The sequence below is a fragment of the Zobellia galactanivorans genome (assembly GCF_000973105.1).
GTDB classification, from domain to species: domain Bacteria; phylum Bacteroidota; class Bacteroidia; order Flavobacteriales; family Flavobacteriaceae; genus Zobellia; species Zobellia galactanivorans.
The window spans coordinates 3,417,762-3,648,447 of the sequence record NC_015844.1 but is presented as its reverse complement, the minus strand read 5'-3'; the positions used below and the strand labels follow the sequence as shown (position 1 = coordinate 3,648,447).

188 protein-coding genes, 5 tRNA genes, 3 rRNA genes, 1 other RNA gene and 4 pseudogenes (1 of these 201 running past the window's edge) are annotated in these 230,686 nt (G+C 40.9%); 111 read left to right on the top strand and 90 right to left on the bottom strand.

Annotated features, from left to right (window positions below):
- The 8 genes from ZOBGAL_RS14885 to ZOBGAL_RS14850 all read left to right on the top strand — a co-directional run.
- Positions 1-826: the 3' portion of a DUF5696 domain-containing protein gene (locus tag ZOBGAL_RS14885; protein WP_013994485.1), read on the top strand. Its footprint begins 1,256 nt before the window's first position; 826 of the gene's 2,082 nt are visible here — the last part of the coding sequence; its start codon lies beyond the left edge, outside the window; it ends in the stop codon at positions 824-826.
- A 41-nt stretch (positions 827-867) separates the two neighbouring features.
- The gene (locus tag ZOBGAL_RS14880) at positions 868-2,658 is read left to right on the top strand and encodes an arylsulfatase (RefSeq protein WP_013994484.1); all 1,791 of its coding nucleotides are present in this window, start codon (positions 868-870) and stop codon (positions 2,656-2,658) included.
- Positions 2,659-2,973: 315 nt separating this feature from the next.
- Positions 2,974-5,058, top strand: a complete 2,085-nt coding sequence (locus tag ZOBGAL_RS14875) for a glycoside hydrolase family 127 protein (protein ID WP_013994483.1) — start codon at positions 2,974-2,976, stop codon at positions 5,056-5,058.
- Between the two features lie 39 nt (positions 5,059-5,097).
- Positions 5,098-6,678, top strand: coding sequence for an MFS transporter (locus ZOBGAL_RS14870; protein ID WP_013994482.1), 1,581 nt, complete (start codon positions 5,098-5,100; stop codon positions 6,676-6,678).
- 36 nt (positions 6,679-6,714) lie between these two features.
- Positions 6,715-8,685, top strand: a complete 1,971-nt coding sequence (locus ZOBGAL_RS14865) for a glycoside hydrolase family 127 protein (RefSeq protein WP_013994481.1) — start codon at positions 6,715-6,717, stop codon at positions 8,683-8,685.
- Positions 8,686-8,866: 181 nt separating this feature from the next.
- The gene (locus ZOBGAL_RS14860; protein WP_013994480.1) at positions 8,867-10,912 is read left to right on the top strand and encodes a glycoside hydrolase family 127 protein; all 2,046 of its coding nucleotides are present in this window, start codon (positions 8,867-8,869) and stop codon (positions 10,910-10,912) included.
- A 41-nt stretch (positions 10,913-10,953) separates the two neighbouring features.
- A complete protein-coding gene (locus tag ZOBGAL_RS14855; protein ID WP_013994479.1) occupies positions 10,954-12,588 on the top strand; it encodes a sulfatase in 1,635 nt (544 codons plus the stop codon).
- Positions 12,589-12,641: 53 nt separating this feature from the next.
- Complete coding sequence (locus ZOBGAL_RS14850; RefSeq protein ID WP_046287960.1) at positions 12,642-14,123, top strand: sulfatase-like hydrolase/transferase; 1,482 nt, start codon at positions 12,642-12,644, stop codon at positions 14,121-14,123.
- Positions 14,124-14,197: 74 nt separating this feature from the next.
- On the opposite strand, the gene rny is transcribed toward ZOBGAL_RS14850, so the two are convergent.
- The 4 genes from rny to ZOBGAL_RS14835 all read right to left on the bottom strand — a co-directional run bounded on the left by rny (position 14,198) and on the right by ZOBGAL_RS14835 (position 16,660).
- Positions 14,198-15,766 (bottom strand): ribonuclease Y, encoded by a 1,569-nt coding sequence (gene rny, locus ZOBGAL_RS14845; RefSeq protein ID WP_013994477.1) that lies wholly within the window; start codon positions 15,764-15,766, stop codon positions 14,198-14,200.
- Positions 15,767-15,889: 123 nt separating this feature from the next.
- Positions 15,890-16,000, bottom strand: a non-coding RNA gene (ssrS, locus tag ZOBGAL_RS23155) — 6S RNA.
- A gap of 57 nt (positions 16,001-16,057) precedes the next feature.
- Positions 16,058-16,354 carry a cell division protein ZapA gene (locus ZOBGAL_RS14840; RefSeq protein WP_013994476.1) on the bottom strand — a complete coding sequence of 99 codons (297 nt, stop codon included), beginning with the start codon at positions 16,352-16,354 and terminating at the stop codon, positions 16,058-16,060.
- Between the two features lie 15 nt (positions 16,355-16,369).
- Positions 16,370-16,660, bottom strand: a complete 291-nt coding sequence (locus tag ZOBGAL_RS14835) for a hypothetical protein (RefSeq protein WP_013994475.1) — start codon at positions 16,658-16,660, stop codon at positions 16,370-16,372.
- A gap of 193 nt (positions 16,661-16,853) precedes the next feature.
- Between ZOBGAL_RS14835 and ZOBGAL_RS14830 the strand changes: the two genes are divergently transcribed.
- The 3 genes from ZOBGAL_RS14830 to ZOBGAL_RS14820 all read left to right on the top strand — a co-directional run bounded on the left by ZOBGAL_RS14830 (position 16,854) and on the right by ZOBGAL_RS14820 (position 21,686).
- Positions 16,854-18,545 (top strand): M23 family metallopeptidase, encoded by a 1,692-nt coding sequence (locus tag ZOBGAL_RS14830; RefSeq protein ID WP_013994474.1) that lies wholly within the window; start codon positions 16,854-16,856, stop codon positions 18,543-18,545.
- 61 nt (positions 18,546-18,606) lie between these two features.
- Complete coding sequence (locus ZOBGAL_RS14825) at positions 18,607-21,021, top strand: TonB-dependent receptor (protein WP_046287521.1); 2,415 nt, start codon at positions 18,607-18,609, stop codon at positions 21,019-21,021.
- Between the two features lie 11 nt (positions 21,022-21,032).
- Positions 21,033-21,686 (top strand): hypothetical protein, encoded by a 654-nt coding sequence (locus ZOBGAL_RS14820; protein ID WP_013994472.1) that lies wholly within the window; start codon positions 21,033-21,035, stop codon positions 21,684-21,686.
- Between the two features lie 31 nt (positions 21,687-21,717).
- Here the strand turns inward: ZOBGAL_RS14820 and ZOBGAL_RS14815 are convergent, their stop codons facing one another.
- Entirely contained in the window at positions 21,718-22,866 is a 1,149-nt protein-coding gene (locus tag ZOBGAL_RS14815; RefSeq protein ID WP_013994471.1) for a cysteine desulfurase family protein, read from the bottom strand.
- Between the two features lie 102 nt (positions 22,867-22,968).
- Here ZOBGAL_RS14815 and ZOBGAL_RS23710 point away from each other — a divergent pair, with 102 nt between their 5' ends.
- Positions 22,969-23,982 carry a hypothetical protein gene (locus tag ZOBGAL_RS23710; protein ID WP_013994470.1) on the top strand — a complete coding sequence of 338 codons (1,014 nt, stop codon included), beginning with the start codon at positions 22,969-22,971 and terminating at the stop codon, positions 23,980-23,982.
- Here ZOBGAL_RS23710 and ZOBGAL_RS14805 read toward each other — a convergent pair.
- Positions 23,979-24,524 carry a Smr/MutS family protein gene (locus tag ZOBGAL_RS14805; RefSeq protein WP_013994469.1) on the bottom strand — a complete coding sequence of 182 codons (546 nt, stop codon included), beginning with the start codon at positions 24,522-24,524 and terminating at the stop codon, positions 23,979-23,981. The two genes, ZOBGAL_RS23710 and ZOBGAL_RS14805, sit on opposite strands and share 4 nt — an antisense overlap.
- 62 nt (positions 24,525-24,586) lie before the next feature.
- On the opposite strand from ZOBGAL_RS14805, the gene ZOBGAL_RS14800 reads away from it, so the two are divergent.
- From ZOBGAL_RS14800 to ZOBGAL_RS14790, 3 genes are read left to right on the top strand one after another with little or no spacing between them, the layout of a single operon-like run.
- Positions 24,587-24,898 (top strand): DUF2752 domain-containing protein, encoded by a 312-nt coding sequence (locus ZOBGAL_RS14800; RefSeq protein ID WP_013994468.1) that lies wholly within the window; start codon positions 24,587-24,589, stop codon positions 24,896-24,898.
- 3 nt (positions 24,899-24,901) lie between these two features.
- Positions 24,902-25,231 carry a CCC motif membrane protein gene (locus tag ZOBGAL_RS14795; protein ID WP_013994467.1) on the top strand — a complete coding sequence of 110 codons (330 nt, stop codon included), beginning with the start codon at positions 24,902-24,904 and terminating at the stop codon, positions 25,229-25,231.
- A 3-nt stretch (positions 25,232-25,234) separates the two neighbouring features.
- Positions 25,235-25,546: a CCC motif membrane protein gene (locus ZOBGAL_RS14790; RefSeq protein WP_013994466.1), complete on the top strand. Its 312-nt coding sequence runs from the start codon at positions 25,235-25,237 to the stop codon at positions 25,544-25,546.
- A 53-nt stretch (positions 25,547-25,599) separates the two neighbouring features.
- Here ZOBGAL_RS14790 and rocD read toward each other — a convergent pair whose 3' ends face one another.
- Positions 25,600-26,844 carry an ornithine--oxo-acid transaminase gene (rocD, locus tag ZOBGAL_RS14785; protein WP_013994465.1) on the bottom strand — a complete coding sequence of 415 codons (1,245 nt, stop codon included), beginning with the start codon at positions 26,842-26,844 and terminating at the stop codon, positions 25,600-25,602.
- Positions 26,845-27,182: 338 nt separating this feature from the next.
- Here rocD and rlmD point away from each other — a divergent pair, with 338 nt between their 5' ends.
- Genes rlmD through ZOBGAL_RS14770 form a run of 3 tightly spaced genes read left to right on the top strand, consistent with a single transcriptional unit; the run spans position 27,183 to position 29,893 of the window.
- Entirely contained in the window at positions 27,183-28,592 is a 1,410-nt protein-coding gene (gene rlmD / locus ZOBGAL_RS14780; protein WP_046287520.1) for a 23S rRNA (uracil(1939)-C(5))-methyltransferase RlmD, read from the top strand.
- A 4-nt stretch (positions 28,593-28,596) separates the two neighbouring features.
- Positions 28,597-29,085, top strand: coding sequence for a DUF6452 family protein (locus ZOBGAL_RS14775; protein WP_013994463.1), 489 nt, complete (start codon positions 28,597-28,599; stop codon positions 29,083-29,085).
- On the top strand, positions 29,066-29,893 hold the full coding sequence (locus ZOBGAL_RS14770; protein WP_013994462.1) for a DUF6048 family protein: 828 nt from the start codon (positions 29,066-29,068) through the stop codon (positions 29,891-29,893). Before ZOBGAL_RS14775 ends, ZOBGAL_RS14770 begins: the two co-directional genes overlap by 20 nt.
- Before the next feature lie 27 nt (positions 29,894-29,920).
- Here the strand turns inward: ZOBGAL_RS14770 and ZOBGAL_RS14765 are convergent, their stop codons facing one another.
- Positions 29,921-31,093 carry a THUMP domain-containing class I SAM-dependent RNA methyltransferase gene (locus ZOBGAL_RS14765; RefSeq protein ID WP_046287519.1) on the bottom strand — a complete coding sequence of 391 codons (1,173 nt, stop codon included), beginning with the start codon at positions 31,091-31,093 and terminating at the stop codon, positions 29,921-29,923.
- A 205-nt stretch (positions 31,094-31,298) separates the two neighbouring features.
- On the opposite strand from ZOBGAL_RS14765, the gene ZOBGAL_RS14760 reads away from it, so the two are divergent.
- Both ZOBGAL_RS14760 and ZOBGAL_RS14755 read left to right on the top strand, forming a co-directional pair.
- On the top strand, positions 31,299-31,970 hold the full coding sequence (locus ZOBGAL_RS14760) for a ZIP family metal transporter (protein WP_013994460.1): 672 nt from the start codon (positions 31,299-31,301) through the stop codon (positions 31,968-31,970).
- A gap of 1 nt (position 31,971) precedes the next feature.
- Entirely contained in the window at positions 31,972-32,400 is a 429-nt protein-coding gene (locus tag ZOBGAL_RS14755; RefSeq protein ID WP_013994459.1) for a DUF4268 domain-containing protein, read from the top strand.
- Positions 32,401-32,402: 2 nt separating this feature from the next.
- Here the strand turns inward: ZOBGAL_RS14755 and uxuA are convergent, their stop codons facing one another.
- From uxuA to ZOBGAL_RS14720, 7 genes are all read right to left on the bottom strand, one after another.
- Complete coding sequence (gene uxuA, locus ZOBGAL_RS14750; RefSeq protein ID WP_013994458.1) at positions 32,403-33,602, bottom strand: mannonate dehydratase; 1,200 nt, start codon at positions 33,600-33,602, stop codon at positions 32,403-32,405.
- 1 nt (position 33,603) lies between these two features.
- Positions 33,604-34,422, bottom strand: a complete 819-nt coding sequence (locus ZOBGAL_RS14745) for an SDR family oxidoreductase (protein ID WP_013994457.1) — start codon at positions 34,420-34,422, stop codon at positions 33,604-33,606.
- 2 nt (positions 34,423-34,424) lie between these two features.
- On the bottom strand, positions 34,425-35,804 hold the full coding sequence (locus ZOBGAL_RS14740; RefSeq protein WP_013994456.1) for a putative oxidoreductase C-terminal domain-containing protein: 1,380 nt from the start codon (positions 35,802-35,804) through the stop codon (positions 34,425-34,427).
- Positions 35,805-35,925: 121 nt separating this feature from the next.
- Positions 35,926-37,302 carry a Gfo/Idh/MocA family protein gene (locus ZOBGAL_RS14735; protein WP_013994455.1) on the bottom strand — a complete coding sequence of 459 codons (1,377 nt, stop codon included), beginning with the start codon at positions 37,300-37,302 and terminating at the stop codon, positions 35,926-35,928.
- 17 nt (positions 37,303-37,319) lie between these two features.
- Positions 37,320-38,513 carry a DUF6807 domain-containing protein gene (locus ZOBGAL_RS14730; RefSeq protein ID WP_013994454.1) on the bottom strand — a complete coding sequence of 398 codons (1,194 nt, stop codon included), beginning with the start codon at positions 38,511-38,513 and terminating at the stop codon, positions 37,320-37,322.
- 119 nt (positions 38,514-38,632) lie between these two features.
- Positions 38,633-40,489, bottom strand: a complete 1,857-nt coding sequence (locus ZOBGAL_RS14725) for a RagB/SusD family nutrient uptake outer membrane protein (protein ID WP_013994453.1) — start codon at positions 40,487-40,489, stop codon at positions 38,633-38,635.
- Positions 40,490-40,508: 19 nt separating this feature from the next.
- Positions 40,509-43,640 (bottom strand): SusC/RagA family TonB-linked outer membrane protein, encoded by a 3,132-nt coding sequence (locus ZOBGAL_RS14720; RefSeq protein ID WP_013994452.1) that lies wholly within the window; start codon positions 43,638-43,640, stop codon positions 40,509-40,511.
- Positions 43,641-43,888: 248 nt separating this feature from the next.
- On the opposite strand from ZOBGAL_RS14720, the gene ZOBGAL_RS14715 reads away from it, so the two are divergent.
- The 4 genes from ZOBGAL_RS14715 (at position 43,889) to ZOBGAL_RS14695 (ending at position 49,848) form a co-directional block, all read left to right on the top strand.
- Positions 43,889-44,905 (top strand): LacI family DNA-binding transcriptional regulator, encoded by a 1,017-nt coding sequence (locus ZOBGAL_RS14715; protein ID WP_013994451.1) that lies wholly within the window; start codon positions 43,889-43,891, stop codon positions 44,903-44,905.
- Between the two features lie 15 nt (positions 44,906-44,920).
- Complete coding sequence (locus tag ZOBGAL_RS14710) at positions 44,921-45,835, top strand: ThuA domain-containing protein (RefSeq protein ID WP_013994450.1); 915 nt, start codon at positions 44,921-44,923, stop codon at positions 45,833-45,835.
- Positions 45,836-46,968: 1,133 nt separating this feature from the next.
- A protein-coding gene (locus tag ZOBGAL_RS14700) for an IS3 family transposase (protein ID WP_148560715.1) occupies positions 46,969-48,097 on the top strand; the annotation gives its coding sequence in 2 pieces (ribosomal slippage) (positions 46,969-47,222 and positions 47,221-48,097; 1,131 coding nt in all).
- 212 nt (positions 48,098-48,309) lie between these two features.
- Positions 48,310-49,848, top strand: coding sequence for a FecR family protein (locus tag ZOBGAL_RS14695; protein ID WP_013994445.1), 1,539 nt, complete (start codon positions 48,310-48,312; stop codon positions 49,846-49,848).
- Between the two features lie 534 nt (positions 49,849-50,382).
- Here ZOBGAL_RS14695 and ZOBGAL_RS14690 read toward each other — a convergent pair.
- The 13 genes from ZOBGAL_RS14690 to ZOBGAL_RS14625 all read right to left on the bottom strand — a co-directional run bounded on the left by ZOBGAL_RS14690 (position 50,383) and on the right by ZOBGAL_RS14625 (position 62,439).
- Entirely contained in the window at positions 50,383-51,258 is an 876-nt protein-coding gene (locus ZOBGAL_RS14690; RefSeq protein WP_013994444.1) for a transposase, read from the bottom strand.
- A gap of 5 nt (positions 51,259-51,263) precedes the next feature.
- Positions 51,264-51,839, bottom strand: a complete 576-nt coding sequence (locus tag ZOBGAL_RS14685) for a hypothetical protein (protein WP_046287516.1) — start codon at positions 51,837-51,839, stop codon at positions 51,264-51,266.
- Positions 51,826-52,353: a hypothetical protein gene (locus ZOBGAL_RS14680; RefSeq protein WP_013994442.1), complete on the bottom strand. Its 528-nt coding sequence runs from the start codon at positions 52,351-52,353 to the stop codon at positions 51,826-51,828. Before ZOBGAL_RS14680 ends, ZOBGAL_RS14685 begins: the two co-directional genes overlap by 14 nt.
- Positions 52,354-52,376: 23 nt before the next feature.
- A complete protein-coding gene (locus ZOBGAL_RS14675) occupies positions 52,377-52,934 on the bottom strand; it encodes a hypothetical protein (protein WP_013994441.1) in 558 nt (185 codons plus the stop codon).
- A gap of 67 nt (positions 52,935-53,001) precedes the next feature.
- A complete protein-coding gene (locus ZOBGAL_RS14670; RefSeq protein ID WP_013994440.1) occupies positions 53,002-53,610 on the bottom strand; it encodes a hypothetical protein in 609 nt (202 codons plus the stop codon).
- Between the two features lie 247 nt (positions 53,611-53,857).
- Positions 53,858-54,364: a hypothetical protein gene (locus tag ZOBGAL_RS14665; RefSeq protein WP_013994439.1), complete on the bottom strand. Its 507-nt coding sequence runs from the start codon at positions 54,362-54,364 to the stop codon at positions 53,858-53,860.
- A gap of 348 nt (positions 54,365-54,712) precedes the next feature.
- The gene (locus tag ZOBGAL_RS14655; protein ID WP_046287513.1) at positions 54,713-55,273 is read right to left on the bottom strand and encodes a hypothetical protein; all 561 of its coding nucleotides are present in this window, start codon (positions 55,271-55,273) and stop codon (positions 54,713-54,715) included.
- Between the two features lie 39 nt (positions 55,274-55,312).
- Entirely contained in the window at positions 55,313-56,146 is an 834-nt protein-coding gene (locus ZOBGAL_RS14650) for a DUF4138 domain-containing protein (protein WP_013994436.1), read from the bottom strand.
- Positions 56,147-56,154: 8 nt separating this feature from the next.
- Positions 56,155-58,494 carry a TraG family conjugative transposon ATPase gene (locus ZOBGAL_RS14645; RefSeq protein ID WP_013994435.1) on the bottom strand — a complete coding sequence of 780 codons (2,340 nt, stop codon included), beginning with the start codon at positions 58,492-58,494 and terminating at the stop codon, positions 56,155-56,157.
- Positions 58,484-59,506: a conjugative transposon protein TraM gene (traM, locus tag ZOBGAL_RS14640; protein WP_013994434.1), complete on the bottom strand. Its 1,023-nt coding sequence runs from the start codon at positions 59,504-59,506 to the stop codon at positions 58,484-58,486. The genes ZOBGAL_RS14645 and traM overlap by 11 nt, the downstream gene beginning before the upstream one ends.
- Positions 59,507-59,509: 3 nt before the next feature.
- Entirely contained in the window at positions 59,510-59,716 is a 207-nt protein-coding gene (locus tag ZOBGAL_RS14635; protein ID WP_013994433.1) for a hypothetical protein, read from the bottom strand.
- A 26-nt stretch (positions 59,717-59,742) separates the two neighbouring features.
- The gene (locus ZOBGAL_RS14630) at positions 59,743-60,297 is read right to left on the bottom strand and encodes a M23 family metallopeptidase (RefSeq protein ID WP_013994432.1); all 555 of its coding nucleotides are present in this window, start codon (positions 60,295-60,297) and stop codon (positions 59,743-59,745) included.
- 135 nt (positions 60,298-60,432) lie between these two features.
- A complete protein-coding gene (locus tag ZOBGAL_RS14625; protein ID WP_013994431.1) occupies positions 60,433-62,439 on the bottom strand; it encodes a type IV secretory system conjugative DNA transfer family protein in 2,007 nt (668 codons plus the stop codon).
- A gap of 357 nt (positions 62,440-62,796) precedes the next feature.
- Between ZOBGAL_RS14625 and ZOBGAL_RS23380 the strand changes: the two genes are divergently transcribed.
- The 7 genes and pseudogenes from ZOBGAL_RS23380 (at position 62,797) to ZOBGAL_RS14585 (ending at position 69,141) form a co-directional block, all read left to right on the top strand.
- Complete coding sequence (locus ZOBGAL_RS23380; RefSeq protein WP_013994430.1) at positions 62,797-63,144, top strand: hypothetical protein; 348 nt, start codon at positions 62,797-62,799, stop codon at positions 63,142-63,144.
- A gap of 317 nt (positions 63,145-63,461) precedes the next feature.
- Positions 63,462-63,740 (top strand): hypothetical protein, encoded by a 279-nt coding sequence (locus ZOBGAL_RS14615; protein ID WP_013994429.1) that lies wholly within the window; start codon positions 63,462-63,464, stop codon positions 63,738-63,740.
- Positions 63,741-63,751: 11 nt separating this feature from the next.
- Complete coding sequence (locus ZOBGAL_RS14610) at positions 63,752-64,045, top strand: hypothetical protein (protein ID WP_013994428.1); 294 nt, start codon at positions 63,752-63,754, stop codon at positions 64,043-64,045.
- Positions 64,046-64,373: 328 nt separating this feature from the next.
- Positions 64,374-64,982: a transposase gene (locus ZOBGAL_RS14605; protein ID WP_013994426.1), complete on the top strand. Its 609-nt coding sequence runs from the start codon at positions 64,374-64,376 to the stop codon at positions 64,980-64,982.
- Positions 64,983-65,038: 56 nt separating this feature from the next.
- The gene (locus ZOBGAL_RS14600) at positions 65,039-65,560 is read left to right on the top strand and encodes a Mur ligase family protein (RefSeq protein WP_013994424.1); all 522 of its coding nucleotides are present in this window, start codon (positions 65,039-65,041) and stop codon (positions 65,558-65,560) included.
- A gap of 224 nt (positions 65,561-65,784) precedes the next feature.
- On the top strand, positions 65,785-67,857 hold the full coding sequence (locus ZOBGAL_RS14590) for an ATP-binding protein (RefSeq protein ID WP_013994422.1): 2,073 nt from the start codon (positions 65,785-65,787) through the stop codon (positions 67,855-67,857).
- A gap of 98 nt (positions 67,858-67,955) precedes the next feature.
- Positions 67,956-69,141: pseudogene (locus tag ZOBGAL_RS14585) on the top strand (IS256 family transposase).
- Positions 69,142-69,235: 94 nt separating this feature from the next.
- On the opposite strand, the gene ZOBGAL_RS14580 reads toward ZOBGAL_RS14585, so the two are convergent.
- From ZOBGAL_RS14580 to ZOBGAL_RS23145, 6 genes are all read right to left on the bottom strand, one after another.
- On the bottom strand, positions 69,236-70,870 hold the full coding sequence (locus ZOBGAL_RS14580) for an FMN-binding glutamate synthase family protein (RefSeq protein ID WP_013994419.1): 1,635 nt from the start codon (positions 70,868-70,870) through the stop codon (positions 69,236-69,238).
- A 487-nt stretch (positions 70,871-71,357) separates the two neighbouring features.
- Positions 71,358-72,263 (bottom strand): hypothetical protein, encoded by a 906-nt coding sequence (locus ZOBGAL_RS14575; RefSeq protein WP_013994418.1) that lies wholly within the window; start codon positions 72,261-72,263, stop codon positions 71,358-71,360.
- 145 nt (positions 72,264-72,408) lie between these two features.
- On the bottom strand, positions 72,409-72,699 hold the full coding sequence (tnpA, locus tag ZOBGAL_RS14570) for an IS66 family insertion sequence element accessory protein TnpA (protein WP_013994417.1): 291 nt from the start codon (positions 72,697-72,699) through the stop codon (positions 72,409-72,411).
- A gap of 165 nt (positions 72,700-72,864) precedes the next feature.
- The gene (locus ZOBGAL_RS23600) at positions 72,865-73,677 is read right to left on the bottom strand and encodes a hypothetical protein (protein WP_013994416.1); all 813 of its coding nucleotides are present in this window, start codon (positions 73,675-73,677) and stop codon (positions 72,865-72,867) included.
- A 216-nt stretch (positions 73,678-73,893) separates the two neighbouring features.
- The gene (locus ZOBGAL_RS14560; protein WP_013994415.1) at positions 73,894-75,822 is read right to left on the bottom strand and encodes an OmpA family protein; all 1,929 of its coding nucleotides are present in this window, start codon (positions 75,820-75,822) and stop codon (positions 73,894-73,896) included.
- 52 nt (positions 75,823-75,874) lie between these two features.
- Positions 75,875-76,201 carry a transposase gene (locus ZOBGAL_RS23145; RefSeq protein WP_394331328.1) on the bottom strand — a complete coding sequence of 109 codons (327 nt, stop codon included), beginning with the start codon at positions 76,199-76,201 and terminating at the stop codon, positions 75,875-75,877.
- A 1,099-nt stretch (positions 76,202-77,300) separates the two neighbouring features.
- Here ZOBGAL_RS23145 and ZOBGAL_RS23595 point away from each other — a divergent pair.
- From ZOBGAL_RS23595 to ZOBGAL_RS23130, 8 genes are all read left to right on the top strand, one after another.
- Positions 77,301-77,438, top strand: a complete 138-nt coding sequence (locus ZOBGAL_RS23595; RefSeq protein ID WP_158499736.1) for a hypothetical protein — start codon at positions 77,301-77,303, stop codon at positions 77,436-77,438.
- A 279-nt stretch (positions 77,439-77,717) separates the two neighbouring features.
- A complete protein-coding gene (locus ZOBGAL_RS14550) occupies positions 77,718-78,191 on the top strand; it encodes a PH domain-containing protein (RefSeq protein ID WP_052725571.1) in 474 nt (157 codons plus the stop codon).
- Between the two features lie 196 nt (positions 78,192-78,387).
- Positions 78,388-78,720 carry a Dph6-related ATP pyrophosphatase gene (locus tag ZOBGAL_RS23945; RefSeq protein WP_148560714.1) on the top strand — a complete coding sequence of 111 codons (333 nt, stop codon included), beginning with the start codon at positions 78,388-78,390 and terminating at the stop codon, positions 78,718-78,720.
- A gap of 25 nt (positions 78,721-78,745) precedes the next feature.
- Positions 78,746-78,889 carry a Dph6-related ATP pyrophosphatase gene (locus ZOBGAL_RS23940; protein WP_262507916.1) on the top strand — a complete coding sequence of 48 codons (144 nt, stop codon included), beginning with the start codon at positions 78,746-78,748 and terminating at the stop codon, positions 78,887-78,889.
- Positions 78,890-79,060: 171 nt separating this feature from the next.
- Positions 79,061-79,690, top strand: coding sequence for a hypothetical protein (locus ZOBGAL_RS14540; protein ID WP_013994411.1), 630 nt, complete (start codon positions 79,061-79,063; stop codon positions 79,688-79,690).
- Between the two features lie 101 nt (positions 79,691-79,791).
- Positions 79,792-79,917 (top strand): transposase, encoded by a 126-nt coding sequence (locus ZOBGAL_RS23935; RefSeq protein WP_013994410.1) that lies wholly within the window; start codon positions 79,792-79,794, stop codon positions 79,915-79,917.
- Between the two features lie 86 nt (positions 79,918-80,003).
- Positions 80,004-80,423 (top strand): DDE-type integrase/transposase/recombinase, encoded by a 420-nt coding sequence (locus tag ZOBGAL_RS23590; RefSeq protein WP_158499734.1) that lies wholly within the window; start codon positions 80,004-80,006, stop codon positions 80,421-80,423.
- On the top strand, positions 80,369-80,710 hold the full coding sequence (locus tag ZOBGAL_RS23130) for an integrase core domain-containing protein (protein WP_158499733.1): 342 nt from the start codon (positions 80,369-80,371) through the stop codon (positions 80,708-80,710). Before ZOBGAL_RS23590 ends, ZOBGAL_RS23130 begins: the two co-directional genes overlap by 55 nt.
- Before the next feature lie 80 nt (positions 80,711-80,790).
- Here ZOBGAL_RS23130 and ZOBGAL_RS23585 read toward each other — a convergent pair whose 3' ends face one another.
- Together ZOBGAL_RS23585 and ZOBGAL_RS14525 are read right to left on the bottom strand one after the other, a co-directional pair.
- Positions 80,791-80,931, bottom strand: coding sequence for a hypothetical protein (locus tag ZOBGAL_RS23585; RefSeq protein WP_013994408.1), 141 nt, complete (start codon positions 80,929-80,931; stop codon positions 80,791-80,793).
- A 282-nt stretch (positions 80,932-81,213) separates the two neighbouring features.
- Positions 81,214-82,713, bottom strand: a complete 1,500-nt coding sequence (locus tag ZOBGAL_RS14525; protein WP_013994407.1) for a hypothetical protein — start codon at positions 82,711-82,713, stop codon at positions 81,214-81,216.
- 311 nt (positions 82,714-83,024) lie between these two features.
- Here ZOBGAL_RS14525 and ZOBGAL_RS14520 point away from each other — a divergent pair, with 311 nt between their 5' ends.
- The 3 genes and pseudogenes from ZOBGAL_RS14520 to ZOBGAL_RS23355 form a co-directional block, all read left to right on the top strand.
- On the top strand, positions 83,025-83,438 hold the full coding sequence (locus ZOBGAL_RS14520; RefSeq protein WP_013994406.1) for a hypothetical protein: 414 nt from the start codon (positions 83,025-83,027) through the stop codon (positions 83,436-83,438).
- 523 nt (positions 83,439-83,961) lie between these two features.
- Complete coding sequence (locus ZOBGAL_RS14515; RefSeq protein ID WP_013994404.1) at positions 83,962-84,801, top strand: SDR family oxidoreductase; 840 nt, start codon at positions 83,962-83,964, stop codon at positions 84,799-84,801.
- An 80-nt stretch (positions 84,802-84,881) separates the two neighbouring features.
- Positions 84,882-85,249, top strand: a pseudogene (locus tag ZOBGAL_RS23355) (integrase core domain-containing protein); the annotation flags it as partial.
- Between the two features lie 351 nt (positions 85,250-85,600).
- On the opposite strand, the gene ZOBGAL_RS23975 reads toward ZOBGAL_RS23355, so the two are convergent.
- The 6 genes from ZOBGAL_RS23975 to ZOBGAL_RS14485 all read right to left on the bottom strand — a co-directional run bounded on the left by ZOBGAL_RS23975 (position 85,601) and on the right by ZOBGAL_RS14485 (position 94,997).
- Complete coding sequence (locus tag ZOBGAL_RS23975; protein WP_013994401.1) at positions 85,601-87,013, bottom strand: J domain-containing protein; 1,413 nt, start codon at positions 87,011-87,013, stop codon at positions 85,601-85,603.
- A gap of 826 nt (positions 87,014-87,839) precedes the next feature.
- Positions 87,840-88,025 carry a LytTR family transcriptional regulator DNA-binding domain-containing protein gene (locus ZOBGAL_RS24050; RefSeq protein ID WP_394331327.1) on the bottom strand — a complete coding sequence of 62 codons (186 nt, stop codon included), beginning with the start codon at positions 88,023-88,025 and terminating at the stop codon, positions 87,840-87,842.
- A complete protein-coding gene (locus ZOBGAL_RS23110; protein ID WP_231854814.1) occupies positions 88,015-88,473 on the bottom strand; it encodes a LytR/AlgR family response regulator transcription factor in 459 nt (152 codons plus the stop codon). The genes ZOBGAL_RS24050 and ZOBGAL_RS23110 overlap by 11 nt, the downstream gene beginning before the upstream one ends.
- Before the next feature lie 144 nt (positions 88,474-88,617).
- Positions 88,618-89,940, bottom strand: a complete 1,323-nt coding sequence (locus ZOBGAL_RS14495; protein WP_013994399.1) for a glycosyl hydrolase family 18 protein — start codon at positions 89,938-89,940, stop codon at positions 88,618-88,620.
- Between the two features lie 61 nt (positions 89,941-90,001).
- Positions 90,002-91,486 (bottom strand): SusD/RagB family nutrient-binding outer membrane lipoprotein, encoded by a 1,485-nt coding sequence (locus ZOBGAL_RS14490; RefSeq protein ID WP_158499732.1) that lies wholly within the window; start codon positions 91,484-91,486, stop codon positions 90,002-90,004.
- A 16-nt stretch (positions 91,487-91,502) separates the two neighbouring features.
- Positions 91,503-94,997, bottom strand: coding sequence for a SusC/RagA family TonB-linked outer membrane protein (locus ZOBGAL_RS14485; protein WP_013994397.1), 3,495 nt, complete (start codon positions 94,995-94,997; stop codon positions 91,503-91,505).
- 413 nt (positions 94,998-95,410) lie between these two features.
- Between ZOBGAL_RS14485 and ZOBGAL_RS23350 the strand changes: the two genes are divergently transcribed.
- The 7 genes and pseudogenes from ZOBGAL_RS23350 (at position 95,411) to ZOBGAL_RS14460 (ending at position 99,850) form a co-directional block, all read left to right on the top strand.
- A complete protein-coding gene (locus ZOBGAL_RS23350) occupies positions 95,411-95,554 on the top strand; it encodes a transposase (RefSeq protein ID WP_148560711.1) in 144 nt (47 codons plus the stop codon).
- The gene (locus tag ZOBGAL_RS23580) at positions 95,533-95,685 is read left to right on the top strand and encodes a hypothetical protein (protein WP_158499731.1); all 153 of its coding nucleotides are present in this window, start codon (positions 95,533-95,535) and stop codon (positions 95,683-95,685) included. The genes ZOBGAL_RS23350 and ZOBGAL_RS23580 overlap by 22 nt, the downstream gene beginning before the upstream one ends.
- A 423-nt stretch (positions 95,686-96,108) precedes the next feature.
- Positions 96,109-96,360, top strand: coding sequence for a DDE-type integrase/transposase/recombinase (locus ZOBGAL_RS24045; protein WP_013994394.1), 252 nt, complete (start codon positions 96,109-96,111; stop codon positions 96,358-96,360).
- The gene (locus tag ZOBGAL_RS23105; protein WP_158499730.1) at positions 96,297-96,530 is read left to right on the top strand and encodes an integrase core domain-containing protein; all 234 of its coding nucleotides are present in this window, start codon (positions 96,297-96,299) and stop codon (positions 96,528-96,530) included. The genes ZOBGAL_RS24045 and ZOBGAL_RS23105 overlap by 64 nt, the downstream gene beginning before the upstream one ends.
- Before the next feature lie 91 nt (positions 96,531-96,621).
- Positions 96,622-97,284: a response regulator transcription factor gene (locus ZOBGAL_RS14470; protein WP_013994392.1), complete on the top strand. Its 663-nt coding sequence runs from the start codon at positions 96,622-96,624 to the stop codon at positions 97,282-97,284.
- Positions 97,285-97,374: 90 nt separating this feature from the next.
- Positions 97,375-97,952: pseudogene (locus ZOBGAL_RS23100) on the top strand (hypothetical protein).
- Positions 97,949-99,850 carry a tetratricopeptide repeat-containing sensor histidine kinase gene (locus ZOBGAL_RS14460; RefSeq protein ID WP_013994390.1) on the top strand — a complete coding sequence of 634 codons (1,902 nt, stop codon included), beginning with the start codon at positions 97,949-97,951 and terminating at the stop codon, positions 99,848-99,850. The pseudogene ZOBGAL_RS23100 and the gene ZOBGAL_RS14460 overlap by 4 nt, the downstream one beginning before the upstream one ends.
- A 61-nt stretch (positions 99,851-99,911) precedes the next feature.
- On the opposite strand, the gene ZOBGAL_RS14455 is transcribed toward ZOBGAL_RS14460, so the two are convergent.
- Together ZOBGAL_RS14455 and ZOBGAL_RS14450 are read right to left on the bottom strand one after the other, a co-directional pair.
- Positions 99,912-100,592 (bottom strand): hypothetical protein, encoded by a 681-nt coding sequence (locus tag ZOBGAL_RS14455; protein WP_013994389.1) that lies wholly within the window; start codon positions 100,590-100,592, stop codon positions 99,912-99,914.
- 535 nt (positions 100,593-101,127) lie between these two features.
- Complete coding sequence (locus ZOBGAL_RS14450; RefSeq protein ID WP_013994388.1) at positions 101,128-101,640, bottom strand: RNA polymerase sigma factor; 513 nt, start codon at positions 101,638-101,640, stop codon at positions 101,128-101,130.
- A gap of 1,087 nt (positions 101,641-102,727) precedes the next feature.
- Between ZOBGAL_RS14450 and ZOBGAL_RS14440 the strand changes: the two genes are divergently transcribed.
- A complete protein-coding gene (locus tag ZOBGAL_RS14440) occupies positions 102,728-104,113 on the top strand; it encodes a hypothetical protein (RefSeq protein WP_013994386.1) in 1,386 nt (461 codons plus the stop codon).
- Positions 104,114-104,446: 333 nt separating this feature from the next.
- Here ZOBGAL_RS14440 and ZOBGAL_RS14435 read toward each other — a convergent pair whose 3' ends face one another.
- Entirely contained in the window at positions 104,447-104,836 is a 390-nt protein-coding gene (locus ZOBGAL_RS14435) for a TonB-dependent receptor (protein WP_013994385.1), read from the bottom strand.
- Positions 104,837-104,932: 96 nt separating this feature from the next.
- Between ZOBGAL_RS14435 and ZOBGAL_RS14430 the strand changes: the two genes are divergently transcribed.
- Together ZOBGAL_RS14430 and ZOBGAL_RS14425 are read left to right on the top strand one after the other, a co-directional pair.
- On the top strand, positions 104,933-105,283 hold the full coding sequence (locus ZOBGAL_RS14430) for a ThuA domain-containing protein (RefSeq protein ID WP_013994384.1): 351 nt from the start codon (positions 104,933-104,935) through the stop codon (positions 105,281-105,283).
- Positions 105,284-105,317: 34 nt separating this feature from the next.
- A complete protein-coding gene (locus ZOBGAL_RS14425) occupies positions 105,318-106,133 on the top strand; it encodes a DUF6503 family protein (RefSeq protein ID WP_013994383.1) in 816 nt (271 codons plus the stop codon).
- Positions 106,134-106,137: 4 nt separating this feature from the next.
- On the opposite strand, the gene ZOBGAL_RS14420 is transcribed toward ZOBGAL_RS14425, so the two are convergent.
- The 9 genes from ZOBGAL_RS14420 to ZOBGAL_RS14380 form a co-directional block, all read right to left on the bottom strand.
- Entirely contained in the window at positions 106,138-108,369 is a 2,232-nt protein-coding gene (locus tag ZOBGAL_RS14420; RefSeq protein WP_013994382.1) for a DUF7133 domain-containing protein, read from the bottom strand.
- A gap of 43 nt (positions 108,370-108,412) precedes the next feature.
- The gene (gene trhA, locus ZOBGAL_RS14415) at positions 108,413-109,045 is read right to left on the bottom strand and encodes a PAQR family membrane homeostasis protein TrhA (RefSeq protein WP_013994381.1); all 633 of its coding nucleotides are present in this window, start codon (positions 109,043-109,045) and stop codon (positions 108,413-108,415) included.
- A gap of 35 nt (positions 109,046-109,080) precedes the next feature.
- Positions 109,081-111,030 (bottom strand): sulfocyanin-like copper-binding protein, encoded by a 1,950-nt coding sequence (locus ZOBGAL_RS14410; protein ID WP_013994380.1) that lies wholly within the window; start codon positions 111,028-111,030, stop codon positions 109,081-109,083.
- A 12-nt stretch (positions 111,031-111,042) separates the two neighbouring features.
- Positions 111,043-112,929 carry a 3-keto-disaccharide hydrolase gene (locus tag ZOBGAL_RS14405; RefSeq protein ID WP_013994379.1) on the bottom strand — a complete coding sequence of 629 codons (1,887 nt, stop codon included), beginning with the start codon at positions 112,927-112,929 and terminating at the stop codon, positions 111,043-111,045.
- 308 nt (positions 112,930-113,237) lie between these two features.
- Positions 113,238-113,347, bottom strand: a 5S ribosomal RNA gene (gene rrf / locus ZOBGAL_RS14400).
- A 167-nt stretch (positions 113,348-113,514) separates the two neighbouring features.
- Positions 113,515-116,349 (bottom strand): 23S ribosomal RNA (locus ZOBGAL_RS14395).
- Between the two features lie 204 nt (positions 116,350-116,553).
- A tRNA-Ala gene (locus ZOBGAL_RS14390) sits at positions 116,554-116,630 on the bottom strand.
- Between the two features lie 122 nt (positions 116,631-116,752).
- A tRNA-Ile gene (locus ZOBGAL_RS14385) sits at positions 116,753-116,826 on the bottom strand.
- A gap of 143 nt (positions 116,827-116,969) precedes the next feature.
- A 16S ribosomal RNA gene (locus ZOBGAL_RS14380) occupies positions 116,970-118,493 on the bottom strand.
- The 16S, 23S and 5S rRNA genes sit together here with 2 tRNA genes alongside, the layout of an rRNA operon.
- A 730-nt stretch (positions 118,494-119,223) precedes the next feature.
- Between ZOBGAL_RS14380 and thrS the strand changes: the two genes are divergently transcribed.
- The 4 genes from thrS (at position 119,224) to rplT (ending at position 122,483) form a co-directional block, all read left to right on the top strand.
- A complete protein-coding gene (gene thrS / locus ZOBGAL_RS14370) occupies positions 119,224-121,161 on the top strand; it encodes a threonine--tRNA ligase (RefSeq protein WP_046287951.1) in 1,938 nt (645 codons plus the stop codon).
- 32 nt (positions 121,162-121,193) lie between these two features.
- On the top strand, positions 121,194-121,748 hold the full coding sequence (infC, locus tag ZOBGAL_RS14365; protein WP_084724353.1) for a translation initiation factor IF-3: 555 nt from the start codon (positions 121,194-121,196) through the stop codon (positions 121,746-121,748).
- Between the two features lie 104 nt (positions 121,749-121,852).
- A complete protein-coding gene (rpmI, locus tag ZOBGAL_RS14360) occupies positions 121,853-122,050 on the top strand; it encodes a 50S ribosomal protein L35 (RefSeq protein WP_013994375.1) in 198 nt (65 codons plus the stop codon).
- 88 nt (positions 122,051-122,138) lie between these two features.
- Positions 122,139-122,483, top strand: a complete 345-nt coding sequence (rplT, locus tag ZOBGAL_RS14355) for a 50S ribosomal protein L20 (protein WP_013994374.1) — start codon at positions 122,139-122,141, stop codon at positions 122,481-122,483.
- 53 nt (positions 122,484-122,536) lie between these two features.
- Here the strand turns inward: rplT and ZOBGAL_RS14350 are convergent, their stop codons facing one another.
- Positions 122,537-122,959, bottom strand: coding sequence for a secondary thiamine-phosphate synthase enzyme YjbQ (locus ZOBGAL_RS14350; RefSeq protein WP_013994373.1), 423 nt, complete (start codon positions 122,957-122,959; stop codon positions 122,537-122,539).
- A gap of 93 nt (positions 122,960-123,052) precedes the next feature.
- On the opposite strand from ZOBGAL_RS14350, the gene ZOBGAL_RS14345 reads away from it, so the two are divergent.
- On the top strand, positions 123,053-123,853 hold the full coding sequence (locus tag ZOBGAL_RS14345; RefSeq protein WP_046287507.1) for an HAD family hydrolase: 801 nt from the start codon (positions 123,053-123,055) through the stop codon (positions 123,851-123,853).
- Between the two features lie 15 nt (positions 123,854-123,868).
- Here ZOBGAL_RS14345 and ZOBGAL_RS14340 read toward each other — a convergent pair whose 3' ends face one another.
- The 3 genes from ZOBGAL_RS14340 to ZOBGAL_RS22755 form a co-directional block, all read right to left on the bottom strand.
- Positions 123,869-124,273 (bottom strand): hypothetical protein, encoded by a 405-nt coding sequence (locus ZOBGAL_RS14340; RefSeq protein WP_013994371.1) that lies wholly within the window; start codon positions 124,271-124,273, stop codon positions 123,869-123,871.
- Complete coding sequence (locus tag ZOBGAL_RS14335) at positions 124,270-126,216, bottom strand: hypothetical protein (protein ID WP_013994370.1); 1,947 nt, start codon at positions 126,214-126,216, stop codon at positions 124,270-124,272. The genes ZOBGAL_RS14340 and ZOBGAL_RS14335 overlap by 4 nt, the downstream gene beginning before the upstream one ends.
- Before the next feature lie 123 nt (positions 126,217-126,339).
- The gene (locus ZOBGAL_RS22755; protein ID WP_013994369.1) at positions 126,340-127,320 is read right to left on the bottom strand and encodes a helix-turn-helix domain-containing protein; all 981 of its coding nucleotides are present in this window, start codon (positions 127,318-127,320) and stop codon (positions 126,340-126,342) included.
- 125 nt (positions 127,321-127,445) lie between these two features.
- Between ZOBGAL_RS22755 and ZOBGAL_RS14325 the strand changes: the two genes are divergently transcribed.
- The 5 genes from ZOBGAL_RS14325 (at position 127,446) to ZOBGAL_RS14305 (ending at position 135,559) form a co-directional block, all read left to right on the top strand.
- The gene (locus ZOBGAL_RS14325; protein ID WP_013994368.1) at positions 127,446-129,860 is read left to right on the top strand and encodes a TonB-dependent receptor; all 2,415 of its coding nucleotides are present in this window, start codon (positions 127,446-127,448) and stop codon (positions 129,858-129,860) included.
- 20 nt (positions 129,861-129,880) lie between these two features.
- The gene (locus ZOBGAL_RS14320; RefSeq protein ID WP_013994367.1) at positions 129,881-131,260 is read left to right on the top strand and encodes a hypothetical protein; all 1,380 of its coding nucleotides are present in this window, start codon (positions 129,881-129,883) and stop codon (positions 131,258-131,260) included.
- A gap of 82 nt (positions 131,261-131,342) precedes the next feature.
- A complete protein-coding gene (locus tag ZOBGAL_RS14315) occupies positions 131,343-132,854 on the top strand; it encodes an ankyrin repeat domain-containing protein (protein ID WP_158499729.1) in 1,512 nt (503 codons plus the stop codon).
- 6 nt (positions 132,855-132,860) lie between these two features.
- Positions 132,861-133,358: a DUF2271 domain-containing protein gene (locus tag ZOBGAL_RS14310; protein ID WP_013994365.1), complete on the top strand. Its 498-nt coding sequence runs from the start codon at positions 132,861-132,863 to the stop codon at positions 133,356-133,358.
- A 5-nt stretch (positions 133,359-133,363) separates the two neighbouring features.
- Complete coding sequence (locus ZOBGAL_RS14305) at positions 133,364-135,559, top strand: PepSY domain-containing protein (RefSeq protein WP_013994364.1); 2,196 nt, start codon at positions 133,364-133,366, stop codon at positions 135,557-135,559.
- Positions 135,560-135,602: 43 nt separating this feature from the next.
- Here ZOBGAL_RS14305 and ZOBGAL_RS14300 read toward each other — a convergent pair whose 3' ends face one another.
- From ZOBGAL_RS14300 to tgt, 6 genes are all read right to left on the bottom strand, one after another.
- Positions 135,603-136,868 (bottom strand): hypothetical protein, encoded by a 1,266-nt coding sequence (locus tag ZOBGAL_RS14300; RefSeq protein ID WP_013994363.1) that lies wholly within the window; start codon positions 136,866-136,868, stop codon positions 135,603-135,605.
- A 108-nt stretch (positions 136,869-136,976) separates the two neighbouring features.
- Positions 136,977-138,524 (bottom strand): replicative DNA helicase, encoded by a 1,548-nt coding sequence (gene dnaB / locus ZOBGAL_RS14295; RefSeq protein WP_013994362.1) that lies wholly within the window; start codon positions 138,522-138,524, stop codon positions 136,977-136,979.
- A 155-nt stretch (positions 138,525-138,679) separates the two neighbouring features.
- Positions 138,680-139,633, bottom strand: a complete 954-nt coding sequence (locus tag ZOBGAL_RS14290; RefSeq protein WP_013994361.1) for an acetyl-CoA carboxylase carboxyltransferase subunit alpha — start codon at positions 139,631-139,633, stop codon at positions 138,680-138,682.
- 48 nt (positions 139,634-139,681) lie between these two features.
- Positions 139,682-140,575 carry a DMT family transporter gene (locus tag ZOBGAL_RS14285; RefSeq protein WP_013994360.1) on the bottom strand — a complete coding sequence of 298 codons (894 nt, stop codon included), beginning with the start codon at positions 140,573-140,575 and terminating at the stop codon, positions 139,682-139,684.
- 20 nt (positions 140,576-140,595) lie between these two features.
- Positions 140,596-141,678: an LptF/LptG family permease gene (locus ZOBGAL_RS14280; RefSeq protein WP_013994359.1), complete on the bottom strand. Its 1,083-nt coding sequence runs from the start codon at positions 141,676-141,678 to the stop codon at positions 140,596-140,598.
- Positions 141,678-142,808 carry a tRNA guanosine(34) transglycosylase Tgt gene (gene tgt, locus ZOBGAL_RS14275; protein WP_046287948.1) on the bottom strand — a complete coding sequence of 377 codons (1,131 nt, stop codon included), beginning with the start codon at positions 142,806-142,808 and terminating at the stop codon, positions 141,678-141,680. Before tgt ends, ZOBGAL_RS14280 begins: the two co-directional genes overlap by 1 nt.
- Before the next feature lie 261 nt (positions 142,809-143,069).
- Here tgt and ZOBGAL_RS14270 point away from each other — a divergent pair, with 261 nt between their 5' ends.
- The 3 genes from ZOBGAL_RS14270 to ZOBGAL_RS14260 all read left to right on the top strand — a co-directional run bounded on the left by ZOBGAL_RS14270 (position 143,070) and on the right by ZOBGAL_RS14260 (position 145,601).
- Complete coding sequence (locus tag ZOBGAL_RS14270; RefSeq protein ID WP_262507915.1) at positions 143,070-143,945, top strand: transketolase; 876 nt, start codon at positions 143,070-143,072, stop codon at positions 143,943-143,945.
- Between the two features lie 61 nt (positions 143,946-144,006).
- Positions 144,007-144,960 (top strand): transketolase family protein, encoded by a 954-nt coding sequence (locus ZOBGAL_RS14265; RefSeq protein ID WP_013994356.1) that lies wholly within the window; start codon positions 144,007-144,009, stop codon positions 144,958-144,960.
- A 47-nt stretch (positions 144,961-145,007) separates the two neighbouring features.
- Positions 145,008-145,601: a porin family protein gene (locus ZOBGAL_RS14260; protein ID WP_013994355.1), complete on the top strand. Its 594-nt coding sequence runs from the start codon at positions 145,008-145,010 to the stop codon at positions 145,599-145,601.
- Between the two features lie 91 nt (positions 145,602-145,692).
- On the opposite strand, the gene ZOBGAL_RS14255 is transcribed toward ZOBGAL_RS14260, so the two are convergent.
- Complete coding sequence (locus ZOBGAL_RS14255) at positions 145,693-146,604, bottom strand: FKBP-type peptidyl-prolyl cis-trans isomerase (protein ID WP_148560710.1); 912 nt, start codon at positions 146,602-146,604, stop codon at positions 145,693-145,695.
- Between the two features lie 83 nt (positions 146,605-146,687).
- Here ZOBGAL_RS14255 and ZOBGAL_RS14250 point away from each other — a divergent pair, with 83 nt between their 5' ends.
- Complete coding sequence (locus tag ZOBGAL_RS14250) at positions 146,688-147,089, top strand: RNA-binding S4 domain-containing protein (RefSeq protein ID WP_013994353.1); 402 nt, start codon at positions 146,688-146,690, stop codon at positions 147,087-147,089.
- Between the two features lie 53 nt (positions 147,090-147,142).
- On the top strand, positions 147,143-147,640 hold the full coding sequence (locus ZOBGAL_RS14245) for a phosphoribosyltransferase family protein (RefSeq protein ID WP_013994352.1): 498 nt from the start codon (positions 147,143-147,145) through the stop codon (positions 147,638-147,640).
- Here ZOBGAL_RS14245 and ZOBGAL_RS14240 read toward each other — a convergent pair.
- Positions 147,632-148,147 carry a shikimate kinase gene (locus tag ZOBGAL_RS14240; RefSeq protein ID WP_046287947.1) on the bottom strand — a complete coding sequence of 172 codons (516 nt, stop codon included), beginning with the start codon at positions 148,145-148,147 and terminating at the stop codon, positions 147,632-147,634. The genes ZOBGAL_RS14245 and ZOBGAL_RS14240 overlap by 9 nt on opposite strands.
- Before the next feature lie 138 nt (positions 148,148-148,285).
- On the opposite strand from ZOBGAL_RS14240, the gene ZOBGAL_RS14235 reads away from it, so the two are divergent.
- Together ZOBGAL_RS14235 and ZOBGAL_RS14230 are read left to right on the top strand one after the other, a co-directional pair.
- Positions 148,286-148,361: transfer RNA gene (locus tag ZOBGAL_RS14235), tRNA-Lys, on the top strand.
- Between the two features lie 96 nt (positions 148,362-148,457).
- Positions 148,458-148,533 (top strand) — tRNA-Lys (locus tag ZOBGAL_RS14230).
- A gap of 177 nt (positions 148,534-148,710) precedes the next feature.
- Here ZOBGAL_RS14230 and ZOBGAL_RS14225 read toward each other — a convergent pair.
- Positions 148,711-149,172, bottom strand: coding sequence for an Lrp/AsnC family transcriptional regulator (locus tag ZOBGAL_RS14225; RefSeq protein WP_013994350.1), 462 nt, complete (start codon positions 149,170-149,172; stop codon positions 148,711-148,713).
- A gap of 165 nt (positions 149,173-149,337) precedes the next feature.
- Between ZOBGAL_RS14225 and ZOBGAL_RS14220 the strand changes: the two genes are divergently transcribed.
- The 11 genes from ZOBGAL_RS14220 (at position 149,338) to ZOBGAL_RS14165 (ending at position 165,524) form a co-directional block, all read left to right on the top strand.
- Positions 149,338-150,312: an NAD-dependent epimerase/dehydratase family protein gene (locus ZOBGAL_RS14220; RefSeq protein ID WP_013994349.1), complete on the top strand. Its 975-nt coding sequence runs from the start codon at positions 149,338-149,340 to the stop codon at positions 150,310-150,312.
- Positions 150,297-151,496: a glycine C-acetyltransferase gene (gene kbl / locus ZOBGAL_RS14215; RefSeq protein ID WP_013994348.1), complete on the top strand. Its 1,200-nt coding sequence runs from the start codon at positions 150,297-150,299 to the stop codon at positions 151,494-151,496. The genes ZOBGAL_RS14220 and kbl overlap by 16 nt, the downstream gene beginning before the upstream one ends.
- A gap of 598 nt (positions 151,497-152,094) precedes the next feature.
- On the top strand, positions 152,095-152,688 hold the full coding sequence (locus ZOBGAL_RS14210; protein WP_046287946.1) for an RNA polymerase sigma factor: 594 nt from the start codon (positions 152,095-152,097) through the stop codon (positions 152,686-152,688).
- Positions 152,689-152,778: 90 nt separating this feature from the next.
- Positions 152,779-154,026 carry a FecR family protein gene (locus ZOBGAL_RS14205; RefSeq protein WP_013994346.1) on the top strand — a complete coding sequence of 416 codons (1,248 nt, stop codon included), beginning with the start codon at positions 152,779-152,781 and terminating at the stop codon, positions 154,024-154,026.
- Positions 154,027-154,144: 118 nt separating this feature from the next.
- Positions 154,145-157,648 (top strand): SusC/RagA family TonB-linked outer membrane protein, encoded by a 3,504-nt coding sequence (locus ZOBGAL_RS14200; RefSeq protein ID WP_052725563.1) that lies wholly within the window; start codon positions 154,145-154,147, stop codon positions 157,646-157,648.
- An 18-nt stretch (positions 157,649-157,666) separates the two neighbouring features.
- Complete coding sequence (locus ZOBGAL_RS14195) at positions 157,667-159,055, top strand: RagB/SusD family nutrient uptake outer membrane protein (RefSeq protein WP_013994344.1); 1,389 nt, start codon at positions 157,667-157,669, stop codon at positions 159,053-159,055.
- 66 nt (positions 159,056-159,121) lie between these two features.
- A complete protein-coding gene (locus tag ZOBGAL_RS14190) occupies positions 159,122-160,072 on the top strand; it encodes a glycerophosphodiester phosphodiesterase family protein (RefSeq protein WP_013994343.1) in 951 nt (316 codons plus the stop codon).
- A 336-nt stretch (positions 160,073-160,408) separates the two neighbouring features.
- Positions 160,409-162,037, top strand: a complete 1,629-nt coding sequence (gene pafA, locus ZOBGAL_RS14180) for an alkaline phosphatase PafA (protein WP_013994342.1) — start codon at positions 160,409-160,411, stop codon at positions 162,035-162,037.
- A gap of 677 nt (positions 162,038-162,714) precedes the next feature.
- On the top strand, positions 162,715-163,107 hold the full coding sequence (locus ZOBGAL_RS22750) for a hypothetical protein (protein WP_013994340.1): 393 nt from the start codon (positions 162,715-162,717) through the stop codon (positions 163,105-163,107).
- A gap of 151 nt (positions 163,108-163,258) precedes the next feature.
- Positions 163,259-164,107, top strand: a complete 849-nt coding sequence (locus ZOBGAL_RS14170; protein WP_013994338.1) for a universal stress protein — start codon at positions 163,259-163,261, stop codon at positions 164,105-164,107.
- A gap of 208 nt (positions 164,108-164,315) precedes the next feature.
- Positions 164,316-165,524 carry a mechanosensitive ion channel family protein gene (locus ZOBGAL_RS14165; protein ID WP_394331320.1) on the top strand — a complete coding sequence of 403 codons (1,209 nt, stop codon included), beginning with the start codon at positions 164,316-164,318 and terminating at the stop codon, positions 165,522-165,524.
- A gap of 21 nt (positions 165,525-165,545) precedes the next feature.
- Here ZOBGAL_RS14165 and ZOBGAL_RS14160 read toward each other — a convergent pair whose 3' ends face one another.
- The 8 genes and pseudogenes from ZOBGAL_RS14160 to ZOBGAL_RS14130 all read right to left on the bottom strand — a co-directional run bounded on the left by ZOBGAL_RS14160 (position 165,546) and on the right by ZOBGAL_RS14130 (position 174,027).
- Complete coding sequence (locus ZOBGAL_RS14160) at positions 165,546-167,492, bottom strand: DUF5060 domain-containing protein (RefSeq protein ID WP_197541271.1); 1,947 nt, start codon at positions 167,490-167,492, stop codon at positions 165,546-165,548.
- Between the two features lie 392 nt (positions 167,493-167,884).
- The gene (locus ZOBGAL_RS14155) at positions 167,885-168,529 is read right to left on the bottom strand and encodes a DsbA family oxidoreductase (protein ID WP_013994335.1); all 645 of its coding nucleotides are present in this window, start codon (positions 168,527-168,529) and stop codon (positions 167,885-167,887) included.
- A 76-nt stretch (positions 168,530-168,605) separates the two neighbouring features.
- Positions 168,606-168,761, bottom strand: a pseudogene (locus ZOBGAL_RS23090) (EthD family reductase); the annotation flags it as partial.
- Between the two features lie 166 nt (positions 168,762-168,927).
- Positions 168,928-169,491, bottom strand: coding sequence for a carboxymuconolactone decarboxylase family protein (locus ZOBGAL_RS14150; protein WP_013994333.1), 564 nt, complete (start codon positions 169,489-169,491; stop codon positions 168,928-168,930).
- Between the two features lie 67 nt (positions 169,492-169,558).
- A complete protein-coding gene (locus tag ZOBGAL_RS14145) occupies positions 169,559-170,143 on the bottom strand; it encodes a TetR/AcrR family transcriptional regulator (protein WP_316932898.1) in 585 nt (194 codons plus the stop codon).
- A 131-nt stretch (positions 170,144-170,274) separates the two neighbouring features.
- Complete coding sequence (locus tag ZOBGAL_RS14140; protein WP_013994331.1) at positions 170,275-171,414, bottom strand: response regulator; 1,140 nt, start codon at positions 171,412-171,414, stop codon at positions 170,275-170,277.
- A gap of 38 nt (positions 171,415-171,452) precedes the next feature.
- Complete coding sequence (locus tag ZOBGAL_RS14135) at positions 171,453-172,691, bottom strand: glycosyltransferase (RefSeq protein WP_013994330.1); 1,239 nt, start codon at positions 172,689-172,691, stop codon at positions 171,453-171,455.
- A gap of 67 nt (positions 172,692-172,758) precedes the next feature.
- Entirely contained in the window at positions 172,759-174,027 is a 1,269-nt protein-coding gene (locus ZOBGAL_RS14130) for an oligosaccharide flippase family protein (RefSeq protein WP_013994329.1), read from the bottom strand.
- 560 nt (positions 174,028-174,587) lie between these two features.
- On the opposite strand from ZOBGAL_RS14130, the gene ZOBGAL_RS14125 reads away from it, so the two are divergent.
- The 4 genes from ZOBGAL_RS14125 (at position 174,588) to ZOBGAL_RS14110 (ending at position 182,739) form a co-directional block, all read left to right on the top strand.
- Complete coding sequence (locus ZOBGAL_RS14125) at positions 174,588-177,674, top strand: membrane protein (RefSeq protein ID WP_013994328.1); 3,087 nt, start codon at positions 174,588-174,590, stop codon at positions 177,672-177,674.
- The gene (locus ZOBGAL_RS14120) at positions 177,671-178,900 is read left to right on the top strand and encodes a hypothetical protein (protein WP_013994327.1); all 1,230 of its coding nucleotides are present in this window, start codon (positions 177,671-177,673) and stop codon (positions 178,898-178,900) included. Before ZOBGAL_RS14125 ends, ZOBGAL_RS14120 begins: the two co-directional genes overlap by 4 nt.
- Positions 178,897-180,426: a glycoside hydrolase family 2 TIM barrel-domain containing protein gene (locus ZOBGAL_RS14115; protein WP_013994326.1), complete on the top strand. Its 1,530-nt coding sequence runs from the start codon at positions 178,897-178,899 to the stop codon at positions 180,424-180,426. The genes ZOBGAL_RS14120 and ZOBGAL_RS14115 overlap by 4 nt, the downstream gene beginning before the upstream one ends.
- Before the next feature lie 252 nt (positions 180,427-180,678).
- Complete coding sequence (locus ZOBGAL_RS14110; RefSeq protein WP_013994325.1) at positions 180,679-182,739, top strand: tetratricopeptide repeat protein; 2,061 nt, start codon at positions 180,679-180,681, stop codon at positions 182,737-182,739.
- A 392-nt stretch (positions 182,740-183,131) separates the two neighbouring features.
- Here the strand turns inward: ZOBGAL_RS14110 and ZOBGAL_RS14105 are convergent, their stop codons facing one another.
- The 7 genes from ZOBGAL_RS14105 to ZOBGAL_RS14075 all read right to left on the bottom strand — a co-directional run bounded on the left by ZOBGAL_RS14105 (position 183,132) and on the right by ZOBGAL_RS14075 (position 189,379).
- Positions 183,132-183,857, bottom strand: coding sequence for a LytR/AlgR family response regulator transcription factor (locus ZOBGAL_RS14105; RefSeq protein ID WP_013994324.1), 726 nt, complete (start codon positions 183,855-183,857; stop codon positions 183,132-183,134).
- A gap of 2 nt (positions 183,858-183,859) precedes the next feature.
- Positions 183,860-184,177 carry an Hpt domain-containing protein gene (locus ZOBGAL_RS14100; protein ID WP_013994323.1) on the bottom strand — a complete coding sequence of 106 codons (318 nt, stop codon included), beginning with the start codon at positions 184,175-184,177 and terminating at the stop codon, positions 183,860-183,862.
- A 4-nt stretch (positions 184,178-184,181) separates the two neighbouring features.
- Positions 184,182-185,240 carry a sensor histidine kinase gene (locus ZOBGAL_RS14095; protein ID WP_013994322.1) on the bottom strand — a complete coding sequence of 353 codons (1,059 nt, stop codon included), beginning with the start codon at positions 185,238-185,240 and terminating at the stop codon, positions 184,182-184,184.
- Positions 185,240-186,373, bottom strand: coding sequence for an FIST signal transduction protein (locus ZOBGAL_RS14090; RefSeq protein WP_013994321.1), 1,134 nt, complete (start codon positions 186,371-186,373; stop codon positions 185,240-185,242). The genes ZOBGAL_RS14095 and ZOBGAL_RS14090 overlap by 1 nt, the downstream gene beginning before the upstream one ends.
- A 1-nt stretch (position 186,374) precedes the next feature.
- Positions 186,375-188,366 (bottom strand): PAS domain-containing sensor histidine kinase, encoded by a 1,992-nt coding sequence (locus ZOBGAL_RS14085; RefSeq protein ID WP_013994320.1) that lies wholly within the window; start codon positions 188,364-188,366, stop codon positions 186,375-186,377.
- Positions 188,359-188,901, bottom strand: coding sequence for a heme NO-binding domain-containing protein (locus ZOBGAL_RS14080; protein WP_046287938.1), 543 nt, complete (start codon positions 188,899-188,901; stop codon positions 188,359-188,361). The genes ZOBGAL_RS14085 and ZOBGAL_RS14080 overlap by 8 nt, the downstream gene beginning before the upstream one ends.
- A 76-nt stretch (positions 188,902-188,977) precedes the next feature.
- Entirely contained in the window at positions 188,978-189,379 is a 402-nt protein-coding gene (locus tag ZOBGAL_RS14075; RefSeq protein ID WP_013994318.1) for a response regulator, read from the bottom strand.
- Between the two features lie 360 nt (positions 189,380-189,739).
- Here ZOBGAL_RS14075 and ZOBGAL_RS14070 point away from each other — a divergent pair.
- The 5 genes from ZOBGAL_RS14070 to ZOBGAL_RS14050 all read left to right on the top strand — a co-directional run bounded on the left by ZOBGAL_RS14070 (position 189,740) and on the right by ZOBGAL_RS14050 (position 193,664).
- Positions 189,740-189,823, top strand: a tRNA-Leu gene (locus ZOBGAL_RS14070).
- 156 nt (positions 189,824-189,979) lie between these two features.
- A complete protein-coding gene (locus tag ZOBGAL_RS14065; RefSeq protein WP_013994316.1) occupies positions 189,980-190,879 on the top strand; it encodes a MerR family transcriptional regulator in 900 nt (299 codons plus the stop codon).
- 19 nt (positions 190,880-190,898) lie between these two features.
- Positions 190,899-192,356 carry a phytoene desaturase family protein gene (locus tag ZOBGAL_RS14060; RefSeq protein WP_013994315.1) on the top strand — a complete coding sequence of 486 codons (1,458 nt, stop codon included), beginning with the start codon at positions 190,899-190,901 and terminating at the stop codon, positions 192,354-192,356.
- 11 nt (positions 192,357-192,367) lie between these two features.
- Positions 192,368-193,207, top strand: a complete 840-nt coding sequence (locus ZOBGAL_RS14055) for a phytoene/squalene synthase family protein (protein ID WP_013994314.1) — start codon at positions 192,368-192,370, stop codon at positions 193,205-193,207.
- A 1-nt stretch (position 193,208) separates the two neighbouring features.
- Positions 193,209-193,664, top strand: coding sequence for a sterol desaturase family protein (locus ZOBGAL_RS14050; protein WP_013994313.1), 456 nt, complete (start codon positions 193,209-193,211; stop codon positions 193,662-193,664).
- 3 nt (positions 193,665-193,667) lie between these two features.
- Here the strand turns inward: ZOBGAL_RS14050 and ZOBGAL_RS14045 are convergent, their stop codons facing one another.
- From ZOBGAL_RS14045 to ZOBGAL_RS14020, 6 genes are all read right to left on the bottom strand, one after another.
- Entirely contained in the window at positions 193,668-194,168 is a 501-nt protein-coding gene (locus ZOBGAL_RS14045) for a TlpA family protein disulfide reductase (RefSeq protein ID WP_013994312.1), read from the bottom strand.
- 66 nt (positions 194,169-194,234) lie between these two features.
- A complete protein-coding gene (locus ZOBGAL_RS14040) occupies positions 194,235-194,783 on the bottom strand; it encodes a TlpA family protein disulfide reductase (protein ID WP_046287502.1) in 549 nt (182 codons plus the stop codon).
- 77 nt (positions 194,784-194,860) lie between these two features.
- Positions 194,861-197,128, bottom strand: a complete 2,268-nt coding sequence (locus ZOBGAL_RS14035; RefSeq protein WP_013994310.1) for an aconitate hydratase — start codon at positions 197,126-197,128, stop codon at positions 194,861-194,863.
- 185 nt (positions 197,129-197,313) lie between these two features.
- Entirely contained in the window at positions 197,314-198,267 is a 954-nt protein-coding gene (locus tag ZOBGAL_RS14030) for an AAA family ATPase (RefSeq protein WP_013994309.1), read from the bottom strand.
- A gap of 4 nt (positions 198,268-198,271) precedes the next feature.
- Positions 198,272-199,756 (bottom strand): peptidylprolyl isomerase, encoded by a 1,485-nt coding sequence (locus tag ZOBGAL_RS14025; protein ID WP_231854764.1) that lies wholly within the window; start codon positions 199,754-199,756, stop codon positions 198,272-198,274.
- Positions 199,707-200,597: a peptidyl-prolyl cis-trans isomerase gene (locus tag ZOBGAL_RS14020; RefSeq protein WP_013994307.1), complete on the bottom strand. Its 891-nt coding sequence runs from the start codon at positions 200,595-200,597 to the stop codon at positions 199,707-199,709. The genes ZOBGAL_RS14025 and ZOBGAL_RS14020 overlap by 50 nt, the downstream gene beginning before the upstream one ends.
- A 198-nt stretch (positions 200,598-200,795) precedes the next feature.
- Between ZOBGAL_RS14020 and ZOBGAL_RS14015 the strand changes: the two genes are divergently transcribed.
- The 8 genes from ZOBGAL_RS14015 to ZOBGAL_RS13975 all read left to right on the top strand — a co-directional run bounded on the left by ZOBGAL_RS14015 (position 200,796) and on the right by ZOBGAL_RS13975 (position 210,264).
- Positions 200,796-201,047 (top strand): hypothetical protein, encoded by a 252-nt coding sequence (locus ZOBGAL_RS14015; RefSeq protein ID WP_013994305.1) that lies wholly within the window; start codon positions 200,796-200,798, stop codon positions 201,045-201,047.
- 29 nt (positions 201,048-201,076) lie between these two features.
- Positions 201,077-202,228: a serine hydrolase gene (locus ZOBGAL_RS14010; protein WP_013994304.1), complete on the top strand. Its 1,152-nt coding sequence runs from the start codon at positions 201,077-201,079 to the stop codon at positions 202,226-202,228.
- Positions 202,229-202,413: 185 nt separating this feature from the next.
- Complete coding sequence (locus tag ZOBGAL_RS14005) at positions 202,414-204,774, top strand: DUF2339 domain-containing protein (protein ID WP_013994303.1); 2,361 nt, start codon at positions 202,414-202,416, stop codon at positions 204,772-204,774.
- Positions 204,764-205,987, top strand: a complete 1,224-nt coding sequence (locus ZOBGAL_RS14000) for a DUF3999 family protein (RefSeq protein WP_013994302.1) — start codon at positions 204,764-204,766, stop codon at positions 205,985-205,987. Before ZOBGAL_RS14005 ends, ZOBGAL_RS14000 begins: the two co-directional genes overlap by 11 nt.
- A gap of 98 nt (positions 205,988-206,085) precedes the next feature.
- Positions 206,086-206,814 (top strand): 23S rRNA pseudouridine(2604) synthase RluF, encoded by a 729-nt coding sequence (rluF, locus tag ZOBGAL_RS13995; protein WP_013994301.1) that lies wholly within the window; start codon positions 206,086-206,088, stop codon positions 206,812-206,814.
- 159 nt (positions 206,815-206,973) lie between these two features.
- Positions 206,974-207,483 (top strand): hypothetical protein, encoded by a 510-nt coding sequence (locus tag ZOBGAL_RS13990; RefSeq protein ID WP_013994299.1) that lies wholly within the window; start codon positions 206,974-206,976, stop codon positions 207,481-207,483.
- A 302-nt stretch (positions 207,484-207,785) separates the two neighbouring features.
- Positions 207,786-209,123, top strand: coding sequence for a carboxypeptidase-like regulatory domain-containing protein (locus tag ZOBGAL_RS13980; protein ID WP_013994297.1), 1,338 nt, complete (start codon positions 207,786-207,788; stop codon positions 209,121-209,123).
- 88 nt (positions 209,124-209,211) lie between these two features.
- Positions 209,212-210,264, top strand: coding sequence for a S66 peptidase family protein (locus ZOBGAL_RS13975; RefSeq protein ID WP_013994296.1), 1,053 nt, complete (start codon positions 209,212-209,214; stop codon positions 210,262-210,264).
- Between the two features lie 77 nt (positions 210,265-210,341).
- Here the strand turns inward: ZOBGAL_RS13975 and ZOBGAL_RS13970 are convergent, their stop codons facing one another.
- Positions 210,342-212,552 carry a RecQ family ATP-dependent DNA helicase gene (locus ZOBGAL_RS13970; protein WP_013994295.1) on the bottom strand — a complete coding sequence of 737 codons (2,211 nt, stop codon included), beginning with the start codon at positions 212,550-212,552 and terminating at the stop codon, positions 210,342-210,344.
- A 254-nt stretch (positions 212,553-212,806) separates the two neighbouring features.
- On the opposite strand from ZOBGAL_RS13970, the gene ZOBGAL_RS13965 reads away from it, so the two are divergent.
- The 3 genes from ZOBGAL_RS13965 to lptB all read left to right on the top strand — a co-directional run bounded on the left by ZOBGAL_RS13965 (position 212,807) and on the right by lptB (position 215,457).
- Positions 212,807-213,772, top strand: a complete 966-nt coding sequence (locus tag ZOBGAL_RS13965; RefSeq protein ID WP_013994294.1) for a KpsF/GutQ family sugar-phosphate isomerase — start codon at positions 212,807-212,809, stop codon at positions 213,770-213,772.
- Positions 213,772-214,626 carry a twin-arginine translocase subunit TatC gene (gene tatC / locus ZOBGAL_RS13960; RefSeq protein WP_013994293.1) on the top strand — a complete coding sequence of 285 codons (855 nt, stop codon included), beginning with the start codon at positions 213,772-213,774 and terminating at the stop codon, positions 214,624-214,626. The genes ZOBGAL_RS13965 and tatC overlap by 1 nt, the downstream gene beginning before the upstream one ends.
- A gap of 90 nt (positions 214,627-214,716) precedes the next feature.
- The gene (gene lptB / locus ZOBGAL_RS13955; protein WP_013994292.1) at positions 214,717-215,457 is read left to right on the top strand and encodes an LPS export ABC transporter ATP-binding protein; all 741 of its coding nucleotides are present in this window, start codon (positions 214,717-214,719) and stop codon (positions 215,455-215,457) included.
- Here lptB and ZOBGAL_RS13950 read toward each other — a convergent pair.
- The gene (locus ZOBGAL_RS13950) at positions 215,454-216,203 is read right to left on the bottom strand and encodes a CDP-alcohol phosphatidyltransferase family protein (RefSeq protein WP_013994291.1); all 750 of its coding nucleotides are present in this window, start codon (positions 216,201-216,203) and stop codon (positions 215,454-215,456) included. The genes lptB and ZOBGAL_RS13950 overlap by 4 nt on opposite strands.
- 103 nt (positions 216,204-216,306) lie before the next feature.
- On the opposite strand from ZOBGAL_RS13950, the gene ZOBGAL_RS13945 reads away from it, so the two are divergent.
- The 11 genes from ZOBGAL_RS13945 to ZOBGAL_RS13900 all read left to right on the top strand — a co-directional run bounded on the left by ZOBGAL_RS13945 (position 216,307) and on the right by ZOBGAL_RS13900 (position 230,500).
- Positions 216,307-217,485, top strand: a complete 1,179-nt coding sequence (locus ZOBGAL_RS13945) for an Lnb N-terminal periplasmic domain-containing protein (protein WP_013994290.1) — start codon at positions 216,307-216,309, stop codon at positions 217,483-217,485.
- A gap of 4 nt (positions 217,486-217,489) precedes the next feature.
- Positions 217,490-219,370, top strand: a complete 1,881-nt coding sequence (locus ZOBGAL_RS13940) for an ABC-F family ATP-binding cassette domain-containing protein (protein WP_013994289.1) — start codon at positions 217,490-217,492, stop codon at positions 219,368-219,370.
- A 44-nt stretch (positions 219,371-219,414) separates the two neighbouring features.
- On the top strand, positions 219,415-219,939 hold the full coding sequence (locus tag ZOBGAL_RS13935) for a hypothetical protein (RefSeq protein ID WP_013994288.1): 525 nt from the start codon (positions 219,415-219,417) through the stop codon (positions 219,937-219,939).
- A gap of 27 nt (positions 219,940-219,966) precedes the next feature.
- Positions 219,967-220,128, top strand: a complete 162-nt coding sequence (locus ZOBGAL_RS23690) for a hypothetical protein (RefSeq protein ID WP_013994287.1) — start codon at positions 219,967-219,969, stop codon at positions 220,126-220,128.
- A 50-nt stretch (positions 220,129-220,178) separates the two neighbouring features.
- Positions 220,179-220,760 (top strand): cob(I)yrinic acid a,c-diamide adenosyltransferase, encoded by a 582-nt coding sequence (locus ZOBGAL_RS13930; protein WP_013994286.1) that lies wholly within the window; start codon positions 220,179-220,181, stop codon positions 220,758-220,760.
- Positions 220,761-220,934: 174 nt separating this feature from the next.
- A complete protein-coding gene (locus tag ZOBGAL_RS13925) occupies positions 220,935-221,159 on the top strand; it encodes a DUF2795 domain-containing protein (RefSeq protein WP_013994285.1) in 225 nt (74 codons plus the stop codon).
- Between the two features lie 195 nt (positions 221,160-221,354).
- Positions 221,355-224,717, top strand: a complete 3,363-nt coding sequence (gene secA, locus ZOBGAL_RS13920) for a preprotein translocase subunit SecA (RefSeq protein ID WP_013994283.1) — start codon at positions 221,355-221,357, stop codon at positions 224,715-224,717.
- Between the two features lie 302 nt (positions 224,718-225,019).
- A complete protein-coding gene (locus ZOBGAL_RS13915) occupies positions 225,020-226,228 on the top strand; it encodes a sensor histidine kinase (RefSeq protein ID WP_013994282.1) in 1,209 nt (402 codons plus the stop codon).
- Positions 226,229-226,464: 236 nt separating this feature from the next.
- Complete coding sequence (locus ZOBGAL_RS13910; RefSeq protein ID WP_013994281.1) at positions 226,465-227,682, top strand: sensor histidine kinase; 1,218 nt, start codon at positions 226,465-226,467, stop codon at positions 227,680-227,682.
- 69 nt (positions 227,683-227,751) lie between these two features.
- Positions 227,752-229,146 carry a Gfo/Idh/MocA family oxidoreductase gene (locus tag ZOBGAL_RS13905; RefSeq protein WP_013994280.1) on the top strand — a complete coding sequence of 465 codons (1,395 nt, stop codon included), beginning with the start codon at positions 227,752-227,754 and terminating at the stop codon, positions 229,144-229,146.
- 139 nt (positions 229,147-229,285) lie between these two features.
- A complete protein-coding gene (locus ZOBGAL_RS13900; protein ID WP_013994279.1) occupies positions 229,286-230,500 on the top strand; it encodes a sensor histidine kinase in 1,215 nt (404 codons plus the stop codon).
- Positions 230,501-230,686 lie beyond the last annotated feature (186 nt).

Below are 230,686 nucleotides of genomic sequence, written 5' to 3'. Positions count from 1 at the left end.
TTCGTCTTACCACGCCTATTCGCCCATGCTGGAGAACGACCCGAATTTCACAACGGACCTCATGCAACGCGATGCCGAAGGAAAACTGATGAATACCGGTAGCCGTTGGGCACGTGTTGACCCTAAATTCCAAAAAGGATTGGCCCAGAAAAATATTGAAAAGGAAATTTCATACTTGGGCCTAGAGGCAGATATAACCGATATTACCTTTGCCGCGTATCGTGAGAACGGAAAAGAAGGTCGTATTGAACTGGCCAAATACATCGATAGTTTCAACCTTGTCAACGGAACCGAGCACGGCCAAGAGCAATGGATCCCCTACTTTGATATGTTCGAAGGAATGACCTATTTGGAAGACCGCCCACTTTCGGTCATCTCACACCCTGCCCCGCTTTTCAATTTAGTGTACCATGAAGCGATTGCCAATTTCGGTAAGATCCAAGACCCCGATAATGAGGTTACCGCTAACGGTGATTTTAGAATCAAAGCCTTGAGAAGCATGTTATTTGGCAGGGGCACAACAATCTTCTTTGCTCCCTATGAATTTGAAGGCATGCGCCCCATGATAGAAATGGCAAGGGACTTAGTAAGTCCGGTTCACAAAGAAACCTTTTATTCAGAGTTAAAAAGCCATGAATACCTCAGCGCCGATTACAAGGTACAACGAAGCCGTTTTTCCAGCGGAACCGAAGTCATTGCAAATTTAGGTCCCGTAGCCCAAAAAATCGAAGGAGGCATTAGCATTCCTGGCTACGGCTATCGAATACAAATGAAGGATGGCAGTCTTAAAACCGGTCATTTCCAAGTGAGTTTACATATGGATTAACAGACGTATTCTCCAGAATACAATCAAAACAAGTGGTCATTATGAAATATACTGCAACGCAATTTAAATCAAACACTAAGAAAAACAGGTTCAACAGTATTTTCGTCGTCCCCCTTCTTTGTTTGCTTCTCTGCAGTACTACTTACCTTTGGGCACAAGATCGCCCCAATGTATTGATCATGCTCACCGACGACCAAGGTTATGGCGACCTAGGTTCTCACGGCAACCCTTATTTAAAAACGCCTAACATTGAAAAGATAGGAAAAGAAGGACTCGAAATGACGCATTTCTTCTCCTATCCCAACTGTTCCGCTACCCGTGCCGCCATATTAACCGGAAGGTATCCTTATCGGACCGGGGTTACCGGAGTGACACAAGTAGACCATTTGATGAACACTTCGGAAGAAACCCTCGCGGAAATTTTGTCCAAAAACGGCTATCGCACTGGAATTTTCGGCAAGTGGCACTTAGGCGACAATGCTCCCATGCGCCCTACCGACCAAGGGTTTCAGGAAGCCTTGGTCCATAAAGGCGGAGGAATTGGGCAGGCAGCCGGCCCCGCGGGCAACACCTATTTCGACCCCATTCTTGAACACAACAATGAATCAAAAAAATACGAAGGCTATTGCGATGATATATTTACCGATGCGGCCTTGGATTTTATAAGCACTAAAAGCGAAAAACCATTTTTCACCTATTTGGCCACCAACTTGCCGCATTTTCCGTTGGAAGTGCCCGATGAAAAAGCCGAACCATACAGAAAATTGGGTTTGCATGAAGATAATGCCCGAACCTACGGCATGATCGACAATATCGATGCCAATGTGGGCCGCGTATTAAAGCGGTTAAAAGATTTGGGTATTGCCGACAATACCCTTGTTATATTTCTATCGGACAACGGCCCTAGGCACAGACGTACTAAAAATGACGTTTACCCAGGCAGATGGGTATCGAACTTAAGGGGCACCAAAACCAGTGTGTACGAATGCGGTATTCGCGTTCCCTTCTTTGTGAAGTGGCCCACGCAATTGAAAAAAGGACAAAAAAGCAGTACCATGGGAGCGGTAATCGATATACTACCGACCATTTTGGATGTTTGTGACATTAAAGCCCCGAAAGAAGTTAAACTAGACGGCCGCTCATTGTTGCCATTGTGGCAGGGTAGACCTATCGATTTTAACGATAGGGAATTTATAACTCAAATGCACTACGGCCCCACAGTTTTCAAATACATGCATTTTGCCGTTAGAACCCAAAAATATAAACTGGTAAGTCCGCATGACGACCCCCACCATATCCTCTACCAACCTAAAGACGAAGAATTAAAAGAAGTACTTGCCAACCTCGAACTGTACGATGTTGAGAAAGACCCCAGCGAGCGTATTAATTTAGCGAAAGACCACCCGGAAATCGTAGAAGACCTTCTCGCCCGCTATGAAAATTGGTTCGACGAGGTTACCGAGGAAAGGGACGCCAAAGGCATTCAGCGCATCTATCTCGGTAGTGAGCGGCAACCCGAGGTAAACCTCTCCCAATTTGATTGGGGCGGCCCTAGGGTTTTATCAAAAAACGACCTCGGCTATTGGCGTGTAAAAACGGAAGCCGGCACTTATAAGATTCGGCTAAGCCTTCCCCCGTCGAAAGTGGACGGGGTTGCCCATCTAAAGTACAAAGACGTACATCTCACCCTTCCCATAAAGAAAGACCAAAAGACCATAACTTTTAACGATGTAGAACTTCCTGAAGGAAGGGGTAATTTTCATGCCTATCTAAAGTTCGAACGGCTCGCTACAGGTCCTGTTTTTGTGGATGTTGAGCGATTGGACCTATAATCGCCCCCATTTCAAGGGCATTGTAAACAAGTCTGTTTCACCCCAACAATCCACACTCAAGTAACATATTCCATTCCTTAATTTAACAATTTGGGGTAAAATAGTGCCTTAACTAGATAAAATCTACAAATTACCTCCATTACAATTATGTTTTATTTGTAGGCTACATTGCTTTGCCGTACGCGGTAATTTGCAAGGTAATTAGTTCATATCCTCCTTGGCCGACAACCTTTGACGATATAAAACACCAAACCGTAGCTATAAACAAGCTTGTTTTCCTAACGGGAAAATCTAGTACTATTTAAGAAACTGACTATGAAAAAATTAACCCTTTCGCTCTGCACGCTGCTCGCTGTACTTTCATGTAAACAAAACACGACAAATCCGGACGCCTTAAAACACGAAAAACCGGCTTCAAAAGACTATGCGGCCCATTTAGATTCCGGAAGTGGAATTATCAACAATACCAACAGTCCACATGTCAAATTAAAAAGTATCGATATCGGAGACTGCCGGTGGACCGAAGGCTTTTGGGCCGAAAAGTGGAAAGTTGCCGAAGAAACCATGATACCCCATATGGGCGAGATTCTAAAAGGCGATATTGGCCATGGTTACAATAACTTTAAAATTGCGGCAGGACTCAAAGAAGGCGAGCACAAAGGCTTTTGGTGGCATGATGGGGACTTCTATAAATGGATGGAAGCCAAAATGTACCTTTACGGTGTAAATAAAGACGAAAAAATTGTTGAGGAAATAGATGAGATCATAAGCGTTATCGCACAAGCCCAGCAAGACGATGGATACTTATCCACACCCGCCATCATTAGAGATGATATAGAGCCCTTTACGAATAGAAAATATCACGAACTGTACAACAGTGGCCACTTGCTTACCAGTGCATGTATTCATTACCGCCTGACCGGGAAAACCAATTTTCTTGATATTGCCGTAAAACATGCCGATTATCTGTACAAACTCTTTTCCCCGAAACCCGACCACCTTAAACGTTTTGGTTTCAATCAGACCCAGATTATGGGACTGGTAGAACTATACCGTACAACCAAAGACAAGCGTTACCTAGAGTTGGCGGAGCAATTTATAAACATGCGCGGTACCTATAAAATTGAGGATGACGAGACCACGGTGGGCTATCCTATTGGCGACATGGTACAAGAGCGCGTTCCGCTTCGAGAGGAGACCGAAGCCGTAGGACATGCCGTACTGGCCTTGTATTATTATGCCGGTGCTGCCGATGTATATGCCGAAACCGGGGAAAAGGCACTGATCGATGCCCTAGAGCGATTATGGGACAACGTAACGAACAAAAAAATGTACATTACCGGGGCTATCGGCCAAACCCATTATGGAAGATCTTCCCGTCTCGATAAAATTGAAGAAGGTTTTATCGATGAATACATGATGCCCAACATGACGGCTTATAACGAAACCTGCGCCAATATCTGTAATTCCATGTTTAATTACCGAATGCTCACCCTAACGGGCGATGCCAAACATGGCGATATTATGGAGCTTGTACTGCACAACAGTGGGCTCTCGGGCATCAGCCTTGATGGCAAGAACTACTATTACTCCAATCCGCTTCGGAAAATTGACGGGGCCTTGGATTATGAAAAAATGAACGTTGAATTCCCCGAAAGACAACCCTACCTTAAATGTTTCTGCTGTCCTCCAAACCTAGTGCGTACCATTGCCAAATCGCCGGGATGGGCCTATAGCAAATCAGAAAACGGAATTGCCGTCAACCTTTATGGAGGCAACGAATTAAAAACGACACTTTTAGACGGCTCTCCCCTTAAACTGACCCAAAAAACCGATTACCCATGGGACGGCGCCGTAAAAATTACCGTTGACGAATGTAAAGCCGAGGCTTTTGAGGTTCTCCTTCGTATACCCAGTTGGGCAAAGGGTACCCAAATTAAAGTGAACGGTACAAAGGTAGCCAAGGCGCAACCCGGTACGTTCGCCAAAATAGAAAGACAATGGGCCGAGGGGGATGAAATCACTATTGATATGCCCATGGAGACCAAGTTCATAGAAGGGCACCCGCGCATCGAGGAAGTCCGTAATCAAGTTGCCTTGAAACGAGGACCTGTAGTGTACTGCATTGAATCGGCCGACCTACCCGAAAAAACCGATATCACCAATGTTTACCTCTCCTCGAAAAAACAACTTACCCCTACCTTTAGACCCGATTTTCTAGGAGGTATAACTACCCTTGAGGGCAATGTTCTTATCCGTAAGGACAAAATCGGTCAAATGTACCAAGAAGTCAGTGCTCCCGAATTCGAATCTTTTAAAACCAATTTTATACCTTACTATGCTTGGAGCAATAGAGGCCAAGGTGAAATGACGGTTTTCTTACCGGTAATCTGGGATTAAGACCGCCCCTGCTTGGCCATAACTTAACTTAAACAATTTATGGGTTCTTATAAAAGGAATGCTTTTACGTATGCAACCATTGTGGCAATGGGTGGTTTTGTCTTCGGGCTGGATGCCGCTTTAATATCGGGGACGGTAAAGTTTATTACACAGGAATTCTCACTTACCGACCTAGAACTTGGGTCGGTTGTGGGGGCTCCTGCCATGGGGGTGCTTTTGGCCCTAGTCTTTGTAGGACACGCCTGTAATAAATATGGACGAAGAACCACCCTGATGATTGCTGCCACCCTTTATCTTATTTCAGCGGCCTGTTCCTCTTTGGCACCTACATACTCGACCCTTATCGCTGCACGCTTCTTGGGCGGACTCGCTTTTAGTTCAATTTCATTGGCATCAATGTATATCGGTGAAATAGCACCTCCCAAATGGCGGGGTAAATTGGTATCGATGACCCAGATCAACATCGTTGTGGGCTTATCGGCCGCCTATTTCATCAATTATATGATCCTTGGCCTTGCAGATTCCGATGCCCATTGGGTAGCTGCCCTAGGGATTAACGAATACACTTGGCGGTGGATGTTGGCAACCGAAGTGATTTTTGCCCTCTTGTGGTTCGTTCTTTTGTTTTTCATTCCTCGATCCCCGGCTTGGTTACTCTATCAAGGGAGGGAAGAAGAAGCAAAACAAATGCTTCTGAAAGTTACACCAGAAACTGAGATTGCCCAGAAAATTCAAGAAATGCGGTACAGTATCGAAAATAGCAACCAAGATCGTTCTATGCTTACGCAATTGAAAGAAATTTTTGCAAAGCCGATGCGGGTGACCATGATTATTGCCATGACCATTGCGATAGCACAACAGGCCACCGGCATCAACGCCATTCTTTTCTATGCCCCTACCGTATTCGAACAGTTGGGCATCGGAACCGATGCCGCTTTTGCACAGGCCATTTATATAGGCCTGACCAGTATCGTCTTTACTGTTTTAGGCCTACTTTTAGTAGACAGAATGGGCCGAAGACCCATGATCATATGGGGGATGTTATGGATCGTGCTGAGTCTTGGCGTTTGTTATTACGGATTTAATACCGCCAATTACACCATAACCGAAAGTGCTATTACCGAAATGTCTTCCATACCCAATGCAGAAAGATTGACCCCCCTGATCGATGTGCCCTTTGATAACGACATCAGTTTTAAGTCGGCCCTGATCGAGACCTTGGGGGAAAAGGACGCCAGAAATTACTCCGGTCTACTGCTACAAAAAGCGGCAGATATAAACGCCCTTCTTATTTTGTTGGGCATACTCAGTTTTATCGGGGCCTTTCATTTTTCGGTAGGACCCGTAATGTGGGTCTTGTTTTCCGAGATTTTCCCTATTTCGCTCAGAGGTATCGCCATTCCGTTTTTCACCTTGATCACGAGTTTTGTGAGTTACCTGGTACAGAAATTTTTCCCTTGGCAATTGGCGACCATGGGCATAAGCTTAACATTATTGTTCTATGCCATTATAGTGACCATCGGGATGGTAATCCTGTATTTCTATTTAAAGGAAACCAAAAACATGTCCATTGAAGAAGTGCAACTGGCCTTGGCCCCTAAACCAAAACCACAGCCTTAGATATCGAACTTATAATATCAAACATTTTTTACCTTGATGAAACAAGCCACCCCTGCCAATAGGAACAGTCCGTATACCCAACTAAAAAGCTTGAACATCGGCGATTGCCAGTGGACCTCTGGTTTTTGGGCCGATAAATTCCAACTTTGTACCAATGCCATGGTCCCTTACATGGGCGATGTACTGTGTGGGGATGTAGGCCATGCCCTTAACAATTTTAAAATAGCGGCCGGTGAAAAGGAAGGGGAACACCAAGGCATGTTTTGGCATGACGGTGATTTCTACAAATTCATGGAAGCCAAAACCTACGTTTACGCCCATACCAAGGATAAAGCATTATTAAAGGAATTGGACGAATACATAGACATCATCGCCAAAGCCCAAGAAAACGACGGATACCTTCAGACCCAAGTACAGCTTCGGAAAGACGTAGACCGTTACGAAAACCGAAAGTACCACGAAATGTACAATACCGGGCATTTGCTTATCAGCGCCTGCATTCACCACAGGGTTACCGGGCAAGGTAATTTCCTCGATATTGCCATCAAGCATGCCGATTTACTGTACACCATTTTTATGCCCGACACCAAACATTACGGCCGCTTCGGCTTCAATCAGACCCAAATAATGGGCTTGGTAGAACTGTACCGTACGGTGGGCGACAAAAAGTATTTGGCCTTGGCCGAAAAGTTCATCGATAACCGCGGAAAATACGAAGTAAAACACCACCCGACCACCGAGGGATATCCTATTGGCGATATGGTACAGGAGCGTACGCCTTTACGTGAATCGCATGAAGCCGTAGGCCATGCCGTGCTTGCTTTATACTATTACGCCGGTGCTGCCGACGTCTATGCCGAAACAGGAGAAAAGGCCCTCATTGACGCCTTGGACCGCTTATGGAAAAATGTGACGACCAAAAAAATGTACGTAACCGGTGCCGTGGGCCAGGCCCATTATGGGGCTTCGGTAAATCGCGATATGATCGAAGAGGGCTTTATCGATGCCTATATGATGCCCAATATGACCGCCTATAACGAAACCTGCGCCAATTTATGTAACGCCATGTTCAGCTATCGCATGCTGAACCTGAAGGCCGAGGCCAAATATGCCGATATCGTTGAATTGGTGCTCTACAATAGTGCCCTCTCCGGTATCAGCGTAAGCGGGAAGGAATACTTTTACGCGAATCCGTTACGGATGCTCAACAATACCAGAGACTACAACGCACATGAAAATGTCACCGAGACCCCCAACAGGGAACCGTATCTAAGCTGTTTCTGCTGCCCTCCAAATTTAGTCCGCACCATTGCTACCGTTTCGGAATGGGCCTATAGCCTTTCGGAAAACGGAATAAGTGTTAACCTCTACGGGGCCAATCATCTAGACACGCGTCTACTAGATGATTCCCCTATTAAGGTTTCCCAAGAAACGGCATATCCTTGGGAAGGAAGGGTGAAATTGAATATTGAAGAGTGTAAAACGGAAGCTTTCTCCATTAGTTTACGTATTCCGAAATGGGCCAAGAATTCAAAACTCACACTGAACGGTGAAGAATTGACCATGCTTTTAGAACCCGGAAGCTTTGCCCATATTGAACGCAATTGGAAAAAAGGCGATGTGCTCATTCTTGATATGCCCATGGAAGCTGAATTTATAGAAGGCCATCCTAGAATTGAGGAAGTACGTAACCAAATAGCCATAAAACGCGGACCGATAGTCTACTGTATAGAGTCTCCCGACCTACCTAAGGATACCGACATTCTAGATGTTTATTTCAATGGGAACAAAAAACTTGACCCCACTTATCGACCCGATTTTTTAGGGGGGATCACTACGCTGGATGGAGAAATTTTTATTCGAAAAGACAAGGGTGATGGCATCTACAGACCGGTTCAAAAACCGGAATGGATGCCCTATAAAACCCAACTTATACCCTATTACGCATGGAGTAATCGCGGCCAAGCGGAAATGACCGTATTTATGCCTGTAATTTGGAACGATTAGATAACAAAACTAAAAAATTAAAAAAACAGACCAGACCATACCAAAAAGATAGAATAGTGCCAATGGCAGTTAATCCACGCAGAAGGAAAGACTCCTTTTAGTGCTTTATTTGTAAGGTTCCGGTACCGATACACCGGCCTTATCAACTTAAATAAAACACTCATCTTTTTAAGACTCAACTATGAAAAGAACAATTGCACTTGCCAGCACCCTATTATTATCCATTTGCAGCTTTGCGCAAGAACACGGGGTATTAAACAACGCCAAAACCCCTCATATGAACCTAAAGACCATAGATATCGACGACTGTCGATGGACAGACGGTTTCTGGGCCGAAAAACTAAAGCAGGCGCACGAGGTTATGATCCCAAACTTAGGCCGATTGATGGACGACCCCGAAATCATTCATGCCTACTCCAATTTTAAAGTAGCCGCCGGTTTAGAGGAAGGCGAATTCAGGGGGTGGTCTTTTACCGATGGGGACTTTTACAAGTATGCTGAGGCCTTGGCCTACGAATACGCGATGACCAAAGACGAAAAGATCAACCAACAGATGGACGAGATTATCGCGGTAATTGCCAAAGCACAGCGCCCTGACGGCTATATCCACACAAAAATTCAAATAGGCCATGGTATTGCCGGTTTTCTGCACGAGTCGGCACATCCTTTTAAAAGTGATGAAAAACCCTATACCAATGGTCCTTCACACGAATTCTACAACTTTGGCCATCTGATGACGGCCGCTTGCGTACACTATAGAATTACAGGGAAAAAGAACTTTCTCGATATCGCCATCAAGGCAAGCGACAATATTTACGACCACTTTAAAGAACCTTCTCCAGAACTTGCACGTATTGACTGGAACCCGCCCCACTACATGGGCCTTATTGAGATGTACCGTACCACGGGCGACAAAAAATACCTTGAGCTCACGGAAACATTTGTAGATATGTTGGGTACGGCGCCAAAAGATCGCCTAGACCACCGTGGCATGGATCATAGCCAAAGGGGAACCGCAATAAGGGAAGAATCGAAAGCCGTTGGCCATGCAGGTCACGCTAATTACCTCTATGCCGGTGTTGCCGATCTATATGCCGAAACCGGAGACCAGGCCCTAAAGGATGCCCTAGAACGTATTTGGACCAACGTAAGCACCCAAAAGATGTACATAACGGGAGCTACAGGCCCGCATCACTTCGGGATTTCAAATCATGCCATTGTTGCCGAGGCCTATGGGCAAGACTATGAGTTACCCAATATCAAAGCCTACAATGAAACCTGTGCCAATATAGGAAACGCCATGTGGAACTGGCGTATGTTCTTGATGAATGGCGAAGGACGTTTTGCCGATATCATGGAACTCATTTTTTACAACAGCGCCATTTCAGGAATCTCTTTGGACGGTGAGCATTTCTTTTACACCAACCCCTTACGTTTTATTGAGGGGCATCCCCAAAATACCAAAGACGAAGGCAAACGCGGGGAATTTATGTCGGTTTTCTGCTGCCCTCCCAACATCATACGCACCATCGCCAAAATGCACACCTATGCCTATAGCACTTCGGAAAAAGGCATCTGGGTAAACCTATACGGAAGCAATGTCCTTGATACCGATTTAGCCGATGGCAGTAACATCAAACTAACACAAGAAAGCAATTATCCTTGGGACGGAAACATCAAAATCACCATTGATTCCAAAAAGAAAAAAGAATATGCCCTCATGCTACGAATTCCCGCTTGGGCCGAGGGTGCCAATATAAAAGTAAACGGAGAGAAGCAAGACCAATCACCAAAAGCAGGGTCCTACGCAGAAGTCAACCGCAAATGGAAAAAAGGCGATGTGGTCGAGCTTGAACTACCAATGGCCCCTCGTCTGATTACCGCCGACCCGAACGTTGAAGAAACACGAAACCAAGTAGCGGTAAAACGAGGCCCTATTGTGTATTGTTTGGAAAGTAAAGACTTAGCGGCAGGTAGCAATATCAAGGATATCGTGCTTCCTTCAGATATAAAGCTTCAACCAAAATACGAAGCCGATCTTTTGTCCGGGGTCACAGTCTTGGAAGGCGAAGCCAAAATATTACCAAATGAAGATTGGTCAAAGCAATTATACAAGCCATTGGTAAAAACCGAACTTAAGAAAACCCCAATTAAAATGATACCCTATTTTGCTTGGGCAAATAGAGGTGTCAATGATATGTCCGTTTGGTTGCCTTTACAATATTGATTCAAATTACAGGGAAATGAAAATCTAAAAGATTGAAAGAGATGAGCCTATCAAAATTTATCGGTATTCTTTTTCTGCTCGGACAAGCGGTAGGCTGCAGCTCGGCACAAAACAGTATCCCTAAAAAAGAAAGCAAAAAACCGAATATTCTGTTTATAGCCATAGACGACCTTAGGCCCGAACTAGGGTCGTATGGTTCGGAAATAGCCCGGAGCCCTAATTTAGACAAGCTCGCAAGTGAAGGCTTGCAATTCAACAGGGCCTATTGTCAACAAGCCATCTGCGGTCCTTCTCGGGCCAGTGTTCTTACGGGACTGAGGCCAGAGACCAGTGGTATTTTCCATAATTATCTAAAAATACGGGAGCTGCATCCCGATATTGTTACCTTGCCCCAACACTTCAAAAACAATGGGTACGAATCGGTGTATTACGGAAAAATTTTCCATCATGGCGATTTGGACGATTCTTTATCATGGAGTCGCGTACCGGGCCCACAACCCAAATCGGTAGTGGGTTTCGCCCTTCCTGAAAACCAACAATTACGAGAAGAAACCCGAAAGGAAATGTTCTCAAAGTATGGTGATGTGGCCAAATATGGTTTAGCCATGGGGCCCGCGTACGAATCTGCCAAGGTTCCCGATAATACCTACGCCGACGGCTATAATACCGACTTAGCCATTGCCGATATAAAGAAGATGGCCAAAAAGAGTGACCAACCCTTCTTTTTAGGACTCGGTTTTCACAAACCTCATCTCAATTGGGTAGCCCCTAAAAAGTATTGGGATTTATACGATGAAAGCAAGATTCCCATGGCCTCTGACAGTACTCCGCCAAAAGATGGGGCCGCCATGGGGCTTCACCCCTCATTTGAATTACGGGTCCGTTCAGGCATACCCAAAACAGGAAAATTACCCCCTGAACTTGCCCGAACCTTAAAACACGCCTACCTAGCTTGTATCAGCTATGTAGATGCCCAGATCGGCCGTGCCATACAAGCCTTGGAAGAGGCCGGCATACGCGATAATACCATCATCATCGTTTGGAGCGACCACGGTTGGCATTTAGGCGATATGGGTATTTGGGGCAAGGCCACCAATTATGAAATTGCTACAAGGGTACCACTGATGATATGGACCCCTGATATGCCCGACAGCAATAGAGGTGTCCAAACGGAAGCACTGGTAGAATTGATCGATATGTACCCTACCCTTTGCGAACTCGCCGGAATTGAAAAACCGGTACACTTAGAAGGGCAAAGTTTTGCCCCCCTTTTAAAACACCCTGAACAAGATTGGAAAACAGCGGTATTCAGTCAATTTCCCTCACCCGCCTTACGGGAATGGGGCTCATACCCATTGCGGCCCGCCATGCGGGAAACCTACTTCGGCCCCTTACTCGAGGAGGTCGAATTAAAGATCAAAGCACAACAAAAAGAGAAATGGGACCGAAACCTGTTTGAAAACAAGATAATGGGGTACGCCATGCGAACCGACCAATATCGTTTTATTGTCTGGAAAGACCGTACACTAACGCAAGCGTCACCCCTTTATTTTGAACTTTACGACCACAAAAAGGATCCCGGGGAAACGGTAAACATCGCCTCTAGTAATCCTCAACTTGTAGCACGTCTAATGGCCCAATTCAAAAAAGAAAAAGAGCAACATTCCCTAAACTAATGAAAAAAGAAAAACATCATTTTAAAAAAATATCAACATTAAAATTTATAGTTATGGCAATTCACTTTAATCATTTTAAACTATTTCTATACGCTGCCGTCCTGTCGGTTGCGAACATCGGACTGGCGCAAGAAACACGTCCGAACATCCTTGTGGTCTTATGTGACGACCTCGGTTATGCCGACGTTGGTTTTAACGGTTCTACGGATATCCTTACGCCCGAACTGGACAACTTGGCGCAAAACGGTAGCATTTTCACATCGGCCTATGTGGCCCACCCCTTCTGTGGCCCTAGTCGCTCCGCCATTTTAACCGGACGATATCCACACCTCACCGGTACGGCCTACAACCTTTTCCACAATAGTAGTGAAGATGACAAAGACAATATGGGCGTTCCCGTTGAAGAGACCTATATGTCCAAAGTACTTCAAAACGCAGGTTACTATACAAGCGCCATCGGTAAGTGGCACTTAGGAGCCGCCCCGAAATTCCACCCCAACAAAAGAGGATTCGACGATTTTTATGGTTTTTTAGGAGGAGGACATGACTATTTTCCTTCCGAGTACCAAAAGACCTATAAAGCGCAAAAGAAAGCCGGCAACCCAAATATCAGGGACTATGTCTTTCCCATGGAACACAACGGGAAGCCCGCCAACGAAACCGAATACATAACGGATGGTTTTTCACGGGAAGCCATCAAAAACATCAAAATTGCCGCGGCAAAAAAACAACCCTTCTTTATATATCTAGCCTACAACGCCCCCCACGTTCCGCTTCAGGCCAAGGCCGAGGACGTGGCCAAGTTCGCCCATATAAAGGATAAAGACCGAAGAACCTATGCCGCAATGGTATATGCCGTAGACCGTGGTGTCGGCAAAATTGTTCAGACCTTAAAAGAAACCAAGCAATTTGACAACACCCTTATTGTGTTTTTAAGCGATAACGGAGGGAATTTTAATCACGGTGCGAACAATTATCCCCTAAAAGGTACCAAAGGAGATACTTGGGAGGGTGGCTATCGTGTGCCCATGTTCTTTCATTGGCCTAAAAAAATCAAAAAAGACCAGCGTTTCGATTTTCCTGTTTCCTCCCTTGACCTCTACCCTACCTTCACAGGCCTTGCCGAAGCAAAACTTCCGAAAGGAAAGCAACTTGACGGTAAAAATATCATGGACGATGTCTTGAAAAACACCGAACCCTATAAAGATGAAATGATCTATTCATTGCGCTATCGCGAGGGCTATAACGATGTGGGCGCCCGAATGGGCGATTGGAAAATTACACGTATGGGCAACGAACCTTGGCGTCTACATAATATCACCCAAGATATAGGCGAAAAGAAAAACCTAGCAGGCCGATACCCCGACCGCCTAAAGGAAATGATAGCAAAGACCCAAGAGTGGACCAAAAGCTTTGTAAAACCCCTGTGGGTTTATTCGGTGAAGGACAAGGAACTCTGGGAGAGCGGCCAAATGCCGAATTATGAGGCTACTTTTGAAGTAGACAAACTAGTCGACAGTCCTTATCACAAATAAAAATTATAGGTACCAAATAAAAAGGGCCCCGTATGTACGGGGCCCTTTTTGTTTATTATAAAGTATACGGTATGTTACTTTGCTACGTTTACCGAACGGGTTTCCCGAATTACGGTGACCTTTACCTGACCCGGATAGGTCATATCGGTCTGTATTTTCTGTGAAATCTCAAAAGACAACTGTGCCGCTTTTTCGTCGTTCACCTTTTCGCTTTCGACAATTACCCTTAGTTCACGACCCGCTTGAATAGCGTAGGCTTTTTGAACCCCGCCAAAACTGAAGGCCACTTCCTCAAGGTCTTTTAAACGTTGAATGTAAGAATCCAACACCTGTCTACGAGCTCCTGGCCTTGCACCGCTAATAGCATCACAGACCTGAACGATGGGCGCAATAAGCGTCTTCATTTCAATTTCATCATGGTGAGCCCCTATAGCGTTGCAGACATCAGGCTTTTCGCCATATTTCTCAGCCCACTGCATCCCTAAAATAGCATGCGGGGTTTCTACTTCCGCTTCGGTATTCGGTACTTTACCTATATCATGTAAAAGTCCGGCACGTTTTGCCAATTTGGGGTTCAACCCAAGTTCGGCGGCCATCACACCACATAATTTGGCAACCTCCCTAGAGTGTTGCAATAGGTTTTGTCCGTAAGACGAACGGTATTTCATTCGACCTATAGCGCGGACCAATTCAGGGTGCAGCCCATGAATACCCAAATCGATTACGGTACGTTTACCGACCTCAACGATTTCTTGTTCGATCTGCTTCTCTGTCTTTTTAACGATTTCCTCGATTCGTGCCGGATGTATCCTGCCGTCCGTTACCAATTTGTGCAACGAAAGGCGTGCGACTTCACGACGGACCGAATCAAAACAAGAAAGAATAATAGCTTCCGGTGTATCGTCTACAATAATTTCAACACCAGTAGCCGATTCGAGAGCACGAATGTTTCGTCCTTCCCTACCGATAATCCTACCTTTTACATCGTCGGATTCAAGGTTGAAAACCGAAACGCAATTCTCTACGGCCTCTTCCGTACCGATACGTTGTATGGTATTGATCACGATTTTCTTAGCCTCTTGCTGTGCGGTTAATTTGGCCTCTTCCACAGTAGTTTGAATATAGGCCATAGCATCGGTCTTTGCCGTTTCCTTCAACGATTCCATCAACTGCCCTTTGGCATCATCGGCCGAAAGTCCTGAAATAACCTCTAGCTGTTGTACTTGGTTCTTATGAAGCTTTTCCAGTTCGCTTTGTTTCTTTTCAAGATACTCCTCCTTATGGGCGACTTCCTTCAATTTACTATCGAGCTGACTGTTCAATTTCTTGCTTCGGGCCAACTCGTTACTTACTTGCGACTCTTTGTCACGTGTACGTTTTTCGGCTTCCCCGATTTTTTTGTCCTTGCTGATAATTACCTTTTCATGCTCGGCCTTAAGTTCCAAGAACTTCTCCTTGGCCTGAAAGATTTTATCTTTTTTAATGTTCTCACCTTCTACTTTGGCCGCATTAATTATAGAGTTAGCCTCGTTCTTGGCGTTTAAAAGGGTTTTTGAGGCTTTGCCCTTTTCCATAAATTTTGCAATGGCGAAGCCAATTGCAAGGCCGATAATACCGGCTATTATAAGTGTTGCACTATCCATATATCAAATATTTAGGTTCGAATCGACCTAAGCGTTCAAAGTGGTACGTAAAAAATAGGGGGTACCGACCCTGGGCGCTCAAACCAATTCATAAAAAAAGCCCACATTAGCGAAGTTTTGTACAAACTCCAATAAACAGGTTTAGGGCTACAAGACTGATCAAGGATCCCTATACGGGTAGGGCCTGCTTTTACAATCTAAACTCACCCTTTTTAAACAAAATTAATGTTGAGTTTGTCAAAAGGTAATACCAATGTGGGCAGTAACTTATGTTATTTTAAAGAACGTTTTTTATTTGACGCCAAGCTTTGAAGTTATCAATTCGTCCAACGCTTTAAGGCGTTCGGTCGCATTTTGGGTCCCTTCCGATTGATCGATACCGCGTTGCTCAATTTTAGAGGCAAATTGCAGGGCACACATGGCCAATACATCTTGCTTGTCTCTTACGGCATAACTCTGTTCAAACTTTTTCGCCAATTGCTCGATGTTCTTCGCCGCCTTTCGCAAGCCTTCTTCTTGGCTTGGATCAATGGTCAAAGGGTACACCCTATCGGCAATAGAAAGCTTTATTTTTAGCTTTTCTGACATTTTATCTTTTGAACATTATTCCGAAAGTTGTGCTATACAATAGTCCAACTCCCTGATCAATGTGTTTATTTTAAGCTTAGCTTCAGTTTTATTTGTATTACTGCCAAGCATTGAGTTTGCAAGTTTCAACGAGTTGTATTTTTCTTCCCAAACGGAAACCGAATTCAACACGTGGTCTTTATCTTCCTTCAGTACGGCAATCTCTTCCTGCAATTTGGCATTGGCTTGGTTCAGCACCTCCAACTTATGCAAAAGCTTGCTTATTTTATTCTCTAAAGAGTCGACAACTTTGACCAATTCACTCATAAATCAAACGCAATGCATTTTACACAAAGTTAACATACCTGCCCTTACCTAGCAATACTTTTTTCAATTATTCTTAAAGTAATACTTTAACGCCTTAAAAAACGTTGTTGAAACACCTAACGATATTTTTGGTCCTCTATATTTTCAAGAATTCAAATCGTTTGGCTAATTTCGTATCTCTTTCTAAAGAACTATGAGAAAACTTTTTGTCGGTCTTTCATTTTTATTTTCTGTTTTTGGCTTTTCCCAGGAAAAGTATCCACAAGATGCGTTCCGTTCGCCCATTGATATACCCATGGTACTCGCCGGTACCTTTGGGGAGTTGCGCTCGAACCATTTCCATTCAGGTATAGACATCAAGACCCAGCAACGCGAGGGCTTACCCATTTATGCGGTTGCCGACGGCAGCGTAACCCGCATCAAGGTTTCCCTTTGGGGCTACGGAAAGGTACTCTATATAGCCCATCCGAACGGATACACCTCGGTTTATGGGCACCTACAGAAATTTGCCCCTAAGATTCAGGAATTTGTAAAAAAACTACAATACAAGAAACAAGCGTACGAAGTAGAGGATTTTCCCGATTATGCCGAGATAAAGGTCAAAAAAGGTGAAATCATCGCCTATGGCGGAAATACCGGAGGTTCTTCAGGACCCCACCTCCATTTTGAAATTCGAAGCAGTATTTCCGAAAAGCCGACAAACCCTTTACTTTACGGGTTTGATGTAAGGGACGCAACCAACCCTACCTTATTGAAACTCTATGGTTTTCCCTTATCGGATGACGCACAGATCAACCAAAACAAAAATACCACGGCCATTAATTTTACCCGACAGCAAGACGGTACTTTTCTGGCCGACCCGGTCAGTGCCACAGGAACCATTGGCTTGGGCTTTGTAGGATATGACAGACAAGATCTTGCGGCCAACCACAATGGCGTTTATTCGGTTCAGCAGCTTGTCAACGGAAAAGTATATACCGACTACGACTTCGAATCGTTCTCTTTCGGGGAAACCCGATATATCAACACCCTGATCGATTACTACCATTACGGAAAATACCGTCAACGCATACAACGCTTGTACAAGGCCCCGGGTAACCGCCTGAGCATTTACAACAAGCTTGAGAACGATGGAAAAATAGAAGTCAAGGAAGGATTGAGCTACAAGGTCGAGCTATTGATAAAAGATTACGCCGGCAATGAAACCAAGGCCATCATTCCGATAGAGGGAAAAACCGAGCCTACAAAAATCGACAAAGACGAAGAAAAAACAGAAAACTACGTCATTGCCAAAAAGCCGAACAATTACGATTTAGGGGGCGCCAAGGTCTACTTTCCCGCAAATACCTTTTACGACAATTTCTATATCGACCTGAAGAAGGGCGAAGATACGGTAACCATACACAACAACCGTGTACCGGCACACCGTAATTTCACCATAACCTTCGATGTCTCAAAATACAGCGAAGCCGAAAAAAAACAAATGTTCATTGCCCGACTTGACAGTAGATTGCGTCCATCACATACCTCTACGTACAAACGGGGAAATACCTTTACAACGCGCACGCGCTACCTTGGCACCTATACCTTGGCCAAAGACACGGTGGCCCCAAAGATCCGACCAAAGAATTTCAAGGAAAAACAATGGCTGAACAATTACCATTATCTTAGTCTGCGCATTACCGATGACCTCAGTGGTATAGACACCTATTCGGCCACCTTGAACGGTAAATGGATCTTAATGGAATACGAGCCTAAAACCAACACGATTACCTATAATTTCGACGATGTCATCCTTAACGAAAAAGAATGTCACCTTGAAGTTACCGTAACCGATAATGTGGGTAACACCAATACCTTTACCAGTACTTTCTATAGAAAATGACACCTTTTTGAAGTGCCCTAAACTTATTCTCCTTCTTGCGTTCCTAGGTGCTACCCTTAGTATGAGCGCCCAAACCGCTACCGTGACCGGTATCGTGTTCAATAAGGCCAACGAGCCCTTAGAGGAGGTAAATATCAGCACAGCAAGCAAAGGCACTATTTCAGACCAAAACGGATATTATTCGCTTCAAGTAACCGCCGACGAGCCCATAACCCTGACCTTTTCACATATAGGCCATAAAAACGTGGTATTGCGCGACCTTGTTCTCAACACCAACGAAACCTATGAGTTCAGTCCGGTATTACGATCGGATATTATACAAATTGCCGGTGTCACCGTTTCGCCTACGGGCAAAAGAAACATTGAAGGGGTGACTACGGTAAGTCAGGATATGGCCCACAACATACCCGGTGCCAATGCCGGTGTGGAGAACATTCTAAAACTACTGCCCGGAGTGTCTTCGAGCAATGAACTGAGTACCCAGTACAACGTACGTGGCGGCAATTACGATGAAAACTTGGTCTATGTAAACGAAATAGAAGTTTACCGACCGTTTTTAGTACGCGCTGCCCAACAGGAAGGTATGAGCTTTATCAACAGCGAAATGGTTCGTAACATACGTTTTTCCTCTGGGGGTTTTCAGGCCAAGTACGGCGACAAACTGTCTTCCGTATTGGACATCACCTACAAAAAGCCCTCCGAGAACGGTGCCCAGCTCGACCTTAGCTTTTTAGGGGCCAGCGCAACGGCCGAAGCCGTTTCCAAAGACAAAAAACTGAGCACCATCAACGGTATCCGCTATCGGAACAACAGCCTATTCGTCAACAGTCAAGATATCAACACCAACTTCAACCCCACTTTTGCCGATTTCCAGACCTTTACGACCTACCAGTTTTCAAGAAAGTTCCACCTCGATTTTTTGGGCAACGTTTCAATCAACGATTATCAAAACGAACCGCGTGACAGGCAAACGAATTTTGGAACAATAGCCGAGCCCAAATCGCTTCAAATCTATTATCAAGGAGAAGAGCACAATCGCTATAACACCATCCTTGGCGCCTTAAAGGCCAATTATTTCGTGAACGAGGATGTTACGATGAAATTAATAGCCTCGCTCTACCATACCACGGAAGAAGAATATTCCGATGTCATCGCCCAATACTATCTAGGCAACGTCAACACCGACCCCTTTAGCGATTCCTTTGGCGCCCCTACCGACATACGAGGCGTAGGCAGTCAGTATAAGCGCGCCAGGAACGAGCTTGACGCCCTGATATTCAACCTATCGTATAAAGGAAGCTTTACAAGGAAAAACCAATTATTGGAATGGGGCATCAAATACACCCATGAAGATATTCGCGACCAATTGCGGGAATCGGAGTTTATCGATTCTGCGGGGTATTTCGTTCGTCCGCCAAGAGCCGAATTCATCAACGATCAGCCCGAAACCCCCTTTGAAGCCCCCCTCGAGGCCTATTCAGGGGTAAACGCCAGAAATTTTGTAAAGACCGACCGTTTTTCAGGATATGTGCAATTTAGCGACCGATTAGACCTAGCATCACACGCCCTGCATTACAATCTTGGGCTACGGGCCCAACATTGGACGGTTTCCGGGGCAGAAATTTCAAGTTCGTCACAGACCGTCGTGAGTCCACGTGCCCAAATATCCTTAAAACCCGATTGGAAAAGGGATATGCTTTTTCGGCTTTCCGGCGGCCTATACCACCAACCCCCGTTTTACCGAGAACTCCGTGACCGAACGGGCACGGTCAACCCCAATGTAAAGGCTCAAGAATCACTTCATATTGTGGGAGGCAACGAATATTCGTTCAACCTTTGGCAGCGCCCCTTTACCCTCATAAGCGAGGTCTATTATAAAAAATTGAACCACGTCAACACCTACACCCTAGAAGACGTTCGTATACGCTACGCGGCCAATACCGATGCCGAGGCCTATGCATATGGCGCCGATCTAAGGTTAAACGGGGCCTTTGTACCCGGCACCGAATCTTGGGTAAGCATCGGCTTTTTAAAAACAGAGGAAAACAGTAACGACCGCGGATATATAGCCAGACCTTCGGACCAGCGATTGAAATTCGGTATTCTCTTTCAAGATTACATCCCCGAATTCCCCAATTTCAAAATGTACCTCAACCTGGTATACAACACTGGCGTACCCGATGGTTCGCCAAATTATTCCGACCCATATCTCTACAACACCAGATTACGCGATTATAAGCGTGCCGATTTGGGAATTTCGCATATTTTTGTAGGCGGAAACAGAACCTATCAAAAAAACCACTGGTTGCACCGGTTTAAAGAACTGAGCGCTGGCGTTGAGATTTTTAATTTGTTCAACAATCAAAATTCAATTACAAATACATGGGTCCGGGATGTTGACAGCAAACAACAATTTGCCGTTCCTAATTTCATGACAAGTCGTGTGCTGAACCTAAAGCTCCGCATGCGCTTTTAGAAGACAAACTGATGAAGAAGATTTTTTTTGCCGTACTACTATTGACCACTGTTCTTGCCAACGCTCAAAAGAATATATACGAAAGTGACAAATTTGATGACCTGAGCGACAGCCACCAAGTTTTGGCCATCATTCCCTTTTTGGCGAATCTTGAGTTAAAGGACGATATTTCAAAGGAAGAATTAAGCACCCTAGAACAAAAGGAAGGCTACGCCGTACAGAACGCCCTAGAGACCTATTTTTCAAGGCGCAAAAAGAAAAAGAAATTCTCGGTAGAGTTTCAAGACGTAAAGAATACCAATGCCATACTGGCCCAAAACAATATAGATTACAATAACATTGACGTATACACCACCAAACAGCTCAGTGAAATTTTGGGGGTAGATGGCATCATTAGTGGAAATATGGACCTCAACGTACTGCTTTCAAAAGGTATACCTACGGAGTTCAGCTTTATGGATTATTTCTCGGGAAATGCAGACTATGGCCGTATCGGTGTAAAAATTAGCGATGGCAATACCGGAAAGCTTCTCTGGAAATACGAAAAGAAAATCAATAAAAAATCAGGGAAAAATACGACCGACCTTATCGACCGTATGATGAAACTCGCGGCGCGTAAGTTTCCGTACGACCGGGAAAAACGAAAAGACCGAAAGCAAAAATAAACATTGAAACTCCCTCTAGAAAAGGGAGTTTTTATTTTTCCACGAACTCCTTGAGCACCTGAACGGTATAGTCCAATTCTTCTTTGGTGTTGTATTTTGAAAAAGAAAACCGTAGCGAAGGCTTCCTAAAATCGTCTTCCGACAGAATCTCGGCAAGCACGTGTGACCCTAGGTCGCTTCCCGATTGGCAAGCACTTCCTTTTGAACACGCTATCCCCTTCATATCCAAATGGAACAAAAGCATCAACGCTTTCTGTGAATCTATGGGCAAGCAGGCATTCACCAAGGTAAAGGTGCTTTTTTCCAAGTCGCCCGAATGACCGTTAAATTTTACATCAGGAATCTCCTCCTTCATTCGATCAATAAAGTAAGATTTCAGTTCGGTAACATAAGCCGTCTCGGCCTCTAGATTATCGTATGCCTCCACAAAGGCCATTTCGAGCCCTACAATATTGTGAAACGACTCGGTTCCCGCGCGGTAACCACGCTCTTGCGCACCGCCCGCTATCATAGGTTTGAGTCCTGAATTCTTCTTGATATAGGCAAACCCTATTCCTTTTGGACCATGGAATTTATGGGCCGCGGCCGTAAGAAAATCGACCGGAACGGCTTTTACATCCCAGAGATAGTGTCCGATAGACTGCACCGTATCCGAATGAAAAAGCGCCCCGTGGGAATGACAAAGTTCACAAACCGCTGCAATATCGATCTTATTGCCAATTTCATTGTTTACATGCATTAAACTCACCAACTTTTTAGAATCGTCTTGCTTCAACAAGCTTTCCAGATGCAAAAGGTCGGGGTTGCCGAATACGTCAAGATCAACATACAAAACCTTGATACCCTTTTCACTCGCCAAGTCTTCAACCGTATGAAGTACGGCATGGTGTTCTATTTTAGAAGTAATGATCGTTTCTACTTTCAGGTCGCGAACGGCACAGCGTAAAATCATGTTATCGGCCTCGGTCCCCCCAGAAGTAAAAATAATTTCCGAAGGATGGGCGTTCATATATTTCGCAATCGTTTTTCTGGCACTCTCTACCGCTGTCTTTGCCGAACGGCCAAAACTATGGGTAGAAGAAGGATTGCCGTAAAAATTGGCCAAGGCATCTTGCATCTTTGCGATTACATTTTCCCGTACTTGAGTAGTGGCCGCATTATCTAAATAAACCTTTTTCATCACCTAAAAATTCAATTAAGAGCGGTCAAAATTAGCGGAATTAAAGTTAATTTCTCCCTAATTCCCAATAAACTTGTCCTTTATTTCCATTAAATTTGGCACATGAAGAAAACGCTACTTTTAGGTATACTGACCCTTTTATGCGCCTGTGACGATGGCGATCTACAAATTGAACGGGTAGATTTTGACGCTGTAGATGTTCAGACGTGCGGAGACCTTGACGATCCGCTGGAAACCACGTTTTTCTTTAAAATAGACGGTGACGAGGCCCTATTGCTCAACTTGGCCAGTGGCCTACTCAAAAACGAGACTTCTGAGGCCGATGAGCTTCAATCGAGTTTACCTTCGGCATCAAGCCTCATTTACAGGCTATTCGACGATGACGTTTCCAAAGATTATTTCTGTTCTACCATACCCGCACTAGAACCATCCGTAACCAAAGAAAACACGGCAACGGCAGGTGATATCGACATAGAAACGCATGTGAGTACGGTCTCAAAAGATACCAAGACCTATGCGCACACCATTTCCATTACCGGCCTTTCCTTGGCCAACGAGCAAAACGAAAGCATAACCGATTCGTCGACCATGACCTACGGAACCTTTAAGACGACCACACCAATAAGTGCCAGACTTGATGTGCCGTTTTCAAATTATGAAGCCATTGCCGATTTTTCCGAATGCGAAAATGCCTTTGTAGACGGTAGCCTAAGGTTGTACAAAAAGATAAACGACGAATACGTTTCCTTGGATATACCGCTCACAACCATAGCCAATGCGGCCACCACGGCAGGAGAACCCCGAACCTCGACCTTGGAAAACGGAGCGTTCAAGTACACCGTATTAAACACTATAGTAACCGATGACATGATCTGCACCGACGCAGCGCTTTCAGAAGATATCATAAGTTTTGATTTTACGTCTTCGAGCGGAGCCATTAGTGTTGAGACCGTTGCAAACGCCGCGGATGGAACTGGTGCCATTACCTATACGCACACTATTTCGATCAACAATTTACTACTTGTCCTAAAAGGTGACGGTGAAGATGTCGCCGATGTAACGCTATCGGCCATCGACAACTTTGTGCTGGGCACCTATACAACGGTAGCCGACTAAGTATTCTGGTAAATATAGACCTCGGTAGCGCCCAGGCCGTATTTTTGGTAATCGGCATCGTAGTATTTTACATTGTCGTAGCGTCTAAAAAGGTAATAGAGCTCTTCTTTGAGCACGCCTTCCCCTACCCCGTGAATGAATACCACTTTTTGGATCCGCTTTCTCATAGCGAATTCCAACTGACGTCTGGCCGCATCCAACTGAAGGTTCAGCATATCATAATTGCTCATGCCCTTGCTTGACTTTGTCAACTGATGAATGTGCAGATCCACTTCCATCTTGGGGGCGTTGCGTTCTTTGGGCTTTAAGACTTGGGTTCTTCTTTTCTTCGGAAGTTCTTTTTCGGCCTTCACCTGGCTTATCTCGTAATTGCTGACCCGGATATCCCCCGTATCGATCCGAACCAGCTCGTTCGCCTCAAAATCGAGCTCAAACCCGTCATTGGTTTCAATAGTTACCGTAGCCCCGGAAAGCTTAGTAACCCTACCCGAGATGACATCATCTATAGTCTCAACCTTATCCCCTATTTGAAAAACGGCCATAATTTGTTTTGTATCCACAAAAATAATGGTAATTTTCGTGATAGAATTGCTAAACCGTAAAAATGCAGTTAGCTACTTTTTTATTGACTCTTGAAGATTATATGCTACCCTGCCTGAACAAAAAGCTCTTCGGCATCGACTGTCCGGGCTGTGGTCTTCAGCGTTCCATTGTACTTTTTTTTAAGGGGGATTTCAGTGCGGCCTTTGATATGTATCCGGCAATTTTCACCCTTATACCACTTGTAATGTTCGCCTTTGCAAGTCAATTTATCCGATTTCGTTTTGACACCCATATAAAAATGGCCCTTGGTATACTAAGCGGCTCTATTATTATAGTTAACTATATTCTTAAAATGACTCACCTAACCCACTAAAAAATGGAACAACACAAATTACCCAATGCTACTTTAATTCTTGTATTCGGAATTCTTTCGATAGTCACCTGTTGCTGTTATGGTATTCTTGGTCTTATATTCGGTATCGTTGCCTTGGTCTTAGCGAACAAAGCCACCTCCATCTATCAGGAAAACCCAGAAAACTATACGGATTACGGCAACGTAAAAACGGGAAAAATTCTTGCTATTATCGGTATCGTACTCAGCGTTCTTTATCTAATGATGACCATAGGTATGATTGCTTTCTTCGGGTTTGAAGATATGCAAGACCCTGAAATGATACGTGAAAAAATGGAAGAACTTTTTGGATAAGAAATGACACAACAAACCCTACCGGGCGCTAGTAACGCCTTAACTTTTGGAATTCTTTCCATAGTATTGACGCTTCTTTGCTGCGGACCCTTTGGCGCTATTTTCAGCTTTATAGGCCTGTCTAACGCGAAAACCGCACAGCGAACCTATGACCAAAGTAATGGTCAGTACACGGGAATCGAAAACGTAAAGACCGGAAAGACCCTATCATATGTAGGCTTGATCTTAGCAGCCATTTACCTGCTAATAGCCATTATATACTTTGGCGCCATTGCCGCCATTATTGTAGCGGCCGCCACAAACGGCGATTTCTAAACCCGAAAGATAGATGTACAAAAAAAGCCTGAAACTTAGTTTCAGGCTTTTTTTTATTTCTCGAACCGTTTCAATGTTGTTGTTATGATCTCAACGCAATCTAACAGTTGCTCCCTGTTCATTACCAGGGGCGGTGCAAAGCGAATAATGTTGCCATGGGTAGGTTTGGCCAAAAGTCCGTTTTCCTTTAGGGCCATACAAATATCCCATGCGGTCGAACTGTCTTCCGTATCATTGATAAGAATTGCATTCAACAACCCTTTACCCCTTACGCCGTTCACCACATTGCAGTTCGGTATAAATTTGTTCAACTCATCCCTGAACAGTAGTCCGAGTGTCTCGGCATTTTGCGCCAACTCCTCATTTTTGACTACCTCTAATGCCGCAATGGCCACGGCCGCAGCAATAGGGTTCCCGCCAAAAGTACTGCCGTGGTTTCCAGGTTTGATCACCCCCATAACTTCATCGTTGGCCAAAACAGCGGAAACGGGGTAAGCTCCTCCAGAAAGCGCTTTTCCCAATATCAAGATATCAGGCTTTACGTTCTCATGGTCTACTGCCAGCATCTTACCTGTTCGGGCTATTCCGGTCTGGACCTCATCGGCTATAAAAAGTACGTTGTGCTTTTCGCACAATGCCTTGGCTTTCCTTAAATAACCTTCAGAAGGAACGTATACTCCCGCCTCCCCTTGAATAGGCTCGACCAAAAAACCAGCTATGTTATGGTTTTGTTCAAGCACCTCGGCCAAAGCCTCTAGGTTATCATATTCTATTTTAATAAATCCGGCCGTATAGGGTCCGAAATTCTTACGGGCCACCGGGTCGTTCGAAAACGAAATGATTGTGGTGGTTCTTCCATGAAAATTGTTTTCACAAACAACGATCTGTGCCTCGTTCTCGTTCAAGCCTTTTTTCTCATAGGCCCACTTTCGGCACACTTTCAATGCGGTCTCAACGGCCTCGGCACCTGTGTTCATAGGCAACAACTTGTCAAAGCCGAAAGTTTCCGTGGCATACTTTTCATACTTTCCGAGCATATCGTTGTAAAACGCCCTTGAGGTAAGGGTCAAGGTATGCGCCTGATCGGTCATGGCCTTGACAATTTTCGGGTGGCAATGCCCCTGGTTTACTGCGGAGTAGGCCGAAAGGAAATCATAATATTTTTTCCCTTCAACATCCCAAACATAAACCCCTTCTCCCTTAGTGAGTACCACTGGCAATGGGTGATAGTTGTGTGCTCCGTACTTATCCTCCAATGCAATAGCACCTTCAGAAGTGATTTTTTCTAAAACTGACATGATAAAAATTACTTTTAAATAAAACTTCAGTAATTCCTTCTATACCTTTTTCCTTTCGAAGATTCGAAAATTCAGCGTAGGAGAGAAATCATCCTTGTAGAGCTGCAAACTTAACAAAATTAGTTGGCAGTTTTAAAAAGAACCTTGTAAAAAGCGACCAAATGTTTCCTTATCAAGTCTTTACACCTGCATTAAGTCTTTATCCCCACTAATCTAGCCTCCCCTACGGACCTGATTTATACGGTACGGACAAGACAAAAGTCATATTTAACTATTTTTAATAAGTCCGATCGTAACGATAGTTATAATAAATGCATCGGGATGCTTACTTTTGCGGCATGCGAAGAAAGAACAAGCGACAGGTATTCGAAAACGTAGAGGTTGTAGATGCCGGTGCAAAAGGAAAAACTATTGGTAAAGCGCCCGACGGAAGGGTTATTTTTTTGACCAACGCCGTACCTGGGGACATTGTAGACGTACAGACCACAAAAAAGCGCAAGGCTTACTTTGAAGGTGTCGCTACCACTTTTCACAACTTTTCCGACAAACGTGTAGAACCGCAATGTGAACATTTTGGGGTTTGCGGGGGATGCAAATGGCAAAATATGGGCTATGAGCACCAACTTTTCTACAAACAAAAGGAAGTAGAAAACAACCTAAGACGGATCGGACATTTAGAACTACCCGAAATTACACCTATATCGGGTTCAAAAGAGCAGTATTTCTACCGTAACAAGATGGAGTTTTCCTTTTCAGATAGCCGCTGGCTTACCCTTAAGGAAATACAATCGGACAATAATTTTACGGACAAGAACGCGCTCGGATTTCACATTCCCGGAATGTGGGACAAGATCCTAGACATAAAAAAATGTCACCTACAGCAAGATCCCTCCAATGCCATTCGATTGGAGACCCGTGATTTTGCCATTAAAAACGGACTCACATTTTTCAACCCGAGGAATCAGCACGGGCAATTGCGCACCCTTATGATACGCACGGCCTCGACAGGGGAACTAATGGTCATGATACAGTTTTACGAAGACGACAAAGCAAAACGTGAACTTCTGTTGAACCACCTCAAAGCAACTTTTCCCGAAATTACTTCGCTTTTGTATGTAATCAACCAAAAACAGAACGATACCATTTACGATCAAGAAATTGTCTGCTTCTCCGGTCGTGACCATATTTTTGAGGAAATGGAAGGCCTGAAGTTCAAAATCAACGCGAAATCATTTTACCAAACGAACTCGGCCCAGGCCTATGAACTGTACAAACTCACCCGTGAGTTCGCCGATTTAAAGGGAGACGAACTCGTTTACGACCTATATACCGGCACTGGAACCATTGCCCAATTCGTGGCCAAAAAGGCCAAGAAAGTCGTAGGAATAGAATCGGTACCCGAAGCTATCGCCGATGCAAAGGCCAATGCCGAACGTAACGAAATCGACAATGTAGACTTCTTTGTGGGCGATATGAAGAATGTCTTCAACCAAGAATTCATAGAGGCCAACGGTACGCCCGACGTTATCATTACCGACCCCCCAAGGGACGGGATGCATAAAGATGTGGTTCAACAGATCTTGAACATAGCTCCTGATAAAGTAGTTTACGTCAGTTGTAATAGTGCTACGCAAGCCCGCGACCTAGCCTTAATGAAAGATACTTACCAAGTAATAAAAGTACAACCGGTAGATATGTTTCCGCAAACACATCATGTTGAAAATATCGTACTTTTGAAAAAGCTATAGCTTTATGAACAGATTCAAAATAATTTTTATCATCCTATTGGGTATTCTTTCTTTTTCCGCCTGCGAAAAAGACGACATCTGTACCGATTATGATACGCCCCAACTGGTCATTCGTTTTTACGATGTCTTAAACCCCACGGAATTCAAGGATGTACAAAACCTTATTGTCTGGGGTATTTTGCCCTCTGGTGGAAAAGACACCATAGCCAATGTGGCTTTAGACTCCATTGTCTTGCCCTTGCGCGTCGATGCCGACAATACGTCCTTTGCCCTTTCACGACAGCTTAGCATCGATGACATCAATGTAGATACCCTAACCTTTAATTACGATGTAACGGAACTGTACAAATCTCGGGCCTGTGGCTACATCGCCAATTTCGAGAACTTAACCGTAACCGTAAAACAAGACGACTCGGTCTGGATCCAGACCATAGATGTAGATAACGCACTTATTGAAAACACAGCTTCTGCCCATGTTAAGATATTTCACTAGTCTCTTTTTTCTTTTGGTTATCGCTGTGGGATCCTCACAGAGCGAGCCTATAGACCTGAACAAAAAAGACACCACGGTCTACAAGCAACGTTACGGCCTTAGGGTCGGAGCCGACTTGAGCAGGCTTGTGGTTTCCTTTTTCGAAGACAATTATACGGGACTCGAATTGGTCGGGGATTACCGACTTACCCAAAACCTTTATTTGGCCGCTGAACTAGGGAATGAGAAAAAAACGATAGGCACCCCCCTCGGCGCATTGGTCGATAGTGAAGATGGCGACCTGTACAACTTTACCACATCGGGTAGTTACATCAAACTAGGGATAGACTATAACACCTATGGCAATTGGTACGGTGAACAAAACATGATATACATTGGCGGGCGTTACGCTTTCAGTACGTTTAGCCAAGAATTGAACGCTTATAAGATTTTTGACACCAACCGTTATTGGAACCCTGACGATTTTGCCGTTGGCACCGATGCCCTTGGCAAATACGAAGGCCGCAATAAGTCTTGGTTGGAGTTTGTTGTTGGCCTCAAGGCTGAAGTATTGCGAAACCTCTTTTTTGGGGCGAGTGCCCGCCTAGGCATCTTAATAACCAACAAACGCCCCGAAAACGAGCTTGATGACCTTTTTATACCCGGCTTCAACAAAGTTACCGATGGCAGTCGTTTTGGCGTAGGCTATAATTACTCCATTAGTTACCTGATCCCGCTCTACAAAAAGAAGAACGAGCCAAAAAAGAAAGAGGTACAGCCCGAACCTGAGCCGAAGCCCGAAGCCAAGGAACGTCCGAAAAGACAATAGTTTTAAGCATTGTAGGGAAGCCCTGCCCTACTCTTCCTTATTCTTGTTCATATACTTGGCCTTCTTACTGCCTTCGTACATGACATACTTTACCAAGCGTGACTCAAGGTGGCTGTTGAATACCTTTATTTTTCGTGAGGGGCGTAATCCTACATATTTGAGGGCCTCCATATTGGAGGTGATGAACCAAGCTTCAGTACCGGGATATTTTTGCTTTAAGGTATCACCTATAGAAGCGTAAAAATCTTCCATATCTAAGCTCAATCGCTCTCCATAAGGAGGATTGAAAACCATGTGCAATTTACCTTCGGTGAACTTTTCCGTATCGAAAAAATTCTTTCGTTCGATGCTTATATATTCAGAGAGGTTGGCATTCTCTACATTATCAATGGCCTTACGGACCGCCGATGGCGCCTTATCGTAACCGACAATCTTATAGTGGAATTCGCGAACCTTGTTCAAGCTTACCTCAACGATCTTGTCGAACAGGTCTTGATCAAAATCATGCCATTTTTCAAAGGCAAATTCCTTTCTATTGATATTTACCGGAATGTTACAGGCGATCATAGCCGCCTCGGTAAGCATGGTACCACTACCACACATGGGGTCTAGAAAATCGCATTGCCCGTCCCATCCACTCATGAGTAAAAGACCTGCCGCCAACACTTCGTTGATCGGTGCTATATTGGTAGCGGTACGATAACCCCTTTGGTGCAAAGACCTTCCCGAGCTATCTAAAGACACATTACAATGCTCGTTATGGATGTGAATGTTGATCCGTACATCAGGAAACTTGACATCAACATTGGGTCGACTGCCGTCCATATCCCTAAACTTATCTACAATCGCATCTTTAACCTTTTGCGACACGTAGAGTGAATGTGTAAAGTTATCGGAATTGACCGTAGAGTCTATAGCAAAGGTGGTATCGACCGAAAGGTACTCGGCCCAATCCATTGCATAGATCTTTTTATAAAGTTCATTTTCGTTACGAACCGAAAAAGAATGAATAGGTTTAATGATCTTTATAGCCGTACGCAAACATAGATTGGCCTTGTACATAAAGCCGGTGTCGCCTTCGAAAGCTACGTTTCTTACCCCTTCTACTACATTGCCGCCACCGAGGTTACGGATTTCCTTGGCCAAAATCTCTTCGAAACCAAAGAGGGTCTTGGCGACCATTTTAAAATTTTTACCCATGTCTTATTCTAAAGTTGCCGCAAAAATACAGTATTTTAGCCGGAGAAATACGAACCCGCCCTCTGCTTTCTAAAATGCCGTTCGCCCTTTCGTTATCGGAAGGATAAAAATCGTATTTCAGAAAATTAAAAAAAGTTGGTTTCGTCAGTGTAATTAGTACCACAATTCTAAGACTAAGAGCCTCGATAAAAATGATTTTCCGTTAATGAATTACGCCTTACCCATTTTTGCCGTTCTACTGAGTTTTGCCTTTGTTTACATCGTAAAACCCACGAACCGAAGTCATTTTAAGCTACTTCTTGCCTTTAGTGGCGCGTTTTTGCTGGCCTTGACCTTGTTCGAACTGTTTCCGTCGGTGTACGAGTATGGCAACCCTAAAGATGTGGGCCTATTTGTTATGCTGGGGATTTTGTTCCAGATTTTTTTGGAGTTCTTTTCCAAAGGGGCCGAACACGGCCATGTTCATCTAGATGCCGAGAAAGAGTTGTTCCCATGGTTATTGTTCGGCAGTCTCTGCCTTCATTCGTTTCTAGAGGGATTTCCTATACACGACCACGACACCATCCTTTATGGGATATTGATTCACAAAGTACCTATTGCCGTAATTCTAAGCATCTTCTTACTCAATTCAAAAATACCCTTGCCCAAGGCCTTTTTCTTTATTACCATATTTTCATTGATGACCCCCTTGGGCAGTTATATCGCCGACCACGCGGAATGGGCCACGACCTACTTCGCCTATATCAATGCACTGGTCATAGGTGTGTTCTTGCATATTTCCACGGTTATACTCTTTGAAAGTTCTGAGGGCCACACCTTCAATCTTCGCAAGATAATCGCTATTATTTTCGGCATTGCAATCGCATATTTTCTATAGGATGTTCAGCAAAGCGGAATCAAAAAAATTACGGGAAGACTTCTGGATCGCCTTTGGGAAATCGTATCCCAGAAAATGGATATTGTACAACACCAAGGTGAAAGGCCTCGCCTTTAAATTTCATTTCGATCTGAAAAAAGCCATGGTTTCCATAGATATCGAAACCGATGACCTAGAAAGGCGTATCACCCTTTGGGAGAAATTTCAATCCCTGCAATCCCTACTCCAATCCGAAGAATACCTTCCCGACGCTGTTTTCGATGAAGCCTTTTTTCTATCGAACGGAAAAGAAATTTCAAGAATATACGTCACCTTGGAAAACGTGTCGATCCACAACAAGAACACTTGGCAAGAAACCATGATCTTTCTAAGCCAACACATGGCACGAATAGAACTGTTCTTTCAAGACTTCAGGGAAATTATCGAATAGGCTCAAGAAAGCTTCATACGGAGACGAAGTCCCTTCTCCAAGCCCGTAAGTTGGGCCATGCCCAATGCCCTTCCGATAAGTGAATAGCCCGGGTAAAAATCACCCTGCCGTTTTTTATCATCCAACAATACATGACCGTGGTCGGGCCGTAGCGGAATGGCCACATCGGTTCTACCGGAGCCTTCCCGTTTCAACTGCTCTTTTATAAGGGCTTCCATTACCTCATCCATCATCACCGAACCATTGAGATGCTCGGCTTCGTAAAACGCGCCACTCGGGCTCAATTGTACATTCCTTAAATGGATAAAATGAATACGATCGCCAAAATCTTCAATGACCTTCACCAAATCGTTATTAGGCGAAGCACCTAAGGAACCCGAACAAAAGGTAAAACCGTTATGCAGTGAGGGGTAACAATCGCGAATAGACTTAAAATCCTCGTAAGTCGAAGTTATTCTTGGAATCCCGAAAACCGAAAAGGGGGGGTCATCGGGGTGAATGGCCATATGGATACCCAACTTTTCCGCCTCTGGCAATATGGCTTTAAGGAAGTAGGTCAAATTCTCTTGAAGCCCGCTTTTTGAAATTTGGCTTACCCTTGCCAAATTCTCCTTGAAAGCGGACATTTGAATAGCTTCTTTGCTTCCGGGTATACCCGCAAGAATAGCATTTTCCAGTGCCTGTTTTTCTTGGGCGGACAAGCTTTTAAAATACGCTTCCGCCTGACCTACCACACTCGCCCCATATACTTCAGCTGCATTCTTTCTTTTTAAGATATAGAGATCAAAGGCCGCAATGGCAATTGGGTCATAACGTAAACTTGATGTTCCGTTGGGCAATTGGTAATCGAGATCGGTACGCGTCCAATCTATAAGCGGCATAAAATTATAGCAAATTGTATAAATATTGTGCTGCGCCAGGTTCTTCAAGGTTTGAATATAGTTCCCTATATACATATCCCTTTCCGGAAGGCCGTATTTAATGGCATTGTGGATGTTAACGCTCTCTACCACCGACCATTCCATACCATGCCGCACGATTTGATTCTTTACGTCGGCAATGGCCTCTACGGACCACACCTCACCCGTAGGTATACTGTGGCAAGCCGTAACGATACCTTCGGCACCCAATTGTGCTATATCGCCCAAGGTCACCCCAAAATCGGGCCCGAACCATCGGTAAGTCTTCTTTAGGTAGTCCATATCAAACTCCGGTAAATGAATTGAAACCACCGTCTACATCATACACGGTTCCCGTTACAAAGGAGGAAGCTTCACTCAAAAGGTAATGCACCATTCCATTGAGTTCCGACGCATCCCCAAATCGGTTCATAGGGGTTTTCGCCAGTATTTTTTTGCTTCGCTCCGTATAGGAACCATCTTCGTTGATCAAAATCTTTCTGTTTTGATTTCCTATAAAAAAACCAGGAGCTATGGCATTCACCCTAATTTTATCATTGAATTTAGCAGCCAGTTCTTCGGCCATCCATTTGGTAAATATATCAATGCCCGCTTTGGCCATGGAATAGCCCAAGACCCTAGTTATAGACTGCTTCGATGCCATGGAGGATATATTGATAATGGAACCATAGCCCTGCTCCGCCATTAATTGGCTCATTACAATTGTGGGGAGTACACTACCAAAGAGATTGAGGTTTACCACTTCTTTGGTGTCTTCCAGTGAGATGTCAAAAATTGTCTGATCTGGTTGCATGGTGGCACCGGGCAAATTCCCCCCGGCCAAATTGATCAAACCATCGATCTTGCCATGGGCTTCCTTTATCTTCTTTCGTAAAAGCACCAGTTCATTTTCCTCCATCACATCCACAACATAAGCCGCGGTACTACCTTCTGAAATGGCGTTTAAGGCTTTACGTTTGGCGTCTAATTTTTCAACCGACCGCCCCAAGAGAATTACTTTGGCCCCATTTTGTATAAGGTATTCCGCTATGGACCCCCCTAAGACCCCAGTGCCCCCGGACAGGGCTATTGTTTTTTCTTTTAAATCAAAAAGGTCGGTCATATCTAGTTTTTCTTGGCCAATTCGTAGGCCTTGGTGGTCGTATAGTATTTACTGATCATGTTGGGCACTTCCCATTGAGGCAGTTCCCCGGCTTCCATATACTTCAAATAGTTTTCGGTAACCTGGCCAAAATGGGCTTCATGTCCGATTTTAAAAGTATCGGGAATATTGATTTTATAGCTACCGTCTTCCATTCTCTCCATGGTCGTACCTTGAAACTGCCTTGTTATCTTATCGGCGATGGCCTTGTTCAACACCTCTTCAAATCCGTCTTTTTGATGGGGTACGACGTACAAGGTAGGTTTGTAGCCCTCTTCCTTTCCTTGTTTGATGATCAGGTCGCTTTTGGTGCCCCGCATGATACTATAATGCGTATCGCCCGTGCCTTCAGGTGCTTGATAGTTCCAGATTACCGATACCTTGGCATGTTTGCCATTGATTTTATAGACCATTTCACCATTACAGAACACATTCAGTTTATCATCCTTTATATCCTTTTTTAAATACTCAGGATAGCCATCAAGGCCTGTGACTTTCTGGAATTCGTCGGTGGTAAGTACGGTAGGCCAACGTTTGGCCTTTACCATTTCAATATTATTGGTATCTATAATTTGATTAGGGAAAGCTTCCCATTGTACCAAATCTACCAAGTGGGTCGTAACATCAACGATGCCTTCCCCCTCTTCGTTTACGTCAAAAAACCAAGCCGGACGCACTAGGGGCTGGCCGGAAACATACTTAAAAAAGTGATGCACACTTTCCTTACTAATAGCCGGTTCTTCGGGCGTACCGTCCACTAATTCCCCGAAAACATCGGGCAATGCGGAAAAAGTTTTTTGCATTAATGTGGTAGACTCGAAACGTTCGGTCATAATATCGTAGATCAACACCCCGTTCTTCTCTGCGATATCAAAAGCCTGTTGCAGTTTTTTGAATCCCTCAGGATTAATAACCAAAGGCTTATCGGCATACACGTTCAATCCTGCCTTTACCGCCTCAAGTACGTAATCTATTTTTTTACTGTTCTTACCGGCAACGATCATAACATTACCCGGTTTATCGGCGATCATTTTTTCGAGATAGTCATCGCCTAAGTATTTTTCGACTTTCCAGGCCGTGGGTGACTCTTCGCGAGAATTATAACTGTTTATCTTGTTCAAAAAATCTTTTACTTCAAGACCATCGGGGGCAAAAAGATAAATCGTGGAATCAACTTGGGGGTACATTTTTTTCTGGACCAAGGCAGCATGAAAATGACCGGGATCTAAAGTCATTAATTTCACCCTGTTCGTTGTCTTTGCTTCGACCATTTTAGTATCCGTTTTTTTTTCGCCACATGCGATGCTGAGCAGTAAAAGTAAAAATGCGATTTTATTTTTCATGTAATCACCTGTTTGTATCGCCCTAGACCAAAAACCGGTTCAGGCGTCTTTTTCTTTCTATTGAATAAAAACGTTGAAATTGTTTAAAAAGCCCGTTCGAAAGGAACGGGCTCTTTGGAGTTTAGTATTTTACATAATCCGTTCCGTAGGGCTTTCTTTGCTCACGGTGTAGCATGGCATTGGCCTCGGCGTCATTGATAAAGACTTCCTTATCATAATCCCATTCCAGTTTTCTATCGAACTGCATGGCGATGTCACTGATCAAGCAGATGGTACAAGCCTTATGTCCTTTTTCTATTGGTGAAATAGGAGCCTTTCGGGTCTTGATACAATCTAACCAGTTTCCATGTTGGTCATCAATTTTTTCTAGGTGGATTTCATTTTCACCGATTACCGATTCCAAAATCTTGGGATCGGAAGCATTTAAGGCCTTACTGCTCTTTTCCTTATCCACTGGATCAGTGGCGGAAGCTTGGTAAGAACCACGTGAAACGAAAATCCATCCATCCGTACCTTCGTAGCGGATACCGTTAGTATACCCTCCACTGGTGTATACCGTAATACCATTATCATACTCGTGTTTTACAAAGAAATCGCCATGTACGTTCCACAGACCCGATTTTGGGAATTCGGCCAAAGCCTCTACGGAAATAGGCCCACTTAATTCGGTATTCATACCCCATGCCGCGGAATCATAGTGGTGCTGTCCCCAGCCTGTAATCATTCCGGCACCATAATTACGCGAACGCAACCAGCCCGGTCTGCTATACCCATCTTGGGGATGCACCCCTATCTCGGTATACGGTACTTCTGGGGTAGAACCCAACCACATATCAAAATTCAAATTTGGAGGTACGGGCATTGCAGGTGCTTCAGGACCTGCAGGATCGCCCGGCAAACCGATTTTAACGGTATGAATTTTACCAATACGACCATTTCTTACCAATTCTGCGGCAATCCTAAATTGCGGCATGGCACGTTGCTGTGTTCCGACTTGTAAAATGGCCCCTGTTTTCTGAACAACCTCACGCAATTGTTGACCTTCCCTAACGGTTAAGGAAGTAGGTTTTTGAACGTAGATGTCCTTTCCGGCCAAGGCAGCTTCCATTGCCGGTTGGGAATGCCAATGATCGGGTGTACTGATCACTACCGCATCAATATCTTTATTCAAGAGCATTTCGCGATAATCATCGTATATTTTTGTTCGGTTATATTTGGCCTTGCCTGTCTTTTTTTGATAAAACCCATCAACTAAAAGCTTCGCATCTGCCGCCCTTTTGGAGTCAACATCACACACCGCCAAATAATTAGCTTGGTCAAAACGAATGGTATCGTGAATATCATGACTTCGAGCAATACGGCCACAACCGATCTGCCCGATGTTTATTTTATTACTTGGTGCATTCTTGCCCAGTACATGAGCCGGTACAATGCTAGGAAACCCCACCAAAGCGGCGGTACTTAAAGCTGTTCTGTTGATAAATTTTCTTCTCTCCATCGTTGTATTTGGTATTTCTAATTATTGATTATATCTATATTGGGTTGTTGGGCAAACGATTGCCAGTACGCTTCGGCTTCCTCGGCTTTCAATGCTCCGTCAAAAACTACCATTCGGTAGTTCAATTCATATTTTTGACCCGGTTCTATCTTCCATCCTTCATGCCGTATCGGACAAAATTCAAAGAACATATCGCCCCTGCCCCCATTGGCATCTATAGGCCATATCCGCATGGGTTCGGGATGTTTTCTGTTGTTAGGGTGACTCATAAATAAAATGCCATTTGTCCCCTTCCCGTCCGATGATGCTCCCGATACAATACACCATCTGGCATTGGTCCCGTCCGCCGTTAAACGGTCGTTGCCCTCCGAAGTCAGCACCGTACAATTATCGGCCTTCCACCTTTCGTTAAAACGTAGCCCCAGTCCACCACCATAGCGGTAGGCCTCAAACAAAATTCCGTTTTTCAAGGGCGTACCGAACTCGCTTTTGTAATCGAGCATATAGCGGTCAGGCCGGTTCAAGTTCCATAAACGCACCTGCAAATCTTCGTTCAACGCCACTTGGGGCTCTTTTTTGGTCTTAAGATCAATATGTTCTTGAGCTGCGGTAAACGAGGCATAGACATCGCCCGATTCCACATTTTTAAATTCCTTAAACAGAACCGTTCCCATACCTTCTCCCAAGTTCCAAAAATCGACGCGTTCCCCATCGACTTGGGTATGGGTCCATGGCCCCCATAGTCCATAATGATGGTAATGATCCTCAGGCTGGATTCGGGTTAGCGTATCGCCCTTTGGGGTGATAATCGGATGAATATATCCGGATTTTTTAAAAATGGAATCCACTCCTTTCGGCGGATAGGTCATTTCATAGCGATAGGAAACAGCAGGCTTATTTTGAAAGCCCAGCTGTAAACTACCATTTTTCTTTTTTTCTGAAATACCATTTTCAGATTTTAACGAAGATAATCCGTTCTCCAAACGAAAGTTTAAGAGACCCTCATTATTGTTTCCCATCACCGGAAGGAACCAGATTTTATGTTGTTGCCGGTCTACCTGAAAAGGAAGCTCTATGCTTTCTTTTCCATCTTCCTGAAAAAGAACCATAGCTTTTTCTATATCTATTTGAGCTTTTTGGGCCCCGGTCAAACCAAAACTGACCGGCCGTGTTAGAAAAACCCCGTCACCTTCTACCAATGTAAAGCGCATTGACTTTTTGGTATTACAAGACCAAAAGGTCGAAATAAGAAAAAAAAGAGCAATTGTACGCATAAGCAACAGTATAGATGACGGAATTTTAACAAAAACTAACTCAAACAAACTTCATATTAACTACCACTCTCCGCTTCAGGTATACTGGTCAGGGGAGCAACGTTCAGTTCCGCACCAGGGTAGCCTTCATTTTGATTGATACGCCCTTGGGTATTGGCGTTTATTGCCGATGAAGGCACGGGCCATAATACGTGGTAGGGACTCATGGTATATTCATCGCCATGAATTGTTTTAACTCCTTTGTTATAAAAATCGGTAACCTCCATAATTCGGTCGTACCAGAAATTCTTTTGCGAGAAGTTGTCCATACTATAGCTTTCCCCGTTATAAGCGGTTTTTCCGGTCATAGCAAAAATGTAGGCTATTCGCGTAAGTTCCGTCTTTCGTGGTTCTTCGTAATACAATTCACGGGCGCGCTCATCAAGTATAACATCTATGTTTACATCTGTGGCCGCTATATCGTCGGCTTCGGCCCGTCTTCTTACGGCATTGATATCATTGGCCGCCTCTGCCAGGTTTCCTTTCCAAAAATAAGCTTCGGCCCGCAATAAATGGGTTTCCGCTATACGAAAAACGTACCAATCCGAATGTCCACCTTGAGGTTTAACGTTCAAGGGATCTGGAATAGAAAATTTATAATGCGGAAAATCATACCAGTTACGAATGGTATCGGAACATAAGGCCGTACCGTCAGGAAGATACAATTCTAAATTCTTACCGTAATACGAATTACCCGCTTCTTTCAAACTTGGAGCATTATACACCAAATCTTCCATTTGAACCCAGTTGCCATCTTTAAACCTTTGGTCGCTATTGGCATCTTTCCAGATTTGCTCCGTACTATAGGCCGTACCACGGTTTCTACCAATACCTCTACCATATTCAAAAACCTGGTTGATCTCAGCGTCAGGTGCATCGGACATTCCGTTCTGCCCATCGGGAGTATTGATAAATCGCCACCATAAAGGCACGGCTTGACGTTGTACGGTCGTAGCGGCACGTGAACCGTTGTCTTCAAATTCCAAGCGACTGATCGACATCAATATACCCTCTGTATTACCAGGTATACTTTTGTTCTGGGGCCTGTGCAGGTCCCAAGTCACATCTTTGGTGGCATCGCCGGCCGTAGAACCGAACCTATCGGTCATTAATTTAAACTGACCGCCATCAATAACCTGTGATGCCGATGTAATGGCCGCATCAAAATCGGCCAATGCCAAGTTTACTTTGGTCAGTAAGTGCAAGACAGCGGCTTTATTAACATCCCCCTTGTTAGAAACTTCGGGCACCATGGAAACGGCGGCGTTCAAATCATCCCTCATTTTCTCAAGAATAGTCGTTCGACTCGTACTGACAAAATCGAGTTTAGGAGTTTTTACCTCTTCCTGTACAAAAGGTATATCGCCAAACTGCTGTGTAAGCCTGTAATAGAAATATGCCCTTAAAAAATAGGCTTTACCGAGAATTTCATCGCGTTGTTCGTTACTTTCAAATTCTGCATCGTCGATTCTTCCAATTACCGTATTATTGAACTTAATACCTTCATAAAAGAGGTTCCAGAACCATCCAATTCTATTGCTATCGGAGCTATTCAAGTTGGCATCCGGCAGGATCAACAAGTTTAAATCTTGGGCCGGCCCCGATTTGTCGGTAGTTCCTTCCACGGCAACCTCTGAAAATATATTCTCCGTAATGATCGGTGCCCCATCCCCGTAGAATTCCGAAGTAAGTCTTGCCAATGCATTATTATTTAAGCTACTCAATCCATCAGGCGTATTCAGGGCATTACCTGGGGTAAAAAAGGATTGAGGTTCCGCATCTAAAAATTCTTCCTCACACGAGATAAAGGCCAAGGCAAAGACAAAAGTCAGGCCTAATAAGGTTTTTCGATATTTATATAATTCTTTATTCATTGTCTATTTATTTAGAATATTAAAGGCTAATGTCCAACCCTACCGTAAAGAATCGAGGCGTGGGCAAAGTGGGGTTATTGCTTCCGTTAGAATTTCTTCCTTCTATATCGGTCGGCTCCGGATCATAAAAATCCCAATGTGGCGCCCAAACAGCAAGGTTTCTTGCATTGGCATATACCCGTAATTTCTGAACCGCAAATTTTTGAGTGAATTCCGTTGGAAAACGATAGGCTATGGTCACATTGTTCAACCTTATGAACGAAGCATCCCTCCATATACCGTAACTCGCACTACCATCACTTGAGAACAACCTCGCATATTCATTGGTCGGGTTCTCAGGGGTCCAGTATGGCGTTTGAATGGAATTGGTCCGGTCAATAAAGCCATTTCTGTTCTTGGCTTCGTTGAACAAACGTTTCTGTCCCCAATTGGAATACATCTCAAAAGAAAAGTCGATGTTTTCGAACAAGGTAAAGCGATTGGACATTGCCGCTTGGAATCTCGGTGTTCTATGGCCGATAAACTTTTTATCCTCATCGGTAAACAAACCATCGTTATTTACATCCCTAAGTTTGAAATCCCCTGGGGAAAGTCCGACTGCCGCAGCAGCTTCGGCCTCGTCTTCCTGAAAAACACCAAGAACCTCATAATCCCAGATTACATCGGAAGCCTCACCGATAAACCATCGGTTTGAAATATCGTCAAGCTCTTTTCCATTTTCATCTAAATCACCGTACAGTTCGTTGATCTTACTACGGTTGAGCGAAAAATTGAAGTTCGTGGTCCAGTTAAAATTCTCTTTGTCATAATTAAGGGTAGAAAGACTAAATTCAATTCCCTTGTTCTCTACCTCACCAAGGTTGGTAAATACGGATGTAAACCCAATAATATCTGGAAGTCTTCTTTCAACAAGAAGATCGGTTGTGATATTCCTGTAGGCCTCGATCGATCCTTCTACAATACCATCGGCCAAACTATAATCAAGACCAAAGTTTATCGCCTTTGTAGTTTCCCATTTTAAATCGGGACTCTCTTGGGTAAAATTGTTAAAAGTCGGTACGGTAAAGACCTCCCCGTCGGCATTGGCATTTAGGTATTTACCCGCCCTGAGTTGGGATAGGGACACAAAGCGACCAATTTCCCTATTTCCATTTTCACCATAGGTTGCCCTTAGTTTTAAAAAGTTTACGAACTCGGAATTAAAGAAGCTCTCATTCGAAATGGTCCAAGCCCCCGCAATAGAAGGAAAGTACCCTCTCTTATTACCTGCCCCAAAGGCCGAATAGCCATCTCTTCTCATCGTCAAGGTAAGAAGGTAACGGGAGTCATAATTGTAATTGAAGCGGGTCATAAACGCATCGCCCGTACTGGTTACATCTTCACTACTTACCGTAGGAACGGTACCCAATTCAAGACTACTGAAGCCTAAGGCATCATTGGGCTCAAATGTAGTGGCGTTCGCTATGGTCTCATAAGACCTGAACTTTTCGGCATATGCCAAGAAGGTCAAATCGAATTGATGTTTGTCTATGGTCTTGTTCCATCTTAAGATATTATCCAATTGCCATTCCGATATTCTTCTATTGGCCCTAGAACCTTCACCCACAACATTTCGAGGACTTGCCGATTGTAGATGTCTGTAGTACTCCCTAAATTCCAATCTGTTGGTATACCCTAATTCATAAGTAAATCCCAAGGGCAATTTTACCTTGGCATACACTCGAGAATTGAACGTATGTTCCAAATCTATCAAATCGGTAAACTGTTGAGATAAAAAAGCATTGGTCGCCCCGGCCCCACTGTCGTCTTGGGGACTCAATCTAGGGTTGCCATCATCATCGAACTCGGAACCAAACGGAGACGACCTTTCTATCTGCAACCTATCTGCCGCAATAAACCCTTCATCACGTTTGGCAAATTGGGTATTCATACCCACGGTCAACCAATCGTTAATATCGGCGTCAAGGTTCAACCTAGAACGTAAGGTCTGAAACTTTTCACCATCGTATATGCCTTCATTAGAAGTACGCCCTACGGACCAATAATAGTTTAGTCCGTTATTTCTTCCGGAAATACTGGTATTGATATCATTTCTGATACCGGTTTGAATGATACGATCGTACCAATCAATAGACTTTCCTTCCAAGTAATTATTAATTTCAACATCTTGAAATCCGATACGGTTCAACCAAGCCCGTGTAGGATCACCCGCAGAACCATCGTATGCCAACCACTGCTCTACAGTAACCCCTTCCGGTAAATTGTTAGGATTATCATATCGGCCCGGATTATCTTTTGTCAATTGTGGGTTGATACTTTTGAAGACATCAGTTCTCCAGTTGGCGTAGCCTTCCGGTCCATATGGTCTTTCCTTATAGGCATCCGTAGCTATACCCACACTCGAATTGATATTAATAGTAGGCTTATCGCTGGTTCCTCTTTTGGTCGTAATCAAAATCACCCCACTTGAGCCCCTAGCACCATAAACCGCAGCAGAACTAGCATCTTTCATTACATCCAAACGGTCAATATCTGATGGGGCAATATCTGACAAGTCGCCATTATATATGATACCGTCCACTACGATCAAAGGATTGGACCCTGCCGAAAGACCATTGTTTCCCCTAATTCTAATATTACTGACCCCTTTAGGCCCAGAGGACAAACCAATACTTAAACCCGCAACATTACCACGCAAAACGTCGGTAACGGAATTCGTAGATTGGTCGGCCAAATCTTCTGCCTCTACTTGAGAGATGGCACCTGTTAGGTCTTTTTTCTTCACCGCCCCGTAGCCGACAAGAACTACCTCGTCAAGGGTGGAAGCACTTGGCTCCATAGAAGTATTGATCTGAGACTTGCCCTCAATGGCAATTTCTTGTTCGGCGTAACCAATGTAACTTATTACCAAAGTTGCATTTTGATTGGAAACCGAAATGGAATAATTCCCATCAAAATCGGTAGACACCCCATTTGTAGTGCCCTTCTCCACGACGGAAGCGCCTGGCAAGGGAGCATCGTATTCATCCGTTACCGTTCCCGTAACCGTAAAATCATCTTGCGCTAATGCCGAATAAGACAAAAGCAGCATAGGAAGCAAGAAAAATAGCGTTCGTTTAAATAGCTTAAAATCGCTTAATAGTTGTTTCATACAAAGTGTATTAAAATTGGGTTTGATTATTTAGGTCTAGTTGACTCGAAACAAAACTATAAAATTTTATGTATTACGCAACCGATTGCGTAAATTAATTACATAAAAATTGATAATTACCCAATATACAGGCTTTAAATTTGCCTAAAACCACAAAAACAGACACTACTTTCCAATTAAAAAGAAATTATCCTTGTATATTTCGATTTGTTGCGTAATATTGTTGCGATAATATTGCACAAACAAAAATGGCAAAGAAAATAACCATATACGACTTAGCGCAGAAGCTGAACATCTCTCCCGCTACCGTAAGCCGTAGCCTAAACGACCACCCGGCCATAAGCCAGAAGACCAAAGACAAAGTATTGTCGGTAGCTAAGGAAACCGGTTACAGAACCAACAAGTTTGCCGCCAATCTCAGTAAGCAGAAATCCAACACCATTGGGGTTATCGTTCCTAAACTGAATTCCAACTTTATGTCTACCGTTTTATCCGGTATAGAAAAGATTGCCAATGATATTGGATACAACTTAATTATTAGCCAGTCTTTGGAATCAGAGAAAAAAGAAAAGCTAAACGCCAAAACCCTTTTTGATAGCGGCGTTGATGCCTTATTGGTTTCTCTTGCCTACGAAACCGAAAATTTCGACCATTTCACCACTTATACCGACAGGAAAATCCCCCTTCTATTTTTTGATAGGGTCTGTGACCTACCGAACTGCCCCACTATTTCCATAGATAACCACGCCGCAGGTTTTGACGCTACCCAACATTTAATTGAACAGGGCTGTAAAAACATTGCACACATAAGCGGTAGCCTAAAGCGTAACGTGTATGCCGATAGATTTGACGGCTATCAAAGGGCATTGTACAAAAACAACATTCCTTTCAAAGAAGAAAATCTTTATGAAAGCGACCTAAGTATAGACAATGCAAAGACCTTTGTGGAACGTATAAAAAACTCCAAACACAAAGTGGACGGTATTTTTGTGTCAAACGACACCTTTGCCGTACATTGTATCATTGAGTTGAAAAAGGAAGGGTTTCGTATACCCGAGGACATAAAGATCATTGGATTCAACAATGATCCGGTATCGGAAGTCATCTCCCCCAATTTAACCACCATAGAGTATCCCGGGTACAAAATGGGAATTCTGGCAGGCGAGAGCATTATAAGTCACTTAAGCGGCTCTATCAACATTCAATCCGCAGATCAAATCATCATTAAACATAAATTAATAGCTAGGGAATCTACCCAGCGCTAAAGACTCGTATTACCCATGAAAAAGAATATTACCGCCTTATTTTTACTTGTTACCGGTTTCATTTTCGCACAACAAACCGAAGATTTCAAGATTACCGATGAATGGCTTGCCAAGATTGAACGGATGGCCCCGTCCGAACCTACGGTAAAGAACGTATCCAAGAAAAAGATATTGGTCTTTTCAAAAGCTACGGGATTTGACCATTGGACCATTCCGCATAACGCAGAAATGCTTAAGATTTTAGGCACAAAAACCGATGCCTTTGAAGTCCACATCGCTTACGACGTTGAAAGCTTCGATAAAAAGAACCTAAAAAAATATGATGCGGTTGTATTTAACAATTGCAATCCCTCAGGACCGAAGCGAGATTTGTTCTGGGATTTATTACAGCAAAATTCAAATCTTCCAGACCAAGAAATCACCGCCCTATCAAAGCAGTACGAAACCAATTTGATGAACTACGTAGCCAAGGGTGGCGGACTTATGATCCTACATGGCGCCATTACCGTTCAGAACAACTCTAAGGAGTTCAGCCAAATGACCGGCGGCAGCTTTGACTACCATCCGAGACAGCAAGAAATGCACGTTAAGGAAGTAGACCCTAAGCACCCCTTAGTACAAGCCTTTAAAGGAAATGGCCTTACCCATGTGGATGAACCCTACTTTTTCAACAATGCCTATTTCGATTATAACTTCAGACCCTTACTTTACATTGAAATCGATAAGCTAGAAGGCATGAAAAAGGAAGTCGACGAAAAGGTAAACTATGTTTCTTGGATCAAAAGACATGGCAAAGGCCGTGTTTTCTATAGCTCCCCATCACATAACGCCCAAAGTTTAGACCACCCAGAGTTACTTCAGTTTTTCTTGGATGGCCTACAGTATGTTGTCGGCGACTTAAAATGTGACGACTCCCCTATCGGAAAATAAAGGAATTTAAAATCGTTGTTTTAAACTAGGGTTCTTTTGACTTGCACAAGGATACTTTCCGTATTTCCACTACCGTAAACAAGGCAAAAACCGATTCAGGCCGCGCGAAGCATCGACAGTACAAATAGACAGGGGCAATGCAAAACCACATGGTCTTGCATTGCCCCTTACACTTTCTTAGGTCGCGGCAACCCCTAAGCCCAATGATACGGTCTTAAGCCTTTCCAACCACAGAAGAAATCAGGTTAGAATATCCTTCATTACGTGTCCGTGTACGTCGGTCAATCGAAATCTTTCTTTGAAATAGCTAGGTTAATAAGAATTCTTCTCTTTAGGTCAAAAATACTCATTTGACAATAATCATGGTCATCATCCAATTGCAATTGTAAATGATCTATTACACCAACTCAAGTTAGCCTGTTATTCTCTCTTCTTGTATTAGGCGCCGATTTACTTCTGTAATGGAAACTCCATCCAAGAATACAAGACGATCATCAACGGGAAGCATTTTTGCTCTTTACAAAATTGAGGTAATTATAAGGTTAAAGTCTTAAGTAAATGAATGTGGTTATAAATGAAAGTTTAATTTTCTAGTTATAGTTTCTTTTGGATTCTATTTTTAAAATCACCAATAAAAACACTTCCAAAAGTGTTATAAAATAAATAAGGGTAAACCACAACATTTAACCATTATAAACCATGATATAAAAATCGTTTTTTTTAGGATATTATTTCCTTAAGTACTTCCATAAGTTTACCACAATAATATATTCTCACATAAAATGTAAGAAAAGTTATTTTTAATACAATTAGAGTAATAAAACGGAATTATAATCAATACGCTTAAGACTTAATCAGACCATAATAAAAAAGCAAGCAAGAATATAAAAATCTCTTAAACAATAACATTATGAACAAACTAAGGTATCAAATTTTAATAGGTATTCTGGCGTTTTTGGATCAAAAAAAATATTAAAAGCAAAATCTATTCGTGTTTAAAAAACAGTAGCGTTCAGCATTGCAATACTAAATTGTATACCCTATAAAACAAATCAATTCGAGTGCCATTGTAAGCTTCCCTTAAAACCGAACTATTTAAAAGTAGAATAATAATCTTAAATTTAAAAAGTATTATGAGGAAGAGTAGATTTTCACCCACGCAGATCGCGAAGATTTTAAACGAGTTCGATAATGGCAAGACCGTTGCGGATATAACCCGTGAACACGGTGTGAGTTCGGCCGCTTTCTACATGTGGCGTTCGAAGTACGCCGGAATGAGCGACAAGGAGCTCAGGCGCATAAAGGAACTGGAAGAAGAGAACCGAAAGCTCAAGCAGATGTACGCCAACTTGGCTTTGGACCATCAAATGGCGAAAGAGATCATCGAAAAAAGCTCTGAAGCCTTGCCGTAAGCGCAGTATCGCCAAAGAACTTGTTCATTGCGGTATCAGCAGGGCGTGCCGTGTATTGAATATGAGCAAGAGCGTCTATTATTATAAACCTTTGCCAAAGGACGATACCGAAATAGAGGATGCCTTGCGGCAAAAGGCAAAAGAACATTTGGAGGAAGGCTTCTGGAAGGCCTACGACCGTTTGCGCAATGAAGGGAAGCCATGGAACCATAAACGGGTCCACCGTGTGTACAAGGCCCTTGGACTGCCTTTGAGAAGAAAAGTAAAGAAACGTTTGCCCGCAAGGGTGAAAGAGCCCTTAGAGGTGCCTGATGGACTTAACCACACTTGGAGTATGGACTTTGTGACCGATGTCCTGAAAAACAAGAGACGCTTCAGGTCGTTCAACGTTATCGATGATTTTAATCGAGAAGCACTTCATATAGAAATCGACTTTTCCTTGACCAGCAATCGCGTTGTATGGGTACTCAACCATCTCATCAATAGGAAGGGGAAGCCGAAAAAGATAAGAATGGACAACGGCCCGGAGTTCATTGCCCACATAACCAATGATTGGAGCCAGATGCACGGGATAGAGTTCAAATATATCCAACCGGGCAAGCCGCCCCAAAATGCTTTTGTGGAAAGGTTCAACGGAAGCTACAGACGTGGGGTGCTGAACAAATATATCTTTGAAAACCTAGACCAAGTAAGGGAGCGGACACAGATCTGGATGAACAATTATAACCATCATAGGCCCCACGATGCCTTGGGTAAAATACCGCCCGTAAAATACGCAGAACTTAATTCTTTTGGGGCTAGCCCCAAAAGAATTAAAAACAATAACTTTAATGAAGTTTTAGAAAACTAAGCAGTTCTATCTAGGGGGAGCTTACAAGTTCTACCTCTTATTTTTGTTACTATAAACAAAGAATACTAGTAAAAGTTTCATCAATCTTTTAAGAATCTTATTTTTTTTGTTAATAAGATGATTTGAAACTGGTAATAAATAAAAATAATTTAATTTTACAAAACGGCAGAAGAGATATTATTAATATTGATCGAGTTTGATTAGGGATGTTGATGGAAGAAAATTATAATAAGCTTTTATTAAAATGGCTGAATAGGGAATTAACTCTAGAAGAACAGGAGTTATTCGAGCGTTCTGAAGATTATAATTACTACAAGTCCATTATTGATGGAGTTTCAAAGCTTAAGGTCCCTGGGCAACAAACAGAGGAAGAAGCCTATTCTGATTTTCAGGCAAAACTTCAAAACAATAATACAGATTACGAAAGACTTTTAGTAAAATGGCTTAACAAGGAACTCACAGCAGAAGAGCAAGAATTGTTGGAGCGTTCTGAAGATTATAAAAGCTACAAGTCCATTATTGATGGAATTTCAAAGCTTAAGGTCCCTGGGCAACAAACAGAGGAAGAAGCCTATTCTGATTTTCAGGCAAAACTTCAAAACAATAATACAGATTACGAAAGACTTTTAGTAAAATGGCTTAACAAGGAACTCACAGCAGAAGAGCAAGAATTGTTGGAGCATTCTGAAGATTATAAAAGCTACAAGTCCATTATTGATGGAATTTCAAAACTTAAGGTCCCTGGGCAACAAACAGAGGAAGAAGCCTATTCTGATTTTCAGGCAAAACTTCAAAACAATAATACAGATTACGAAAGACTTTTAGTAAAATGGCTTAACAAGGAACTCACAGCAGAAGAGCAAGAATTGTTGGAGCATTCTGAAGATTATAAAAGCTACAAGTCCATTATTGATGGAATTTCAAAACTTAAGGTCCCTGGGCAACAAACAGAGGAAGAAGCCTATTCTGATTTTCAGAAAAAACTCCAAGACAGTACTGTAAGCAAAGGAAAGGTAATCCATTTAAATGTTTTACGATATATAGGTTATGCAGCTAGTGTTATATTTATAGTTGGTTTGAGCCTATTCTTCTTTGGAAATACGGTTATTGAAACCTCTATTGCTCAACAACAAAACGTTACTTTACCAGATAATTCTTTGGCTACAGTCAATGCCTTATCCAAATTAACGTATAATAAATACCTTTTTAGTTTTAATCGAAAGTTAAACCTGGATGGGGAAGTATTTTTTGAAGTTCAAAAAGGAAGCAATTTTACTGTGACTACTTCTAATGGCGATATACATGTCTTAGGAACAAAATTTAATGTAGTGTCACGGGATAATTTTTTTGAAACAGCTTGTTTTGAAGGTAAAGTGCAAGTTTCTACTATCGACGATAACACCATATTAACTGCAGGGAAAAAAGTAAGTTTTTTAGACGGCATTAAAAAACAAGAGGTTTTTGATAAAAATACCTCTGATAAAAAACCAACCTGGACTATTGGAATTAGTAATTTTAAAAGTACTCCTCTTAAACATGTAATCAATCAGTTAGAATCACAATTTCCAATTACTATTGATTATAAAGGGATAGAAGATAAATTATCTATGTTATATACTGGTAGTTTTCCTCATAATAATTTAGATAATGCTTTAGAAAACGTATTTCTTACCATGGGCATTGAGTATTCAAAAGACAAAGATGACAGTTCTCTAATTATTTTAAAAAACCAAAAATTTAATCGTAATTAATAGGTTATACCAATATATTTTGTCTTTCTTTTTTTGAATTATTTTGATAGCAATCAAAAAATGGTCTATGCCAATCACAAATTGAGGATAATCCTCAATCAGTTCTTAACCATATTATGAAAAAAAGGTAGGACTATAAAATAGCTAAACCCTCTGTATTTTTAACTTACACAGTTTTTGGGATAGTGTCACATTTTACAACATTTCCCTTTTCTGATGATAGTTTTCTATTACATCTACTTTTTCGGAATCACACAGCTAAACGAAATTTAATCTCTAAATCCAAGAAACTAGTTGTAGCTTTTATACGGCAACCTGTGTTTAACCGCTAGTCTATAATCCCTGACAGAAAATAAGGAGTTAACGTTATTACGAGTTACGCCTTCTTAATCTCTTCGACATTGCTATATCAATTCGTCCTAGTGTTTCTATCAAAACCAATCCATTACTTTGGTTTAATTTACTTTTATCTAGAATTGATATTATGCTAATAAATATTTTTTTGATATCATTATCAAGTAACATTCCTACCTGTTATTTTTTACCTTTCATAGATCTTCCCATCATCCTATTATTAAGCACACTCATTGGGAAACCTTTAACCTGTCCCATAATTGTATTTCCTGCCTGCGATCCCATTTCTGCCCCTTGACCTACTAAAATATTGGCATAACGAGGAACTTTAAATACTACAAATATCATAACTACCTGCATAGCCATAGAGAATATAATATCACTATCAGAAAATGAAGTTGTCTCTACGGGGAGTAATATGATAATTGTTTGTACGATACTAAGCATAGGCAGCCATAAAAGAACAGATATAAAGCCTTGATACCAACTGCCAATTACTTTTTCGTTTCCTACAATAAGTGAAAAGGCCAGCACAAAGGGTCCAATTATTAGATAGATACACTTAACAATGAGCTGCCTGAAAAGAATATATCCTCCAGCAACAGAAGCGATAAAGAATACAATAAGATGTATAAGCTCAAGGAATGGATGCAACTGAATGACATCATCAACTCCGCCACCATCTACACCTCCTGTATCTTGGGTATATGCCATTTTATCACGAAATAATTTCATACTACCGGGTGTCGCACCTCCTACTTTAGTTGCCCCATCAAGAACGATTTCATTTACAATCTCTACTGGTTTTTCTATTAGTAAAACAACCAGCTCTGTATAGAGAACTAGTGCTGCCAAGATTAAACATGGACGAACCAATGTAGAGACATCTAATTTCTCATTTTCTCCCAACCATGATTTGATGACATGGTATCCCACAAATACAACCATAATAGCTGCCGCCAAAAGTCTTACAGAAGGTAAAATAGCATCTACAAAAGCTAAAATTTTTGGTTCCAGCGTAGATTCAAAATCGGTAAGTACCGCATAAAAATCCATAATTATTATCGTTTAATATTGTTACTTTGTGTTATCAGATTATTTACCTTATATTCTATGAGTAGTATATTTCGTCTAATCTTTAACGTTCTTATTAACACCTTTAAAAAGGCGCTATAGTTATACCCTGGACCACCACTTAATGAGATTGCCGTAAGTAAAAATGTATACTCTGATTTAATCTCTTGTAAATATCTTTTTTCGTCGGTAAGGTTTACTTCATGTTCTTTTAGCCGTAATTTGGTATACAATCTTTTCCCTTTCAAATCTTTTATTTTTTCTTCTATTTCATTAATTTGTTTTTCTGAAAATTCTATGGCCCCTATGGTAGCAATCATCATAGGTAGTGATTTGAAATTTGAATTTAACTTTCTTCTACTATCATAATCTTGTTCGACTACCCTCAATTCGTCAACAAGATGTTTTTGCTCATTGATAAGACTAATCTCTTCACCTAATAAAACATTCGCAGCGATTTTTTCCCCAGCTGCAACATTATGTGTAATCGACCATGTTTGTGCTTGTGAAGATATCCATGTTATACACAGGATAACCATCAATATTAGTTTAAAGTTTTTCATTTTTTATGCAAGTTTTAATTACTTTTTCTAATGAAGACAATAGCAACAATATCCTGTCTCCTTCACTCATATAATTATCAAAAGCCAGGTAGGAATTAACTTTTTTAGACTCTCTCCCTAACATTATACCATACCTTAGCCTTATAGCCTTGGGGTTTCCAATATATTTGATATTACTAGTTGGCTCAACAATTGGATATTTTTCTTCAACAAAATCATAGCTTTCTTTGAAAAATCTTTGAATCCTGATTCCTTCACCTATATATAACTCGTTATATTTGGTAAGGAATAAATATTCTTCCGAAATTACATCTTCGACTTCCTCCAAAAACTCTTTATTTAAAACTGCAGTGGCTGTCATCTTACCATTTGTTTTAGCAATACGCCCTAAGACAGGGTTTCCTAATCCATCAGTAACAGCTCCAAAAACTTGTGCCTTTGTTTCTATAAAACCAAGCAAGACTAAAAAACCCGATAGTATAGTACATTTTAAAAATAATTTATGTGACTCCATATGTTCATTTTTAGCGATAAAAATTAGTCAATAATCATTTTGATTACCTTTTTAGCTTGTTCACTTTGATGAATATTTTTTCTAACAAAATCAAGTTTTCTATTAATTCTGGTGAGGGTAAGCATAGAATTTTGAAGCAAATTCAGTTTTTCTCCATAAATCACCATTTTATGCTGACTCTCTAGTTCTTTCTCAAGAATATCAAGATTTTCATTTATCTCTGCCAATAATTTATCATTTTCTGGTCTTTTAGAATAGTATTTGATTTCATCCAGTTCACTATTATCTAATTTTAGTTTTAGATACCTATTTCTACTCTTATCGATGTTATTATTAATCATAGAAATAATTAAGATCCCGCTATAATATGTAGCTCTTTTATTGTAGGTACTTGCATAAGAGCTTACAGCATCTGTAAGCTGGTTCTCTTCAAATTTCATAATACCATATTCAGCTGAAGCAGCTCCACTTGCTACAACTAAAGGCATATCTGTTATAGGAAGATAATTAAAATTAAAAGGTTGCGCTAGGCATGTTGTTCCAATCAAAACTAGTCCTATTAATATCACTATTTTTTTCATATTTATAATATTTGTTTTATAGTTAATGCTTGCAATATGTTGAACTTTGTTGATGAAGGCATTCGTATTACAAGAAGATCTCTAATTCAGATATCCATTTTAATAACTCTTCATCTCCCTCAGCTGCAAGTCGTATTGCTGGTAATGCCATCAAACCAAAAGTCTGCTTATCATTATTTGAATATTGCCGGATTATTTCACTACGCAGCCTATATATTTCTTGTCGATTTGCTGCCGTAATATTTTTAGAATCCAACACCTGCAAAAAAGGTAACAAACTCTTACTCAGCGCCATATTCTTCATAAGTGTCTTTTTATTTTCGGTCATGTATCTTTCGTTAGAAAATTTTGACAACAGGGCTTGTTCTGCCATACTTAATTGTAAAGTTCCGGCAGATTTAGCGATAAAACCGCTTTTACTATCATGAGGTGATACATCGTATTTGCTTTTCAAAAGTTGTTTTTCTTTCTCGATAAGCGCTCTAAGCACATTATTTATATTTTCATTTGTTTCATTTCTGATGGTTATAGCTACAATTAATTTCCCTAACTCTGTCATAGCCTCTGTATCTGTATTCGTTACATGGGTATGCCCTAGAATTTTTAATTGGGCAAAACTGTTGTATGTAGTTAATGTAATAATGCATGCGAAAATTAAATTCTTACTAAACTTCATAATGATATTTTTATTAAATTATATATAATGACTATTACCCACCCATTGTGCATTTAGGGAAAATGTTATAAAAAAGCGTCAATCCGTGGTTTTCTGTAATGAAATGAAAAAAAAATGTATCGAGAATAGCTTTTTTCTATCCAAGATTCTATTCTCGATACACTCTCCCAAGGTCGAAGTAGCCGAACTGACGAATTTTGGTCAAAACCAGTTCTAAATGCACAACAGGTTATTACCTATATTATCCTTAATAGTTTATATCTCTTTCTCCGTCTTCTTTTTCTGATTCGCGTTTAATTATTTCTAATTCTTTAATGATCATAATAGAAATAGACGCATATTTTTCCCAAATCAAATCCCTTACCCCTTTTCTCATTTTATGTCTCGGACTTACACTTAACAGCTCAAAAACCACATCATGAGAATGTTTTAGATACTTTACTCTTTCTTCGCAAAACTTTTTTTGACGACCATTTGAATAAGAGTCACACATATTGGCATAATTTATAAAGTGTACATATCTCACAGGTTTACCCAAGCTTGTTAAGCCTGCTTTTTCTGCGCCTGAACCTATAATTGTTGTACCCCAGCTTTTGCTGGTTTCTCTTTTGGACTTATCCACCGAATTCGCTGCACTTGCTTCAATTTCTAATGCTACCTTATGACCAATATCTACATAAGAAGAAGGCAATGGAAGTTGTGCCATTGTTTTTGTTACAGTTATCAAAAAAGTAAGTATTAAAACCTTTCTCATGGTTTCTTAATTTTTACAGGTTAACGATTCTTTTAATGTAGCAAGCCTACCGGCATTTATCTTATGTGTAGAGAAATTGTTCTCAACGATTTGTTCTAATAATAACAGCAGCTCCTTTTGATCACAACTGTCAATTGCTTTTTTGGACCAAAACTCATGTTGATAAAAACTATTTAATTCCAAGTCTAGTTTAGTATTTAGTTTTGTGGATGTCGTATCGACATTGCAATGCTGTTGTATCAACAATATATTGGTATCCAATTTTTCATCTAGTGTAGAAGAGTCAAAAAATCCAATACAAAAAATTATTGATACCAAAGACAATATGTTTACTAGTGTTCTCATAAACTATCTGCGCATAGATATAGACGAACTTCTGCTTCTACTTAAAGTTGTTTGTTTTGAAACTCCTTGTTCTATTTCTGCTCCAGGTTTTAATTTATTCAATGTAGTCCCGAATCTATTCCAATAATCCACCGTCTTATGTGCTTTCTTTTTATGCACTACTGGTGTTTTTAATTCTGGACCTTGATCTTTACTTTTTATATTATTACTTCTACTACTTCTAAGTTCGAATGTTTTTTTTAAGCCTAGGGCCTCAAAAACCTCTTGAAAGATGTTATGAGATTTTTTATTTTTTACTTTATCTTTTTTTTCTTTTTGCTTGTCTTGACTTTTAAATTTTAGAATTTCCTTAAAAAATTCTTCAATAAAATTCTTTCGAAGCTCTTTTTTTATCTTAGTTTTTGTTTTACCTTGTTTATTCGAATTTCCTATTAGGCTTGGCTTATCAATATTCAATGGCCTCTTTGGTATATTCTTCAAAACCAGCTTTTTTCTCACTTGTGATATAGACTTTTTTGTCTGTAGAGCAAGCCTCGCTGCTATCCTTAATAATAATGGGATCATAGTTTTTGGTTTTTGAACAGCAAAAGCTAATTTATCGGTCTATATTACTCTTGGCTTTAATAATTTTTTCCTGGGAATAACGATGGTTGTTGATCTACCTCCATTTTTTTCAATAATATCTATTTGAAGCTTTTCGTTATTATTGGGTGTGAATTTTTCAAAAACAAATGAAAACACTTCTATACCTCCCGTTCCCCTCACTTTGTCTGTTTCATTACAGATCAAAACCGGCCTTAAAACTCTTTCTTGATAAACCATATCCTGAGCATATCTTTTGTCTTTAATGAAACGAAAAAGAAAATGATCAATATTTAAATCAATAGTAGAAAAGTTTTTGATCTCCAGACGTATTGCTATATAATCACCTCTATAAAATATTCCTGAAACTTTTGAAAGCAGTAAATCTCTGTTTCCTTTTATGTTATAGTTACTCACCTCTTTTCTACTAAAATGACACATCTCATATATTCCCATTTTCTTTTGTTCATTTTTCATCAAGATATTGTTGTTGTTGTTCTGCGAGTGGTCTAATTTATAGGTCGTATTTGTGATATCTCTTTCAAAAAAAAGAGGAATAGAATAATAATCTCCATCTTGAGTAATTATGGTAATATTTGTCTTTTTCTCCTCATTTTTCTCTATAAAATCACCTCCTATGTGTTTCACTTTCACAATATTTTCTATTGTATCTGTAACAAAATAGCGTGACCCTATATCTAAATATTTAATTTTGTTCTTAAAGATTAAATGAGTAGTCTTTATATCAGAGATTGCAATTGGTTTAGTACTCTCTATCTCATCAAAAATTTCTTGTTGAGAATAAGTATTAAAACTTATCAATAACAAAATAAATAGCGATTGTGTCAGTCTCATTTTATTTTTTATTTACGATTAACAAATTCATTAAGTGCCAGTTTCATATTCTTATGTTTAGCATACCTATCAAAAATAAATTGATTTTCATTGGCGTTTGATGAGTAACAGGCGTACCGCTCTTTAGAAACACTGACTTTATATACGTTTGAAACATTACCAACTTTAATAAATACTTCTCGCTTATCTGTAGAAAACAGTTTTTCTAAATCGGCTTCATTAAAAGAAAGATGGGTTCCTAACTTATCTTTGGATGCCATTTTCTTTTTGTGCGACAATAATATCATCGTATCAGTATTATTGATCATGGCTGCCCCTGCAGAAGTCTCCAGTATGTCTTCTATATCCTGTGTTGCAATAGCAACCTCTCCGTAATGTTTTCTAACTGTCTTGTACATATATTTTATAAATTCTGCCATTTCTCCTTTAGAAATAGGTTTCCAGCATTCATCAATAAATATAGATTTCTTGATTCCTTTAAGCTGTCGTATTTTTCCCATAACTACATCTATAGAAAGCATTGTTATCAATGGAAACAAAACCGGATGATCTTTGATATTATCCATTTCAAAAACGATAAATCGCTCATGTAGTAAATCAACTGGTTGTTCAGAATTAAGGATATGTCTATACTTACCATCATAAAAGTCCCTTACAGATAAGTCAAAACTCAACTTGTCAAAATACTTCTCTTCATTGTACTCTACCCTGTTCTCCATAACAAACTCATAAAAAGTAGATAATTTCGGAAAAATGTCTGTATGCACTTTAAGATTCACATAGTATGCGTCTAAATAGAGCGTAATGATTTGCTTTTCCTCTTTAGTAAAGGAGCTTTCCCCTTTCCATAAAAACATGATCAATGATACCAGGAACTCTTTTTTATCTATATCAATTTCTCCATGGATATAAAAAGGATTGAACTCCATTGGGTGATCAACATCATAAGTATAATATTGACCTCCTACCAGTTTACATAACTTTTTGTATGAATTCCCAATATCTATCATTACAATATGATGGCCTTGTTCATAATATTGAGAAGCAATATGATTTATCAAGAAAGATTTACCAGTACCTGATGGCCCAAATATTAATCTATTTCTATTCACTATATGTCCTCTTTGTACTGGCTCATCCCATAGATCCAATCTGATAGGAGCTTCATTTTTCCTGTCGCATAATAAAATTCCATCCTTAAAACTTTCATAGTAACTTTCAAAGTTCATAAGACTTGCTGTTTGTTCAGAAATGCCTATAAATTTATATTCTTCGGGGATCCTTGTTGCAGCACCGGGTCCACTATTAAGAAATATATCTTTTATTGAATATTTGATATGATACGGCCTCATACCCATTTCTCGAAATATATTTTCTAAATTGTTTCTACTCTTTTCTAATTTCTCTTTGCTATCCTCCCAAATAATAATGTTAAAATGCTGCTTAATAAATTTTAATTCTTTGTCAATAACATTTTCCACCAGATCCTCAATATTATTGTGATTCAATTCATTCTCCTTTGATAAGAGTGACAAACTCTTGAAATTATTCATTTTCACCTTAATAGATTTGAAAACATCTTCTGATTTTTCTATATAAACAATTTGATTAAAAATGTGATTGCATTCTAATCCCAAACAGAGCGCTTGTATGTAAGGAATAAAGAAATCTGTTCGTTGTGTAGAATATTCCTTATTCCTTACATAACTATCAATGTTAATTGGTAATTCATTATTTGAAGTAATTGCATAAACCTCACCAACCTTATTACCAACCTGAATTTGCCTATCTAGAAAAATATCTTTTAATTTATTGTCACTTTTTGAGGAAAGGGAAAAGTATTTACCAAGCAGATCAATAATTTGATCACTATTAAGGCGATTCGCACTAAAGTATTCTTCTTTTGATAAAAAGGAAACGCTTATATCTATATCTGAAATAAAACCATCAATACCTTCAAGATACTTTTCATACTTGGTTGTATTATTGGTAATATTTACCTTATTCTTAGAGTCTTTTGTAAATATTAAGTAGCATTGATGAGTCAATATTGGTTTTTCAAAATAATAACTATTATCGCTACGAGATAACATATTTGTACCCCTAGCAATTGGGTCTTTTAGGTCCGTTACAAAAAAGTAATCCTGTTTTTGCATTATTGTACCCGGAGGTAATGACCCTATCAATTTATCGATAATTAAATTAATGCTATCCATTGCTTCTTTATCCAAAGAATAGATTTGAGGCATTTTTAATTCATACACCAAACTTACATCCCCAAACTTTGAGATTAACAAATCCTCTTCTATCGTATAAATAGGAAATATTTTTTCTATTTTATTTATCATTATCTTGGTTATTTATGGTTAGCCATATATGATATTTTCTGGGAACAAATACTTTTCTTTTATCAAACAATTCCCTGGAGATTTCTTTTGCAGCCGATAGTATCGCTATCTTTCCCAAGGGTTCCCTGTTATTACCTGCATTATTATCTCCGATGATAGACTGTTGTCGATACGTTTGTAATGCTGCTTTGTACACATCTTTAGAAACATTTGAAGGGATTGAAAAAATAGACCCGTGATTAAGATGAATACCTTGCAGCCCGTCATAATCATAAACATTCATATCAATCGAGAATAGTTTATTGTCTCGTTTATATTTATTGATATTAATATTCAACCTATTATCTTCTATATTCACTACCCCATAAATTACCGCCCCTTTGGGAATTTTTATATTTGATTTTGTTAGTATTATAGGTTGTTTTGTTCTTAACGCGATCGTTGATCCTTGTCTAAGCACGCCTTGATCGATGACCTCTGCCGGAATAAGATTTTCTCTTAAATCAGTATTACCCGTAGAAGATGCGCCAAAAAAATAATCTCCTTCTTTGGGAATCTTTTTTTTCTCAGGTTCTGGTACTACTACTTGAGGTGGAGCATAACCCATGTCGTATTGTGGGTTAGCTTTATTTAAGTTATTCTGTAATTCCATTAGCATTTGTAAATTTTCATCTGTACCTAGCATTTCTTCTTCATTTGTATCTGGCATTTCTTCTTCATTTGTATATTTTTTTGAAAACTTATCTTTCATTTTTTGTAAAAAAGAAAGATTATCTGCTAACGAATCGTAGCGTTCTTCATCATATGTATTTGTTTCATCATACAATTCTTTTTTTGTAGAGTTATCAAACTTCTCTACATCAAGATCAGGAGAGTCGAATTCTAAGCCTTCTGCCATTTCTCCAATCGAAGAGGTGCTGCCTGAAAACACCAATCCTTTCATAGTAAAGACCAACACTCCTAAAAGGATTACACCTACAACCGCGACAATAATTTTTTTATTAGTATCCATTTCTTATTTCTTGGGAGTAAATAATAATTTATCTTCTACATCATCAAATTTTTGTACTCGATCAGATATACTCGTATCTAAACTCTCTTTTTGCAATAGTTGTTTGTCTAATTGTAATTTATAGACTACCAAAACGGAATATGCCAGGCTAAAAATGCTACATACTATCCAAGCCCATAAATATTTTTCTGTGTGCTTTATATTTTTCATTTTTATATCATTTTTCTTTTTAGGCTCTAAAAACGTTTTACTTCCATTTTTTTTAAAAAACTCATCCAATAGCTAAAAGGATCTATCTTTTTATTTTTTTTTAAAATCTCATAATGTAAATGAGGTCCGGTAGATCTTCCTGTAGATCCTACAAACCCAATAATAGCACCCTGTTTTACCTTCTGGTTTATTTTTACCTTAGAAACCATCATATGGCCATACAATGTTTTATATCCATAGTCATGGTCAATGACAACATAGTTTCCATAACCAGATGAAAATTCTGCTTTAACAACCTTACCGTGAGCAGAAGCATATATGGGTGTTCCTTTTCTTGCAGCTAGATCTAGCCCATAATGAAATTTATTTTTCTTTAAGATTGGATGTTTTCTCATCCCATATCCAGAAGAAATTCTTTTAAAACTTTTAGATGGTAATGGAAAATAAACAGGCTTCTTTTGCAATTCCATTTTTGCATACAACCGATTTTTTCTCTTATTGTCATTGGTTTGCATATAAGCCAGATTTGTCATACAAATCATCAGAATGGCTAGTAGTATTTTTTTGCTAAGTTTCATCATCTTAAAAAAATAATAGTTATTTGATTTATCGTTCTTAGTTAGTTATCAATAACCTACCCCACTACGGCTTCTCTTCATTTGTGAACTTGGTTTTACTTCTACGGCTTTGATTTTTTCAGCATTTTATTTTTTTCCTTATCCTTGTCCTTCCTTGCTTTCTTCTTCCTTGCCTTCACCTTCTTTGCCGTCATCTCCTTTTTCTTTTTTCTCTTCTTCTCCTTTTTCTTTTTCTTCAGTCTCGCTTATTTCAGCTAGTTCGTTCGCAATAATGATATCTATCTCATCCACTATTCGTTTAAAATTGCCATCTAGTAATTCTTCTAAATTATCTTCATTGATAACAAAAGGAATGTCTTTTTTAATTTGATCAGTTCTCTTGTCTACCTTGATATGTCCCCTAAATACTTTTTGCTTTATTTCTTCTCCAAAATTATCTGCAACAATTCCTACAAACTCACCTTGAGAAAGCTGGGATATAGTTGATACCGGTATTGCAAAATCCATACTTTCATTAATACTATACGAGGTAGTACTGGTATCTACCGTCATGTTTTTAAGACGCTGTTTTTTCTTTCCAAAAATTTCCTGAAGTTTGGTAGCAGTACCGCTTCTTACAGAACCACTAAAAATATTACCTACAATATTAAAAATGGTTTCTGCTACTTTATCACCATAATCTCGCTTTAATTGTTCCAAATCCTGCATTCCAATTGTAGTTGATACTTTGTTAGATCTGGCAGTGGCGATCAAGTTATCCAATCCCATAAAATACATGGTAGGTAACTCATCGAGTATAATAGAAGATGGTAATTTATTTTGCACATTAACCACCTTTAACAATTGTGTAGAGATCAAGCCTAATGCGGGAGAATTGGTAGTTTGTGTAGTAGGAGAATTTGCTAATATCATAATCTGTGGATCCTCGGGATTATTAATATCTAATGAAGCATTAAGCTCTGGATATACGTTATTACCCATCACCCAGAATAACTCTCTTGTAGCTAATTGTGATAATGGAATTCTGGCGGTAGCCGTTTGTCCCGATAACTGCTCATAAGCTTGTTTTGCTAAGGCATCGGCAAATGGTGTCATAAAAAATCGAAGTTCGGGTCGTCTCTGAAAAACTTTAAACACTTTTTCATCGGGACAAGAGGCCAATGCTATTGCATGTGGCAGTGTACAAAATTTACCATTCTCAAATAATTTTAAAAAGTATATACAACAGGCAAAATAAGATATGGCAGATTGTGCAAAGAAATCCTTTTTTGTAATCCATTCTTTATTAAGGTTAAAAAGCACCGTTTGAGAAGCCTCTATAGCATCTGCCGTTTTACGTATGAGATTCGGACTTATTGGATTCACAAAATTAGAGCTTGGAATATCATCCAGGGAGATCACCGTAAATTTTGGTGTTACCTTATAGGTATTTTTGTAATATTCATAAAAAGCATAGGTTTCTTTTGCCAGAGAAGGAAATTTAAAATCATACACCATCATAGAGAAATTTTTCATGATATGCTGCCTAATATATTCCTCTATTACTGAGTAAGACTTACCAGATCCGGGAGTTCCTAAAACCATAGTAGCCCTAAATGGGTTTACTACATTAATCAATCCATTCTCTGTCTTTAGGTTTACAGAATATGGATTTTCTTTATATACTTTTTCTTGCTGAAAAATGAGATTCTTATTATTAAATTCATCTTTACTAGAGAAAAAATTAAAATGTTTCCTGATATGTAAAAAACTCCAGATGAACCCTGTCCAGGAAGCAAAAGTGATAATTAGATTCGCTACTAAATTGACTTTAAAACCACCACTTAATACAAACAGAGAAAAAGATATAATTACCGAAATGACATATTTTTTTAAATCAGAATCCTCTTCGGGTTTCTTTTTTAAACTTATCCCAAATGTACCGAGCATAAAAACGCCTAAAATGATAATACGTAAGAAAAATGAATTTGATAAGAAAGGTAGTTGCAGGTATACTTGTTTAATACCTTGGTTAATGCTTCTGTCTGTTAATTCTAAATTGTTCAGTTCATTATAAAACCCAGTATATACATCTACTGACAATAGTAGTAAACATGAGATTAACGCAAAGGTTATTAATATGTCAATAGAAAATTTATCTTTCATAATTACTTTTGTTTTGTTATTCGATTAGACTTAAAATCGATAGTAGAAAACCTTAATCACTTATAAAACAAATTAGCTCATCTTATACCCTATGTTTTTTTTGCTAAATATTTGTTTTTTGATGTTTTTTAATCACCTAATCGAGATATTAAATCCTTAATAATGGTGATAGAAATAATATCCATTCAAAAGATAATTTCTGATCTTCTTACGTGCTTATTGATCAAATCTCCCACGGCCTCGCTGTTCACCCAAAAGGTCCTGAGCTGGCAATCGGTCTACCACCATTATCGCAAATAGTGCCGTTCGGGCACATTTCTGGATTGTTGGACCGGCATTTGAAAACGGTACAGGGACATGTTCGACCTCTCCAGTGTCGATCTTGACGGCATCCACACACCCGCCATCAGGGGAGGCGAGGCCGTGGAATACCAAGGTCGCAAAAAGGGAAGGAACACCAACGCCTTCTTCCTTACCGATAGGCAGGGACTGCCCTTGGCCATTTCGGAACCGGTATCTGGGAACCACAATGAACTTTTTGACATCGAGATACAGTTCGAGGTGGTCACCGCTACCCTTGACGGAGCGGATATAAAAACGGAGGGGCTCTTCCTCAACGCCGATGCGGGGTTCGACTCCAAGGATTTTTCGATCGGCCTGTGCCAGAAGGGGCATCAATACCAATATATGTTTCAACAAACGTAACGGCAGTGTGGATGACAGGGACGAATATTTTGACCAGGACCTTTATGCCCAGAGGTATGCCGTGGAACGCACCAATGCATATATCGACAGTTCAGGTCACTGCTCAACAGGTTCGATACCACCGTTGAGAGCTGGAAAGGGTTCAACTACCTATCATTCATAGTAATCGCCCTGAAAAAAATCAAACTAAAAAAGTTTAAATGAGTTCAATAACAAAGAAAAAATGAATCATCTATAGGGTTTTTGTTTTAAAGTTTGTTTTCAATATGTAACAACTTAAAATCAGAACAAATTAATTGATAAATTCTTAATGAAAAATGAAGCACAAAATTCCAAAAGAATTAGAAAAAGTTCCTATAGTGCTAGGGCTCGAATTAAAGAAAGTGATTTTTATCACTATTGCAGCGTTACTCTTTGTCTTTTTAATGGTTACAAACCTATTATTGGCATTAGTCTTTCCGATTCTGGTTGTAATCTATATTTATATAGCAAACAAATTTAAGAAAGAAGGAGAATTCTTGAATTATATAAAATATAATCTAAATCCTAAGGTAATCATATTTGATAAAACTATAGAAGAATTATTAAACAAATAAATTAAATACAGATGAGAAAATTACAAGTAACACTAAGAACTAAACTATTGATAATACTAGGGATGTTAAGTTTTTCTAATACCATTCTTGCACAAGGAGGCGTTGATGGTCAGATTCAGCAATGGGGAGAAGAAATTAAATCTGCTTTGGATGCATCTGTATTAGTTTTTGCAGTGGTTGGCGGCTTCATCATTTTTATCCAATACATGCAAGGAAATGAACAAGCCCAGAAAAACTTTATCAAATTTATTATAGGTCTTGCCATCTTTGGCTTGGTAGACCTTATAGCCACTATGTTTGTATAATCATGAACCAATGATAGTTTGAACCAAAAACTATCATTGGTTCTTTCTGCCAAACATTATGAAATAAGAGGTATCAAGTTTAACATTAACTTAAGTTGCCAGTTATACCTTCATTATCAAAATTATAGTCTCCTCTCCCTCTGGGAGAGGATTAAGATTAGGGTTTTCTATGTACAAACCCTCATTTTAACGCCTTCGCCCCACATGGTTCATTGCTATGCAATGCACTCCAAGGAGAAGGAACCCGAAAGGCTTATGAAAAAGTAACTAGCAACTTAAGCTACTACTAAAAAGATAATTATTTCTTTAAACAAAAATCAATACAAAAATGGATCTTAAATCTTTAAAAGACATACCTGCTACCTTTTCGATTGTAAAAAAATCATTGTATATCTGTTTAGGGCTTTCTCTATGTATTTCAATAGGTAGTATGATTTGGTCATATTCTTTATGCACTGCCTATCTTAACACTACCTATATTGTAACTAACGAGGGTAAAGCTATTATGCTAAATAGTGCTAACAAGTATAAAGTAGATCAGTTTAGAAAACCCGAAATAGTAAATCATATTAAGGAGTTTCATAAACTATTTTTTGAAATAGATCAATTTGACTACGAAAAGAAAGTAAATAAGTCTTTACATCTTATAGGAAATTCTGGAAAGGATTTATACCTAACGCTCAAAGCAAAAAGATATTATTCTACCATAGTATCAAACAATCTCGAACATGAATTACATATTGATTCTATTCATGTAAATCATAAAACGTATCCATATAGGGGAGAATTATTTGGAGAAGTGATTATTAAAAGAACAGATCAGAAGTTGGAAAACACCCAAAAACTACACTCATACTTTGAACTAAAAAATGTGGCAAGAACCGAGGATAATCCACATGGATTGTTAATAGAGGATTATATTGTTAGTGGTCTGTAATTTCAAGAAATCGATTGTAGGATATTATGATATGAAGAAGGCAAAAGAGTTCAAATATGATAACAATCCCATTATTTGAAGCAAGTGTAGCTGTTGGTGGACGATCTAACCCGCAAATTTCTCCTATGGACTACACTTATCATATACCCCAAAGGTCGCAGGAGGCAAAAGAAGGAACTCTGTTTATAGCCCTATGTGGTAATCGAGTAGATGGTCACGATTTTGTGCATGAAGCTGAACAAAAAGGTGCTATTGCAGCAGTGGTTGAAAAAGAAATAAGCAATGTAAAAATACCTCAAATAATTGTTCCTTCCACAGTTGAAGCATTTGGAAGTTTAGGTAAGATTTGGAGATGTCGTTCAAACATTCCTTTGGTTGCAGTTACCGGAAGTGTAGGAAAAACTACTACTAAAGAACTGATATCTCATGTTTTGTCTATAAAATATAATACTCACAAAGGCAGAAAAAATTATAATAACCAACTTGGAGTCCCTATTGAGTTGCTCAGATTGGAGAAAATAGCAATATATCAAATTGGGAGCATTTTGAAAACCCAACTTTGGCTGCAAATTACCTAAAAGAAGAAATTAAGAACAATGAGGTAATATTAGTTCAAGGTTCTAACAGTGCAAGTCTGGATACTGTCGTAAATGTTCTTGAGAATAAATTCGGAGCGCATGGAAAACCTCAACCTCAAAACAGTATACAATATAATATATGCGATAATGCGCCTAAACGACAGGCTATACATCTACGGAATCAATATCAAGAATAGTATTCCCAATAAAAACACCAATATAACATGCAGGAAATCAAAACAAGGAATCCCTATCTCGAAAAACTATTACATCAGATATTTGATAGTAACAAAGTCAATGTTTTAGATTCAAAACAAAACACTTCATGGATGCTAACAGGGTTTAATCACAAAGATGTAGTACTTATACTGGATATTATAAAATCTAAGTACCCTACCATAGACTCCTTTATCATTTCAGAAAATTTGTTTGAAGGCACTGATTATATTTCAATTTCTGAATTAAAAACATTAAATAAGAAACAAAAAACCTGCGTTTATATTCTTCCTTCTGATAAAAGTGAAGATCTCCAGGATCTGGAACACTTACAACTTAATGAAATTTCCCATAAGGAACTTCAACAGCAATTGTTGGATGAATTGATTACTAGAATACCCGGAGAATTTACCCAATTAATTCTTGAAGATATCATAGGGTGTTTAAAGTACCTAAAAGATGAACCTATACAAGACACTACTATCATCAATTATTTGACAGCATTAGAAACACAGGGATATACTGCGATACATATAGGAAATTATTTATATCTATTAGATTTAATCCCAGATGCTGATTTATTATTAGATACTACAAAAACACGAACTCGAATACATTCTAATCTAATCAGTGTAAATGTATTGGTAAAACATGAAAAAACACTTTATGATCGTATCCTAAAATTGCCAGTTCATAAAAATTCAATTCAAAGACATATAGTAGATTTCTTTAGGAATGAAGCCAATATTAAAACGGCTTCAGATTTAGGAAAAACTATTTTTGAGCACTATGAAATGCTTAACTTTTCTAATTGGAAAATCATTGAAGAAAACCTAAATCCTATTGCGCTCCCCTCAGAGCATGTAACGCCAGAGTATGACCTTTTAATAGGAAACTCTTCATCTACCCCACAGTTTGGATTGATTGGAGAGAGTATTAGTGGTAGAAAAGTCGCTATAGATCTTAGTGGAACTAATACAATTAGTTTGTTTGGGGTACAGGGGGGAGGTAAAAGTTATACCATAGGGACCATTACAGAAATGGTCATAAAGCAATTCAGCCACGTATGCGAACTTCCTTCTCCTCTTGCCGGCGTAATATTTCATTATAGTGAAAGCATGGATTATGAGCCAGAATTTACATCAATGATCTATCCTAATGATAAAGAAAAAGAAATTGAGAAATTAAAACGAAGATATGGGGCAGATCCCAGTTCATTAGAAGATCTTATCATTCTATGTCCCAAAGATAAGGTTAAAGAAAAGCAGTTAGAATATCCATCGGTACAAGTTAAACCCATATCTTTTAGCCCCTCAGAACTTAATGTACAGGATTGGATGTTCATGCTGGGCGCCCTTGGGAACGATGCTAATTATGTAAGGCAATTAAAAGCGATAGCCAAAAAACATAGAAAGAATATTAATCTGGATGTAATAGAAGAAGGAGTTCTATCTTCTTCTTTATTTACAGAATTTGAAAGAGGGCTAGCGCTACAAAAACTTGATTTTGCAAGAGAGTACATCGATGACTCCTCTAAGCTTAAAGATTTATTACGCCCCGGCAGGTTAATTATAGTTGATTTAAGAGATGAGTTTATAGATAAGGACGAGGCATTGGGACTGTTTGTTATTATATTAAATATTTTTTCTGGAGTTAAAATAGTTGATGGCAAACGTTTTAATAAGTTCATTGTCTTTGACGAAGCTCATAAATACATGGATAACAAAGATTTGACATCTAATATTGTAACAACAATCAGAGAGATGAGGCATAAAGGGGTAAATATTATGATTGCCAGTCAGGACCCTCCTAGTTTGCCAAAAGAAATTATAGAGCTCAGCTCAGTCGTACTTCTACACAAATTCAACAGTCCCCATTGGTTAGCTCATATCAAAAATGCACTAGCACAGCTAGAAATATTATCTCCACAAGATATGAATGTATTAACCCCTGGTGAAGGATATCTATGGGCTACCAAGGCAACCGAAAAAGGAATTACACATAAACCCCTGAAGATAACAGCACGACCTCGTGTTACAAAACATGGCGGTGCAACATTACAGGCAACAGACAAAAAATAAAATATCCCCGCCGGGACTACCTTCTAAAGTGTGTAAATAAAAAATAGCTGGGGCATGCCTCAGCTATTTTTTTGTTTGATTTTAAATATTTACACATTATGAAAAAAGAAGAATTATTCGACGATGGATTTTTAAAGCAGTTCAAGACCGGGGATGAACTCAACGGTTTTTTGAAGGGGCTCCAAAAACGGGGTATCGAGAAGATGCTCGAAGGGGAGCTGGATGGTCATTTGGATTATGACAAACATCAAAAATCAAATCAGGGCAATTCGCGAAACGGGTTTTCCAAAAAGAAGGCACACACTTCTTTCGGGGAATCCGAAATAGCCGTGCCAAGGGACAGGGAAGCTTCCTTTAACCCCATGATAGTGCCCAAACGCGGGAACATGGTCGACGGGCTCGAGAACGTGATCGTATCGCTCTACGCCAAGGGGATGGGCAACAGCGATATCGAGGAGCAGATAAGGGAGGTCTATAACTTTGAAGTCTCCACTTAGACCATATCAAGGATTACCGACAAGGTATCCGGCGATATCGTAGCCTGGCAGAACCGCTCCCCTGGAACCTGTCTACCTTATTGTGTGGATGGATGGCATCGTATTTAAGGTACGTGAGAGCTCCAAGGTCATAAACAAGACCGTCTATATCGCCTTAGGCTTGCGAAGGGACGGTAAAAAAGAAGGGATGGGGCTTTGGCCGGGCAAGAACGAATCGGCCGCTTTCCGGATGGGCGTACTGACCGATATCAGGGCGCGAGGTACCGAGGACATCCTTATTACGGCCACCGACAATCTCAATGGGTTTACGAACACCATCAAGAACGTCTTCCCGGAATCCAGGGTGGTGCACCAAATAAGAAATGCCCGTAGGTATGTGGTCTGGAAGGATAAAAAAGCATTTACCGTCGATATGAAGCACATTTACAATGCCCCGTCCCAAGAGGCTGCAAGGGCCGCCCTGGAGGACTTTGCAGGGCAATGGGAATACAAGTATTCCTATGCCATAAAGAGCTGGAGGGACAACTGGGAGGACCTGACCGTCTTCTTCGAGTTCCCCTTGGAGATACGCAAGATCATCTATACCACCAATCTTATCGAGAACCTGAACGGCAAGATCAGGAAGTACACCAAGAACAAGCTGTCCTTCCCGACCGACGAGGCCGTGATGAAATCCGTATATTTAGCGGTAAGGGAGGCCACGAAAAAGTGGTCCATGCCCATCAGGAACTGGGGCATCATTTTAAATCAGTTCCTTACGATCTATGAAAAAAGGGTCAGACTTTAAATAAAGTCCAACCCCTGTTATTTTTAACTTACACAGTTTTTGGGATAGTGTCTTTAAATCACTTCATTATTAAAAATATCAAATTCTTATTCTTCTAGGGATGAATACCTGCATATTTTATTCCTGTAAGTTTATACATATCACTGTTAAAAGTAGACAAATCTTCATGATTAAACTTTGAAATATCGTCATATCCACAGGTTCTCGCGATCACTTTTATAAGAGCATTAGTTGCTTCAAAATAATTGCATAATTGTTGAGCAGCAGATTCTATAATCAATCTATTTCTTAAAGATTTTTTTTGAGTAGCGATCCCAACCGGGCAGTTGTTGCTGTTACATGCCCTGATTCCAATACATCCAATTGCATACATAGCCGCACTTGCTACAGCAATTACATCTGCGCCTAACATTAATGCTTTGAAAAAATCATCTGCAGTACGAAGGCCTCCTGTAATAATAAGTGTAACATCTGTGGCTCCTTGTAGATCCAGGTATTTTCTTGCTCTTACCAATGCTGGAATTGTGGGAACATTAATATTATTTCTTATAATGGCAGGGGCAGAGCCTGTTCCACCACCACGACCATCCAAAATAATATAATCAACCCCCACATCCAATGCAAATTGGATGTCTTTTTCGATATGACTCGCGGCAATTTTAAAGCCAATAGGTATGCCTCCTGCTATTTTTTGAACCTTTTTGGAAAATGCTTTAAAATCCGCTACATTGTTTAAATCGGGAAAAGTTGCCGGAACAACTGCATCTTTACCTGCTTCTATCCCTAAAACGTCGGCAATTTCTTTACTTACCATACTACCAGGCAAGTGACTGCTTATACCTGTTTTGGCACCTTGACCTCCTTTAAAATGAAATGCCTGAACTTTACTAAGCTTATCCCATGAAAAACCAAATTTGGCGGCTCCTAATTCATAAAAATAGTTGGTATTGTTTCGCTGTTCTTCCCATAACATTCCTCCTTCTCCAGAACATATTCCTGTTCCGGCCATTTCTGCACCTTTGGATAATGCTATTTTTGCTTCGCGGGATATCGTACCAAAACTTATATCACTTACAATTATTGGAATATCCAAAACAAGAGGTTTTTGAGCATTTGGACCGATCACTACCTTTGTACTTACCTTTTGATCATCTGATAGTGGTTTTCTAGCTAGTTGAGCAGGTAAAAACTGGATATCACTCCATTTGGGCAATGTATTTCTGTCTATTCCCATTGATACAGAAAAACCGTGGCTTCCAATAGTATTTAAATTATTTTTGGCCAGTTCCTTAACATATAATATGTCTGTTTCTGTATTTTCAGATTTTACATTAACAGTGTTCTCCAGATAATTTTTTTGGTAAAAATGTTGTGGGTGTTGTTCGAGATAATCATTGATCTCAACTTCATCAACATACAAATAATCTTTATCAACTTTAATAACAAACCTGTGCAAGTCTTTTTGTAGATCGGATTCCAAAGTTTCTGTATCAAAAAAATACGTCACCCCATGTTCATCGTTGATAGATTTTTTATTAGTTTGTCGATCTGTAATTTGCGTACCTTGATAGAGAGATCTATCATAGAAAACCGAAATTTGTTTACCCTTTTTTGTAATAGTAAGCTCCAAACCATTCACAAATGCATGAGTGGGCCTATTGTTTTTCAACTCATCAAGTCTTGCTATAGGAACTGGTCTTTTGACCTTGTGTGTATAAAGAATATCCATGCTGAACCAAATTTAGAAAACCAAGATTTATTCAAAAAAATGGAAAATACATACGCTGTTATTCTTTATAAGTTGGATAACAGCGTATGTACATCAAGCATCCTTGATTTAAGATAAATCGATTATTCCAATAGTACTAAATTACCGAGACATATGATATCCTTATAAACCACTATTTTTATGTAAGGATTAATAATAGTCTAACTATGGTTTATCCTTATTTTACTAGAAAACCATAGTTAGATTATGATATTAAAATTATATCGCAAATCAACTTTTTAAAGTTTAAGAAACTTACTCGATTTTCTCGAGTTAGTTCTATTGAGTCTCTAATCCTTGGTTTTTGTTGATGGGGCTTATCTTTGCTTGCGGTAAAATCACCTGGTCCAAAGGTATTACGACTAGGTTTTGATTGCTCTGCAGAATCATCATAGCCGTTGGTATTTATCTTGCACTTTGAAAAGAGAAGTTCATTGAATTCAATGAATTATCTTTTATGAAATAATCCTCTTTTTGGTGTCTCTTTTCCTTGTTCTCTTCTTTTATCTTCGTAAATCTTCATATGACCTATATTAGGCCCCCTTTCAATTCCAGCTTCAGTAAAGCTATCAAAAGAATATAAATCCATTTGGGGATGATCATGTCCATATTTTCTATGTATGTGCCTTATTTCACTATCAGTAATTGGTTGTCTTTGTTTTTTTTCAGGATTTTCCGCATGACTTACAATACTTTTTCCTTTTTTGTCAAACTCAGAAGCTGTATTAAAATGAATTCTATTGCCATTATTAATAGTATAATCTATACCTAGTTTAGAAGTTCTTCTGAAAAATGCGTCATAAACCCAACGGTTAATATGTTCTTGATATTTTTCAGAAACACCTCTTTTAGAATCAAATGAATCTATAAGAGCTCTTTTTATTTCTTCTACAGAAGATTTATCCTTTAGTAGTCCATTTTTATGGAGTCGGTCTTTTGTTGGTTCAATATCTTCTCCACCTGATTTAACTTGTGCTATTTGTTTATCTAATTGTAAGTATTTAATATTGTCCTTTAAGAATTTTAACCATTCTTCGTTTTTAGCATGATTAAGACCTTGTCTAGGTTTACGAGTTTTTAACCATTCGATTAATTCAAAGTAATTTTCCATGTAGTCAGGCCCATCTGTTAATTTATCTATCACTAATGAATTATCATTCAAATTATCTATAGTCAAAGGGTCATTATTCTTAGGATTTTGAGGGTCGTGAAAGGGGTTGTTTGTTTCTTTACTTATTTGAGACATGCCTTGATATCTAGCACTATGAAGGCCATAATGCAAATCTCCTTTATTGTGTACTGTTTTGTCTCTATTAGGAACAGATCCTGCTAATTGTTCTTCACTTTCTTTCATTTTCTTAAGTTTTTATTTTTGTTTCTTAAATGTTAAAAGCCTCTCCAAAGTATTTTCAAATTCTATACAAATGGACTTGATGGGTAGTAGTGAGTCCAAACATTAGAAAAGAGTAATCAGCTTTTTCAATTCCTTTTTGCAGATATCACAAGGACATTGCAAAAAAAACTCCATTTGGATAATGGATCTCAATAGGCACCACTTTAGAAATCGATACTGGTATAGAAACTTCTACAGGAATGAATGATGTCTCTTTCTTAGATACCTTTTTATGAGAATCTGGATATTCAACTCTATATTTCCTATGCCAGTATTTCATAACGCCATAAGTAATACCTTGGGTTTCTCCAAAGTCCTTCAAACTAAGTGTACTCTTCTTTCTTTTTCTTAGAATAGTATACATTTCCTGTTTTCGCTTTGTGTCTTCTTTTTGCATATAGTAAAATTAAAAAGAAGCCAAACAATATGTAGTTTGCCGAACGCTTACACTGGTTATACCTGACAACAAAAAAAATCGAAAAGAAGTGGGCCGATCCTTAACACAACTGGAGTCTTACAGTTCAACAACTTTATATTAAATTGGGAGAAAGCCCCCCTGATATTAAACACCCCTCCCTACTCCTCTTTCTTTTAATCTGCTCACTGGCACCTTAATTACTCGATTCGTGGAAGATTTTTTTCGAATAGCTCTAGGAATACAAAATGCCTTCATATCTATTTCTTGTTTCTTTGCTTTGGGAATACCTTCATCCTGACTTAATCCTCTCTCTACTTCTTCTATACTTCTCTTTCTTAGATTCTTTTCTTGTTTTTTTTCCTTGTTTCTTCCAATAATCTCTCCGCCTTTAATTAGTAATTTTACAATTTTATCTTTAAATGTATTGGATATACCTTTCTCTTCATTTATAGCTTTAATTACTTCTTTTATGCGTTCCTCTGGTGTCTTTCTTTTTTTCTTTTCTTCTTTATTTCCTTGTTTCCTTTCTTTCTTTTCTTGTTTCCTTTCTTTCTTTTCTTGTTTCCTTTCTTTCTTTTCTTGTTTCCTTTCTTTCTTTTCTTGTTTCTTTCTTTCTTTGGTTTCTTTATTTGAAAACAAAGCCTTAATAGGTCCAAAGGTTTTCATAGCCATATAGCCTACTCCTCCTATAATCATGGCACCACCCACTATTGGCCCTCCGGCAAAAGCACATACGATCCCTAAATATATCATAGTAGAACTTACTGATAGACCAACAGCACTTTCACTAAGGCTTTTTTTTGGGATCTCACCAGCAGCCGAGTTACTCATAGGATGCCCCCCTTGGTTAGGCACTTGTCCTTGTTGATTAGTGGGCTGGTTCGGTTCTCTTATATTATCTAAAGGATTAGTCGCCTCGTCGGATGTATTATTGGGTTCAGATGTCGTACTGCTCATTGTATTTGTTTTTAAATATTTATAAATAGAAGGTTTCTTCGATCATAGATTGAATAAATTCATTACCGTATTGACCGGCTCCTTTCTTTTTTGATTTCGATATTGGGTATGAGAGTAGAGCTTTTTGATTTGACTCACTGTAAGGATTTTAAATCATCTCTAAACTCATAATTAAGATATGCTCTATGCTATGGATTTGGGTAATAAAAAGTTATATTACCTAATAAAAATAAATTCACTCCTCCTGTTAAACTGGTTCTCATTTTCTGTACAATCCTTACCGCAATCAGCAATAGGATTTGATTGGCCCAATGCTTCTATGGTAATTCTATCAGGGGCTATCATTCCTTTTTCTACAATATAATTCTTGGTCGCAATCGCTCTCTTTTCACTTAGTCTCTTATTATGATTATTCTTCCCTTTGTTGTCTGTATAAGATCTAATCTTAATTTTAAGTAGTGGGTTACTCTTTAATACTGTAATAACTTTTTGAATTTCCATTTCTGCATCAGAGCGAATCTTAGCAGCATCTATATCAAAATAAATAGGAGATAATTCTAAAATATCATTAAGAGCGTCCCCGGCAAACACTATTGATTTTATATGTCCTTTTCCGTGGTTTAACTTAATAGATAATTCAATATTTTTTTTAGAGGAACGACTTGTATATAAAATTTTCTCTGTAAGATAATATGAAAATTTACTTACCCGAATCAAGTGTTCATCAGAGCATTGTAAGTCAAGTTGATAATATCCATTTTCGTCTGATATAGTATGGGCTATCTCATTAAAATCTTTATCTAATAATTTCACAATACACGATTGAACAGCTTTATTTGTTCTTGAATCGATAATTTTACCATGTACATATTGTCCACAATTAAAAACGAGATCCTTCTGTTGTTTACATTTATAGATATCAAAATTATCCTTGATATTATCCATAAAATTTCGATTACTTGCAAAATACCCCTGTTTTGTTTTGTCATCTATTATAAATGAGGTATCATCATGGATACTGTTAATAGGTTTACCTAGGTTGATAGGCTCTTGATATTTACCCTGGTAGTATTTACTTACAAAAAGATCCAATCCACCGAGACCAAAATGTGTATCACTGGCAAAATACAAGTCTCCATTTTTTGCTATAAAAGGAGATGTTTCATTACCTAGTGTATTTATAGTATTTCCTAGGTTATAAGGTTTTCCAAATGTGCCATCCTTTTTGATATCTACCGCAAAAAGGTCAGATTTTCCTAAACGGCCTGGCATGTCGCTTACAAAATATAGTTTCTTTCCGTCTGGACTTAATGCCGGATGCGAAACAGAATATCGATTACTGTTAAAAGGCAATTTCTTACTATTTTTCCATTTTCCGTTTTTTACTGTCGCTCTGTATAGTGTCATGGGCATTGTAGCCATCGGGAGCTTACTTTTCTTGTTGTTTATCTTATTACTTCTAGAAAAATAAACGGTATTGCCATCTTTTGTATATACCATAGAGGATGCATCAAATTTGGTATTGATTACATCCGGTTTTTTTTCAGGATTAATCCCTGATACCTCGTATGATGGTTGATACTTTGTATTATTTCCATCGGCAGAAAGAACGTACCTGTCAGACGAAAAAATCAGCTTCTTGTTGGACATGAACTGTGGTAAAAAATCTAAGTTCACAGAATTATACTTAAAATCAAGCAAACTAAATCTTCCCGATTGTTTTTCTATTAAATTAATATAATCAGTCTCTCTTTTTTTAAGCATAGAACTAAAATCTACTCCTTTTCGATGATAATACTCCCGCATAGCATCATAAGCTTCGTTGTATAGTTTCATGACCTTGAGACTCTGCGCATATCTAAACAAATAATCATCCTCATAATCGCTATATTTTGTGATCAATTCCGCATACCACTCTACAGCATTCTCCAGCTCTCTTTCTAAATAATAAGTATCTCCTATTCTTTTGAGTACATGTGCCGACTTATATCCATTATTAGCTACCTGTAGATATATGTTTCTAGCATTCGTATACTCTAATTTATTGAATTTTTTATCTGCTTCTTTAACTCTTTTCATTTGCGAAGTACCTATAGAAAAGCATAAAAGGGTAAACCCTATGAACAAAAGTAAATTCCGTCTCATTTCAATTAATTTTTAATGTTATACTTGTATCGAATCTATTTACTATAGGAACTCATTTAAACTTTTTTAGTTTGATTTTTTTCAGGGCGGTTACTATGAATGACAGGTAGTTGAACCCTTTCCAGCTCTCAACGGTGGTATCGAACCTGTTGAGCAGTGACCTGAAACTATCGATCCATGCATTGGTGCGTTCCACGGCATATCTCTGGGCATAAAGGTCCTGGTCAAAATATTCGTCCCTGTCATCCACACTGCCGTTACGTTTGTTGAAACATATATTGGCATTGATGCCCCTTCTTGCACAGGCCGACCGAAAATCCTTGGAGTCGAACCCCGCATCGGTGTTGAGGAAGAGCCCCTTTTCGGTAAAGGTATATATGGGACTATCTCCAATTCTATGGTCTCTTTGTCAAGTACTTTGTACACGGGTTATGGTATTTGCGTGTGGTAACACAAATGTCCGTAGCCCTATCTTTCGATCCAAAAAAAGTTTAAATCACTTCAAATTGATTTTGTAAAATATTTTAATTTTTAATCTTTTTATACAGAAATTGTGATAACCTGTATTGATTATAGATATTACACTTAAAGATATTTAATATCCTTATCTGTTTACAATGGCCCTGCTCTTATCATTTATTTTGTTTTCTTGATATATTTAAAAAACAAATGAAGTCATAGAAACCCTATTTTTTTTATTGTGCTTTTAAAAAGGCCCATTGATCTTATCTTAACCCATATCGGTCATCGTTTTCTAAAATCTTTATACTTATAACTATTTTTTAAGTAGTACCTTTTTGTTTGAGATTACCGGAAAATATAATTAAGTTTTTTTTTACAAAGAAGAAGGAAAATCAAGTATAGCATTGTGACACTGCCCGTGCTATGTTTGCCAAAGTGTCCTGGGTAAACTGCTATGGTCTATACTCAGCTAAGTACAACTTTTATATTGTGCTAGAAAGTAAAAAAGGCGTTTTATTACAGTTATTTCAAATGAGAAATGGTATTAAAAAAACCAAGTGTACAAACCATAAAAGAAATCTTGAAATGACACATTGGAAACTATCATAGAATCAAAGAAAACACTTTCGGTTATATCGCGATGAGTTCGATATAGTCTTAATAGAAGATATCCCAAAAATAATATTTGGCAAACTAGTAATAGCAATTACAACCAGTAGTGATTAAGTGGATACACAAATGAGTTTACACCATAAAAAGGATCAATTCATGCATGCACTTTTTTTGATCACCCTCTGTTTATTCTTACAAACTACTCATACAGGGTTCATATTAAACTATACAACATAGTTTATTAAAGAAAGCCCCAGGCATTTATACACATTCATAGAGAGTTCATTAAATTTTTAAAAAAAATAATGCTAAAAACATAGGGTCCTTTACATATTATTTGTTTTTAAAATGAAGACATCTCTTCTTCAAAAAAACTATAATACTAATTATTAAACATATTCATCATGATCACAAATCAGAATTTATCAATAGCCAATAAACAAAACGAAGCAAGACAATTAGTTAACAATCTTATGGCTTCGCAAGAAGTTAGAGAGAAAGTTATACAGCAGTTAGAAAAATCTATCAAACTTATTATTTAAATCATAAGTAAATAAAAATGCTTGTGGCATTTATAGTTAAGAAAATAGAAATTTTTAATCTGAGCATTGTTTTTTTTTAGATCTAACGAAGGGTCGATACAATTTTTCTTCATTCCATTACAAAAAACACTCAATTTAACAGTTTTTAGTTTAACCTTCTTGTATCAAACTTAGAGTATAAGTTTTTAATGAAACCGAAAAACAAAGTTTTTCCTTTCTGATATATAAATCACAAGTATTGTAATCGTCAATTTGTTATTTCATCGCAAAAAAAATTAGATGAGAGACAAACAAATCTTATTAAATATAGTCACTTTAAAAAATAATATTATGAATGAAGAAAATATTTGGAAAGGGTCTCCTTCTCAATGGATCAATTTTGGGTTTTACTTACTATGCATCCCGCTTACTCTTGTTTTTGGATTGGGTTTATTATTAGCTATTTGGAAATATTTTGATACTCATCTGCATAAATTTGAGATAACAGATCAACGTATATTAGAACACAAGGGTATTTTTTCTAAAACAACGGATGAGATAGAACTCTATAGGGTTAAAGACCTTAGGCATGAGCAACCTTTTTTCTTAAGATTGGTTGGATTATCCAATATTGTATTAGACACTACCGATAGATCTAATCCTGTTCTTCAAATCAAAGGACTAGCGCAAGGGCACCTACTTAAAGAACAATTAAGAGGCGCAGTAGATCAAAGAAGAGACATCAAAGGTGTAAAAGAAGTAGATTTTAAATAATAGCCTTAAAAATATATAACGAGTTTAAATAGTTTTTAGATATGAAAGATATATCATTTTATGTTCCTGGAGCGGCGGGAAGGGCAGCTGTTATGCACTTCATATAGCAGCAGACCAAGGGTCACCCCCTGTTGTTTTACTTAATGTGTTAAACGAATATGGAAATCGTTCTCGATCACATGGGGTTCCTTAAGAAATAATAGAAGCCCAGGCCAATGCTTTAAGATTACCTATTCATTTTTTTGAAAATACCTGGAATGATTATGAACGATTGTATATCCAAAACCTAAAATCATTGACAAAAGATTATGATGTAAACGCATCTGTATTTGGGGATATCGATATTGAATTGCACAGAGCGTGGGAAGAAAAAGTCTCTGATGCCGTAAACCTAAAACCCATTTTACCTATATGGAAGCAACCAAAAAAACAGTTAGTATTGGATATCGTTGATTATGGAATTGAAGCAATTGTTGTTTCTTGTAATGCTACTTTAGGGCACGATTTTTTTAGGAAGAACGGTAGATAAAAAGCTAATTGAAGACTTGCAAGATATGGGTGTAGATGTCTGTGGCGAAAATAGAGAATATCACACCTTGGTAACAAATGCTCCTCTTTTTAATAAAAAATTAGAGGTAGCAGTAGTAGATAAAGAAGTATCTTCTAATTATAATTTTGTAAGATTAGAACTGATTTAAGCTTGAGCTCCCTCTAGACAAACTGTAGTCCTTATGAGTTTTTTTATATAAGTTGATTTTTTTGACTCTATAAATAACATTTAATATGACACTATTTGGGGATGAGACACAGAAGAATATCTTGAAAAAAACAAAGAATTAAAAATTTTAATAACTTAAAATAATTTAAAAATGGACAAAGAAAATCCAAATATTGAAAATATCGTAGCACTACCGTGGGAAGTTTTATACGAACCTGATGGCGAAAGAATTACAGCCTCAGAATTAGCTAGTACCTTAATGAGAGAAGATGTCCCATATCAACTCCTTGATCCTTCTAGCAATCGAGATATTTTAAATAATATATCTTCAGAATCTAAAATTCATATCCGTACTATAGGTTATGGAGATAGAGGGCTGAATTATATTGATAATGGGATAGATATTATGGATCAACATCCTGACATCGAAGCCATCGAAGCTAAACAATTTGTTGATTTTCATATTGAAAAAGGCTTACGCAAAGACCATGATGTAACTATATTCATGTTTACTTCTAAATCTGCTGTAGATGGGATGGAGGGGTCGGCTCCAGAAAATATACAAGATGAAAAAAGTTATGCGAAATTATTGGTGCAAGAATTTAGAAAAGCAAATTATAATAACGTTAAAATACAAGGGTTAGGTAACGATCTAACAGTAATGACCTTACCTGGTATTAATACAAAATATGATGAACGTACAATGGTTAGTCTAAGTGGCTATGGTAGGAAACCTTTACAAAGTATAGGACAAGGAACACCATCAAGAAATCGACGATAACTAGCATGGCATATATTTTTGTCTTTAAAACCTAAAGTGTGCAGATAGTGTAGATACCCCAAATTTTAGGACAGTAAGTTTAATCATTAAATTTACTGAATATGACACGAAGAAAATTCACATCAAAATTCAAGACCAAGGTAGTATTGGAAGCCTTGAAAGAGCGGCACAGTCTTGCCGAGATTGCCCAAAAGTATAAAATACACCCGACCCAGATAAGTAGTTAGAAGCGGGATTTTCTTTCGGGAGCCGAACAGGTTTTCGAAAAAGGGAAGACCGATAAACGTAGTGAGGCAAGAAAAAGAACGATCAATTGCTCAAGACCATCGGGGAGTTAAAGGTCGAGAACGATTTTCTAAAGGACGCCTTCCGCATGCACGTTTGGCTTACCCGTGACAAAGGGTACAAGGTAAGCAAGAACCGTATCGAACGGCTTTATTACCGTGTGATGGGCCTAAGGGCCGTATTGACCGGCAGACATACCTCCAAGAGGAACAAGGAACACAAAACCTACCCTTATCTGTTGAGGAACCTGGAGATAACCAGGGCCAACCAAGTATGGGCGACCGACATTACCTATATTCCCATGAGAAAAGGGTATATGTACCTGATGGCGATAATAGACCTGCACAGTCGTTTCGTCGTCCATTGGAGCGTTTCCAACTCCATGGAGGCCGAATGGTGCGCCAAGACCTTGGAAGAGGCCGTTGGGCACATGGAAAACCTGAAATAATAAACACGGACCAAGGGAGCCAGTTCACCTCCGATGAATTCTCGAGTACCGTATTGGGCAAAGAGATCAAACTTTCCATGGACGGTAAGGGAAGGGCAACGGACAATGCATTTATAGAGCGCTTATGGAGAAGCGTGAAGTACGAGAAGATATACCTGAACCCACCAAGTGATGGACTCGATCTGTTCCTGCTATTGGCGGAATACTTTGAATATTACAACAAGGAAAGAAGACATGAATCAATAGATTATGATAGACCAATGGACATGTTTAAAAAAGCAGCATAAATTAACCTAGATTTGTAGAAAACCTGTCCTACTAATTGGGGAATGAACAATACTATATTGCCCAGAGTAGTTACCCTGCATCATTGCCCAGAGTAGTTACCCTGCATCATTTTATCCATTCCTGCATATCTAATATCGGAATACCCGTAGTGTAAATCTCCTTCTTCGTGCTTTGTTTTGTCTCTTTGAGGAACAGATCCTGCAAAATCGTCCTTGTTCATTTTATTAAATTTTAATTTATTTTGATTCTATATCGTGGTAAAAACCAATCCAAAATATTTCCCAGGTTTAGATCAATAAGAAGGTTGATGAATTGTAAGCATATGGTAATGTACATTACCATATGCTTACATCTGAACGGTTACTAATTACATGACAATTGGGTAGTACCATAAAATTAAGTAACTAGCGATCCATATATTCTTGCCATGTTATTAAGAGGTCCTTTTCTTTCCAATTTTCTTTAGATCCAGAAAACTATATTCATAGTAGAAAAGATATACCTACCTTCTTTGTCCTTTATATGTTTTAATCTCATCCCCAACTTTTGGACTTGCCTCTATTTTTTCACGAAACTGTGATGCTCGTCCAATAAATTCTTTAAAATCTCTCAATGCGCCTTTATGAGTTTCTTCTGTACCTCTTTCCGAATTCATTTTGATATAACTTGTTATACTTTCAGTATAACCATGTACTTCGTTTCCCTGTTTATAACCTTGCAGCAACAGTTGATTTTTAAACCCCTGACCATAACTTGGTTTTGTCCCATCTGAAGATGGAGAAGCAGTATAACAAGATTGTAATTTGAAAATATATGCTCTATCTTTAGGCAATCCAAGATAATCTAGTCTTTTGACAATATCTTTGGGGTACAGTTTTTCCAATGGATTTGGATTAGTACAAAATCGAGAATGATCATATCCGATATTAGCCAAAAAATCTGAACCTTTATTACCATGTCCTCCAATTATATTAATTACTGACCCTTCTTTTACATTGGATAGTGAATTTTTCATATCTACCGTTATAGGATGACAATTGTAACTCTTTCCTGCTTTTTGAAATTGTTGGATAAGCAGACCTGGTTGAACACAAAAATCAGGATGTTTATCCAATTTCATATCCATATGAAGATCTAATATTGATTCCGACACCAAAGTCCCCTCAAATAATATATCATCCAAGCCCTTTAGAACTCTATCCGCTAAAAATTTTTTAGATTCTGTTAAATCTAATTTAAATTTATCCACTGAACTTTTTATATCACTTAAAACCCCATAAACTTCAGATAGTTGATTAGATGTATTACTGTTATTAGGATGAGAATGGTATAATTTTCGTAAATTGATATCAAACTGATAAATATTTTCAAGAGCAATAGCAAAATCACCATTTATAATACTGCCTTTATCTTTGCCAAACAACTGATAGCTAATTTTTTGAAGATCTTTTAAAATATTTGTATTTTGTATATTAGGTTGATTAGTATTGCCAGCAATTTGTGTAAATACAGATTGTTGTATTTCACCTAATCTTTTATCGATTATCAACTTCCAGTCTTTTATTTTTTCTGGAGCGAATGCTATATTTTTTACTTCCTTACTTATAGCTTCGTTAAACCTATTCTCTATATTTTCAAATTCTTTATGCTGTTCCTTTAGTCCCTTTAAATCAGTAATAATCTCTTCTATCTGTGATTCATTTTTTTTATCTGAATTGCTATTATAGTTCCTAACTATATTAATATGCTCTATAGCGCGATCAATTAACATTGGTAGTTCTGCTCCCAAATTATCCCTTCCTAATTTAAATTCCCCTAATACCTTTGTGATCGAATTATTATCACTATGTTCAGGGGTATATTCAAGAATTTTTTGCCCTCTACCAATCATATCATTTATTGATGAAAAAATGTTATTCACCACTTGGTCTGCTTTAATTGTAGGAGTGATATGATATGTTGGTTTCTCAAAAACGTTTACTATATAATGATCTGCTTTCATATATCTAATGTGTAATAGTTAAAATAGATTTTTATTATAAAAACAATTTTAATCAGTGTTACCCTATCTATAAACTCAAAGAAATTATGGGCATCTCTACAAGAAGATTCCTCTAAAACCACAAAGTGAAAGACACGAGATAAAAATCTAATTTATACCTCATTAGAAAAAAAGTTGATTGCGCTTGCAGGAACCATGTCTGTCTATTAGTCAATTACTAGTAATGAAACGCTAAAAATTATCCTGATCACATCAAAAGGAGCCTTAGAAAACAAAAACAATCCGATGTAGGTATTTATGGCAAAACTTTGGTGAAAAAAGCAGAGGGTATACAGAAAACATTAATGACTGAGTATGGAGTTGCTGCATCTAAAATTGAAGACATCAAAAATGTAAAAGATGGAGAGCAAAAAGATCGGTTAATAAAAAAAATAATAAACTTAGAGAAAGATCCTCCAAGTGAATTATTTTCTTTATCCAAAGATTTATCAATTGAAAAGGTACCAGAGAGAAATAAAAGTTTATGGAGCAGATTAAATAATACTTTCAAAAAAGACAAACCGACACAAGACTCAACTACTCCAGATAATATAACTCAAAATCGTAAAAAAATCAACTTATGTGCTTTTTCCGAACCACAGGAATCACTCGCAAATGCAAAAACAAAAAATGTTGAAATGAAACCAAATCACAGGGAAAAATTACCAAAAAAAAGAACAAGATGAGATAAGATTTTGAAACTAATAATCAAAAACACTATAGCATACCATAACTTGTCTAAGTAAAAAAGCCGAGGGTTTCAAACTCTCGATATTTTTTGTTTAATTTCAAATTTCCCACAGAGATAAAAAGAAGAAAACCTATCCTTTTTATACTGTTTATCATTTTAAATTACTGTAATAAAATTAGTTCATCCTTACTCCAAGAGTATAGAAGATAAACTCATTAGCCCTCATTTAGGATTATTAGAACCAACTAAACCAAAGGTTGTAACGTACAAAAGTGAAAACAAACCTCAATATATTACCCTTATTAACCACTATTCAAAAATCATTCTTTATCAGGATATCATATTTTTCAACAACATCCTAATTTTGGATTACAAACAACTTGTTGATTCTTTCATAAACCCATTATTTAATTCACAGATAGTATTGAAAGTATTTAAAACTTTAATCATTGTTGTATTAAAAATTAGATAACTATAAAAAACTATATAAGTCAGCAATTAACAATAAAAAAATAATTATGAATAGGAATGTATGGTTTGTAACCGGAGCATCTAAAGGTTTAGGATTAGCACTTGTAAAGCAATTACTAGCTAGTGGATATTATGTAGCAGCAACCTCACGCGATATAAAATCATTAGAAAAAGAGGTAAGTAACGTTACTAAAACGTTTCTGCCGATTGAAATGGATCTAGTAAACGAGCAAAGTGTGCAAGAAGCTATTGAGGCCGTAGTCGCTCATTTCGGGCAAATTGATGTTATTGTTAATAATGCAGGATATGGCCAGATGGGAACACTAGAAGAAATTTCTGATGCCGAGATAAGGGCTAGTTTTGATGTAAATGTTTTTGGTCTGGCACATGTCATTAGAAAAGCAATGCCTTACCTACGGAAACAAAAATCCGGACATATTATTAACATATCTTCTATTGCAGGTTATACTGCAAACTTTCCTGTTTGGGGTATCTATAGCGCTACCAAATTTGCAGTAACGGCTTTTACAGAGGCTTTGGCTGCTGATATTAAATCATTTGGAATTAAGGCGACAGTTGTACATCCTGGATATTTCAAGACTAATTTTCTAAAGAAAGGATCTTTAGCCGTACCCGCTAACCCAATTGTTGAGTATACCGAAGCCCGTCAAATTCAAGAAGCACATCTGCGTGAAATTGATGACAATCAAGCCGGAGATCCTATAAAGGCAGCTAACGCTATGATAAAAATAAGTGAAGTAATGGATCCTCCGCTACACTTATTTCTTGGTCAAGATGCTTATGATATGGCCTGTAAAAAAATGGAGCAGGTAAAAACCGATCTCGAAGCGTGGAAAGATGTAACAGTTTCAACAGCCCTTGGATAGGCCAATGGACATATTAAAAAAAGCAGCATAAATTAACCTAGATTTGTAGAAAACCTGTCCTACTAATTGGGGAATGAACACTCAACCATCCCATCAATAGGAAGGGGAAGCCGAAGAAGATAAGAATGGACAACGGCCCTGAGTTCATTGCCCACATAACCAATGATTGGAGCCAGATGTACGGGATAGAGTTCAAATATATCCAACCGGGCGAGCCGACCCAAAATGCTTTTGTGGAAAGGTTCAACGGAAGCTATTGACGTGAGGTGCCGAACAAATATATCTTTGAAAACCTAGACCAAGTAAGGGAACGGACACAGATCTGGATGAACGATTATAACCATCATAGGCCCCACATGCCTTGGGTAAAATACCGCCCGTAAAATACGCGGAACTTAGTCCCTCTGGGGCTAGCCCCAGAGGGACTGATAGATCGGACAGAGTTTAATTTACAGACCCTCCATCGTCGAATAATTCTTCTTTTTCCATAAGGTGTAAATATTTAAAATCAAACAAAAAAATAGCTGGGGCATGCCCCAGCTATTTTTTATTTACACACTTTATAAGATAGTCCCCCCCCCATGCTATATATAGCATGGGGATAATTAAAATCATCAACCTCTAAGATCAAGAATTTTCATTTTAATGATAGTTTTTGTGTCGGGTTTTTAACTGTAGTGCCATCACCATCATATTGACTTGGGATTTGGATTTTTGCAAAACCCGCCTGATTTCTGTTTACACGGTATATTGGATACTACTACTACTTTATATATCGGATAAAAATTAGTTTTTTAATTTACATTTTTTTACTCCATGGTTGTCGGTTTCGTTCTTGTACTCCTCTTGATGTTGATCCGTTTGGACTTGAACTCCGACTGTTATCATTTTTAACCACTTGAGGATTTGAGAAATTATTCATATTTCTTTCTTCTCTAGGACCTTCGTCTTTATATAATGTTTTAAGAGTATTATATTCACTTACTAAATTTCCATAAAAATTCTGGATATCTCTTTCACATTTTAGTAAATCACTATGTCTGTCATCAATATCTTTTAATCCATGTTTATTATCACTAATCCTTTTACCTATACTATCCAAAAATTCATACTTTTTTACTTTCTTTTCATTGAAGAATTGAACTCCTACATCATAATGTATTTGAAGATTAAGTTTTTTACCGTCTTCTGAATACCCTATAGATTCTCCTATTTTAGAAGGTAGTTCAAAATCAAAATCCCTTAATTCTTTAATTTTTCCTTCTATTTTTATAATAAGATCATTTACTCTATTTTTTTTATCTCCTTCTTGCTCATATTTTCGCAGCCTTTCTTTTAATCTTCTATTTTCTTCTTTTAAGCCGCCGTAATCTTTTCTCAACTTTTGGCTATCGTCATTGCTACGCTTTAATCTTTGCTTATAATCAGACAGTTTTTCTCTTAACCTATTGATTTCATTGCTTAATACACTATTTTCTTTTTCTGCACTGTTGTAAGATTCTCCCAGACTTCGCAAATCATGTTTTAATCTTTGATAAGCATCCTTCCAACCATCTATGCCTTTTCTTAAATCTATATTTTCTTGATTTGCACTGTTGTTAGATTCTTTCAGACTTTGAAAAGCACGCTCCCAATCATCTATGACTTTTTTTAAATATCTATTTTCTTCATCTGAATCTTGCTGTTGTGATCCTCTTGGATAACTACCTGGTTGTGGTCTTCCATATCTGTGTTGAGACGAATTTGGTTCAAACGGATTTTCCCGTTGTTTTTGTTTCCCTTGTGATGCATCTTCGGTGCCCTCTCTCCGGGCTCTTCCTTTTGTTTCTGGGCCAGATTTTTTTTTAAGATTTTTAAGAAAATCCTTTCTCTTTTTGTCATATTCTCGTCTTTTCTCTGGGTCTTTCAAAATATCATAGGCCGCGTTTGTCTGTTTAAATTTTTCTGCATCCCCCCCCTTATCAGGGTGTTGTTTAAGCGCAATCTTCTTATATGCGCTTGAATACACGTAGGCTTCTGCTTTTATTTCTATTTCTCGTGGAGTAAGTTTAACAGTTGTTTGTCTTTCACCACGTTCTTTCTCATTTGCTATTTGTGCGTCATTATCTTTTTCTATTTTCTCTTTTGCTGTCTCATAGACTGTGCCTAAATTATTCTTATTTAGCCCTAATATGCTATAATAATCCTTTGATCCATCAATCTCGGTTCCCATATCGTTTTTTTATTTTTATTACTTATTGTTTATTTAAAAACAATTTAAGCATTGTTCTCCCCTATATATTTTGTTTTTTTATTTTAATATATATGATTTGAAAAGCCATCATAAATAAAATAAGCTTCGGTATAAATCCATTAGTAGCCACTGGTTTTAATACTGAAAAACGTAAAAATAAAAAGAACTTATCCCATGTAGTATCAGGATAAGCCCTCTCATCTATGTTGTTCGAACTTTTATTTTGTATCAGTAAGGATAACTAATTCTTTTGAGACCAAGTAATTATTTTGCACATTGATTCTTTCCCTGTTCAAGTTTGTCTCAGCATTTGTATAAGAGGTGCAAATTATTAAAAGGAGAACTATACTTCCAAGCGATAGTATTTCTATAGCGTAAAAACACTACTATTTACGAATTTTAGATTAAAAAATATCAAAACACACAACAAGTTAGGTTTATACTATATTATTTTAATAATAGATCCTAGTTTTGTAAAAAGAATAACTACCGTTAAAAAAGCTTATTTGTTTATGAACTGACATTGTGTTCTAGTACTTTCTAATGCTCTTATACCTTTTTAATTCAGAATATTAATTATGTTATTTTCTATCGATGTATCGCGTAACTACAGGCTTTGGGAAGCTCTTTTAATGTTTTTTTTATATTTTTCAATAGAATAGTCAATGACATTTTTGTTTTAGGTTTCATATGTATATGTTTTAAGATTAATATATCGAAGTATAGTACTTCATTTATAAAACAAATAGGCATATGTTGTGCCCTATGTTAAAATGATGAAAATATAAATTGTATTACTTAATATTTATACATGCCTACTAGAGCTATATCCTGTGAAAGAATATAGCAATGGTTCAATCAGATTTCCTTCTACCGATTTTATTTTGTCAAGGGCAATAGTATATGATCTATGCACACGTATAAAATTTGAACAGGGTAGTTCTTTTGTGATTTGTGCTAATGATTTGTGTACAACATGACTATCCTGTATAGTAATAATTTTGATATAGTCTTTGAGGCTTTTTGATGAATAAAATATCTTTCAACAGAACTTTTACCAATCTTTTGTCGACTTTTAAAAAAATAAATGGCCCTTTATTGGCTGAATATTCATAACCTCTTAATTGATTAAGGCTTATAGTTTGATTTAGCTTATCCATAGTTCTTAAAAATCGATTGAAGGGTATGGATTTTACTAAATAGTCATGGACATTTAGTTCAAAACTTTCTACAGCATACTCTCTATATGCTGCGGTACTAATAATTTTGTAATCATGTCTATACTTTTTAATAAAATCCAACCCACTGATTTCTGGTATATTAATATCTAAGAATATAGCATCGATATTGCTTTGTTCTATTGTTTCTAATACCTCTATTGGATTACTGTATAAACCTATAAGTTCTATGTTATTAAATGAAGCTAAATGTGATTCTATATTTTTTTTGGCAAAGGGTTCGTCGTCAGTAATTATACAATGATAATTTTTTGTAATACACTAATCGTATTATTCATAATTTTGATCTCTAATATGTAGTTGCTTTTATTTAATAATTCTAAGCACTATCTCACATTTTCCATCCTAATTAAACTGATTAAGTATATCTTTTAATAGAGATAAATTAGGATCACTTGTATCTTGACCTAACTTCCAAAGAGTAATTCCTCTAAATTCATTATCTTTTACATAATTAACTTTTTGAGAAATGATCTCTTGCGAATCAAAGAAAATATTATGTCCGTCCCTATTTACATTTCCTTCTATAAACTCACTTTCTGTAGGGGAGTATAGCGATACAATATCTGCATATGTAATTACTTGTGCTACTCCTCCAGAGGCTGTTAAAAAATCTCGTCCATATAAGGGAAGGCCCAATACCAATTTACTTTTAGGGGCTCCAAATTCTATGTACCGATTCAATGCGTTTTGTGCATCTGTAATAGACGAATGTGGTCCTAAAGCAGACTCAGGCCAAGAACCTAAATTGTCGAAAGACATCACTGAAATAAAATCTAATACGCTAGCCATTTCTGCAGTAATATCCCTAAAATGATAAGCAGCCCATTCATAACTACCAGTAACATATGAAGTTATTAGACTTTCGCTTGGGAGCGCCTCTCTTAGTTCACGGAAAAAAGGTAGTAGTTTATTTGTCTCCGTATTATCAACCGTTTCTCCTCCTCCTATTAATTCTTGATAATTAATGTCAATACCATCTAGTTGATTATCCCGTATAAACGTATTTATATTCTGTACCAGTTTTGAACGTTTGGCATCATCCCCAATAACATTTGTAAATATTCTAGTATCTCTTCCTGGATAAAAACCAAATCCTCCAATTGAAACAAGTATCTTCACATTGTTGGCTTTTGCTTGTGTAACATATGAAGCCAATGCATGCATATCGCTTGTGTCTAGGGTACCATCCTCTTTTGGATACACATAAGTATATATTAAATGTGTAATTTTATCCCATTCTATAGTATCTGTTTTGTAACTTGGACAATACCCAACAACCACCTTATTGCTGTCAAAAACATGTGGAAGGCCTACTACTTTTAATTTGAATATCTCGTTTGTATATTTTCCTTCTGCATCTTCTACATAAACATCGATAGAGAACTGTCCGGATTCTGTAGGTTGAAAAGCATAGTTATCTTCTTTGGAAACAATAGTACCATCAATACTCCAAATATAAGATAACTGACCTACCGCATTTTCAAAATTAAGATTAAGTATTACCTCCTCATCAACACGCAAATTTAATTCTGTTTCTATATTTGATGTTACTAAAACGAGATTTGGTGAAGAATAATTAGTATCATCACTACAGGAGATAATCAAGATTACCGAACATAGTAATATTATCAAAAAAAATAGTTTTTTTATATAAATCGTTTTCATTTTGCCGTGTATATTTTTATTAGGAATTTGGCATTTCATGGAACTTTATTATTTATAAAGCTTAATTAACATCCCACCAAATAGGAGATAACCAACCATTTGGATATTTTAATCTTGCAGCTTCATAATTAACTTCGTTTACAGTAGATTCTTCTCCCGGATATGGAAACCTTTTTGGCATTACTCCATTGGTATCTGTATCAGTTCGGGTCACTGCGTCCAAAATTGGTAAGTCTGTTCTACGATGGTTTGCATAAGCTTCCATTCCATTCAAAAAGAGAGTTAACCATTGTTGTGTGACGATTTCTTCAATTTCATTACCCGGGGTAAGTATTTTAGTTTCAGTAAATTCTTTTACATCTGTTTGATCGATATCTGCCCCAAATGCAGACCATTGTAGAATCCCTGCTTCTATTCCGTTTTGATAATAATTTTGTGCATCTCCTGAAATAAAACCTCTCTGAACTGCCTCGGCCAACAAAAGTTGAATCTCTGAATATGAAATATGTAAATATGGTGCATCATCCTTGTATAGATATGGCTGAATAACGCCTAAATTTGTTGACCCACCAGGGTGATCCCAGCGGAAATTATTTGAAGAAACCCCTTCAATATTCCCAGAATTACCAGATAAAAACCATATATCCATTCTTGGGTCTCCTACTAAGTTTCTAAGCAAAATTTCAGTAGGATGATCCAAAACAACTCCATTACCTTTTAATGCTTGTGATAAACCATTTCCATTTTTTTCTGCTCCAATAGTATTAAATCCTGTTTCATCATGATGAGTAAAACAGTTATCATCGTTGCTTTCGAAAAGCCCATTGTTAATTGCAGATTGTATTTCAGCTATAGCTTTAGCCTCATCAACTGCAGAAATTCTCATTGCACATCGTAATCTTAATGAGTTAGCTAATTTTTTCCATTTAGAAATGTCACCATTATAAAAGTTATCTCCTGTAATTTTATCGGCACTAGGCCTGTCATCCAATTGATTATAAGCTTCGTCCAACAACACAAAGAAATTATCATAAATTTCTTTTTGATTATCATATTTCGGAAAGTGAATACCTTTATAAAAGCCCATGCCTGCTTCAGAATATGGTATATCCCCATAGCTATCGGATAATCTTTGAAAAACCATTACTTTTAGAATTTTGGAGATTGCATTTATATTTTTTGAAGCAACGTTATTTTTTGTTCGTTCCTGGATGTCGATCAAATTTCTAATAATACCATTGCCATAATTAGATTGCCAAAGAGCAGTTTCATATTCTGCATTATGTTTAAAAAAAGCACCGTAGTTTGAAACAGCAAAAGAACCACTAAGATGTTGTACAAATCCTTCACCATAGATCAAATTAGCTCTCCATTGTTCTAATCTTCCTCCTGAAAGGGAAGCCTGTACTGTGGTCAATAATAAATTTGGGTCTATAGAAGAAAATGCTTCACGATTTGTATTTGTTTCTCTAAAAAGATCATCATCTTCACACCCCATTGTATTTAAAATAAGTACTATAAAGCACAAATATTTTATAATTTCCATAGTCATTTTCATTTTTTTAGAATGTTATTTGAATATTAAAACCATATGATTTTCTATAGGGTAGGGATCCATATTCAAAACCTTGCCCATTTCCACTTGTATATGTTGATTCTGGATCAATATTAGGTAGATTGGAATATATTGTCCATAAGTTTCTCCCTATAAAAGATAGCCTTAATTGATCTATATCTAATCTCATTTTATTAAATATCTCACTAGGAAAACTATAACCGATACTTAATTCCCTTAGTTTTATATAGGATGCGTCATAGATAAAAGGTTCTGGGGTCGTATTGTCTCCAGATAAAGAATTCCAATAATCTTCTGGGTTTACAGGTCTGGTATTTTCTTGATAGGTTACATCACCATTGGCATCTATAACTTCAACTACACCTTCAGCTATATACCCTGCATCTGGAGTGAGTGCACTTATTTGTGAGATTGTTAAACCCTCATCTAGTTGTTGCTGCACCCAATTATTATACGCATCCCTTCCTTCAACCGTTTGATCTAATAAGCCAGAAGCTGCGGCATAAGCATTTGTCATAGAATATACATATCCCCCAAATTTCATATCCAAGCTAGTTCCTAAGTTAAAACCCTTGTATGAAAATTCATTCGTTACTCCCATAATCCAATCCGGTGTAACTTTACCTAAACTTCCAAAGGTTCCTGTTAGTTTTGGTAATCCGTTTTCACCTATAATTACTTGACCATCCGGGGATCTTTGTAGTTGTTGCCCATAGATTTCCGATGAACTTTTTCCTACTTGGGCGATTACTTGTGCGCCGGCCCATCTTGCTATCGATATTACCTGCGTATTTGTATCTTCATTAAGACGTATGACTTTATTGTTGTTTTTAGAAAAATTTAATGTCATGTCCCAATTAAATCCTTTAGGGTTTCTAAATATTCCGGCTGTAATCAAACCTTCTATACCTGTGTTTTCAACGATTCCTATATTTTCCCAAGCACCAAAATATCCTGATGTCTGTGATATGCTTAATACAACTAATTGATTTTTGGTCCTTGTTTTATAATAAGAAAAATCTATACCAAATCTATTTTTGAAGAATGATAAGTCTACACCTATCTCGTAGGTATTTGATATTTCTGGCTTTAATGTTTCATTAGGGATTACTCCGCTACCTACAGAGCCCAAAGGTTGGCCTAAAAGAGGCTGTGGACCAACGGTATAAAAAGGTGTGGTTGCAAAGGGTTCTTCGGGAGCCTTTCCTGTACTTGCCCAAGAAGCTCTAATTTTACCAAAACTTAATATGTTTGAAGACATATCGAGTGCATTAGAAAATACAAAACTGGTCGATACAGAGGGATAAAAGAAAGAATAATTGTTGTTTAAATCAGAAGTTGGTTCCTTGGCAGTAGCCAAGGTAGAATTCCAATCATTACGAGCCGTTATATCCAAAAACAGTAAATTACTATAATTAGTTCTTACGTATGAAAATATGGATTTAACCAAGATCTCTTTATTAGTTTTTCCTTCTAACGTTTTTTTAGAAAAATTAGACAAATTGTTTATCCCTCTTTGTATCATATCGGTAGCAAAATAACCACCGTCAATTCTTTTCGTTTTACGATGATTTGCTCCAACGGCAACAGATATCCCATATTTCCCAAATTCCTTACTAGCAGACAATGTTCCTTCAATATTATATTCCTGAAAAGAAATATCTTGTGCTCTCAACCCTCCATTTTGTCTTCCTGGAAGATTGGTTCCTGAGTTTACGAAATCTGTAACATTGTAATCAAATTTATCAATGCTGGCTTTGGTGTCGACTTTTAACCAATCCGTAATGCTGTAATTCAAGTTAAAATTGCCTAGAACTCTATTTTTGGTCGAAATATTGCTGTTTTCAGAAATAACATAATAAGGGTTTAAACGAAAAGGATCAGCGTTCCATTCAAAATAATTACCTTCATTATCTTGATAATGTTGTAACCATGCTTGATCTATGTTTGGCGCTAAACGAGCTAAAGAAAAACCAATATTATTAGGATCATCAGCTAAAGCTGGTCTGTTTTTGGTTTCCTCAGTTATATAGGATAATTTTCCGTCTAAAAGTAATTTATTAAGGTTTGTTGTCGCTCTCAAGGAAAAACTGTTTCTTTTGAGACCACTAAGTGGTATTACATCATTGTTTTGTAGATTACCATAACCAAATCTATATGTAGTATTATCAGACCCTCCTGAAAAGCTTATATTATTATTATAGGTTGTGCCTATGTTAAAGAAGTTTTGAATGTTATTTTCAACGTTCCTGTAAGGTTTAAAAGACCCATCAAAAATACGCGCCAAATTATCTCCTGTCCCAAATCTAGGACCCCAAGCATTCGTTGTGCCTACTTGCACAGTATTAATCTCTAATGGATTGGGTAGTATTCCCCTTGATCCAAAACCGTAATCTGTTTGATAATTTTCGTATTTTGCATCTGCAATATCAAAAGTTATTGTCGCATTATAATCGATTTTAAAGGAATTATTTTTTCCTTTTTTTGTAGTAATAACTATAACACCATTAGCACCTCGTTCACCATATAAAGCAGATGCAGCTCCACCTTTTAATACAGATATATTTTCAATATCATCTATATTTAAACTAGAAAGACCATCGCCATTATCTATTCCAGAAGTAAACTTTTCAGATTTATCACCTGTTATTCTTCCTATACCAGAATTTCCCAAATAAACTCCATCTACAATATATAAAGGCTGGTTGTCTCCATTAATAGAGTTGTTACCTCTAATGATTACTCTAGAACTTGCACCAACTCCCGCCGCAGTTTGAGAAATATTTACCCCAGCTACCTTTCCATATAAAGACTGTGCAATACTTAGTGTAGGATTATTGGATAAATCATCTCCTGTAACTTCTTGAAAAGAATAACCTAATTCCTTTCTTTTTCTTTTTATCCCTAAAGCAGTTACAAATACTTCATCAAGTTTAGAGATTTCTTCTATTAGAGTTATATTAACAGTCTTTCTGTTGTTAATGGCAACATCTTGAGTCATAAAGCCTAAGTACGAAATAATTATAGTTGCTGTAGCTTCTGAAACTTGTAAAGTAAAATTACCATCAAAGTCTGATTGTACCCCGTTAGAGGTTCCCTCTTCTACAATATTTGCTCCTGGAATGGGGTCTCCTTTGTTATCAACAATTGTACCTTTAAGAGAAAACGAGCTTACTATTTTTTTTATAATAATGGTTCCATCTTCTGTAAACTTGTAATCACAATTGATAGGGCTTAATATCATTTGTAATAAATCCTTTACTAAAATTTCGCCTTTTTTTAATTCAAGTATAGGGGTGTTGTCTATTAATTCATCATTATATATGAACCTATAACCTAGTTGTTCATGGATGAGTTCAAAAACTTGAACTACAGGTATATTTTTATCAGTGTTAATTATGATCTTTGCATCTTGAGAAAATAAATTATTGGGGATTAAACTAAAAGCTGCTGTTAAGCAGAAAAACAAAATTGTTCTCATAATAATTTGCAATTGTTCTTTCTATAAAAAGAAAAAACATTAGTAGGTTAATTTTTTACAAACTAGTATTATGGATAAGTAGAACAGTATGACCAATCATACTGTTAACTACTAAATTGTCTTATCCAAACTACTGTTGCTATTTGATTTTTTTTCAAGCAAATCTTGACATGTATAATATTGTAGTATTATTCTTATTAGATATATGGTATTTTTTTTCAGGATAAAATTAAAATTAATAAAGGGGCTGAAGAAATTATATCCTGATAAAATACGATTTTTAAGTAATGATTAATAAGGATAATGTGTTGTGGTTTACCCTTAATTTATATTTTGCTAGTTACCGATTTCTCTGTAGTGTGTAGATACCCAAAATTCTAGGACAGTACGTTTGATTATTAAATTTACTGAATATGACACGAAGAAAATTCACATCAAAATTAAAGACCAAGGTAGTATTGGAAGCCTTGAAAGAGCGGCACAGCCTTGCCGAACTGGCCCAGAAATACCAAATACCTCCGATACAGATCAGTGGTTGGAAGCGGGATTTCCTGTAGGTTCGGAAACGGTTTTCGAGAAGGGCAAGACCGATAAACGTAGTGAGGCCGAGAAAAAGAACGATCAACTACTCAAGACCATCGGGGAGTTAAAGGTCGAGAACGATTTTTTAAAGGACGCCTTGCGCTAAGGCCTTTGGCCGAAAGAAGAAAGATGGTACGCAAGGGCCATTCCAAACTGAGCATATCGGCACAGTGCCGCAGTCTGTGTATCCACCGCTCGGGCCTGTATTATAGCCCAAGGAGGGGAAACGGAGCTGAACCTGGAACTGATGCGGCCTATGGACGAGCATTACCTGTACCACCCCGAAAAGGGCGCCAAGCGCATACACGTGTGGCTTACCCATAACAAAGGGACAAGGTAAGCAAGAACCGTATCGAACGGCTTTATTACCGTGTGATGGACCTTAGGGCGGTATTGCCCTGCAGACATACCTCAAAAAGGAACAAGGAACACAAAACCTACCCTTATCCGTTGAGGAATCTGGAGATAACCAGGGCCACCCAAGTATGGGCGACCGACATTACCTATATTCCCATGAGAAAAGAATAATATGTACCTTACGGCGATAATAGACCTGCACAGTCGCTTCGTCGTCCATTGTAGCGTTTCCAATTCCTTGGAGGCCGAATGGTGCGCCAAGACCTTGGAAGAGGCCGTTGGGCAGCATGGGAAACCTGAAATAATAAACACGGACCAAGAGGGAGCCAGTTCACCTCGGATGAATTCCCAAGTACCGTATTGGGCAAAGAGATCAAACTTTCCATGGACGGTAAGGGAAGGGCAACGGACAATGCATTTATAGAGCGCTTATGGAGAAGCGTAAAGTATGAGAAAATCTACCTGAACCCACCAAGTAACGGACTCGATCTGTTCCTGCTATTGGCGGAATACTTTGAATATTACAACAAGGAAAGAAGACATAAATCAATCGATTATGATAGACCAATGGACATATTTAAAAAAGCTGCATAAATTAACCTAGATTTGTAGGAAACCTCTCCTGCTAATTGGGGGGGTGATTTCTTATTATTAGTTACGTAAACCTTGTTAAAATCTCAACCTTATGATTTCCCCAACTAATCAAAGAACAAGAACACTTCTTGTTGACGATCATCCTGTTTTCTTGGATGGATTAACCTCGATCTTAAAAGATTGTGATGAAATCGAAATTTTGAACACTGTTACCAGTGCGGAAGAAGCTTTGCAGTATCTCGAAAATGAATCCTTAGGCCTTGTAATAACCGATATCAATTTGCCAGGAATGAATGGCATCGAGTTGATAAAAAAAATAAAAGAGATTAACCCGAACCTTCCCGTTCTGGTATTGAGTATGTTTCTGGGTCGTGAATTAGTAAAAGAAATTCTCTCGGTAGAAACTGAGGGCTATTTGTCAAAAAAAATTAATAAAGTTGAACTCTTTGATGCTGTAAAAAAGATAATTCATGGCGGTACGTATTACAGTAATGAAATTACCTCTGTTATGATGGACTTGATTAGTAAGAAAAAGTCTGGTAGAACTCTATTAAAGCATGAGCTCACTCATCGAGAACGAGAAATTCTTCAACTTATTTGTCAAGAATACTCTAGCAAAGAAATTGCTAGTAAGCTTTTTATCAGTGTAACTACGGTAGATAGCCATAGAAGAAGTATGTTTAAGAAGACTGGCGCAAAAAGTGTCATTAGATTAATACGATATGCCGTTGAAAATAATTTGGTAATGTGGTAGTAAGTTTAATTTGAAGTGATTTAAACTTTTTTTTGGATCGAAAGATAGGGCTACGGACATTTGTGTTACCACACGCAAATACCATAGCCCATGTACAAAGTACTTGACAAAGATACCATAGAATTGGAGATGGTCCCACATATATCTTTACCGAAAAGGGGTTTTGCCCCAACGGCTCCCTTGCTCGAGATCGTCAATGCCATACTCTACAAGTTGAAGACGGGCGTGCAATGGGAGTACCCGCCCACGGCCTCGCTGTTCACCCAAAAGGTCCTGAGCTGGCTATCGGTCTACCACCTTTATCGCAAATGGTGCCGTTCGGACACATTTCTGGATTGTTGGACCGGCATTTTAAAACGGAGGGGCTCTTTCTCAACGCCGATGTGGGGTTCGACTCCAAGGATTTTCGATCGGCCTGTGCAAGAAGGGGCATCAATGCCAATATATGTTTCAACAAACGTAACGGCAGTGTGGATGACAGGGACGAATATTCTGACCAGGACCTTTATGCCCAGAGATATGCCGTGGAACGCACCAATGTATGGATCGACAGTTTCAGGTCACTGCTCAACAGGTTCGATACCACCGTTGAGACCTGGAAAGGGTTCAACTACCTATCATGTATAGTAATCGCCCTGAAAAAAATCAAACTAAAAAAGTTTAAATGAGTTCAATATCAAAATATATAATACTCTCCTTTTTTTTATTTATTACTATAATAGATCTGACCGCTCAAGATATAACCGATTCTATTAATTTTTTTATTAAAAAAGCAGAGGCTACAAAAGTTAAAGATGATTTGGATTTGGCTTTGTCTTACTATAATAAAGCTTTGGTATTAATTGAAAAGACCCCAAACGAAAAGCTACTTCTCAAAACTTACGAGAACATTGGAGATATTCATGAAGCGTATGGCAGACCATATAAGGCTATAGACTTTTATCACCATGGCGAAAAACTTAGTTTAAAAACAAACGATTCTAATACATATGCAAGAATTTTGGGAAAAATAGGAGTTTCTTATTCTACCACCGTACAAAGTGATACTGCATTTTATTACTTTGATAAGGCTTTAGAGCATGTTGATACGGTAAGAAATAAGAAAGAATTTGCAAAACTCATGTTAGAAATTGGGAGATGCTATTTTATAAATAACGACAGAGACAATGCCTATAAGTTCTATGATAAATCTTACATCATTAGTAATTCGATGGGATATTACCCTATACTTGCTAAGGCTGCCAATGGAATAGGGAATAGTTATGCACAAAAAGGTGATTATAAGAGTGCTTTGTTATATCGTAAAGAAGCACTTAAAATTTTAATTGAAAACAATGTCCAAAAAGGTCAATTTGACACATACAATAATCTTGGAAACAATCTAATGCGATTGCAGCAATACAACTCTGCTATTTATTATTTTAAGAAAGCAGAATATATAGGAAAAATAAATCGAAACAATTCTCAATTATCAACAATTTATCAAAGTATATCCAATTTATACATTCTGAAAAAAGAATACACTAAAGCAATATATTATCTTAATAAAGGATTTGGAATACTAAAGCAAAATAATGACCATATAGAGAATATTTATTACAGTAACAATTTCTATAAAGCTTATAAAGCTTATAAGGGTGCCAGAAACTATAAAAAATCTTTGGAATACCATGAAAAATTTAAGTTTTGGACAGATTCTGTAACAAAAGCTTCTTCTCAAATAAAAATGCTAGAATTTAAAGTAAAATATGAAACAAAACTAAAAGAAAATCAAATCGCAATTTTAAGTAAAGAAAACGAGTTAAAAAGCTTAAAAATTATACAGACCCAAAAACAACATAGCACTCATTTATTAATCTTATCTATTGTGGTATTGTCTGTAATTGGTGGTATTCTCATCTATCATTTTACCAATAAAAGTAAATTGGTAGCTAAACAAGAAAACATGCGCTTTAAATCTGTTATAGAAGCAGAGGAAAAAGAAAGAAAACGAATAGCTCAAGATCTTCATGATAGCTTGGGGCAAGCCATTTCTGCCATGATGATAAGTGCATCTAATTTGAATACTGAAAATGAAGAAGAAGAAAAAAAGCTCCAGAAATTGCTAAGTTTGATAGATAGAACGTATGAGGAGCTAAGAAATATTTCACATAACATCATGCCTAATACATTAATAACATTAGGTCTCATTCCTGCCATACGCGAATTGATAGATGAAATGAGTGTAGCTCAAAACTTAAAGATTACATTTTCAGACTTTGGTAATTTCGAAGAACTAGAGGATACCCAAACAATAGCATTATATCGAATTATACAAGAAGCCTTATCTAATATTATAAAACATGCACAGGCTAGCAAAGTAGTAATCTCTTTAAATTGTGAGAAAAATGAGCTATTATTATCTATAAAGGATAATGGAATAGGCATAAACACCTCTAAAATAGGCAATGTTGGCGGTATTGGATGGAAAAATATTCTTTCGAGAGTAGCTATTCTTACAGGAGAGGCAGATCTAAAGTCAGCACCCGGAAAAGGAACACACCTCTTTATCAGTTTTGATATTTAAAAAGGGTAAAGAACATCAATAAGGTTAATCAATATTTTTAATTCGCATAGTTAGTAGGGTACTACCTAATAGTATTTTTTCTAAGTTTTTTGGGAGTTCTTTTTTCTATTTGTTCTTTTTGTTTTTTTAATTTTTGTTGTGAAGGTGTTTTTGATAAATTTTGTAGACTGAAACTTTCACCTTTACCTTTTGGAATTACCTCTCTATCTCTATGTTTAATAGGATTTTGTTTTTTAGTGCTTCTTATCAGTATATGTTCTAATCTACTCCAAAAACTTTTTATTCGTTTTTTGGGTGGGATATGTTCTTTATTCTCAGGCAAGTCTTCTTTTGGACCACCTTTTGATTCCGTGTTTACAGAGTTTTTTAAACCTTTTACTTGATCTTTGTTATCTTTAGGTCTAGGAGATAGTCCATCAATGGGTAATAGTCCTGGGTCTCTATACTCAGGTAGATCTTCTATGAATTTACCTTTCGGTTTTCTTGAACCTGCTTGTTTAATTCCTAAATTGTTTAATTGGGCCTGGAGTAACTGTTCCCTAATAGTTAATTCCTCTGATAAACTTCGATTTTCTTTCTCTAACTTAAGAAGTTTTCCTTCTAGTGTTCTATATTTTAATTTAATAAATGCAATTTCAGAATCTAATTCCTGATGTCGATCAAAGAAACTTATAATATGTTCTGGTTTTAATTGTCTAGACCCCTCTCCTCCGGGAGCCGTTATAGGTATATTTTCTTCCATAAAAATACAATTTAATAGTAATACTTACTCTTTTTGTTTGGTCTTCAAAAACATAAATGCAACCGCTATGTTTTTTATTCTCAAAGATTAATCCCTCTTTATAATAAAAACAATTATGAGGCATTATACCCTATATTAAAGGTGAAATTTTATGGTTGAATAGGTATTCATTATGTACTCATATAAAAAAGCATCAGAAAAGGACGGATGCTTTTGATTTTTTGTATTAAAATATCTGTGTTTCTACCTTTGAAAATATATCGAGACCTACTTGGTTTTTTATTAGATTCTCAAAAGTCTCACGTTTACGTATTAAATATGCTTTTTCTTCATGCTGGAATTACTACATTGGTCCGGACACAAAGTTGAGAGAATATGTTTGCTAGTTATTAACTTAGCATTTATGAGAAGTAAACCTAAACATTACACCTTAAAGTTTAAACAAAAAGCCGTAGAATTAAGTTATGCCACAGGCAGTGTAAGGTTACATTGTTTTAACAAAAGGAGAGAAGGGCCACTATAAATCATATACAACTTATATTTTCCCTATTTTTTTCCTTAATACAACTAGAGCATCATGCATCCATTTTTCAACCGTTTTAACAGAAATATCTAGCATTTCGGCAATTTCTTTATAGGTTTTTTCATCTATCCTGTTTAACAAAAACACTTTTCTTTGATTATCTGGTAATAAAGATATTTCACGGTTTATTTTATCCAGAAATTCTTTTTCCTCTAAGACATAATCAGGAGATTCTATATAAAGAAGGTTCTTATTAGCATTATTTTGATGCTTACGTATCATTTTCTGCCTTTTTAGATCATTGAGAAAAGCATTCCTTGCTAACATAAAAAGGTAACCTTTTGATTTATCATAAGGTACATCCTTGCAGTTATTCCATAATTTGATGAAACTATCTTGCATTAAATCTTTTGCCTTGTCTAAATCGCCGTATTTATAGTAGAAAAAATTTTGTAAAGATTTAAAATGGTCTTTAAATATTAGTTTAAACGTTTTTTCATCGCAAACATTTAATTTTTCACTCATAGCAGGTTGTATATGTATTAAAACAGATTTGAGAACTTAACGTTCAAAAAAAATTATAGTTTTTTATAATTTGATGATGTTGTTTAGGAACATCTACAAATTTAGATCTTTCTGTTTTGTCTGATTTATTATTTCTTTAAATAATTTAAATTTTATTTTTTTGTTTTTCAAAATGGCGTTCATCTTTTTATATATCTATCATTATAGATGAAAGCTTATTAATCCTACAAATAAGTGTGCTAATCAAAAGTCTATTATTAAAACTGCTTTTTTTAACATTTTAATTAAAATTAAGGGGGCTCAAATTTCCTTAAGTGATACGTGGTTAATTTTTTAAAAATACCTAAAGTAAGTAATAAACTATTTTTTTTGCAGTTTTTTAACACCCAAAATCCTTTGACAGATATAGTCTTCAAAACTTAGTAAACTTATTATAAAGGAATTAAAAAACCTATGAGTATAAAAATATCAAAATGATCTTGTACTCAAAATTCAAATGGCAATCATCATTGTCTCCTTCGGGCAATAAGATAAATGCGTAAGCATTATGATGTAGAGATATTGAAAGGTCATATTCCGAAGAATCATATCTGTTTGTCAGTTTCTGTTCCACTACATTTTTCAGTAAGTAAATTAGTTTAATATTTAAAAGGAAAAAGATTTGAAAAGCCCTGCTTTTGAATGTCAGTATATCCATTAGATAAATTTTTATTGGATTTCCCGGAATAACATTTTTAGACCTCAGCTCTAATCTATCCTCAAATATTTGTGCACACACGGTAGCCTCAAAGAGATAAGTAGAAAAACTAAAGGAGGTGGGATTATTTAAATTAAAACCTCTCTAATTAAGCAAAAAACTTCGATTTCCCTTAAATGCTGAGCTATCATATTATTTTTTTCGAAAAAATATATAGGGTAAACAAACGAGTTAACTGTTTTTATATCGTGTAATACACATATCTGAAATTTTATACTAAAACCACATTCTTAAAACGAAACAACCTTATTACAAGGATATAAAAAGGGTGACAAGTAAAAAACATCAGAATTAGATAACATTCTATATTAATTATTAAATTTTAACGCTATGAATAATGGAACAAGCAATATTTTTAACAAAGAAAAAACAAACATTTCATCGCACATTTCCGGTACAGGAGTTTCTGCTGATGAATCTGAACAAGCACTTCCTGCCCTAAAGGGCTCCTTGGTACTTGATGGTGTTGGAACGCCAGAGCATGCTGCAAAAACTGGAAAATGGTTTTTCCTGGATTTTCTAGCAAAATGGATTGAACCTTTAGAAACTTCAGTTTTTGGCTATCATAAATATGATCTGGATGCCCAAACAGCTCCTTTGCTCAAAGGATTTGATAAGAACCTCAAAGGACCTTTTCCTGAGATAACTCATACTGGGAATATCCTATTGTCAGGACATAGTCGAGGTGTTGCAGGAGGTATGATAGGAGTTTTAGGCGCGTTATATCAAATAGGTAAATCTCCAGAGCATACAGAAATATTTAAGCATATCGCAAATCAAATTAACATAATGAATCTTGTGCTATTTGATGGTGTTGCCGGTCCTAAGGGGAATTACTTATATGGAGTAATGGATTTGCCCGAGTTCAAAGACAAAGAAGATAAATTAGGGCATCTGTTGAGAGAACTAAATAAAATGTTTGCAGCGGCCAAAAGGGAAAAGGGGGTTGAAGAAAAAGAAACTTTGAAAGTAACAATAATGCTTGCTCGTACTGATAGCCGTCCCGACTTCGAGATAGACCCAAATATACAAGCATATATGCTAGAACCTGGTAATAGCTTCGAACTATACCGTGCAGGGTTTCAACATTCTGCGATGGTAGATCCAATACCTTATGAAAAACAACCTGAGGGTTTTAAAAAGCTTTATCCTGACGAGAGATATACCCCTACTCAACTTGCTAATAGCATAATAGCCGAAAAAAAAGGTCTTAACCCCCAAATTTCTGCTAGAGAGATTGCAACCAAAGTTAATGAACAGGAAATGAAAATTATTGGTCTAGCAAAAAGAAAATATAGCGATAATATAAATCTTGAACTATCAGGCGACAATGAATTGGCATTGGACTATCTTCTCTGGATAACAAGCAGGGATGGATACTCTTTATCTAGCAAAGTATTAACACATACTGATTTCCTAGCTATTATTGCTAATTCTAAAGATAACCCTGGCAATCTTCCCATTTATGATAGTGGTAGAGTACTTGATGTAGATTATGATAAGAATCCATTGAGAGTATTTGAACCTAAATGTAAAACAGGATTTTCTGCAAAAAAAGTAATAGGGAGAGATTCTCAAACAGGAAGTACTTTACAACCTTTGAAAAGAAGAAATTCATGGCAAACTCCTACGATCGACCCTACTGCAGGAAGCCACAAAGCGAAACTTCAAAAACCACAAAAACCACAAGAACAACCAAGACATGCAAGATCATAGATAACAATACGTGAGTAAGTCTGATATTTTTAAGACAATACATGTTGTACAAGGAAAGGGGAACTATAGAAAAAAGTCCCCCTTTCTATATTGTACTTATACTGCTCTACAAATCTATTATTGTTTAGATACAAGTTTAGAAAGGAGGTTATATTAAGAACTTACATAAATTTTATGTCTGTATTATATTGGTTACAATTTATATCCAAAACCTAACAATTGGTTGTATTTTTGTTTCGTAGAGCAAGATTATAGAAGAAAGGTGCGTAATTTTCGGTGCGTAAAATTTATTTAAATCAATTAAAGACATCAAAATCAAATATTTATACTTATTTAGATAGTCCTTTCGACAGTACGCTTAGCCGTTTGTCCGTAAGTCGCCCGAAAGTTCAGGTTTGTCAAACCTGGCAAAGCCTTGTTTATGAATTTTTCATTACTCAATGTCCAAGCCAGTCCCAAGGAAGGAAAAATGCCAAATTTCTTATCCGATCCAAATCCTGAGAAACCATCACGCCTAGTTGTAAAGGTCAAAAGGTATTTGTCGTTGTAACGATAATTTAATCGTGCCATCTGATAAATACTGCTTTCCTCAAACGCCCCCGATTCAGCGAGCTGAAGATCCACATCACCCGACTCTAAACTGTTATACCCTAAAGATTGGTTTAGAAAATTTCCGGAACGCGCTATGGTATTTTCCCCGTCCCTTTCCTCAAAACCGTACAAGAGCGTAACATCTAAAGCATGTTTTTCATTGAAAGTCCTCTTATACGTCAGTAAATTATCGGTAGTTCTATCTTCCCGAAAAATGTTTTACAAGAAATGCACGTCAAGGAAGTAGACCCTAAGCATCCCCTAGTACAGGCCTTTAAAGGAAATGGCCTTACCCATGTGGATGAACCCTACTTTTTCAACAATGCCTATTTCGATTATAACTTCAGACCCTTACTTTACATTGAAATCGATAAGCTAGAAGGCATGAAAAAGGAAGTCGACGAAAAGGTAAACTATGTTTCTTGGATCAAAAGACATGGCAAAGGCCGCGTTTTTTACAGTTCCCCATCACATAACGCCCAAAGTTTAGACCACCCAGAGTTACTTCAGTTTTTCTTGGATGGCCTACAGTATGTTGTCGGCGACTTAAAATGCGACGACTCCCCTATTGGAAAATAAAAGGCTTTAGGGTAGTTTTGTACAAAACAACACTTTGAAACATTACTACCCTTTTATATTGACCTTACTACTCTGTTCGTTTACCGCATGTAAAGAGAACAAGCCGAAGCCTTTAAGCAAAGCATCGGACCCTGTCACTACCACCCCCAAGACCGAAGAGGTCAGCCTACTAGACCGTTGCATCAATGCCCATGGTGGCATTCAACAATGGAAATCGTTCGTCGGTTTGGCCTATAATATAGAGGAAAAGGGAAAAACCGTTTACCAACTTACCCACCTAAAAGACCGTAGGGCCTATTTAAAATCAAAGGATTTTGAAGTGGGTTTTGACGGAAAAACGGCATGGGCAAAACCGGATGCTTCCCACATCCCCGGAAATTCCCCAGCGTTTTATTACAATCTCGATTTTTACTTTTTCGGCATGCCCTTTTTATTGAAAGACCCGGGCGTGATTACTAGTGATGAAGGAACATCCGTTGTTGGCGGTAAAACGTACGAGACCTTAAAGGTTACCTTTGGCCCGGAAGTCGGCCTTACCCCAGAAGACGTATACTACCTCTACATCGACCCCGAAACCTTTCGGCTCGAGATACTCACATATTCCGTTTCTTATTTCAATAAGGAAGATGCACAGATAAACACGGCCAAAGTGTATTCGGGATATCACGAGGTACAAGGTCTTCTGATGCCCTCCCAGTTGGAAAATTACGCATGGAAGGACGGAAATTTAGGAGAAAACAAACAACACACCCGTCTTTTCAGCGACATTCGCTTTCTAGATCAAATACCCGATGACAGCGTTTTCAAGGTACCACAAGGGGCCGTGACCGAAAAAATAGTGCAAGATTAATCCCTTATTTCTTTGAATAATCCAATAGCTCCTGTTCCGTATATTCGGTTCCGCTTTTGGGTTTGGTCTGGCGTAACTCCTCAATCTTATCGATTTTCAGGCGCTTAGGCTGATCGGAAAACGCATTGGTTACGTACGATATAATATCGGCTATATCCTTATTGGAAATATCTTCGTTGCGTATGAGTCCCGGCATGGCGAGGTTTAAATTGTATTGCTCCCCTTTGACCGTTATAGGGCCTTCAAGGCCGTGTAAGATTATCAGTCCTAGTCTCTCCGTATTGGCCACATGCTCAGAACCCATTAGTGGCGGCGCCAAGCCTTCTATTCCCTGGCCATTTACCCCGTGGCACGAAGCGCAGATTTCATAAAACATCTTGGCCCCACTGGTTCTGGTGTCTTCCACCAAGGACTTCCTCGCAAAAATAGGGTTGACCTTATCTTCTTTTCGTTTGGTAGCGCTTGTTGCCATCGCTTCGGCAAGTTTCGGGTTCCCCGATGCCATGGCGGTCTGTAAGTCTTCTTCCCCGCCCGTGATACCACTGACCAAAGCTTCGGTAAATATCGGCTTGTTCACATACTTGGTACTTAGCTTTTCCATAACAGAAAGAAAACGCGATTCATCTTGGGCCACTAAGTTTCCTATGATGCTACTTAAATAAAGGTCTATAGTCACATTATTTTTGTTCAACAGCTCGGTAACCAGGGTTTCGGTCTGGTCGGTATTGGTCTTCGTCACAAATGGCGGAAGCAAAACAAGTGCATGGGCCGTCAGATCAGCAGCCCCTGAGCGTGCCGCCTTGGCCAACAAGTCATACGACAAGGCATCGAGCCCTTCCAACGTATATAGCGCATGTATTTGGGCTATAGGGTTTTGTCCGTCCTCCAGAAGCTCTTCCAATCCCTCTATGGCATCTTTTTGGTTTCTGTAAATCAACTGCTGTTGGGCACGGTCGCGAACCCAACCGTTCTTATCCTTTAATAGTGCAATGAGTTGTTTGGTATTCATCTCACTAAAATTACGGACCGCTTCATGTGGTTGACCGACCTTCTTGACACGTAAGATACGTCCGAAATTAATAAGGGTATCGAGTTTGTTTACAGCTACCTTTTTCTTGAGATAAGGACTTAAATAGGCGTGATGCCCTATCATACCACGATGCATATCGGTAATATACATGCTCCCATCAGGGCCATTGTTCAAGTTTACCGGTCGAAACCCTTCATCCGTAGAGGTCAAGAATTCCCTTCCTTCATAGGCTTGTTTCGCTATGGTGGAATCTCCCGTAAAAGTCAAGAGATTGCGTTTTATAAGGTTCCCCTCGGGGATACAAACAAAGACGTTCTCGTCATACGCTTCGGGAAATGCCCCGCCCCTATAGACAAGGGGAGCACAAGCGGCCGTGGCCTTCACCAAGATACTATCTTGGTTCAACACCCCTTTGGCATAGCCCCTATTTACGGTGGTAGCGTGTACGGGATACACCCTCTGGTCATCGGTCAACATTCTATTCACCCCATATTTCGGGCTATAGTATTTGTTTTTCACCAAGACATTGGGCAAAACATGGTCTCCTAGCAATTGTCTTGAATTATCGTTAAAATAAAGTCTACCAAAATTATCATGACTTATACCCCACTGCCCCCGAAAGGTAGTTGCCTCTTTTTTCCATACCCCCTTGACACGACGGTACCTGAAATTGGATTTCGCATTGTACAACCAGTTATCGAGGTTCATCATCAGACCGTTAGGCTGATGCTCGGGGTTCCCTTCTACGGCATAGATAGAATCTACAACGACCCTATTGACCGGTTTATCATCCTTAATCTCCACAAAGTATAAAAAGGGAGGTTCAGAATATAGAAGTCCCCCATACACATGGGCCAAGGCCCTTGGCATCACAAGGCTATCCAAAAAAGTTTTGGCATGGTCTACGACCCCATCGTTATCAAGATCTTCAAGAATATCGATACTACCCACGGGCGCGGTTTCGTCACTCCCTTGCATATCGTTCATATATCCCGGCATTTGAGCGACCCAAATCCTTCCTTGATCATCAAAATCGATGGTAACAGGGGCTTTTAGAAACGGTTCAGAGGCCACCACCTCGAGTTCAAAACCTTCTTCCACCTTATAGCTATCCAATGCTATTTGAGGTTCTTCGTATGAAGGCTTGCAATTACTGAACAAAAGAATAAGCGCGCCAAAAAATACGGTAGATCTACAATACTTCATTCTAAAAAAACTTTATGCTATAATTATATCTAATAAATACACCTCAAACTACATTTAAATACATGAGAAACCAATGACTTGTCGCGCCACCTAAAACAAAAATATGCCATATAAAGTGATTGAACGGTATGCGATCCCACGCGTAAAAGAGAATTCCAAAGGTATAAAAGCCACCTCCAAGAAACAAAAGCCAAACTCCTAAAGAAGGGATGCTATCGAGAAGATTCTTAAAATCAAGAACGATCAACCACCCCATTGCCAAATATAGTCCCAATGATAAAAATTCAAACTTCCCTGTATAGAAAATTTTGAACAATGTACCTACGAGGGCAATACCCCATATCGCATAAAAAATAAGCCATCCGTTACCATTATACAACGTAATCAAGGCTATGGGCGTATAAGTACCCGCAATTAAAAAATAAATATTGATGTGGTCTAATACACGTAATTTACGTTTTAACCACGGGTTGGTACTAAGGTGATAGGTCGCCGACACCCCAAACATGGAAATCAAGCTTATGCCGTATAGCAAAATAGCAAATGTCGCATAGGGGGACTTACCGCTGTTCTTCACAAGCAACATAATCGTGCCCATCACCGCAAATAAAGCCCCTAAACCATGCGAAAGGGTATTGTATTTTTCTTCCTTTGAAAAAGTTATTCTCTCGTTCATGTAACCTAAAAGACACTCGTTCCTTCAAACTTCGGCTACTCTACAATAAGTTTTATTCTCATTGAAGCCGAATGTCCCGGAAAGGTACAAACAATCCAGTATTCCCCAGCAGTATTCGGTACATCAAAATAGATGGTTTCTTCCGATTCGGGCTGAACGATTCCCGTATGGACCAATACCAGTTCACTATCGGGAACATAATTAAGGTCAGCACCATCCAAGCCTAAATGTAAGGCCTTATCACCCACTTCATTTACAGACGCTTCACCTCTATCGGTAATCACCAGGTTATGGAGCATATCGTCATTATTCTTAAAAGTGATGGCCACCCTAGATCTTCGCTTAAGCTTAAGCTCCTCTATATCGTATTTCAATCCCGGTTTGGTACTGATCACAATTTTTTCGGTAGGGCCATTAACCCATAGTAGGGGCATCTCGTTCACCCGCTTAGGTTGTTTCACGCCGTTTTTACCCGCATTCGTTTCAATGGGTTCCGATTTCAATGTACCTCCAGGAACTTCGTTCAAGGTGTAGTATCCTGTATCATGCAACAGCTTTTCCCCACTTTTAGCCTTTAAATCAGGAAGTTTAAGCTGGTGGATAAAGCCTAAACGCATGCCTTTGACCGTCAATTTCACAGAGCGCCCATCGTCTGAAACCTTGACTTGGGTCACTTCGCCCTTCTGTTGGTCGACAATTGGACTTCCATAAGTATTATGGTATAAGTAATTAAAAGTGGTTACATTATAGCTGGCAAGGTCTGCCCCTAGCTTTTTATCGATAGGCTTGGTAAATTCCAACAAGAAACCATCATCTTCGGCCTTGATCGTCTTTATTTCAAAAGGCACTTTTCCGTTCCATACCAATCGCTGTAGACCGAACATTTTCCTTCCCGTTGAAGACCAACCTCTACTTGTCATCCCTACGAACATACTGTTATCGCTACCCCATAACATTCTCAATATACCTGAGGAAAATCCTTCCACAAAAGGAAAAACGGCCCCTTGATATACTCCGTTGACCTTCTCCATATACACGCGCATAATCTTGCTGTGTCCTTGGTCCCCCACGAACATCTGACCTTCAAAGGGTCCGAAATTGCCCTTGGTCGTATCATAGATCATATCGGAAGTGGAAATCCCTAAAATCGTATGGGGTAACCAGATAGCCGGCGCCCTTAATTCCGGTACTTTTTTTGCGTACTCGTACAAACTTAGCCCAGATTGCTCCTCAATATCGTCTTTCTTTAGTTTTAAAGGGGATTTAGGGTCGTCGGTCCATACCAAACCTTCAGGGTTTCCTGCAAAGGTTCCCTTCTCTAGATGGGTTATTCTTCCTGAACCTACCCAGTCTCCTTGGTTTTCGGAGTAAAAAACATCACCGGCATCGTTGATCACAAAACCTGAAGGGGAACGCAATCCCGTAGCGATAGGGGTCATTTCACCTTCTGGGGTAATTTTCAACATCCAGCCCCTCCATTTTACCAAACTGGCCCCGTGACCGATCCATGATAGATTTAAGGTAACGAGCATATCTCCGTTGTCCATAAATTTAGGACCATAGGAATAGTCATGGTAATTGCCTGACAAGGGCCATGTATAAATAGTTTTATAAACATCGGCCTCCCCGTCATTGTCCTTATCTTCCAATTTGGTCAGCTCACCCCTTTGTGCGAGGTAAAAACTATTGTCTCTATAGTTCAGTCCCAAAACTTCGTGCATCCCGCTGGCGAATCTTTTATACGAAGGCGATTTACTGTAAGGCTTATCAATAACCCATACTTCTCCCCTACGTGTCGAGACCCCCAATTTATCATCGTCGGTGAGTGTCATACCACCCACTTCAAGAACTACGTCCTTCGGAATCGGAACATCGACAATACTATAAAATTGGGCTTCCTTTTTGGCCATATCCGACTGGGCGATACCCAGTTGGGCCGTAACTACTAGAAATATAAAAAATAAGGTTCTATATAAAGTTTGCATGATCTTCTCTTTTTACCAAATAATGTTGTACTGGATTTTTTGTTCGCCTGATGGAATTTTCACTACCAATTCATCCTTACCCTTAGATTTTCGAACGGTGGGAGCCAAGCCCCCATCGGCAAAATGAACAAAATAGCTCTCGTTATTTACAATATAAGAACCATCGGGAAGCTTTTTAATAGACTCCCCATCGGCTACCTTATGCCAAATAACACCATCACCACTAGCTCCAACAGTACGTGTTACCCCACGTTCATTGGAAAGAACATCAATTTTATCAAGTAGTTTTTTAGAACCTATTTTTCGCATGAATGTCGGAATTCCCTTCTTATCCAATTCATAGCCTTGGGACATTTGAAAGTCCTCCTCCGCTATTTCGGTAGGCCATTGGGCAGCATCATCGGTCAATAGGGCAAACTCGGGATCGCCATGAAAAGAAACGGCAAAGCCGGCAGGTTCACCAAGCTGTTTGATACCTCGTGCATGCCACATTTGTGTAGCGTCTAAAAACTCACCATTCCATACCTCCAGCAAAGAACCGGAAGTCAAGTCATAGGCATAGTTAATTTTTTCAGGGGTTCCTACAGAAATACAATGGGTTCGTTTTTCATCCCCGTGCATTAAAAAGCTACGCTGGGTTACCGCCTTATCGCTTGGCTCAACCATGATTCTATTCTTGCTGATGCCCGGTCTGTCGTTTATAGAACTTGGGGCATGCAGCGAATGTCTTTGAATGCCAGGGCCTTCGACATACAGACCAAAGCCTATGTTCCATGGGTTGTGCTTGTTGTATAACAACCTAAAAGGCACTTCGCCCTTGGTCAGGGAAACCTTGGCCAAACCTAAGGAATCGAGCGTAAAGCTGCCATCATGGTTTACAACGGTATCATTATCTATAATAAGCAGACCACCTGCTTGGTTGAGTTTAAAATCGAAAAGGTAATCGCCCGTAACCGGAACAAGCATTTTACCCTTGTAATCCAATATACGCGTTACCTTTTTCCCAACGACCATGGCCGATGAAATCGAATCGGTACCGACTTCCCTTATCGGAGTCAAAGTATCTACATTCGGCAGTAGAACCTGCTCACTCTCGAACTCCTTCATCTTCATATCAACAAACGACAACCTAGGGTTTCCGTAAAGTTTGTAGGAGAAGTTTTTAAGCGCCACGGGACCGTGGTCACCTTGTATCATCAATGGCGCTTTTGCCACTTCATCATTGGCTATAGCCGCACGGGTAGGACCTGTAACCTTAACATTTTCATGGATAAGTACCCCGTTCAACCAGACTTCCTCAAATTCGGCATCTTTGACCTTTTGGCCCGACGCGTCAAACTGGGGCGCATGGAAAACAACCTTAACATGTTGCCACAATCCCGGCGCTTTTGCGGCATTCATTCTTGGAGCACTACCTTCATAGCCTTCACTCCCTTTCTCCTTGGTGGCATCCCAACGCTGGTAAATACCTCCCATATCGGAGAAAGTAGCTTCCTCCGCCTTCCAACTATCAAAAAGTTGCACCTCATAACGGCCTTGAAAATAGAGTCCTGAATTAGAGCCCTTTGGCATCATCACATCGACTTCAAGTTCTATATCACCATGTTCAAAGTTAGTGAAGATATGATCTTTGGACTCGCTATCGGGAATATTCACCAATACCCCACTACCTTCAGAAACCGTAATTTGTTTCTCCTTTAAACGGTCTACATATACATCTCCTCCGATGCTCCAATTGCTTGATGTTTTTTTAAAATCGCCAAGATCATTGAGCGATATAGATTCAAAAGGAAGCGAAATTTCTTGCGGCGCCGATTCTGCCACTTCTACTTTCCCTTCCTTTTCTGTGCAGGAATACAACAATGCACTTAAAATAAAGATTGGTACAGTTCTTTTCATGGGTATGGTTTGAAATCAAAAATAGATTACTGGATAGTTTTTTAAAGTATGTTTATTAGCGGATGCATGTAGTATTCTAGCAAAAACTACACGAGGCTAAAAATACAAAAGTGTAAGAAGCACACCTAATATTAACTTACTATTCAGCCCGTAATTATCAATAAATAGCAAATTTTTAACGCAAATGATGCAAGATAGAGTACAAGAAAATGCAGTTTTGAAGAGAATTCGAAGGGGGGATGTAATGTGAGATGTGCCATGGTCAAAAAAAAAAGGTCCCGACCAGTAAAACTGATCGGGACCTCGAAGTAAGGCGGCTTCCTACTCTCCCACCTATTGGCAGTACCATCGGCGCTAGCGGGCTTAACTTCCCTGTTCGGAATGGAAAGGGGTGGGCCCCGCCGCCATGGCCACCTAAATTTTAAATATTTTAATACCCCGACCTTGCTTTTGCGCTGTCACGGGTATGACATAAATAATGGGACAGGTAGAAGAAAGAAAACGTCGTTCCTTTTAAGTAAAAGGCAGAATGTTATAGAGAAAAGGTTGTCGCCCTTCCCTGCCGAAGCGGGGAAGGGACTTACGTTGCGCAAGCCGTACGGACAATTAGTACCACTCGGCTACCGACATTACTGCCGTTGCACCTATGGCCTATCAACGTGGTCATCTCCCACGGTCCTTTAAAGAAATCTCATCTTGCGGCGGGTTTCGCGCTTATATGCTTTCAGCGCTTATCCCATCCCGACATAGCTACCCGGCAATGCCCCTGGCGGGACAACCGGTGCACCAGCGGTCGGTCCGGCCCGGTCCTCTCGTACTAGGGCCAGGTCCGCTCGAATTTCTAACGCCCGCAGTAGATAGAGACCGAACTGTCTCACGACGTTCTGAACCCAGCTCGCGTGCCACTTTAATGGGCGAACAGCCCAACCCTTGGGACCTTCTCCAGCCCCAGGATGTGACGAGCCGACATCGAGGTGCCAAACCCCCCCGTCGATATGAGCTCTTGGGGGAGATCAGCCTGTTATCCCCGGCGTACCTTTTATCCTTTGAGCGATGGCCCTTCCATGCGGAACCACCGGATCACTATGCTCTTGTTTCCAACCTGTTCGACCTGTATGTCTCACAGTCAAGCGCCCTTGTGCCATTGCACTCTACGTACGATTGCCGACCGTACTGAGGGCACCTTTAGAAGCCTCCGTTACTCTTTTGGAGGCGACCACCCCAGTCAAACTACCCACCACGCACTGTTCCCTCTTGGAGGGTTAGGCCCCGGACAAGCAAAGGCTGGTATTTCAACGGCGACTCCAACACACCTGGCGGTGCGCCTTCAAAGTCTCCCAGCTATCCTACACATTGCTTGACCAAGGTCAATACGAAGCTATAGTAAAGGTGCACGGGGTCTTTTCGTCCCACTGCGGGTAACCGGCATCTTCACCGATACTACAATTTCACCGAGCTCATGGCCGAGACAGTGTCCAGATCGTTGCACCATTCGTGCAGGTCGGAACTTACCCGACAAGGAATTTCGCTACCTTAGGACCGTTATAGTTACGGCCGCCGTTTACTGGGGCTTCAGTTCAATGCTTCCTCCCGAAGGATTCACATCTCCCCTTAACCTTCCAGCACCGGGCAGGTGTCAGGCCCTATACTTCATCTCTCGATTTTGCAGAGCCCTGTGTTTTTGATAAACAGTCGCCTGGACCTCTTCACTGCGGCCCCGACTTGACGTCGGGGCGACCCTTCTCCCGAAGTTACGGGTCTATTTTGCCTAGTTCCTTAGCCATGAATCTCTCGAGCGCCTTAGAATACTCATCCCAACCACCTGTGTCGGTTTACGGTACGGGCCGCACATCTCGCTTTTCTTGGAAGTCGATACGCTGGATTATCACCTTGGCCGTAGCCTCGGTGTACTATCGCGGTGTTACCACTCGCTTCAACGTGCAATTCCGTCTGCACGCACCAACTTCTCGCCTCCGTCGCTTTTAATGATGTGCGGGTAGCAGAATATTAACTGCTTGTCCATCCACTTCCCCCTTCGGGTCCGCGTTAGGTCCCGACTGACCCCCAGCTGATTAGCATAGCTGGGGAAACCTTGGTCTTTCGGCGTGCGGGTTTCTCGCCCGCATTATCGTTACTTATGCCTACATTTTCGTTTGTAGCTCCTCCAGCATCCCTCGCAGGTACACCTTCAACGGCACTACAATGCTCCCCTACCCCTTGTATAAATACAAAGCCATAGCTTCGGTAATATGCTTATGCCCGATCATTATCCATGCGGAACCGCTCGACCAGTGAGCTGTTACGCACTCTTTAAATGAATGGCTGCTTCCAAGCCAACATCCTGGCTGTCAATGCAGTTCCACCGCGTTTTTTCAACTTAGCATATATTTTGGGACCTTAGCTGATGGTCTGGGTTCTTTCCCTCTCGGACATGGACCTTAGCACCCATGCCCTCACTGCGCAGAAACGTTTTATAGCATTCGGAGTTTGTCAGGAATTGGTAGGCGGTGAAGCCCCCGCATCCAATCAGTAGCTCTACCTCTATAAAACTATCTACACGCTGCACCTAAATGCATTTCGGGGAGTACGAGCTATTTCCGAGCTTGATTGGCCTTTCACCCCTACCCACAGGTCATCCCAAGACTTTTCAACGTCAACGGGTTCGGTCCTCCACTGTGTGTTACCACAGCTTCAACCTGCCCATGGGTAGATCGCACGGTTTCGCGTCTACTACTACTGACTGTGGCGCCCTGTTAAGACTCGCTTTCGCTGCGGCTCCGGCCCTGAAGGCCTTAACCTTGCCAGTAAAAGTAACTCGTAGGCTCATTATGCAAAAGGCACGCCGTCACCCCGAAGGGCTCCGACCGCTTGTAAGCGTATGGTTTCAGGATCTTTTTCACTCCGTTGTTCACGGTTCTTTTCACCTTTCCCTCACGGTACTGGTTCACTATCGGTCTCTCAGGAGTATTTAGTCTTGGCGGATGGTCCCGCCGGTTTCACACAGGGTTTCACGTGCCCCGCGCTACTCAGGATACCGCTATCTTGCAGGTCTTTACCTATACCGGGCTATCACCGTCTGCGGCCAAGCTTTCCAACTTGTTCTAGTTCATAACTGTTCGAATGTCGCGGTCCTACAACCCCGCACATGCCGGAACATGTACGGTTTGGACTAATCCGGTTTCGCTCGCCGCTACTCCCGGAATCACTTTTGTTTTCTCCTCCTCCGGCTACTTAGATGTTTCAGTTCACCGGGTTTGCCTCCTTGCGGATAACATGTCTTCAACATGCTGGGTTGCCCCATTCGGATACCTGCGGATCATATCGTATGTGCCGATCCCCGCAGCTTTTCGCAGCTTATCGCGTCCTTCATCGCCTCTGAGAGCCTAGGCATTCCCCATACGCCCTTATCTAGCTTGTCGCCAGACCTTTTGTTCTATTCGTATTCGTACTCTTTACTTAAAAAATTCGTGTTTTCTTTTTCTTCAGTACATATATCCCTAAAGATATACGTCCTGTCCCAATATGTCAATGAACTTGTGGCGAGTCGCCCTCGGACAATTAAAAATCGTCTTTAAGGCTCCTCATGCAATACCTCGCGATAATTCAATATCACTTCGCATTACCTGGTGGAGAATATCGGAGTCGAACCGATGACCTCCTGCGTGCAAGGCAGGCGCTCTAGCCAGCTGAGCTAATCCCCCATATACTAGTAGTTAGTACATAGTAGTTAGTAGTCAGTGCCTCCAACTACTACTCAACTTCTAGAATTTCCTTCAATATTTATTCTCAATGAACGTGCGCACCTATCTAAAGATGCTCCTTGTAGTCCCAGGCAGACTCGAACTGCCGACCTCTACATTATCAGTGTAGCGCTCTAACCAGCTGAGCTATGGGACTGTCCCTACCACTCTTAGTACTTCGTACCAAAAGAAGTATTCTATTATTATTAATGTGGAGACTTTCTTTTTTGACCTACAGTTTAGATTATATTTAGAACGAGGCGTCGGGACCTTTTTAAATTCCTCGGGCCGAAGCTCTAGAAAGGAGGTGTTCCAGCCGCACCTTCCGGTACGGCTACCTTGTTACGACTTAGCCCTAGTTACCGATCTTGCCCTAGGCCGCTCCTTGCGGTGACGGACTTCAGGCACTCCCGGCTTCCATGGCTTGACGGGCGGTGTGTACAAGGCCCGGGAACGTATTCACCGGATCATGGCTGATATCCGATTACTAGCGATTCCAGCTTCACGGGGTCGAGTTGCAGACCCCGATCCGAACTGTGACCGGTTTTGTGGATCCGCTCTGCGTTGCCGCATGGCTTCCCGCTGTACCGGCCATTGTAGCACGTGTGTGGCCCAGGACGTAAGGGCCGTGATGATTTGACGTCGTCCCCACCTTCCTCACGGTTTGCACCGGCAGTCCCGTTAGAGTCCCCGACATGACTCGCTGGCAACTAACGGTAGGGGTTGCGCTCGTTATAGGACTTAACCTGACACCTCACGGCACGAGCTGACGACAACCATGCAGCACCTTGCAAATTGCCCGAAGGAAAAGGTATCTCTACCCCTGTCAAAATGCATTTAAGCCCTGGTAAGGTTCCTCGCGTATCATCGAATTAAACCACATGCTCCACCGCTTGTGCGGGCCCCCGTCAATTCCTTTGAGTTTCATTCTTGCGAACGTACTCCCCAGGTGGGATACTTATCACTTTCGCTTGGCCGCCCAGGTCTCAAGGACCCGGACAGCTAGTATCCATCGTTTACGGCGTGGACTACCAGGGTATCTAATCCTGTTCGCTCCCCACGCTTTCGTCCATCAGCGTCAGTATATAGTTAGTCACCTGCCTTCGCAATCGGTGTTCTATGTAATATCTATGCATTTCACCGCTACACTACATATTCCGGCAACTTCACTATAACTCAAGACCGACAGTATCAAAGGCAATTTTACAGTTGAGCTGCAAACTTTCACCCCTGACTTATCGGCCCGCCTACGGACCCTTTAAACCCAATAATTCCGGATAACGCTCGGACCCTCCGTATTACCGCGGCTGCTGGCACGGAGTTAGCCGGTCCTTATTCTTACGGTACCGTCAGTGGGCTACACGTAGCCCTTTTTCTTCCCGTATAAAAGCAGTTTACTACCCATAGGGCATTCTTCCTGCACGCGGCATGGCTGGATCAGGCTCCCGCCCATTGTCCAATATTCCTCACTGCTGCCTCCCGTAGGAGTCTGGTCCGTGTCTCAGTACCAGTGTGGGGGATCCCCCTCTCAGGGCCCCTACCCATCGCGGTCTTGGTGAGCCGTTACCTCACCAACTAACTAATGGGACGCATACTCATCCCCTACCGTAACCTTTAACCATAAATACGATGCCGTAATATGGTACCATGTGGTATTAATCCAAATTTCTCTGGGCTATCCCACAGTAGGGGGCAGATTGTATACGCGTTGCGCACCCGTGCGCCGGTCGTCATCGGTAGCAAGCTACCATGTTACCCCTCGACTTGCATGTGTTAGGCCTGCCGCTAGCGTTCATCCTGAGCCAGGATCAAACTCTTCATCGTTGTTTCATTATATATTATAAGTCTATCAACCTAAGGTCTTCCCGGCCCCGACTCTCATCCTAAAATAAAAATCTTGTCTGTATGTTGTTTTTCGTAATTCTTAGCGGAACTGAAGGTTTCCCTTTTCATCCCTATTACGCTGTCTCCACAATATGTCAAATGAACTTCTATATTCCTCCCCGGTCTCCCGGTGACGCCCGATAAACATTGTTACTGTTTGTCTAAGCGGCTGCAAATATACAACTGTTTTTTTAACCGGCAACTTTTTTTGAAAAAAAATTTGAATCTTTTTTTCGGCCGTAAAAAACAATATTTCAAAAGGAACGTTTACTCTTTGTTTACCCTCGCTTAACAAACATCTTCATACCTGTTTTGCGGGCTGCAAATGTAAGACCCTTTTTTAATTCTCAAAGAGTTTTTTTAAACTTTTTTCAAGTTTTTTACAACTTCCTTACAGCGAGGAAATTACAATCCTTAAAAATTAGAGGGCCTTAAAATTAGACCTTTTTATCGATCCACACAATAGGCAAACGGTACTTTTTACTCAATTTTAAGATTATTATGCCCTTAACCTAGATTTTTCCATAAACTAACCATAGCTTCACAATCGCCCTTAACTATATATACACCCCCTCCTCTATATATAGAACCCTAATAAACTTGATACTATATATTGTATGCGTTGCGGCGGAATACTATCTTTGCACCCTTATTAAAAACAATGGGCAAGATGAAAATTACATTACCGGACGGAAGTATAAGGGAATATGCCAAAGGAAGCACTCCTATGGATATCGCTAAAAGCATAAGTGAAGGTCTGGCGCGGAACGTAATTTCCGCAAAATTCAATGACACGGTAGTAGAAACCGTTACCCCCCTTAACGAAGACGGGGCCTTGGTACTCTACACCTGGAACGACAAGGAAGGCAAAAAAGCGTTTTGGCACTCTTCTTCCCATATTGTGGCCCAGGCCCTAGAAGAGCTCTACCCCGGTATTAAACTGACCATCGGGCCCGCTATTGAAAATGGTTTTTATTACGACGTTGATTTCGGCGAGCATACAATTTCGGAAAAGGATTTCCCGGCCATCGAAAAAAAGGCCCTGGAAATCGCCAGGGGAAAGCACGATTTTAAAATGCGCCCCGTATCCAAGGCCGATGCCCTAGCGCTATACAAAAAGCAAGGGAACGAGTTCAAGGTAGAACTGATCGAAAACCTTGAAGACGGCACCATCAGCTTTTGCGACCACGACACTTTTACCGATTTATGCCGAGGCGGCCACATCCCCAACACCGGGATCGTAAAGGCCATTAAAATATTGAACGTTGCCGGAGCCTATTGGCGAGGTGATGAAAACAAACCGCAACTGACAAGGGTCTACGGTATTTCTTTTCCTAAACAGAAAGAACTTACCGAATACCTAGCCCTTATAGAAGAGGCTAAAAAACGCGACCATAGAAAACTGGGCAAAGAGCTTGAGCTTTTTACCTTTTCACAGAAAGTAGGCCAAGGTTTACCCCTATGGCTTCCAAAAGGCGCGGCCCTAAGGGAACGTCTGGAGAATTTCTTGAAAAAGGCCCAAAAGAAAGCGGGCTACGAAATGGTAGTTACCCCACACATCGGACAAAAGGAGCTTTATGTTACTTCAGGTCACTACGAAAAATACGGGGCCGATAGCTTCCAGCCTATCCACACCCCTAAGGAAGACGAGGAGTTCTTGTTAAAACCCATGAACTGTCCGCACCACTGTGAAATATACAACTCTCGGCCGTTCAGCTACAGGGAACTCCCTAAAAGGTATGCCGAATTCGGTACGGTATATAGATATGAGCAAAGCGGTGAACTTCACGGCTTGACCCGGGTAAGGGGCTTTACCCAAGATGATGCACACATTTTCTGTACTCCCGACCAGTTGGATGAAGAGTTCAAGAGTGTAATCGACCTTTCCTTATATGTATTAGGCTCTTTAGGTTTTGAGGATTTTACCGCCCAAGTATCGGTAAGAGACCTTGATACCCCCGAAAAATACATCGGTACCGTAGAGAATTGGGAAAAAGCCGAAAATGCCATCATCAATGCCGCCCAAGAAAAAGGTCTTGACTACATCATTGAAAAAGGTGAAGCTGCATTTTACGGTCCGAAATTGGACTTTATGGTGAAGGATGCCCTAGGCAGACAATGGCAGTTGGGTACCATACAAGTAGACTACAATCTTCCGGAACGCTTTGACCTTACCTATAAAGGAAGTGATAACGAACTGCATAGGCCGGTAATGATTCACCGTGCCCCCTTCGGTAGCATGGAACGCTTCATCGCCCTGTTACTTGAACATACGGGAGGAAATTTCCCGCTTTGGCTGATTCCGGAACAAGCTATTGTATTGCCAGTGAGCGAGAAACATGAAAAATATGCGGAAAAAGTTTTAAAATCCTTAGAAAATGACGAAATTCGCGCCCTCATTGATGATAGGAATGAAACTGTAGGCAAGAAAATACGTGAAGCCGAAATGAACAAAATTCCTTTTATGCTAATCGTCGGGGAAAATGAAGAAGCGTCGAACACCATTTCCGTTCGCAGACATGGCGGGGAAGATTTAGGTTCTATTTCCCTAGAACAATTTTCAGACTTGGTAACTAAAGAAATAAATAGTACTTTAAAGTCGTTTTAAAAAAAATTAAGTTTAACTAAAAAGAATTAGTCATAGCAATACGTAAAAGATTTAGGCCCCAACCTAGGAGGGAAAATAAAAACCCTCACAAAATCAATGAAAAAATATTAGCACCTAAGGTAAGGTTGGTAGGTGATAATGTCGAGGTCGGGGTATACCCGATACGCGAAGCACTGAACAAATCGGAAGAAATGGGTCTTGACTTGGTCGAGATATCACCAAAGGCGGAACCACCGGTTTGTAAGATTATAGATTACAAGAAGTTTCTTTACGAACAAAAGAAGCGTGAAAAAGTCATGAAGGCGAAGGCCACCAAGGTTATCGTCAAGGAAATCCGTTTCGGACCGAATACCGACGACCATGATTATGACTTTAAAAAGAAGCACGCCGAAAAGTTTTTGCAAGACGGAGCCAAATTGAAGGCCTACGTTTTCTTTAAGGGACGTTCTATAGTATATAAGGACAAAGGTGAAATTCTACTTTTAAAGCTTGCCCAAGATTTGGAAGAGTGGGGTAAAGTAGAACAACTACCTAGACTAGAGGGTAAACGAATGACCATGTTCATTGCCCCTAAAGCAAAAAAATAAAAGTAGTACGGTTCAAACCGTATTACCCAAAAGATACTGAGCTCTGTCCGTCTTATGGCGGACAGTTTCAGCATAAATAAGTGAGATTCATATAAATAGGAAAAATGCCTAAACAGAAAACAAAATCGAGTGCCAAGAAGCGTTTTAAGCTTACCGGTACCGGTAAAATCAAAAGAAAGCACGCTTTTAAGAGTCACATCTTGACTAAAAAGTCTAAAAAGCGTAAGCTTAAGTTAACCCATGATGGACTAGTTCATCAGTCAGACGTTAACAGTATTAAAGAACAGTTGCGTTTAAAGTAACATTCTTTCGGTAACAAAGTATTAACCATGGAGTTGGGCTCTAAAAGTGTGCAGCAAATTGCACCGCCTACTACAAAAATTAAAAATTATGCCAAGATCAGTAAATGCAGTTGCTTCCAGAGCCAGAAGAAAAAAGGTGATGAAGCAGGCCAAAGGTTACTTTGGAAGACGTAAAAACGTTTGGACAGTAGCCAAAAATGCGGTAGAAAAAGCAATGTTATATGCTTACCGCGACAGAAGAAACAAAAAGAGAACTTTCCGTGCCCTATGGATTACCCGTATTAATGCAGGTGCCCGTTTACACGGATTGTCTTACTCCCAGTTTATGGGGAAATTAAAAGCGAACGACATTGAGTTGAACAGAAAGGTTCTTGCCGATTTGGCCATGAACCATCCGGAAGCTTTTAAAGCCATCGTAGACAAGGTTAAATAAATTAAGAATATATCTCACTTAGAAAAAATCCGGTACGTTTGTACCGGATTTTTTTATTCCCCAAAAGCGGTAAGCACCAGGTTTCTTCCCGATGCATGGTCCCTATGCTCACATAGGTAAACCCCTTGCCAAATCCCTAAGTTCAATCTTCCATTGCTTATCGGTATTTGTACCGATGCGCCCATTAAAGACGCTTTTATGTGTGCTGGCATATCATCGGGCCCTTCATAGGTATGAATGTAATACGGCGCGTTCTCGGGCACCATCACGTTCATATGGCTTTCAAAATCGGTTCGTACGGTCGGGTCGGCATTTTCGTTGACCGTCAAGCTGGCCGAGGTGTGCTTTATAAAAATCTGGCACATACCTACCTTTATCTTCTTAAGCTCGGGAAAGGCGTACAAAATCTCTTCGGTCACTAAGTGAAAACCCCGTTTGTATCCTTTTAACCTTATCTCTTTCTGGAAAAATTTCATGGGTGTTTTTATATGAAATAAATGTAAAACTTTCTAAATACGAAGCCTAATTAAATTTTGAACAGATACCTTTGCATCTTCTAAAAAATGCATATGGACCTATCGAAAGTAAAAATGGTCGTCACCGATATGGACGGCACTTTATTGAACTCCAACCACCAAGTAAGCGATCGCTTTTTTGAACTCTTTGAAATCATGAAGCAAAGAGGGATCATTTTCGTTGCCGCCAGTGGAAGACAGTACCATAGTATTGTAGACAAGTTGCAACCCATTAAAAACGATATTGTCGTAATTGCGGAAAACGGCGGCTTTGCCATGCAAAGGGATATTGAGCTCTTAGCCACCCCCCTACCCTATGCGGCCAAGAATTCGGTTCTTAATGTATTGGATTCCGTCGAGAACATCCATCCCGTTCTTTGTGGGAAGCACAATGCCTATATCAAAAACAATTCAAAGGAATTCGAAGCCAAGCTACGGGAGTATTATACCGACTTTAAGATGGTAGACGACCTCAAGGAGTTTGACGGCGAGATCCTAAAGATTGCCATCTACCACTTTGAGAGTTCCGAAAAATACATTTACCCTTCGGTAGCGCATTTAGAAGGCTCATTAAAAGTAAAGGTCTCCGGTGAAAACTGGGTAGACATTTCGAGTCCTGATGCCCATAAAGGATACGCCCTTCAGAAAGTCCAGGAACGCTTTAACGTCAGCCCGGCAGAAACCATGGTTTTTGGCGATTATAACAATGACCTTGAAATGTTGGCCCTAGCTGATTTCAGCTTTGCGATGGAAAATGCACACCCCAATGTAAAGAAAGCCGCCAACTACCTTACCGCCCATAACGATGATTTTGGTGTGGAACGCATTCTCGAAAAATTGGTGAACGCCCAATAACAAACGAAATACACGTTATTCTATAAAAATTTTAGCCTCGACCGATTCGTACTCATAGACGGATAGATTTATCGTCTCTGACAATATGATGCTAGAGTTAGGGGCTATTTTCCTGTAGATACTTTTGTAATGACCTATTTCACGGCCATCCTTCGTCTTCACCTTAAAGAATACGTTGTATTTTTTTTCGGGCGATAAAAAAATATCTTCGGACCGGTTCACCACCTCGTAATCGACTTTAATGGAATTCGTCTCCTTGCGCAACTCTTGAACATATACAACTTTCACTTCTAACTCAAACTCATTCGGCGCCGTTTCATGGTGGGAAGAAGACATCTCGTAGCCTTGATAGGCCCAGGAACCACAACTATTCAGTGCCAGCACCAAAACGACGGTCCCTATCAGCGGAATCCTTTTCATTTAACGAAAATCGATAATATATTGGCTACCCTCCGGTCATCGTGTAAATTCTTGTGCTTTGCCCCTATCTCTTCTTCATCGGCCCTGTACAGTTCATAATAAACCTTCAACTCCTTATTCAAAAATTGAAGGGCGCTATGATGCAAATACTGACCTATTGAAGTATCGGCCACAAAAAGGGATACATAGGTTTTTTGATATTTCTTAAACAGTTGCTTGAACAATTTGGGGTTGGCCTCATAAGACACCTTATCCTCTGAAGAAAGTTCCTCAAGTAAGGTTTCCAATAAAGGAAGGCTCCTAATCGTTTCATTGTTGATCAGCAACATCTTGTCGGAAAGCAAATCGATGTTCTTGTAAAGCGCTCTTTTATCTTCCTTTTCATCCCCTTGCCATTGGTGCAAAACCACCAAAAGTTTATCTAAAATCTTCTGCATCTCTTCCCAGTCGTCTTGAGACTCCTTGTTCAAGGATACTTCCTTGTTATAAATAGTGTAGAAATCGATTAGGTCTTGCGATATTTTCGAGGCTATGATCTTTTCATCTTCGTCGAGCACACTTAAATCGAGAAACTTAATTTCCTCCGACTCCTTTGCCGCACGATTGAATACCTCTACATAATAGGCGTCGGTCTCTTCGAAACCTACATCGGCATTGCCCCTTTCGTTGAACTTTCGGCCCAAGCGCTTCAGTTCTTCAAGGTATTGATAATGCCCTAGAATTTTACCCAAGAGATAGGCACGCTTCTTCCGCGTATCGAGAATAGACTGTGAGACTTCCAGCCTATTGGCCCCGAGGAGCCCTCCTGAATAGTTTTTATAATGCACATAACTTGGGTTATGCGTACCCTGAAAACCGACTTCGTCGAGGGGCTTCGGCGTATCGGTTCCGAAGAAGGCCTTTCGCTTAGCCATTTGTTCTTCGGGAAGTTGCTTCAGGTATTTATAACTCCCCCTGTAATCCAACTTTTCAATTTCCTGATACACCTCAAGGGCTTTTTCATCCTCGCCAAGTGCATGGTAGGCCCCGGAAATATTGGCCAATAGGCCCCAAACCACTTTCACCTGTTTTTTATCATGACTATCGTATTTCGATATTTCCTCCCGCCAAAAATCAATCTTTGGAAGCAATAGGGCCTCTATCTCCTTCTGATAGTTCGTTCCTAGCGCTACATCCGATAAGCTTTTTAAATCTTCGATCGAAGCTTGTATGCCGCTTAAATCAAAACCTTTTTTCTTCTTAAACGTATAGACATACAGCGACTTCTTTTTACGACGCAAATCAATAACGTCTTGCAAGTACTCCACCAGCTTATAATGCAAGGGTCCTGATACACTCCCGTTCGCACCTGCCATATACTTCTCTGCATTTTCCATAAAATGGGCCTTGGTCAATTCCAAAGCCTTTTTTTCACTGGTAATGGCGCTATTTTCGAAAGCATGTATCGAGTGCAAGGTATTGTAATCCTCTAGTTTTTTCTCGTGCAGAAGTCGACCTTGGGCATCGGTAATCTCGATTTTTATACCGCTATGAAGTTTTAACTGGCCCTCATAGCGCTCTTCTTCTTTTGACCCCTTCTTTTCCTTATAGGCCGAAATCTCAAAAACGCTAGGTTCGGGAGTAAGAATAACCTTTATATCCGCCTGATCGATTCGCGTGGTTTGATACGACCAGAGATCGAGAAAGGTCACCAAATTCGAAGAAACCGTTATTCTTCCCTCCGTAGATTTCAAAAAAACCAACTTATCGCCATTCCCATGAATCTCGGCCGCAGATATCGTCAGGGGTTTCTCATCGATGGAAAAGGCTATTTTATTGGCTGCCCCTTGTATTATAGGGTAATTCCATGCGTAATAATCAATAGATCTCTGTTTCGGATTTTGTGCCACAGCGCTAAAAACCCATAATAGAAATAGTAGATATAGAGTGCTATTTTTCTTCAAAATAATTCTGTTTGTAATCAAACGAAAAAGGAATAAAAATATTGGGACATCAAGGTTCCGTCCGCATCTTCGCAAAACCATTTTTGCCCGAGCAAGAATGACCATCTGTATTAAACTACCATATTAAATTACTGACAACAAAGTACTTGGCAAGTAGCCCATAGTCTTCTTGAAGGCTACGGTAAAATGCTGGGGATTGGAATAGCCCACTTCGTAAGAAGCCTGGGCGATAGAACAGTTTTCGTCGACTATCAAAGTTTTGGCCCTTTCCATCCGCAGACGTGTAATATATTTAAAAATGGTAGTTTGATGGACTTTCTTAAAGCAAGTTTTGAGTTTGGTGGTATTAAACCCTGCTATTTCCGACAGTTCTTTTATGGTCAACTTTTTCTTGAGGTTCTGCTTTATGTATCCCACTACCCTTTCAATGGCTTCATTATCTAAAATAGGCAACTCAGCTTCGCCATGCTCACCAATACTATGTCCTCTTCCCAAAAACACCTCTATGAGCAGACAACGTATTTGAGACTCTATATAATTCGTTTTGGCGCTTCCGCTAAATGGGCAGTTCAACATTTCAAGAAGCGGCACTCGCAGCTTTCCGGGTATGACCTGTCCTTTACTCCAAAGAAGTTTGGCTTCCTTGTCCTCTGCTATAAAGTGTCTAAGAACGGAATCGACCTCTTTTCCCAACAAATCCTCAAGAAACTTCCTTGTAAAGAATATTTCCACGGAAGTATAGTCTAAGCCTTTAAACTTCTGAGTTCCCAAAATACTCGGCCATTGGACGAGATTATAGTGACCGGACTGAATACCGACTTTAGCCTTGTTTTCAATTCCGGTAAACTTATAAGTGCCTTGCAACAAGAAATGAAGCCCCAAACACGAATGAAGGTTTTCATATGGGACCGTAGAAGGATTTTCTAAGCTGAACTTTTTCAATAAGATCCTAGCTCCTTCTAATCGAAGCTCTTGACAACTTCCGTTTAACTCCTTTTCCTGTTGAAAATCAACTGCTTTGGGTACATTTTCATGAATAGATGACACTAGGTCACCGCCTTGGTCTACCCTATACTGCCCCGATGGAAAAAGACCTATTCTCATTTATTCTTAATTCGTAACTAAAACTTCCTTTTGCGTTAGTGCTACCCGAAAACCTCGATTAGTTTTGCAAAGCTATTTATTTAGATTAAATCTTAATAAGAATAATAGATTATTTTCAAAATAATATGAAGAACATATTTGCGGCTTTCTTTTTACTAGTTTTCTTCTCTGTCCAATGTCAAGAAGCCTCCTCAACCATATCCGGTATTGTGACCGATGCCTATGGAAGGCCCTTGTCATTTGCCAGTATCATACTTGAAAACCTAAAATTGGGTGTTCTTACAGATGATAACGGGGCCTACGCCATTCATCAGGTACCTAAGGGAAACCATAAATTGAAGGTTTCATATATAGGTTATGGCACAAACTCAAAGCTTATTGAGGTCGATGAAAAAAACACTAATCTTAAAATAGATTTCGCCTTAAAGGAAAATGTCGAGCATCTAGACGAGGTAACCATTAATGGAAAGACGAAGAAAACATCCCTTGAAACAAAGGGATTTGCCGTAAACTCGGTCGAAACCAAGGAAGCAGGACTCAGAAGCATTCAAACCAATGAGTTATTGAACAATACGGTCGGTGTAAAAATACGACAGAACGGTGGTTTAGGTTCTACTGTCAAATATAGCTTAAACGGCCTATCCGGTAGATCGGTCAGCATTTTTATCGATGGAATTCCCATTTCCATATATGGTTCATCCTTTAGCCTGAACAGCATTCCTCCCTCAATGATCAAAAACATTGAAGTTTACAAAGGAGTCGTACCAGGGCACTTATCTAGTGACGCCGTTGGTGGCGCCATTAACATTGTTCTTCACGAAGGAGCCAAAAACAACCTGAACGCCTCGGTTTCGTACGGGTCGTTCAACACCTTACAGACAAATTTGAACGGGGCATACCGATTCGACAAATCAGGTTTTACCATAAAGGCATCGGCCTTTCACAATTACTCTGACAACGACTATAAAATTTCAGGTAGAACCATTGTCGATATTGCCCCCAATGGGGTAGAAACCCCTATTGTCGCTAGAAGGTTTTATGATGCCTATAGATCTACCGGGGGCATGGCACAGGTCGGTTTTACAAATGTGGAATGGGCCGATCAATTTTTGGTCGGTGTTACCGCTTCCGATGAGTACAATGAGGTACAACATGGCACTTTTGTCACCAAACTACCCTATAAAGGGCGCTTTTTGGAATCGGATGCCATACTAGGAAATCTAACGTATAAAAAGAAAAATCTATTCATAAAAGGGCTCGACCTAAATGTCAACGGGGTATACGGGAAACGCCATCGCAGTATAAACGATACCGTTGCCCAAGCATATAGTTGGACCGGGGAAAGAAGAATCAGGTTTGACGGGGAATATCTCGATTACATCTGGGATTCACAAAATGAAAACGGTCCGACACTGGCGAAAATTACCCGCAATGTATCCTCTGTCCGCTCAGGCCTGTCCTATACCATAAACAACAACCATAAAATCTTATTGAACCATGTATACAGTGGTATAGACAGGGAAGATAGTGACGAAATGATATCGTTACTCGAAAACACTTTTCAGCAAACTAGTGACCTTTATAAGAATATTATTTCCCTAAGCTACGAACTACAAGCCTTTGAAAGTAAGTTTAAGCTAAATGCCTTTGGAAAACATTACATTCAAAAAGTACTGAATACACAACCTGTATTTAACGATGACCATACCCAAGTAATAGATGAAGTTTACCAAAGCGATAAAGATTATACCGGATACGGTTTTGCCGCTTCTTACGCAATTCTCCCCTCCATTACCTTCTTGACATCCGCAGAAAAGGCCATTCGATTGCCCAGTGAAAACGAAGTATTTGGGGATGCCGGGGATAACTTGCTTCCCAACCTGACTATTCAACCCGAAACGAGTAACAATGTAAACCTTGGTTTACGCCTGGGAAAATTCAACCTTAATAAACACGGATTCACCTTAACCTCCAACTTCTTTGCCAGAAATATTGAAAACCGAATAGGATTACCTACAAATGCAGATGGACTAAGGGAAAGTGATGAGTTCGTACAATATACCAACTTAGAGAACACTGCCGAATCTAAAGGAATTGAAGGGGAACTCCACTACACCTACAACAACAATCTAGGTTTCAACTTCAATATTACCCGGATGAGTTTGACCACGGTAAATTCGGGTGTTGAAACCAACGTTCCCAACGTACCCTTATTTACCATGAATGCCGGTTTACGGTATACCTTCAAAAATTTCATTCAAGAAAAATCACGGCTAAACTTATTCTACAACACCTACTATACCGATGAGTTTAGCTACAAATTCGCCCAGGGAACAAATACGACAGGGGAAGAAGAGTTTCTAATTCCTGAACAGCTATCGCATGACTTTGGGCTTAGCTATACTTTTCCAAAAGAGAATTTTGTATTGAGCTTTGATGTCAAAAATATATTCGACCAAGCCATATACGACAACCTATCCGTACAAAAGCCGGGAAGGGCTTTTTACTTAAAACTGAATTATACAATCAATAATCTTTAATTATCTAAATAGATTCTATTATGAAACGACCCTTATTAAACTTAAAATCGTACGCCATTGCGTTATTTGCCATAGGTTTAATGACCGCCTGCAGCAGCGATGATAACTCCGTAACTCCCGATCAAGAAGAACAGGAAGAAGAGCAAGAGGAGGAAGCATCTAGATGGATTACCGTTGCCGGAGCCAAAATGGGCGAAAACCCCGGTGATGGAAATGGAGGAACCTTAATTTATTCCGTAACCAGCGAAGACGCCAAAGACCCGACAGTACAAATAGACCCGTTTAACAACGGCTTTGTGGCCCCGTCCAACCGAACGGCCAGACTGCAAGCTTCGGAAGATGGCAATACTATTTTCAACATCAGCTATGCCGGGGATACCGGTGGTAATTACACCAAATATATCGTAGAGGGGGAAGGAAAGTTCACCCCTACCGGATCGGAAATAAGTATAGCCCCTTATGTAGGTACCGCCCCACGATGGATCAAATTATTCGATGGGGACAAAACGGGTGCCGCCGTTTATGTATCAACGGAACATCAGATGGACGATAACGATACCCCTAACAATGTAACCGACGACAAATACCTCTATACAAATTCGACCATCGGTGTAGTTACCTTAGACTTGGTAGATTCCCAAATCAACAACTTTCAAGAGCATGTTATTACCCTAAGTGAGGAAGAATCGGCAGCAGGATATTATATCTCTAGAATAGATATGCCCGTTCTTAATGCCGCGGGAGATAAATTATATATCGGCGCACGTGTGAGTAAGGTCGACCCTGCAACCGTTGAAAGCGATAGTGATTATGATATTTTAAGCTCTAAAACCATAGTCCTTGACTATCCTTCCTTGCTAAACCCTACTATTATTTCTTCAAGCATAGGCCACGGAAACACTAATGGATACCGTAGTATCAACGCTTTTCTATATGACGGAAGCGTTTACCAAGCCAACCAGAGTGACCCTGAAGGCTCCCATATCTTGAAAATTGGATCGGACAACCAATATGACGATTCCTACGACTTCAACTTAGATGACGCCCTAGGTGTAGAAGGCGCATATATATTGGCCTGGAGACCAGCTGCGAACGGAAAAGCCGTTCTGGCCTACCGTCATGAAGGATCGGAAGAAGGTGTTGCCGGTGCCCAAGGATTCTTTGCCTTGGTCGACCTTAACGCCAAAACGGCCACGAAAATCGAGGCCATCCCTTATGAGGCCGACTTCTACTTATTCCAGTACCAAGGCTATGCAGTAGATGGAAACGAAATATACCTTACGCAAGCACCTGTTGGAAAAAATGGAAACATTTATGTGGTAGATACCGAAACCGGTGCCGTGACCAAGGGGGCCCAACTAATCAATACCGAAGGAAGTCACTTTATAGGTACTTGGTAAACCTATAAAATTATCAGCTTCAATATGCCATTATCGGGTCTAAGGCCCGATAATGGTTTTAGCAATTCAAAACCTTATTAATATGAACATGAAAATAAATATCCTTAGAACCCTGACAATAGTTCTCGGTTTCGCCCTTCTTTCTGTAAGTGCCGTGGCCCAACGCAATGCGCCGCGCAACCCTAATCCGTTTTTAAATAAGGATTACTGGGAAAAACAACCAAGTATTGGCACCATTCAGGCCACTATGAAAGAAGGCCACTCGGTCATCGAAGCCAACAGAGGCGGCTTTGACGCCACTACCTTTGCCATTTTCAGTAAAAACCCGATCAGCACCGTTGAGTTTTTGATGGATCAAGGCAACGACATCAACAAACGCACCCACGATTCCCGAACCTATGTGTTTTGGGCCGCTTCGAGTGGCCATCTAGACCTCGTAGAATATTTGATAGATAAAGGCGCCAAGCTAGACCTCGTGGATTCCCACGGATATGGCCCTATTTCCTTTACCGCGGCAACAGGACAAGAGAACACCGCCATCTATGACGCATTCATCGAAGGGGGTGCCGATTTAAAAAACGAGAAAGACCATCATGGGAAGAACGCCCTGCTAACTGCTGTAGGAAGGGCCAGAAACCTAGAAGTCGTAGATTATTTTATTGAAAAAGGCCTAAGCCTTAACAGTGTAGACGACCACGGAAATGGTGCCTTCCATTATGCCGCCCAAGGTGGAAACATCGATATTCTTAAGGAATTAGTGAAACGAGGGGTATCAACGGCAAAAAATGAATCTACCGGTGAAAACGCCATTTTCTTTGCCAGTAAAGGAAGGGGGGCTTCCGTGGAACTTTTTAAGTATTTAGAGGGATTGGGCCTCAATGCCAATGTAAGCACAAAAAAGGGAGAAAACCCACTGCATAATTTAGCCGGTTCATCAAAAGACATCAAGGTTTTTAAATATTTCGAAGAAAAAGGTGTTGACCCGAATGCCGTAGATGAAGAAGGAAATACCCCCCTTTTAAAAGCTGCGGCGCGAAACGAGCTTAGCATTGTAAAATACCTGGCCGAAAAAACAAAGAATATCGACCATTCGGATAGCAAAGGACAAACGGCTTTGGCCATGGCCCTTCAAAACAACAGTGCCGATGTTGTGTCTTACTTGATCACCAAAGGCGCCGATGTTCAGCTCAAGGACAACAAAGGAGACAATCTTGCCGCCTACCTTTTCGGTAGCCGGGGCAAGCCACGTGATTTCGATGCCAAAGTAGCCGCATTAAAAGCCAAAGGTTTTGACTTTAAACAATTACAAGCCGATAATAGCTCGGTATGGCATTTGGCCGTTTCGAAAAACAACTTGGACCTATTGAAAAAAGTAAGTGCATTCGGTGCGGATATCAATGGCAAGGACAAAGATGGAAATACCGCATTGCATTATGCGGCCATGAAGACCGAAAATGCCGAAATATTAAAGTATTTGATAAAGAACGGTGCAGACCTTAAGTCCACTACCGAATTTGGTGAAACTGCACACGACTTGGCCAGTGAGAACGAACTGTTGGCCAAAAACAAGGTAAACCTTCATTTTTTAAACTAGTATTCCATGAAAAATATTGTAATAAAGGCCATTGGAGCCCTAGGTTTGGTATCCGCAATCTTTGTATTGTCTTCTTTTATTAAGGAACCGGAAGTACGTTACAAATGTATGATTCAAATGACCAACTACACGGGCGAAAAGGCCTATGTCGTGGTTTCGTTGATCAATCCTGAAGGGAAATACGAAAAGACCCTATACATTCAAGGTGACGATAAGGAATGGTTTCCCGATTTAAAAAACTGGTGGAACTTCAGCGATGGTTCCGGTGAAAATGTAGATGCCCTTTCAGGTGCTACAATTGGAAACGGTGAGCGAAACGTTATTTCTTTAGGCTTTAACGCTTCGCACATGGACGCTGGTTATAAAGTTCGTTTTGAGTCCGCCGTAGAAAACCAAGAATATTACACCGTAGATGCGGAAATTGAATTGAACTCGGCCACCATAAAGGATAAAGTAAACGGCAAGGGCTACATCCGTTATATTAGAATGGTACCTAATAGATAGTTTTTATGATTGTATCGGTATGGAGGTATAGCCATTTGGTATTTGCCGTTGCCTCTTCCATTTTTCTGTTGATCGCATCGGTTACCGGTGTTATTCTTGCCGTAGAACCAATTTTGGATAAAATTGAACCCTACAGTGTTTCTGGGGCCGATGAACTTTCATTGGCCGAAACCCTAGAGCATATCAATAAAAAATATGATGAAGTATTGGCCGTAAAGCGTGACCGAAACGGTTTTGTTAGCGCCACGGCTATCGTAGATGGAAAGAACGATGAGTTTTACATCGATCCATTTACTGGTGAAAGATTGGGGAGCCTTATTCAAAAAAAGTCCTTCTTTCAATTTGCCACCAACCTCCACCGCTCTCTCTTTTTGAAATCCACGGGACGTTTCCTCATTGGCTTCGCCTCTTTTCTACTCATTCTCATCAGTATTTCGGGCATAGTGCTCATTGCAAAGAGACAAGGGGGCTACAAGCAATTCTTTGCGCCTGTTGTTCGCGAGAACTTTTCCCAATACCACCATGTTGTATATGCAAGATGGACCCTAATTCCGCTTTTGGTATTAGCCCTAACGGGAGTATACCTTTCCTTGCTTCGTTTTGATGTTATACCCGATTCCAAAGTCTCATTGCAAGTCGATTTTGATTCCATTCAAGAGGAACCTATAAGAGAATTCACGCAATTCGAGCTGTTCAAAAACACGCCCCTATCCGAGCTTCTTGAATTGGAATATCCCTTTTCGGAATTTGTAGAAGACTACTATATCGTTCAGTTAAAGGACAGGGAAGTATACCTCAACCAAGTTACCGGGGAGGTTCTTGCCGAAGAAAAATACCCTAGCCTACAGCTCATGTCGTCATGGGCCAGGGTTTTACATACGGGAGAAGGAAGCATCATTTGGTCCATAGTACTCGGCTTCGGAAGCTTGGCCATTCCCTTTTTAACGGTAACGGGCTTTATCGTATACTTCAAAAGGCCTAAAACCAAGATTAAAAATGTCTATTCAAAACACGAAAGTGAATATATTGTCTTGGTAGGCACGGAAGGTGGTACCACGCTTGAATTCGCCCAAGAATTACACAAACAACTATTATCCATAGGAAAGAAAAGCCATCTCGCCCTGATGAACCAATACTCCCTTTTCAAAAAAATGGAGCATTTGGTCGTTATTACGGCCACGTACGGACAAGGGGAAGCCCCGGCATCGGCAGATAAGTTTATACAACTGGTCAAAAAACAGCGACAGAAGCAAGCTTTTGATTTTAGTGTCGTAGGCTTTGGTTCGACGGCCTACCCCCACTTCTGTCAATTTGCCTACGAAACCCATACCACTTTAGAGGCCTCCGATACCAGTACGGCCCTACACGAGGTCTTTACGGTTAACGACCAATCTTTTGAATCTTTCAATAATTGGTCTATGGCCTGGTCAAAGAAAATGGGACTATCCATTCATCTGGAAAAACCGAAGTTGTTCAGCAGTTCAAAACCGGCATCTACCTTTAAGGTCATCCAGAAAGCCGAACTTCCCGAAGAGGACACCTTCCTTTTAAGCCTTAAAAACCTGAATGGATCAAGACCTGTTTCAGGTGACCTGTTATCGGTAGTACCCAGCGAAGGGGCCCGTGAGCGCTTATATTCCATTGGCAAGGTAAATACCGACACACTGGTAATCAGCATCCGAAGACACGACAAGGGCCTATGTTCCAACTACCTGCATCAACTGACGCAAGGCGAAAAACTCACCGCTACCGTAGTAAACAATAGGAATTTCCATTTTCCAAAGCACGCCAAAAAAACCGTGTTTATCGCCACAGGCACCGGCATTGGTCCTTTTCTTGGAATGATACAGGAGAATATTAAAAAAAGAGAAATCCATTTGTATTGGGGAGCGAGAACAAAAGATTCGTTCAACCTCTATAAAGATTATATCGAAGAGGCCATGCGAGAAGGTAAATTAACCGATTTTAAAGCGGCCTATTCCCGTCAACAAGCTGAAAAAATATACGTTCAAAACTTAATCCAACGAGATAAGGATTTGTTTTTAGACGTCTTAAAAAACAAAGGATGCATTATGATCTGTGGATCTATAGCCATGCAAAAAGAAGTACTGGAAGAACTGCAACTGCTAAGCCATGAATACTTGGGCAAAGACCTCAGTCATTACCAAAACCGCAAGCAGATCAAAATGGATTGTTATTGATCCGCGGAAGTTGAATCCACGAACACGAAGGGGTCTATTCGGTTTAGGTCTTTTGCTTCTTTTTTCTAGCTGCCGGAAACAATACATTGTTCAATATCAAACGATACCCGGGAGAATTGGGGTGTAGTTCCAGTTCCGTTTTCGGGTCTCCCACCCTATGTTGGTAGTCTTCCGGGTCATGCCCACCGTAGAAGGTAAAGAAACCTTTTCCTTTTACACCATGAATGTAACGGGCTTCGCCATTTTGTTTGTTTTCTCCAAGCACCAAAACGGTCGGTTTGATCTCTTCCCTCGTAAACGAGGTGGTCTGCCCCATAAAACCTTTGACCAAGGCGGTGTGGTTTTGACAGAGCATGGTGGGTACGGCATCCCATTTTGCGGAGAAGTCCATTAAGGAAAAATAATCGTATTCCTTAGATACATTGCCTCTCTTACTGGTCATATCTATGGATGAAAATTCGTATTTCAAGGGATTGCGCTCCAGTGTAAAATCGGTAAATGCAAAAGTTCTATCAAAATTCAATTTGCTTTGATAGTTTGCATCGCTAGGATCATTGTCGAACATAGGTTCACAAATATCCACTCCCTTGGCGGAAAGGGCTATATCAAAACTATCGGTAGCCGAACACATGGCGAACATAAAGCCTCCCCCGATAACATACGCCCTAATCTTTTCGGCTACGGCGCTTTTCTCTTCGGAAACTTTAGAAAACCCCATTCGTTCGGCCAGGGCCTCGGCCTCCTTCTTTTGTTCTATATACCAAGGTGCCGCCCGATAAGCTCCGTAAAACTTGCCGTACTGGCCGGTAAAATCTTCGTGATGCAAATGCAGCCAATCGTAGAGCGCCAGTTTATCACCTAGCACCTCTTCATCATAGACCGTTACATAGGGAATTTCGGCATAGGTCAAGACCATGGTCACCGCGTCGTCCCAAGGTTGGTTTCCCTTAGGGCTATAGACAGCAATCTTAGGGGCCTTCTCCAATATGACCGCATCTTGATTTTTGGAAGGACTACTTATTTCGTTCAGTATCCCTTCGGTTTGACTATCGGACAAAATTTCGAAGGAAACCCCGCGTATCTGACATTCCTTTCTAATGACTTCCCCATCGGGCAACAAAAAAGAACCTCCCCTATAATTTAGGAGCCATTGCACCTTCTGCTGTTTGGAAAGCACCCAATAGGTGATACCGTATGCCTTGAGGTGGTCTTTCTGCCCTTCGGCATCCATAGGGATCAGAATGGCAGAAGCGGAAACCTGCAAAACACCTACCAAGATAAAAAGAGTAGACAAAAGCGATTTTACCATATTTCTAGCACTTTGATTTTTTCTAAAGATACTTGAAAAAGTGCGCTTTTTATGACCGCCCAAGTTAAAGCTATGAAAAAACTTGTTGAAAGATCTTCAATTCAGGCCTTAAAACGGAACATCGTTATCGTCATCCGGGTTCAAGTCGTTCATAGAACTACCGAAAGCCTGATTGGCATCGGGCAGGTTCTTTGTAATGAACGGATTGTCTTCGTTCTCGTTCATTTTAGACTGAAACTCAAAGGGAGAATCAAAGTCATCAAGGTTATCGAACTTACCGAGATTACCGATAAACTTCAGACGAATGTTCTCAAGTCCACCGTTACGGTGTTTGGCCACGATAAATTCCGCCTGTCCTTGTGTCGGGCTTCGTTCCTCATCGTCCCATTCATCGATTTTGTAGTATTCGGGACGGAAAATAAAGGATACAATATCCGCATCCTGCTCGATCGCACCCGATTCACGTAAATCGGAAAGCAAGGGTCTTTTACTGCCCCCACGGGTTTCAACCGCACGGGATAGCTGTGACAGTGCAATAACCGGTATGTTCAATTCTTTTGCCAAGGCCTTGAGGTTACGCGAAATGGTCGAGATTTCCTGTTCACGGTTGCCTCCCTTTCCGGTACCACCGGCCGTCATTAGCTGTAAGTAGTCAATTATAATGATCTTGATATCATGCTGCGAAGCCAGACGTCTCGCCTTGGCCCGTAAATCGAAAATGGACAAAGACGGGGTATCATCGATAAACAAGGGGGCCTTTTCAAGCGCCTTTACTTTTACGTTCAACTGTTCCCATTCATGCTTCTCCAGCTTTCCTGTCCTCAATTTTTCCGATGAGAGTCCTGTTTCCGAAGAAATAAGACGGGTGATCAACTGTACGGAAGACATCTCACAAGAGAAAAACGCAACGGCTTGACCACCGTCTACCGCAATATTCCTCGCCATAGACAAGGTAAGGGCCGTTTTACCCATACCGGGACGTGCCGCTACAATGATCAAATCACTGGGCTGCCAACCCGAAGTCAGTTTATCGAGTTTATCAAATCCGGTAGCGATACCGCTCATACCTTCTTTGTTGGAAATCTCCTCAATTTTTTTCTTCGCCTGAATTACCAAATCCATAGCGGTTTCGGCAGAACGCTTTAGGTTGCCTTGGGTAACGTCGTAAAGCTTAGATTCCGCACTGTCCAATAAATCGAAAACATCGGTAGACTCATCATAGGCCTCTTCAATGATTTCGTTGGAGATTTTAATAAGGCTACGCTGTATAAACTTCTGAAGGATGATTCGTGCATGAAACTCGATATGCGCCGAAGAAGCTACTTTTTGCGTCAATTTTATAAGGTAGAAATCACCCCCTACGGCCTCTAAACGACCATCTTTCTTCAATTGTGACGAAACGGTTAATAAATCGACCGGTTCCGAACTTTCAAACAACTTAAAGATGGCCTCATAGATGTACCTATGGGCATCTTTGTAGAAAACATCAGGATGTAGAATATCAATAACTTCATCTACGCCCTTTTTATCAATCATCATAGCACCGAGCACAACCTCTTCTAAATCAACAGATTGTGGCGGTATCTTACCTCGCTCCAAGTTGATCAAGGTAGATTTATCAATTTTGCGACCTATGACCGGATTAATTTTTTCCATTGTACGAAAATATGCAATTAAGTGACTAAAAAAATGAAGTATAATTCACAGGTAATGAACATTGCCCTGTTAATAAGTTACGATTTTATGTTGATAACAAAAAAAATCTGAAGAAAGTTTCCTTCAGATTTTGACCGGCTTGTGAAATGTGCCCGTTAACCGTTAAAAACACCCATTTGAGCGTACTTATCCATTCGGGTTCTGACCAATTCTTTTGGGGATAACTTTTCCAACACCTCAAATTGGGCCACAATTTTATTCTTGACGACTTCAAAAGTCTTTTCACGATTGGCATGGGCTCCACCCGCGGGCTCACGGACAATTTCGTCGATCAATTTCAATTTTTTCATATCGGTAGCGGTAAGCTTCAATGCTTCGGCAGCTACTTCCTTATACTCCCAACTTCTCCAAAGAATGGAAGAACATGATTCGGGTGAAATTACGGAATACCAAGTGTTTTCCAACATAAGGACCCTATCGCCTACTCCTATGCCCAAGGCGCCACCAGAGGCTCCTTCACCAATAATGACCACTATAATGGGCACCTTTAAACGCGTCATTTCAAGTATATTACGGGCTATCGCCTCGCCTTGACCACGCTCTTCCGCCTCAATACCGGCAGCACCACCAGGTGTATCGATAAAGCATACGACAGGTATATTGAATTTTTCGGCAGATTTCATTAAGCGCAAGGCTTTGCGATACCCCTCAGGGTTTGCCATACCGAAATTCCGGTATTGCCTGGTCTTGGTATTGTATCCTTTCTGTTGACCGATGAACATAAAACTCTGATCGCCGATTTTACCCAAGCCCCCTATCATTGCCTTATCGTCCTTTACATTTCTATCGCCATGGAGCTCTAAAAACGTATCGCCACAAATGGCATTGATATAATCCAAGGTATAAGGTCTATTGGGATGTCTTGACAACTGAACCCTCTGCCAAGCGGTAAGGTTCTTGTAGATTTCCTTTCGGGTATCGGCCAGTTTCTTTTCAATCTGCTTACAGGTTTCCGATACATCAACATCGCTTTCTTGTCCGATAATCATGCATTTGTCCAACTGCTCTTCAAGCTCTTTTATCGGGAGTTCAAAATCGAGATATTCCATTAGTAGTGTAATAGGTTTAGTTTGATAGGCAAATATAGAACTTTAAGCTTATCCCTTGAAGGGTTTTTTAAACCTTCTCCGATTTTTCAATATCCCATTGGCCAGAACCGTCAACAAGATAATGCCTCCGCCCAAATAGAACAGGGGGTTCATTTTTTCCGAATCCCCTAAAATCAAAAAGGCCAAAACGATACCGTAGACCGGCTCTAGATTAATGGTAAGCATTACGGTATAAGGACTTATAAACTTTAAAATCTTCACCGAAGCAATAAATGCATAAGCCGTACACACTGACGCCAAAATGAACAGATACAATAAATCATCGGATGACAATTGAAAAAATTGGGCATTAAAACTTCCTTGAAAGGCCAAAAAAATACTGAGCAGGCCCACCCCGCTCAATAGCTCGTAAAAAGAAATGACCGAAGGCCTCTCTTTCTGGATCAACTTTCCGTTGATCATTGAAAATAGGGCCGAAAGAAAGGATGACACAAGGGCGATCATAATACCGTAAAGATATTGGGTATCGACCTTAAAGATCATATAAAGGCCCAACATCACCACGATACCGAATACGACCTCATACCATATCATTTTTCGCTTATACCAAAACGGTTCAATCAAGGCCGTAAAAAAGGCACCCGTAGACATCGTGGCCAATGCTATGGAAACATTCGACACCTTTATGGCCATAAAGAAGGTGACCCAATGCAGGGCGATTACAATTCCCGCACCTATCAAGGCCAGAAGCATTTTAGGACTCACCTTTAAGGAATACCGCTTAGCGAACAGGTAGAAGAATATCAGCACCGCCGCCATAAGCATACGGTACCACACCAAAGGCATGGCATCAAGGGTAATGAGCTTGCCCAAAACCGCGGTAAAGCCCCAGATAAAGACAATAAAATGTAAATGCAGGTAATTCTTCAGCTGTGCCCCCATGCCTTTTTATAGCTATCGTATTATCGTTTGGCCCTCTGCAGCAATACCACCGCGAGAATACCAAAAAGCATGTTCGGGATCAATACTGCCAACAGGGGAGAAAAACCCGATTGTTCGGCAAGTGTTCCAAAAACCTTGTCAAAGAAAACGAACACAAAGGCCACTATAATACCAAAGGCCAGATTGATCCCCATACCTCCCCTTCGTTTTACCGAGGAAACGGCCACTGCTATAATGGTCAGGATAAAGGCCGTTATCGGCAAGGCCCATCTCTTATATTTCACCAGAACGTAGGCATTGATATTGGAAGCCCCTTTGAGTTTCTGATCTTTGATAAAGCGATTGAGCTCAAAAATATTCTTGGTTTCCGCGGCATAGGACACGGGCGTAAGGTCACTTATATTAAAGGCAAAAAGCGTGTCTAGACGGCGCTTGGTCTCCACTAAGGCCGTATCGTTATAGATTTTTCGCTTTTTATACGTGGTGAGGCGGTAGACACTGTCTTTTTCCACCCATCTGATATTGGCCGCCGATATTTTGAACTTCAATTGGTTCTCTTTATCAAAACGTTCAAAGGTAAAATTATAGCCGATTTGGCGCGCAGGGTCAAAGCTACTTACGTAAATGAAGTCATTTGCATTCAATTGCGTAAAGATATTGTTGGTCACCCGGTCTTGTTTTCCCTTTTTCAAATACTTGTATTTGAATTCATTGAAGCCCTTACTGGCATTGGGTACAACAAACATCCCCATGATAAACATGATAATGGCTATGATGGATGCCCCAATAATATAGGGCCTCAAAAACCTGGAATAGGAAACCCCTGAACTCAAAATGGCAACGATTTCCGTATTACTCGCTAGTTTGGAGGTAAAGAAAATAATGGATAGAAAAAGAAAAATTGGAAACAGTAGGCTCCCGATGTAGATCGTAAAATTTCCAAAATAGACAAGTATCTCATCCAATGGGGCCTCGTTGGCCTGCATTTTTCCTATCTGTTCGGCCAAATGGGCCATGATACCGATAGGGATGAATAGCAAGATCATCACCGAAAAAGTGACCAAATATCGCTTAAGTATATATTTATCTAATATTGTAAGCACTACAATCGTTTATCCATTTGTTTCACCATACGGTCTTTCCATTCGGTAAAATCCCCCGCTAAAATATGCTTTCGAGCTTCACGAACCAACCAAAGATAGAATCCTAGGTTGTGAATGGTGGCAATTTGCTTGCCCAAATACTCCTTGGCCACGAACAAATGGCGCAAATAGGCCTTTGAATATTCGAGGTCGACAAAGGTGATCCCCATTTCATCAACGGGAGAAAAATCGTCCTCCCATTTTTTGTTCTTTATATTAATCGTTCCATGGGCCGTAAACAACATTCCGTTTCGCGCATTTCGCGTAGGCATTACACAATCGAACATATCGATCCCCAAGGCAATGTTCTCCAAAATATTGATAGGCGTACCTACCCCCATCAGATATCTTGGTTTGTCTTCGGGCAATATTTCGCAGACCACCTCGGTCATGGCATACATTTCCTCGGCGGGCTCGCCAACGGACAGGCCACCGATAGCATTACCTTCGGCCCCTACCCCGGCAATATACTCGGCCGAGCGTTTTCTTAGATCGGTATAGGTAGAACCTTGTACTATCGGAAAGAATGCCTGTGAATAATCATATTCAAAGGGGGTCTTTTTTAAGTGCGTTATACAGCGCTCCAGCCACCTGTGGGTCATATGCATAGACCGTTCTGCATAGCGATAATCGCATGGATAAGGCGTACATTCGTCAAAGGCCATGATAATATCGGCCCCTATAACACGCTGTATTTCCATCACGTTTTCCGGTGTAAAAAGATGGGTCGTACCGTCGATATGCGACTTGAACTTCACCCCTTCTTCCTTTATCTTACGGTTTCCCGAGAGGGAATACACTTGATACCCCCCACTGTCGGTAAGGATATTCCTATCCCACCCCATAAACTTATGGAGTCCCCCGGCCTTCTTTAGAATTTCCGTCTTGGGCCGAAGGAAAAGGTGATAGGTATTTCCCAAAATAATATCGGGATTGATATCTTCCTTCAATTCACGCTGGTGCACACTTTTTACCGAAGCAACGGTACCTACCGGCATGAATATAGGGGTTTCTATTACGCCGTGATCGGTAACCATGGTTCCGGCACGGGCTTTACTCTTAGGGTCTGTATGGTGTAAGGTAAATTTCAAAATATTATTTATGGGCGCAAAGATAAACAACTGCCTAGCATAAAAGCCCTAAGGAAAAAATAAAGTTTGTCCAAAACCTGGGTTTCCGACTACCGAAACTAACTTTTTCACCGCCATCGCCTCTCTCTTTCAATAAATTCCGTCCAAATAAACGGCTCTAGCGCAAAAGGTTGCCAACTGTTGCTTTTATCACTCTTTTTTTGATTTGAGGGCAAAAATAAACAAGGTGCGATTTGTATTCCCAAAAGATTGCGATTACATTTGAAAACTACTAAAAACGAACATTTACAAATGGCAAAATTAGACGAACTACAAGATATCGTAGTACAGACCCGAAGGGATATTCTACGCATGGTACACAAGGTAAATTCAGGTCACCCAGGGGGTTCTTTGGGCTGTACCGAATTTTTGGTCGCGCTTTACAATGAAGTAATGGACCTTAAAGAAGGTTTTGATATGGACGGTAAGGACGAAGACCTTTTCTTTCTTTCAAACGGCCACATCTCACCTGTTTTTTACAGTGTTTTGGCAAGAAAGGGATACTTTCCCGTGGAAGAATTAAATACCTTCCGTTTATTGAACTCCCGTCTTCAAGGACACCCGACTACCCACGAAGGCCTACCAGGGGTTCGTGTAGCATCGGGATCTTTAGGTCAAGGAATGTCCGTAGCGATCGGTGCGGCATTAGCCAAGAAATTGAACGGAGATAACCATTTGGTCTATAGTCTTCACGGTGATGGCGAATTACAGGAAGGCCAAAACTGGGAAGCCATTATGTATGCTGCCGGAAATAAAGTTGACAACCTGATCTCTACCATAGATAGGAACGGACAGCAGATCGACGGCCCTACCGAAGAAGTGCTTCCTTTAGGAAACCTAAAAGAGAAGTTCGAAGTTTTCGGATGGGATGTTCTTGAAGTAGCCGAAGGCAACAACCTTGAAGCCATAATCAATGGACTGAACGAGGCCAAGAGCAGAACAGGAAAAGGAAAACCCGTATGTATCATACTAGATACCATGATGGGCAACGGTGTAGATTTTATGATGCACACCCATGCATGGCACGGTAAAGCACCTAGCGACGAGCAATTAGCGAACGCTTTAAGCCAAAACCCAGAAACCTTAGGTGATTATTAAAATTCCGAAACTATCTTAAAATTTTAGCTTTCCGCCTCGGAAACGACAAAAACTGAATAAAATGACAAAATATATAGATCAAGGAAAAAACGATACTAGAAGTGGCTACGGAGACGCCATGACCGAGTTAGGAAGAACCAACCCTAATGTAGTAGCCCTTTGTGCCGATTTGGTAGGTTCTTTAAAAATACAGCCTTTTATTGACGAGAATCCCGAGAGATTCTTTCAAATAGGTATAGCCGAAGCCAACATGATGGGTATCGCAGCCGGACTCACCATTGGAGGAAAGATTCCTTTTGCCAGTACATTCGCCAACTTTGCAACAGGTAGGGTTTACGACCAGATCCGTCAGTCTATCGCCTACTCCGGAAAGAATGTAAAAATATGTGCTTCGCACGCTGGTGTAACCCTTGGTGAAGACGGTGCCACCCACCAGATTTTAGAGGACATCGGTATGATGAAAATGCTTCCGGGCATGACGGTCATCAACCCATGTGACTACAACCAAACGAAGGCCGCTACTTTGGCCATCGCCGAATATGATGGACCTGTATACTTGCGCTTTGGCCGACCAAAAGTAGCCAACTTTACCCCCGTCGACCAAAAATTCGAAATCGGCAAGGCCGTAATGCTAAGCGAAGGTACCGATGTAACCATAGTTGCCACAGGTCACTTGGTATGGGAAGCTTTGATCGCTGCAGAAAAACTGGAAGAACAAGGAATTTCAGCAGAGGTTATCAATATCCACACCATCAAACCCTTTGATGAGGAAGCGGTGTTAAAATCAGTTAAAAAAACAGGTTGCATCGTAACTGCCGAAGAGCACAATTACTTGGGCGGACTCGGAGAGACAGTGGCCAGAACCCTTACAGTACAGCATCCTGCACCTCAAGAGTTCGTTGCAACGCAAGATACTTTTGGCGAAAGCGGCACCCCAGAACAACTTATGGAGAAGTACGGACTAAACAATAAAGCTATTGAGAAGGCCGTTTTAAAGGTATTGAAAAGGAAATAACAATGGTATCGTTTTTGATACTGTTGTGGTATTAAAAACGAGAACATATGAGAAGAACACTCCTTACAGCGGTTTTTGCTTTGGTAAGCATCGCTGCATTTTCGCAAAAAGATTTGGTTGAAATCGGTGTAAAAGCCGGCCTGAACTACAGTGCCAATGGAGACTATTTTGAATCCATTGGGGATGCGGCCAGAGACCCTGACCGAAACATGGGATACCATTTGGGATTATTTGGAAAAATCGGTATAAGCCGTATTTACTTCAGACCCGAATTGATGTACACCAAAACAAAGTCCGATTACAACGGAGACAAGTTCGACATCAGCAAGTTAGACATGCCTTTGTTGGTAGGTATCAAGATTATCGGTCCCTTACACGTATTTGCCGGACCTTCGTTCCAATATATCCTAGATACCGAATTTGACGGTATCAGTATAGACGATATTGAAAACGACTTTAGTGTAGGCGCCAATATCGGAGCCGGTGTAGACTTAGGCAAGTTGGGTATCGATATCCGGTACGAGAGAGGCTTTAACAGCAACGAAGCTACCTTTATCAACACCAACATAACCGAGCTAGGTCCAAGTCGCGTAGATGCGAGGCCTGACCAGCTGATCGTTAGTTTGTCTTTGACTTTATAAGGAAAGGAACAGATATCATAAAAAGAAAGCCCGAAACGCATGTTTCGGGCTTTCTTTTATATTGACGATAAATAAATTATCGCTTTTCTTATTATTTTGTATCGGAATCCAGATAATCCGGTACAGTATCGCCATCGGCATCAGGAAAAGTAACATTACCCTCTCCGTCCACTTCAATTTCATCACTTGTCAATGTTCCGTCATTGTCATCATCACTGTCTTGGTGATCAGGCAATCCATCACCATCGGTATCATCGTTGTTCAAGTTCCCATCATTGTTCAGGTCCTCCATGATAGACGGCACGCCATCCCCATCATAATCGGTATCCTTTACAAAAACACCCAACTCCAAAGTAAAGACCAAAGGCGAATAAGTCGGAATCAAGACACTAGGCGTACTATTATAATAAGCCAGACCCGAAGGCATGATTACCATTCCCACTCCCGGATCACTTATCGTAAAGGTACCGTCCTCGTTCTCCACAACCGCTCCACCAGAATTCAAATGGGAGACCCCTTCTGCATATCCCCTTAAAAATTGAGGAAGATATTGCCACGAATAACTATCCGTTCCATCAAAGCGTGTTCCATCCAATAATGTCCCCTCATATTTCACAAAAGTAGAATCCGCTACTGTAGGAGATTCCCCGACCCCTTCCTTTGCTACCAAATAGTAATAGGTGTGAGACAACTCTTCTTCCCCTTCTTCGGTAGTGGCCGACACTTTTACCGATTTTGATTCTACTTGATCGATCAAGGGAATCACATCGGTATCGCCCTCCTCTATTTCCATCACTTTGATCTTATAATCAAAATCTTCGGATGGATTTTCAAATTCGGCATAATTGTAATAATGCGTTTTAAGATATTCCTGAATCTTAACTTCATCTTCACCCAAAACCTCGGTCAGAGGTCTTGGGGGTTCTATCGTGACACCGCCATCATCGTTATTACAAGACCATAGTACAACTACCAACGCCGACAAGGCAACTATTCGATTCATTATCATCAATTCATTTTTACAGCCGGCAAGATACAATTTTCCCTTATTTTTGTAGAGAGCCTTAACAAAGATTTTTAATAGTTATGCGAATTGACAAGTACTTGTGGAGTACCCGTTATTTTAAGACCCGGAACATTGCTTCTACGGCCTGTAAAAAAGGTCAGGTAAAAGTTAACGACCAAGTGGTCAAACCTTCCCGCGAGGTCTACCCTATGGACAAAATAATAGTACGAAAAGACCAGATCAACCTTCAACTTACGGTTTTGGACACCCCGAAAAGCCGGGTCGGTGCCAAATTGGTCGATATTTATAGAAAGGACACCACCCCAAAAGAGGCTTTCGAACATAACGAACTTTTAAAACAGGCCAAGGAACACTACCGAAAGAAAGGAACGGGAAGGCCCACCAAAAAAGACCGTCGCGATATTGAAGAGTACTTAGACGACCCGGAAGCCGCTCCCGACGATTTTGTCCAAAAAGAATAAAAACAGGCAGGTTTGCCCTTGGTTGGCTATCTTTGAAATGAAAATACCCGTTTATGGAAAACAAAATACTTACGCACCAGCAGATCCAATATAAAATAGAACGTATTGCCTATCAGATTTACGAGGCCAATGTTGAAGAAAAGGAAATTATCATAGCCGGCATTGATGGCGGGGGACTCAATTTTGCAAAAAAACTGCAGAAGGTGCTAAAGAAAGTCACCGATGCCGAAATCACACTCTGTAAGGTTATGATGGACAAAAAGAACCCCTTGCGAAGTGGCGTAAAAACCTCGATCCCGGAATCGGAATACCAAGACAAATCCATTGTTCTGGTCGACGATGTACTAAACTCGGGTACCACGCTCATTTACGGCGTACACCATTTTCTAAAAACCCCTGTCAAGCAGCTCAAGACGGCGGTACTGGTCAACAGAAACCATAAAAAATACCCTGTAAAAGCCGATTATAAGGGCATTTCCCTATCGACCTCCTTACAAGAACATGTACACGTGAAATTTCAGTCCAAGAACGACATGGTCTACCTAGACTAAGGCTACCTTTATTTCTTCCACAATATCTTTTACGTCTTTGGTATCGCAGGTAATGACCTTGTGGGCCTGGCTGTAAAATTGGTTTCGTTCGAACAGGTGCTTACCGATAAACTCGGGCAGCTCGTCTTCGGCTATATTCTTGACCAATGGGCGTTCGTCTTTCTCTTTTAGGAGGCGCTTGGTCAATTCAGAAATCGAAACTTTTAAGTAAAAGGTATTCTCTGTCTTTTCGATAATCGATTTCATATTATCGCCATAACAGGGGGTTCCGCCACCGAGGGACAGCACAAAACCCTCCTTTTGATCAAGCACCTCGTTCAGGTATTGATGTTCCTTTTTTCTGAAGTAGAGCTCTCCCCTTATTCTAAAGATATCTGAAACCGACATATTTTCGGCCTGCTCAATATAATGGTCAAGATCTATGAATTCCAAGTTTCCTTTATGGGCCAATATTTTACCAATGGTACTCTTACCACTACCCATATATCCTAACAATACTATTTTCACAATTTTATTTTGGCGCAAAAGTGGCTTATTTTCAGGGGATTTCAAAAAAAATTAAATTTATATAAAAAAGGGCTTGGAAAATAAAGTAATCGACTTATATTTGCACCCGCATTAAGGGAATCAATCCTGTATATGTTTGACCTGGTAGCTCAGTTGGTAGAGCATCTCCCTTTTAAGGAGAGGGTCCTGGGTTCGAGCCCCAGCCAGGTCACCAAATAAATAGTAGCCTCTTCAAAATAAAGAGGCTTTTTTATTTAAACACCTGAGCTTATTTTTTTAACAGAATACGCTTTCGTTCTTTACTTTTTTTGACCTGGTAGCTCAGTTGGTAGAGCATCTCCCTTTTAAGGAGAGGGTCCTGGGTTCGAGCCCCAGCCAGGTCACCACACCGGATATCCTCCGTGAGCAAAACCTCGTAAATCACATGATTTTCGAGGTTTTTTTTGACTTGGTTTTTACCTAAACTGAATCTTAGTTTCGGAATTTATAAAATTGTTGTGGAATAAATCCGATCGCCCATCGACTAGGCTCCCTCCCGCGCTACTTACGCTGTGGAGCCTACCTTAGATATCGAACTCGGTTCCATTGGATATCTCCTTCAGCACAAAATAACTCTCCAACACGCCTATATTATCGATCTTAGACAGTTTGGTCCTGACGAACTCATGATAGCCCTCAAGGCTTTTCAAATGAATTTTCAGGAAGAAATCTACCTTGCCTGCCATGTGGTAACACTCTTGCACCTCCTTTAATTCCTTTATCTGCTTTTCAAACGTATCGATAAACCCCTCATTGTGATACCGCAATGAAACCATGCAGATGGCACTTACGTGTTTCCCCAATTGTTTTTTGTTTAAAAGGGCCACATACTTTTTTATAAAGCCCCTTTTCTCCAAGCGCTTTATTCGTTCATAGACCGGAGAAGCCGTCATATGGAGCGATTCGGCTATTTCCTTGGCCGTCCGTTTCGCATCGACCTGCAAAATCCGTAAAATTTTTAAATCTATCTCATCGATCGTTTCCATAGCAGTTAAAATTACTGGTGAGCTCAATACATTCACCTCTATAAAGGAAAATATATTTCATATTTATCAATATAAAGCTAAAACTACTTATTTTCTTAGTATTTAAAGGTTTTATTGTGGCAAAAATACTTGTTTACATAACTTTATACTTATTAATATAAAGATATGAGCAAGCAAAAAATTTTGGTTACCGGGGCTAACGGTCAGTTAGGGACCGTGCTTAGCAAGGCCCTAATTGAACGATATGGCAATGATTCGGTCATCACTTCAGACCTTAGGGATAAAGCTAATTCCCCAAACGTTCATGAAATTTTAGATGCTACCGACACTGCCGGTCTCAAGCGTATTATCACTACCCACGGTATTACGGAAATCTATCATTTAGCGGCGGTTCTTTCGGCCAAGGGTGAAGAAGATCCCATTCGCACTTGGGAAATCAACCTTAAAAGTCTGCTTTCGGTTCTAAGTGTCGCGGCCGAACATATGTTGAACAAGGTATTTTTCCCTAGCTCAATTGCCGTTTACGGTGGTGACATCAGAAAATGGGATACGCCCCAAGACGCCCCATTGAATCCTTCTACCGTTTACGGGATAAGCAAGGCTGCGGGCGAAAACTGGGCCAATTACTACTTTACCAAATACGGATTGGACGTGCGTTCCTTAAGATACCCTGGCATTATCGGGCATGAATCCCTTCCCGGTGGAGGCACCACCGACTATGCCGTCGATATTTTCCACAAGGCCGTTCAAGGCCAAAAATTCGATTGTTACCTGCACGAAGATGCCACACTGCCCATGATTTATATGGACGATGCCATTAGGGCCACCATTGAACTTATGGAAGCCCCTAAGAACTGTATCAGCATTCGAACTTCCTACAATTTACAAGCTGCCAGTTTTAGACCCAAGGATGTCGCAAAGGCCATCAGAAAGTTCTATCCCGATTTTCAAATCGACTATAAGCCCGATTTCCGACAAGACATCGCCGCTAGTTGGCCTTATTCATTAGATGACAGTAAAGCCCGCGAAGATTGGAAATGGCGCCCACAATTTCAATTGAAGGATATTGTGGCAGAAATGATTTCGGAATTAAGTAAACAATACACTAAACAAGGTTATAAGACATGTACGACAATATAAAACAACAGTTTCAAGAAGAACTGGACTCCCTTGAAGCGTCCGGACTATTTAAAAAAGAACGTATCATCACTACCCCGCAAGGGGCCTGCATCGACACAAAAGACCACACAAATACCCTCAACTTTTGTGCGAACAACTATTTAGGGCTTTCTGCCGACCCAGATGTCATTGAAGCCGGTATAGATGCAATGATGACCTATGGTTTCGGACTTTCATCGGTACGCTTTATCTGCGGGACCCAGAACATACACAAAGAACTGGAACAAAAGACGGCGGAATTTTTAGGTATGGAAGATTGCATCCTTTATGCTGCCGCATTCGACGCCAACGGAGGCGTATTCGAACCGCTACTGTCAAAAGAAGATGCCATCATCTCTGACGAATTGAACCACGCCAGCATTATAGACGGCATACGCTTATGCAAGGCCCAAAGGCACCGCTATAAGCACAACGACATGCAGGCCCTTGAGGAGGAACTAAAAAAAGCCTCCGGCGCAAGACGAAAACTTATCGTCACCGATGGGGTCTTCTCTATGGACGGAACTATTGCCCAACTAGATAAAATCTGTGACTTGGCCGAGAAATACGGGGCCATGGTAATGGTAGACGAATGCCATGCCACCGGATTTATTGGGGAAACCGGAAGAGGAACCCATGAGTACAAAGGTGTAATGGACCAGGTAGACATCATTACCGGCACCTATGGAAAAGCCTTGGGAGGGGCCTCGGGAGGTTTTACGGCCGCCAGAAAGGAAATCGTAGCCCTATTGCGACAAAAGTCGAGACCTTACTTGTTCTCCAACACCCTTGCCCCGGCCATTGCAGGGGCTTCTTTAAGAGTTTTGGAACATTTGGAAAACTCCAATGAGCTTATTGAAAAACTCCGACAGAATACGGAGCAATTCCGAGCTGGAATGACCCAGGCCGGCTTTGACATCATACCGGGCACACATCCCATTGTTCCCGTAATGCTTTACGACGCGAAGTTGGCGCAGCAGTTTGCCTCAAAACTTCTAGAGGAAGGAATTTACGTGATAGCCTTCTTTTATCCCGTGGTACCCAAGGAAAAAGCCCGTATACGAGTGCAACTTTCCGCATCGCACACGCAAGAGCAAATCGCTAAGGCCATAGCCGCATTTACCAAAGTGGGCACCGAACTCGGCGTATTGAATACGCTTGTGTAAAATATCATATGCATTCTCGTCAAGGACTTGGATTATATCAAGCTCTGACCGCACCTATATTTGAGGTGACGATAAATGGAGCAAAAGAGGTGAAGCCCCCTAACGTAGAAGATACGCTTAGTTCTACAACACCCGGAAATCATTAAAAAAGCCGCAGATATCTTTCAACGGGAACACCAAAATACCGAAACAGAACGCTTCCGTATCCCATTAAATGAGAATGGCCTCTTATCCGATATGTAGAAAACGGGGGTATTTACATTATTTTTTTAAGGAAGAAAAGGGTCGAATGTTACTTTAGAACACCTAGGTAGTAGCTAGGTGTTCCAAGTACATATCATCTGCCACGAATGATTTGTGTAAGAAAGCACTGTATCCTACGGAAAGTTCTACAAAACAGGTTAAAATGCGCTAAACGGCCGTCAACTTCATCATCCCGCATTCCCCGTCATATTCACGGCTGTTGAATAATCTTACATAAATATTACCATATATTTAGCTCACACCTCTCAAATTATGAATTTGATAAAATTTTATTGATTTTTTACTACTTTTACTTGCTGTGTTTTCTAAACGTAGTGCTACTGAAACATATCACTTGGACAAAAAAGTAATCTATATTGATGAGAAACTTGTTTCAAAACTCCAAAAAGGAGATGAACATGCTTATGAATTACTTTTCAATAAATACCACAAAGATATTTATAGGTACGCCTATAGTTTGATTAAATCCAAAGAACATGCCGAAGAGGTAGTTCAAGAAGTCTTCGTAAAAGTTTGGTTAAAGAGAGCTAAACTTAAACCCGAACTATCTTTCAAATCATTTCTCTTCACAATTGCCAAAAACACGGCCTACGACTTTTTGGTGAAGGCATCAAAAGACCAAAAATTAAAACAGCACGTCTTTAACAACACTTCCGTTTCCTACTCCCCAGTAGAAAATTACATGCTCAACACCGAGTATGAATTGCTCAAAGAAAAAGCCATCAACAGCCTCCCCCCAAAAAGAAAGCTCATCTTCGAAATGTCGAGAAACGAAGGCAAAAGTTATCAAGATATCAGTTCGGAACTAGGTATTACCACCCAAACGGTCAAAAATCAAATGAGCCAAGCCTTGGGCAGTATTTCGATTTTTCTTGAATCGTATGGAGGTATCACCTTTATGTTGCTGCAAATTCCGTACTTTTTTTAGCCTCTCCCCCCAACACCGTAAAACACTTGTTTTAAACAGTTTACCTCTAAATCTTCCTTTTTCCTGTAATTTTTTTTGATTTTTTTTCAGATGGGAATAGTACTTTTTTCCTTTACGGGAGTATTCTATATACAAACACTGATCATGCATCAACACAAACCTATTTCTGAACTTTTAAAACGCTACATTCTCAATGAATGTGACGAGGAAGAGACTTCCTGGGTCATCTCCTATTTCCAAAGTTCTACAAATTCGAACGACATACCTTCCGTTGAGGAGGTGTTGCAGTTATTGAAAGAGCACCAAAAAACCGAAGCTACCTCCACGGACCTTTCCTTTGGTGATATATTGAAGACGGCCAAGGAAAAAGAACATTCGATCCCGTCAAAAACAAAGTCGTCTACCTTGTGGCGTAAATACGCCTCTATAGCCGCCCTTTTCATAGGTGTGCTCGCTACGAGTTATTTCTTTTGGAAAGACAGCCTGGCAGACAACACAATGATCATACCGCCCAATGCCATTACCTTGGAAATGGAAGACGGCCAAATTCAGGTACTTAGTGAAGATGGCACAAAGCAAGTTATTGGCAAAAACGGAAATGTAGTAGGCCTACAAAAAGGAAACCAAATTGTTTACGAGGGTAGCAGTACCGCAGAAAAACCAATATTCAACACCCTTAAGGTGCCTTATGGCAAAAGGTTTGAACTAAAACTCTCCGATGGCACCGTTATAAACCTTAACGCAGGCACTTCCCTTAGGTATCCTACCAAATTTTTAAAGGACCAAGACCGAACAGTGTATTTATCAGGGGAAGCCTTCTTTGATGTGGCCAAAGATTCTTTGCGCCCCTTTATCGTAAAAGCCGACCAATTGGACGTACGGGTGCTCGGTACGCATTTTAATGTTTCGTCCTATCCCGAGGATACCCAGACCAACGTAGTGCTTGTAGAAGGTTCCGTGGGAATGTACGAACAAACACAATCTTTCGACCAGCTAACAAGTACCGTTCTTGAGCCTGGTTTTATGGGGTCATTTGAAAAAGAAAACGGTACGATCGAAACCCAAGAAGTTTCCACCGATATCTACACTTCTTGGATGAACGGAAACCTGGTCTTTCGCAATATGAGCTTTGAAAGCATCTTGAAGAAAATGGAGCGACATTATAACGTATCCATAACCAATCACAACACCCGATTGGGGGAAGAAATCTTTAATGCAAGCTACGCGAACATCACCATACAAAAAGTACTCGAAGATTTAAAGGTGACCTACGGCATAGATTATTCAATAAACGACACTCACATAACAATTAACCAAAACCCTACATCTATGAAATAAACAAGCCTAACAACATACATCATCAGCCTTTTAAAGGCAAAAATCGGAAAGTGCTGCAACACTTCCCGATTGTAAAATTGATCGAAAAGAATTCAACCAAAAAAAACATTATAAAAGTATGAAAAAACTTCTTATATCAACGAGAAGCATTCGTTCAACCATTCGTTTTGACCTGAAAATGAAATTGACCACGCTATTTTTATTGACCGCGATGTTCTCTATGAGTGCCAACAGCACGTATTCACAGAACAAAATCTCAGTAAAACTTGAGAACACCACGATCGCACATTTTATCGACGAGATTGAAAATAGTACGGACTTCAGGTTTGTCTATAGAGTAAAGGACGTTGACTTAAAAAGAAAAATTTCCATTTCGGCCAATGATGAACTCATTGAAAAAATCTTGAGACAGGTTTTTAATGCTGGAAAGACCGAGTTCACGATCTTGGAGAACCAGATTTATCTGACCCAGGCCAAGAACACGCCTAAAGCCGTCAATATTCCCATAACGCCCTTGATCATACAGCAGAGCATATCGGGAATGATAACCGACGAAAATGGCGATCCCTTGCCCGGCGCAAGCGTTGTGGAAAAAGGTACGACCAATGGAACCGCTACCGATTTTGACGGTAATTTCGTTTTGGAAATAGGTCCTGATGCCGTTTTGGAAGTCTCTTATATCGGCTACAAATCACAAGAAATTATTGTAGGCTCCCAAACCACTATCTCCGCCCAACTTGAGCCTGCCTCGGCCGCACTTGAGGAAGTCGTACTTATTGGATATGGCCAACAATCCCGAAGCAAGGTCATTGGATCCGTATCCGAAATAAAAAGTGAAGACCTACAGAACGTTACGGCAGCTACCATAGACCAGCAACTTGCCGGTAAACTTTCCGGAGTTGTCATTAACCAATCGAATGGACAGCCCGGCCAAGATTCACAAATAGTGATCAGGGGTACGGGAACGCTTACCGCTGGGTCAAACCCATTGATCGTGGTAGACGGTTTTCCGTTATCGGAAGGAAGCTCATTAGGTTCGATCAACCCTAATGACATAAAAACCATCAACATTTTAAAAGATGCCGCCTCAGCCGCCATCTACGGTTCACGCGCTGCCAACGGGGTTATATTGATTACCACAAAAGCCGGTGGCCTCAACAAAAAGACTACGGTAACTTTAGATATATACGGAGGGGTACAACAACAAAGCTCCGGAATGGATTTGGTAGATGCCTATCAATTCGCCCAATTCCTTACCGAAGCCCGTAACTGGGGTTATGTATCAAAAGATCCTACCAATAGAAGTGAAAGCGATCCCAACTCGGTAAGGGTCACAAAATTGATCGACGGAAAACAAATAGACGGGCGTGAATTATTTTTAACCGATCTTCAACCCTACCTAGATGGCCAATCAGGACTTGTAAACACCGATTGGATGGACCAAGCATTTCGAACGGCCCCAATTTCCAATTATGCCCTTTCGATTTCCGGAGGAAACGATAAAACACAATACTACACCTCGTTAGGATATTTCGATCAAGAAGGGGTTGTAATAGGTACCGATTACAAACGCTATTCGGCATCTATCAACCTTGAAAGCAAAGTTTCCGAAAAGGTAAAATTCGGAGTAAACATAAAGCCTTCCTATTCCATTGAAAATTCAGTGGACCAAGGTAGCCGAAGTAACGGAGCCTTAGGACTCATCCCTTTGAATTCGCCTTTCTACAGGGCATATAACGCGGACGGAAGCGTGAACATCAGTGAACAGTTGGTTAACGAGCAACATGAAATCGAAGGTGTTCGCATTAACGGAACACCGGTAGAAAACCTTGTGGCCACCTCCAATGAAGTGGGAGACAGCAAGCAACGCTTCCGAGTTTTTGGTAACACCTACTTAGATGCCGAAATAATCGACGGTCTCACCTACCGATTGTCACTTGGCGGCGATTACGACTCCTATATAAGAAACTATTATTATCCGATAAGTGTTGGTTCCTATAGAACTCCCGCCCCAAGGTCGGATGCCGAAGCGGATCAATACAAACAGAGCAAGGTCAATTATTTGATCGAGAATACACTGACCTACGACAAAACCTATGGAGACCATCATTTGAACGTTTTGGCAGGGTATACCTTTCAAAAGGAAAGAATCGATTTGACCCAGGTTACGGGTACAGGGTTTGCCGATGACAACGTAAGAAACATTGCAGGTGCCAGTACGTTTACCGCAATCTCCGATATGGGAATCTGGACCTTGGAATCTTATCTCGCGCGTTTGCAGTATGATTTTGGTGCAAGATACCTACTTTCCGCCGCCATTAGAAGGGATGGATCTTCAAGGTTCGGTGTAAACAATCGTTGGGGTAACTTTCCTTCGGTATCTGCCGGATGGGTATTCAGCCGAGAAGAGTTCTTTCCATCCGATGGTTTAGTGAGCTTTGGTAAATTCTCCGCGAGCTGGGGACAAACAGGGAACAACCAGATAGGTACCTATGGTTCAAAAGCCTTGGTTACGGGCTCTAACTATGTTTTTAACGGTGCAATCTCTCCTGGTTTTATCACCACCTCCGCTCCCAACCCCGATCTTGGATGGGAAATAGCCTCATCAATGAACATCGGACTAGACCTGGGCCTTTTCAACAACAAATTGAATTTTACCATGGCCTATTACAAGACCAATACCAAAGATCTTTTGCTTGATGTACCCGTACCGCAACAAACAGGTTACGATAACGTACTGGCCAATATTGGTGAAATGGAGAACAAAGGCTGGGAATTTCAACTTGCCGGCAATAATTTTATGGTGGGCAACCTTGGTATCGGATTCAATGCCAACCTGACCTCTTACCAGAACAAGGTGTTAGCCTTAGGCCCAGGCCAAGATAGGATCGCCACGGGAAGAGACCAACTCTTCGTTACCCAAATCGGCCATCCGATCGCCGAAATTTACGGGTATAAAGTTGATGGCGTATTCAAAACCCAAGATGAAATAGACAACTACCCCCATTTAGATGGTACGATTACCGGTGACCTTCGGGCGGTTGATGTAAACAACGATGGTGTAATAGATAGTAACGATAAGGTATCAAAAGGGACCTATGCCCCTGACTTCACTTACGGCTTCGGAGCCAATGTAAGCTATAAAGGATTCAACCTAAGTTTTAATTTCACAGGCGTGGAAGGAAGGACCTTACTCGATGACGACCTTAGTTCCTTGACCGAATCAGGTGAAGGTTTCGGAGTACCCACTACCTATTATTTTGAAAACAGATACCACCCTGTAAACAATCCTGATGGATTCTTAGGACAACCTAATTTCGGTAACTTCTCAAACTCAAGAAAGATTTTAAGAAGCTCGGTAACCGTAGAGGAAGGTAATGGCGATTACTTTAGGTTTAGGGATCTTCGTTTGGGATATGACTTTCAACAAGACCTATTAGACAAGTTAAAGGTATCGGCCCTTCAAGTGTACGTATCGGGCAATAACCTCTTTACCTCAACAAAATGGAGAGGTTGGAACCCAGATGGAACTTCTAGCAACATCTTAGAGTCGGGTTATACTACCGGAGGGAACTACCCTATTTCCAGCACTTACACGGTAGGTCTTAAAATATCATACTAAACATAAAAAGAAATTAAAATGAAGAAGTATCTATATATACTGATCGTTGTCATGACCTTGGTTGTGACAAGTTGCGAAAAGGAACTTATACAAAACCCGAATACATCAAAGGTCGCCGATAACTTTTACACGAACGAGACCGAATTGGAAGAAGCCGTAAATGCCGTTTTTGCCACACTTCAACTAACAGGTGTTTACAATACGGCCATGCCTGCCGTAGGCGAGTTGCCCGGTGAAGATGCCTATGATGAGACCCCGGCCAATGATGGTGGTGTTTATGGTATGTTAGACGATTTTAACGTCATCCCCCAGAGTGAACTCATTGCCGATGTTTGGGAAGATAGTTATCAAGGAATACAAAGGGCCAACATTGTCATCAATAGAATTCAGGATATTGAATTCGCTGAAGAGGCCACCAAAGACGCAAGAAAAGGCGAAATGCTATTCATAAGGGCCATGCTCTATTTTAATTTGGTACGTACTTTCGGTGATGTGCCCTTGGTAATCGACGAGGTAGCCAACCCACAAGATTATTTCGGTCAAACCCGAACTCCGGTCAGTGAGGTATACCTACAGATTATAAGCGACCTTGACGAAGCGGTAGGCCTATTACCGGTACGCAATGACGATAACAAAGGCCGAGTTGTAAAAACGGCCGCACAGACCTTATTGGGGAAAGTTTACCTGACCTTGAAAGATTACGCCAAGGCCAAGTCATATTTAGATGCCGTTGTAGAATCAAAGTCGCATAAGCTCATAGCGGCCGACCAGGTCTTTTCTTTGGAAAACGAATTGAACGACGAACTCATTTTTGTCGTACAATATGCTTCGGGCCTAAGTTCAAACACCGAGGGATCGGATGCCTACCGTATGTTCAACCCTACGGGAAGGGTCGAGGAAAACATGACCGGAACCAAAGGACACGGTGTTCTTAAACCTGATTTTTACGCCCTGTACACTGAGGCCGATGCCCGTAAAGATGTCTACGTTAAGACCTTGGAATCAGGACTGGCATTTAACAATAAAATTGCCGTACCTACTACCGTGGTAGCTGATTCAGATAGCGACTGGGTAGTACTTCGCTATGCCGATGTTCTTTTAATGTTGGCCGAAATCGAGAATGAACTGGGCAATGGAGCGGAAGCCATCGATTACTTGGACGAAGTCAGAAACCGAGCAAACTTGGGCGACTATACCGGGGCAACCGACAAAGAATCCGTCTTTGGGGAAATCGACCTTCAGAGAAGATTGGAATTGGTATGGGAAGGCCATCGTTGGTTCGATCTCTTACGTCAAGGAAGGGCCAAAAGCGTTCTAGGCATTACCGACGACAGCAAATTGTTGTTGCCGCTTCCCGCCAGTCAGATAGCTGCAGACCCCGCACTTATTCAAAATCCGGGATACTAAAATAATCAAGGGGGGCGGAAAAATAGTCCCGTCCCCCTTTAATTCACACAAAAAACCCTTTTGACGATGCATAAGAAAGTAATAGGGTTGTTGACCCTGGTAATTACCCTAACGGCCTGCAACCAACAGGTTAAGAACGACACCCCGATCGACCCGCACCGCACCGAGGCGGAACAAACAAAGAAACCTAGCGTAGAAGACCTTATTGCCAACCTTACCGATTCGCACAACGACCAAGTAATCGTGGTGGCACATAGAGGTGATTGGCGCAATGCCCCTGAAAACTCCTTACAGGCCATTCAAAACTGTGTCGATATGGGCGTAGACATGGTCGAAATAGATGTCAGGAAAACCAAGGACGGCCAACTGATATTAATGCACGATGGATCCATTGATCGAACCACTACAGGAAGCGGAAACGTATCGGACCTTAGCTGGGAATACCTGCAAACACTCCATTTAAAAGACGGAATCGGACATAGCACCCCGCACAAAATACCCACCCTAGAAGAGGCCTTACAACTTTGTAAAGGAAAAATTTTGGTCAATTTGGACAAGAGCTACGATATCTTCGATAAATGCTATCAAGTGATGGAAAAGACAGGCACCCATAACCAGGTTGTGATCAAGGGAAATATTCCTTATAGCCAAGTAAAGGAAGAATTCGGGGAATATTTAGACAAGGTATTCTTCATGCCCATAGTACGATTAGACGACCCGGATGCCAAGGAAACCATAGATGGCTACCTCACCCAAGACGTACCCGTTGCATTTGAATTTACCGCCCCCCAAGATACCATTGCCATTATAAAGGATTTTGACGAGATCCGAAAAAAAGGGGCTTCGGTATGGGTCAATTCATTATGGCCACAACACAATGGGGGCCACGACGATGAAAAAGCCGTCTTAAACCCCTCGATCTACGATTGGTTTATAGATAACCATATCGACATTATACAGACCGATCGCCCACAATTACTGATAAATTACCTGCGTAGTAAAAAGCTCCATCGATAAGAAAATCATTATTTACCAGGCCGGGCCTAGAATAGTGCAACTGCGAACATGGGAACAACAGCCTACGAACACGGCACCTGAACGAGACCTATTTATGATTACGATTCACCCTTTTTGCCCCAAAAGCCCTTTCTTGAAAGTCCATATTGCACTAACTTGCGCCCTATGCGTTGTCGCTTGGCAGCTAAGCGGCCCCCTTTCAATGCTTGCGATTCTTCTTGCCGGTAGTATGATTAAAGTTGAATACGACATAACCAACATACCAACAAAGTTCATTTTTAGATATATCACCAATGGCCACCCGACAAAAGTTCGGCCATTACAAAAACAAACAGTATGAATTACAGGATTTTTTTAGTAGCTATTGCCCTTGTTTCGCAACTGGCCCACGCACAGACCAATGACAAACCCAAACTGGTAGTGGGTATTGTTCTTGATCAAATGCGTGCCGAATACCTTTACCGCTTTCAGGACAATTATTCCGAAAACGGTTTTAAACGTTTGATGAACGATGGGTTTAACGTTAAGAACATGCACTACAATTATGTGCCTACCTATACCGGGCCGGGGCACGCATCGATCTACACCGGTACCACCCCTGCCAACCACGGCATCGTTGCCAATGATTGGTACAGTAGGGAAAAAGGCCGAACGGTTTACTGTGCCGAAGATGAAACGGTATTTTTAACCGATGGCAGCGGCGTTTCAAAAAAGGAGGTGAGCAGCTATTCCCGTTCACCGAGAAACCTAAAATCGCAAACCATTACCGATGAATTGAAACTAGCCACCAGCGGCCGATCGAAAGTCGTTGGAATATCGTTAAAAGATAGAGGAGCCATTCTTCCTGCGGGACATATGGCAGATTACGCTTTTTGGTACCACTCGGAAACAGGTAAGTTTATTACGAGCAACTACTATACGGAAAAGCTTCCCGCTTGGCTAGAACAGTTCAATGCACGGCAATTGGCCGATTCGTTGTTAGACCTCACTTGGGAAACCATAAGGCCAATACAGGATTATAAGAACAGTGGCGCCGATAAGGCCGTTATGGAAAAAGTGTTCAAAGGAAGAAAAGATGCCACCTTTCCGTACAATCTTAAAAAAATCAGGAAAAAGAACGGCAATTTCGGACTGATGTCCCAAGTTCCTTTTGGCAATACCCTATTGACCCAAATGGCCAAGGCCACCATTGAAGGGGAAAAATTAGGCTCGCATGACGATACCGACTTTCTGACCATCAGTTATTCCAGCACCGATTATGTCGGACACGGTTTCGGCATACGCTCCAAGGAGTTGGAAGACACCTATGTACGAATGGACGGGGAACTATCGGAACTGCTTAACTTTTTAGATGATAGTGTTGGCAAGGGCAACTACCTGCTCTTTCTTTCTGCCGACCATGCGGGAAGCGACAACCCGGTATTCTTGGAAAAATCGCGTTTAACGGGCAAGTTCATTGACACTAAAGGCATTAAGGATAGCTTAAACATGGGGCTCGCCAAATTATTTGGGCAAGCCGATTATATCGCCCATTTTAGTGTCCCCCACATCTATTTTAACGATGTAGACACACCAAAGGAAGAAATCTTAAAAGCCGCTGCTTCCATTCTTAAATCTTTGGACGGTGTAAAGGAAGTATACGTGCCATCACTTCACAGTTCCAGAAATTTGGATATCGATGCCTTTTTCAGAAAAAGTGTGAACAAAATGAACTCTGGTGACCTCCTTTTACATTTAGACCAAGGCCGCATGCCGACCCGAACCGAGGGTACCACCCACGGTACGGCATACAACGACGATACCCATGTACCCATGTTGTGGTACGGATGGCATGTTCCAAAGGGAAGCAGTGTAGCCAAACACACTATCGACCAGATTACCCCTACCCTATCTTTTCTGTTAGATTTACCTTTGCCGGACACATCTTCCGACCAACCTATTGAAGAAATTTTTGAAGGGAAATAAAACGACACGACACTTCCATACAAGGAAAAATAGCCAAGGCATGCCTTGGCTATTTTTTTATACCCTATTTATTCCTCTTTATTCCTCCTTGAAAAACTTTCAACAAATCCCATCACAAACCCATAAATCATTTCTTCTGATTTTCAATATATTAACGATTTCACCGCTCACTTTCTCTATTTAAAATTTACCCCGTATCGGTCCAAAATTCATCACCTGGGGAAATTCGCCCCGCATTTAAATTGCCCCTGTTTTCAACACACCTCCTTAACTATTGACAATTAAGCAATTACACTCATCGGCAAAAGCATTTCTTTTATAGGCATACTCTTTGACGTTAGTACTAATTCATCCGTAAAGAAAGCGGAATAGCGCCCTTAGCACCTAGTTTTTTTTTTAGGAAACACCCTTGACAGACGGAATGCCAAGATGAAGATGGAAATGAAAAACAAACAATACCCCATTGTAAGGCGACCCTTGAAATCGTTATTCCATTCCATACGTAGTTTGCTCCTATTTCAAACAGTGGAATTCACGGTCGTACCTATAAAAAGAATATCGATTCTCGTCCCACTGACCAACTAGATCGTCATTCATACCATTCCCATTGAATGACTTGCAAGTGAACTTTGAAACAAAGGGCCGAAACGCCACAGTAATAATAAAAATATAAAATTATGAATGTATCACAACCTTTTTATGCGCACGAACCCGATAGTCGTATCATGATGGAAAAAGATAAGGTAGAAATTTCCGGTTGGACGGAACACCTTGAGTTCATAAATGAAGAGTTAGACTACCTAATGGACATTGAAGACCGCATGCTCAACAATTCACAGTTGTACCAACAACTGCAAGAATTGCAAAGAGAAAACCGATCACACATCGGAAAGCTCTACAAATACAAAATGAACATCGGCAATATAATCGAATGTGATACGGCCGAGTGCGACGCCTTTTATCTGCATAAGCACGAAGCGAGTCGCAAATTATACCTTGAACATGTCAAAAAATACAGAAGCATTAAAACACAGGTATTATCACAAATTCTTTTACACGCAAAAACCTAGATGTTCAAAATGATCAAAGGTCTTAAAACTAAGATTGCCCCTCCCGATAAAACATCGGGAGGATCAAAGGCCCCAAAGACATATCGGGACCCGAAAGCTGCCCGATCGCCGAGCACGTCCATTTAAAAACAAAACAATTAAAACAACAATCATGGGAAAAAAGCTACTATTACCAACCGATTTTTCAAAAAATTCGTTGAACGCTATGGAATACGCCATTCAACTCTACAAAAATGAGGACTGCGATTTTTACATTCTCAATACGTACGCCAAAGATTCCCATAGCCTAGATAGTGTTGCCCTCTTAGATCCCGACGAAGCCTTCAATAAGCTATCGGAAAATAGGTCAAAACAAGGTCTTGGAGATATATTGACCCATTTGACCTTTGAAAACGACAACCCGAAACATCGCTTCCACGTTATGTCGCGCCCTTATCCCTTCTTAGATGCCGTAAAAGACGTGGTTAAATCAATGCAAATCGATATGCTGGTCATAGGGGCAAAGGGCATGACCAATAGACGGATGGGCAAGTATGGCAAAACCGCACTTTCGGTGATAGAACAAATCAGAAACTGCCCTGTTTTGATCGTTCCAAAAAATGCCGTTTTCAACGAACCCAAGGAAATCGTATTGGCGACCAATTTTAAAACCGATTTTAACCCTAGCGAAATACGACACTTGGCCGAAATTGCAAAACTCAGCAAATCTAGCATTCAAGTACTAAGCTTAGAAGATCCCGATTCGTTAAACGATAGGCAAAAGGCAAATAAAAAGCTGTTGAGCACCTATTTTGAAGATATCGACCATACATTCAATACCGTACGCAACGTAGAGATGCCCACGGCCATAAACTGCTTTGTGGAGATCAGACGCAGCCATATGGTAAGCTACATCAACAAGAAGCGCACTTTTTTACAAAAGATGGGCCTGGGCCAACCCACACTGGGCAAGTTGGTATATTTTGAAAATGTCCCGGTTCTGGCCCTAAACGACAAATAGAAAACCAAGGCCCCAACCTCACTGATACATCCACCATCAAGCATGTCCTTAGCAATTCGTTAAAGTATTTCAAATACCTGTCATTTATTTCACGTATTCGCTTTCTTAGTTCTTTCTATGGCTTAATTTTGCAAACGGAATTTCTATAAAGAAATATATGGAAGAAGGTTTGCATACAATTCTATATGATTATTTGTTAAAAACAGGAATGAGCGAAGGCGTCGCATCGTACCTGAACTTGTTGATCGTATTGGTAAGCTCATTAATTTTAGCCTGGTTTCTAGATTTGATAATCTGGCGCGTTTTGCGTAACCTATCCTTACGGTTCGCCCGAAAGTCGAAGACCAATTTCGACAATTTCTTGGTGATGAACAAGGTGCCCCGTTATGTGGCCCATATCGTTCCTTTAACTATCTTGTTCAAATTCTTCCCCTTTGCCTTTTTTCATTTTGAATATGGCGGTATTGTCGCACTCAAAATATTACAGATTACCTTTGTTATATTGACCCTGTTTATAGTCAAGAGTCTCTTTAGGAGCACGAACGACTATCTAAAGACCAAGCCACGGTTTCGCGATAAACCTATGGATAGCTACATCCAGGTCTTTATGATCTTTGCATGGTTTGTGGGCATCTTGACCATTTTTGCCATCATTACCGATGTTTTGATCTGGAAGTTTTTCACCGCCCTTGGTGCCGGCTCCGCCGTAATCTTGCTCATATTCAAAGATTCTATCTTGGGTCTGGTTGCGAGTATACAGGTCAGCATTAACGATATGGTGCGTATTGGCGATTGGATTACTTTTGAAAAATACGGTGCCGATGGTAATGTCAGTGAAATCACGCTCGCCACGGTAAAAGTGCAGAACTTTGATAAGACCATCACTACCATTCCCACCTATGCCTTGATCTCCGATTCATTCAAAAACTGGAGGGGCATGGAGAATAGCGGTGGTAGACGAATGAAGCGCGCCTTGGTCATCAGCCAAAGAAGTATTCGCTTTTTACATCCAGAAGACATTGAATCCTTTAAAAACATCGAGCTTATACGAGACTACCTGAGTACGCGAGACGAGCAGATTACTTCGTACAATACGGCCAACGGGGTAAATAAGGAACTAGCCATCAATGGAAAAAATCTCACCAATATCGGCGTTTTTAGAAAGTATGTGATCAATTATTTACAGAACCACCCTGCCGTAAACAAGGGAATGACCTTGATGGTACGACAGCTAGCCCCCACCACGCAAGGGATTCCATTGGAAATCTATGCCTTTAGTTCTGACAAACGTTGGGAAAACTACGAATATATCATGGCCGACATTTTCGACCACCTCTTTGCCGCATTGCCTTATTTTGATTTAGAAGTTTTTGAACTGCCTACTTCTTTGAATCCCCTTCCTGCAAAAATGAACTAAGTAAGCCTGACGCCCATTAGCTTATATCTTTTTTAGAAGACATACCCAGTCGTCATGGGGCGAACCCGTGGTATTGGGCGGATGGCCCAAAGAGCGGATGCCACCTCCCGTAATCTTATCGATGGAACCTTTTTGAAGTTCGCCTCCGTTGAGAGGGTCGAACCAACGTATCCGATAGCTTCCTTCTACCTCCAAAAAATTGATAGTAGCTTCCTTTGTCTTGGGAAGGAAAAGAGCATAGACCTGGCCTTTTTCCCTAAAGCAATAGGCATCTTTCAGATTGACCAAACCGTGCTCGGGCCGCATGTTCCAATACGGAAGGTTCTCCTCAAAAAATACACGGGCATGGTTTGATATTTTCCAAAGCCGATCGCGCTGCCGCCAGTCTTCAGAATTTAAATCATTGTGTGGATGCTTGGCCCCGAAATACCACTCTACTCCCGCCCCTCCGGAAAGTAAGGTGCCCCAAAGCACATATTTTCTTAAGCTTTCATGGGTAGGGTCTTCACTATCGAGCACGGCCCCTTGAAACCATTTCCCAATTTCATCCATGGTAATGAGCCATTCGTGTCCCGCTTCCCTTGATTTGTTTTTCCATCTTTCGATGACCTCAGCGGTTTGTTTTCTTTCGTCTTGCTGCAATGAAAGTCCGTCTACATATGTATACCCCACAATCGAGTCTAAAATATCGCTGCGCAATGGGTCATGCGAATGCGTATGTAGCAGTACGGGATGTTGGTACGGGTCCGACTCCTTGATAAATTTCGCCATAGCCCTTCTTTGGGCGTCGTTCTGACCTAGGGGAGACCAATCGGCAGGCCCATTTTCCTCGCCTAAATTCCATGTAAGGCCTAAATGGTGGCCAAAGCGGGCCATCAACTCATTGAGATAGAGCCTTCTTAAAGGCCCGGTATCGCCTCCGTCCAATAGGGTTTCGTTCTCCGTTTCTTGTAGTACCACGTGCAACATCATTCCTCTTGACTGCATATGGCGAAAAACGATTTCCCATTGTTCAAGTTTACTTACGTCAAAACGATCTAACTCATCGGGTTTTGTATAAGGCCACACATCCTTACCGTCACCTAAAAGATTCATGGTCAAAAAATAAACCGAATTCATTCCTGTATCGGCAAGGTAGTTTATAGCACCGACCAAAGCCTTTCCCTTGCCATCCTTCCAAGTGGGGTCTCCAGCTTTCCAATCTTTTAGATGGGTAGGGTACGAATGGATTTTATCGGTCGTACTGGCCTCTCCATCTTTATTGGATGAGGCTATCCGGTAGGTATCGTCAAAATCTACATAGCCCAATAGGTTTTCCGGACTGTTCGCCCCTACTTTCACCCAATACCTATCGCTGTTCCGAAACTTATAATAGCCTTTGGAAACCACAAGCCTACCATGCGCCCTAAAATCAACACCTTCCTTATCAGATTGGATTACTTTAAAACCACCCGTGGCGTTTGAAATAGAAAGTTTTTCCGCCCCAGAAATATCGCCTTTTATAGCGATGCTATCTTTATGGTACAACTCTGCGGAATAGGTCCACTTCCCCAATTGATCCGGTGTAAACCGAACTCTCCAGATATTTCCTTTGTCGGAACTGCTTTCCGAAGCATTTCCATCGGCGGCATAGAAGCCCCTAATGGTATAATTGGTCTCCGCATGCTTGAATTCTACGTTTAGCCTATAATTCAAAAACGGATTATCGGTAGCATTTTCGGAAGTTTGGGGACCTTTAAAATCGAGTTCTACCGTATGCCATTGTTGGTATATGGGTGTTGCTATGGCATTATCCGCTACCTCATCGGCATGTGGTTGTGATGACAGCTCTTGGTTCTGGCCCCTTAGTCCTTCTTTCTTTTCCTTATCCGTTTTAGTCGCCTGGCAACCAAAAACTAAAAAAAGAACGGCCATAACGATATACTTGCTTACTAAGAAATTCGTTCGGTATGATCGGGTAGCATCCATTGGATCGTATTTTTTATCGTGGGTTATTCCCTGTAGCCTTTTTATGGTACAAAGCTGCATTCGAAATCTATAAAAACGGGACCTTTTCCTTTTTTAAGGATTGTTTACAATGGGTTTGAATGCAAGCCCGAAAATAGGATAAGATAATGGTTCCCACAACCCGATTATTTCCTATCGCTTTAAAATTCAATTACAAAACCCTTTATTCCTTCGATTCTATCCATCAGCCGTAGCCGTCTTTTCGAATTGAACCCTAAATCCGCATTTAAAAAAAAAGCCACAAACGGCAGTGCGTTTATGGCTTTTAATAAATTGGATTATGTTCTGTTTTCCGCTATCGGTGTTGTTCCAAACCGATTTGGGCCCGGCCTTATTTCGGCCAAGCCAACGTACTACTTTTCTATAAGTTCGGTAAGCACTTGTTTAAAAACCTCTACCGGCTGTGCCCCCGTCAGTGCGCTCTTTTTATCGAACACAAAAGTAGGTACCGAAGATACGCCCAGTCCCTGCCAATATTGCTCTTTGGAAGTGACTTCATAACGTGCATTATCATCATCCAGTCGGGCCATGGCCTCTTCTGCATTTAAACCAACGGCCTTTAGCTCTTCTGCCAAGACCGCTCGCTTTGACACATCTTTTCTTTCACTAAAAAATGCCGTAACCAATCGCATTTTCAATTCGGTCTGCTTGCCCTTTTCATGTGCATATTCGAGTAAAACGTGTGCATCACGGGTATTGGCCATTCTCATATCATCAAAATAGTCGAAGGTAAAGCCTAGCTCTTCGCCAAATTCCGTCATTCGCTCTTGAGACAATTTTTGATCTTCAAGTGAGGAACCGTACTTTTCGGTAAGGTGCTCTTGTACATTTTGCCCTTCAGGCGGCATATGCGGATTCAGTTCGAAGGGTTGCCATTCCAACTCGATCTTGTCTTCAATACCCATTTCAGAAATGGCCCTTTCCAAGCGTTTGTAACCTATTACACACCAAGGACAAACTACATCTGAAACCAAATCTATCTTTATCTTTTCTGCCATAATCTATGTTATATCATTAAAAAATAGGGAATCGCCCTTGAAATTAAGGTAGATTCCCTACCTAAGACGATCCTCTCTATAAAACCTTACTAATTTGAACTTCCGGATGCACGTTCGTAAAATTAGGAAGATCTGCCAATAGCTTTTGCGCATTGGCCCCAAACGATTCTTGAAATGACACCAAGGAATCATATAGTAGATTGGCTATCGCCTTGTAGGGCGCATTATCGCCCGAGGTGCCGCTGTTACCAAAGCGACTTTATTCTCGATTGAAATACCCATAATCCTATATTTTTATCCTAAACGTTTTCAAGCTTATGTTTTTAAAGGGAAGAATAAGCCTTCCACATAAAGTGAAAGGCTTAAACATTGCCATCAAGCTTCGTTAACAAACAACATTAGGCAATCTTCTCTTCTTTTTTCCAAGCAAATTTTTGAAAAGCTGTATCAACCGGAGTTTCTGCAATATGGTTTACATAGTTACTGATCACTTTTTGGGAAAGGCCCAAGATGATCTCAAGCAATTGTCGCTCTTCGTAACCGACAGCGTAAAACGCCTGTACGTCTTCATTTTCAATATGTCCCCTGTTACGAACAATCTTAAGTGTCGTTTCGTGAAGAACCTGTAGTTTTTCAGATGGTAATTCAGTACCATTTCTCAAGGCTTCGGTAATGGCATCATCTACCTTCATCATTTTTGCGATGGCGGTATGCGCCGGCACACAATAGTGACAAGCATGCTCTACATTAATCGTTTGCCATACCACGGTAAGCTCATCATTATCAAAAGATGAGTTTACAAAAAGCTCATGTAAAGATTGGTAAGCCTTTAAAAGACCGGGTGCCCCAGCCAATACCGCATGAAGGTTTGGAATATTACCAAACGCCTTAATGGAATTTTCCAATAATGGCTTGCTTTCTTCGGGTGCTGTTTCTAGGGTGTGATTTGTTAATGTGCTCATAGTTTCAATTTTTTATTTATTATCCAATTTATTTCTAAGCAAACGCTTAGTTTAGGTGTAAAAAATTTTATAGGTTCAAAAACGTAATTTCAATGGTGTCCTTGAGTTGGCTTTGGTCGAAAACTTTTGACGAAACTGACAAACCCAACAAACTATTCATCAAATAATTTGATTGCCTCTTTGCTTCTTCCCCGGTTTTTCCTTCCTCTTGTAAGAGGTTATCAATAAACAACTGCTTGATACTGTTGGCAAATTCCATCAACTGCTCCATTATTAAGGGGTCTGCATCGGCCTTGATCTCATTGACCGTATTGGTCACAAGACAGCCTTTGTTTTTACCGTCTTCTTTTGCAAACTCTAAAAAATCATAGAAGTATTGCTTGATACCTTCCTTACCGTTATTGGACTGGGCCAGCTTTTCGGTTATGCAGCGTATTCTTTTTTTGTAGGCGTTAATACTTTCTAAGAATACGCCCTGTTTATTGCCAAAACTAGAATAAATGGAAAACTGGTTAATCCCCATTTCCTTTTCCAGCATACGTACTGTAGTGGCCTCATAGCCATTCTTCCAGAAAAGGGCCGTGGCCTTTTCTATCACCTCTTCTTCGTTATATTGCTTTTTTCTGGCCAATGGTTCTAAACTAGACGACAAAACTAAGCAGTTGCTTTGATTCGACCAAACAATTAAGAATACTTTGGCTTTGAAGTACAAAAAACAGGTCAAAGGCCGATTCATATGTATGAATACAACTTTTGAGCTGTCTTTAACAAGGCAATAGGGGCCTATCGATAGGAAACCGCGATCTTGGCCAATTGACCAACAATTTTAACCGAGTCTTTCATAGATAATTTAGAACCATCGGCATGGATCCACCTTTTGAGCGGCTGTTCACAAATGATACGTTTGGCCTCTTCCTTTCCGTAGTGCTTTCTCATGCGCATAAATATCTCCACATCAAAAAGCCATTTGGTAATGAACTTTTTATTGAACATAGTAGAGGCTATCTCACGGTCCATAATCTTGGCCCCACATTGGGTATCCTTAAACGGCATACCCAAAATGGTCTGTATGATCAGGTTAATGGTCATACTTATGACCTTTCTGGCCGATTCCTTGGTAATGTTCGCCCCCATCCTACTGATGCGGGAACCGCTGACGATCTTAAATTGTGAAGTTTCAATGGTCTTAACCAAATCGTCAAAATCTCTAAAATCCGTAGAAAGATCGGCATCTAAATATCCCAAATAATCTAATTGCTCATCTTTAATCATATGTAAGATACCCTGGCGCACCGCTTCCGCCTTACCTCCGTTCTTCTCACAATTATATATGCTTATATTGGACTCGTTCCCTTTACGAAGTTCATGTAACACTTCTAGGGTTTTATCCGTACTTCCGTCATTTACAAAACATAAATGATAGCCTAAATTCTCCTGCGCAAAAGCTTTGAATTCTGGCCCTGACAAACGGTCTTCTTCGTTGTAACAAGGAATAACTACACCCACACAATTCTTTTGAAGCATTCGGGCATTATCACTATTAACAGCTTGTTTTTGAACGTCGGGCGCACCTATAATTCTCTTTATCCGTGCAGCCATTTCATCTAAGCTCACAGGTTTTTTCATATAGTCATTGATACCTAAATCAAAACCATCAACAATGATTTTTTCATCAGTATTGCCCGACATAATCAAAATCGGGATATCTGATTTTTCGTTTACCCGTATATGCTCAACTACTTTAAGTCCGGACATACCCGGCATATTTATATCCACTAAAACCAGATCAGGGTGAAAGTCGTTATAGACTTCAATTCCCTGCGCGCCAGAACTGGCCGTTTTAACTTCATATCCTAATTCTAACAATCGCCTTTCAACCGAAAGCAAAATCAGCTGTTGGTCGTCAATGGTTAATATTTTCATGATGGTATACTTTATAAAGGTGTGGGACCTGTTTTTGTTTATGCTTTTGTTTTTTCGTGAGTTAGTCCGATGGCGTTTACGTCTATTATCTGCCCTTTCGTTTTTTGCACTTGAATGGCCTTGAAATAATCTAAATACATTTTGGCGATAGCACTCATTGGTAGTGAGCATGCCGCTTCGTAATTCGCCCGGGCCAGTTCGGTTCTATAGGCCTCATCGGTGAGTATTTTTTCTATTGCATCCGCTAGGGATATTTTGTTTTCGGGTAAAAAGAATTCCCCTCTATACCCTTCTTCCTGGACCAGTACGCTCAAGTCGCCCAAATCAGGTAAGGCCACGGCTTTACCATAACTTCCGGCTTGGTGCAATACGCCCGAACTACCAGTGGTAGAGGTATAAGGAAAGACCACAACGGCGCTTTCGCCAAAAATAACCGGCACATCTTCTTCGGCAACGTAGCCCGTAAAACGTATTTGGGGAACATGACTGTAGACTTCCTCCATTTTTTTGAGATATCCCGGCGTATTCGGACTATCCGTTCCGGCGATTACGATTTCAATGTCTTCATTACTTCTATTTCGAATGACCTCTATGGCCTCAATCAGCACCTCGACCTTTTTATAGGTACCGAACTTGCCAAAAGCCATTACCTGCTTGGGCCCGGGGGGCAAGCTAAAATCAGGTTCCGGTGGGGTTTCGAAAGATCCATGGGGGATCAAGGCAATGTTCTTGGCCTTGTATTTTTCCTCTAGAATAGTTACATATTTGCTGATAGTCACCGCCAATATATCGGAAGCCAGAACGAACTTCGTCAAAGTAGTACCGATAAAACCGTATATCTTCTGAAGCAACTTGCTTTTGGTAAAGCCCGCACTGTCCAAATCTACTTGTTCCAAAATATTATGCAGTAAGGAAATAGTGGGTATACCCTTTAACTTGCTCATATAAGGCAACATCAACCCTAAGGCTGCCGGTATCTTTTTGTCCCCGAACTTCAAAAATTGCAGGTTAAAAAGTACGGCATCGGGACTATGGGTTTTAATCGCCTTGTTGACCCGCCATAAATTGGTATAGCTATTAAAATCCCAACACTCTTCAACGGTAATCTTACAACCCTCGCCCTCAAAGGAAAGGTCTTTTGGGTCATCCGTTCTATCGGTCATTAAAATAATTTCGGTGACCTCTTCTTGCAACCTAAAGTGTTTTACAAGATAATATCCGTATTCGGTCAATGTTACTTTACTGGGCGGATATGCGGTTACAATGGCTAATTTCATAGTATATGACTTAAAATTCAAGGCGATTTCATAAAGGGAGCTTATCCCCTCATTTTTGTTTCTTAATTTATTCTTCCCTAGCTTTTTCGGGCGTGCCGTTCCGGCCCAATTCCTTATGGGCGAAATACAGCAACTGCACCAACAATAGTACCGACATGGCAATAAGCTGCATATGTACCACACGATCAAGGCTCTCATGATAGAGCACTACCAATAAAATCTGCGAAAGCCCCAATACCCCAGAAAGGATTACGGGTACATAGTGGTCTAGGGACAAAAAGTAATAGGCGAAAATATTCGATATGGCAAACAGCGATGTGGCCAGGGCGTACTGCCATAACAAACTAGACATAGCGATATAGGAATCCCCGAACATTAGGGTAATGATCAATTCCGGAAAAAAGTAACAGACCACCACGATACCGGCCGACAATAGTCCTATATACGATACATATTTAAATAATATGGGCGCTGTAGGTTCTCCATCTTTCTGTTTCTGCACGACTACGGGCAACAATAACATCACGAACATCCAAGCCACAAAATACACTACCCTACCTATTAGGGCCAATGAAGCATATAGCCCCGCCTCCATAGGTTCGAAGTAATGCTTTACCAGCAATACGTCACTATTGTTTATGATAATCTGGGTAAACTCGTAACAAGCGGTCAACCAGATAAACTGTGAGACCCGCTTTGCATTATCGGGACTCAACTTTCTAGATTCCTTAAAGGATATGGATGTACTGTCGGAAGGAAAAAGTCCGAACAAAAAAGACAAAAAGATACCCAAGGCTACCAATGTTCCAGGCTCAATATCCAATAAAAAGAGCAAAATCATGGTTAGTAGCAATCGGCTCCACATTTCGGTCTGATAGGTAATGGACAATTTGGCAAACTCTTGTCTACCTTGATAAGCCCCCCTATTGACACTCATAAAAAAATAAATAGGTATACCTAGGCCGAAGATGACAAACATCCAATGGCTATCGGTATTAAAAAGCGATTGCAGTTGTTTTGAAAAAACAAGAATGAGGACCCCAATGACCAGACCTACGATACTGGCCTGACGGTAACTGATGTTTTTAAATACATCCCATTCACGGCCCGAAAAAATAACCGCAAATTTTGCGGTAGCCAACTGAAAAGTCATTCCCATAAAGGACAAGACCAATAATAAGGTTACCAAAAGTGCAGCTTCCGAAAAAGCGGCAGGGCCCAATAGGCGCCCCAATAGCAAATTGTATAGGTAGTTGCCGCCGTTTACCAAAAGAACGCTCCCCATGAACAACTGTTCTTGGGATACTTTCTTCAACATTAGTTTGATGGCGGTCATGGTTCTATTATTAGATTTTATACAAGGTCTTACCCCTTGTATTTCTACTTTTCCATATGACCGATTTCTTTTACGTCAGATGAACATTCTGTTTTTCAAATAATTAGCTAACCCCATTTAGGGTAATCTTAGCATAGTACGTAAACGCCGTTTTATAGAAATATTGTAAGATTTAACTTATAATCGATAAAATGTAGCGTTTCATAGAATTATTTTGCATTTCATAGACAAAATCAATAAAACGATTCTTAATTTACCCTATCCACGATGCTTTTATCTTGTCTTAGGGCGTATACACAGCATCTTCCACCAATTTTACAGAAGAAGCTTTTCAAGACCATCACCCGAAATTCACCTGCTTTAATATGGTTGGATTCCGATAGGCCGTTTACTCGTACACATTGACAAATTTATCCTCCCATCGGCATCTTTTCAGACTAGAAATTGCTGATTTACACTTAACTGTAGACGAATGGCGTATTGCCTTAGACCAGCAATACCATCGATGAAATACAATATTAATATCTTTACTTTGTTATATTTTCTGACAAATAACCTCAATGCAACGTACCAATGTATTATTGATCTTAGCACTGGTCATAGGTATTGCCTTTCACGGGTCTAGCATTTTCTTCACTCTTGAGACAACTTATGATGCCCTGATCCATCTGTTTTTTGCGGACCATTATGCCAATAGTTGGTTTGAGCCGTGGGACTATCGATGGTACACTGGTTTTACCGTGCAGGCCTACCCCCCATTGGTACATCAATCCATTGGTATTCTTTCCCATATAGGCGGACTCAAATTTGGAATGTTCAGCGTAGCCCTTATCGGCATTGTCCTGTTTATAACGGGGGCCTATCGTTTTGGTCTATTGATGACCGGAGACCGGAAAATAGCCGGGTATACCGCCTTGTTGGCGGTCTTTTCATCGACTTTTGTTGAAACCCTACATATTTTCGGGCAATTGCCCAGTATCATAGGCCTATCTATCCTTTTACATTCCTTGCCTGAAATATACCTCTGGGTAAAAACCGGAAAATCGAGGTACCTGGCCACCAGCCTTTCTTTGATTGCCGTAACGGTAACCTCTCATCATGTGACGCCCATTTTTGGTATGATTTTCTTTATCTTTCCCTTACTGGGAATGGCGGTAATGGACTCGGCCAGAGACCAGGTCAACAGCTTTAGGGAAGTACGTTTCGGGGTCTTTTTTAAACAATTTAAAAAGCTGTTCTGGCGCATTGTCATTTTCGGTTTTTCCTCTTTGTTCCTTATCGTTACCTGTATTTTGCCCTACTGGATCAATTCAAAGAAAAACCCCATTACCCAAGTACCCATTCCACATGGTTCAAGGGACAATTTTCTTGAGGTAACCTCATCGGGACTCGTATTCTTCGTTATTCCATGGGGGATTCTCACATTTATCCTGCCCTTTCTTTTTTACCGTTATTATAGCCGACGCTATATCTTTTTCGGATTATCGTTTTCAATGTTGACCCTTTTGGGAACCGGAGGAACCACCCCCCTACCCCTGAAACTGCTCGGCGAAACGGCTTTTAATATATTGACCCTAGACCGCTTTACGCTCTGGGCCACCATTATGGCGCTACCGCTTTTTGGCGAGTTCGCCTACCGGATGGTAGAAGGCGACCTAAAAGACCGTATTCAGGAAAATTGGGGCCGTGTCTACCATCGTATTTTGGGAGGCCTTATTGTGGGCGGTATGCTTTTCATGGTCATCTTTACCATGAGCCTAGGCTATTTTAGGCCATCACAGCCGCAGAAAATAAAGATGCAGCCCATTGTCAATTTTTTAAGCCAAGATTCGCACGACCACTGGCGCTACCTACCTTTGGGCTTCGGCGATCAAATGGCCTGGCTTTCGGCCCAGACCCAGGCCATGACGGTAGACGGCAATTACCACTCCGCACGGCGGCTGCCCGAACTGACGACCAGGGCCATTGAACGCCTTGAAAATTCAAAATTTAGAGGCGTTGAGGGCATCGGCTCTTTACAACAATTCTTGACCGTACCGGAAAAATACAATCTGAAATACATCTTCTCAAACGACAAATTCTACGACCCCATTCTCTACTTCTGCGGATGGCAACGCCTACAACAATTGGAAAACGGTATTATGGTTTGGGAAAAACTGAACGTACCGCCATTCCCTACCATTATGCCCAAAGAAGACGTACATGTGGCCCTAAAGCTCATGTGGGGCATCATTCCCATTCTTACGGTCTTACTGGCCTTTGTCATCAACATTCAATGGATATGGGTCAGGGCATTAAAACTAAAGCCCCTACCCCAGGGCGAGTTCGTAAAATACGCCATCGACCACAACAACTTCCCAAAACGATTGATTGTCATCAATCATATCTGGGCCTTCATACTACTGATCGTATTGGGCTATGGCACTTATCTTTTCTACATCAAAAACGTAGATCAGGTAGCCCCCTCAAACGTGGTCGAAGCCTACTATGACGCTCTTGACTTCAAGGAATTCAACAAGGCCTATTCATTTTTGAATCCCGATAGCGATAAAACCATTGCCCAGTATATGCTTGAGGTTTCCGTCACCGATGGCATTCTCAGTTCCTACGCCAAACTCGATTCCTTAGGCATCGAATTTTTACGGCAAAATGATACCAGTGCCCGGGTAAAGGCGGCCACAAGATGGATCACTCCCCTTGAGAGCATTCACAAAGACTACTACCACAGCCTTATCAAAAAGAAGGGAAAATGGTATATCGAGCCTTCATCCCTAGACAACGACCTACCGCCCGACCAATTGTTCACTTCGAACAACACCACTTTTTTCAACCACGGTCGACGAAAGATCACTACCCAGCAGACCCATCATGAAGACGTTCTAAAACAACCCGTTCTTGAAGTGCTAAAGGCCCGGCTTGTACAATACCAAGGGAGCTACAGCATTATCGGCGAGCTTCAGAACGTAGACCATGTTCCTGCGGATGTGGTTATAAAGGGTACGCTGTACAATGACCAGAACAAAGAACTGGCCACTTACAACGCGAAAGACGTAGCCAAGCATAAATTGATGCCCAAGGAGACCACTACCTTTAGAATAGACTTTGAAGGTATTGCCTGGTCATCTACCAAAGACACCTTGCCCCCTACCTTTGACCCAGACCAGTTTACCCCAATGACCTTCGATGAACAACCCACAAAGTTCAACCTGCAATGTGCGGGAAATGTGGCCAACACCGATCTCTATAAACAAGTAAGCCTGCAAGAGCTGGTTTTTGAAGATGATAAAATAAGCGGTACCCTTTTTAACTCGGGCATTCAAGAGGTGACCATTCCCCAGCTTTTAATTTCGTATTACGATAAAAACCAAGAACTCATTTGGGTCGAACACAAATTCTTGACCGATGGGGTGCGCATTCAAAGGAAACGTTTCTTTGAATACAAAGTAGCGTCTTTATCGGATATTAAAATCATAAACAGCAGTCTTACAAACTGCTTCGTAAACGGCAGTCCCAATTCCGAAATCGGAAAAAAGGTGTTTCCCGACAGAAACATATCCCATAGTCAAGACCAACTACAACCCTATTCGGGAGACGGTTTTGAATTCTTAAAATTTGAGTTGAACAGTTATATAGGCAATCCGAAATGACAAGGCATCTTCTACATATCTGTGTTCTTATTTCGACGCTTTTCTTCGGATGTTCCAAACATCCCGAGAAAACAGAAAAGTCGAATGCCACCTTTGAGCTGCTCAGCGAAAAACAAATTTTTACCGCGGGGGAAGCCTTCTCGCTAGACTTTAAAACTTCCGGAAAATCAAATGCTGTCCTTGCGGTCAGAAATGCCATAGGTACCACCATCCTTAGCCCTTCGTTTAGCGATGGCATCCTTCAATTTTCCATTCCCAAGAACTTCCATGAAAAATCGGGCCCCTGTTATTGGTCGTTGTTCTCCGATTCCGAAGAGAAAATGAACGGCACGGTCAACATCCATATCAACCCTAGGAAAGGCACGTTCCTAGAATCGTACTTAGGCCCAAGAAGCCTTACTGCAGGCCCTGAGGATTACGCCATGTTCGTTATGGTGCCGACCGACATTTATGACAATCCGCTAAACGACAGCACATCGGTTTTTAGCAAAATCCAATTCCAAGACCGTCAATCCGAAAGCGAATTATTTACCAAGAACCTCATGGCATGGTCAAAGGTACGGCCTCCGACAAAATCGGGACGTATGCTGATTTCCGCAGCTTGTAACGAAACCGACTCCAAGGAATTCACCACCATCGTATACCCTGCAAACCCTATAGATTTTACCACTTCCTATGAGCGAAACCACGAATATGCCGATGGCAACCAGGTCATCACCTTTAAAAGCAGCATTCTTAAGGACACTTACGGAAATATAGTAAGTGATGGCACCTTGGTATCCTTTATCATTACCGATGAGAAAGGGGCCAAACTAAAAGCACAGGGTACCACTCTAAACGGCATGGCCCAAGCACGGCTTTTACACCCAGAACACCAAGCCTCATGGTCTATAGAAGCCTTTGTAACGGGTGCGGCCAAAAGCAAGCTTATAAAAGTTGACTTCAAGGCTTCGGTAACCGATTACAACCTACGGTTCTCCGAAGACCATAGAAGCATCTCCGTGGGGCCGCTAAAAAGTTTTATGAACCAATTGGTACCTGACGGCATGCCCATTTCGTTGACCGTCAAAGACAATAAAGGCAACATTTTAGACCTACTCAGAACCTCATCGATGCAAGGCAAAGGTCAATTTGAACTCTCTCGGGATTTCTACCCGAACGACACCTATCTATTATTGATCAAAACAGCGGGTATAACCAAGACAAAATCAGTAGCACTAAAATGAAAATGAACCGAAACCTATATCGTATTTTCCTACTGGTCACGTTTTTGGCCCTTAACGCCCTCATCCTATTCGGGGTCACTAGCGCATTGACCTATTTGAACACCGGTGCGGATCGTACATCAATGTTGCACCTGCACGAGGAAATATCCGCCTCCTACCTGCCTAAAGTGCAATGGGAAATTGCCCAAAACGAAGGCCGTCCCATGGAAACACAAACCTTGGGCGAAATAGAACGCGATTACCTAAGTGCCTGGCAGGTGCGTAACGCCGCCTATGCCAACAACCTTCCCTATGGCGTGGCCGACTACTATACCGATAGTATGCGTACCGAACTTTTTAAGATTACCGAGCTCAACCTAAAAAATAAGGTTACCCTACAGACCACCACACTTGAACATCACCCCAAATTGGAATTTTACAGTACCGATGGTAAGCTTGTGGTCTTCACCGATAAGAACGTCTCGGCCTATGAAGAAGTCTACCAAAACGAAACCTTGGTCACCAAACGAAAACTATTGTCCGATTACAAGGTAATGCTGCTCTTGGAAGATGGCTTTTGGAGGGTGCGCCATTTGGTAGAAAACACCTTGCCCAAAACGGAAAAACAGACCATCCCGAAGGTGCAAAACCTTAAAAATTTTCATTTTAAGGGAATTAACTACTACCCTCAAAACACCCCTTGGGATATGTTCGGGGATAAATTCGACATCTCAATAATTGAACATGACTTTAAGCTCATGGCCAAAATGGGCATCAATAGCCTACGTATTTTCATTCCGTACGAATCTTTCGGGAAAGAACATGTGGATCAAGAAAAAATACAAAAAGTAAAACTGACCCTTGATATGGCCGAAAAAAACGGATTGGACATCATGCCTACCCTCTTTGATTTTTATGGGAATTACAGCATCAACGATTGGACGATGACCAACCGCCATGTGGAGCAAGTGGTAGAATCCCTAAAAGACCACAAGGCCATTATTGCTTGGGACGTCAAGAACGAACCCGACCTTGATTTTGAATCACGGGGCAAAGAACGGGTGTTGGCCTGGTTGGAACAGACCGTAGAACGTATTCGTTCAATAGACCCTGAGCGGGCCATTACCATAGGATGGGCAAGTCCGGAAGCCGCCGTTCACCTTAAGGATCAACTTGAGCTTGTCTCGTTTCACTATTACCGTGGTGCTTCGGAATTTGAAGCCGCCTTTACTATTCTAAAAAACAAGGTCACCGATAAACCGCTGTTGTTACAAGAATATGGATATTCTTCCTACGACGGTATCTGGAACGCGTTTTCCGGTTCCGATGAAAAGCAAAAAGCCTATATAGAAACCATTCAAAAGGTCGTGGAAAAAGAGAAGCTATCGCATATGATATGGACACTCTACGATTTCAAGAACATTCCCACTTCCGTAGTAGGCCGTCTGCCTTGGCGAAAAGTACAGCAACGCCATTTTGGCCTACTCGATTCACAGGGAAGAAAAAAACCGGTGTATGACATCTTTATAAATAAGGGGCTAGAATAACAAAGCGCTATTTCGCTTTTACTTTTCGGGTAAAATGCTTGTGTGATCCGAGGAATTTCGCAAGGGTTCCCACCTAATAAAATGAAGTTTTCCCAAAAGAGAAAAGGCGTTAAAAACACCGACTAAACACCTATAAATGAGATACTTTTCTCATTTCAAACGGCATAAAACAACTATCACAACATTTATGATAAAAGCACCAATAAATAAAATTTATAACCGTTATACCCTTGTGGTAAAAAACTTACTTTAATGTTAAAACTATATACGCTCTGTTTATTCCTGTTCCTTTCTTTTTACGGAATGGCCCAAAATCCGCTTCAACCGGGTTTCACCTTGTTGGAAAACGGCAGTTTTGAGCAAGCGGAGACTTTCTTTGAAGGTTATCTTTCCGATGACCCAAAGAACAAAACCGCATTAATCTGTTATGGTCGTGCCGTAGGCCTAAGTGGCGAGCCCGAAAAGGCCACGGAACTGTTCGCCGACCTCTTAAAAGAATACCCTGGTGATTTTGAAATACAGATAAATTATAACGAATCTTTTCTCTGGGATAAAAAATTCGAAAAGGCAGAACCCCTTTATGCCGAACTCGTAGAAGCCTACCCAGAGAATTTTGGCGCCGTACTAGGGTATGCCAATACGCTAAGTAACCTAAAGAAATATAAAGAAGCCTTGGAATGGGTAGAAAAGGCCCTAGTGATCCAGCCTGGCAACCCCAGTGCCAAAACTTCGCGAAAATATATGCGTTTGGGGTATGCCAATGCCTATGTCAATGCCCAAAACTACAAGAAGGGAGAAAGCCTATTAAAGGAAATTTTTATCGATTTTCCCGAAGACAAAGACGCTTTGCTCAATCTTGCCAACCTCTATTTGATCACCAAGGAAGTGGACCAGGCCAAAGCCACCTACCAACGCCTTGCCACCTCATCAAAAGACTCGATTACAGCGCTTAACGGCATTGCCCTTGCCGAGCATATAGGCGAGAACGACAAACAGGCCTTGGTAGTTGCCACAACGGCAAAGGAAAAAGCCAAGACATTGGGAGATGAAGCCTTAATGGAAAAGACCTACGACCGCTATGTTCAAGCCCTGATATGGAACCGAAAATACAATCTGGCCAAAACCGAAATCACTACCTTGGAAACCAAGTATGCCGATAAAAACTGGTTATATGCACTCAAGGCCATGCACGGCCTATATACCGGCTCACCGAAAAAGAGTGTCGCCAATTACGATGCCATTTTAAAAAATGATAGTGCCTCCTTTGATGGCAATCTAGGAAAGGCCAATGCGCTTTTTGCAGCAGACCTCATCGTTCCCGCGTACCAAGCGGCCTTTGGAACCCTAAAGATTTTCAAGGACCAAAAAGATGCCATAGGTTTTATCGACAAGTTAAACATAAGCTTTACCCCTACGATAGACGAACACTTGGCCTACACTTTTGACAACGGTAAGAACGTTGCCATATCCACCAATACTACGGCCACCGTTCCCTTATCAACCAAGTTTAGCACCAACCTATCCTATAATTACAGGACTACGGAAAATACAATAACCGACAACAAGGCAAGTTCACATGTACTTTCCGCCGGTTTCGATTACAAATTCCTTCCAAAAACCACTTTTAAGGCCGTAGCAGGCCTGAACAAGTCCAGCTTTGACACAGAGGACTACACCCAACCCGTAATCGATGTAAAGCTCTTATTGCAACCTTTCAAGCTGCAAAACCTTGAACTGGGGTATAAGCGCGAGATCCAGAACTTTAACGCCGACCTGATCGAACGTGAAATCATCATGAACCATCTGGGCCTAAACTACAACCTGGGTACCAACTTTAATCTGGGCTGGTATACCCAAGCTATACATACCACACAAAGTGACAATAACACCCGCAACCTTTTGTTCACCTCCCTGTACTATAACGTGTTGCGCAAACCGGCCCTTAAGGTCGGGCTGAACTACCAGTACCTCTCTTTTGCGGAACAATTGCCTACCATTTATTTTAGTCCCGAAAAATACCAAGCGGTAGAGGTATTTGCCGATCTGCGGGGCGATATAGCCAAGAACACACAATATATGATGAGTGCGGCAACGGGCCTACAGCAGGTAGAAGATGACCCCAATACCGTAATATTTCGGGCCGAAGCTGGTATAACACATAAATTTTCGAAGCGTTTTAGCGGTAATTTATACGGAAAGTACAGTAACATAGCATCGGCTACCGCGGCAGGATTCGAGTTTACCGAAATCGGATTAAAGCTAAAATGGCTGATTACCAAAAAGCCCCTGTTTTACAAACGCATAGTCCAATAACAAAAAAAAGACAATCCGCTAAGATTGTCTTGAGACAAAAAACACATTCCCATAAACCCAAAATTCATATGGGAAGGCTTCAAAGGGCTTTCGCCCCGACTATGGTTCTTTTTTTGGAAGGTTTACATAAGTCCATTACGCCTTACACATTATATTCCTACTAATTCCAGATACTCATCACGGCCAAAACGATACCGATGATAACCGACGCAAGCACACCTATCAGACGTATAGCGGCCCCTTTGTTGCTTAAGATGTATAAGAGATTTGCTTTCATAGGTAGATGGCTTTAATGTTCCCTACAAATTTACATCAGTTCTTTCTAAATAAGAAAGCCCTTACGATGAGTGACGAGAACCTATAGATGAACGGTACAAAATTGTAGAAAGGACTTAAACCAGGTTCAATCGTCGCATAAGTTCGGGACGATTTGATCGACTAATGGGAATTACCATCTTCTTTATCAACACACTATTGTCTTCAATATCGATGATTTTCGAAATATTGATGACATAAGATCTATGAATTTGAAGAAAGATCTGATCGGGGAGTTTCTCCTTTATTTTTTTTAAGGTAGTATGTACGCGGTATTCTTTGTTTTCAGTAGTTACATCGATATAGTCACCATTGGCCCGGATGACCAATATCTCGTTAAAGTGAAGCTTTATCAAGCGTTTATCGATATTGACGTACAAGTCTTCAGCCTTATCTAGATGCGTATGTTTTTTTTCCTCTGAACCCTGATCTGGCCTATCTGTCGTTTTACGGGTGGCATTTTTAATCTTGCCCATAGATTTCACGAAGCGTTCAAGGGTAAGGGGCTTTACCAAATAATCGACTATGGCCTCATACTCATAGGCTTCGATAGCAAATTCGGTATCTGAAGTAATCAAGACTATTTTAGGCGGATTCTTTAAAGTTTGAACAAAATCGACCCCAGAGAAACCGGGCATGTGTATATCCAAGAAAATAACATCGACGGCTTGACGGTTCAGGAATTTTATGGCATCTATGGCATTATCAAATTCTTCGACGACATTGAGGTCAGAAACCAACGAGCAATGGCGCGCCACTATTGCCCGTGCCGTTGCTTCATCGTCTATGATAATGCAGTTCATGCTTAAATCGTTTTTAAAAAATCTTCTATTTTAACTAAAGTACAATTAAAATCTGAATCCATTTCCGTCTTTCCTGTGCGTAATTGTTCTTCGAATACGACGGCAAAGCGATAGGCTTCCTCCATACTAAGGATGTTGAACTTATGTTTCAACTTGTGAACGATATCGGCCGCCTTGTGGGTTTCATTGCTATCTATATGGTCTCTATAGGTGGCCATTTCCACAGGAAACTCATCTTTCAGGATGGATATAAATTTCTCTTCAAATTCGACATCGTCACCCGACAATTCTTTTATATACTTTAGGTTTGGCTGTTCCATACTATCACTTTTTTAGGGTAAAGGAAAAAGTTGTCCCTTTGTCTTCTTTTGATTCCACAGCAATCTCACCTTCATAGAGTCTTACTATTTTTTGTGCCAATGCCAGACCGACCCCTGCCGAATTATCGTCGTTATCAAGCTTCTTAAACATCTCGAATATAGACGACTGGTGCTTCTCGGGAATTCCTATTCCGTTATCGGCGATCGCAAATTCATAGTATGCGTCATTATCTAAAAAATCGATTTGCACCAATCCTCGATCGCGATGTTCCGTGGCAGCAATTGCATTTTCTATCAGATAGGTAAACACCTTCTCCAATAGGTTTTTCTCTATATATATCGTGGGAAAATTACGTTTATATCTAAGGCTAACGTTTTCTGGTATAGATATATTACTTTCAAGCTCCCTTAATAACGCATTGACATCTACATTGCTCTTCGATTCCATATTTTTACCGATGGTGGCATGGGTCAGAATACCATTGATCAAATTATCCATTTTGATCAAATTCTTCGATGCAAGCTCTATATTACCGATACTTTCTTGGCTTAAGTTTTCCTTATCGGTATCAAGCACCCAACTCAATAGGGCACTGACGTTACGTATGGGCGATTTAAGATCGTGTGAAACCATTTGAACATAATTATTGAGCGATTCGTTCTGGGCCTCTACATCATTGAGCAAAAGGGTTTTTTCTTCGGTAATCTGGGCAATCTCTATCGCGAGATGGCTAATATGTTTCGCCAGTTTCTCGGCATCGAATTCCGTTTTCCGCAACCCTAAGCTCTGTTCTTCATCACCAAAATGGACATTAAGGCTTGCTATGGCATCTTCAAGTGATTCCAAGATTTTTTGTTGTCTGGCCGCTTCTTTGGTCAATTCCCTATTTGCTTCGAACAATTCTTCCGAACTGATGGTGGTCGCCCTTTGTATCATACTCAACTTCTCGTCATAATTTTCATATGACCTTTCTACGGCAGCCAGAAAATCTTGCAACTGGGCGTCTTTTGCAAGATGCTCGGGCAATTTTTTTCTTAGTTGTCTTTGTAGGAGTGAGTGCATTATTCGCTGAACAAGGTTAAGGTCATGGTCTGATTATGTAATTTACAGGACTCTTCCCCTGCAAAGGGAGCCATCTCACCATAGGAGTAGAATCCGGTAACAGCGGCTTTGTCGCCAATGACCGAAATCACCTCTTCCACTTCTTCTTCCGTTCTTTGGTCCATGACCAACTTCCTGCCGACACAGCTGACAAGAATGGCCAGTTCAGGAGCCGTTTTTCTATCGTTCATAGCATATTGAGCGGCTATATTGGCCGCTTCGGCTATATCGTCGACCGTAGACATCATCAACTGGACCCTTGATCCTTCGGGCACATCGCCAGCCAATGTCATGGTATTCATTTCTTCGTCTATGGTCAATATGGTACGTACAATGGGGTTATCACTTTCGTTGACCCGTACACTCAAAGGAAAGAGCAGCGCCGAGGTCGGCAATTCTTTTGCCTTGTCACCCAAATATCTTTTATACAGGTCTAGGGCTGGCTGACCGTCCAACTCATAGAGTACGTTGTTTTTAGATTTGGTAATAATACGCTCTGGACCAAAGGGAGTCCATCCGCCATAATTGGCACTAGAGATCTCAAGCGATTCCCCATAAAAACCAATAGCTACTACTTCCCCCTCTTTCGGTTTTTCGTTGTAAGAGGCCAAAGTTCTTTCAAAGCGGTCATCATCACCACATAAACCTCCCGAGAGGCTGGTTTTGTTCAGGGCATCACTTTGAAAACCATTGATGAGGGCACTACCGTTTACCGTACTGCCTTCCGAAACCAAGAACACATGTTTTAATCCTTCCTTGGGAAATTCATCAAACAGCGATTTTCCCAATGTATAATCGTCGGTAATGTCCTTTACATTCTTCGATTTTACCAAAAAATGACTTTTTTCAAACGCAATGGCCGTCACTGTTACCGTACCTTCCAACACCGATTCGCCTACAATTTCACCGGACGTACTTCCAAACACAAGATGTCCTTCCGGAAAAAGCGTGCGCACCTCCTCGAACATAGCTTCGTTTTCTAGGGCAAAGCGATTGCCGAAGACCAATACCAAAGGCTTTTTCAATTGCTGGTCTTTCCCGAATTGAAACTCAAAAGGGCGATTTGCCTGTTTAACGGCCTGTTGTATTTTCATGTTAGCTTTTTAAGTCGGTTAATTCTTTTTTAATGGTAAAGTGAAATTCGGTACCCATACCTTTTTCACTTTCTACCCAGACTTCACCTTCATAGCGATCGATAATTTTTTTCACGATGGATAGCCCGATGCCCGTTGATCGCTCATTGGCACCTATAGATTGGAAAATCTCAAATATTTTCTTGTGGTATTCCTTAGGGATGCCCACGCCGTTATCTTTTACGGAAAACTGCCAGTGGGTTTTATTTTCATTGAACAACACTTCCACTAGTCCTTTTTCCTTTTCAATATGCACTACGGCATTGGAGAGTATATTTTGGAACAATTGGTGGATTTTGGTACGGTCTGCAATAATGGTAGGTAGTACTTCAGGAACAACAAGGGCAACATGTTCGGGGATATAGATACTTTCCTTTATGCTTTCGATGACTTCGTTCAGGTCTACCTTAGAGTTGTCGAGCGCAGAGTTATTTGCCGTAGAATACTCGAGAATACCGTGTATTAATTTATCCATTGATGTTACTTTCTCTTGCATTAGGGTCAGGTTTTGTTGTCCTGCCTCATCAAGAACATCCCTATAATCCTCTTGGATCCAAGTGGCCAAGGCACTTATACTCCGTAAGGGCGATTTTAAATCATGGGAAACAATATGCGCATATTCCTGTAAACCTAGATTGCTTTGCTCAAGTTCCTTTACCAGTTGTTCTTTCTGTTGCTCTAACAATTTTTGCTTGGTTATATCTAAATGTACGCCTACCGAACCAATCATCTTATTGTTGTGATCATAGCGCGGTGCCCCACTGACCAACCAATGCTTCTTTTTGCCATTTTTATCAATGACCTCTAGCTCATATGAATCGGATTCGCCCTCAATCCGTTTTTCGTTTTCCGCCTGTAAGACACTTTTGTTCTGCACACGCAGTATGTCACTTCCCTTTTTGCCCAAAAGCTCTTTTTCGTGAAACCCGCTCATGGTACAGAAGCTTTGGTTCACCAATTGTATGATGTCATTATTGTCTACTTCGACCAGGCCAAGGTTCATATTGGCGATGATATTGGCATACTTTTTTCGTTCGCTGTTCAAGCGTTCTTCGGCTTCACGTTCCCTAGTGATATCTTCGATCATGGCCAAAATGTACTTGAGCTTTCCTTTGGCATCCCTTACCGCACTGACCGAGGTCTTTCCTAAGATACAGCCTCCACCTTTTTTCATGTATCGTTTAATACTGGTGGCCTTGTCGATTTTACCTTCCTCCATTTGCGAGGTAATTTCCTTGGAATGCATCCCTTCGACATCTTTAGAAAATGTATGGAGTTCCATGTTTTTAAGCTCTCCTTCGGTATACCCCAAAAGCTCGGTAAAAGTAGTGTTCGATTTTATGATCTTTCCCTCAACACTCAAGGCTATGCCCAAAGGAGAGTTCTCGACAATGATATCAAGCTGCTTTCTTTGTTGCCCTAGTAGCTCCTTGATTTCCATTTCTTGGGTAATATCCCTTATGATTCCTTGGGCCCCTACAGGTTCTTGCTTTGTATTGTAAATTAGGCTGCTGTTAATCTCTATCCATTTTTCATCACCGTTCTTGACGTAAATTTTAGATCGATAGTTTTTAAGTGTGCCTACTTCTAAAAGATATTTAAACGATTCGGCCGTGTATTGTATATAATCCCTATGCACAAGACTGTTCAGGTTGACTGCTTCCTTGGCATTGTCGTATCCTAAAAATTCTTTGGCGGAAGGGTTCATCTTAATAACGTTGGCCTCGAGATCCATAACCACATAGGGATCTATGATATTCACGAAGACACCGTCTAACTCAGATACCTTTTCACTTAGGAGATTTTCAAGCTTGCCATTGGCCTCCTTTAACCGTTGGGCGGTTTCATAGAGGTCGGTTGATTTTTGTTCAAGGATTTTTTCGGCCTGCTGTCGGGCCTTCTTTTGCCGTTCTAAGGCCCTTTTGAGAAGTTCTACTTCTTTACTACTATCCATTTTGAACAATATCAAATTTGACCTCGGTTCCGTCTTCCTTCAACAGGTCATAGGTAATGGTGGCCGTACTTCCAAAATGTTCAAAAGCTTTTTCTATTAAACCGTGCGCCAAGCGGTATAGTCCCCTAGACGAAGAATATACCATTGATATTTTATTGTCGGTTTTATCAAGGATTTTAAAGGTAGGAAGTTCGGCATCGGGGTAGAGCTTTTTTACATGCACATGTATATGGTCTTCTATACAATAAAGAAGCCCCAAGGGCGTGTTGTAATTTTTGATTACTTCAGGATGCGAATTGGCCAGCCCAGAAAAAAGGTAAAGTCCAAAGGCATAAATCAGATCACCGACGGGAATCTTCGTCTCTTCGCTGAGGTTGGTAATAAGAGTTACCATCTCATTGAAATCATAAGTCCCCACAGACGTATAAACACCCTCTGAGGGCAAATGACCATTTTCAATTATGTTATCGAGAGTCTCTAGGCCGAATTTAGACTCGACCATTTCCAAGAACTCTGTAAAGACTATACCTTTCATACCTTTAAATTTACTCATTAAAAGTAGGAAAAGTAGTATACGATAAAGAATTTTTGTTGTGAAACCCTAATATTTGTTACCCTTTGACCAATTGGTTGATGTCCCAGTATTCAAGCACCTTATGTAATTTCGATTGGTACTCCTCGTATTTTAGGGGTTTTATCACGTATCCGGCAACACCTACCTTATAACATTCCAACAAATCGGCCCTATTTTCAGAGGTCGTAAGAATTACCGTCGGTAAGTATTTAAGAACGGGATCCGCCTTTAAAATAGTCAGGAATTCTATCCCGTTCATTCGGGGCATATTCAAATCTAAAAGTATAATATCGGGCAATTTATCGCCAGATCGTAATATCTCAAGTGCATCTTCGCCGTTTTTGGTTTCGATGATATTATGTTTAAGTTCAAGTTTTTTGACCGTACGTTGTAATTTCATTACTTCAATGGCATCATCTTCAATCAGTAAAATATCCATAGCTCAATAATTTAAGTGAACTACAAATTTTCATTTTTAAACTTCAAATAATGACCGAGAGTAGGCGAATGACGCTTAACTGTAGACGAATGGTTATTAAAGTATGACGAGTATTTTACCAAAACACGCCGTTTTTGACCGTATGGCCCTTCTTCCCAAGCCCGAACCAGTGGCCGAACACCCTGTTCAGGCTCCAAAAAAAACATCAAAAATACGGTGCAACATGGTATGTAACAGCAAATTACCCCACCATAATGCGCTAATTTCAAAACTTCTTTGAATAGATTATATATTTTGCAGATATTTGCATTCTGATTTTCGAACAAAGCGATACTTATCGGCCTTTCGAAAATTTAAATTGCGCACGTGGCGGAATTGGTAGACGCGCCAGCTTGAGGGGCTGGTGGCCATTAGGCCGTGGAAGTTCGAGTCTTCTCGTGCGCACCTTAAAAAACCATCGACATTTCTTGTTGATGGTTTTTTTTTATACTTAACTTGTCTTATTCCTTTATCCTGTTACTTTTTTTAGCAAATGAGCACCTTTGCGCCCTATGGGCTCAATAAAATTCATTAGATTTGTTTAATGTTTACTAAAAAAGAATGAACAATATAAAAAAATCATTTAGCATTCGCGATTTAGAAAACCTCTCGGGCATAAAGGCCCATACCATCCGCATTTGGGAAAAGAGGTATAACCTGTTATCGCCTGAACGTACCGATACCAATATAAGAAGGTATAGTTTAGAAAGCCTGCAAAAGCTGCTGAACATCACCCTGCTGTACAACAATGGCTATAAAATATCAAAGATTGCGCATTTTGAGGAAGGAAAGATCCCTCAATTGGTAACCGATATCACATCAAAGAGCCACACCGAAGACTATATAGCCAACACCTTTAAAATGGCTATGATAAATTTCGACCAGGCCCTTTTTACCCAGACCTACAACAGCTTGCTTGAAAAGTATACGTTTAGCGAAATTTTTAGGGAAACCTTTGTTCCCTTGCTCAATGAATTGGGTATTCTATGGCAAACCGATACCATTAGTCCCGCCCACGAACATTTTGTGGCCAATCTCATCAAACAAAAGATAATTCTCAAGACCGAGGAAATGGCCGGGGTACAAAGTGTGACCAAGACGCCGGTGATCGTACCTTATTTACCCGAAAACGAAATCCATGAAATAGGACTTCTATTTTTAAACTATGAAATAGTTTCAAAAGGCTATAAATCGATTTATCTAGGCCAGACCGTTCCCTTAAAAAACTTACAGGAGCTGATGAAGACCTTTGAAGATGCCCATTTCATATCATACTTCACCGTATCGCCGACCAAGGATAAAATTGAAGAATACGTAGCGGAATTTGCCTCCCTTGCCAGCGATTACCCCCAGGCCAAGCTTTGGTTATTAGGCTACCAAACCCAATACTTAGACCCACACAAATTGCCTTCGTGCATCAAATTATTCGGTTCTATCGACAAGGTAATAGAACAGTTATAAAATTAGTGCCCATCCATCCATGAAGAAAACAATCATCATAATCGGCTCAGGTTTTTCATCCCTATCGGCGGCTTGCTATTTGGCACAGGCAGGGCATGACGTAGCCGTATATGAAAAAAACGATATGGTCGGTGGAAGGGCGCGTCAACTAGTAAAAAACGGATTCACCTTTGACATGGGTCCCAGTTGGTATTGGATGCCCGATATTTTCGATAAATTCTTTGGCGACTTTGGAAAAAAGGTTTCAGACTACTACCAGCTGGACAAATTGAGCCCGGCCTATAAGATTTTCTTTGCCGACGATCAGATTACCATCGGTGACTGCATGGACAAGATCTGCACCGAGTTTGAACGCATAGAGTCTGGAAGCGCCAAGCATTTAAAAGATTTTATCGCCAAGGCCCAAAAGAACTACGATATCGCCATTAACAAAGTAGTATTGCGCCCAGGACGATCACCCTTGGAGCTTATAACCCCTGAAACGGCATTGCGGGTCGATCAATTTTTTAAGACAATCAGTGGGGAAGTCCGTAAAAAATTCAAAAACAAGAAGCTGATCTCTGCCTTAGAGTTTCCGGTATTGTTTTTAGGGGCAAAACCCAACCAGACCCCATCGTTCTATAATTTCATGAACTACGCCGATTTCGGCTTGGGCACATGGCACCCGAAAGGCGGCATGTACGAAATTGTAAAGGCCATGAAAAATTTGGCAGGGGAGCTGGGCGTTACCATAAATACCGGGGCAACGGCCCTAAAGATAAATGTAGAAGGCCATACGACCATTGGTGTAAACATCAACGGAAAAGATATCGCCGGCGACATTGTGCTCAGCGGCGCCGATTACCACCACTCAGAATCGCTACTCGAACCGGAATACAGGCAGTACTCGGAGAAGTACTGGGACAAGAAGACCTTTGCCCCCTCATCATTATTGTTTTATGTAGGTTTTGACAAAAAGCTCAAAAACATAGAACACCATAATCTGTTCTTCGATACCGATTTTGAACGGCATGCCGAAGAAATCTACGACCGTCCACGTTGGCCAAAAGACCCCTTGTTCTATGCCAACTTTCCTTCGTTAACCGATGCGAGCATGGCGCCGGAAAATTGTGAAACCGGTTTTTTTCTAATTCCCATCGCTCCAGATCTGACCGATACGCCCCAACTTCGCTCACAATACTTTGATATTGTTATAGATAGATTTAAGGAACGTACCGGTCAAGACGTAAAAAATAATATTATCTTTAAAGAGTCCTTTTGTGTAAACGACTTTGTTGAACAATACAATTCTTACAAAGGAAACGCTTACGGAATGGCCAATACCCTGAGTCAAACAGCTTTTCTCAGACCTGGTCTAAAGAGCAAAAAGGTCAAAAATCTTTACTTTACCGGCCAGTTGACCGTCCCCGGTCCTGGGGTTCCCCCGGCTTTAATTTCGGGTAAGCTCGTCTCCCAATTGATCAATAAGAACGCCTAAAAGCCAAGATTATGAAAGCCCTATTCGACAAAGTCTCTTATCAGTGCAGCAAAACGGTTACGGAATCGTACAGCACATCGTTTACATTGGCCACAAAAATGTTATCATCATCGATAAGATCTGATATCTACAATATCTATGGCTTTGTTCGCTTTGCCGATGAAATTGTCGACTCCTTTGACGAATACAACAAGGAAAAGCTCTTCAACCAGTTCGAAGCAAGTATGAAAGACGCCTTGGAGCAACATATTAGCCTCAACCCTATTCTTAATTCGTTTCAACATACATACCACAAGTACGAGATACCGTACGAACTGGTGGCCGCCTTTATGAAAAGTATGCGAATGGACCTATACAAAAACGTGTACAGAACCGAGGAAGAATACAGGGAATACATTTACGGTTCGGCAGATGTAGTGGGTCTTATGTGCTTGAAGGTATTCGTAAAAGGCGATATAGATAAGTATAATAGCTTAAAGGAAACCGCAATGGCATTGGGGTCCGCCTTCCAAAAAGTAAACTTCCTACGCGACCTTAAAAGCGATTACGAAGACCTGAACCGGAGTTACTTCCCCAATACCGATCTGGCCATGTTGGACGAAGCCTCCAAAACCAGGATCGTAAATGAAATAAAAGCCGATTTCCAACTGGCCTACAAAGGCATACTTCAATTGCCGAACGAGGCCAAGTTCGGCGTGTATACCGCATACAAGTACTATTATAAACTATTGAAAAAACTGCAACGGACCCCTTCGCTCGAAATCAGAAAAGTGCGTATACGGGTGCCCAACTATGAAAAATTTGGTCTTTTGGCCAAATCTTACGTAAACTACAAATTGAATTTGGTATAGCATGAAAACAGTAATCTGGATAGCCCTATTTTTAGGAACCTTTTCCTTTATGGAATTTATGGCTTGGTTTACCCATAAATATATCATGCACGGTTTTTTATGGAGCCTGCACCAAGATCACCACAAAAAAGACCATGACTCGTGGTTTGAAAGAAACGATACTTTCTTTGTTTTCTACGCCATTGTAAGCATGGTACTCTTTTACTTGGGCGCCCAAACCTCCTTTTGGTACGGTTGGCCCTTGGGTTTTGGCATTTTAGCTTACGGCATAGCCTACTTTTTAGTGCACGACATCTTTATCCACCAACGGTTTAAAATGTTCAGAAATGCCAACCATTGGTATGCAAAGGGCGTTAGAAGGGCCCACAAAATGCACCACAAACATTTAGGAAAAGGCGATGGGGAATGCTTCGGTATGCTCGTCGTTCCCTTTAAATATTTTAAGAAAAATTCTTAAGCCCTACTCCGCGATGAGCCGATCCAAGAGTTTTCTGATTTCCGCTCCATTCCAATCGACCACACCGTTTTCGGCCATGATGATCTTACCTTGCCGGTTCAAAATATAGGTAGTGGGAATCGTTTTTGATGCAAATATTTCTGGTATTGGACTTTCCGCTAGATAAAAAGGCAAACCATACCCTTTCTTTAATTCAAAACTCTCGACCCTGTCCGACTCTTCCTCGCTCACCAACATAAAACTGACCCTATCGCCATAGTCTTCAAAAAGCGATTTAATATCGGGCATTTCCTCTAGGCACGGTTTGCACCAGGTAGCCCATAGGTTTAAGAAAATCACTTTTCCTTTCTCCTCCTTAAAAACATGAAGATTCCCTTCTAAATCGGTTACCGCCCACCCGTAGGTTTCTTCGGGAAGGGTCTTTTCGGTTTTAAGTTTTATGGAAGTATAGGAAACAAGCCTTCCCGCAAAAGCCCTCAATCGAGGCCCAAGGGATGTAAACATAATTAAACATACTGCAATCAGCAGTATACCTATGACACTGTATTTTAAATAAGGCTTCACGCAGTACTAAAAAAGAGATTCCAACAATTGGGTTACCCTATCGCTATCCCAGTCATGCGTTCCTTTGGAATCTACTACAATAGCGCCGTTTTTATCAATGATATACGTGCCTTGCACCTTAGGTATCTCAAAGGGTGCATCGGCCCCTACGATACGGTAGGTTACGGGAAAAGTGTATTTATTCTTCTCCATAAACTCCTCCACGGGTTCGCGCTCTTCATTGGTCACGATATAAAAATCGACCTTATCGGAATAGGCATCGTACAATGTCTGTATCCCTTTCAGTTCAGCTGCACTTGGAGTATTCCAAGAGGCCCAAAAATGAACGAATACCACCTTGCCCTTCGACCGTTGAAAATTAAAGAAGTCCCAATTCGCATCTTTAAGCTTCCAATCGTAGGTATTGATTTCCTTTCGATCCGCTACATGAATAATTTCCGGGGGAGACGCAAACAAACGCATCAACCAAATCTTCCCCCAATAGCCTACAGGGGTTACGAAAAATGAAAGTACAAACGCTATTATAATGAGCGTAAAGAAAGTTTTTCGTTTCATAGAACAGTTTAGAAAGTACTAAAACTAAAAAACTCCCGCTAAATAACGGGAGTTTCTAGATACTATTTCAATTGCGGTTATGCCGCATTTTCCTTTTTGATCACATTTAGGGCAGAGCCTTCTTTGAACCAATTGATCTGCGCATCATTATAGGTATGATTTGCCTTGATCACATCTTTGCTACCGTCAGCATGAACCAATTCGATGGTCAATTGCTTATCTGGAGCAAATTCAGCGATATCCAAGAAGTTGAAGGTATCGTCTTCCTGAATTAGATCGTAATCGCTTTCATTGGCAAAGGTCAAACCTAACATACCTTGTTTTTTAAGGTTTGTTTCGTGAATACGGGCAAAAGATTTCACCAATACCGCAGCTACACCCAAATGACGTGGTTGCATGGCCGCATGCTCACGGGAAGAACCTTCTCCGTAGTTATGGTCTCCCACAACAATGGTCTTGATTCCCTTGGCCTTATATTGACGTTGTACATCAGGAACACCTCCGTACTCGCCGGTAAGTTGATTCTTGACAAAGTTCGTCTTTTTGTTAAAGGCATTCACCGCACCGATCAAGGTGTTATTGGCTATATTGTCTAGGTGACCACGGAAACGCAACCATGGACCTGCCATAGAGATATGGTCCGTTGTACATTTTCCGAAGGCCTTGATCAATAGTTTAACCCCTTGTAATTCCTCTGGTTGAATAGGAAGGAAAGGCTCCAACAACTGTAATCTTTCCGATTCGGGAGAAACTTTTACCTCAACGCCCGTACCATCTTCATCAGGTGCCAAATAACCGGCATCTTCCACTTCAAAACCTTTGACCGGCAATTCTATACCCATTGGTTCATCTAGTTTCACCTCTTCCCCATCTTCATTGATAAGGGTATCGTTCATCGGATCAAAATCCAACTTCCCTGAGATAGCGATTGCAGCTACCATTTCAGGAGAACCTACAAAGGCATGGGTATTCGGGTTACCATCTGCCCTTTTAGAGAAGTTTCTGTTAAAGGAGTGAACAATGGTGTTCTTCTCTTCCCCTTTCAGGTCACTTCTATCCCACTGACCGATACATGGCCCACAGGCATTGGTAAATACGGTAGCTCCCAAGTTTTCAAAAATCTGGAGCAATCCGTCACGTTCTGCCGTATATCTGATCTGCTCGGAACCAGGGTTGATACCGAAATCGGATTTTGGTTTTATTTTCTTGTCCACTGCCTGTTTGGCAATCGATGCCGCACGGGTCAAATCTTCGTAAGAAGAGTTGGTACAGGATCCGATTAATCCCCATTCTACGTTTATTGGCCAGCCGTTCTCTCTTGCCTTCGCTCCCAATTCACCTACCGGAGTAGCCAAATCTGGTGTAAACGGCCCGTTTAAGTGTGGACGCAACTCGTCGAGGTTGATTTCAATGATCTCATCAAAATACTGCTCTGGGTTTGCGTATACTTCAGCATCGGCAGTCAGGTATTCCCTAACCTTGTTAGCTTCATCGGCTACTTCGTTTCTACCGGTAGCCCTTAAGTAACGTTCCATAGAATCGTCATATCCAAAAGTAGAAGTAGTCGCCCCTACTTCAGCGCCCATGTTACAAATGGTACCTTTACCTGTACAAGAAAGGTTTTTAGCCCCTTCCCCGAAGTATTCTATAATAGCGCCGGTTCCCCCTTTTACGGTAAGAATGCCGGCAACTTTAAGTATTACGTCCTTTGCGGAAGTCCAACCTGAGATATTTCCGGTTAGTTTAACCCCGATAAGTTTGGGGAATTTCAATTCCCATGCCATACCGGCCATTACGTCAACTGCATCTGCCCCTCCGACACCGATAGCAACCATACCAAGTCCACCTGCGTTTACCGTATGTGAATCGGTACCGATCATCATTCCTCCAGGGAAGGCATAATTTTCAAGTACGACTTGGTGAATGATACCTGCGCCCGGTTTCCAGAAACCGATTCCGTATTTATTGGAAACGGACTCCAAGAAATCAAAAACTTCGGCACTAGTGCTGTTGGCGGACTTCAAATCTGCAGCAGCCCCACTCTTTGCCTGAATAAGGTGGTCACAGTGTACCGTAGTAGGCACCGCCACCTTGGGCTTCCCGGCCTGCATAAACTGCAAAAGGGCCATCTGTGCGGTGGCATCTTGACAGGCGATACGATCTGGAGCAAAATCCACATAATCTTTTCCCCTTGTAAATGCTTTGCTAGGGTTTCCGTCCCATAAATGGGAATATAAAATCTTCTCCGAAAGGGTAAGCGGTTTGCCGACAATTTCACGTGCTTTATCAACACGTTCGGCCATATTGGCGTACACCCCTTTGATCATATCAATATCAAATGCCATTATCTAATCTGTTTTAGGTTATTGTAATCCCGTAAAATTAATAAAATAAGAAGCGTAAATAAAACTTTTGCCGTAGGATTCCCACCTTTTTTAGAAATTGATCAGTAGATTGCCCTTCACTTACACTACCAATGGGAAGAAAGGCAGAAAACTTTAGAATTTACAGCAGATATGTTAAATTTCGGCTACAGTAATTTTCCGATCAGGGTTTCTTCGGAAATACCCTCGGCCTCGGCTTTGTAATTTTTTATGATACGATGCCGCAATATACCCGTAGCCACTGCCTGAACATCCTCGGCGTCAGGAGAGTATTTTCCGTGTATGGCCGCATGCGCCTTGGCCCCTAGCACCAAGTTTTGGGAAGCCCTTGGCCCTGCACCCCAATCAATATATTGTTTTACGTAATCACTGGCCGTTTCAAGGTTGGGACGTGTGGAGTTTACCAATTTTACCGCATACTCAACAACGTTATCGGGCACCGGAATACGACGTACCAACTGTTGCACCTCGAGTATCTCTTGTGCATTGAACAAGGCATTGACGGTTACCGATCGGTCGGAAGTCGTACTTTTTACGACTTGGATCTCTTCGGCTATGGATGGGTACTTCAACTCTATGGCGAACATAAACCGGTCTAACTGCGCTTCGGGCAAGGGATACGTACCCTCTTGTTCGATCGGGTTTTGGGTGGCCAGGACAAAATAAGGAAGCTCAAGCTTGTGCTGGTGGCCCGCAATGGTCACAGCCCTTTCCTGCATGGCCTCCAACAAGGCCGCTTGCGTCTTGGGCGGTGTTCTGTTGATTTCATCGGCCAATATGATATTCGCGAATATAGGGCCTTTGATAAATTTAAAGTTTCGATTTTGGTCTAAGACCTCACTACCTAGAATATCACTAGGCATTAAATCGGGCGTAAATTGAATCCGTTTAAAATCGAGTCCGAGCGTCTGGGCTATGGTATTCACCATCAAGGTCTTTGCCAATCCGGGAACACCGATCAACAGTGAGTGCCCTCCGGTATAGATACTCAAAAGAATCTGGTCTATGACCTCGTCTTGGCCCACTATGACCTTGGCGATTTCTTGTTTGAGCGCCTTATGTTTTTCTACCAGTCGATCGATCGCCTTAACGTCTGACATGCAATCAGTCTTTTATCCAATTGTTTGCAAAATCGCAGTCCCTATTACTATCGTTAACGCTAATATAGGTATCATCTATATGTTCGTCCATCCATTTTTTTATGGCATTGTACTGCTTTTCCGTTTTGGCCAATTGCTGGATCTTGATGTAATCTTTGGCAAAGTCGGCCACGTGCTCGTCGTAGCGGTTGGTTACCTTCAAGATTTTATACTTGGGACCTCCTCCCCTAGGATCTTCCTCTAGAATCGGATATGAAATTTCATCATCTTTAAGGTTACGGACCTGATTGTAAAGGGTCGGGTCCATTTTGGTCAACTCAAAACGCGAGTCAAAATTGGTAGGGTTTCGCAAAAGACCGCCATCAAATTTGGTTTCTTTTTCGTCTGAAAAATTAAGGGCCGCTTGGGCAAAGGTATACTTGCCCTCCATTATATGCTTGCGAATGGTATCCAATTCCGTTTTTACCTCGTCTAAGGCTTGTTGGGAGATTTTTGGTTGTATCAAGATATGGCGCAAATCCAATTCTTGTCCCCTTATTTTTTCGATGTAGATAATATGGTAGCCGAATTGGGTCTCAAAAGGCTCTGAAACCTCGCCCTCCCTCAAGCTAAAGGCGACATCTTTAAAGGTCTTATCGAATCCGGTATCTTTCGTGATACTGTAGAAGCCTCCTTTTGATTTCGATCCTGGATCTTGTGAATACAAAATGGCCTTAACGCTAAAACTGGCATCATTGTCCTCTACATCGGCCTTGATTTCGTTCAGCTTATCGATAACGTTCTGAATTTCTTTCTCTGTGGGCTTGGGTGCCTTCACAATTTGGGCGATTTCCATTTCAGCTCCGAACACCGGGCGTTCATCTTCAGGAATTTTGTTAAAGAACTGACGCACCTCTTCGGGTGTAATCTCTATTTTTTCAACAATACTCGACTGCATCTTCTCCGAAAGCATACGTAGCTTGTTGATTTTATTGATGTCTTCACGAAGGCTAGCCTCGTCTTCTTTCTTATAGAACTTCAACAGCTTTTCCATAGAACCGGTCTGTTGTACGAAAGATTGGATTTGACGATCCGTAGTTGCGGCGATTTCGTCATCGGAGACCAAAAGACTGTCCTGTACGGCTTGATGTGCATACAAACGATCCTCCATCAATTTCCCTAAAAGTCCACATCGGGTAACATCGGCCGTAGAGACGCCTTGACTTTTTAAGTCGATCAGGGTCTTTTCTATATCCGATTCCAGAATTACATAATCGCCTACTACGGCGGCAATGCCATCTAGCTTTATTTTTTTGAAAGGTTTGGCCGAATCTTTTTCTACGACTGCCTCAGCCTCTAATGCAGGGGCTATGGATTCGTTTTCGCTTTCGGTTGCTTCCTCTGTTTCTTGGGCAAAAGACATTCCCGTCAAAAACAGACATCCCAAAATTATGGCAAACTTATTCACCTTGCCCATAAACTTCAAATTCCTTTTTTCTAATAGCCTCATCTATAATTTCTGTTTCCAGTTTTCGTAAATAATCGAGTTTTCTCCTGCTCAGTAGCACCTGCTTGATCGTGGGTTCTATGTATGATAGCGGAGCGACATCATTAACATCCCTTACATCGGTAACCTTTGCCAAATATACCCCGTTTGCATCCTCCAACTCAAAAAATTGTGATTTTTTTAGGTGTTTATTCGCATTATCGAAGGTTAAGGGCGGTATTTCTTCAATGACCCTTGTGGCACTTACCCATATAGAATCGTTAAAATTCAGTTTTTTGAATTGTACCCCTATGGAGTCGAGATAGCTTATATCGTCTTTTTTAAAACGTTTCAATTTGCTGATAACGTCGTCTTTGTTCAAAAACTGCGTAGGCAATTCCACAAACCTCAACCTAACGATTTTCTCTTTTAACTTGAAGTTTTCCTTTTCCTTTTCATAAAAGCCCTTCAACTGCGAGCTGGAAACCACGGTATCACCGCTCTGATGAGCCAAGGCTTCTTTGTAGGCCCTGGTATAAAGGTCGGTGCGGTAATCGTCTACCAAGGCATCGTACTCCGCTAACTTGTCTTCCGGCAAGTTTATCTTCGCCTTGTCCAACAGCAATTGCTTCGAAGCCCAATTATTGATATAGTTCATTACGAAGGAAGCGCTGTCTTCTTTGGATATCCCTTTGGCCAACAATTTATCTACCTCGTCGCGATAAAGATAATTTTCGCCCACACGCGCTATATACTCCGGTTCATCTTTTTTAAAAAAAGAACCACAACCGACAAGAAACGTAAGAACTACTGTAACTGCCGAGTAACGAACCAAGTAGCACAAAGGTATTTTTTTGAATTCCATTGGGCAAAAATAACAAATCCGTTATGGTGGACAATAGTCCACAAAGGTCTTAACAAGATTTTGGTTTTTAATGTAACCAAAAACCTACACATACTGTACCATTCGTGAAAAATGCCCGTAGATAATCCATTATATTGCCAAAACGATGGTACTTTTGCCCTAAAATAAGTTCTGTTAGAACGATCGACAGCATTCATTATGGGCAGAAAAATAAAATTGATTTGGGATTTTAGAGGGCCTACCGCCGAAAAAACAGCGGAGCACCATGTTATTCACCTAAAAGAATACATAGCCATAGAAAAAACAAACCTCAATATTACCGGCCATCAAGATTTTGGCCCCATGCACAGTATTGCGTATATGGTAGTGGACGAATCTGAAATGATTCCGGTAAGGGACGCCCTTAAACCCCATCGTGGTGAGGTTTATACGGAACCGACCGACCAATAGTACGTTCTAGCTTACGATTTAAGGAAACTATGTTCAAATCATCTTTTTTAATCGGCATATGCTTTTTGTTCCTTTTTTCATGTGCCCCAAAAGAGCCGGAAAAAAGAAATACCCCCCTCGAGTTTGCCTTGGGCAGCGACCACCCCAAGATCAAAAGGGTAATGGATAGCCTCGCCGCCTATGAAGTACAGATACGATACACACAGATCCACAGAAAGGGAAGGCAAGTAGATTTTACCGATTTTGATTTCCAGGTCGATTCCAGCAACTATTTCTACCCTGCCAGCACGGTAAAGTTTCCCATTGTGGTAACCGCCCTAGAAAAACTGAACGAAACCAAGACCCTTGACCTAAACACCAGGTTCTACGTTGAGGGCGATTCCGTTGAAACCACATTTTCCGAAGCCATTTCACAAATATTCGCGGTGAGCGACAACCAAGCGGCCAATCGGCTGATCGATTTTCTCGGTCAAGATTCGATCAACCATCGATTACACAAAAGGGGCATTTCCCCCGTACGGATTTGGCAAAGACTTGATGACCCAAACGACAATGTAACCACCACTCCCTTGATCGTTTACGAAAACGACTCAACAACTACGATGCGTTCGCCCCTTATCAGCGCCTACCCCCAACCTTTAGACCTGCAAGGCATTCGAAAGGGAATAGGTTTTTATGACGAAGAAGACTCCCTCATTCAGGAAGCTTTCGATTTTAGCCTAAAAAACTACTATCCCATAAGCGCCCAACACGATTTGTTGAAACGCATTATTTTCCCTGAACGTTTCGATTCCCTACAGCGGTTCGCCCTAAGCGAAGGGCAGCGTTCCTTTTTACTAAAAGCCATGCACACCGTACCCCGACAAGCAGGCTACGACCCTACAAAATATCACGATGGGTATGGCAAATTCTTTATGTACGGCGATACCACGGAAGAAATTCCCGAACACATCGAAATATACAACAAGGTAGGCTTTGCCTATGGAACCCTTACCGATTGTGCCTATATAAAAGATGCGAAGAACAAGGTTGAATTTATGCTCACCGCCACCATCCTCGTGAACAAAAACGGCATCTTTAACGACGATACGTACGAGTACAAGGAAATAGGCCTTCCCTTTTTGGCCGAATTGGGAAGACAGCTCCATGCCTATGAGCTCATGCGCCGTAAACAAGAATAAACCGTAAACACATATACAGGGAAAAAAACACCATTCTCCCCCCTGCCGACTACCAGACCTCATTTCGTCGATTTTCAACCAACGCTTTCTTTCACACATCAATAAAATCTCGAGTTGAACGTTATCTAAGATAGTTCAGTACGTGTTTGGCCCATATAGGCCCTGCATACCTAAAACTACAGATTATGCCCAACCACCAAGACCGGATCGACCAATTAAACCAAAAGCTCGAGCTACTTCTTAGCAAACAGGAAGGCTTTGCCAAAGAGCTAATGTCGCTCTACAAAGAAATCGAAGCGGTCAAAAAGCTTCGCCCAGAAGACCTAGTTCCAAAAAAACCCGTGGAAGCCCCCGTCATTAAAGAAACCCCGGCTTCCATAGAAGCTACGGAAAAGGTCGTACCCCTAACGCCCGACACCCCTAAAAAACCTCTTGATAAAGAGCCTCCCAGTATAAAAGCCCCAATTCCGAAAAAACCTAAAAAAGAAAAAAGGAAGTGGAATCTTGAAAAATTCATCGGTGAAAACCTCATCAGTAAAATCGGCATCGTCATAACGGTGATCGGTATTGCTATCGGGGTGAAATATTCTATTGAGAACGGTCTGATCAGTCCCTTGACCCGTATTGTTTTTGGATACTTGGCCGGACTCGGACTTTTGGGCTTTGGTATCAAGCTCAAGGCCAAATATGAAAGTTACAGTGCCGTTCTGGTCAGTGGCGCCTTGGCTTCGCTATATTTTATCACTTTTGCCGCCTATAGTTTTTACGGATTATTCCCCCAACTGATGGCCTTTGCCCTAATGTTGGTATTTACGGCATTTGGTGTTGTAGCGGCATTGAATTACAACAATCAGGTCATTGCCCATATCGGACTCGTTGGCGCCTATGCCATACCCTTTTTATTGAGCAATGATTCGGGTAGTACATTCACCCTGTTCTCCTATATGGTCATTATCAATTTAGGTATTTTGACAATTTCGGTGAAAAAATATTGGAAAGGACTATTCTATTCGGCCTTTGGTTTCACCTACCTGATCTATATATCGTGGCTCTCCTCCTCTTTTAAGATCGATTCCGATTTTCTCATGGCCTTTAGTTTCCTAGGTATATTTTTTATCATTTTCTATGCATGTTTCCTAGCCTATAAACTTATTCGGCATGAGGTATTCTTAAAAATAGATGTCGTTCTCCTGCTCTTGAATTCCTTTGCTTTCTATGGCATAGGTTACGGCCTTTTAAACCAACATGAGACAGGTGTTGAATTCTTGGGCCTATTTACATTGGCCAATGCCGTTGTTCATTTTGTGGTAAGCGTGATTTTATTCAAGAAAAAATTAGCCGACCGTAATCTTTTCAATCTGGTAACGGGCATGGTGCTGGTATTCATTACCCTTGCCATACCCGTACAACTCGACGGGAACTGGGTAACATTATTATGGACGCTTCAAGCCGCACTGTTATTTTATATTGGTCGCACAAAGAATGTTATTTTTTACGAATACCTCTCATACCCACTAATGTTATTGGCTCTTTTCAGTCTAACGCACGACTGGAACATAGGGTACATATTTGAACGGCGCACGGAGACACCGCTCCAACCCATCTTGAACATTTACTTTCTAACCTCTGTATTGTTCTCGGCCGGATTTGGTTTTATGTACTGGATAATCCGAAGGAAGCCTTTGCCCGAACCCCAGCCGGAAGCATCGCGTATCATGTCTTTTATTGTTCCTATTATCCTCCTTTTTGTCGCCTATGTTTCGTGCTATTTAGAAATCGAATATTACTGGGACCAATTGTACAGGGCCTCCGAAGTAAACCTAACCCCCAATAACGATTATGGGTACGGCAATTACAACTACGACCTGAAGAACTTTGGGGCCATGTGGCTCTTCAACTTTACGTTTCTATTCTTTGCCCTATTGGCCGTTCTGAACATCAAAAAAGTCAAGAACCGCGTATTGGGCGTTGCCACCTTGGCCTTTTGCATGTTAATATGGATGGTCTACCTTACCGGAGGGCTATATATTCTAAGTGAACTAAGGGAAAGCTATATCAATCGGGCCTCATCGGAGTATTATGAAATCGGTGCATTCAATTTGGGTATTCGCTATGTATCATACGCATTTTACGCCTTGAATTTGATTGCCGCCCTCAAGCTTGCAAAACGTAAATTCATAGACCTGAAGATGAACATCGGCATTGAAATCATGGTACATCTTTCCATACTCTGGATCTTGAGCAGTGAACTCTTGAACCTGATGGACCTTGCCGGCTCCGAAAAATCGTACAAACTGGGACTCAGTCTACTTTGGGGTACTTATGCGCTGTTCTTGATCGGCCTCGGCATCTATAAAAAACGAAAACACCTTCGTATCTGCGCCATTTCCTTGTTCGGCATTACTTTGGCCAAGCTGTTCTTTTACGACATCGCCTCATTAAATTCCATATCAAAAACCATTGTTTTTGTATCGCTAGGTGTACTCTTGCTTATTATCTCATTCCTTTACAACAAATACAAAAATCAAATTTCTGATGAAAGTTAAAATGAAGCTTCTTGTTTTTATCGGATGCTGGTTTGGCTGTTCCTTTGCCTTCGGCCAACTCCCAAAATACGAACATCGGCAAGAGTTAAAGAACATCACGGAGCAATGGCATAAGATTTCCTTGCCCCTATCCGTTCTTGACCGTTCCAACCCCGACCTATCTGACATCAGGATTTATGGCCTTACCGAAAACGATACCTTGGAAGCGCCATACGTATTGAATATTGGTTCAGGAAAACACACCAAACAAAAGGTAGACTTCAACCTATTGAATACGGTTTCGAACGCAAACGGATTTTATTATACCTATGAAATCCCCACAACCGAAAGCATCAACGAACTGGAACTCGAATTCGATACCGACAATTTTAATTGGATGGTCGACCTAGAAGGAAGCCAAAACCAAAACGATTGGTTCCGGATCTTAGAAGACTACCGTATCCTTTCCATAAAAACAGGCCAGACCGATTACCAGCATACGACCTTGACCTTTCCTTCAAGCCAATACAAATACTATCGCTTGCTTATAAAGAGTCACAAATCCCCAAAATTAACCCGGACCAAACTGAATCTAGACAGTTCGCTCAAAGCCATTTACGACAGTTACCCGGTTACCTTCATGAATATTGACCAGAAGGATAAAAAAACGATAATCGATATCGACCTGAACCAAAGCCTACCTTTGAGCTTTTTACGCTTAAACCTAAAGGAAACGGTCGATTATTACAGGCCGGTGACCGTAAAATACGTTCAAGATAGCATACAGACCGAAAAGGGATTAAAATACCGTTACAAGGAGCTATACAGGGGCACACTGACCTCTATTGATACTACAGGCTTCAAATTCAACAGTACCAAAGCCCAAAAATTGAGGGTCATCATAGAAAACAACGACAATAGGCCCTTACAAGTAGAAGGAGCCAACATAAAAGGCTATCGGCACGAACTCATTGCCCGTTTCGACGACAAGGCAAAATATTATCTGGCCTACGGAAATAAAAAAGCCCGGGCACCCAAATACGACATTATAAACATTGCCTCGCAAATTCCCGATGATGCACCCCTACTTGCCCTAGGCAAGGTAGAACACACTCCAAAGGCAAAAAAGACCAATCGGGCCCTACTTGAAAACAAACTTTGGTTATGGATGGTTATGGGCTTCGTTATCGTAGTTCTCGGATGGTTTACACTTCGTATGATGGCCAAGCGCTAAAGGCATATCTAAAAAATGTACGCGCAAACCGTACGGTGAAAATTGACTAGTATACCAAATTAAGATCCCTTAAATTTGCGCTACAAAAACAGGAAAGCGTGCAAGAACCGAAACAGACCCGAATCAACAAATACCTTAGTGAAGTTGGCTATTGTTCGCGCCGTGCCGCTGACAAACTAATCGACCAAGGGCGTGTCACCATCAATGGCAAAGTTCCTGAAATGGGTACAAAAATTACCCAAGGTGATGAAGTACGCGTTGATGGCGAATTGATTTCCGAACCAAAGGAAAAGCCCGTTTACCTAGCTTTTAACAAACCCATCGGCATTGTCTGTACTACCGATACCAGGGTAGAAAAAGACAATATTATCGATTTCATCAATTACCCCAAGCGGATTTTTCCGATCGGTCGTTTGGACAAACCCAGTGAGGGCCTGATTTTTTTAACGAACGATGGCGATATCGTAAATAAGATCCTTCGGGCGCGCAACAACCACGAGAAAGAATATTTGGTAACCGTAGACCGGGCCATTACCGCCGATTTTGTAAGGAAAATGGAAAATGGGGTGCCTATTTTAGACACCATAACACGAAAATGTAAGGTTGAACAAATCGGCAAATACGAGTTTAAGATCATCTTGACCCAAGGTCTCAACCGACAGATCCGTCGTATGTGCGAATACTTGGGCTACAACGTACAACGCCTGAAACGCGTACGCATTATGAACGTAAAACTTGACATACCGGTAGGAAAATGGCGAGACCTTACCCAAGCCGAACTCGACGAGATCCATCGTTTGGTCTCCGAATCGGCAAAAACACATTAGGCCGCCCCGATCCCTATACCAAAACCCCAGTTTCCCGAAGCACCGAATAACAAAAATAGGTCGACAGAAGCCTAACCTTGACCAAAGCATTGATCGGAACGCCCAACGAAATAGACTTTACCGATGCCATAGTCTGTTTATTTGAAATGGATCTGCCTAATGAAACAGTTTAAAGACATTGACCCGCTTACGGTTGCTAAGCATCCCAATTTGATAGCGACATTACCCGATAAAACAGATGTTAGAAATACGTTTTACTTTTTGTTAATAGGTGATTATATAATAATTTCAAATGCAAGGCATGTTACGTATAAGAGTACGGGCGAAAGCAAGTGGCTCCACTATCAAATTGAATTCCCAAAGCATGGCTTGAAGTGGTTTCTGAATACGTTAGAGGATAAGTTTTTCAAAACAGAGGCCGAAGGAGGTCTACCCAAGGGCACGTTTAATTATATCGGGACGGTTAATGGTGAGCGGCTGAAACTGAGGCGCGCCTTTAATGCTGATAGCAATGGAGGTGGTGGATACGCGTTCATTACACTAGACAGAAAAGAGCCAAATAGTGTCTGGTCTAAGTCCTATACATTCTCGGACTCACTTTTATTTGAGAATGGTATGATCGACACAATGAAAGATATTGCCAATGAAATAGATGAGGGAAAACTTTAGTCGGCAACCACCACAAAAAAGAACATTTGGTAAACGTAGACCGGGCCATTACCGCCTATTTTGTAAAGCGAATTTTGTAAAGAAAACGGAAAATACCCCCTTTCTACACACCATAACACAAAAGTGCAGGGTTGAACAAGTCGATAAAAACACATGAATTCCCCCTGCCTTTCTTGGCCCCAACCTGCCCTTCTTAAAAAGGAAACCACCCCAGCTAATTCCGTGTGTTAAAAACCCTATATATCCCATTAAAAATCACTATATTAGGGAGAAGCGAAAGCTATAACCCAAACTCACAAAAAATGATACGGAAACACGATATTACACGCACTACATTCCGATCTGTGGCCACGGCCTTGGCCGTATTGGCCCTATTTGCAGCACCCCTGTCCGCCAGCGCATTTTTTCAAGACCCTGTCGAACAAGAGGAAGAGGCTGAATACAACCTTTACAAAGGCGAGGTCTTGGATGCCAGTTCAAAAAAACCATTGGTATTCGCTTCCTTATCCGTAGAAGAATCGAACATCAGTACCATAACGAATACCGAAGGGGAATTTTCCCTAAAAATACCAAGTGACCTGACCCAGGCCAACATCACGGTATCCTTCTTGGGTTACAGCACCCAATCCATCCCTTTGAGCCAACTAAAAGAAGAACGCAACAAAATTCTTATGGTGCCCTCCGTACTTAAATTGAACGAGGTCAATGTGGAAGTACCGAAAGATGCCGAAAGCCTTGTTCGCGAAGTACTAAAAAGTAAGGGGGAAAATTATTTTGACGACCCTACCCTTATGACCGCTTTTTACAGGGAAACCATAAAAAAACGAAGAAAGAACGTTTCTCTCTCCGAAGCTGTGGTCAACATTTACAAAACGCCTTATACCTCACTGAAAAAAGATGGTGTAAAGCTATACAAGGCCCGTAAAAGCACCGATTACAGCAAGCTCGACACCGTTGCCCTAAAACTACAGGGCGGCCCTTTCAACGCCTTGTTCATCGATATAATGAAATACCCCGAATATATCTTTTCACCGGAATCCTTAGACTATTATACATTCCGGTTCGACCATTCTACCCGGGTAAACGACAAATTGATCTATGTGATAAGCTTTGAGCAGCTTCCCGAGATATTAGACCCCTTGTACAAGGGTCAATTATACATAGACGCCGAAAACAAGATACTCACCAGTGCCATTTACAGTCTCAACATCACCGATAAGGAAATGGCGGCACGAATGTTCGTCAGGCGAAAGCCAAAAAATGCCAAGGTATGGCCTACGGATGTTGCCTACAGGGTCGATTATCGCGAAAAGAATGGCAAATGGTATTACTCTTACAGCAATGTTCTCTTGGAGTTCAAGGTCAATTGGGACAAACGTCTCTTTAACTCGGTCTACAGCATGACATGTGAAATGGCCGTTACCGATTGGAAGAAAAACATGATGGAAGATTTTCCAAAGGCCAAGGATAGAATTAAGACGTCCATTATTTTAAGTGATGAGGCCATAGGCTTTGCCGACCCAGACTTTTGGGGGCAGTACAATATCATTGAACCCGAAAAATCGATTGAGTCGGCCATCAAGAAAATTCAACGGCAATTGCGAAGGGCCAGTTCGGATGGAGGCACTTCCATTCCTTAGAAAGGATAAGAACCACATATATAAAATCGGCCAAATGGTCGATTTTTTTTATGATTCTATTTAAATTCACCCTATAAACACAAAGTATATGGGCAATAGAAGACAGTTTATAGGTTCGGCCTTAGGAGGTGCCATAGCGGCACTCCTTCCCAATGTAGGTATAGCGAATAGTATTCCATCGACCTACCCCGAGACGATTCGACCGAAAAGGTTAAAGAAAGGAGACACCATAGGGCTAATCGCCCCGGGCTACGCCATTGCACCACCGATCTTGGAGGAAGCTAAGAAAACGCTAAAATCCATGGGTTTCAAGCCCTTTCACACCAATCGCATCATAGGAAATTATGGATATTTAAGCAACACCGATGAGGAACGCGCAAAAGACCTTAACGAAATGTTCGCCAACCCAGACATCGATGGTATACTTTGTGCAAGAGGCGGTTATGGCTGTACCCGGATCATGCAGATGATAGATTACGAAACCATTAAAAAGAACGGCAAAACCTTTATCGGTTTCAGCGACATCACCGCCCTACTGAACGGCATCTATCAAGAAACGGGCCTCGTAACCTTTCACGGGCCGGTAGGCAGCACTTTGAACGACCCCTATAGCATTAGGCAATTAGAAAAGGTGGTAATGTTCCCAAGAGCTCCCTTGGCCATACAAAATGTGGAACTATTGAACCCCGAATTACGTACGAACCCCGAGTTCGAACGCTATACCATTACCGAAGGTATTGCCACGGGAAAACTCGTCGGAGGCAGCCTGACCCTTATCAATGCCCTAATCGGCACGCCACATGAAATCGACTTTACCGATACCATTGTTTGCATTGAAGATGTTGAAGAAGCCCCATATCGGATAGACCGTATGCTTACCCAATTGATCGAGGGCAGCACGTTTAAAAAGGCCGCAGGTATTCTTATCGGTGTTTGCGCCGGTTGCAACGCTTCGACCAATCCGAAGTCCTTTTCTTTAAAGGAAGTGATCCTAGACCGGATCAGGCCTCTTGGCATCCCGGCAGTCTATGGCATGAGCTTTGGTCATGTTGAGAACAATTTCACCTTCCCGATCGGAATCACGGGAAAAATGGATGCCGCAAAAATGAACCTACAGCTATTGGAGAAAGCTGTTATTTAACCCGTAAAAACATAAAAAAAGCGCGATGTCAAACTCAAAAGCTTGCATCGCGCTCTTTATGTCAATATGCTAAAAAATCAATTCGCTACCTCACTAATAAATTTAAGTCGGTATAAGCGAAGCTCTTCGTCTTCATAGTCGCCATCAAACTCCTTCATCGCCTCTTCCAGGTCATCGGTTTCCGCTTCTAAAAAATAGTCATGGATTTCTTCCTGCTGATCTTCATCGAGCACCTCGTCGATCCAATAATCGAGATTCAACTTGGTACCACTGAATACGATCTGTTCCATTTCCTTTAACAGCTGCGAAATTTCAATTCCCTTGGCCGATGCAATATCGCTTAACGGAAGCTTGCGGTCTACATTCTGTATAATGTAAAGTTTTAAGGCAGAGTTGGCCCCTGTGCTTTTCACCACAAGGTCATCGGGCCTGATAATTTCATTCTCTTCAACATAGCGGGAAATAAAATCAACGAAGGGCCTTCCGTATTTACGAGCCTTGCCCTCTCCTACCCCATAGATATTCGTAAGTTCTTCTTGTGAAATCGGGTATTTGGTGGCCATATCCTCTAGGGAGGGGTCTTGAAAGACTACGAACGGAGGCACTCCCAACTTATGGGCCTGGCTCTTTCGCAATTCTTTTAACCGCTTCAACAGGTTCTCATCAGCTACGCCTCCTTTTGCGGCACTAACGATGGCATCGTTACCTTCTTTGCTATAGGCGTGGTCCATAGTCATCATAAACGACTCGGGCGCCTTTAAATAGGCCTCTCCACGTTCTGTCACATGAAGAATACCGTATTGTTCGATTTCCTTTTTCAAAAGGCCAGCCACCAAGGTTTGGCGAATTAAGGCCATCCAGTAGCCCTTATCCTTGTCCGCACCACTCCCGAACTCGGGCTTTTCATCCGTTTTATGGGATGTAATCAGGGCGTTGACCTTACCCAAAAGAGTCCTTACGATTTCTTTCGATTTGAATTTTTCGTGTGTCGCCTTTACTACCTTGATCAGCTTGACAACGTTCTCTTTAGCCTCTTGCTTTTCTTTGGGGTTTCTCGTATTATCATCCATATCTGCCCCTTCTCCGTTGATCTCGTCAAATTCCTCCCCAAAATAATGGAGCATGAATTTTCTGCGTGACATTGAAGTTTCGGCATAGGCTACTACCTCTTGCAACAGGGCATTACCGATTTCTTGTTCGGCAACAGGCTTGTTGGACATAAACTTTTCAAGCTTTTCTATATCCTTATAGGAGTAGAACGCCAAACAATGGCCCTCACCGTCGTCCCTTCCGGCCCTTCCGGTTTCCTGATAGTAACTTTCAATACTCTTGGGAATGTCGTGATGTATAACAAAGCGCACGTCGGGCTTGTCAATACCCATACCAAAGGCTATGGTTGCCACCACCACATCAACATCCTCCATCAAGAACATATCTTGATATTTTGAACGGGTCTTGGCATCAAAACCGGCATGGTAGGGTACGGCACTTACGCCGTTTACCTGCAGTACCTGGGCCAACTCCTCAACCCGCTTTCTACTCAAACAGTAGATAATACCCGATTTTCCGGCATTCTTTTTTACGAAGCGAATAATATCGGAATCTACATTGGCCGTCTTGGGCCGTACCTCATAAAAGAGATTGGGCCTGTTAAACGAAGCCTTATAGGTTTGTGCATCGGTAATCCCCAAGTTCTTAATGATATCTTCTTGTACCTTGGGTGTGGCCGTGGCCGTCAATGCTATTATGGGTATATCGTCGTCCAAACGGTTGACAATGGTTCTCAAATTTCTGTATTCGGGCCTGAAATCGTGGCCCCATTCAGATATACAATGCGCCTCGTCTACTGCGATAAAAGAAAGCTTCACCGACTGAAGAAAATCGATATAGTCTTCTTTGGTCAATGATTCGGGCGCAACATAGAGCAACTTGGTAATACCGTTCGTAATATCCTCCTTTACCTGCCTTACCTCTGTTTTGGTCAAAGAAGAATTAAGTACATGGGCAATACCGAACTGATCGGACACTCCCCTAATGGCGTCTACCTGATTCTTCATCAATGCGATCAACGGCGAGACCACGATAGCGGTACCATCTTGCATTAACGCAGGGAGTTGGTAACAAAGTGATTTACCTCCGCCCGTGGGCATAATGGCAAATGTATTGTTACGTTCTAAAATATTGGTGATAACGGCTTGTTGTAGACCTTTAAATTCGGAAAAACCGAAATGTTTTTTTAACGAGGCGTGCAGATCCGTTTCTTTCAAAACTTTTTTATCTTTTGCCATATGTCGTAAAAAACTTTAGGAATCTGTGTCTCAATTGCTCAAAAATCATAGTTTTCTTTACGGGGGACTCTAATTTATTCAAAATATATTTTAAGGTATTAAATTAGCTATACGTCAAGATTATGTAATTTTGTAATCTTAAATATAAAACAAAGTTTTAGAAACCGTCCGTGTTTTAAGATTGTTTTATTCAAAATGAGGGTATTTGTCGTTTACAAGCCCCTAAAAAGAACAAATTTAACCTATTTTACACTTTGAACGATAGCAAAGCTATTCTTGCGATAGCAAAAAAAACCATAGAAACCGAAAGTGCTTCCATCAATCATTTGGGCACTTTATTGAACGAACAGTTCTCCGATGCCGTCAATTGCATTCTTGAATCTAAAGGAAGGGTCATTGTTTCGGGCATTGGCAAAAGCGCCATAATCGCGTCTAAAATCGTAGCCACCTTAAACTCCACAGGAACACCTGCCATTTTTATGCATGCCGGCGATGCCATTCATGGTGACTTGGGCACTATCCAAGAAGAAGACGTGGTAATCTGTATCTCAAAAAGTGGTAGCACTCCTGAAATTAAAATGTTGGTCCCCCTAATAAAACGGGGAACGAACAAGCTGATAGCCATGACGGGAAATATCGAGTCTTATTTGGCCAAGGAAGCACACTTTGTTCTCAACACTTATGTGGCCAAGGAAGCCTGCCCTAATAATTTGGCCCCTACGACCAGTACCACGGCACAACTGGTTATGGGAGATGCCCTGGCCATCTGTCTTTTAAAGATAAAAGGATTTAGCAGCAAGGATTTCGCCAAATACCATCCTGGCGGATCTTTGGGCAAAAGGTTATACCTCAGGGTTTCCGATATTGTAGGCACGAACCAAAAACCCCAAGTACCCATTGATGCGGACGTAAAAAAGGTCATTGTCGAGATCTCCGAAAAAATGTTGGGCGTTACGGCGGTTACCGAAGGTGACGACATCGTAGGTATCGTGACCGATGGCGACATTAGGCGCATGCTCAACAAATACGATAACATAAGCGGCCTAACGGCGCGTGATATTATGACCTCCAACCCCAAGACCATTTCGGTAAACGTTTTGGCCATTGAAGCCTTGGAACTGATGCAAGAAAAGGGCATCTCACAATTATTGGGTGTAGACGGTAAAAAATATATGGGTGTTGTACATTTGCACAACTTGATCAACGAAGGTATATTATAATGGCAAAGCAGAATACGAAGTCTCCCGACGAAATGTCGTTTTTAGATCACCTAGAAGAATTACGATGGCATTTGATACGATCGGTCTTAGCCGTCGTCATTATAGCCACTGGGGCGTTCGTGATGAGCGGATTTATTTTCGACACCATCATTTTCGGACCGTCTAAAATGGATTTCCCAACCTATCGCTTGTTTTGTGACATAGCTACCTACCTAGGTTTTGACTCGGCCTTCTGTGCCGATAAGCTTCCGTTCACCATTCAGAGCCGGACCATGGGCGGACAGTTCTCCGCCGATATCTGGACGGCCATTTGGGTCGGCTTTATTGTAGGCTTCCCCTATGTACTGTACGAGCTGTGGAAATTTATAAGTCCGGGACTCCATCCCAACGAAAAAAAGCATTCCAAAGGCTTCATCTTTATTGCCTCTTTTCTTTTTTTCATGGGCGTATTGTTCGGTTATTACGTGGTAGCCCCGTTATCTATCAATTTCTTGGGCACCTACCAAGTAAGTGAAATCGTTCTCAATGAATTTGACCTTAGTTCGTATATCAGCACCGTAAGAACGGCGGTAATAGCCTGTGGGGTACTTTTTGAACTGCCCATTATCATTTACTTTTTAACCAAGGTAGGCATCGTAACCCCTGAAATACTGAAAAAATACAGAAAGATAGCCCTAGTCGTGGTACTGATTCTTTCCGCCGTAATAACCCCTCCAGACGTAACCAGTCAGATCATTGTAGCGGTACCGGTGTTGATTTTATACCAAGTAAGTATTTACATCTCAAAAATAGTATTGAAGAACGAAGCCAAACGCGAGAAAAAGGCAAAGGAAAAAGGGTTAAAGAAAACGTAAATATACGGCTGTTTCAAAAGTTTCCCGTTTCTTTAGTACTTCATTAGATGTACCAAAGGCCGATGGAACCTAAAACAAGAAACCATAAAAATGAAGTTAAGAGCTGAAAATATAATGAAAGCCTACCGGGGCCGAAAAGTAGTAAAGGGTATTTCCTTGGAAGTAAACCAAGGGGAAATCATTGGCCTGCTCGGGCCTAACGGTGCCGGAAAAACCACTTCTTTTTATATGATCGTCGGTTTGATAAAGCCCAACGGGGGAAAAATATATTTGGACGGAACCGACATTACCAACTTCCCCATGTACAAGAGGGCCCAAAACGGCATCGGTTACTTGGCGCAAGAAGCTTCCGTTTTTAGGAAGCTGAGTATTGAAAAGAACATTCTTAGCGTGCTACAGCTTACCAAGCTTAGCAAAAAAGAGCAACTCATGAAAATGGAGTCGCTTATTGAAGAGTTCAGCTTGGGCCATATCCGTAAAAGCCGTGGCGACTTACTTTCGGGTGGCGAACGCAGGCGTACCGAAATAGCACGTGCACTGGCTACCGACCCAAAATTCATTCTATTGGATGAACCTTTTGCCGGTGTAGATCCCGTGGCCGTAGAGGATATTCAGCGTATCGTAGCCCAACTAAAGGACAAAAACATCGGGATACTCATTACCGACCACAACGTTCAGGAAACCTTGGCCATTACCGAAAGATCCTACCTTATGTTCGAAGGTGGCATCTTGAAATCGGGAATACCCGAAGACCTGGCCGCGGATGAAATGGTACGTAAGGTTTACCTGGGGCAAAACTTCGAATTGCGTAAAAAGAAACTCGATTTTTAAGACCTGTTCTTTACGGCATCTACATTTGCTACCAAAGAGGCGACCACATAAAACACAATGATGCAAGGAACGGCCAAAAACTTCAAGGTCAACAAAAGCACGGCACTAACGATTAAGAAAATATAGCGCACGGCATTGTCCTTAAAACTCCATGTCTTAAACTTTAAGGCAAATAGCGGAATGTTGGCATTCAACAGATAAGTACTCAAGGCCGTTATAAAAATCAAGAACCATTGATTGAGAATAATACCGTTTAAGGCATCATTGTTCTGATACTGTAATATTAAGGCCAAGGAAAGAATCAAAAGGGCATTCGCCGGAGTGGGCAGCCCAACAAAGGATGAAACCTGGTTTTCATCGATATTGAACTTTGCCAAGCGATAGGCCGATCCTAGGGTAATCAAAAATCCTAAAAAAGGAACATAATCGGCCAAATAGAGAAAAGAAAATGAAACACCGTCGCCCGTATGCCATCCTCCTCCCATAGCCATGGCCAGTAACTGATACATCACAATTCCGGGAACGAGCCCACTGGTTATCATATCGGCCAAAGAATCTAACTGAACCCCCAATTCGCTCTGCACCTTCAAAACCCTTGCGGCCAATCCATCAAAAAAATCGAAGAAAATCCCTAAAAAAACAAACAACGCCGCCATTTCGAGCTGGTTCGATACCGCAAAAACCGTAGCGACACATCCACAGAAAACATTCAACAACGTAATCAGGTTGGGAATATACTTTTTCATATTATCATTTGCTTTTGCGTAAAAATAACACAATTTAACATCAATCAGGTCAGACCATAATTTATTCGGATATTTGCCGAACAAAAATTCTGCAAAAACAGAAATGCCTTTGAAAAAATTACTTTACATACTACTTTTCGGCTTTTCGGTTTTGGGCTTTGCCCAAGCACCTGAATTGACGCCCTTATCAAAAATAAGCGTTGTAACCTGTGGCCCTGGATCCGAACTGTATTCCACCTTTGGCCATAGTGCCATTCGCATTGAAGACCCTAGTTTGGGGATAAACGCCGTATACAACTATGGCACCTTTGACTTTACTACGCCCAATTTCTATATGAAATTCGCGCGAGGCAAACTCGACTACAGCCTGGCCAGACAAAATTTCGCCTATTTCTTAAAGGAGTATGAGTACGAAAACCGATGGGTAAAAAGTCAAGAATTGCAATTAACCTTGGCCCAACGACAGTCGCTTTTTAATTTTCTCGAAACCAATTTCCTTCCTGAAAACCGAGATTACAAATACGATTTTTTCTATAACAACTGTGCTACCAAAATTTGGGACGTTCTTAAGGAAGTCTATGGAGACGCCCTGGTTTTTGATGAAAGCTATCTAAACGAACTGTACACCCATCGCCAACTGATACGCCAAAAGGTCAAGATCAATTCATGGGCCGGTTTCGGTATAGACTTGGCCCTTGGCTCGGTAATAGATGATGTTGCCACACCTAAAGAACATATGTTCTTGCCCGACTACATCTTGAAGCAACTGGAGGTTGCCCAATTGAACGGTCAATCTTTAACGGCCCGCCCCAAGGTTTTACTAGAAGCAAAAGACCAAGATCAAGGCTCGAGCTTTTTGGTTTCACCAGAACTATGGCTCATCGTATTTCTGGTCGTAATATTGGTTTTAACCTATTTCGACTTTAAGAACAATACGCGCAGAAGGTGGCTTGATTTCATCCTGTTCTTTAGTACGGGCCTTATAGGCGTACTCATCTTATTTTTATGGTTCTTTACCGACCATAGCGCCACCGCAGGCAACTACAATTTACTATGGGCCTTTCCGTTCAATTTGTTCATCGCTTTTGTGGTCGCCTTAAAAAAGGGACCCAACTGGATTGCCAAATACGCCGTATTACTGGCCGGGCTCATTCTGGCCTCCGGCGTATTCTGGATGTTCGGGGCCCAAGAATTTTCACCCTTACTATTGGCCGTATGGGCCGCCCTTATCGCACGATATTTATTTTTATTCTGGTCGTATCACAAGCCAAAAATCGCATAATTGCATGAACCTACTTACAGTTGAGAATATTTCAAAATCATATGGTGAACGTGTCTTGTTCAACAACCTTTCCTTTGGAATCAATAAGGGCCAAAAAATTGCCTTAATCGCCAAGAACGGAACAGGCAAGACCTCCATACTTAATATTATGTCAGGACTCGACAGTCCTGATTCGGGTCAGGTCAATTACAGAAAGGGCATACGTGTGTCATTTTTGGACCAAGAGCCCAATCTTGACGGCAACCTGACCGTAGAGCAAACCATTTTTGCTTCGGAAAACGAAATCCTAAGGGTGATACACGCGTATGAAAAAGCGCTCAAAAACCCAGAAGATGCCGATGCATACCAAGTTGCTTTTGAAGCGATGGACCGTTTCAACGCCTGGGATTTTGAAACCCTTTACAAGCAGATTCTGTTCAAACTGAAGCTAGAAGACCTCGATGCCAAGGTAGGCTTACTCTCCGGAGGGCAAAAAAAGCGTTTGGCCCTGGCCGACGCCCTTATCAACAAGCCCGATCTTTTGGTCCTTGATGAACCTACCAACCATTTGGACCTTGAAATGATCGAATGGCTTGAAGAATACTTCGCAAAAGAAAACATGAGCCTGTTTATGGTAACGCACGACCGCTATTTTTTAGAACGGGTCTGTAACGAAATCATAGAACTCGACAACGGCCAACTGTACCCTTACAAAGGCAACTATTCATACTATCTAGAAAAAAAAGAGGCGCGAATCGAACAAGAATCGGTAGAACAGCACAAATCTGAACGTCTCTTCAAAAAAGAACTGGAGTGGATGCGCAAGCAGCCAAAGGCCCGTACCACAAAATCAAAATCACGTATAGACGATTTTTCGACCATAAAGGAAAAAGCAAGCCAGCGCAGAAAAGAACACGAGGTTCAGCTTGAACTAAACATGGAACGTATGGGCAGCAAAATTCTAGAGCTGCACAAAATTTCAAAATCCTACCCCGACAAACCGATACTCGATAAGTTTGAATATAACTTCACCAAAGGCGAACGCGTAGGGATCATCGGCAAGAACGGTACCGGAAAATCGACCTTTCTTAACATTGTCACCGGCTCGGACCAACCCGACTCGGGCAAGGTGGTAGTAGGCGACACGATTAAATTCGGTTACTACACCCAGAAAGGAATCAATATCAAAGAAGGCCAAAAAGTAATTGATGTCATTCGCGATTTCGGCGATTTCATTCCGCTGAAAAAAGGAAAGCAGATCTCGGCCCAACAGCTTTTGGAGCGCTTTCTCTTCGACCGAAAAAAACAATACGATTTTGTCGACAAACTCAGTGGTGGCGAAAGAAAAAGATTGTACTTGTGTACGGTTCTGATCCAAAATCCGAATTTCTTGATTCTTGATGAGCCTACCAACGACCTTGACATAGTAACCCTGAATGTACTCGAAAGTTTTCTTCTGGATTTCCCCGGATGTCTTATCGTGGTTTCCCACGACCGTTATTTTATGGATAAAATAGTAGACCACCTTTTTGTCTTTAGGGGCAATGCCGTAGTCGAAGATTTCCCTGGAAACTATTCGGACTACCGCTCCTATGAAAGCAGCAAGGTGCTTGAAGAGCGTGAGGAAAAGGCGAATATCAAAGAATCTACGGCCAACAAAAACGTTCAAAAACAGAGCAGTTCAAAGAGCAAACTCTCCTATTCGGAACAAAAAGAATACAAAAACCTTGAAAAGGACATTCAAAAATTAGAAGCGAAAAAAGTAACGGTACAAGACAAATTTGCCGACGCTGGCCTAACGGGCGAGGAAATCGACAAACTTTCGATTGAACTCAAGGAGATCAACGAAGCCATTGAAGCAAAGACAGAGCGTTGGTTCGAACTATCGGCACAGATGGAAGATTGATCGTTGCACAAAAACAAAATGGCACCTGGCCGCACTGAGGGAATATGACTACCGGCAATACCGTACAGCAGCTGTTGAAGTATTTTAGATTTTTGACCTCGGCAACGAATCAACACGGGGTACACTCCCCTTTCGTATACGCCTACGTCACCAAATGTCTCTATAAAAAAAGGCCGTATCACGTGTCTAAGTCACTGAAGGTCTTGTTAAAAAGCACAGCCTATTTCAACGCGGAACGCATTATGTACCTAGGCGATGACGGCCCATGTAAAGCCCATGTTCTCGAGAATTTTCCCGATATCGAAATGGTTTCCGAGGCGGCCGACATAGTGGTTCTGCCGAAAAACACCCCCTATGATTCGGTAAAGGACTTTTTATCCCATGAGAAAGCCAAACATAACGATACCATGCTCTTTTGTGACGCCCCCCATGGATCACCCCAAAATGAAGCTATCTGGGAAGCCCTAAAAGCGCATCAAAAAGTAACGGTCACCATTGATATGTTTTATTGCGGCGCCGTTTTTTTTAGACGGGAACAGGCCAAGGAGCATTTTAAGATTCGGATTTAAACGCTATTTTTAGCACAAATTACATTTATGTACAATAATTCCATATATATTATTCTAGGGGTCGTAGCGGTCATATATATCGTAATTTCAATGAACAATCGCCGTATTGGTAAAGACCGAAAATCACGGAGGTTTATGGATGGCTATGAACGGAAAGCCGAAAGAAAAAGGGACGAAGACCAAAAGTAGGCTCCCGTAGACATCCACAAAAAAAATACAGACCGGCAAATACATCCCACATGAAAATATACACCAAAACTGGCGATAGCGGCACCACGGCCCTTATTGGAGGCACACGGGTAATGAAACACCATATCCGTATAGAGAGTTATGGTACGGTAGACGAACTGAATTCTTGGCTCGGCCTGATACGCGACCAAGATATAGATTCGCATACCAAGGAGATCCTGGCCCAAATTCAAGATAGGTTGTTCATCATTGGGGCCGTCTTGGCGACCGACCCCGACAAGGCCGTCCTAAAAAACGGGAAAAAAAGGCTGAATATCCCTGAAATCGAGGCATACGATATTGAACTCCTAGAAAAGGAAATCGACACAATGGATGCCGACCTGCCGCAAATGACACATTTTATACTTCCTGGCGGACACACGACCGTGTCATACTGTCATATTGCCCGAACCGTCTGTCGCAGGGCCGAGCGAATGAGCACACTTTTATTCGAAAATGAGCCTTTTGACGAAAAATTATTGTCATTTTTAAATCGACTTTCCGACTACCTATTCGTACTGGCACGAAAATTGTCAAAAGCCTTAAAAGCTGACGAAGTAAAATGGATTCCTAGGGATAAAACGAAAGGCTAAAAACGGTGATTTTAAAATATTTATCGCTCTTTAGCTTGTTATTCTCTAATAATTTGTTTAATTCTTCGTTATCAAACTATTAAAAGAGAAATAAAGCGGATAAAATAGCCGTAATTACTTGGCTATGTGTTTATAAAAATTATTTTTGCAAAAATTTAAAATCGAACAACTAAAATGTATTGGACATTAGAACTAGCATCGTACTTGAGTGATGCGCCCTGGCCGGCGACAAAAGACGAATTGATAGATTACTCTATCCGTACCGGCGCGCCGCTAGAGGTCGTAGAGAACTTGCAATCTATGGAAGAAGAGGGTGGCGAGATTTACGAATCTATCGAAGAAATCTGGCCAGACTACCCTACTGAAGAAGATTATCTCTGGAACGAAGACGAATATTAGAAGTATTACGTTAATTGAAACAAAAAAGTCTCTATCGAGGCTTTTTTTTTATGTAATTTTGGCAGGCAACTAGGTAAAATGCGTACAAACTTCAAACTGGAATGCCTTTTGCAAGGTTGCTGCAAATGGTAATTTAACGGAATGCCCTGCCGCGCATAGCATCTCAAGAAGCGGTCTAATGCTAAACAGTAAAAAATGAGTTTTTTAAATTCTATATTAAAAGTATTTGTAGGTGATAAATCGGAAAAAGACGTAAAGGAGCTACAGCCTATAGTAGAACAGATCAAGTCTTTTGAAAAGGAGTTGGAAGCAGTAAGCCACGACGAGTTGCGCGAGAAGACCCGAACCTTTAAACAGAAAATTGCCGAAGACATCAGTGAGTTCACCAAAAAAATTAGCGAACTCGAAGAAGAGGTCAAAGCTTCCTCAGACATTGACAAGAACGAAGATATATATGCCGAAATCGACAAACTCAAGGAAGAGGCATATAAAGTAAGTGAAAAAACACTTGACGAAATCTTACCGGTTGCCTTCGCCGTTGTTAAAGAAACGGCCAAGCGCTTTGCCAACAACACAACCCTAAAGGTCATCGCTTCTGAATTTGACCGCGAACTATCGGGATCAAAAGACTATGTAAGCCTTGAAGGTGACCATGCGATCTGGAAAAACTCATGGAACGCCGCTGGTAAAGAAGTCACTTGGGACATGGTACATTACGATGTACAGTTGATCGGCGGTATTGCCCTTCACCAAGGTAAAATTGCCGAAATGCATACCGGAGAAGGTAAAACTTTGGTAGCTACCCTTCCCCTATACCTAAATGCCCTAGCAGGTCACGGAGCACATTTGGTTACCGTAAACGACTATCTAGCGAAAAGGGACAGCGCATGGATGGCTCCCATTTTTGAATTTCATGGCCTATCGGTCGACTGTATCGACCACCACCGTCCCAATTCAGACGGTAGAAGGGCCGCTTACAATGCCGATATTACCTATGGTACCAACAATGAATTCGGTTTTGACTACCTAAGGGATAATATGGCCCACACCCCTAAAGACTTGGTACAGAGACCACATCATTACGCCATAGTCGATGAGGTAGATTCGGTATTGATCGATGATGCCCGTACCCCTTTGATCATTTCAGGCCCGGTACCCGAGGGAGACCGTCACGAATTCAACGAACTCAAACCAAAGGTTGCCGATATCGTTAGCAAACAACGACAGCACCTTACAGGCGTGCTGGCCGAGGCCAAAAAGCTGATACAGGAAGGCAACACAAAAGATGGTGGCTTCTTATTGTTACGTGTTCACAGGGGATTGCCAAAAAACAAGGCCCTTATCAAGTTCTTGAGCGAAGAAGGTATAAAGCAACTCCTTCAAAAAACCGAGAACTACTATATGCAAGACAACAATAGGGAAATGCCTAAAGTGGACGAAGACCTATTGTTCGTTATTGATGAAAAGAACAATCAAATAGAACTTACCGAAAAAGGGGTTGACTATATCTCAGGGGAGCAAGACCGAGATTTCTTCGTCATGCCCGATATCGGAGGGGAAATAGCGAAAATTGAAAATCAAAACCTCGATATTGAAAAAGAAGCCGAACTTAAGGAAGAGCTCTTTAAAGACTTTGGGGTAAAGAGCGAGCGGATCCACACCATGAGCCAACTCTTAAAGGCCTATACCCTTTTTGAAAAAGATGTAGAATATGTAGTGATGGACAACAAGGTGATGATCGTTGACGAGCAGACCGGTCGTATTATGGACGGTCGTCGTTATTCCGATGGACTTCACCAAGCCATAGAAGCAAAGGAAAACGTAAAGATCGAAGCCCTTACACAGACCTTCGCCACGGTTACCCTGCAGAACTATTTTAGAATGTACAACAAACTCGCAGGTATGACCGGTACGGCCGTTACCGAAGCGGGTGAATTCTGGGAAATCTACGAGTTGGATGTTGTGGAAATACCTACCAACAGACCAATTGCCCGTGATGACAGAAACGATTTGATCTATAAGACCAAACGTGAAAAATACAACGCTATAATCGAAGAGGTCACCAAGCTTTCACAAGCCGGTAGACCTGTATTGATCGGTACGACTTCAGTAGAGATTTCCGAGTTGCTATCGCGAATGCTTCATATCAGAAAGGTTGAGCACAACGTACTGAACGCCAAACTTCATAAAAAGGAAGCCGATGTGGTTGCCGAAGCAGGTAAGCCCGGAGTCGTGACCATTGCGACCAACATGGCAGGTCGTGGTACCGATATTAAGCTAACGGAAGAAGTTAAAAAAGCCGGTGGCTTGGCCATCATCGGTACGGAAAGACATGATTCAAGACGTGTTGACAGACAGTTAAGAGGTCGTTCCGGTCGACAAGGTGACCCTGGTAGTTCACAGTTCTATGTGTCTTTGGAAGATAACCTGATGCGTCTTTTCGGTTCGGACCGTGTAGCCAAAATGATGGATAAAATGGGCTTGGAAGACGGTGAGGTCATTCAACATTCCATGATGACCAAATCGATTGAACGCGCACAAAAGAAAGTCGAAGAAAACAACTTCGGTGTTCGTAAACGTCTTTTGGAATACGATGATGTAATGAACGCCCAGCGTGAAGTGGTCTACAAAAGAAGGCGTCACGCATTGCAAGGCGAGCGCTTAAAGGTCGATATTGCCAATATGGTCTACGATACCTGTGAGGTAATTGCCGACACGAACAAGGCGGCAAACGATTATAAGAACTTCGAGTTTGAACTGATCAAATATTTCTCGATAACCTCTCCGATTTCCGAAGCAGATTTCGGTAAGATGAGCGTACAAGATATCGCCAACAAAGTCTATTCGGAAGCCTATAGATATTACCAGGACAAGATGGAACGCAATGCGGCCACGGCTTACCCTGTGATAAAGAAAGTATACGAAGACAGTGCCAATAAGTTCGAACGTATTGTAGTGCCATTTACTGACGGTATTAAAACACTCAACGTGGTTACCAACCTCGAACGCGCATACGAAAGTGAAGGAAAGGAACTGGTCACCGATTTTGAAAAGAACATCACCTTGGCCATTATCGATGATTCTTGGAAAACGCATTTGCGTAAGATGGACGAGTTGAAACAGTCGGTACAATTGGCCGTTCACGAACAGAAAGACCCCTTGTTGATCTATAAATTCGAAGCCTTTGAACTCTTCAAGGAAATGATAGACAAAGTCAACAAAGAAGTAGTTTCTTTCTTGTACAAGGGTGAACTTCCCAGTGAAAACCCCAACCAGATCCAAGAAGAGCGAAATGTTCGCAGGCCTAAGGAAAACCTTCAGACCAGTAAGGAAGAAATTCCGAACAGCGATGAGCTAGCGGCCCAAAACCGTGCTGCAGGACAAACCCAGGGACAGCGGCCCCAGGTTACGGAAACCATTGTACGCGAACGGCCAAAAATTGGACGTAACGACAGGGTTACCATTAAAAACGTAATGTCAGGCGAAAGCAAAACCGTCAAATACAAGCAGGCGGAACCCCTTATCGAAAAAGGCGATTGGGTACTTACGGAAGAATAAAACCTATCAAAACACCATAATCTACGGCAACTTAGCGATAAGTTGCCGTTTTTTTTGTCCGATAAACGAGTAAAACGTTGGTTCAATGCAATTGTATCTACTATTGCAGGGCTATGAACAAATAGACCCCAAAGGTAAATTGCAGTAAATTAAGCAAATACACCTTATTTTTTGTTCAAAAACTTAACTTCGATAAATATTGATGTCGTAAAAACCTTGGTTGACCATATTATTTGAAGTGTCGTCTATCACACGCGGGTTCACTTCTTTTTTTTGAAAAATGGCAGACCCAAAACATGTACATGCGAAAGCCAAAGAAAAGTCTGAATAGAATAAGTGACAAGACCACATTATTACTTAAATTTAATTATGTATCGTCTTTTCTTAGCTTGGCCATAGGCTTAATCTGTACCTATGCCTTTGATATGCACGGTACCATACCCTATGTTTTCTTCTTCTATTCGGCCTCGAATTTATTGAACGTACTGGCCTTCAACAAGCACAAAAACCTGATGGCCATGGCGATATATACCTCCATCATCTCTTTCTTGGGCACAGTTGTAATCACCCTGTACAGCGGGGGAATCAATAGCCCGTTTATTTTCGTATTGGGTCTTGTCGTCCTTGCAGGGTATATCTCTACACGTTGGTTCGGTACCATTTATCTGTATCTTATCATTAGTACAATTGTCTCTATCTATTTAATCGATTATGCCGATTTCGACTTTATCGAAAATGAAGTACCGGAAAACGTACGTGACCTGTTCAGCCTTATAAGCGTGTTGTTTTCCGTTTATCTTTTAGGTGGCGTATTCGGTAAAAACCTTTTAAGTACCCACCATCGCCTATATCGCTCTAAGGCACGTATTGAAAAAAGTATAGACGAGAAAGAAAACCTTTTAAGGGAAGTACATCACCGCGTAAAGAACAATCTACAAACCGTTTCCAGCTTATTGAGCTTGCAGGCCAGAAACACCCCTAACGAACAAATAAAAGCCTTGGTCAGAAGTAGCCAAAACCGGGTAACATCAATGGCCATGATCCATGAAATGCTCTACGTTAGAGACAACCTTTCAAAAATAGAATTCGGGTCTTACGTTAATGAACTGACCCAATACCTTTTAAGAACGGTTGAACGAAATGACCAAAAAATAAAAGTCAACCTCAATATTCCTGAAACTTTGTTAAGCATAGACACCGCTATTCCATTGGGACTACTGATCAATGAAACGGTCACCAATTCCATAAAGTACGGTTTCAAAGACCGAAACGAAGGCGAAATAAAAATAGAACTTGAAAAACGGGACCAAGACCGTTATGTACTGAAAATTAGCGATGATGGCTTAGGGTATGCCCTAGACCATGACTATAAAAACTACAATACACTAGGTCTAAGACTAGTACACAACTTGGCCAGGCAACTTCAGGGAAACATGGAGCGTATTCCTTCGAAAAAAGGCACGAAATACAAGTTAGTATTTCAAGATATTACGGATCAATTTAATCCGTAAACCTTATATTCGCTTAGCGTTTTAACTACAAATTATTTGCGATTGCTCTAAAATAAATTTTTCTGTCCTTTTATGACAGAAAATTCGGAATAAAATTGTAGATTTCTGCTGCAACCCCATTTTAACCATTTCTTAAATACCTCTACACCAGAGTATCTTCTTGATAAAACCATATCAAGCTAGAGTATTCTTGTATACAAATATTTTATTCCGCTACGGTCGCAATTAGTGTAATAATGTCAATTAAAAACAAGTTTCAAAATAGGATCGACAATCAGACGAAGTTGCTGTTCAATTTCGCCTATGCATCATCGGTACTCTCTTTTGTCTTGGCCTTTGTGGTCATATATGCCTTGGATATAACAGGACATATCCCTTTATTTTTTTTCTTGTTCGCTATATTGAACCTGACCAATATCTTTCTCTTTAAAATTCACGGTAATCCCCTTATAGGGGCATTTACAAGTTCATCTTTATCCCTAATTTGTGTGGTCGGTATTTGTATCTTCAGCGGGGCGATCAACAGTCCGTTTATATTTGTTCTAAGTATCATTATTTTAGGAGGCTATATTTCGGGACGTTTTTTTGGCAAGGCCTACCTCGTACTGGTACTCCTTATAATTGCGGGCCTATATGCCGTGAGCGAGTTTACGATCGTCTCCAACGAAGTCCCTGAAGAATCGAAAGACACCTTTAGTCTACTCAGCCTGCTCTTTTGCATTTATCTTCTCATTGGTGTTTTTGGAAAGCATCTACTAAGAACACACTCAATCTTAAAACAATCAAAAAATGAGATAGAAACGGGTATCACAGAAAAGGAAATGCTTTTAAGAACGGTCCACCATCGTGTCAAAAACAACCTACAGACGGTGTCGAGTCTTTTAAGCCTTCAATCTAAGAACACCTCTAACGAAAAAATAAAAGAGTTGGCCAAAAGCAGCCAATACAGAATCAATTCAATGGCCATAATTCATGAAATGCTGTACATGCGAGACAACATTTCAAAAATAGCTTTCAGGCCATACGTAAGGGAACTCACAGAGTTTCTTATAAAATCGGCCAATGACAAAAACCTTGACATCAAAGTGAATATCGATATGCCCGATGTTAGTCTAGGTCTCGATACCACTATTCCCTTAGGCCTCTTGATCAACGAGGCCGTTACCAATTCCTTGAAATATGGATTTCCCGAAAACAGCGTAGGAGAAATAAGCATTCTCTTAAAAGAAGACGAAAAAGAATCCCAGAGTTACTTCCTTGACATTATCGACGACGGCGTAGGCTTTCCTAAGAGCATAGACCATAAGACCACCAACTCTCTCGGCCTGAAGCTCATGCACAACCTAGGACGCCAGCTAAGAGGCTCTGTGTCACGTATGACCACTGACAAAGGCACGGGCTACCACATCATCTTCAAGGACCGGGAGCGCCATTTTACCGGCATCAATGGTTGATGAAGCGTAAATAACATCCTTTAGGGTTGTTTCCCATAAATCTGTATCTTTAGGAAACCATAGACCAAAATGAAAAACTCTCGCCGAAAGTTTCTGTCATCAGTCAGCATGCTCGCCGCCACTACGGCATTACCCCTAGAGGCATTCGCTTTTAATGCCTCTAAAAAACTCTCCGTTGTCTTGGTAGGAACCGGCATACGGGGTATTACTTTTTGGGGAAAAAGATTGATCGACCAATATTCAGACATCATCGAATTTGTAGGCCTATCCGACATTAACCCCAGTAGATTGGCCTACGCAAAAACGTATATAGGAACATCATGTCCTACTTTTAGCGATTTTGAGGAGATGGTCAAAACTACCCGGCCCGACCTTGTTATCGTCACCACCAAAGACTCTACCCACCACCAGTTTATTATCAAGGGATTGGAAATGGGGTGCGACGTGCTCACCGAAAAACCACTGACCACCGATGAAACCAAATGTCAGTCCATTTTAGAGGCAGAAAGAAAATCGAAAAAAAACCTTATTGTCGGCTTCAACTACCGATGGAGCCCCTATGCCACCAAAATAAAGGAACTCTTGATGAACAAGACCATTGGCAACTTGGTCTCCGTAGATTTCAATTGGTACCTCAACACCTACCACGGCGCCTCCTATTTTAGGCGATGGCACGGCAACATGAACAGTAGTGGCTCTTTATGGGTGCATAAGGCGACCCATCATTTTGATTTACTCAATTGGTGGATAAACTCTGAACCTGAAGAAGTATTCGCCTATGGCGATTTAGAGTTCTACGGCAAAAACGGACCGTTTAGGGGAGATAATTGCCGTAGCTGCCAACATAGTTCGAATTGCGATTTCCACTGGGACATCAACCAGGATAAATTCATGAAAGCGTTGTACGTTGACCATGAGCATGAAGACGGTTATATACGAGACAATTGTCTCTTTAGAGAAGACATAGATATCTACGATAAAATGTCGGCCCAAGTAAAATATACCGATAATACCACCTTGAACTATTCGCTTACCACCTACTCCCCTTTCGAGGGCTGGCGTGTGGCGTTCAACGGCACAAAAGGTAGGATCGAAGCTTCTCAAGATATCCCATATTTGAAAGAGAGTACCATTTCCGAAGCAGAAAAACACCAAAAAGAAATGACACAGACCGACCAAGAAGATCTTTCTTTTGAAAGCATCATCGTACACCCGCTTTGGCAACCACATCAAACCCTAGCCGTACCTATGGAAAAAAATGGTCACGGCGGTGGCGATAAACGCCTACAGGACAAAATTTTCAGAACCTCCGATATTGACGACCCCTACGGCCGTACGGCCGGCATACGTGATGGTGCCATGTCTATTCTTATCGGCATTGCGGCAAGACGCAGCATCGAAAACAAAAAAACAATTCAGATTTCAGAACTGACCGATTTAAAACCAAGAAAACAGCGATCATAAATGTTAAACATAGCCTTTAAGTGGTAGTATTACACCTACTTTTTTGATAGATTGCCAAAACCTATTTAGATTTACCGTGGAAAGGGAAGATTTTTCTTAAACTTTTACCGGTTTTAGATAAGAAAAACACGAATCTTATATGCAGCAGGATACCGACCTAGAAAAACGCTTGAAAACCAAAGTTAGACTAGTTTTAAAAATCAATTACTATTCTTCCGTTCTCTCGCTTATTTTTGCCGCGCTTTGCTATTTTCTTCTACATATTACCGAAGTTATACCTTACGCCTTTCTTATTTTCGGCATTCTAAACCTCTTCAACACCCTACTCTATAAGTACCACAAAAATCTTGCCCTCACATACAACATCGTTTCAATGATGACCTTGGCCGGGGCCAGTGTAGTAACGTTATACAGTGGGGGAATCAATAGTCCGTTTATTTTTGTGCTAGCCCTTATCGTCGTTGCCGGCTATGTCACCACCAAGGCTTATGGCTCGCTCTACCTCAATCTCAACCTCCTCATCATCATCTTGATATACACCCAAAATGTTGCCGATTTCAATTTTGTGGAGAATGTGGTACCCAAAGAATCCGAAAATCTTTTTGCCTTTCTCAGTGTATTGTTTTCAATATACCTTTTAGGGGGAGTTTTCGGAAAGAACCTCCTGCACGCCCACCATAACCTATATAAGACCAAGAATGAGCTAGAAGAAAAGATTCGCGAAAAGGAAACCCTTATCAAGGAAGTGCACCACCGGGTAAAAAACAACCTACAGACCGTTTCAAGTTTGCTCAGCCTTCAATCTAGAGGCATAACCGATAAAGATGTAAAGGGCCTATTGAAAAGCAGCCAGAACCGGGTAATTACCATGGCCATGGTTCATGAAATGCTCTATATGAGGGAAGACCTCTCTAAAATAGAATACAAATCATATGTACAGGAGTTAGTGGAATACCTCATTCGGTCGATTAAAGGAACCAGCTCCAATATTACCTTGAACATCGATATACCCAATATCAAATTAAATATAGATACGGCCATACCCTTAGGGCTTCTGATTAACGAAACCGTGACCAATGCCCTTAAATATGGTATAGTCGACGATAATAAAGGCGAAATAAACATTAAGTTAAGAAAAGAAAAAGAAGATTACCTGATTCTTCAAATGGGCGATAACGGAAAGGGATTCCCTGAAGAAACCAACCACAAAAACTCCAACTCACTTGGTCTAAAACTAATACACAACCTAACCCGTCAATTACAAGGTTCGCTTATGCGCGACTTAAGTCGACAAGGCACCCATTATACGATTAAATTCAAGGAAATCAGAGATCAGATGTCTAATGTGACCTAATCGCATTCTTCTGTTGAACCACCATCCTCGATCTCTACTTTCAAGGGTCGTAAGATTCCTTTCGTTTTAGGAAACAACAAGACATTGCAAAAGACTAGCGCAACAACGATTAAAGAAATGAGTACTATCATAGGAATGGGATTGGGGCTTTTTCTTTTATTAGAAACTTCCGTGTGTTATTATAAA

Excerpts from the sequence above, each read along its gene's own strand:
- ZOBGAL_RS14245 (WP_013994352.1), top strand. The coding sequence starts at position 147,143 with ATGGAAAACAAAATACTTACGCACCAGCAGATCCAATATAAAATAGAA.
- ZOBGAL_RS13900 (WP_013994279.1), top strand. The coding sequence starts at position 229,286 with ATGCAGCAGGATACCGACCTAGAAAAACGCTTGAAAACCAAAGTTAGA.
- ZOBGAL_RS14695 (WP_013994445.1), top strand. The coding sequence starts at position 48,310 with ATGGAAGAAAATTATAATAAGCTTTTATTAAAATGGCTGAATAGGGAA.
- ZOBGAL_RS14825 (WP_046287521.1), top strand. The coding sequence starts at position 18,607 with ATGAGCGCCCAAACCGCTACCGTGACCGGTATCGTGTTCAATAAGGCC.
- rocD (WP_013994465.1), bottom strand. The coding sequence starts at position 26,844 with ATGTCAGTTTTAGAAAAAATCACTTCTGAAGGTGCTATTGCATTGGAG.
- ZOBGAL_RS14630 (WP_013994432.1), bottom strand. The coding sequence starts at position 60,297 with ATGATGAAACTTAGCAAAAAAATACTACTAGCCATTCTGATGATTTGT.
- ZOBGAL_RS14035 (WP_013994310.1), bottom strand. The coding sequence starts at position 197,128 with ATGGCATTTGATATTGATATGATCAAAGGGGTGTACGCCAATATGGCC.
- ZOBGAL_RS23380 (WP_013994430.1), top strand. The coding sequence starts at position 62,797 with ATGTTCGACCTCTCCAGTGTCGATCTTGACGGCATCCACACACCCGCC.
- rlmD (WP_046287520.1), top strand. The coding sequence starts at position 27,183 with ATGCGAAGAAAGAACAAGCGACAGGTATTCGAAAACGTAGAGGTTGTA.
- ZOBGAL_RS14170 (WP_013994338.1), top strand. The coding sequence starts at position 163,259 with ATGGGAAAAAAGCTACTATTACCAACCGATTTTTCAAAAAATTCGTTG.
- ZOBGAL_RS14560 (WP_013994415.1), bottom strand. The coding sequence starts at position 75,822 with ATGAGACGGAATTTACTTTTGTTCATAGGGTTTACCCTTTTATGCTTT.
- ZOBGAL_RS14710 (WP_013994450.1), top strand. The coding sequence starts at position 44,921 with ATGAAAAAGAATATTACCGCCTTATTTTTACTTGTTACCGGTTTCATT.
- secA (WP_013994283.1), top strand. The coding sequence starts at position 221,355 with ATGAGTTTTTTAAATTCTATATTAAAAGTATTTGTAGGTGATAAATCG.
- ZOBGAL_RS13935 (WP_013994288.1), top strand. The coding sequence starts at position 219,415 with ATGACTACCGGCAATACCGTACAGCAGCTGTTGAAGTATTTTAGATTT.
- rny (WP_013994477.1), bottom strand. The coding sequence starts at position 15,766 with ATGGATAGTGCAACACTTATAATAGCCGGTATTATCGGCCTTGCAATT.
- ZOBGAL_RS13915 (WP_013994282.1), top strand. The coding sequence starts at position 225,020 with ATGCGAAAGCCAAAGAAAAGTCTGAATAGAATAAGTGACAAGACCACA.
- ZOBGAL_RS14310 (WP_013994365.1), top strand. The coding sequence starts at position 132,861 with ATGAAAAATATTGTAATAAAGGCCATTGGAGCCCTAGGTTTGGTATCC.
- ZOBGAL_RS14820 (WP_013994472.1), top strand. The coding sequence starts at position 21,033 with ATGAAGAAGATTTTTTTTGCCGTACTACTATTGACCACTGTTCTTGCC.
- ZOBGAL_RS14460 (WP_013994390.1), top strand. The coding sequence starts at position 97,949 with ATGAGTTCAATATCAAAATATATAATACTCTCCTTTTTTTTATTTATT.
- ZOBGAL_RS14200 (WP_052725563.1), top strand. The coding sequence starts at position 154,145 with ATGAAAAAACTTCTTATATCAACGAGAAGCATTCGTTCAACCATTCGT.
- ZOBGAL_RS14225 (WP_013994350.1), bottom strand. The coding sequence starts at position 149,172 with ATGGAAACGATCGATGAGATAGATTTAAAAATTTTACGGATTTTGCAG.
- ZOBGAL_RS13910 (WP_013994281.1), top strand. The coding sequence starts at position 226,465 with ATGTCAATTAAAAACAAGTTTCAAAATAGGATCGACAATCAGACGAAG.
- ZOBGAL_RS14830 (WP_013994474.1), top strand. The coding sequence starts at position 16,854 with ATGAGAAAACTTTTTGTCGGTCTTTCATTTTTATTTTCTGTTTTTGGC.
- uxuA (WP_013994458.1), bottom strand. The coding sequence starts at position 33,602 with ATGGACTACCTAAAGAAGACTTACCGATGGTTCGGGCCCGATTTTGGG.
- ZOBGAL_RS14865 (WP_013994481.1), top strand. The coding sequence starts at position 6,715 with ATGAAACAAGCCACCCCTGCCAATAGGAACAGTCCGTATACCCAACTA.
- dnaB (WP_013994362.1), bottom strand. The coding sequence starts at position 138,524 with ATGGAAAAAATTAATCCGGTCATAGGTCGCAAAATTGATAAATCTACC.
- ZOBGAL_RS14645 (WP_013994435.1), bottom strand. The coding sequence starts at position 58,494 with ATGATAAATAAAATAGAAAAAATATTTCCTATTTATACGATAGAAGAG.
- ZOBGAL_RS23600 (WP_013994416.1), bottom strand. The coding sequence starts at position 73,677 with ATGAGCAGTACGACATCTGAACCCAATAATACATCCGACGAGGCGACT.
- ZOBGAL_RS14085 (WP_013994320.1), bottom strand. The coding sequence starts at position 188,366 with ATGGATAGTAGTAAAGAAGTAGAACTTCTCAAAAGGGCCTTAGAACGG.
- ZOBGAL_RS14325 (WP_013994368.1), top strand. The coding sequence starts at position 127,446 with ATGAAGAACATATTTGCGGCTTTCTTTTTACTAGTTTTCTTCTCTGTC.
- ZOBGAL_RS13940 (WP_013994289.1), top strand. The coding sequence starts at position 217,490 with ATGAACCTACTTACAGTTGAGAATATTTCAAAATCATATGGTGAACGT.
- ZOBGAL_RS14285 (WP_013994360.1), bottom strand. The coding sequence starts at position 140,575 with ATGGGGGCACAGCTGAAGAATTACCTGCATTTACATTTTATTGTCTTT.
- ZOBGAL_RS14470 (WP_013994392.1), top strand. The coding sequence starts at position 96,622 with ATGATTTCCCCAACTAATCAAAGAACAAGAACACTTCTTGTTGACGAT.
- ZOBGAL_RS14290 (WP_013994361.1), bottom strand. The coding sequence starts at position 139,633 with ATGGAATATCTCGATTTTGAACTCCCGATAAAAGAGCTTGAAGAGCAG.
- ZOBGAL_RS14485 (WP_013994397.1), bottom strand. The coding sequence starts at position 94,997 with ATGAGAACAATTTTGTTTTTCTGCTTAACAGCAGCTTTTAGTTTAATC.
- ZOBGAL_RS14835 (WP_013994475.1), bottom strand. The coding sequence starts at position 16,660 with ATGAGTGAATTGGTCAAAGTTGTCGACTCTTTAGAGAATAAAATAAGC.
- ZOBGAL_RS14010 (WP_013994304.1), top strand. The coding sequence starts at position 201,077 with ATGTTCAAATCATCTTTTTTAATCGGCATATGCTTTTTGTTCCTTTTT.
- trhA (WP_013994381.1), bottom strand. The coding sequence starts at position 109,045 with ATGAACGAGAGAATAACTTTTTCAAAGGAAGAAAAATACAATACCCTT.
- ZOBGAL_RS14150 (WP_013994333.1), bottom strand. The coding sequence starts at position 169,491 with ATGAGCACATTAACAAATCACACCCTAGAAACAGCACCCGAAGAAAGC.
- ZOBGAL_RS14315 (WP_158499729.1), top strand. The coding sequence starts at position 131,343 with ATGAACATGAAAATAAATATCCTTAGAACCCTGACAATAGTTCTCGGT.
- ZOBGAL_RS14855 (WP_013994479.1), top strand. The coding sequence starts at position 10,954 with ATGAGCCTATCAAAATTTATCGGTATTCTTTTTCTGCTCGGACAAGCG.
- ZOBGAL_RS14450 (WP_013994388.1), bottom strand. The coding sequence starts at position 101,640 with ATGAGTGAAAAATTAAATGTTTGCGATGAAAAAACGTTTAAACTAATA.
- ZOBGAL_RS14110 (WP_013994325.1), top strand. The coding sequence starts at position 180,679 with ATGTTAAAACTATATACGCTCTGTTTATTCCTGTTCCTTTCTTTTTAC.
- ZOBGAL_RS13930 (WP_013994286.1), top strand. The coding sequence starts at position 220,179 with ATGAAAATATACACCAAAACTGGCGATAGCGGCACCACGGCCCTTATT.
- ZOBGAL_RS14030 (WP_013994309.1), bottom strand. The coding sequence starts at position 198,267 with ATGTCAGACGTTAAGGCGATCGATCGACTGGTAGAAAAACATAAGGCG.
- ZOBGAL_RS14130 (WP_013994329.1), bottom strand. The coding sequence starts at position 174,027 with ATGACCGCCATCAAACTAATGTTGAAGAAAGTATCCCAAGAACAGTTG.
- ZOBGAL_RS14045 (WP_013994312.1), bottom strand. The coding sequence starts at position 194,168 with ATGTTTACATCCCTTGGGCCTCGATTGAGGGCTTTTGCGGGAAGGCTT.
- ZOBGAL_RS14870 (WP_013994482.1), top strand. The coding sequence starts at position 5,098 with ATGGGTTCTTATAAAAGGAATGCTTTTACGTATGCAACCATTGTGGCA.
- ZOBGAL_RS14135 (WP_013994330.1), bottom strand. The coding sequence starts at position 172,691 with ATGAAATTAGCCATTGTAACCGCATATCCGCCCAGTAAAGTAACATTG.
- ZOBGAL_RS14805 (WP_013994469.1), bottom strand. The coding sequence starts at position 24,524 with ATGGCCGTTTTTCAAATAGGGGATAAGGTTGAGACTATAGATGATGTC.
- ZOBGAL_RS14305 (WP_013994364.1), top strand. The coding sequence starts at position 133,364 with ATGATTGTATCGGTATGGAGGTATAGCCATTTGGTATTTGCCGTTGCC.
- ZOBGAL_RS14680 (WP_013994442.1), bottom strand. The coding sequence starts at position 52,353 with ATGGAGTCACATAAATTATTTTTAAAATGTACTATACTATCGGGTTTT.
- ZOBGAL_RS24045 (WP_013994394.1), top strand. The coding sequence starts at position 96,109 with ATGTACCTTACGGCGATAATAGACCTGCACAGTCGCTTCGTCGTCCAT.
- ZOBGAL_RS14610 (WP_013994428.1), top strand. The coding sequence starts at position 63,752 with ATGAGAAAATTACAAGTAACACTAAGAACTAAACTATTGATAATACTA.
- ZOBGAL_RS14265 (WP_013994356.1), top strand. The coding sequence starts at position 144,007 with ATGACAAAATATATAGATCAAGGAAAAAACGATACTAGAAGTGGCTAC.
- ZOBGAL_RS14850 (WP_046287960.1), top strand. The coding sequence starts at position 12,642 with ATGGCAATTCACTTTAATCATTTTAAACTATTTCTATACGCTGCCGTC.
- ZOBGAL_RS22750 (WP_013994340.1), top strand. The coding sequence starts at position 162,715 with ATGAATGTATCACAACCTTTTTATGCGCACGAACCCGATAGTCGTATC.
- pafA (WP_013994342.1), top strand. The coding sequence starts at position 160,409 with ATGAATTACAGGATTTTTTTAGTAGCTATTGCCCTTGTTTCGCAACTG.
- ZOBGAL_RS14410 (WP_013994380.1), bottom strand. The coding sequence starts at position 111,030 with ATGCAAACTTTATATAGAACCTTATTTTTTATATTTCTAGTAGTTACG.
- ZOBGAL_RS14195 (WP_013994344.1), top strand. The coding sequence starts at position 157,667 with ATGAAGAAGTATCTATATATACTGATCGTTGTCATGACCTTGGTTGTG.
- ZOBGAL_RS14840 (WP_013994476.1), bottom strand. The coding sequence starts at position 16,354 with ATGTCAGAAAAGCTAAAAATAAAGCTTTCTATTGCCGATAGGGTGTAC.
- ZOBGAL_RS14795 (WP_013994467.1), top strand. The coding sequence starts at position 24,902 with ATGGAACAACACAAATTACCCAATGCTACTTTAATTCTTGTATTCGGA.
- ZOBGAL_RS14420 (WP_013994382.1), bottom strand. The coding sequence starts at position 108,369 with ATGAAGTATTGTAGATCTACCGTATTTTTTGGCGCGCTTATTCTTTTG.
- ZOBGAL_RS23940 (WP_262507916.1), top strand. The coding sequence starts at position 78,746 with ATGGGTGTAGATGTCTGTGGCGAAAATAGAGAATATCACACCTTGGTA.
- ZOBGAL_RS13980 (WP_013994297.1), top strand. The coding sequence starts at position 207,786 with ATGATACGGAAACACGATATTACACGCACTACATTCCGATCTGTGGCC.
- ZOBGAL_RS14255 (WP_148560710.1), bottom strand. The coding sequence starts at position 146,604 with ATGAATCGAATAGTTGCCTTGTCGGCGTTGGTAGTTGTACTATGGTCT.
- ZOBGAL_RS14155 (WP_013994335.1), bottom strand. The coding sequence starts at position 168,529 with ATGGCAGAAAAGATAAAGATAGATTTGGTTTCAGATGTAGTTTGTCCT.
- ZOBGAL_RS14730 (WP_013994454.1), bottom strand. The coding sequence starts at position 38,513 with ATGCGCTTTACATTGGTAGAAGGTGACGGGGTTTTTCTAACACGGCCG.
- ZOBGAL_RS14220 (WP_013994349.1), top strand. The coding sequence starts at position 149,338 with ATGAGCAAGCAAAAAATTTTGGTTACCGGGGCTAACGGTCAGTTAGGG.
- ZOBGAL_RS14090 (WP_013994321.1), bottom strand. The coding sequence starts at position 186,373 with ATGAAAATACAACAGGCCGTTAAACAGGCAAATCGCCCTTTTGAGTTT.
- ZOBGAL_RS14690 (WP_013994444.1), bottom strand. The coding sequence starts at position 51,258 with ATGGATTTTTATGCGGTACTTACCGATTTTGAATCTACGCTGGAACCA.
- ZOBGAL_RS23595 (WP_158499736.1), top strand. The coding sequence starts at position 77,301 with ATGATCACAAATCAGAATTTATCAATAGCCAATAAACAAAACGAAGCA.
- ZOBGAL_RS14635 (WP_013994433.1), bottom strand. The coding sequence starts at position 59,716 with ATGAAAAATATAAAGCACACAGAAAAATATTTATGGGCTTGGATAGTA.
- rplT (WP_013994374.1), top strand. The coding sequence starts at position 122,139 with ATGCCAAGATCAGTAAATGCAGTTGCTTCCAGAGCCAGAAGAAAAAAG.
- rpmI (WP_013994375.1), top strand. The coding sequence starts at position 121,853 with ATGCCTAAACAGAAAACAAAATCGAGTGCCAAGAAGCGTTTTAAGCTT.
- ZOBGAL_RS14015 (WP_013994305.1), top strand. The coding sequence starts at position 200,796 with ATGGGCAGAAAAATAAAATTGATTTGGGATTTTAGAGGGCCTACCGCC.
- ZOBGAL_RS14790 (WP_013994466.1), top strand. The coding sequence starts at position 25,235 with ATGACACAACAAACCCTACCGGGCGCTAGTAACGCCTTAACTTTTGGA.
- ZOBGAL_RS14590 (WP_013994422.1), top strand. The coding sequence starts at position 65,785 with ATGCAGGAAATCAAAACAAGGAATCCCTATCTCGAAAAACTATTACAT.
- ZOBGAL_RS14540 (WP_013994411.1), top strand. The coding sequence starts at position 79,061 with ATGGACAAAGAAAATCCAAATATTGAAAATATCGTAGCACTACCGTGG.
- ZOBGAL_RS14745 (WP_013994457.1), bottom strand. The coding sequence starts at position 34,422 with ATGACCGACCTTTTTGATTTAAAAGAAAAAACAATAGCCCTGTCCGGG.
- ZOBGAL_RS14115 (WP_013994326.1), top strand. The coding sequence starts at position 178,897 with ATGAAAATGAACCGAAACCTATATCGTATTTTCCTACTGGTCACGTTT.
- ZOBGAL_RS14605 (WP_013994426.1), top strand. The coding sequence starts at position 64,374 with ATGGATCTTAAATCTTTAAAAGACATACCTGCTACCTTTTCGATTGTA.
- thrS (WP_046287951.1), top strand. The coding sequence starts at position 119,224 with ATGAAAATTACATTACCGGACGGAAGTATAAGGGAATATGCCAAAGGA.
- ZOBGAL_RS14760 (WP_013994460.1), top strand. The coding sequence starts at position 31,299 with ATGAATTACGCCTTACCCATTTTTGCCGTTCTACTGAGTTTTGCCTTT.
- ZOBGAL_RS14125 (WP_013994328.1), top strand. The coding sequence starts at position 174,588 with ATGCAACGTACCAATGTATTATTGATCTTAGCACTGGTCATAGGTATT.
- ZOBGAL_RS14675 (WP_013994441.1), bottom strand. The coding sequence starts at position 52,934 with ATGAAAAAAATAGTGATATTAATAGGACTAGTTTTGATTGGAACAACA.
- ZOBGAL_RS14140 (WP_013994331.1), bottom strand. The coding sequence starts at position 171,414 with ATGAAAATATTAACCATTGACGACCAACAGCTGATTTTGCTTTCGGTT.
- ZOBGAL_RS14000 (WP_013994302.1), top strand. The coding sequence starts at position 204,764 with ATGAAAGTTAAAATGAAGCTTCTTGTTTTTATCGGATGCTGGTTTGGC.
- ZOBGAL_RS14720 (WP_013994452.1), bottom strand. The coding sequence starts at position 43,640 with ATGAAACAACTATTAAGCGATTTTAAGCTATTTAAACGAACGCTATTT.
- ZOBGAL_RS14060 (WP_013994315.1), top strand. The coding sequence starts at position 190,899 with ATGAAGAAAACAATCATCATAATCGGCTCAGGTTTTTCATCCCTATCG.
- ZOBGAL_RS14765 (WP_046287519.1), bottom strand. The coding sequence starts at position 31,093 with ATGGGTAAAAATTTTAAAATGGTCGCCAAGACCCTCTTTGGTTTCGAA.
- ZOBGAL_RS14320 (WP_013994367.1), top strand. The coding sequence starts at position 129,881 with ATGAAACGACCCTTATTAAACTTAAAATCGTACGCCATTGCGTTATTT.
- ZOBGAL_RS23350 (WP_148560711.1), top strand. The coding sequence starts at position 95,411 with ATGACACGAAGAAAATTCACATCAAAATTAAAGACCAAGGTAGTATTG.
- ZOBGAL_RS14020 (WP_013994307.1), bottom strand. The coding sequence starts at position 200,597 with ATGGAATTCAAAAAAATACCTTTGTGCTACTTGGTTCGTTACTCGGCA.
- ZOBGAL_RS14080 (WP_046287938.1), bottom strand. The coding sequence starts at position 188,901 with ATGAAAGGTATAGTCTTTACAGAGTTCTTGGAAATGGTCGAGTCTAAA.
- ZOBGAL_RS22755 (WP_013994369.1), bottom strand. The coding sequence starts at position 127,320 with ATGAGAATAGGTCTTTTTCCATCGGGGCAGTATAGGGTAGACCAAGGC.
- ZOBGAL_RS14075 (WP_013994318.1), bottom strand. The coding sequence starts at position 189,379 with ATGGATATTTTACTGATTGAAGATGATGCCATTGAAGTAATGAAATTA.
- ZOBGAL_RS14160 (WP_197541271.1), bottom strand. The coding sequence starts at position 167,492 with ATGGATGCTACCCGATCATACCGAACGAATTTCTTAGTAAGCAAGTAT.
- lptB (WP_013994292.1), top strand. The coding sequence starts at position 214,717 with ATGAAGTTAAGAGCTGAAAATATAATGAAAGCCTACCGGGGCCGAAAA.
- ZOBGAL_RS14860 (WP_013994480.1), top strand. The coding sequence starts at position 8,867 with ATGAAAAGAACAATTGCACTTGCCAGCACCCTATTATTATCCATTTGC.
- ZOBGAL_RS14740 (WP_013994456.1), bottom strand. The coding sequence starts at position 35,804 with ATGAAAAATAAAATCGCATTTTTACTTTTACTGCTCAGCATCGCATGT.
- ZOBGAL_RS14205 (WP_013994346.1), top strand. The coding sequence starts at position 152,779 with ATGGGAATAGTACTTTTTTCCTTTACGGGAGTATTCTATATACAAACA.
- ZOBGAL_RS14655 (WP_046287513.1), bottom strand. The coding sequence starts at position 55,273 with ATGATCCCATTATTATTAAGGATAGCAGCGAGGCTTGCTCTACAGACA.
- ZOBGAL_RS13990 (WP_013994299.1), top strand. The coding sequence starts at position 206,974 with ATGAAACAGTTTAAAGACATTGACCCGCTTACGGTTGCTAAGCATCCC.
- ZOBGAL_RS13945 (WP_013994290.1), top strand. The coding sequence starts at position 216,307 with ATGCCTTTGAAAAAATTACTTTACATACTACTTTTCGGCTTTTCGGTT.
- ZOBGAL_RS14575 (WP_013994418.1), bottom strand. The coding sequence starts at position 72,263 with ATGAAAGAAAGTGAAGAACAATTAGCAGGATCTGTTCCTAATAGAGAC.
- ZOBGAL_RS14190 (WP_013994343.1), top strand. The coding sequence starts at position 159,122 with ATGCATAAGAAAGTAATAGGGTTGTTGACCCTGGTAATTACCCTAACG.
- ZOBGAL_RS14525 (WP_013994407.1), bottom strand. The coding sequence starts at position 82,713 with ATGAAAGCAGATCATTATATAGTAAACGTTTTTGAGAAACCAACATAT.
- ZOBGAL_RS14055 (WP_013994314.1), top strand. The coding sequence starts at position 192,368 with ATGAAAGCCCTATTCGACAAAGTCTCTTATCAGTGCAGCAAAACGGTT.
- ZOBGAL_RS14580 (WP_013994419.1), bottom strand. The coding sequence starts at position 70,870 with ATGGATATTCTTTATACACACAAGGTCAAAAGACCAGTTCCTATAGCA.
- ZOBGAL_RS14665 (WP_013994439.1), bottom strand. The coding sequence starts at position 54,364 with ATGAGAAAGGTTTTAATACTTACTTTTTTGATAACTGTAACAAAAACA.
- ZOBGAL_RS23710 (WP_013994470.1), top strand. The coding sequence starts at position 22,969 with ATGAAGAAAACGCTACTTTTAGGTATACTGACCCTTTTATGCGCCTGT.
- ZOBGAL_RS14600 (WP_013994424.1), top strand. The coding sequence starts at position 65,039 with ATGATAACAATCCCATTATTTGAAGCAAGTGTAGCTGTTGGTGGACGA.
- ZOBGAL_RS14735 (WP_013994455.1), bottom strand. The coding sequence starts at position 37,302 with ATGGAGAGAAGAAAATTTATCAACAGAACAGCTTTAAGTACCGCCGCT.
- ZOBGAL_RS14770 (WP_013994462.1), top strand. The coding sequence starts at position 29,066 with ATGTTAAGATATTTCACTAGTCTCTTTTTTCTTTTGGTTATCGCTGTG.
- ZOBGAL_RS14065 (WP_013994316.1), top strand. The coding sequence starts at position 189,980 with ATGAACAATATAAAAAAATCATTTAGCATTCGCGATTTAGAAAACCTC.
- tnpA (WP_013994417.1), bottom strand. The coding sequence starts at position 72,699 with ATGCAAAAAGAAGACACAAAGCGAAAACAGGAAATGTATACTATTCTA.
- ZOBGAL_RS23975 (WP_013994401.1), bottom strand. The coding sequence starts at position 87,013 with ATGGGAACCGAGATTGATGGATCAAAGGATTATTATAGCATATTAGGG.
- ZOBGAL_RS14430 (WP_013994384.1), top strand. The coding sequence starts at position 104,933 with ATGCACGTCAAGGAAGTAGACCCTAAGCATCCCCTAGTACAGGCCTTT.
- ZOBGAL_RS14025 (WP_231854764.1), bottom strand. The coding sequence starts at position 199,756 with ATGAGGCTATTAGAAAAAAGGAATTTGAAGTTTATGGGCAAGGTGAAT.
- ZOBGAL_RS13950 (WP_013994291.1), bottom strand. The coding sequence starts at position 216,203 with ATGAAAAAGTATATTCCCAACCTGATTACGTTGTTGAATGTTTTCTGT.
- ZOBGAL_RS14300 (WP_013994363.1), bottom strand. The coding sequence starts at position 136,868 with ATGGTAAAATCGCTTTTGTCTACTCTTTTTATCTTGGTAGGTGTTTTG.
- ZOBGAL_RS14515 (WP_013994404.1), top strand. The coding sequence starts at position 83,962 with ATGAATAGGAATGTATGGTTTGTAACCGGAGCATCTAAAGGTTTAGGA.
- ZOBGAL_RS14120 (WP_013994327.1), top strand. The coding sequence starts at position 177,671 with ATGACAAGGCATCTTCTACATATCTGTGTTCTTATTTCGACGCTTTTC.
- kbl (WP_013994348.1), top strand. The coding sequence starts at position 150,297 with ATGTACGACAATATAAAACAACAGTTTCAAGAAGAACTGGACTCCCTT.
- ZOBGAL_RS14440 (WP_013994386.1), top strand. The coding sequence starts at position 102,728 with ATGAATAATGGAACAAGCAATATTTTTAACAAAGAAAAAACAAACATT.
- ZOBGAL_RS14755 (WP_013994459.1), top strand. The coding sequence starts at position 31,972 with ATGTTCAGCAAAGCGGAATCAAAAAAATTACGGGAAGACTTCTGGATC.
- ZOBGAL_RS23130 (WP_158499733.1), top strand. The coding sequence starts at position 80,369 with ATGGTGCGCCAAGACCTTGGAAGAGGCCGTTGGGCACATGGAAAACCT.
- ZOBGAL_RS14100 (WP_013994323.1), bottom strand. The coding sequence starts at position 184,177 with ATGGAACAGCCAAACCTAAAGTATATAAAAGAATTGTCGGGTGACGAT.
- ZOBGAL_RS23690 (WP_013994287.1), top strand. The coding sequence starts at position 219,967 with ATGTACAATAATTCCATATATATTATTCTAGGGGTCGTAGCGGTCATA.
- ZOBGAL_RS14800 (WP_013994468.1), top strand. The coding sequence starts at position 24,587 with ATGCAGTTAGCTACTTTTTTATTGACTCTTGAAGATTATATGCTACCC.
- ZOBGAL_RS13970 (WP_013994295.1), bottom strand. The coding sequence starts at position 212,552 with ATGGCAAAAGATAAAAAAGTTTTGAAAGAAACGGATCTGCACGCCTCG.
- ZOBGAL_RS14650 (WP_013994436.1), bottom strand. The coding sequence starts at position 56,146 with ATGAGACTGACACAATCGCTATTTATTTTGTTATTGATAAGTTTTAAT.
- tatC (WP_013994293.1), top strand. The coding sequence starts at position 213,772 with ATGGCAAAGCAGAATACGAAGTCTCCCGACGAAATGTCGTTTTTAGAT.
- ZOBGAL_RS14625 (WP_013994431.1), bottom strand. The coding sequence starts at position 62,439 with ATGAAAGATAAATTTTCTATTGACATATTAATAACCTTTGCGTTAATC.
- ZOBGAL_RS14105 (WP_013994324.1), bottom strand. The coding sequence starts at position 183,857 with ATGAACTGCATTATCATAGACGATGAAGCAACGGCACGGGCAATAGTG.
- ZOBGAL_RS23585 (WP_013994408.1), bottom strand. The coding sequence starts at position 80,931 with ATGAACAAGGACGATTTTGCAGGATCTGTTCCTCAAAGAGACAAAACA.
- ZOBGAL_RS14715 (WP_013994451.1), top strand. The coding sequence starts at position 43,889 with ATGGCAAAGAAAATAACCATATACGACTTAGCGCAGAAGCTGAACATC.
- ZOBGAL_RS14775 (WP_013994463.1), top strand. The coding sequence starts at position 28,597 with ATGAACAGATTCAAAATAATTTTTATCATCCTATTGGGTATTCTTTCT.
- ZOBGAL_RS14345 (WP_046287507.1), top strand. The coding sequence starts at position 123,053 with ATGGACCTATCGAAAGTAAAAATGGTCGTCACCGATATGGACGGCACT.
- ZOBGAL_RS14880 (WP_013994484.1), top strand. The coding sequence starts at position 868 with ATGAAATATACTGCAACGCAATTTAAATCAAACACTAAGAAAAACAGG.
- traM (WP_013994434.1), bottom strand. The coding sequence starts at position 59,506 with ATGGATACTAATAAAAAAATTATTGTCGCGGTTGTAGGTGTAATCCTT.
- ZOBGAL_RS13975 (WP_013994296.1), top strand. The coding sequence starts at position 209,212 with ATGGGCAATAGAAGACAGTTTATAGGTTCGGCCTTAGGAGGTGCCATA.
- ZOBGAL_RS14875 (WP_013994483.1), top strand. The coding sequence starts at position 2,974 with ATGAAAAAATTAACCCTTTCGCTCTGCACGCTGCTCGCTGTACTTTCA.
- ZOBGAL_RS13925 (WP_013994285.1), top strand. The coding sequence starts at position 220,935 with ATGTATTGGACATTAGAACTAGCATCGTACTTGAGTGATGCGCCCTGG.
- ZOBGAL_RS14725 (WP_013994453.1), bottom strand. The coding sequence starts at position 40,489 with ATGAATAAAGAATTATATAAATATCGAAAAACCTTATTAGGCCTGACT.
- ZOBGAL_RS14670 (WP_013994440.1), bottom strand. The coding sequence starts at position 53,610 with ATGAAGTTTAGTAAGAATTTAATTTTCGCATGCATTATTACATTAACT.
- ZOBGAL_RS14260 (WP_013994355.1), top strand. The coding sequence starts at position 145,008 with ATGAGAAGAACACTCCTTACAGCGGTTTTTGCTTTGGTAAGCATCGCT.
- ZOBGAL_RS14815 (WP_013994471.1), bottom strand. The coding sequence starts at position 22,866 with ATGAAAAAGGTTTATTTAGATAATGCGGCCACTACTCAAGTACGGGAA.
- ZOBGAL_RS14165 (WP_394331320.1), top strand. The coding sequence starts at position 164,316 with ATGAGCGAAGGCGTCGCATCGTACCTGAACTTGTTGATCGTATTGGTA.
- ZOBGAL_RS14685 (WP_046287516.1), bottom strand. The coding sequence starts at position 51,839 with ATGAAAAACTTTAAACTAATATTGATGGTTATCCTGTGTATAACATGG.
- ZOBGAL_RS14040 (WP_046287502.1), bottom strand. The coding sequence starts at position 194,783 with ATGAAACGAAAAACTTTCTTTACGCTCATTATAATAGCGTTTGTACTT.
- ZOBGAL_RS14095 (WP_013994322.1), bottom strand. The coding sequence starts at position 185,240 with ATGCACTCACTCCTACAAAGACAACTAAGAAAAAAATTGCCCGAGCAT.
- ZOBGAL_RS14350 (WP_013994373.1), bottom strand. The coding sequence starts at position 122,959 with ATGAAATTTTTCCAGAAAGAGATAAGGTTAAAAGGATACAAACGGGGT.
- ZOBGAL_RS13905 (WP_013994280.1), top strand. The coding sequence starts at position 227,752 with ATGAAAAACTCTCGCCGAAAGTTTCTGTCATCAGTCAGCATGCTCGCC.
- ZOBGAL_RS14250 (WP_013994353.1), top strand. The coding sequence starts at position 146,688 with ATGCGAATTGACAAGTACTTGTGGAGTACCCGTTATTTTAAGACCCGG.
- ZOBGAL_RS14495 (WP_013994399.1), bottom strand. The coding sequence starts at position 89,940 with ATGAAAACGATTTATATAAAAAAACTATTTTTTTTGATAATATTACTA.
- ZOBGAL_RS14550 (WP_052725571.1), top strand. The coding sequence starts at position 77,718 with ATGAGAGACAAACAAATCTTATTAAATATAGTCACTTTAAAAAATAAT.
- ZOBGAL_RS14615 (WP_013994429.1), top strand. The coding sequence starts at position 63,462 with ATGAAGCACAAAATTCCAAAAGAATTAGAAAAAGTTCCTATAGTGCTA.
- ZOBGAL_RS14490 (WP_158499732.1), bottom strand. The coding sequence starts at position 91,486 with ATGGAAATTATAAAATATTTGTGCTTTATAGTACTTATTTTAAATACA.
- ZOBGAL_RS14340 (WP_013994371.1), bottom strand. The coding sequence starts at position 124,273 with ATGAAAAGGATTCCGCTGATAGGGACCGTCGTTTTGGTGCTGGCACTG.
- ZOBGAL_RS14405 (WP_013994379.1), bottom strand. The coding sequence starts at position 112,929 with ATGAAAAGAACTGTACCAATCTTTATTTTAAGTGCATTGTTGTATTCC.
- ZOBGAL_RS23935 (WP_013994410.1), top strand. The coding sequence starts at position 79,792 with ATGACACGAAGAAAATTCACATCAAAATTCAAGACCAAGGTAGTATTG.
- ZOBGAL_RS14455 (WP_013994389.1), bottom strand. The coding sequence starts at position 100,592 with ATGGAAGAAAATATACCTATAACGGCTCCCGGAGGAGAGGGGTCTAGA.
- ZOBGAL_RS14050 (WP_013994313.1), top strand. The coding sequence starts at position 193,209 with ATGAAAACAGTAATCTGGATAGCCCTATTTTTAGGAACCTTTTCCTTT.
- ZOBGAL_RS14005 (WP_013994303.1), top strand. The coding sequence starts at position 202,414 with ATGCCCAACCACCAAGACCGGATCGACCAATTAAACCAAAAGCTCGAG.